Here is a 230,686-nt window from a genome sequence, read left to right as displayed (position 1 = left end):
CGCGTCCGCGCCGCCATGTAGTGCGGCCGGGCGAACTCCACCAGGGCGACGCGCAGGGCGAGGAAACCGGCCAGGGTGGCCCCCATGGCCGGCAGCATCCGCGGCCAGAGCGTGCCGGCGAAGATCCCGAGCGCGACCGCGAGCACGGTGTAGCCGACCGGGACGAGGCCCTGCATGTCGAAGAAGAAGACGTCGAACCGGCCCTGCCGCTCCGCCTGGGTCAGCGGCGCCAGCCACCACGACATGCCCAGCCCGTAACCGGCCGCCGCGACCGCCGCCCCCGCGCCGACCAGCCCGAACTTCACCGCGGCCCAGCGGCGCCGGCTGACCCCCTGGGTCCACACCAGCCGGTGGGTGCCCTGCTCCACCTCCCGGGCGACCAGCGGGGCGCCCCAGAACAGGCCGACCAGCAGCGGCAGGACGAGGAACAGCACGCCCACCAGGTTGAACGCGCCGTACTGGTTGCTGAACTGGTCGAACGCCCGGTTGCAGCTCTCCACCACGCCCGGCGTCAGCTCGGACCGGGCCAGTTGGCGTACGCACTCGGGGCCGCCGAGGTCGGCGAACCGGTTCCGCATGGCGAGGCCGGTGGGGACCAGCAGGGCGGCGAGCGCCGCCAGGCCGGCGAGGGTGAACAGCGCCTGCCGGCGGTGTTGGCGCCAGGTCAGCCAGATCATGCCGGCACCTCCCACTCGGCGTGGCTGGCCCGGGCCTCGCCGTCGGCGAGGTAACCGAGGATGACGTCCTCCAGGGACACCTCGCGGACCGTCCAGTTCGGGTCGACGACCACCCCGTCGGTGCGGACCAGCAGGGTGGACTGCCGGTCGGTGTGGCTGGCCCGGACCACCGCCGACACCCCGGCGATCGGCTCGCCGTCGTGCCGCGGCCCGACCAGCTGGCGGTGCTCGGCGACCAGGTCCTCGACGGCGCCGATCAGCCGGGCCTGGGAGGCGTGCAGCACGATCAGGTAGTCGCAGACGCGTTCCAGGTCGGCGAGCAGGTGCGAGGAGAGCAGCACGGTGGTGCCGGCGTCGGCGACGCTGCCCATCAGCGACTGGAGGAACTCGCGCCGGGCCAGCGGGTCGAGGCTGGCCACCGGCTCGTCGAGCAGCAGCAGCCGGGGCCGCTTGGCCAGCGCGATGGCGAGCGCCACCTGGGCCCGCTGGCCGCCGGAGAGCTGCCCGACCGGCTTGCGCGGCGGGATGCCCAACTCGGCGAGCCGGTTGCGGGCCAGCGCCGCGTCCCAGCGCCGGTTCAGCTTGGCGCCGAGGGTGAGCAGCTCGGCCGCGGTGAAGTCCCGGTACAGCGGGGTGTCCTGGGCGACGAACCCGATCTCGGCGAGCACCGAGGTGTTGCCGTACGGCGCCGCGCCGAAGACCCGCACCGCCCCCGCGTCCGGCCGCAGCAGGCCCACCGCCAGGTGCAGCAGCGTGCTCTTGCCCGCCCCGTTCGGGCCGACCAGGGCGGCGATGCGGCCGGCGGGCAGCCGCAGCGAACAGTCCTGTAGCGCCCATCTGTTGCCGTATCGCTTACCGAGTTGGTCGGTCTCCAGCACGACGTCCATCCGGTCTCCTCTCATCTGCTCACGCTCTGCTGCGGCGGCCCGGCCGGGAGGGTGGCCCGGATCGTCGTCTCCACCAGGGCGGTGACGTCCTCGTGGCTGAGCCCGGCGGCCCGCGCGCGGTGCAGCCACGCCACCAGGTCGTCGCGGAGCTCGGCCTGGTGCGGCAGCGAGTCGCCGGCGAGTGTGCGCCGGACGAACGTGCCCTGCCCCGGGCGGCCCTCCACCAGCCCCTCGATCTCCAGCTCCCGGTACGCCTTCAACACCGTGTTCGGGTTGATCGCCAGGGCCTGCGCGACGTCACGGACCTTGGGCAGTTGGTCGCCCGGGGCGAGCAGGCCGACCCGCAGCGCCTGCTTCACCTGCTGCACCAGCTGCACGTAGGTGTTCACCTTGGACCGGCCGTCCAGCACGAACTCGATCACCCGGAACGATCCCTCCTATTGTCCTACGGCAGTAAGACTATAGAACAGGAATCCGGTGTCAAGCGTCCTTGTGGACAGCACCCACCCGGCCGTGTCACCGCACCACCGGACGGTCGCCGGTCGTTGACCTTCGCGGGGCGCCGGGGGAGCGCCCGGAGCGGTACGGGGGAACGGAGCGGGCGTGGACGCAGCACATCGTGGGCCGCTGGCGGGGCGTACCGCCGTGGTGACCGGCGCGGCGCGGGGCATCGGCCGGGCGGCGGCGGTGGCGTTGGCGCGGGCCGGCGCCGACGTGGCCGGAGTGGACGTGGCGGCGCCGGTCAGCTCGATCCTCGACTACCCGCCGGCCGGCCCGGCGGACCTCGACGAGACGGGCCGGCGGGTGCTGGCCGAGGGCCGCCGCTGGCTCGCCGCGGTGGCCGACCAGCGGGACGTGGGCCAGCTGCGGGCGGTCGCGGAGCGGGTCGAGGGCGAGTGGGGCGGGCTCGACGTCGTCTTCGCCAACGCCGGCATCCAGGCGTTCAAGCCGCTGCTGGAGATGGCCGACCCGGACTGGCACGACCAGATCGACGTGAACCTCACCGGCACCGCCAACGCGCTACGGGTCTTCGCGCCGCTGCTGGTCCGCCGCGGCGGCGGCCGGATCATCGTGACCTCGTCCACCCAGGGGCAGCACGGCACGAAGTTCGGGGCCGCGTACTCGGCGTCGAAGTGGGGCATCCTCGGCCTGATGAAGTCGGCGGCGCTGGAGTTGGGGGCGTACGGCATCACGGTGAACGCGGTGGTTCCCGGGCTGGTCGACACGGCGCTCACCCGGCACCCCGACCGCTACGCCCAGGCGGTCAGCGAGGCGGGGCGTACCCCCACCGGTGACGCCGGGCGGGACGAGCAGGCGGCGGTCGAGGCGTTGCGCGCCCGCACCCCGCTCGGGGTGCCGTGGGTGGAGCCGGCCGACGTGGCTCCGCTGGTGGTCTTCCTCGCCTCCGACGACGCCCGGATGGTCAGCGGCACCGCGTTCGCGGCGACCGCCGGCGACAGTGCCCACTTCGTCGGCTGACCCGCCGATCCGCTCCGGTGGGGGCCCGGCGCCCGCCGGGGATGCCGGGCCCCCACCGGGCTCACCACGGTGCCGGTGGTGGCGGGGGTACGACCGGGGGCCGGTCGTCGCAGGTGATGGTGTTCGGCAACTGCCAGGGGGCGAGCCAGCCGCCGTCGTTGCCGCCCAGGTCGGTGAGGGCGAACTCGGAGCCGGCCGGGGTGAAGTGGAACGACCCGCAGTTGTTCACGCCGACGGCGCCCACGTGCCGCGCGTCGACGTTCTGGAACGACGCCGAGCCCGCGGTCCGCGCGCTCACCACCGAGGTGCCGGTGCCGTCCACCCGGATGTCCCGGAAGTGCACGTCGCTGATCGCGTAGCGGTCCTTCACCGCCCACTCGCTGACCAGCATGATGGCGTTGTAGGTGTTGTCGAGGTACGCGTCGCCGACCACCTCGATCCGCGCGTCGATGCTGCGGTCCAGCGCGTAGAGCCAGATCGCGCCGAGGCCGATCTTCCAGTTCAGCTCGTAGGTGCCGGCGCGGACGGTGGTGTTGTCCCGGATCCGGACGTACCCGGTGAACGGCTCGGCGCCGAACCGGGAGCCGATCTGGATGGCGCTGCCCTCGCGGACCGGGTCGGCGATCAGGTTGCCGGAGACGGTGTTGTCGGTGCCGCCGTAGAGGGCGATGCCGTTGGCGAGCACCGGGGACTGCACTGTGTTGTTGGCGAAGGTGTTGCGGGCGTTCGCCGACGACTCCGACCACATGGCCAGGCCGTCGTCGCCGGTGTTGCGGACGAAGTTGTGCGCGACCAGCGAGTCGGTGACGCCGGTGTGGAAGTTCAGCGCGTCCGCGATCTGGTCGACGATGATGTTGTTGGTGATCCGCACGTTGCGCATCGGCCCGTCGAACCACATGCCCACCTTGGTGTGCCGCAGGTGCAGGCCGTCGATGGTGGAGTCGCTGAGCGCGCCGCCGATCCCGTTCACCTGGTCGGTGTCGATGCGCTCCCGGACGTCGCCCTCGATCGCGAAACCGGAGAGGTGCACGTTCCGGCTGCCGCCGTCGGCGGCGTCCCGGCCGTAGAAGCCGACGCCGGTGTGCACCGAGCCGTCCGGCGCCGGGGCGGGCAGGGCCACCTCGCGGCCCTTGACGATCGTGTACCAGTTGCCGGCGCCCTCGATGGTCACGTCGTCGACGAGGATGTGCCGGTTCACCTGGTAGGTGCCGGGCGGGAGGTAGACCGGGAGCCCGGTGCGCCGGGCGACGGCGATGGCCCGCTCGATGGCCGGGGCGGCGTCCCGGCGGCCGGTCGGATCCGCCCCGAACGCCAGCACGTTCGCCGCCGCCAGCCGCACCCGCGGCGGGCCGACCAGCTCGGAGTCGAGCAGGTCGATGACGGTCCAGGCGGCGTTGCTGCCGGCGGGGACGGTGAGCCGGATCCGGTCGCCCGCCCGGTAGGTGCGGCCGAGCAGCAGCCGCTGCTCGTCGTAGAAGTGGCTGGGGCGGAAGGGCTTGGCGATGCTCGGGAACGGGGTGGTCGCGGCCGGCACGCAGGAGCACTCGGTGATCCACCAGTCCGGGTGCAGCAGGTCGGCCCGCGGGTCGTTGGTGAACGGGTACTGGTTGTAGAGCCAGGCGTACTGCGAGGTGAGGGTCATGGTGCGGACCCGCTTGCGGTTCACCGCGACGTCCAGCGGCGCGGTGATGCCGCCGCCCTCGGGCGCGTCCGGGATGCTGTAGCGCACGGTGATCGCGTTGGCCGCGGCCGGCAGCACGAACTCCACGTGCTGGCCCGGGGTCAGCCGCACCGCGCGGCGGCCGGAGGCCTCCGACGGCAGCGTGTAGGCCGTCCGGTCGGGGCCGATGACCTCGCCGTCGGTGTACGCGTTCTCCGCCTCCTGCTCGAGGAAGCCGACCCGGGCGCCCCGGCCGGCGACCAGCGCCGGATCGAGGGCGGCCCGGGTCACGACCGGGCGCTGACCGGAGCGGCCGACCGGGTCGGCGGCGGCCGGGGCGGGCGCGCCGGCCAGCACGCCGACGGCGAGCGCGAGCGCGGTGGCGGACGCGACCGCCCGCGCGGGTCGGCTCCGCCGCGACGACCGCGGCAGGCCCGGTGGCACACGTCGGAACATCGGTGACTCGTTTCTGTCGGGTGGTGGGGCCCCGCCGGCTGGCGGAGAGCGGGGGATCGCGGTGCGGGGTCGGCGGGGCCGGCCGGCCGCCGGGTCAGGGGGCGTACACCTCCACCTGGGACAGTTGGCCGGCCGGCCACCCGGTGTTGCCGGTGACGTGCACCCGCAGGTACCGGGGCTGGGCCGGGGGAAAGGTCAGTGTCACCTGGTTGCCGGTCGCCGGGTCGAAGACCCGGCCGGCGGAGGCCACCACCGTGCTCCAGTTGGCGCCGTCCGGGCTGCCCTGGATCGAGAGCGTCTGGGTGCGGGTGGCCCAGGCCGGTGACGGCGGCAGCCGGAGGACGACCCGGCCGACCGCCGTCGGCGCGCCGAGGTCGATCCGTACCCACTGCGGGAAGGCGTTGTTGGCGCTTTCCCAGTAGCTGTCCGGGCTGCCGTCGACCACGTTGGCGCAGCCGTAGTCCTGGGTGTGGCTGCTCTCCGCCACCGGCCGGCCGCGGGCCAGGTCGGTCTGCGGTGTCGCGGTCGTGCTCACGGTGACCGCGTTCGACGGCGGCGACGGCGTCCCGGCGGTGTCCAGCGCGACGACGGTGAAGGTGTAGCTGGTGGCCGGGCTGAGCCCGGTGACGGTGGCGGCGGTTGCGGTGACGGAGGCGACCGGCTGGCCGCCCTGGCGCACCTGGTAGCTCGCCACCCCGTCGGCGTCGGTGGCGGCGGTCCAGGCCAGCGAGACGCTGGTGGCGCTCCGGCCGGTCACCGTCAGGTTGCCCGGCGCGGTGGGTGGGGTGGGGGTGCCGCTCGCCGCGTACGCCTGCACCCGGGCGAGTTGCGCGGCCGGCCAGCCGGTGTTGCCGGCGATCGTCACCCGGACGTGCCGGGCGGCGGAGCCGGGCAGGGACAGGGTGGCGGCGTTGCCGGTGGCCGGGTCGAAGCGGACGCCGGCCGGCGCGGTCAGCGTGCTGAAGGTCGAGCCGTCGGTGCTGCCCTGCACCGACACCGTCTGGGTGCGCGGCTCCCAGCCGGGCGGCAGCGCGAGCACGAGGCGGGCCAGCGGGTGGCTGGCGCCCAGGTCGACCTGCCACCACTGGGGGAAGCTGCCGTTGGCGGCCTCCCAGTAGCTGCCCGGGTCGGCGTCGACGGCGTTGCCGGCGACGAACGGGCCGTGCTGGCTGCTCGCCGTCGTGGGCCGCCCGGCGGCCAGGTCGCCGGTGGGCGGGTTGCCGCCGACGACCGGCGGCGTCGGCCGCACCGGGGTGAGGGCGAGCTGTCCCTTGAGCATCCGTCCGCCGTCGGCGGTGATCCGCAGGTAGTAGTCGGACGAGCAGAGGGTGCCGTCCTCGTCGAGCGCGCGGATGCCCGCCCCGGCCGGCGTGCTCGCCTGCGTCTCGCTGGTCTTGGCGATCTGGTTGCCCTCGTTGAACTCGTCGAACATCGAGATGTAGATGCCCTGGGCGCCGAGCCGGACGGTGTTGTAGAAGTGCCGCCAGTAGAAGTCGCCGTGCCGGCGGTGCCCGGCGGACAGGTCGCCGGGCATCACGCAGGGCTGGTAGTCGATGCCGTGTGCGGCGCAGTCGGCCAGGTCGGGCACGTTGACGTTGGTGTGGAACCAGTCCAGGCCGTCGAGGGTGCCGGTGCGGCCGACCATCCACGGCGAGAGCATGTCGAAGGCGTGGTAGACCTCGGCGAAGCCCGGTCGGGAGTCGTTGATCCCCTGCCGCCAGTAGGTCGGCACCCCGCCGATGACGTAGCAACCCTGCGCTTTGAGCCAGCGCACCACGTCCAGGCAGGGCGCGGGGGCGAAGGGGCGGCCGTCGTCGTTGAAGCCGAAGCCCCAGACGCAGACCACCGGTCTGCCGTTCTGCCGGGCGTACGCCGGGGAGGCGGTGTGCGCCGACATCTTCGTCGTCCAGTCCTCCTTGAGCTGGGACTGCATGCCCGTCCAGCCGGTGACGTCGTACATGATGTAGAACTTGCGCCCGAACCGCTCGGCCGCTGCGCGTACCTTGACCGCCATGGCGTCGCGGGTCGGCCCCTCGTCGCCGAACGGGTTGAACCGCTGCAACGCCGCGGTGTCGCAGCCGTGCTCCTGCATCCAGCGGAAGTGGGTGTCGACGGTCTGCTGGTCGTAGGAGGAGAAGAGCCGGGCCGGCTGGCCGTTGCCGAGGGCGGGGTAGGCGGTGGCGTAGCTGGTGGCGTACTCCCGCACGTCGGGCCAGGAGACGATGGTGGTGTTGGCCGGCGACGGCGGCTGGAACCGGTCGCGGCTCCAGTGCCACCAGCCGCCGATCGGCGCCCCGTCGCCCGGGCAGCTGAACCAGCCCTGGTAGCCGACGGTGATCTTGCCGACCACGTCACCGGGCGGGCTGGCGGCGACCGCGCGCCGGGTGAGGGCCGGCACCAGCTCGGCCGGGGAGACGGCGGCGAGCGCGGAACCCGCCGCGACGGAACCGATCAGCTTGCGGCGGGACAGCGTCATGGCCACCGCTCCTTCACCAGGCCGGCGAGAATTGACGGTCATCATGCCAGTGCCTGACAGGTGACCGCAATACAGAGACTGCTCTTTGAAAGATTGCGCGTGCTTCGACGTAAGAACCAGATGAAGGGGTGGCGCCTCGCCGGCCGCCGAGCGGCGCTGCCGGCGACCGCTGTCGCGCACGCTGTGCGCCGGCACGGGGCCCCGGGGGTGATCATCTGCGGGTACCGTGCCTGCCGGCGAGGGTGGAGGCGGGGCGTGATGACGGGTACGAGATCGACGGGTGTCCGGTGCCGGTTGCTGGGTGCCGCGGTGGCGGTCGCCGGCCTGCTGGCCGCGACCGGATGCGAGCAGCGTGCCGACACCGCCGAGCCGGTGGCGGAGCCCGCCGTGCCGGCCACCCCCGCCGCGATGCGCCTGGACAAGCCGAAACTGCTGCTGGACCGCTGGGCCGAATCGGCCAACCGGAACCTGCACGCGCCGGCACAGCATCGCCTCGGCGAGTTCAAGAAGCTACTGGCCGGTGAGCCGACCAGCGCGGTCGGCACCGCCTACGTCACCGCCGAGGAGGCGTACTCCCCGGAACTCGGCGTCCACCTCCCGGACGGCGGCGGCGTCGTGCTGGTCAGTGGGGTGTCCGGCACGGTCGGCGAGCCCGAGGCCGTCCTGGACGCGGTCTTCGCCGGTCTGCCCGCGGTCGCCGGCGTCGCGCCGACCGCGCCCGGCCCGTTGGGCGGCGTGGCGCGCTGCGGCACCGGCCGGAGCCGGGGCGTCCACGCCGTGGTCTGCGCCTGGGCGGACGACCACACCGTGGCGACCGTGACCTTCCTCGGGTTTCCGGCGACCGGGAACCGGGCCGAGGACTTCCGCCGGATCCGATCGCAACTGGAGCACCCGGCCCGCTGAAGCGCCCGTCCACCGGGCCGCACACCTCCGACCGGCCGGCCGTCTCCCGGGGTGCGGCGCCGGCGGGCCGGCACGGGCCACAATGGGCCGGTGGAGCCCGAGGAGGTGACGGCCGAGGCGGTCCGGCCGCTGCGCCGGCCGGTGCTGGTGCAGCGCTGGGAGGATCTGACCTTCCTGCACTGGCCGGTCGACCCCGCGGCGGTCGCGCCGCTGCTGCCGCCCGGCACCCGGCCGGACGTCGTCGACGGGCGGACGTACGTCGGGCTGATCGGGTTCCGGATGGTCGGGCTCGGCCTGTTCGCCGGTCCGGGCCTGCCCTACCTGGGCACCTTCTGCGAGACCAACGTGCGGCTGTACAGCGTGGACGTCGCCGGTCGGCGGGCCGTGGTGTTCCGGTCGCTGGACGCGTCCCGGCTGCTGCCCGTGCTGGTCGCCCGGGTCAGCCTGCGGCTGCCGTACCTGTGGTCGCGGATGCGCCTGCACCGCGACGGCGACCTGCTCACCTACACCAGTCGCCGGCGCTGGCCGGGGCCGCGCGGCGCGGCCACCGCGTTCAGCGTCCGGGTGGGAGCGCCGATCGCCGAGCCGACGCCGCTGGAGCACTTCCTCACCGCGCGGTGGGGGCTGCACACCCGGGCGTACGGGCGCACGCTGCACCTGCCCAACGTGCACCCGCGATGGCCGCTGCACCGCGCGGAACTGGTGCGCCTGGACGACGGGCTGGTGCACGCCGCCGGCCTGCCCGACCCCGGGTCGGCGCCGGTCAGCGTGCTCTACTCGCCGGGCGTCCCGGTGCGCTTCGGCAGTCCCGCCGCCGTCGGCTGACCGGCGCCAGCCACGGCTGCGCCGTCGGCTGACCGGCGGGGTGCGGCTCCGGGGCGTCGCGTGGACCGCCGGGACTGGTGATTTCACCGATGCGGGCGGCGGCCGACACGCCGAAGACTGACGGGCGTCGATATCCCCGACCACAGGGAGCGCCCGACGTGTCCGTACCGACCACCACCCGTCCCCGTCCCCTCGCCCGCGTCGCCGGGCTGGCCCTGGCCACCGTCCTGACCGCCGCCGGTGTGCTCACGGCGTCCCCGGCGCAGGCCGCCGAGAACCCGTACGAGCGCGGCCCCGCCCCGACCGTCGCGCTGCTGGAGGCCAGCCGCGGCCCCTTCGCCACCGCCTCGCAGAGCGTCTCCTCGCTCAGCGTCACCGGCTTCGGCGGGGGAGTGATCTACTACCCGACCAGCACCAGCGAGGGCACCTTCGGCGCCATCGCCATCTCACCCGGCTACACCGCCGCCTGGTCCAGCATCAGCTGGCTCGGCCCGCGGATCGCCTCGCACGGCTTCGTGGTGATCGGCATCGAGACCAACAGCCGGCTCGACCAGCCGGACAGCCGGGGGCGGCAACTGCTCGCCGCGCTCGACTACCTGGTGCAGCGCAGTTCGGTGCGGAGCCGGATCGACGGCACCCGGCTCGCCGTCGCCGGTCACTCGATGGGTGGCGGCGGCAGCCTGGAGGCCGCCGTCTCCCGGCCGTCCCTGCAGGCCGCCGTGCCGATCGCACCGTGGAACCTGGACAAGACCTGGTCCGACGTCCGGGTGCCGACGCTGATCATCGGCGGTGAGAGCGACAGCATCGCCCCGGTCTCCTCGCACTCGGAGCCGTTCTACAACAGCATTCCGGCCTCGTCCGAGAAGGCGTACCTGGAGTTGAACGGGGCGAGCCACTTCTTCCCGCAGACGGTCAACACGCCCACCGCCCGGCAGATGGTCGCCTGGTTGAAGCGGTTCGTCGACAACGACACCCGCTACGAGCCGTTCCTCTGCCCGGGGCCGAGCGGCTTCGAGATCGAGGAGTACCGCAACACCTGCCCGAGCGCCTGAGTCTCCACGGGGCGCGCCGCCCCACGGCCCGGCCCGTCGCCGCCTCGCGCGGCGGCGGGCCGGCGCCGCATCTGGAGTGCAGAATGCGCCGTGATCCGGCTGACCGGCCGGTGCCGCGCCATCGCTCTCGACGGCCCGGCGGATCCGGGGTGGATCGTTGATCCGGGGCGGGCGGCGGGGGCATCGAAGGTATTGACGCGGCACCCGAGAAACGTACACTCCCAGTGTAAATAACGCCCCACCGTCACGAGGGATGGGTCAATGGAGCAAGGGCTCGCGCTGCACCACATCGGGGTGCGCTTCGGCGGCCTCACCGCCCTCGACGACGTCTCGCTGCGGGTGCCGCCCGGCCGGGTGGTCGGCGTGATCGGTCCCAACGGCGCCGGCAAGACCACCCTGTTCAACGTGGTCTGCGGCTTCGTGCCGCCGGACGCCGGCACGATCACCCTGGACGGCCGGCCGCTGCGCCCCCGGCCGCACCGGCTGACCCGGCTCGGCATCGCCCGCACGTTGCAGGGCACCGGGCTCTTCGCCGGGCTCACCGTGGTGGAGAACGTAATGGCCGGCGCCACGCACACCGCCCGCGCGGGCTTCCTCCCGGCGCTGCTCGGCCTGCCACGCAGCGACCGGGACGAACGCCGGCTACGCCAGGACGCCCTCGACGTGCTCGACAGCCTGGGCATCGCCGGGCACGCCGACGCCGCGCCCGGCACCCTGCCGTTCGCCGTACGCCAGCGCGTCGCGCTGGCCCGCGCGCTGGCCGCGCGTCCCCGCCTGCTCCTGCTGGACGAGCCGGCCGGCGGGCTCGGCGGCGACGACATCACCGAGCTGGCGGAGCTGGTCCGGCAACTACCCCGGCGGGACACCGACCCCTGCGCGGTGCTGCTGGTGGAGCACCACATGGACCTGGTGATGTCGGTCTGCGACGAGATCGTGGTGCTCGACTTCGGCCGGGTCATCGCCGCCGGCACCCCCGACGAGATCCGCGACGACCCGGCCGTCACCGACGCCTACCTCGGCGCCGCCGTCGACGAGGCGGCGGCATGAGCGAGCGGATCGTCAGGCTCAGCGCGGTGGTGCCTGGTGCCGGCTCGCAGCGGAGCGGAGTGCCGGCATGAGCGGCGACGATCTGCTGGTGGTGCGCGGGCTGGTGGCCGGCTACGGCGCCGCGCCGGTGCTGCACGGGGTCGACCTCACCGTGCCGGCCGGCACCATCGCGGCGGTGGTGGGGGCCAACGGGGCGGGCAAGACCACCCTGCTGCGCGCCCTCTCCGGCATGCTGCGCCCGCTCGCCGGCCGGGTCGCGCTGGCCGGGGACGACCTGCGCGGCGTCCCGGTGGAGCAGCTGGTCCGGCGTGGCATGGCGCACGTGCCGGAGGGGCGGGGCGTGGTCGGTGAGCTCACCGTAGACGAGAACCTGCGGCTCGGCGGGTTGTGGCGGCGCGACCGGGCCGACGCGACGCGCGCCCTGGACGAGGTCTACCAGCTGTTCGAGCCGCTGGCCCGGCGCCGGCGGCACCTCGGCCACCAGCTCTCCGGTGGCGAACGGCAGATGCTGGCCCTCGGCCGGGCGCTGGTGGGCCGGCCCCGGCTGCTGCTGCTCGACGAGCCGTCCCTGGGCCTGGCGCCGCGGGTGGTCGCGCAGACCATGGCGCTGCTGCGCCAGCTGCGCGAGGCCACCGGGCTGACCGTGCTGCTGGTCGAGCAGAACGTGCGCAGCGCGCTGTCGGTCGCCGACCAGGGCGTGGTGATGGCGCTGGGCCGGGTGGTCAGCACCGCCCCGGCCGCCCGGCTGCGCGACGACGACGACCTGCGCCACGCCTACCTCGGTTTCTGACCACCTCGTCCCCCCGGGAGGACTGTTGGACCGCTTCGTCTTCCTCACCCTCGACGGCCTGTCCCGGGGTGCGGTCTACGCCGCGTTCGCGCTGGCCCTGGTACTCATCTGGCGGGCCGCCCGGATCGTCAACTTCGCCCAGGGCGCGATGGCCGTGGCCACCGCGTACGTCGCCTACAGCGTGTCGGCCGCGACCGGCTCGTACTGGCTGGGCTTCCTGGCCGCGCTCGCCGCCGGGCTGCTGCTCGGCGCCGCTGTCGACCTGGCGGTGATGCGCTTCGTCGACCACCGGTCGCCGCTCAACCCGGTGATCGTCGCGCTCGGCCTGGTGCTGCTGATCCAGGCGGTCCTCGGCATGGTCTACGGCAACGAGTTCCTGCCCGCCGAGGCGCCGTTCTCCCGGTCCGCGCTCACCGTGGCCGGGGTCGCCGTGCTCTCCCCGTACGACCTGTTCGCGTTCGCGGCGGTCGGGGTGGTGGTGGTCGGGCTGGCCTGGATCTTCACCCGCACCGCGGTCGGGCTGCGGATGCGCGCCGCGGCGTTCGCCCCCGAGGTGTCCCGGCTGCTCGGGGTCAACGTCGGCGGCATGCTCACCCTCGGCTGGGCGCTGGCCTCCGGGGTCGGCGCGCTGGCCGGCATGCTGGTCATCCCCACCGAGCTGGGCCTGCACCCGCACGCGATGGACCTGGTCTTCGTCTCCGCGTTCACCGCCGCCGTGGTGGGCGGGCTGGACAGTCCACCGGGGGCGGTGGTCGGCGGGCTCGCGGTGGGCCTGCTGCTCTCCTACGTCAGCGGGTACGCCGGCAGCGACCTCACCCCGCTCGCCGTGCTCGTGCTGCTGCTGGCGGTGCTGCTGGTCCGTCCCGGCGGGCTGTTCGCCCCGGTCGCCGCGAGGCGGGTGTGAGCGCCACCCGGGCGGCCGCGCCGCCGCGTACCCCGGCGCCGGACGCGGGCCCCGGACCGGCCGGCGGGCGCCGCGTCCCCACCCTGCTGCGCCACCTCGCCGTCGCGGCGGTCGCCGCGCTGCTGCTGACGGCGGTCAGCTACGGCCTGGACCCGTTCCGCAACTTCCAGCTCGCCACCGTGGCGGCCTACCTCTGCGCCACCGCCGGGCTGACCGTCCTGACCGGACTCAACGGGCAGCTCTCGCTGGGGCACGGCGCGTTGATGGCCACCGGCGCGTACACGGTGGCCTTCTGCCAGACCGCGTTCCTCGACGCCGGACTCACCGGCGGCTGGTGGCTCGCCCTCTCGCTGGCCGCGGCGGTGCTGGCCGCGCTGGCGGTCGGCGCCGTGGTCGGCGTGGCCGCGGCCCGGCTGCGCGGGCCGTACCTGGCCGGGGTGACGCTGGCCGTCGCGGTGGTGGTGCCGGCGCTGACCGTCACCTTCGACGGCGTCTTCAACGGCGAGCAGGGGCTGTCGGTGCCGGTGGAGCCGCCACCGGCCGGGCTCGGCCCGTACTTCCCCTACGAGCGCTGGCAGCTCTGGGTCGCCGCGGCGGCCACCCTGCTCGCCCTGGTGCTGCTGGCCAACCTGGTCCGCAGCCGGTACGGCCGCACCTTCCGGGCGGTACGCGACGACGAGGTCGCCGCCCGCCTCGCCGGCATCCACGTGGCCCGCACCCAGGTGCTCGCCTTCGTGGTCAGCGCGGCCGGCGCCGGGCTCGGCGGCGCGCTGCTCGCCGTGCTCGCGCAGAGCGTCTCGCCCGGGGCGTTCTCGCTGACCCTGTCGCTCTTCCTGCTGATGGCGGTGGTCATCGGCGGGCTGGGCAGCCTCGCCGGCGCGCTCTGGGGCGCCGTCCTGCTGGTGGTCCTGCCCGACCTCACGCACACCCTGACCGAGCAGTTCACCCTCTCCCCAGCCGTGGCCCAGCGGATGGAGGGCAACCTTCCGCTGGCCATCTTCGGGGTCACCCTGATCGTCGTCATGATCGCCGCGCCCGGCGGCGTGCAGGGCCTGCTGGCCCGCCTCGGCCGGGCGCTGGCCGCCCGGCTGCCGGGCCGCCGGCGGTCCTGAACCGGTCCGGCGCCCCGTCCGCACCCGCTCCACCCACCCACCAGAAACCGGACCGAGGAAAGGTCGGTGTCCCCATGCCACCCTCGACACGACGTGGTCTCGCGATCGCCACCGCCATCGCCCTGCTCGCCACCTCCGCCGCGTGCAGCGGCGACGACGGCGGGTCGCCGGGACGCGGGCCGGTGCCCGGCGTCACCGACACCGAGATCGTGGTCGGCACCCACATGCCGCTGACCGGCCCGGCCTCGGCCGGCTACTCCAAGATCGCGCCAGCCACCAAGGCGTACTTCGACTACGTGAACGCCAACGGCGGCGTGCACGGCCGGAAGATCACCTACAAGATCATGGACGACGGGTACAACCCGGCGAACACCCAGCAGGTGGTCCGCCAGCTGGTCCTGCAGGACAAGGTCTTCGCGGTGCTCAACGGGCTGGGCACGCCGACCCACACCGGGGTGCTCGACTTCCTCAAGAGCAACCGGGTGCCGGATCTCTTCGTCGCCTCCGGCAGCCGCAGTTGGGACCAGCCGGACAAGTATCCGGGCACCTTCGGGTTCAACCCCGACTACACGGTGGAGGGCAAGATCCTGGCGAACCACGTGAAGACCGCGCTGCCCGGCAAGAAGGTCTGCTTCCTCGGCCAGGACGACGACTTCGGCCGGGACAGCCTGGCCGGGGTGGAGCAGGTGCTCGGCGCGGGCGCGGTGGTGGCCAAGCAGACGTACGTCACCAGCAACACCAACGTGGCGCCGCAGATCGGCGCGTTCAAGGCCGCCGGTTGCGAGGTGGTCGTGCTGGCCACCGTGCCCGGCTTCACCGCCCTGGCCGTCGGCACCGCGGCCCGGCTGGGCTTCAAGCCGCAGTGGCTGGTCTCCAACGTCGGTGCCGACCACCCCACCCTGGCCAAGCAGCTCGGCGAGGCCGCGCCGCTGCTGGAGGGCATGATCGGCGTCAACTACCTGCCCATGCAGAACGACACGGCGAACCCGTGGATCCAGCTCTTCACCAAGGTGAACAAGGAGCACAACGGGGACGCGCCGTTCGACGGCAACACCGTCTACGGGATGGCCGTCGGCTACCTCTTCGTGCAGGTGCTCCAGGCCGCCGGCAAGGATCTCACCCGGGAGTCGGTGCTGGCGGCGGTCAGCAGGGGCGGCTACCAGGGCCCGGGGCTGGCGCCGCTGCGCTTCTCCGAGACCGACCACTCCGGCTACGGCGGCGAGCGGCTGACCCGGGTCAGCGGCGGCGTGCAGGCGTACTTCGGGCCGGCGTACGAGACCGACGAGGGTGACGGCCCGGTGCGGGAGTACACCGCCGCCCCGGTCACCCCGCCGGCCAACGGGATCCCCACCGCGTCCTGAACCCGGCGCCGGGCGCGGTCGGCTCGACCACGTCCGTCCTCGGGCCGGCCGGGCCCGGCCGGGGTCGACCGGGCCCGGCACCGTGGTGCCGGGCCCGGTCGGCTCTGGTCAGCTGAGCCGTTCGACGATCATCGCCATGCCCTGGCCGCCGCCGACGCACATGGTGGCCAGCCCGATCTGCCGGTCGTGCCAGCGCAGCGAGTTGAGCAACGTGGTGGTGATCCGGGCGCCGGTCATGCCGAACGGGTGCCCGACCGCGATCGCGCCGCCGTTGACGTTGAGCCGGTCCCAGTCGACGCCGAGCTCGCGGGCACTGGGCAGCACCTGGGCCGCGAACGCCTCGTTGATCTCGACCAGGTCGACGTCGGAGATGGACATCCCGGCCCGGCGCAGCGCCCGCCGGGACGCCTCCACCGGCCCCAGCCCCATGATCTCCGGGGAGAGGGCGCTCAGGCCGGTGGCGACGATCCGGGCCAGCGGGGTGATGCCCAGTTCCCGGGCCCGCACGTCGGACATCACGACGAGCGCGGCGGCGCCGTCGTTGAGCGGGCAGGAGTTGCCGGCGGTCACCGTGCCGTCCGGCCGGAACACCGGCGGCAGCGCCGCCACCGCCGCCAGGGTCACCCCGGGGCGCGGTCCGTCGTCGGCGGCGACCACCGCGCCGCCCGGCACGGTGACCGGGGTGATCTCCCGGGCCCAGAAGCCGTCGGCGATCGCCTTCTCGGCCAGCAGTTGCGACCGGACGGCGAACTCGTCCTGGCTCTCCCGGGAGACCCCGCGCAACTGGGCCACGTTCTCCGCGGTCTGTCCCATGGCGACGTAGACGTCCGGCAGTTCGCCGTCCTCGCGCGGGTCCTGCCAGTCCGGGGCCGCGCCGGCGGCCCGCGCGGCGGTCCGCGCCGTCGCGTCGCCGAACCGCGGGTTGGTGCTGTCCGGGTGCCCGTCGCTGCGTCCCCGGTGGTACCGGGAGACGCACTCCACCCCGGCCGAGACGAACGCGTCGCCCTCACCGGCGCGGATGGCGTGCAGCGCCATCCGGGTGGTCTGCAACGACGAGGAGCAGTACCGGTTGACGGTGGTGCCGGGCAGGTGGTCCAGGCCGAGCAGGACGGCCACCACGCGGGCGAGGTTGTAGCCCTGCTCGCCGGCGGGCTGGCCGCAGCCGAGCATCAGGTCGTCGATCCCGGCCGGGTCCAGTTGGGGCACCTGGTCCAGGGCAGCCCGCACGATGGTGGCGGCCAGGTCGTCGGCGCGTAGGTCGCGCAGGGAGCCCTTGTTCGCCCGGCCGATCGGTGATCGGGCGGCGGCGACGATGACGGCTTCCGGCATGGTGGGTCCTTTCCGGGGGAGAGATATATGCACCGACGGTGCGGTTACCGCTGTGGCCGTGTCAACGGATTGTGAGATGGTCATCGGCATCCGTCGTTGACGCGCCAGGCCCCGGCTCCTACTATCTGCATCGTGAATGCAGATTCAGCCCGGTTGGCCGGTCGGGTCGCCCTGGTCACCGGGGCCAGCCGTGGCATCGGCCTGGCCGTCGCCCGCCGGCTGGTCGCCGAGGGCGCCCGGGTCGGCCTGACCGCCCGCCACCCCGAGGCGCTGGCCGAGGCGGTCGCCGAGCTGGGCGGGCCGAGCCGCGCGGTGGCGGTGGCCGGCCGGGCCGACGACGCCGAGCACCGCCGGGCGGCGGTGCACCGGGTCACCGAGGCGTTCGGGCCGGTGGACGTCCTGGTCAACAACGTCGGCATCAACCCGGTCCACGGGCCCCTGGCCGAGCTGGACCTGGCCGCGGCCCGCAAGATCCTCGACGTCAACCTGGTCGGCACGCTCGGCTGGGTGCAGGAGGTCCGCGCCGCGGGGATGGCCGAGCGGGGCGGCTGCGTGGTCAACGTCTCCTCGATCGCCGGGCTGACGCCGTCACCGGGCATCGCGTTCTACGGCGTCAGCAAGGCCGCCGTCAACCACCTCACCGCCTGCCTCGCCGTCGAACTGGCCCCGGCCATCCGGGTCAACGCCGTCGCCCCCGCCGTGGTGAAGACCCGGTTCGCGGCCGCGCTGCACGAGGGCCGGGAGGCGGAGGTCGCCCGGGCGTACCCGCTGGGGCGGCTCGGCGTACCCGAGGACGTGGCCGGCGCGGTCGCCTTCCTCGCCTCCGCCGACGCGGCCTGGATCACCGGGCAGACCCTGGTCCTCGACGGCGGAGTCGGCCTCGCCGGCCGGATCGCCGGATGACCGCGCCCGCCGCGCCCCGCGGTCTGGTCGTGGCCGGGGCCGGCGTGGTGGTGACCGGGGCGGGCTCCGGCATCGGCGCGGCGCTGGCCACCCGGTTCGCCGCCGACGGCGCCCGGGTGGTGGTCAACGACGTCGATGCCGCGGCGGCCGAGGAGGTGGCGGCGCGGATCGGGGCGTACGCCTGCCCCGGTGACGCGGCCGACCCGGCCGGGGTGGCCGCCCTGGTCGGCTTCGCTCGCGACCGCCTCGGCGCGGTCGACCTGTTCTGCGCCAACGCCGGGGTGGCCCCGCCCGGCGGCGCCGACGCCCCGGACGAGGCGTGGGAGCGGGCCTGGCGGGTGAACGTGATGGCGCACGTGCTCGCCGCACGCGAGCTGCTGCCGCACTGGCTCGCCGCCGGCCGTGGCCGGCTGCTGGTCACCGCCTCCGCGGCGGGCCTGCTCACCCTGCTCGGCAAGGCGCCCTACTCGGTGACCAAGCACGCCGCGCTGGCCTTCGCCGAGTGGCTGCGGGCGAGCTACGCCCACCGCGGGATCACCGTCCAGGCGCTCTGCCCGCAGGGGGTCCGTACGCCGATGCTGGCCGCCGCCGACGACACCAGCGCCGCCCTGCTCGACGCCACCGCGGTCAGCTGCGAGCAGGTGGCCGACTGCGTCAGCGCGGCGCTGGCCGACGACCGGTTCCTGGTGCTGCCACACCCGGAGGTGGCGGCCTGGTACGCGCGCCGCGCCGCCGACCCGGACCGCTGGCTGCGCGCGATGAACCGCACCCAACGCGAGGTCGAGCGGCGCGGCACCGACCGGCCCGACCCGCGGCCGGAACCGCCTGACCCCGACCCGCGGCCCGCGCCGCCCGGCCTCGACCCGCGGCCGGAACCGGCCGACCTCGACCCGCGGCCGGCGGCGGCCGACCCCGACCCGCACCGGAGTGCCTGATGGACTTCCGCTACGACGAGACCACCGAGCGGCTGCGCGAGGAACTGCTCGCCTTCATGGCCGAGCGGATCTACCCGGCCGAGCCCGTCTTCGCCGACCAGTCGGCGGCGCGGGTCGACGCGTGGGGCGCCCCGCCCGTGGTCGCCGAACTGCAGGCCGAGGCCCGCCGGCGCGGCCTGTGGAACCTCTTCCTCCCCGGCGAGCACGGCGCGGGCCTGACCAATCTCCAGTACGCCCCGCTGGCCGAGATCACCGGCTGGTCGCCCGGGCTCGCCCCGGTCGCGCTGAACTGCGCGGCCCCGGACACCGGCAACATGGAACTGCTGGCCCTGTTCGGCACCCCGCAGCAGCGGGAGCGCTGGCTCGAACCGCTGCTGGACGGGCGGATCCGCTCCGCGTTCGCGATGACCGAGCCGGCCGTCGCGTCGTCCGACGCCACCAACATCGCCACCCGGATCGAGCGCGACGGCGACGAGTACGTGGTCAACGGCCGCAAGTGGTTCGTCACCGGCGCGCTCGACCCGCGCTGCGCGGTCTTCGTCGTGATGGGACGGACCGACCCGGACGCGCCCCGGCACCGGCAGCAGAGCCAACTCCTGGTGCCCCGCGACACCCCGGGCGTCACCGTCCGCCGGGGCCTGCGCACCTTCGGGTACGACGACAGCGACCACGGCGGCCACGCCGAGATCGACTTCGTCGACGCCCGAGTGCCGGTGGGCAACCTGATCGGGGCGGAGGGCGACGGCTTCGCCATCTCGCAGGCGCGGCTGGGGCCGGGCCGGGTGCACCACTGCATGCGGCTGCTCGGCATGGCCGAGCGGGCCGTCGAGCTGATGTGCCGGCGGGTCGCCGACCGGCACGCGTTCGGCGGGCCGCTGGCGGCGCAGGGGGTGGTCCGGGACTGGATCGCCGAGGCGCGCGTCCGGCTGGAGCAGGCCCGGCTGCTGGTGCTCAAGACCGCCTGGCTGATGGACACGGTCGGCAACCGGGCGGCGCACACCGAGATCCAGGCGATCAAGATCGCCGTGCCGGAGACCGTGCAGTGGGTGATCGACCGGGCCGTGCAGGCCCACGGCGCGGCCGGGGTCAGCCAGGACACGCCGCTGGCCCAGCTCTGGGTGAAGGCCCGCGCGCTGCGGCTGGCCGACGGCCCGGACGAGGTGCACCGGCAGTCGTTGGCCCGCCGGGAGCTGCGCCGGCACCAGCCGGGCCGGCCCGCGGCCCGCGGCTAGACTCCCGAGGCGGTGGAGACGACGTGGCAGCGGTGAGAGGGAGAGCGCGGATGGGCGGGGCCGACGCGCCGGGCCGGGTCGACGGGCGGACCGCCCGGGCGGAGCGGACCCGGGCGGCGATCGTCGAGGCGCACCTCGCGCTCATCTCCGAGGGCGACCTGCGGCCGACCGGCGAGCGCATCGCCGAACGGGCCGGCATCTCGCTGCGCACGCTCTGGACCAACTTCAAGGACATGGAGACGCTCTTCGAGGCCAGCGGCGCGGAGGTGCTCCGCCAGCAGGACGCCGCGTACCGGCCGATCTCGCCGACGCTGCCGCTGGCCAAGCGGGTCGACGCCTACTGCCGGCAGCGGGCCCGGCTGCTCCAGCTCGTCGCGCCGTCGGCCCGGGCCGCCCAGATGCGGGAGCCGGTCTCCGCCCAGTTGCACCGCAACCGGCTCAAGCACATCGACCGGGTGCGCGACGAGGTCGAGCAGCTCTTCGCGGCCGAGCTGGCGCAGGCCGGGCCGGGCCGGGAGCAGCTCGTGCACGCGCTGGTGGCGGCGAGCATGTGGCCGGCCTGGTCGATGCTGCGCGACGGGCTGGGGCTGGGCGTGGACCAGGCCCGGGCGGTGATGGCCCGCACCGTGGGTGCGCTGCTGGCCGACGTGGCCGGCCCCTGACGGGCTGTCGCGGCCGGCCCGGCAGCCCAGCCCAGCTCGCGCGGAAATCGACTCTTTCCTTCCGGTTTCCGATAGGTGACACTCGATGCATGGTTACTGCATCGACAGTGCAATTAACCGGGTTGTGGGGCCGCGACACCGAGTGCGCGGCCATCCGCCGGCTGCTCGACGGGCCGCCGGCCGCCGGGGGCGCGCTGCTGCTGTGGGGCGAGCCGGGAACGGGCCGCAGCGCACTGGTCGGCTACGCGCACCGGCAGGCCGGCGACCGTACAGTGCTCGCCGGTGCGGGGCTGGCCGAGGAAGCGGCGCTGCCGTACGCGGGCCTGCAACGCCTGCTCGACCCGCTGCTCGACCGGGCCGACGCGCTGCCCGAACCGCAGCGCGGGGTGCTGCGGGCGGCCCTGGCCGGCGCGGGCTGCCCCGCCCACCGCCGGCTCGCCCTGTCGATGGCCGTGCTGGGGCTGCTCACCGCCGCCGCCCGGGACCGCCCGCTGCTGTGCACCATGGACGACGTCGACCGGGGTGACCCGCAGACCGCCGAGGTGCTGGGTTTCGTGGCCCGCCGGCTACGCGACCTGCCCGTCGCCGTGCTGCTCACCGCGGGCACGGACGCGGTGGCCGGGGGAGTGCCGCGGCACCGGTTGCGGCCGCTCGACGAGCGTGCCGGCGCCGCCCTGCTCGCCGACCGGCTGCCCGGCCCCGCCCCGGCGGTGGCGGCGGCGCTGACCGCTGTCGCCGGCGGGAACCCGCAGGCCCTGGTCGACCTCGCCGAGGTGCTCACCCCCGGGCAGTGCCGGGGCGACGAGCCGCTGCCGGAGACTCCGCCGGTCGACGGCACGCTGGGCCGCGGCTACCGCGCCCGGCTGGACCGGCTGCCGGCCGACACCCGGCGGGTGCTGCTGCTGGCCGCGCTCGACCCGGACGCCGACCCGGCCACCCTGGCGCGGGCCGCGCGGGCCGCCGGCACCGCCATCGAGGCGCTCGCCCCGGCCGAGGCCGCCGGCCTGGTCCGCGTCGACGCGCGCCGGGTCGCCCTGCCGCAACCGCTGGCCCGGGCGGTGGTGGCGCAGAGCGCGCCGCTGGCCGCGCGGCGCGCCGCCCACCTGCTGCTCGCCGGCGTGCTCGACGGCCCCGACCAGCGGCTGCGTCGAGCCCTGCACCGGGCCGCCGCGGCGGAACCACCCGATCCCGCCTTGGCGGCCGAACTCGAGGCGGCCGCCACCGGCGCCGCCCCGGAGACCGCCGCGGCGGCGCTGGCCCGGGCCGGTGAACTCAGCGCCGCGCCCCGCCAGGCCGCGGCCCGGCTGGTCGGTGCGGCCCGGCTCGCCTGGACGGCCGGCCGGCCACAGTGGGCCCGGCGGCTGCTGGCCGACCCCCGGGTCGGCAACCCGGCCGACCCGGCCACCGCCGCCCGGGCCGAGCTGCTCCGCGGTGAGCTGGAACTGCGCTGCGGTACGCCGGCGGTCGCCGCGGCCACCCTGCTGGCCGCCGCGGCGGCGGTGTCCGGCGTGGATCGCCTCGCCGCCCTCGGTGCGCTGGTCCGTGCCGGCGAGGCGGCCTGCTTCACCGGCGACCAGTACCGGTACGCCGAGGTGGCGCGCCGGGTGGCGGCGCTGCGCCGGCCCGGCGACCCGCCCGCCGCCGAGTTGATGACCGCGCTGGCCGCCGGGGTGGCGGCGACGCTGCGCGGCGACCACGAGCGGGGCGGGCCCGCGCTGCGCCGGGCCGTGGTCCTCGGCAACCGGTTGACCGGGCCGGCGCTCACCCCGACCGCGCTGACCTGCGCGGCGGTCGCCGGCCTGCTGGTCGCGGTGGACGGCGCCGCCCACCGGCTCGCCGAGCGCGCCGTCGAGCTGGCCCGCGACCGGGGTGAACTCTCCCTGCTCTCCCGGGCGCTGGAGCTGCGCGCCATCGCCGAGTACTGGCTGGGCCGGCACGACGCCGCGGCGGACACCTCCCGGGAGGGGCTGCGGGTGGCCCGGGAGACCGGCCAGGTCAACTGCGCCGGCGTGCACCTGGGCATGCTGGCGGTGCTGGCGGCGGTACGGGCCGACCGGGACACCAGCCTGCGCCGGATCCGGGAGATCGGGGAGGCGGCCGCGCCGTACGGCCGGCCCTGGGCGCTGGCGCAGTGGGCCCTCGCGGTGCTCGACCTGGTGGACAACCGGCACGACGCGGCCGCCGCGCGGCTGGCCGCCCTGGCCCGACCCGCCATCGGTCGGGGGCAGGTGCTGGTCCAGGTGATGGCGACCCCGTACCTGGTGGAGGCCGCCGCCGGCGCCGCCCACCGGCCGGCGGCCGCCGCCGCGCTCGCCGTCTTCGACCGGTGGGCCAGCAGCACCGCGAGCCCGTCCCGCCGGGCGCTCTCCGCGCGCTGTCACGCGCTGCTGGCGCCCCGCGGCAGCGCCGCGGCCGAGCAGGGGTTCCGCGCCGCGCTGCGGCTGCACCCGACCGACGCCGGGGCGTTCGAGCGGGCCCGTACCGAGTTGCTGCTCGGCCGCGAGCTGCGCCGCAACCGCCGCCCCCGGGACGCCCGGGAGCACCTGCACACCGCCCGGGAGACCTTCGGCCTGCTCGGGCTGAGCGCCTGGGCCGAGCAGGCCACCACCGAGCTGCGGGCCGCCGGCGAGTCGGTCGGCACGCCCGACCTGCCGGCGGCGCGGCTGCTCACCGGCCAGCAACTGCGGATCGCGCAACTGGTCGCCGAGGGGGCCACCAACCGGGAGATCGCCGCCCGGATGTTCCTGTCCACCCGTACCGTCGACCACCACCTGCGCAACATCTTCCACCGGCTCGGCATCCGCTCGCGTACCGAGCTGGCCCGGGCGCTCACCTGACGACCGCCCGTGGTGAGCCCGGGGCCGGCCGTTCCGAGCGGTCCAGGGTGGCGCCGTGGGGAGGCGGGGGCGTCAGGGCAGCACGACGGTCCGGGCGCCCTCGCCCCGGGCCATCCGCTCGAACGCCGCCGCGGCGCCGTCCAGGCCGGTCCGGTCGGTGATCAGGGGCGCCAGGTCGAGGGTGCCGTCGAGCACGGCCCAGGCGAGGTCCGGTACGTCCCGGTCCGGATCGGACGAACCGTAGACCGAGGAGCGCAGCGTGCGGGCCGAGTGGAAGATGTCCAGCGCGCTGAGCCCCACCACGTCGTCCTTCGCGCCCATGCCCACCACGATCACCTGCCCGCCGCGCCGGGTGGCCCGCCAGGCGGTGCGGATGGTGGCGCCGCGCCCGACGCACTCCAGCGCGTGGTCGACGCCCCGGCCTCCGGTCCGCTCCCGGACCGCCCGGTTGAGCGAGTCGTCGGCCAGCAGGAAGTCGGTGGCGCCGGCCGCGCGCGCCAGCTCCGCCTTGGCCGGCGACACGTCGACCGCGAGCACCGGATCCGCGCCGGCCGCCCGGGCCGCGGAGACCACCGACAGGCCGACCCCGCCGAGCCCGATCACCGCCACCGACTCGCCGGCGGCCACCCGGGCGGTACGGCGCACCGCGCCGACCCCGGTGAGCACGGCGCAGCCGAGCAGCGCCGCGGCGTCGAAGGGCAGCTCCGCCGGCACCGGGATGACCGCGTCCTGCGGCACCACCACCTCCTCGGCCAGCGCGCCGAGACCGAGCGTGACGTGCAGCGGCTCGCCGGTCGACGTCCGGCCCCGCGCGGCCGCCGGGGAGCCGGCCCGCTCGCAGAGCCACGGCTCGCCGCGCCCGCAGTACCAGCACCGCCGGCACGGCGGCGCCCAGTTGAGCACCACGTGCGCGCCGGGTGCGACCCGGTCGACGCCGGCGCCGACCTCGACCACCACGCCGGCCGCCTCGTGCCCGAGCACCAGCGGGTACGGCGGCGCCAGCGTGCCGTTGACCATGGACAGGTCGGAGTGGCAGACGCCGGCGGCCCGGATGGCCACCCGCACCTCACCCGACCCGGTGGCGGGCAGCTCCACCCGCTCCACCCGAGGCGGCCCGCCCACCGCCCGGACGACCAGCGCCCTCACCGCTGGATGGCCTTGGTCTGCCAGAACTCCTCCAGCCCGTAGCGGCCCAGCTCGCGGCCGAGGCCGGACTGCTTGTAGCCGCCGAACGGGGCGAGCGGGTTGAACGGCGCGCCGTTGATGTCGACCGCCCCGGTACGCAGCCGCCGGGCGACCCGCAGCGCGCGCTCCTGGTCGCCGGACCAGACCGCGCCGGCCAACCCGTAGCGGGAGTTGTTGGCGACGGCCACCGCCGCGTCCTCGTCGTCGACCGGGATGACCGCCAGCACCGGGCCGAAGACCTCCTCCTGGGCCAGCGCGCTGTCCGGGTCGACGTCGGCGATCACCGTCGGGGCGACGAAGTAGCCGCGCTCGGGCAGCGGGGCGTCCGGCCCGCCGGCGACCAGCCGTCCGCCGTCGGCCAGCCCTCGGGCGACGTGCCCGGTGACCCGGTCCCGCTGGGTGGCGGAGACCAGCGGGCCGAGCCGGGTGTCCGGGTCGAACGGGTCGCCGAGCCGGTAGCCCTCGGCGACCTTGGCGGCCAGGGCCAGCGCCTCGTCGTAGCGGTCCCGGTGCACCAGCATCCGGGTCCAGGCGGTGCAGGTCTGGCCGGAGTTGAGGAAGGCGTTGCCCACTCCGACCTTCACCGCGGTGGCCAGGTCGGCGTCGTCCAGGATCACGTTGGCGGACTTGCCGCCGAGTTCCAGGGCCACCCGGGCGATCCGGTCGGCGGCCAGGTGGGAGATCCGCCGCCCGGTGGCGGTCGAGCCGGTGAAGGAGACCATGTCGACGTCCGGGTGGGCGGCGATGGCCTCGCCGACCTCCGGGCCGGTGCCGGGCACCAGGTTGACCACCCCCGGCGGGAAGCCGGCCTCGTGGATCGCGTCGAAGAGCAGGTACGCGGTGAGCGGCGTCAGCTCGCTCGGCTTGAGCACCACTGTGCAGCCGGCGGCCAGGGCGGGCGCCAGCTTCGCCACCACCTGGTGCAGCGGGTAGTTCCACGGGGTGATCGCGCCGACCACGCCGACCGGTTCGCGGACGACCAGCGAGTTGCCGACCGTCTCCTCCGCCGGTGGCCGGGCGGCCAGGTCCACGTAGCTGCGCAGCACGGTCAGCGGCAGCCCGGCCTGCACCCGGACGGCGATCTTCAGCGGGGTGCCCAGCTCGGTCGCGACGGTGTTGGCGATGGTGTGCGCCCGCGCGGTGAGCGCGGCGTGCAGCCGGTCCAGCGCGGCGGCCCGCTCGGCCGGGGCGGCGCCGGCCCAGCCGGGGAAGGCCGCCCGGGCCGCCGCGACGGCCCGGTCGACGTCGGCCGCCGTGCCGGCCGGCACAGTCGCGACGACCTCCTCGGTCGCCGGGTTGCGCACCGCCAGGGTCTGCCCGGAGGAGGCGGCGACCCAGGCCCCGTCGAGGTAGATGTCGGTCCGTGCGAGATCCATCGCGCCCCTCACGTACGTCGGCCAAAACTAGCGGTGCAAGTTTTGACTCTAGTACGCCGTGCGGCCGGACGGGAGGGGCGGCAACGGCCCGATGTGCTCCTCGTAGGTGCGGGAGAGCCCGTCGATGAGCGCGTCGAGGCCGAGCGCGAAGGCGCCCTCGTCCACCCGCTGCTGGTGCTCGGCGAGCCGGTGCGCCTGGGTCAGGTGCGGGTACTGCTCGGCGTAGAGGCTCGGGTCCTCGACGAAGCCGCGGGCGAACGACCCGAGCGCCGAACCGGCGACGAAGTAGCGCATCAGCGCGCCGATGTGGGTGGCCCGGGCGGGCGGCCAGCCCGCGTCGACCAGTCCACCGTAGACGGCGTCGGCCATGGCCAGCGCCGCCGGGCGGCGCCCCGGCCCGCGGGCCAGGTACGGCACGATGTTCGGGTGCGCGGCCAGCGCCGCCCGGTACGAGTGCCCCCACCGGCGCAGCGCCTCGCGCCAGTCGACGTGGCCGAAGAACGACACGTCCACCTGGCCGGTGACGCTGTCGGCCACCGCGTCGAGGATCTCGTCCTTGGTGGCGAAGTGGTTGTACAGCGACGGTCCGCGTACCCCGAGTTCGGCGGCGAGCCGGCGGGTGGAGAAGCCCTCCAGTCCCTCCGCGTCGATCAGCGCGGCGGCGGCCTCGACGATCCGCTGCCGGCTGAGCAGCGCCTGCCGCGGCCGGGGCATCCGTCCCTCCCTCGCTCGATGGTCCGCCGCAAACTCTGCCACAGCCGGGTCTGGACGGAATTAAACTTGCAGCGCTAGTTTATCGGCCATGGACCTTCAGCTCTCCGCCGAACAGGCGGCGGTCCGCCGGCTCGCCGCGGAGTTCGTCGACCGCGAGGTGACCCCGCACGCGGCGGCCTGGGACCGGCGGGAGTCGGTGGACCCGGAGATCGTCGGCAAGCTCGGCCAGCTCGGCTTCCTCGGGCTGACCATCCCCGAGGACGACGGCGGCTCCGGCGGCGACCACCTCGCGTACTGCCTGGTGCTGGAGGAACTGGGCCGGGGCGACTCGGCCGTGCGGGGCATCGTCTCGGTGTCGCTCGGGCTGGTCGCCAAGTCCATCGCCGCGCACGGGACCCCGGCGCAGCGGGCGCAGTGGCTGCCCCGGCTCTGTGCCGGCGCCGCGCTCGGCTGCTTCGCGCTGACCGAACCGGACAGCGGTTCGGACGCCGCCGCGCTGGCCACCCGGGCGGTCCGGGACGGCCGCGACTGGCTGCTCACCGGCACCAAGACGTTCATCACCAACGGCACCACCGCCGACGTCGCGCTGGTCTTCGCCCGCACCGGCGGCCCCGGCCACCGGGGGATCACCGCGTTCCTCGTGCCCACCGACGCGCCCGGGCTCACCCGCCGCGAGATCCACGGCAAGCTCGGCCTGCGCGGGCAGGCCACCGGCGAGCTGCGCTTCGACGGCGTGCGGGTGCCGGACTCGGCGCGCCTGGGCGAGGAGGGCGGCGGCTTCCGGCTGGCGCTGGCCACCCTGGCCAAGGGCCGGATGTCGGTCGCCGCCGGCTGCGTCGGGATCGCCCAGGGCTGCCTGGACGCGGCGGTCGGCTACGCCGGGCAGCGCACCCAGTTCGGCAAGCCGATCGCCGGCCACCAGCTGGTGCAGCAACTGCTCGCCGCCATCGCGGTCGACACCAACGCCGCCCGGCTGCTGGTGTGGCAGGTCGCCGACCTCGTCGACCGGGGCCAGCCGTTCGCCACCGAGGCGTCGATGGCCAAGCTCTTCGCCAGCGAGGCCGCCGTCCGCGCGGCCAACAACGCCGTCCAGGTCTTCGGCGGGTACGGCTACATCGACGAGTACCCGGTCGGCAAGTACCTGCGCGACGCCCGCGTCGCCACCCTCTACGAGGGCACCAGCCAGATCCAGCAGCTGCTCATCGGGCGCGCGCTCACCGGCGTGAACGCCTTCTGACCCCAGGGAGCAACCGTGACCAGATTCGCCGACCGGGTCGCCGTCGTCACCGGCGCCGCGCGGGGCATCGGCGCCGCGACCGCGCACCGGCTGGCCACCGAGGGCGCCGCCGTCGCCGTGGTCGACCTCGACGCGCAGCGCAGCCAGGCCGTCGCCGACGAGATCACCGCGGCCGGCGGCCGGGCCGTCGGGATCGGCTGCGACGTGACCGACCCCGAGGCGGTCGCCGCGATGACCGACCGGGTGGTGCGCACCTACGGCGGGCTGCACGTGCTGGTGAACAACGCCGGCATCACCCGCGACGACCTGCTGTTCAAGATGCCCCTGCCGCACTGGGAGGCGGTGCTGACCACCAACCTGACCAGCATGTTCCTCTGCTGCCAGGCGGCCCAGCAGCACATGGTCGCGGCCCGCTACGGGCGGATCGTCAACCTCAGCAGCCGCTCCGCCCTCGGCAACCGGGGCCAGGTCAACTACGCGGCGGCCAAGGCCGGCGTGCAGGGCCTGACCGCCACCCTCGCCATCGAGCTGGGCCCGTTCAACGTCACCGTGAACGCGGTCGCCCCGGGCTACGTGGCCACCGCGATGACCGCCGCGACCGCCGAGCGGGTGGGCGCCAGCCCGGCGGAGCACCAGCGGATGGTCGCCGAGCACACCCCGCTGCGCCGGGTCGCCCAGCCGGCCGAGATCGCCTCGGTGATCGCCTTCCTGGCCAGCGACGACGCCTCGTACGTCAGCGGCCAGACCCTGTACGTCAACGGCGGCGCGCGCTGAGACGCGCGTACCAGCTCAGCACCCGGAGGGGACATGGACTTCGCGCTTTCCGACACCGAGCGGGCCATCCGCGACACCGCCCGCGACTTCATCACCAAGGAGGTCATGCCGCTGGAACCGGAGCTGCTGCGGCGGGAACGGGCGCACCGGCCCGGGCTGGAACCGGCTGAACTTCGCGAGTTGCAGCTCAAGGCGCGCGCGTTCGGCTTCTGGGGCCTGGCCACCCCGGAGGAGTACGGCGGCATGGACCTCTCCGCCGTCACCCAGTCGCTGATCTGGACCGAGATCGGCCGCTCGTTCGTGCCGTTCCGGTTCGGCGGCGAGGCCGACAACATCCTGTTCCACTGCAACGAGGAGCAGAAGCGGGAGTACCTGATCCCGACCATCGAGGGCGAGCGGCGCAGCTGCTTCGCGATCACCGAGCCGGGCGCCGGGTCGGACGCGGCCAACATCAAGCTCAGCGCCCGCCGCGACGGCGACGACTGGATCCTCAACGGCGAGAAGACCTTCATCACCGGCGGCAACGAGGCCGACTTCGCCATCGTGATCGCGGTGACCGACCGGGAGAAGGGGGCGCGCAACGGCGGCGCCACCGCGTTCCTGGTGGACCGGTCGATGGGCTGGCGGTCGGAGTTCATCCAGACCATGGGTGAGGGCGGGCCGGCCTCGCTGGTCTTCTCCGACGTCCGGGTGCCCGGCCGCAACATCCTCGGCGAGCTGGGGCAGGGCTTCACCCTCGGCATGGAGTGGATCGGCAAGGGCCGCTACACCATCCCCTCGCACGCGGTGGGCATCGCCGAGCGCGCGCTGCGGATGGCGATCGACCACGCCAACAGCCGGCAGACCTTCGGCCGGCCGATCGGCGAGAACCAGGCGATCCAGTGGATGATCGCCGATTCGGAGACCGAGCTGGAGGCGGCCCGCTGGCTCATCCTGCGGGCCGCCTGGACGGTGGACCAGGGCATGGACCCCCGGCACGCCTCCTCGATGGCCAAGCTCTACGGCGCCGGCATGGTCAACCGGGTGGTGGACCGGGTGCTCCAGATCCACGGCGGCATGGGCTACACCCGGGAGCTGCCGATCGAGCGCTGGTACCGGCAGGTCCGGCTCTACCGGATCTTCGAGGGCACCGACGAGATGCAGCGGCTGATCATCGCGCGGGACCTGTTGCGCGGCTACACCAAGTTGGGCGGGCACCTGGCATGAGGACCTTCGCCTCCCTCGACGAGCTGGCCGCCGCGGTCGGCGAGACCATCGGCCCCGGCGACTGGCAGCGGATCGACCAGAGCCGGGTCGACCTCTTCGCCGACGCCACCGACGACCACCAGTGGATCCACGTCGACCCGGAGCGGGCCGCCGCCGGCCCGTTCGGCGGGACCATCGCGCACGGCTACCTGACGCTGTCCCTGCTGCCGGCGCTGGCCGGCCGCCTCTACCGGGTGCAGGGGGTGCGGATGGGCGTCAACTACGGGCTGAACCGGGTGCGGTTCCCGGCCCCGGTGCGGGTGGGCAGCGCGGTGCGGGCCACCGCCACCATCGCCGAGGTCTCCGGCGTGGACGGCGGGGTGCAGCTGGTCGCCGCGGTCACCGTGGAGAGCGACGCGGGCGGCAAGCCGGTCTGCGTCGCCGAGACGGTGAGCCGCCTCTACGCGTGACCGCCGCGCCGGCCGGGCCCACCCGGTTCGGCCGGCGCGGTCAGAAGGCGTACCGGATGCGGCAGTACGGGGTCCGGGCGGCGATCAGCTCGGTCAGCGCGGCGACGTAGCGCCCCTTGTGGCCGGTGCGGTAGCGCACGTTCCAGCCGCCGGTCTGCGAGCGCTTGGGCTGCTGGAGGTCCGGGCGCCAGAGCAGCTCCTCGGCCTTCGGGTGCCAGCCGAGGTTGACCTCGTGCAGCCGGTCGTTGTGGGTGAGGAAGACGACCTCGGCGGCGAGCTGGGCCCGGGCCCGGGGCCCGATCCCGGCGTCGAGCTGGTCGAGCAGCTCCGCCCAGTCGTCGAGCCAGCCGTCGCGGACCACCACCGGGCTGAAGTTGACGTGCACCTCGTAGCCGGCCGCGACGAAGTCGTCGATCGCGGCGATCCGTTCGGCGACCGGCGAGGTGCGGATGTCGAGCAGCCTGGCGTCCCGGGCGGGCATCAGCGAGAACCGGATCCGGGTACGCCCGCGCGGGTCCCAGTCGAGCAGGTCGCGGTTGACGTGCTTGGTGGCGAAGCTGGCCTTGGCGGTGGGCAGGGCGCGGAAGCGGGTGACCAGGTCGCGGACGTTGTCGCTGACCCGGGCGTCCAGCGAGCAGTCGGAGTTCTCGCCGATGTCGTACACCCACGCGTGCGGGTCGCACTGGTTCGGGGTGTCCTTCACGCCCTGCCGGGCGACGTGCCGGGACAGGTAGCCGGTGATCCGGTCGATGTTGGCGAAGACGGTGATCGGGTTGCTGTAGCCCTTGCGCCGCGGCACGTAGCAGTAGGCGCACGCCATGGCGCAGCCGTTGGCGGTGGACGGGGCGATGAAGTCGCTGGAGCGGCCGTTGGGCCGGGCGGTGAGCGACTTCTTCACCCCGAGCACCAGGGTCTCGGTCTTGATCCGCACCCAGCGGGCCACGTTCGTCTCGTCGCCGTACAGCTCCGGGATGCGGGTGTGGCTGTCGATCTCGATCCGCTCGGCGTCGGGGAAGCGGGCCAGCACCTGCTGGCCGCGCGGGAGCGCGGCGGCCTTCGGCTCCACGAAGATCCGCCGGATGTCGAGCAGCCGGGACTGCGGGGCGACGTCGGTCACGAACCAGTACAACTGCGGACCGACCGCCCGTCTTCCCGCTGGTGGCGGCGTTTCCCGCCGGACGTGCCGGGTATCCGCCGCCATGCCCGCCCTGTCCCGCCGAGGTGGCTGACGTGCCCGAGGGGCACCTGATCCACCGGTACGCCCGCGAGCAGCAGGCCGCGCTCGCCGGGCAGGTGCTGGCGGTCTCCAGCCCGCAGGGCCGGTTCGATCCGGGCCCCTACGACGGGCGGCGGCTGCGCGCCGTGGAGGCGTACGGCAAGCACCTGCTCTACCACCTGGACGGCAGCCCGACCCTGCACGTGCACCTGGGCATGCGCGGGCTGTTCCTGCGCCACGACGACCCGACCGCCGCCCCGCGCGCCGGGGTGCGGCTGCGGCTGGCCGGCGCCGCGGTCGCGTACGACCTGATCGCCCCGATCCGGTGCGAGCCACTGCCGCCCGGCGGCGAGCGCGCGCTGCGGGCCTCGCTCGGGCCGGACCCGCTGCGCGCCGACGCCGACCCGGCGGAGGCGGTCCGCCGGCTGGCCGCCGTGCGGGGCGCGGTCGGCGCCGCGGTGCTCGACCAGGCGGTCTGGGCCGGCATCGGCAACGCCTGGCGGGCCGAACTGCTCTTCCTCGCCGGCCTCGACCCGGACACCCGGGGCGTCGGGCCGGAGCCCGCCCGGCGGCTCTGGGACCTCGCGGTGCGGTACCTGGCCCTGGGCCGCGACGCCGGCCAGGTGGTCAGCGACCCGGCGGCTCCGGACGAGCGGTGGGTCTACAAGCGGCCGGCGTGCCGGCGCTGCGGCGCGCCAGTGCGGGTCTGGGAGCTGGGCGGGCGCTCGGCGTACGCCTGCCCGGTCGACCAGCCCTCCGGCTGACCCGGCCGGCGGGGCGCCTCACCCGGTCCGGACGGGGGCGGCCGCCGCCCGCCGCGCCGGAGCCGGACCGGGGCCCGCGGGCCCGGCGGCGCGGCTCGGCCGGGACACCTCCGCGACGGCCTCCTCGACGCTGTCGAAGACCGGGAAGACCCCGTCCAGGCGCATCGTGTGCAGCACCGTGCGGAGGTAGCGGGACGGCGCGGCGAGGCACAGCACCGCACCGCGTTCGCGGGCGTCCCGGTGGGCGCGGACCAGCAGCCCGAGCCCGGCGGAGTCGATCAGGTGGACGCGGGCCAGGTCGACCACCACGTGCCCGCGCACCTCGACGGCCCCGTGCAGGGCCGCACGGAGCGCGTCGCCGCCGTCCAGGTCGATGTCGCCGGTGACGCTCACCACCGGTACGTCCTCGAGGTAGTCGATGCCGAGCACCTCGCCGGGGTGGCGGCCGCCGGTCGGGTCGGCCGGGTCGGGCGGCAGCGGGGCGCAGCGCGGGCAGCGGTGCGGGCCGGTGGCGAAGGGCGAGCCGCTCCAGCCGTGCTCGGACACCAGCGTCCAGACCACCTCGGCGTCCGGCAGCACGCAGGCGGTCGCGCGGACCGTGTCGCCGCAGGCGTCGCAGATCAGCGTCATCAGGTTCTCGTCGGGTACGACGGTCATGGTCCTCTTCCTCGCGTTCTGCCGGTCGGCTCGCGCGGTGCCCCCGCCGACCCCGGCGCCCCGTCGGGCCGCCGGAGTGGCCGGTCCGGCGCGGGACGACCGGCCGGGGAACCCGGATCAGGTCGGGTCGGATTCCTCACGTCCGGTGGTGAGCGCGACCAGGGCGACACCGGCCGTCGCCGATCCGACCTGCACGACCAGGTCGAGCGGGCCGAAGCGGCCGCCGGCGTCGGCCAGGCCGACCACCACCGTGCCGAGCACGGCGGTGACCACCCCGACCACCAGCGCCAGCCAGACCGGGACCTCCCGCAGTCCCGGCAGGGCGAACCGGCCCACCGCCCCGACGGCGAGGCCGACCGCCACCGCCGCGCCCAGACCGGTCCCGGTCATGCTGTCCTCCTCGGTACTCGACCCCGGTCGCCGCCGGGGCGTGGTCACGACGGCGAGGCGACCACCGCCCGGCCGCAGGGGCGGCCGTTCGGTCCGCTGGAGCGGGTCGCCCCACCGGCCGGCAGGGGGGTTGTGCCGGCCGGTGGGGGAGCCGTGCCGGCCGGCGGGGAAGCCGGACCGACGGGTGGGGGTGGCGCGTCGGGGAGTGGTGCCGCCGGCGGTCCGGAGCCGGTCACCGGCAGCACCTGGTCCAGCCGGGCGGTCTGCAGGATCCGGCGGATCCGCGGGTTCGGGTCGCGCAGGCTCAGCACCGCCTGCCGGCGGGCGAGCCGCCGGTGCACGTCCAGCAGCAGCCCGATGCCGGCGGCGTCGACGTGCCGGCAGCCGGCCAGGTTGACCACCACGTGCCCGGGGGACAGCGCCAGCACCCGGTCGAAGACCGGGCCCGTCACCGACAGGCCGGCCCGGTCCAGTTCCGTGCCGAGCGCCACCTCGATCAGCGGCACCGACCACCCTGCCTGCTGTTGCGTCACCGGTCGCCCTCCCCGCCCGTCGGCTCCGGCACCCACCCTGCCGGCCGACCGTGGCACTGGATCCGCGGTTGCATGACAGTTATGTGACAAATCCGTCCGGCGCCGGCCAGGGCTGGGCGCCCGGCGGGGTGCCGGGGATGATGCGGGTATGACGGGCGTACTGGTGATCGAGGACGACGACCGGATCCGTCTGGCCCTGCTGCTCGCCCTGGAGGACGAGGGTTACGCCGCACGCGGGGCGGCCACCGCGGAGGAGGGACTCCGCGCGCAGCGTCAGGACCCGGCCGACAACGTGCTCGTCGACCTGATGCTGCCGGGGCTGGACGGCTTCGAGTGCATCCGGCAGCTGCGCCGCGACGACGACGTGCCGATCGTGGTGATCAGCGCCCGCGACGACACCCACGACATCGTCGCGGCGCTGGAGGCGGGCGCCGACGACTACGTGGTGAAGCCCGTCGCGATCAAGGAACTCTCCGCGCGGCTGCGCGCCCTGCGCCGGCGCGCCCGGGCCGCCGCCCCGGCGGTGTCCGTGCTCACCTTCGGTGAACTGGAGATCAGCCCGGAGGCCGGCGAGGTACGCCGCGACGGGCAGCCGGTGCCGGTCACCCGCACCGAGTTCCGGCTGCTCTGCGAGCTGGCCGAGCACGCCGGACGGGTGCTGTCCCGGCAGCAGTTGCTCAGCCGGGTGTGGGGCTACCACACCGGCGACGAACGCCTCGTCGACGTGCACGTCGGCCGGCTCCGCCAGAAGATCGAGAGCGACCCGGCCAACCCGCGCCACCTGGTCACCCTGCGTGGGCTCGGCTACAAGCTGCAACGATGAGGCGGCTCGGCCTGCGGGCCCGGGTCACCGCCGGCTTCGCCGTCGGCGCGTTGCTGCTGGCCGCGTCGATGGCCCTGGTGTCCTACGAGCTGACCCGGCGGTCACTGCTGGACGAGCGGGAGCGCACCGCGCTGCGCGCGGCGTACTTCGACGCGGCGGTGGTGCGCACCGGCCTGGACGCCGAGGCGCCCGACGTGGCGGAGGTGCTGCGGTCGCTGGACACCGGCGGCAACCGCCGTCCGTTGCTGTACCGCGACGACCAGTGGTACCTGCGTACCGCCGACGACGGGCTGACCGCCGCCGTCCCCGCCGAGCTGCAACGCCTGGTGCGCGGCGGGGAACCGGCGGTGCAGCGGGTCCGGATCGACGGTCAGCCGGCCCTGCTGGTCGGCGTGCCGGTGGCCGAGGCGGTCGGCTACTACGAGGTGACCTCGCTGCGGGAGCTGGAGGAGACGCTCCAGGTCCTCGCCCTGGCGCTGACCGCCGTCGCCATCGTGGTGGCCGGGTCCGGCGCGGCGGTCGGCTGGTACGCCACCCGGCACAGCCTGCGGCCGCTCACCGCTGTCGCCGACGCGGCCGAGAAGATCGCGGCCGGCAGCTTCACCGCCCGGCTGGCGCCGACCACCGACCCCGACCTGACCCGGCTCTCCACCTCGTTCAACCACATGGTCGACCAGCTCGCCCGGCGCATCGAGCGGGACCGCCGGTTCGCCGCCGACGTCAGCCACGAGCTGCGCTCGCCGTTGCAGACGTTGTCCGCCGCGGCGAGCGTGCTGGCCAACCGCCGGGAGCACCTCGACGAGCGGACCGCGCTGGCCGCCGGTCTGGTGGCCGACGAGGTGGCCCGCTTCCAGCAGTTGGTCAACGACCTGATCGAGCTGGCCCGCAGCGACCGGCCGGCCGACCGGGCGCCGGTCGACGTGGCGGCGCTGGCCCGGGAGGCCTGCCGGTCCCGGTCCCTGCCCGACGCGCTGGTGCGGGTCGCGCCGGGCACCGCGACGACCTGGTCGGTGGACCGGCGCCGGGTGGAGCAGATCCTGGTCAACCTGCTCGACAACGCGGTGCGCTACGGCGGCGGGCCGGTCGCCGTGCGGCTGGCCCGGCAGGGCGGGACGGGCGTCGTCGAGGTGGACGACGAGGGTCCGGGCGTGCCGGTCGCCGAGCGGGAGGCGGTCTTCGACCGGTTCGTCCGGGCCCGGGCCGCGCACGCCCGGGCCGGCGGCGACGGCAGCGGCCTCGGGCTGGCCCTGGTCGCCCAGCACGCCGCCGCCCACGGCGGCCGGGCCGAGGTCGGGGACCGCCCCGGCGGCGGGGCCCGGTTCCGGGTCGAACTGCCCGAGGCCCTCCGATGAGCCGGCACACCGGCGGCGGCGGGTCGGGCCGGCGGGCGGTGGGCCGGGCCGCCCTCGCCGCGCTCGTGCTGCTGCTCGCCGGGTGCGGGGTGCCGGTCGAGGACACCCCCCGCACCGTGCCGGCGCCGCGCGGCCCGTTCCCCTCGGCGGCCACCGGCGAGGCGACCTCCCCGGCGGGCCGGGTCGCCGAGGTGCTCTGCTTCGTCCGCGACGACCGGCTGGTGCCGGTCGAGCGGCGGCTGGACGCCGCCCCGACGGCCGACGCCCAGTTGGCCCACCTGCTCGCCGGCCCGAGCGCCGCCGAACGGGACCGGGGGCTGACCAGCTCGCTGCCCGGCGCGGTCGGCGGGGCCACCGTGCGGATCACCGGCGCCCACGCCGAGGTCGACGTCGGCGCGGTCGACGACGAGGCGGGCCGCAGCGACGAGGTGCTCGCCTTCGGGCAGCTGGTCTGTACCCTGACCGCCCGCACCGACGTGGAGACCGTGTCGTTCCTGCGGCGCGGGCAGCCGCTCGGCGTACCGCGGGCGGACGGGTCGCTGTCCCGGCAGCCACTCAGCGCGGCCGACTACACCGACCTCATCACCCCGGGCTGACCCCGCGCCCCGGTCGGTCGCCGCCCCGGGCGGGCCAGCGCGCCGCCGCCCGGCCCGCCCGGCCGCCCGGCCGGTCAGCCGGTCAGCCGGTCAGCCGGCCGTGCGCCACCAGGGCCCAGCCGAGCAGCGTGAACGCGGCGGTCGAGGCGACCGCGCGGACCAGGTTCCAGCGCACCCAGGTGGCGGTGAACCGGTCCCGCACCGCGGCCAGGTCGGCCACCCGGTCCGGATCGCCGGCGGCGGCCAGCTGGTTGTTCAGCGGCACGTTCACCGTCCCGGTGACGACCAGCACCACCAGGTAGAGCAGCAGCGCGGCGAGGATCCACGGCAGCACGGACCGGTGCGCCGCGCCGAGGTGCAGCGCCGCCGCCAGCCCGGCGCACACCAGCGCGCCGAGGAAGCAAAGCAGGAACCAACCGTTGATGATGGACTCGTTGATCCGCTGCATGGCGAGGACCAGGGTCCGGTCGTCCGCCCGGACCAGGCCGGGCAGCACCGCGTAGGCGAACGCCGCGAACAGGCCGGCCATCAGGCCGGTGGACACCGCGGCGGCGAGCAGGCTGACCGTACGCAGCACTGTCATCTCACGCCTCCCACACGCCGGTCGCCGCGGTGGCCCGGGCGTACTCGGTGACATCCCGCGGCGGGCGGCCCAGCGCCCGCCGCACGCCCCCGGCCAGGCTGGCGTTGCGCCCGTCGAGGACCTCGGTGAACAGGTACGTCAGCAACGCGACCACGTCGGCCGGCGCGCCGGCCCGGTCCAGCGCCGCGGTGTACTCGGCGACCGGCACCGGGGTGAACCGGACCGGCCGGCCGGTCGCGGCGGCGATCTCGGCGACCACGTCGGCGAACGTCAGCAGCCGCGGGCCGGTCACCTCGTACACCTCGCCGGCGTGCCCGTCCCGGGTCAGCGCCGCGACGGCGACCGCCGCGACGTCGTCCGCGTCGACGAACGGCTCCGCCACCCCGTCGACCGGCAGCGCCACCTCGCCCCGCCGTACGTCGTGGACGAACGGGCCCTCGCTGAAGTTCTGCTGGAACCAGCTCGCCCGCACCACCGTCCACCGGCCCCCGGCGGTGTCCACCACCTGCCGTACCGCCCGCTCGGCCTGCTCGGCCTCGGGTTCGCCCCGGCCGGAGAGCAGCACCACCCGGTCCACCCCGGCGGCGACCGCCAGCCGGGTGAACGACTCCACCGTCTCCACCGCGCCGGGCGCCGCCAGGTCCGGCTGGTACGACAGGTACACCGCGCCGACGCCGGCCACCGCGTCCGGCCAGGTCGCCCGGTCGGTCCAGTCGAAGGGGGGCGTGCCGGTGCGGGAACCGAGCCGGACGGGCCGGCCGAGCGCGGCGAGCCGGTCGGCGACGCGGCGGCCGGTCTTGCCGGTGCCGCCGAGCACCAGCACCGGTTGTTCGTTGATCGTCATGCCCTCCATCCAACGCCGGCCGCGCGCCGCGGGCCATGCGCGGGACGCGCGACCGCATGCGCGTGCGTCTCGCCGCCGGCCGCGGCCACCGGCCCCGCGTCAGCGGCCGTGCGCCCGGCCGGCCGGCGGGCCGGCGCCGAAGGCGGTCAGGAACCGGTCGCGGAAGGCGTCCATCGGCCAGACCGGCGCGTCCGGCCCCGGTCGCAGCCCGTCCTGCCAGCCCCAGCCGGCGACGCGGTCGAGCACCGCCGGGTCGGCGGCGACGATGCTGACCGGCACGTCCCGGCTGGCGTCGTCGCCGGTGACCACCGGGGCTGGCTGGTGGTCGCCGAGGAAGACCAGCACCAGGTCCCGGTCCCCGTACGTCTCCAGGTAGGAGATCACCGTGCGCAGCGAGTACTCGACGGCCTTGCGGTAGCCGGCGCGGGGCTGCGACTTCGGGTTGCTGACCGCGGCGTCGTGGTAGACGCTGCCGTCGCCGACGGCTGCCCAGTCGATCACCTTGGGGATCCGGGTCCAGGGGGAGTGGCTGGAGATCAGCGGGATCTCGGCCATCAGCGGCGGGCGGCCGGCGACGTCCCGCTCCCGGCGCTGGAAGGTGGCCAGGGTGTACTGGTCGGGCATCGGGGCGTAGCTGAACTTCGGCCCCCGGTAGCCCAGGCCCGCGGCGTCGTAGTACCGGTCGTAGCCGAAGAACGACCCCTCCGGCCACGGCTGGGTGGCGGCGGGCATCACCCCGACGGTGTCCCAACCGGCCCGCCGGAAGGCGCCGCCGAGGGTGAGCCGGTCGCTGGCCAGCAGGCTGCGGTGGCGCTGCTCGTTGTCGATCCACAGCCCGGACAGCAGCGTGTCGTGGGCCAGCCAGCTGCCGCCCCCGGTGGTGGGCGAGGTGAGGAAGCCGCTGCGGGCGGCGAACCCGGCCGCCCGCAGCCGCTCGGTGCCGGCGTCCAGCACCTCGCCGACCCGCGCGAACTCCGGGTCCTCGACCGCGTCCCGGCCGTAGCTCTCCACGAAGGCGACGATGACGTCCTTGCCGCGCAGCGCGGTCAGCAGTTCGGTGCCCGGGGTGTCGCGGAACGGGTCCGCGCCCACCTGCGCGGCGAACGCCTCCCGGTCGCGCAGCCGCGCCTGCGCCTGCCGGGCGTGGTCCCGCACCAGCGCGGTGACGGCGGTGTCGGCGACCGGCACGCCGGGGGCGACCCGCACCCCGGTGGTCGCGGCGGCCACCCAGAGCACCACCAGCACGGCGATCACCCGGCGCGCCCCGACCTCGTGCCGGGCCACCAGCCCGGCCAGCCGCAGCGCCGCCGCGGTGAGGGCCAGCACCAGCGCCACGGCCAGCACCAGCACGCCGACGACCGCGCCGGTGCCACCGGCCCGCCCGAACGAGTCGGTGAGGAAGGCGACCGCGTCGTCGAGCAGCGCCCAGTCGAGCACCACGTCGAAGCGCCGGCCCAGCGCCGAGCGGAACCCCAGGTCGGCGAGCTTCAGCACGGTCAGCAGGGCGAGCAGCGTCCCGGCCGCGGCGGCCACCAGCCGCCGCGGCCGGCCCGGCAGCGCGAGCAGCAGGGCGGCCAGCAGCAGCCCTTCCAGCGGAACGCGCAGGAAGGCGGCGGGGGTGAGCTGCCCGGGCCGGCTCGGCAGGGTGAGCGCGACCAGCACCAGCAGCGCGGCCAGCGCGGTGGTCACCCACCTCGCCGCGGCCCGGCCGCGCCGGCCGCCGCGCCCGGCGGTGGTACGCGGTGGGCCGGCGTCCGGTGCCTCGTGCTCCGCCCCGGACGGTTCGGGGCGGTGCGCACCGGATGCGTCCGGGTCGGTCGGCGACGGGCGGGGCGGGGTGTGGGTCGGCATCACGGCTCCGGGGTCAGCGCAACGAGAGCACGGGCGGGGCGACCGACAGGTCGCGGTCGCCGGCCGGCTCGCCGGTTCGGGTGGGGTGCCGGCGGATCGGCAGCGGCACCGGGCCGACGGGCAGCGCCGGCCCGGGCACGGTCCGGCCGGCGCGTGGCGGGCCGGCCGGGACCGGACGGTGTCGCCACAGCCAGCCGACGTCGCGGCCGAAGGACTCCACCAGCAGCGCCAGCGCCACCGCCGGCACCAGCACGGTCAGCGTCCGGGGCAGCGCCCCGGACGCGGCGACCAGCAGCAGCACCCCCTGCGCCGCGGCGACCACCTTGCGCCAGTAGCGGGCCGGCAGCGGCCCGCGCAACCAGGGCAGCACCCGGGCCGCCGCGACGAAGGCGTACCGCATCGCGCCGATCGCGAGCACCCAGCCGCCCGCCGAGGGCGCGACGTGCAGACTGAGCACCAGGATGAGGAACGCGTCGACCTCCATGTCGAAGCGAGCGCCGAACGCGCTCGCGGTGCCGGTGCGCCGGGCCACCCGGCCGTCCACCGCGTCCAGCAGCAGCGCGACAGCGGTCAGCGCGACCAGCACCCCGACCGGGGTGGGCCGGTACGCGGAGTCCGCCACCAGCGCCGTCACGCCACCGACCAGCACCGCCCGAGTCAGCGTCACCCGGTCCGCCGGGCCCAGCCCGGCCGCGCCGCAGCGCCGCAACCCCCGACTCAGCACGGCGTGACCGACCGCCGCGTACGCCAGCCCGGCCAGCCAACCGGCGCCGCCGAGACCGACAGTTCCGGCGAGGCCGGCGAGCAGGACAATCTGGAAGATCAGCCCGATCACCGGACCAGTTCGAACCGTGGGCACCGTGCCTCCGTGTCTATGATCGACAACCCCCTGCCGGGGTACACGGAAAATCCGGCCGTTCGGTTCGGTCGGGTGAGGAGATGCCGGTGACCCGAGAGGCCCACGCCTTCTGGCTCCGCGCCCCCGGCCGCGGCGAGATCCGCCCGGTAACGCTGCCCGCGCCCGGCCCCGACGAGGTCCTGGTCCGCACCCGCTATTCCGGGGTCAGCCGGGGCACCGAGACGCTGGTCTTCGCCGGCCGGGTGCCGGCCAGCCAGTACGCCGCGATGCGCGCCCCGTTCCAGGACGGCGACTTCCCGGCCCCGGTGAAGTACGGCTACCTCAACGTCGGCGAGGTCGAGCAGGGCCCGGACCACCTGCGCGGGCGCACCGTGTTCTGCCTCTACCCGCACCAGAGCGCGTACGTCGTGCCGGCCAGCGCGGTGGTGCCGGTGCCGGAGGCGGTGCCGCCCGCCCGGGCGGTGCTGGCCGGCACCGTGGAGACCGCTGTCAACGCGCTCTGGGACGCCCCGCCGCTGGTCGGCGACCGGGTCAGCGTGGTCGGTGGCGGCATGGTCGGCTGCTGCGTGGCCGCCCTGCTCGCCCGGTTCCCCGGCGTCCGGGTGGAGCTGGTCGACGTCGACCCGGCCCGCGCCGGCGTGGCCGCGGCGCTGGGCGTGGAGTTCGCCACCCCGCCGCGGGCGACCGGCGGCCGGGACCTGGTGGTGCACGCCAGCGCCACCGGAGCGGGGCTGCAACACGCGCTGGACCTGCTCGCCCCGGAGGGCACCGTGGTCGAGCTGAGCTGGTACGGCGACCGCCCGGTGCAGGTGGCCCTGGGCGGCAACTTCCACTCCGGACGGCTGACCATCCGCGGCAGCCAGGTCGGCGCGGTGGCGCCCGCCCGCCGGGCCACCCGCGGCTTCGCCGACCGGCTCGCGCTCGCCCTGGAGCTGCTCGCCGACCCGGTGTTCGACGCGCTGATCACCGGCGAGTCGCCGTTCGCCGAGCTGCCCGACGTGCTGCCCCGACTGACCACGGGCAGCCTGCCCGCCCTGTGCCACCTCATCAGCTACGACGGGAAGTGATCAGTGTTCAGCGTGACCGTCCGGGACCACATGATGATCGCCCACAGCTTCCGGGGGGAGGTCTTCGGCCCCGCCCAGCGGCTGCACGGGGCGACCTTCGTGGTCGACGCCACCTTCCGCCGGGCCGACCTGGACGCCGACGGCATCGTGGTCGACATCGGGCTGGCCACCGAGCAGCTCAAGGCAGTCCTCGCCGAGCTGACCTACCGCAACCTCGACGACGAGCCGGCGTTCGCGGGGGTGAACACCACCACGGAGGTGCTGGCCCGCACGGTCGCCGACCGCCTCGCCGACCGGGTGCACGCCGGCGACCTGGGCCCGGGCGCGCGCGGCCTGGCCGGCATCACTGTCACCCTGCACGAGTCGCACATCGCCTGGGCCAGCTACGAACGGCATCTCTGATGGACGTGGTGCACGTCGTGCTGCCGAACGACATCGACGACCCGGCCCGGCCGAGCGGCGGCAACCACTACGACCGCCGGCTCTGCCAGGGGCTCGCCGCGGCGGGCTGGTCGGTGCGGGAGCACGCCGTGCCCGGCGGGTGGCCCGACCCGACACCGGCCGAGCGCCGGGGACTGGCCGGGCGGCTCGCCGCGCTGCCCGACGGGGCGATGGTGCTGGTGGACGGCCTGGTCGCCTCGGCGGTGCCCGAGGTGCTGACCCCGCAGGCCCGCCGGTTGCGCCTGGTGCCGCTGGTGCACCTGCCGCTGGGCGGGGACGCCGAGGCCGCCGCGCTGGCGGCGGCGACCGCGGTGGTCACCACCAGCGAGTGGACCCGGGCCCGGCTGCTGGCCGCGTACCCGCTGCCGGCCGACCGGGTGCACGTCGCCCGGCCGGGGGTCGACCCGGCGCCGGTGGCGCCCGGCACCGCCGCCGGCACCGCGCTGCTCTGCGTTGCCGCGGTCACCCCGCACAAGGGACACGACGTGCTGGTGGACGCCCTGGCCGGGGTCGCCGACGCGCCGTGGAGCTGTGTCTGCGCCGGACCGCTGGACCGGGACCCGGACTTCGTCGCCGGATTGCGCCGGCGGGTCGACGCGCACCGTCTCGCCGACCGGGTGCGGCTGGTCGGCCCGCTGGCCGGGGAGCGGCTCGCCGCCGCGTACGCCGGCGCCGACCTGCTGGTGCTGGCCTCGCGCGGTGAGACGTACGGCATGGTGGTCACCGAGGCCCTGGCCCGCGGGATCCCGGTGCTGGGCACGGCGGCCGGCGGGCTGCCGGAGGCGCTCGGCCGGGCGCCGGACGGCACCCCGCCGGGGCTGCTGGTGCCGCCCGGCGACCCGGCGGCGCTGGCCGGCGGGCTGCGCCGGTGGCTCGGCGACCCGCCGCTGCGCGACCGGCTGCGGGCGGCGGCCCGGGCCCGGCGGGACACCCTCGACGACTGGACGCTCACCGCGACGCTGACCGGCAAGGTGCTGAAGGAGGCGATGCCGGCATGACGGTTTCCCTGCCCCCGGACTTCGCGCGGTGGCTCGCGCTGCGCGAGCCCGCCGACGCCGCCGCCCGCGCCGCGGACCTGGTGGACCGGGTCCGCGGCCGGCTGGCCGGCGGCGCCGCGCTGGTGGTCCACGACCTCGGCGCGGGTACCGGCTCGCTGGGCCGGTGGCTGGCCCCGCGCCTGCCCGGCCCGCAGCACTGGGTGCTGCACGACCGCGACGCGGACCTGTTGCACCGGGCCGCCGCCGGGATGACCGGCCTGGTCGCCGCCGACGGCGCGCCGGTCACGGTCGCCACCCGGCAGGGCGACCTGACCCGGCTCACCGCCGCCGACCTGGCCGGCACCTCGCTGGTGGTCGCCTCCGCGCTGCTCGACATGCTCACCGCCGACGAGGTCGACCGGCTGGTCGGGGCGTGCTCCGGCGCCGGCTGCCCGGCGCTGTTCATGATCTCGGTGACCGGGCGGGTGGAGCTGACCCCGGCCGACCCGCTGGACGGGGCGGTCGCGGCGGCGTTCAACGACCACCAGCGCCGCACGCTGGCCGGCCGTACGCTGCTCGGCCCGGACGCGGTGGAGGCGGCCGTCGCCGCGTTCGCCCGGCGCGGGGTCGGCGTCGACGTGCGGCCCAGCCCGTGGCGGCTCGGCCCCGACCAGGCCGAGCTGGCGGCCGAGTGGTTCACCGGCTGGCTGGACGCGGCCTGCGAGCAGCGGCCGGAGCTGGCCGACGCGACAGTGGCGTACCGCCGGCGCCGGTTGGCCAACGCGGCGGCCGGCCGGCTCGGCGTCGTGGTCCGGCACAGCGACCTGCTGGCCGGTGGCGATTGAACCGACCGGTCCGCCGGCACGTGCCTATGAGCAGGGAGATCGTGCGGGGAGGCTCGGGTGGGGGCAGAGGGCGACGGCGCCGCGTCGGCGCGGCCGGCGGGACGGCCGGGTTGGGCGTGGGCGCGTACCCTCGGCGGAGTGGGCGTGCTCGCCGTCCTGCTCGGCTGGCTCGGGGTCGGCCCGTTCCTGGCCGGGCTGCGGCTGATCGACGCCCCGGCGCTCGCGGCGGCGCTCGGCATCGGCGTGCTCACCACGGTCTGCTGCGCCTGGCGGTGGAGCCTGGTCGCCGGCGGGCTCGGGGTGCGGCTGCCGCTGCGCACCGCCGTGGCGCACGTCTACCGCGCGGTGTTCCTGAACGCGACGCTGCCCGGCGGGGTGCTCGGCGACGTGCACCGGGCGGTGCGGCACGGGCGGGACGTCGGCGACGTCGCCCGGGGCATCCGCGCGGTGGTCTGGGAACGGGCCGCCGGTCAGGCCGTGCTCGCCGGGGTCGCGCTGGTGGTGCTGCTGGCCTTCCCGTCGCCGGTGCGGCCGTACCTGCCGGCGGTCACCGCGTCGGCGGTGGTGGCCGGGCTGGTGGTGGCGCTGCTGGCCCGCGCGCTGCCCCGCACCGGGCCGTCCCGGTGGGCGCGGGCGGTGCGCACCGCGGCGGCCGACGTCCGCGCCGGGCTGCTCGCCCGGCGCACCTGGCTGGGCGTGCTGACCGCCTCCGCCGTCGCGGTGGCCGGTCACCTGGCGACGTTCCTGCTCGCGGCCCGGACCGCCGGTTCCACCGCGCCGCTGACCCTGCTGGCGCCGCTGACCCTGCTCGCCCTGCTGGCGATGGGGGTGCCCGCCAACGTCGCCGGGTTCGGGCCGCGCGAGGGCGTGGCCGCGTGGGCGTTCGGCGCCGCCGGCCTGACCGCCGCCGAGGGGGTCGCCACCGCGACGGTGTACGGGGCGCTCGTGCTGGTCGCGAGCCTGCCCGGCGCCGCCGTGCTGGTGGCCCGCCTTGCCCGCGTGCCCGCCGGCACCGTCTGATGAGGAGTTCCATGTCCGAACCACTGCCACCCGCCGCCGTCCGGACCCAGGTCACCGTCCCGCTGCGGTTCCCCGACGGGTACGCCACGGACGCCCGGGTGTTCACCTTCGACGGCCTCGCCGACGGCCGGGAGCATCTGGCGTTCGGGCTGGGGGACTGGACGGGGGCCCGCGACCGGGGTGCCGCCGGCGGCGCCCCACCGCTGGTCCGGCCGCACAGCGAGTGCCTGACCGGCGACGTCTTCGGCAGCCAGCGCTGCGACTGCGGACCGCAGTTGCGGGAGGCGGCCGAGCGGATCAGCGACCGGGGTGGCTTCCTGCTCTACCTGCGCCAGGAGGGGCGGGGCATCGGCCTGTACGCCAAGCTCGACGCGTACGCGCTGCAGGACGCCGGGCTGGACACCTACGAGGCGAACGAGGCGCTCGGCCACCGGCCCGACGAGCGGGACTACACGGTTGCCGCGCAGATGCTGGCCGCGCTGGGCGTGCCCCGGATCGCGTTGCTCAGCAACAACCCGGACAAGGCCGCGCAGCTGCGCGGGCACGGCGTGACGGTGGCCGGGCGGGTCGCCACCGGGGTGTACCTCTCCCCGGCCAACGCCGGCTACCTGGCGACCAAGGCCAGCCGCGGTGCGCACGCCCTCGACCTCCCGCTGGTCCGTGACTGAGCGCCCGTACGTCGTGCTCAGCTGCGCGACGTCGATCGACGGCTACCTCGACGACGCCAGCGAGCAGCGGCTGCTGCTGTCCAACGCGGCCGACCTGGACCGGATCGACGCGGTCCGGGCCGGCTGCGACGCCATCCTGGTCGGCGCCGGCACGGTCCGGCGGGACGACCCGCGGCTGCTGGTGCGCTCGGCGCGGCGCCGGGCCGCCCGCGCCGACCGGGGTCTGCCCGCCTCGCCGACCCGGGTCACCCTGACCGCGACCGGTGACCTCGACCCGGCCGGCCGGTTCTTCACCGTCGGCGAGACCGACCGGATCGTCTACTGTGCCGCGGCCGTGGTGGAGAAGACCCGGGACCGGCTCGGCGCGCTCGCCGAGGTGGTGGACGCGGGCGAGCCGGTCGACCCGGCCCGGCTGCTGGCCGACCTGGCCGCCCGGGGCGTACGCCGGCTGATGGTGGAGGGCGGCGCGAACGTGCACCGGCAGTTCCTCACCGCCGGGCTCGCCGACGAACTGCACCTGGTGGTCGCGCCGTTCTTCGTCGGCGACTGCCGCGCGCCCCGGTTCGTCGGCGACGGCCGGTTCCCGTGGCACCCCGGCCGGCGGGCCCGGGTGGCCGAGGTACGCCAGATCGGCGACGTGGTGCTGGTGCGCTACGCGCTGTCGGACCGCTGCGCCGAGGGCTGACCGGCCGGTCGCGGTTGACGACGCCGCCACCCGGCGGCGAAGGTGGCGGAAACCGGCGACGCGGAACCTCCAGCGTGTGCCGCATCCGCCACCACGAGGGGGTCCCGTGCGGCTGAGTGTCATCCTGCCCTACGCCGGTGACGTGCGGGCCACCGCCGAGCGCGCGGTCGCCTGGGAGCGGGTCGGCGTGGACGTGCTCTGGGTGCCCGAGGCGTACGGCTTCGACGCGGTCACCGTGCTGGGCTTCCTGGCCGCCCGGACCGAGCGGGTCGGCCTCGGGTCGGCGATCCTGCCGATCTACACCCGCACCCCGGCCCTGCTCGCGCAGACCGCCGCCGGCCTGGACGCGCTCTCCGGCGGCCGGGCGCTGCTCGGCATCGGCGCCTCCGGACCGCAGGTGGTGGAGGGCTGGCACGGGGTCGCGTACGACCATCCGGTGGCGCGTACCCGGGAGGTCGTCGAACTGTGCCGGCGGGCCTGGCGCCGGGAGACGCTGCGCCACGAGGGCCACTACCGGCTGCCGCTCCCGCCGGAGCAGGGCACCGGGCTGGGCCGGCCGCTGAAGATGCTGACCCGTCCGGTCCGGGAGCGGATCCCGATCTACGTGGCGTCGCTCGGCCCGGCCAACGTCCGGATGACCGCGGAGGTCGCCGACGGCTGGCTGCCCGCGCTCTTCCTGCCCGAGAAGGCCGCGCAGGTGTGGGGAGAGGCGCTGGCCGCCGGGGCGGCGAAGCGCCCGGGCGACCTCGATCCGCTGGAGGTGGTCGGCGGCGGCCCGTTCGCCATCGGGACCGACCTGGCCACGGCGCGCGAGCACGCCCGGCGCTGGATCGCCCTCTACGTCGGCGGGATGGGCGCCCGGGGGCGCAACTTCTACCACGACCTGGTGTCCCGGTACGGCTACCCGGCGGAAGCGGACCGGATCCAGGAGCTGTACCTGGCCGGGCGCAAGGCGGAGGCGGCCGCCGCCGTGCCGGACGAGTTGCTGGAGGCGGTCTGCCTGATCGGCCCGCCCGGTCACGTCCGCGAGCGGGTGGCGGCGTACGCCGCGGCCGGCGTCACCATGCTCCAGCTCGCGCCGGTCGGCCCGGACCCGCTGCGCGAACTGGCAGCGGTGCGCGAGCTGCTGCCGTAGCTGTTCAAGCGTGGAATTTCGCCGGACGACCGGCGGGGCGACCCGGCGTTACGGTGGGGCACCGTTCCGTGTCCACCGTCCGATTCGGAGACTCCATGACCACGACACAACCGTTGACCGTCGCCGCCGACCCCACCGGCCCCGGCCGGGACTTCAAGGTGGCGGATCTGTCGCTCGCCGAGTTCGGGCGCAAGGAGATTCGCCTCGCCGAGCATGAGATGCCGGGTCTGATGGCGATTCGTCGTGAGTTCGCCGAGGCGCAGCCGCTTGCCGGGGCCCGGATCACGGGTTCGTTGCACATGACCATTCAGACCGCCGTGTTGATCGAGACGTTGGTGGCGTTGGGTGCGCAGGTGCGGTGGGCGTCGTGCAACATCTTCTCCACCCAGGACCACGCGGCCGCGGCGGTCGTGGTCGGCCCGGACGGCACGCCGGAGGCGCCGGCGGGTGTGCCGGTGTACGCCTGGAAGGGCGAAAGCCTGGAGGAGTACTGGTGGTGCACCGAGCAGGTGTTGACCTGGCCGGACGGTCAGGGCCCGAACATGATCCTGGATGATGGTGGTGACGCCACGCTGCTGGTGCACAAGGGCGCGGAGTACGAGAAGGCGGGTGTGGTGCCGCCGGTGGAGTCCGCCGATTCGGAGGAGTTCGCGGTCATCCTCGGCCTGCTGCACCGGTCGCTGGCCGAGGACGGTCAGCGGTGGACCCGCATCGCCTCCGGGATCAAGGGCGTGACGGAGGAGACCACCACCGGTGTGCACCGGCTGTACGAGATGCACCGCACCGGGACGCTGTTGTTCCCGGCGATCAACGTGAACGACTCGGTGACGAAGAGCAAGTTCGACAACAAGTATGGTTGCCGGCACTCGTTGATCGACGGGATCAACCGGGCCACCGATGTGCTGATCGGTGGGAAGATGGCCGTGGTGATGGGCTACGGCGACGTGGGTAAGGGCTGCGCGGAGTCGTTGCGGGGTCAGGGTGCGCGGGTGGTGGTGACCGAGGTCGACCCGATCTGCGCGTTGCAGGCGGCGATGGACGGCTACCAGGTCGCGACGTTGGATGACGTGGTGGAGCAGGCGGACATCTTCATCACCGCGACCGGTTGCTTCAACGTGATCACCAACGAGCACATGGCGCGGATGAAGCACCAGGCGATCGTGGGCAACATCGGTCACTTCGACAACGAGATCGACATGGCCGGGCTGGCCAAGCGTTCGGACGTGACCCGGGAGAACATCAAGCCGCAGGTCGACCTGTGGCGCTTCGACGACGGGCACGCGATCATCGTTTTGTCCGAGGGTCGGCTGCTGAACCTGGGCAACGCCACCGGGCATCCCAGCTTCGTGATGTCCAACTCGTTCGCCAACCAGACCATCGCCCAGATCGAGTTGTACACCAAGACCGACGAGTACCCGATCGGCGTGTACGTGCTGCCCAAGCACCTCGACGAGAAGGTCGCCCGCCTGCACCTGGACGCCCTCGGCGCCAAACTCACCCAACTCACCAAGGAACAGGCCGCCTACCTCGGCGTGCCGGTGGAGGGGCCGTACAAGGCCGACTACTACCGCTACTGACCAGCACGACGAGGGGCGGGGCGGCCGTCGGCCGCCCCGCCCCTCCGGTGCACCCGCGCTCAGCCGGCCGGGCGGATCTCCGCGTACCGGATCGGCAGCGAGGTGAGCCCGCCCAGCGCCCGCGGCGTGCCCGGCGGCTCGGCGGCCAACTCGGGCGCCACCACCCGGCGCAGGAAGGCCGACAGCGCCAGGTTCGCCTGCAACCGGCCCAGCGTGGCCCCGAGGCAGTAGTGGGGCCCGGCGCCGAAGCTCAGGTGCTGCTCGGTGCGGTCCGGGTCGAGCCGGTCCGGGTCGGCGAACCGCTCCGGGTCCCGGTTCGCCTGCGCCAGCACGATCACCATGCTGTCGCCGGCGCGCAGCCGCGCCCCGCTCGGCAGCGTGGTGTCCTGCTTCACGTGCCGCCACAGGCACTGCACCAGCGGGGTCAGCCGCAGCAGCTCGTCCACCAGGCCGGGGATCTTCGCCGGCTCGGCCCGCATCCGGTCGGCCAGCGCCGGCTCGGTGAGCAGGCTGTAGAGCCCGCTGGCGATCAGGCTGCTGGTGGTCTCGTGCCCGGAGACGACCAGCAGCCACAGGCCGTTGACCACCTCGGCCCGGGTGAGCCGCTGGTCGCCGCTGCGGCTGGCCAGCATGGCGCTGACCACGTCGTCCCCCGGCTCGGCGGCCCGGGCGTCGACCAGCCGTTCCAGGTAGCCGCGCAGCTCGCCGGAGACCCGGTCCACCTCGGCCGGGTCCACCGGGTTCGACGGGTCCATCGAGCGGGAGATGAAGTGCGACCAGTCCTGCACCCGCTGCCGGTCGTCCTCGTCGGCGATGCCGAACAACGCGCACAGCACCCGGATCGGGATCGCGTAGGCGTACTCCCGCACCACGTCGCACTCGCTGCCGCCGGAGAGCCGGTCCAGCAGGCCGTCGACCACCAGCCGGGTGGGCTCCGCCGCCCGGGCGGCGCGGGCCGCGAACGCCTGCCCGACCAGCAGCCGGTGCCGGGTGTGCTCGGGCGGATTCAGTTCGATGAACGGAGCGTCGGCGTAGCGCTGCTCCTCCTCGGCGCTGACCTCGCCGGCCGCGGCGCGCTGCTGGTACCAGCGGCTGTCCCGCGGGTCGACGCTGACCGCGGGATCGGCCAGCGCGGCCTTCGCGTCGTCATGGCCCAGGACGATGACCTTCCCGTCCGCGTCCACCACGACCGGGCCCTTGTCCCGCCACTCCCGGTACACCGGGTACGGGTCGGCCTGGTGCTTGACGTACATGTCCTCGATACGGTCGACAATCGCCGGTTGCATGAGCATCCCCTGACCGGTCGGCCTCTGACAGTGGCTGTCGAGGCTATGTCCCGTCGCGTGGCGGGGACAACGCGCGCGGATTGCGCGACCTCGCACACGGTGCCGCCGGGCGGCCGGGCCCCTATCCTCGCGTCGTGGCGCTCGGGTGGAGGCGGCGACGGTGCGGGTGACCGCCGCGGTGGCGCCCGCTCCCGACCACCCGTTGCGGCTGGAGGAGCTGCGCCTGGACGGCCCGGGCCCGGGCGAGGTGCTGGTGCGGATCGTCGCCTCCGGGGTCTGCCGCACCGACGCCGACGCCCGGTGCGGCCGGTCGGCCTTCCCGCTGCCCGGTGTGCTGGGGCACGAGGGCGTCGGCCGGGTGCTCGACGTGGGACCGGGCGTCACCTCGCCGGCCGTCGGCGAGGCCGTGCTGCTCGGCTGGCCGGCCTGCGGGCGCTGCCGGCACTGCCGGGGTGGCCGGCCGCGGTACTGCGCCGACCTGCCCGGGCTGCTGTTCGGCGGGCGCCGCCCGGACGGCGGTGCGGTGTTCCGCCGCGCCGACGGCACCCCGGTGGCCGGGCGGTTCTTCGGCCAGTCGTCGTTCGCCAGCCACGCGGTGCTGCCGGCCGCGGCGCTGGTGCCGGTGCGGACCAGCCTGCCGCTGGCCGCGGTCGCCGCGCTGGGCTGCGGGATCAGCGCCGGCGCCGGGGCGGTGCTCTACGCGGCCCGCCCGGAACCGGGCGCGTCGGTGGCGGTGTTCGGCGTCGGCGCGGTGGGCCTGGCCGCGGTCATGGCGGCCCGGTGCACGGCGGCCACCACCATCGTGGCCGTCGACCGCGATCCCGCCCGGCTGGCCCTGGCCCGCCGCTACGGCGCCACGCACACGGTGGACGTGACCGGCGTCCGCAACGTGGCCCGGGCCGTCCGGGAGCGCTGCGACGGGCCGGCCGACGTCACGGTGGAGTGCACCGGCGACCCCCGGGTCGTCCGGCAGGCGGTCGACGCGGTGGGCATGCCGGGGACGTGCTGCCTGGTCGGGGCCGCCCGGCCGGGTGAGACGTTCGCCGTCGACCAGCAGACCATGCTGCGCGGCAAACGGATCCAGGGTTCGTTGGGCGGCGAGGGGCGCCCCGAGGAGCTGGTGCCGGCGCTGCTGCGGCTGGCCGAGCAGGGCCGGTTCCCCTTCCCCGAACTGGTCGCCTACCGGCCGTTCGACGACCCGGAGGCGGCGCTGGCCGACCTGCTGGCCGGGGCCGTGGTCAAGCCGGTGCTGGTGCTGGAACCGGCCGCGTTGACGGCGCGGACCGACGGATGTGAGGGTTCCGGACGATCGCGCTGAACGGTGCGTGCCGGTCCGCTCACCCGGGGGGCGCCATGTCTCTGCAGCTCTACTGGTTCATCCCGGCCCACGGCGACGGCCGCGAGGTGGCCAGGCCGCGCGCCGGCGGGCCACCCGGCGTGGCCACCCTGCGCCGGGACCCCGACATCGACTACCTGAGCCAGGTGGCCGGCGCCGTGGACCGGCTGGGCTTCGCCGGCGCGCTGGTGCCGTTCGGCATCTTCTGCGAGGACCCGTGGCTGGTCGCGGCGGCGCTCAGCCAGCGCACCGCGCGGCTGCGCTTCATGGTCGCGTTCCGCCCCGGGCTGCTGTCGCCGACCCTGGCCGCCCAGATGTCGGCCACCTGCCAGCGGATCTCCGGCGGCCGGCTGCTGCTCAACGTCGTGGTCGGCGGCGACCCGGAGGAGCAACACCGCTACGGCGACTGGCTGGCCCACGACCAGCGGTACGCGCGGGCCGACGAGTTCCTGGCCGTGCTGCGCGGCGCCTGGTCGGGCCCGGTGGACCTGGACGGGGAGCACTACCGGGTGGCCGGGGCGACGGTGATGCGCCGGCCGGACCCACCGCCGATCTTCCTCGGCGGCTCCTCCGCCGCCGCGCAGCAGGTCGCGGCGCGCCGGGCCGACGTCTTCCTCACCTGGGCCGAACTGCCCGCGCAGACCGGCTCGCTGGTGTCCTCGGTACGGGCGCTGGCCGCCGAGGCCGGCCGGGAGATCGCCTTCGGCACCCGGTTCCACGTGATCAGCCGGGACACCTCGGAGCAGGCCTGGGCGGTGGCCGACGCCATGGTGGCCAACCTGGACCCGGCGCTGGTGGCCCGGACCCAGGAGCGGTTCCGCCGCAGCGACTCCGAGGGGCAGCGCCGGATGGCGGCGCTGCACGGTGGCCGTACCGATCGGCTGGAGATCTACCCGAACGTGTGGGCGGGGTACGGCCTGGTCCGCCAGGGCCCGGGGATCACCCTGGTCGGGTCGCACGAGGAGGTGGCCGACCGGATCGCCGAGTACCACGCCCAGGGGCTAAACCACCTGATCCTGTCCGGGCAGCCGCACCTGGAGGAGGCGTACTGGTTCGGTGAGGGGGTGATGCCGGCGCTGCGCCGCCGGGGCCTGCTGGCCGGCCCGGACGGCCCGTCCGGGCCGGACGGCGACCGGCCGGAGCCGGCGCAGCGCCGGGCCGGGCAGCGGCCGGAGGTGTCCGTCCGGTGAGCGCCCAGCTGACCCGGGCCGGCACCGGCAGCCTCGCCGACCCGGCCACCTATCTGGACGGTCCGCCGTTCGCCGAGTTCGCCCGCCGCCGCCGGGAGGCGCCGGTCGGCTGGGTGGCCGAGGTGCCGCTGCGGCGGCACTCGGCCCGCGGCACGGTGGTGCAGCGGGTCGGCGGCTACTGGGCGGTCACCGGGCACGCGGCGGTGGTCGCCGCGTCGCGCCGGCCGGAGGTCTTCTCCTCCGCCGAGCGCGGCGCGTTCCTCGCCGATCCGACCTCCCGGGCCGACCTGGAGCGCTCCCGGCAGCTGCTGGTCGGGATGGACCCTCCGGCGCACACCCGGTTGCGCCGGGTGGTCACCGCCGCCTTCACCGCCCCGGTGGTACGCGGCATGCGCGCGGCCATCGCCGAGCACGCCCGGCAGATCGTGCGGCGGGCCACCGCCGGCCATCCGGTGGACGCGGTCGCCGAGGTCGCCGCCGAGCTGCCGTTGCTGGTCCTCGCCGACCTGCTCGGCATCCCCCGCGAGGACCGGGGGCTCTTCCTGCGCTGGAGCAACAACCTGGTCGGCTTCGACGACCCGGCGTTCGGCGGCGGGGACGTGGAGGTGTTCAAGCAGACCTTCGTCGAGGCGTTCGGGTACGCCCTCACCGCCGCGAAGGCCCGCCGCCGCGACCCGGGCGAGGACCTGGTGAGCCGGCTGGTGACCGCCGAGGTGGACGGCCGCCGGCTCACCGAGAGCGAGTACTGCCACCTGTGGCTGCTGCTGGTGGTGGCTGGCAACGAGACCACCCGGCACCTGATCTCCGGCGGCCTCGACCTGCTGGCCGACCGTCCCGACCTGGCCGACCGGCTCGCCGGCCAACCGGACCTGGTGCCGACGGCGGTGGACGAGATGCTGCGGTGGACGACGCCGATCATGCAGTTCCGCCGGACCGCGGTGGTCGACACCGAGCTGGCCGGGCAACGGATCCGGGCCGGGGACAAGGTGGTGCTGTACTACATCTCCGCCAACCGGGACGAGTCGGTCTTCGACCGACCGGAAACCTTCCTGTTGGATCGCAGTCCCAACCCGCACGTCGCGTTCGGCGTCGGGCCGCACTTCTGCCTCGGCTCGCACCTGGCCCGGGTGGAGGCCGCCGTGCTCTTCGAGGAGCTGGCGCCGCACCTGCCCCGGCTGCGCCGCACCGGCCCCGCGGTCCGGTTGGAGTCGAACTTCATGAACGGCCTGAAGCAGCTGCCGGTCACCTTCGCCGCCGGCTGACTGGCGCGTCTCCTCAGTTGCACACCACCCGCACCGGGATCCGGTCGTAGCCCCGGAAGCCCAGTCCGGTGCGGCGGTGCGCGGGGCCGGTGGCCTCGAACCGGCGCAGCCGGGTGGCGAGGTGACCGAAGACCGCCGCGCCCTCGACCCGGGCCAGGGTGGCGCCCAGGCAGTGGTGCGGCCCGGAGCTGAAGGCCAGGTGCGGGTTGGGTGAGCGGGCCAGGTCGATCCGGTCCGGCTCGGGGAACCGCCGCTCGTCGCGGTTGGCGGAGGCGAGCAGCAGCACCACCACCCGGCGGGCCCGGATCACCCGGTCGCCGACGGTGACCGGCTCGCGGACCACCCGGGAGGTGGCGTGGATCGGGCAGTCCCAGCGCAGGAACTCCTCCACCGCGCTGGTGGCGAGGCCGGGATCGCGGCGCAGCCGGTCCAGCAGCTCCGGGCGGTCCAGCAGCAGCGCGGCGCCGGTGGAGAGCAGGTTGGTGGTGGTCTCGAAGCCGGCGAAGAACAGGAAGATGACGTTGTCGACCAGCTCTTCCCGGCTGATCGCCCCAGTCGCCTCGGCGTCGCGGAGCAGGTGCGACAGCAGGTCGTCGCCGTCCTGGCCGGCCCGCTCGCGCAGCAGCCCGCCGACGTAGCCGCGCAGCCAACCGACCGCCCGGACGGCGTCCGCCCGTTCCTGCTCGGTGGGGGCGCCGGAGCCGAACATCCGCCCCAGCGCGACGGCGTGCGGCTGCGCCTGGGCCCGGTCGGCCACCGGGATGCCGAGCAGTTCGGCGGCCACCGTGACCGGCAGCGGGTAGGCCAGGTCGGTGACCAGGTCGGCGGCCGGCGCGTCGGCCATCGCCGCGAACAGCTCCGCCACCAGCTCGACGATCCGGGGCCGCAGCGCCGCCACGGTACGCGGGTTGACCGTCCGGGCCATCGCCCGGCGCAGCGTCGAGTGCTGCGGCGGGTCCCGGTTGAGCACCGTGGCCCGGAAGAACTCGGTCAGCTCGTCGGGCTCGCCGGAGAGCCGGTAGACCAGGTCGGGGAACTCGTGGCTGAGCCGCGGGTCGGTCAGCAGCGCGGTGACGTCGGCGTGCCGGGTGACCGCCCAGGCGCCCGGCCCGGCGGGCAGCACCCGGCCGGCGGCGCGCAGCTCGGCGTAGTGCGGGTACGGGTCGGCGAGACCGGCGACCTCGGCCTCGTCGTAGCGGAGCACCGTCACACCCGGGTCAGGCTGAGCGGTTCGGTGGGCCGGGCGGCCGCCGCCCGGGCCAGGGTGAGGTAGTCCGCCAGGAACTCCTCCGCCCAGGCCGGCTGGAACCGGTCGGTGGTGTAGAAGAGCATCGCCTGGCAGGCGCCGGTGTGCTGCGGGATCAGGCCCAGCTCCAGGCCGAACCGGCTGCCCAGCGAGTCCGGCGTGTACAGCTCGAACTCCACGCCACGGGCCTGCACCTTGGTGCCCGGCGGCGGGGTGAGCAGCATCTGGAACACCACGTCGTCGACCCGGCCGGAGGTGTTCTGCAGGTTCAGCGGCAGCATCTGGTAGGGGATGCCCTCGTGCAGGAAGCCGTCGATGACGGTGCCCCGGACCCGCCGGACCACCTCGACGAACGGGGCGTTCGGGTCGACCTGGTTGCGCAGCACCACCATGTTCGCGAAGAAGCCGACGGTGGTCTGGACGCCCTTGACCGAGCGGTTCGCGAACAGCGACGCCACCGAGATGTCGGTCTGCCCGGTGCGCTGGGCCAGCAGCAGGTAGTACAGCGAGAGCATCACCGCGAACGGCGTGGTCCGCTCGCCCCGGGCGACCGCCTTGAGCCGGTTGAAGACGCCGGCGTCGATCGTGGCCACCTCGATGCCGGTGGGCCGGCCGCCGTCGGTGCCCGGCACCGCCGGCGGCAGCTCGACCAGCTTCATGCCGCGCAGCTGCCGGATCCAGTAGTCCTGGTGGACCTTCAGCGCGCCGCTGGTCAGCTGCTCGTGCTGCCACCGGGCGAAGTCCGGGTACTGCCACCGCACCGGGGGCAGCCCCGGGTCGCCGTCCGGCCCGGCCTCCAGGAACCGGATCAGGTCCTGCAACACGATGCCGCACGACCAGGCGTCGGAGACCAGGTGGTGCATGTTGAGGCAGAGCATGTGCTCGTCCGGCCCGAGCCGCCACAGGGTGACCCGCAGCGGGTAGCGGCCGACGTCGACCGGCGTGTGCAGCTCCCGCTCGACGGCCTCGGCGACCACCGCGTCGAGCCGGTCGGGCTCGGCGGCCAGCGGCACCACCTCGAACGGCGGTGGCAGGTCGTCGTGGATGTGTTGGACGAGTTCCCGACCCCGGCGTACCAGCGTCGTCCGCAGCGCCTCGTGCCGCCGGGTCAGCCGGCCCAGGGCCACCTGGAGCTCGGTGACGTCGAGCGGTCCGTGCAGCTTGCACACGACTGGGCAGTTCAGCGACGCGGTGTCCGGGCGGTAGTGCTCCAGGAACCACAGTAGACGTTGTCCGATGGATGCCGGCGCCTCCCGATGAGCCATGGGCAGCAACATAGTGGGCTGCCGGGTCGCTGGCGAGAAAACTCATCGGCCGAAAATGTGACCCTTCGTCATCGTCAGATAACCAACAGATGTCGATGTGGAACCCGATGCCGATTGCGCGGGCGGCTTCGCGTTCATAGCTTTGTGTCCGCGCTCCGTGACGACATGTTGCGGTAGGGGGCTGAGCAGCAAACTGTCCATTTCGGAGCGCACTGTGTCATTTCGCGGATCGAATTGGTCGACCGGACCGGACAAAGCGCAGGCGAAGTTGCATTCAAGACAACTCGGGGGAGTGCCTTGTCGATGCCCGCACACCAGCTCATGCCCAGCACGTCTTCGGCGACGGAGGTCAAGCGACCCATGCAGCCGCCCCGGATCCCGAAGCCGTCCCCATCGCCCGAGAACCACCCCGTCACCATGCTGCCGATCAGCAAGCTGCTGCCCGCGGACTCGCCCCGGCTCTCCGGGGAGGACGTGCAGCACGTCCGGATGCTCGCCGACTCCGACGCCGACCTGCCGCCGATCCTGGTGCACCGGCAGACGCTGCGGGTGATCGACGGCATGCACCGGCTCCGGGCGGCCGTGCTGCGCGGCCAGGAGGAGATCGCCTGCCGGCTCTTCGACGGCGGCGAGGACGCCGCCTTCGTGATCGCCGTCGAGACCAACATCGCCCACGGGCTACCGCTCTCGCTGGCCGACCGGGAGGCGGCGGCCGCCCGTATCCTGCGGTCCCACCCACAGTGGTCGGACCGGGCGATCGCCGCCGTGACCGGCCTCTCCGCCAAGACCGTCGGCGTCATCCGGCGGGGTGCAACTGTGGACCAGCCTCAGTTGCACAGTCGGATCGGCCGCGACGGCCGGGTCCGCCCGGTCAACGGCGCCGACGGTCGCCGCCGCGCCGGGGAGCTGTTCGCGCTGCGGCCCGACGCCTCGCTGCGGGAGGTGGCCCGGCGCGCCGGGATCTCGCCCGGCACCGCGCGGGACGTGCGGGAACGCATCCGCCGGGGCGAGGACCCGATCCCACCCCGCCAGCGCGGCAACCGCCCCCGCCCGGAGCCGCCGAGCCCGGAGCGGGAACTGCGCCGGCTGATGAGCGTGCGGGGCGGCCCGCTGCGCGACCGGGAGACGATCCTGCGCAACCTGCGCCGTGATCCGTCTGTCCGGTTCACCGACAGCGGACGTAGCCTCCTGCGGTGGCTCGACGCGCGGGCCACCTCGCCCGACGGGTGGGAGACGGTCGTGCACTCGATCGCGCCGCACTGCGCGTACGCCATCGCCGACCTGGCCTGCGCGATCGCCGAGGAGTGGCTCGCCGTGGCCGAGCACCTGCGCCAGCGGGCGGAGAGCAGCGCCTGACCCGCGCCACCCCGTCCCGCACCCCGCCCGACCCCTCCACCCCGGGGAGACCGATGGACAGCCACAGCACCCTGCCCGCGACCGGGACGCCGCTGACCGCCGACCGGATGCGCGCCGACATCGCCGAACTCGTGGGCGGGGAGACCGCACTGGACGAGGCCGGCGGCGACCTGATCGCCGTCGGGCTGGACTCGATGAAGGTGATGCGGCTGGCCGCCCGGTGGCGCGCCGCCGGGGTGGACGTGAAGTTCGCCGACCTGTTCGCCCGTCCCACCTTCGCCCAGTGGCAGGACCTCGTCGCGCAGCGGCAGGGCGTCCCGGCCGAGCCGGCCGCCCCGGCTCACGTCGAGGTGGACGAGAGCGCGCCCTTCCCGCTGGCCACCATGCAGCACGCGTACTGGGTGGGGCGGGCGGAGAACCTGACCCTGGGCGGGGTGGCCACCCACTTCTACGCCGAACTGGACGGGGCGGCGGTCGATCCGGGCCGGCTGGACGTGGCCGCCCGGGCGCTGCTGCGCCGGCACGGCATGCTGCGGGCCCGGGTGCTCGGCGACGGGCGCCAGCAGATCCAACCCGAACCGAGCTGGCCCGGCCCCACCGTCCACGACCTGCGGGACCTGCCGCCGGCGCGGGTGGCGGCCGAACTGGCCCGGATCCGGGACGCGCTGTCGCACCGGCGTTTCGACGTGGCCGGCGGCGAGGTCTTCGACGTCGGCGTGTCGCTGCTGCCGGACGGGGGCACCCGGCTGCACCTGAACATCGACATGCTGGTCGCGGACGCGCTCAGCTTCCGGATCATCATCAACGACCTGGCCGCGTTCTACGCCGACCCGGCCGCGGAGCTGCCCGCCATCGGCTACAGCTACCCGCGCTACCTGGCCGACCGCCGGGCCCGGCCGGTGCCCGGCCGGGCGGACGCCGAACGCTACTGGGCCGACCGGTTGCCGCGGCTGCCCCGGGCGCCCCGGCTGCCGCTGGCCGTGGCGCCGGAGAAGCTGACCCGGCACCGGGTCACCCGCCGGCACCACTGGCTCTCCGCCGACCGCTGGGGCCGGCTCGCCGAGCGGGCCCGGGACCAGGGCGTGACCCTGTCCATGGTGTTCGCGGCCGCGTTCAGCGAGGTGCTCGCCGGCTGGAGCGAGGAGCCGGACTTCCTGCTCAACGTGCCGCTGTTCGACCGGGAGCCGATCCACCCCGACGTGGGGCTGCTGGTCGGTGACTTCAGCAACCTGCTGATCCTCGGCGTGCACACCGCGCCGGGCGGCTCCTTCCTGGACCTGGTCCGGCGGACCCAGGCCCGGTTCACCGCGGACGCCGCGCACTCCGCGTACTCGGGGCTGGAGGTGCTGCGCGACCTGGCCCGGCGGGACGGCGCCGCGCAGACCCTCGCGCCGGTGGTCTTCACCAGCGCGCTCGGGCTCGGCGAGCTGTTCAGCCGCAAGGTGACCGAGCACTTCGGCACCCTCGGCTGGAACATCTCGCAGGCTCCCCAGGTGGTGCTCGACCACCAGGTCACCGAGCACGCCGGGGGGCTGCTGCTCAACTGGGACGCGGTCGACGAGCTGTTCTGCGACGGCGTGCTGGACGCGATGTTCGACGCGTACCTGCGGCTGCTCGACTGGCTGGCCACCGAGCGGGACTGGTCGGCGCCGACGCCCAACCTGCTCCCCGCCGACCAGGCGGCGCGCCGGGCGGCGGTGAACCGCACCGCCGGCCCGGAACGGGAGCGCCGGCTGCACGAGCCGTTCTACCGGCACGCCGCCGAGCACCCCGACCGGGTCGCGCTGGTCGCCGGCGACGGCAGCACGGTCGGCTACCGGGCGCTGGCCGAGCGGGCCGACCGGATCGCCGGCCTGCTGGCGGCGCGGGGCTGCCGGCCCGGCGACCCGGTGGCGGTGACCCTGCCGCGCGGGCCGGACCAGGTGGCCGCGGTGCTCGGCGTCCTGCGCGCCGGGGGCGCGTTCGTCCCGGTCGGCGTCGGCCAACCGGCCGAGCGGCGCGCCGCCATCCACGCCGACGCCGGGGTCCGGCTGGCGCTCACCGACGCGGCCACCCGGGCCGCGCTGGCCTGGCCGGCCGGGACCGAGGCGCTGACCGTCGAGGAGGCGGCCACCGCGGCGCCGCTGTCGCCCGCCGTCGAGGTCGACCCGGAGGACCTGGCGTACGTCATCTACACGTCCGGCTCCACCGGCACCCCCAAGGGCGTCGAGATGAGCCACCGGGCCGCGGCCAACACCATCGAGGACATCGGCGACCGCTGGTGGGTCGGCGCGGACGACCGGGGCTTCGCGGTCACCTCGCTGGAGCACGACTGGTCGGTGTACGAACTCTTCGCCTACCTGTCGGCCGGCGGCGCCCTGGTGCTGCCGCCGGAGGAGGCCCGCCGGGACGCCCAGTGCTGGGCCGAGCTGGTCGACCGGCACGGGGTCACCGTCTGGACCGGGGTGCCCGCCCTGCTCGACATGCTGCTCACCACCGCCCGGCCCGGCCAGCTGCGCAGCCTGCGGCTCGCCCTGCTGGGCGGCGACTGGGTGGGCCTGGACCTGCGCGACCGGCTCACCGTCCACGCCCCGGGCTGCCGGCTGGTGGCGCTCGGCGGGGCGACCGAGGTCGGCATCCACTCCACCTGGCACGAGGTGACCGAGGTGCCCGCGCACTGGCGCTCGGTGCCGTACGGCGCGCCGCTGCGCAACCAGCAGGTGCGGGTGGTCGACGCGCGGGGCCGGGACTGCCCGGACTGGGTGCCCGGCGAGCTGTGGCTCGGCGGCGTCGGGGTCGGCCGCGGCTACCGGGGCGACCCGGCCCGCACCGCCGAGCGCTTCGTCGAGCACGACGGCCGGCGCTGGTACCGCACCGGCGACCTGTGCCGCTACCACCCGGACGGCACGCTGGAGCTGCTCGGCCGGACCGACTTCCAGGTGAAGCTGCTCGGCCAGCGGATCGACCTGGGCGAGGTGGAGGCGGCGGCACGGTCGTATCCGGGAGTGGGCCGGGCGGTCGCGCTGGTGCTCAGCGAGCCGCGCCGGCTCGCCCTGGCGGTGGTGCCGGCGGACGCCGAGCCGGCGGTGGACGACCTGGTGGCGCACCTGCGCCGGCGGCTGCCCGAGCACATGGTGCCCCGGCAGGTCGACCTGCTGACCGCGTTGCCGCTGAACGCCAACGGGAAGGTGGACCGGTCGGCGATCGCCGGCCTGCTGGCCGGCCGGCCCGGCCGGCAGGAGACGGAGCCGCCGCGTGGCGAGACCGAGACGCGGGTGGCCGCGATCTGGTCGCAGCTGCTGGAGAACCCGGCCGTCGGCCGCGCCGACAGCTTCTTCACCCTCGGCGGCAACAGCCTGCTCGCCACCCGCGTGATCGCCGCGCTGCGCCAGGCCGGGTACGCCGACGCCAGCCTGACCCAGCTCTTCGCGACGCCCACGCTGGCGGAGTTCGCCCGGCACCTCAGCCCCGGCCGGCCGGCGCCCGCCATCGGGGTGGCGATCCGGGCGGACGAGGAGCACCGGCACGAGCCGTTCGGCGCCACCGAGGTGCAGCGCGCGTACTGGCTGGGGCGGCGGCCGGAGTTCACCCTCGGCGGGGTCGGCTCGCACTGGTACTGGGAGTTCGAGGGCCGCGACGTCGACCTCGACCGGCTGGAGGCGGCCTGGAACCGGCTGGTGGCCCGGCACGGGATGCTCCGGGCGGTCTTCGACGACGACGGCCGGCAGCGCGTGCTGCCCGAGGTGCCGCCGGTGCGGATCCGGGTGACCGACGCCGGGGCGGACCCGGAGCCACCGGTCGCCGCGATGCGCGCGGAGATGTCCCACCACGTCTTCGCCACCGACACGTGGCCGCTGTTCGACCTGCGGGCGGTCCGCTCCGCCGACGGCGTCACCCGGCTCGGGGTGAGCCTCGACTTCGCGGTGCTGGACGCGCTCAGCATCATGATCCTCTTCGCCGAGCTGTCCCGGCTCTACACCGACCCGGAGGCGGTCCTGCCGCCGATCGGGCTCTCCTTCCGCGACGTGCTGCTCGCCGACCCGGTCGACCCGGCCCGCCGGGCGGCGGCCCGGGACCACTGGCTCAAGCGGATCGACGAGCTGCCCCCCGCGCCGCAGCTGCCGCTGGCCCGGGACCCGGCCCAGCTCTCCGGACACCGGTTCAGCCGCCGGGAGTGCCGCCTCGACGCGACCGACTGGCGGCGGCTGACCGACCGGGCCGCGCGGCACGGCGTCACCGGCTCCACAGTGGTCGCCACCGCCTTCGCCGCCGTGCTGCGGGCCTGGAGCGCCGCGGAGGAGTTCACCCTGAACTTCACCCTCTTCGACCGTCCCGAGGTGCACCCGGACATCCACCGGGTGGTCGGCGACTTCACCTCGCTGCTGCTGGTGGCCGACCGGCCGGAACCGGGGGAGAGCTTCGCCGCGGCGGCCCGCCGGTTGCAGCGGCAGGTCTGGTCCGACATGGAGCACAGCGCCTACTCGGGCATCTCCGTGCTGCGCGAGCTGGCCCGCCGCACCGGCGCGCCCGAGGTGCTGATGCCGGTGGTGTTCACCAGCACGCTCGGCGTCCGGGACGCCACCGAGCACCGCTTCGACCTGCGCACCCCGTTCGGCGAGTACCGCACCGGGCTGTCCCAGACCCCGCAGGTGCTGCTCGATCACCAGGTCACCGAGCACGACGGCGGGCTGCTGCTCAACTGGGACGCCGTCGACGAGGCGTTCTGCCCCGGCGTGCTGGACGCGATGTTCGCCGCGTACCGGGACCTGCTGGTCCGGCTGGCCGGGGCGGCCGACTGGGACGCCCCGGCCCGGGTGCCACTGCCGGACGCGCAGGCGGCGGTGCGCCGACGGGTCAACGACACCGCCGGCCCGCGCTCCGGCCGGCTGCTGCACGAGGGCTTCCTCGCCGCCGCCGCGGCCCGGCCCAACGCGCCAGCGCTGGCCTGGGGCCACGACGGCGTGCTCGGCTACGGCGAGCTGGCCGACCGGGCCGGGCGGGTCGCCGCCGCGCTGCGCGCCGCCGGGGTGCGTCCCGGCGACCGGGTGGCGGTCACCCTGCCCAAGGGCCCCGGGCAGGTGGTCGCGGCGCTCGGCGTGCTGGCCGCCGGCGCGGCGTACGTGCCGGTCGGGATGGACCACCCCGCGCTGCGCCGGGCCCGGATCGTCGCCGACAGCGGCGCCCGCGCCGTGCTCGACGCGGCGTTCCTCGACCGGGCCGGCGACCACGCCCCGGCCGAGCCGGTGACCGTGCCGCCCGACCAGCCGGCGTACGTCATCTACACCTCCGGCTCCACGGGCGCGCCGAAGGGCGTGGTGATCTCCCACGCCAGCGCTGTCAACACCGTCGAGGACGTCAACCAGCGCTACGGCGTCGGCCCCGCCGACCGGGTGCTGGCCGTCTCCGCGCTCGACTTCGACCTGTCGGTGTACGACATCTTCGGGCTGCTCGCCGCCGGCGGCACCGTGGTGCTGCCGGCCGAGGACGAGCGGCGCGACCCGGCCGCCTGGCTGCGGCTGGCCCGGACCCACCGGGTCACCCTGTGGAACAGCGTGCCGGCCCTGCTGGACATGCTGCTCACCGAGGCCGGTGGCGAGCTGCCGGCGGCGCTGCGGCTGGCCCTGGTCTCCGGCGACTGGGTCGGGCTGGACCTGCCCGGGCGGCTCGCCGCGGCCGGTGCCGGCCGGTGCCGGCTGGTCGCGCTCGGCGGCGCCACCGAGGCGGCGATCTGGTCCAACGCCTTCGAGGTGACCGAGGTGCCGGCGAGCTGGACCTCCATCCCGTACGGCTTCCCGCTGCGCAACCAGTGCTACCGGGTGGTCGACGGGCACGGCGGCGACCGGCCGGACTGGGTGCCCGGCGAGCTGTGGATCGGCGGCGCCGGGGTGGCGCTCGGCTACCACGGCGACCCCGAGCGCACCGCCGCCCGGTTCGTCGAGTACGCCGGCGGGCGCTGGTACCGCACCGGCGACCTGGGCCGGTACTGGCCGGACGGGACGCTGGAGTTCCTCGGCCGGGTCGACCACCAGGTGAAGGTGCGCGGCCACCGGATCGAGCTGGGCGAGATCGAGACCGCGCTGGAGGGCCACCCCGCGGTGACCGCCGCGGTCGCCTGCGCGGTGGGGGAGCGCACCCGCCGGCTCGCCGCCGCGGTGACCACCGCCGCCCCGGTGGACCCGGACGACCTGCGCGCCCACCTGGCCGCCCGGCTGCCCGACTACATGGTGCCCCGGCAGCTGGAGGTGCTGCCCCGGCTGCCGTTGAGCCCGAACGGCAAGGTCGACCGCGCCGCCGTCGGCGCCGCGCTGGCCGGCGCGGCCGGCGTGGCGGTCGCGGAACCACCGCGCGGGCCGACCGAGGAGGGGGTGGCCGGGCTCTGGCGCGGCCTGCTCGACCTCCCGGTGGTCGACCGGGACACCAGTTTCTTCACCGCGGGCGGGGACAGCCTGCTCGCCACCCGGCTGGTCCAGCTGATCCGGCAGCGGTTCGGCGTGCAGATGTCGCTGCGGGAGGTGTTGAGCGCGCCGTCGGTGGCCGGGCAGGCCCGGGTGGTCGCGGCGCGGCTCGACCAGGCCGGGGCGACCTTCGAGGAGGGGGTGCTGTGATCGAGCCAGCGGTCACCGTGTCGGACCTGGTCGACACCCTGGAGGCGCACGGCGTCGAACTCTGGGAGGAGGACGGCCAACTGCGCTTCCGGGCGCCGCGCGGGGTGCTCACCGAGGAGCGCCGGGAGACGCTGCGGGCCCGCCGTCCGGAGCTGCTGGCGTACCTCAAGGGGGCGCCGACGGCCGGGCTGGAGCCCGACCCGGCGGCGCGGCACGACCCGTTCCCGCTGACCGACATCCAGATGTCCTACGTGCTGGGTCGGCGCAGCGCGTTCGCCTACAGCGGGGTGGGCTGCCACGCGTACGGCGAGCTGACCTTCCCCGACCTGGACGGCGACCGGGTCGCCGAGGTGTGGCGGATGCTGGTGCGCCGGCACGACATGCTCCGCGCCCGGATCGACCCGGCCGGGTCGCAGCGGATCATGCCCGACCCGCCGCCGCTGGTCGTCCCGGTGCTCGACCTGCGCGGCCGCGGCCCGGCGGCGGTGGCGGCCGCGATCGACGGGGTCCGCGCCGAACTGGACCACCGGGTCTACCCGCCGGACGGCTGGCCGCTGTTCGAGGTCCGGGTCACCCGCGCCGACGACCGCGCGGTGCTGCACCTGTCGATCGACTTCCTGGTCGCCGACTACGTCAGCATCCAGCTGCTGCTGGAGGAGTTCACCCGCTGCTACCACGACCCCGGGCACCGGCTGCCCCCGCTGGAGCTCTCCTTCCGCGACTACCTGCTCGGCGAGCGGCAGCTGCGCGGCACCCGCCGGTACGCCAAGGACCGCGAGTACTGGTGGCGCCGGATCGACACGCTGCCGCCGGCGCCGGAGCTGGTGGTGCTCGGCGACCGCCCCGCCGAGCCGGGCGGGGTGCGGTTCCGCCGCTGGCAACTGCACCTGCCCACCGAGGCGTACGAGGGGTTGAAGCGGCTCGCCGCCGACCGGGGCGTCACCCCGTCGGTGGCGGTGCTCGCCGCGTACGCCGAGGTGATCGGCCGGTGGAGCAAGGGGCGGCGGTTCCTGCTCAACCTGACCATGCTCCGCCGACTGCCGCTGCATCCCCAGGTCGACCGGCTGGTCGGCGACTTCACCTCGGCGGTGCTGCTGGAGGTCGACGGCGACGCCGGCGCCAGCTTCGGCGAGCGGGCCGGCGCGGTGCAGCAGCAGCTCTGGGCGGACATGGACCACCTGCTGGTCAGCGGCGTCGAGGTGCTGCGCGAGGTGGCCCGCCGCCGGGGCCAGGACGCCGCGCTGATGCCGGTGGTCTTCACCAGCGCGCTCGGGCTCGGCACCGCCGGGGAGTCCGGCCCGCAGCGGGTCGGCTTCGGCTACGGGATCAGCCAGACCCCGCAGGTCTGGATCGACTGCCAGGCGCTGGAGCGCTCGGACGGGCTGGTGGTCAACTGGGACGTCCGCCAGGGCATCTTCCCCGACGGCATGGTCGAGGCGATGTTCGGCGCGTTCCAGGCGCTGGTGGGCGAGCTGGCGGCCGGGCGGCGGTGGGACGACGCGGACCCGGTCGAGCTGCCGGCCGACCAGCTGGCCCGGCGGGCCGAGGTGAACGACACCGCCGCCCCGCTCTCCGGCGCGCTGCTGCACGACGGGGTCGTCGCCCAGTGCCGGCGTACCCCGGACCGGCCGGCGGTGATCGGCGCGGACGGCACGCTGAGCTACGGCGAGCTGCTGGCCCGGGCGGCCGCGGTCGCCGACGCGCTGCGCGCCGCGGGCGGCGCACCGGGCGACCTGGTCGCGGTGCTGCTGCCGCCCGGCCCGGAGCAGGTGGTGGCGGTGCTCGGCGTGCTGCTCGCCGGCGGCGCCTACCTGCCGGTGGACACCCGCGCCCCGGTGGCCCGCAAGGAGTCCCTGGTGGAGGCCGCCGGCGCCCGGTACGCGGTGACCACCGCCGACGCCGAGGGCCTGCCCGCCGGGGTACGCCGGATCGTGCTGGACGGCCTCGCGCCCGGCGGCGAACCGCCGGCGCCGGTCGGCGTCACCGACCGGGACACCGCCTACGTCATCTACACCTCCGGCTCCACCGGCCGGCCCAAGGGCGTGGTGATCCCGCACCGGGGCGCGGTGAACACCGTCGAGGACATCAACCGGCGGTTCGCGGTCGGGCCGGACGACCGGGTGCTCGGCCTGGCCGGGCTCTCCTTCGACCTGTCCGTCTACGACATCTTCGGCCCGCTGGCGGTCGGCGCGGCACTGGTGCTGCCCGCCGCCGACCGGCGCGGCGACCCGTCGCACTGGGCGGAGCTGATCCGCGCCCACCGGGTGACCCTGTGGAACTCGGTCCCGGCGCAGTTGCAGATGCTCGCCGACTACCTGGCCGTGGCCGACGCCACCGGGCTGGACTCGCTGCGCCTGGCGATGCTCTCCGGCGACTGGATCCCGGTGCGGCTGCCCGACCAGATCCGCGCCCTGCTTCCCGGCCTGGTGCTGCACAGCCTCGGCGGCGCCACCGAGGGATCGATCTGGTCCATCGGCTACCCGATCGACGAGGTGCCGGCGGAGTGGCCGAGCATCCCGTACGGGCGGCCGCTGACCAACCAGACAATGCACGTGCTGGACGAGACGATGCGGCCCTGCCCGGACTGGGCGGTCGGCGAGCTGTACATCGGCGGGGTCGGCGTCGCCGACGGCTACCTCGGCGACCCGGAGCTGACCGCGCGGCGGTTCGTCCGCCACCCGGTCACCGGCGAGCGGCTCTACCGCACCGGCGACCTCGGCCGGTACCTGCCCAGCGGGGACATCGAGTTCCTCGGCCGGGAGGACCTCCAGGTCAAGATCCGGGGACACCGGATCGAGCTGGCCGAGATCGAGGCCGCCGCGCAGGCGTACCCGCCGGTCGGCGCCGCGGCGGTGGTGGTCGAGGGCGACGCCGCGCTGGAGCGGCGGCTGGTCGCCTTCGTGGAGCCGGCCCGCCGCGCCGAGGGCCCGGCCGAGCCCGTCGACCTGGCCGCCTCCGCGGTGCGGGAACTGGCCGCGATCCGGGCCGAGCAGGACGGCGAGCAGGCCGTCCGGTTCGCCCGGCAGCTGGACCGCACGGCGCTGCTGGCGATGATCGGCGCGCTGCGCGACCAGGGCCTGTTCACCTCCGCCGAGGTGGGGCACACGGTCGACGAGGTGATGCGCACCGCCCGGGTGGGCGCCAAGCACCAGCGGCTGATCCGCCGCTGGCTGGCCGCGCTGGAGCGGCACGGGCTGATCCGGCGCGACCCGGCCGGCCGGCTGCGCCCGGCGCCGGAGAGCCTCACCGTCGACGCGGACACCGTGCGCGCCGCGTGGCAGGAGATCGACCGGATGCAGGACGCCGGTGGCCTGCGCACCGAGCTGGTCGGCTACTTCCGCACCGCCAGCGCCCACCTGCCGGAGCTGATGCGCGACGAGGTCGACCCGGTGCAACTGCTCTTCCCGCAGGGCCGGCTGGACATCCAGGAGTCGGCGTACCAGGGCAACTTCCTCAGCCACAGCCTCAACCGGCTGGTCGTCCGGGCCATGTGCGACCTGGCCGCGGCCTGGCCGGCCGACCGCCCGATGCGGGTGCTGGAGGTCGGCGCCGGTGTCGGGGGCACCAGCATCGACCTGATCCCCGCCCTGGGCGGCTACCCCGTGCGGTACGCCTTCACCGACGTCTCCCAGTTCTTCCTGAACAGCGCCCGGGAGCGGTTCGCCGACTACCCGTGGGTGGACTACCACCTCTTCGACCTCAACGTGGACTACCGCGCGCAGGGCATGACGGCCAACAGCGTCGACGTGATCCTCTGCGCCAACGTGCTGCACTACGCCCGCGACGCCGGCCAGGCGCTGGCCCGGTTCCGGGAACTGCTGCGCCCCGGCGGCTGGCTGGTGTTCATCGAGACCACCCGGGACAACTACCAGATCCTCACCTCGATGGAGTTCCTCTTCGACGCCACCGCCGGGGACTTCGCCGACGTGCGGGCGGGCCGGGACGAGACCTTCATCTCCGCCCCGCAGTGGCGGGACCTGCTCGCCGCGGCCGGCGCCGCCCCGGCGGTCCAGCTCTCCGCGACCGACGCCGCCCTGGACGCCATCGGCATGCACGTCTTCGCCGCCCGGTTCAAGCCCGACCGGGTCGACGTCGACCCGGCGGCGCTGCGCCGGCATCTCGCCGAGCGGCTGCCGGAGTACATGCTGCCCAGCCGGCTGGAGGTGCTCGACGCGATCCCGCTCAGCGCCAACGACAAGGTGGACCGGGCCGCCCTGCGCGCCCTGCTGCCCCGGGCGGCGGCCGCCCGCGCCGCCGGGTCCGCCGAGCCCAGCGGTGAGCTGGAGACCGCTATCGCGGCGATCTGGGCCGACGTGCTCAACGTCGAGCGGGTGGGCCGCGACGACGACCTGTTCAGCCTGGGCGGCGACTCGCTGCTCGCGGCGCAGCTGGTCGGCCGGATCCGGGACGACGTGCCGGCCGCGTCCGGTGCGCTCTTCGACACCATGCTGCGGGACCTGCTGGAGGGCGCGACGGTGCGTACGCTCGCCGCCCGCCTCACCGGCGCCGACGCCGCCGAGCCGGCCACCGGGCCGGCCGGGGCGCCCGCCCTGCCGTTCCCGGTGCCGCCCGAGGGGCCGGTCCGGCTGGAGCTGCCCGGCGACGCCACCGCCGACGACCCGGAGCGGAGGGCCGCCGGATACCTTCCGGCGCTCCGCGCCGAACTGCGCGGCCGGCCGGTGGAGCTGACCGGGCGGGACCTCGGCGGCGTCCTGGCCGCGGAGCTGGCCCGGCAGCTCGGCGAGGCCGGCGAGACGGTGGCCGGGCTGACCGTGGTCGCCGGCCTGCCGCTGCCCGACGGCGAGCCCGGCGAGCTGCTCGGCGAGTACCTGTTCGCCCGCGACCTCGGGGTGGACCCGGCCGACCTTGGCCTGCCCGGCGAGGCGGAGTTGGCCCGCGCCGTGGAGGGCGGTGACGACGGCGTCTTCGGCGCGCTCGCCGCGGAGCCGGCCGACTGGCGGCTGGCCCGGATCGCCGCGGTGCTCGACGTCGACCCGGCCGAGCTGACCGCCCGGCACGCCGCGTTCCGGTCCGCGCTCGACGCCCTGGTACGCCACGGGCCACCGCTGTACGCCGGCGACCTCACCCTGGTGTTCGGCTTCGACCGGTCGCACTGGCCGGAGGCGGCGGCGCGGGTGGAACGGCGCTGGCGCGAGGCGTGCCTCGGCGAGCTGCGGGTCGTCGACGGGGCACGGCCGTGAGCGCGAGGAGTGCGCCGGGGTTGCGCGCCCCGCAGTCGCGAACGAAGGGTGGGCTCGGGTGAGCGCGAGGAGTGGGCCGGGGTTGCGCGCCCCGCAGTCGCGAACGAAGGGTGGCCTCCGGTGAGCGCGCTGGTCGGGGTGGTCGGCGGGTCGGGCGCGGTGGGCGGCGCGGCGGCCCGCCGGCTGCACCGGCTGCTCGGGCCGGAGTACCGGCTGCGCATCGGTGGTCGCCGGCTGGCCGCCGCCGAGGACCTGGTCCGCCGCGAGCTGGCCGGCCGGGCCGAGGCGATGGCGGTGGACGTCTACGACGACGAGGCGCTGCGCCGCTTCTGCGCCGGCTGCCGGCTGGTGGTCAACGCCAGCGCCGCGTCGTACCTGGTGGTCGACCGGGTGGCCCGGGCGGCCCTGGCCGCCGGCGCCGACTACGTCGACGCCGGTGGCGACCTGCCGCTGCTGGACCGGCTCACCCCGCTCGGGCTCGCCGAACAGGACCGCACCGCGCTGGTCACCGCCGGCCTGATGCCGGGACTCACCGGGCTGCTGCCCCGCTGGCTCGCCGCCACCGAGTTCCACCGGCCCCGCCGGCTGGTGGTCCACGTGGGGGTGATGGACCGGCTGACCCCGGCCGGCGCGGTGGACTACCTGCTCAGCCTGGGTACCCGGGACGAGGAGTCGCAGGCGGTCTGGCTGGACGGCCGGCGGGTCACCCGGGCGGCGGGGGCGCTGACCGACGTGGAGCTGCCGTTCTTCCCCGGCCGGGTCACCGCCTACCCGTACCTCGGCTACGAGGGGGAGCGGCTCGCCGTGCAGCTCGGGCTCACCGAGCTGCGCTGGCACGCGGTCTTCGACGGCGGGGCGGCGATGATGGCCACGCTGAGCCGGTTGCAGGGCGCCATGAGCGGGGAGGGCGACCTGAGCGCCGCCGCCCGGGACCTGGCCGCCGCGGCGGAGCTGGACATGTTCGGCAAGCGCCCGTACCAGTTGCTCGTCTTCGAGCTGGGCGGCACCGGGCCGGACGGCGCCGAGCGCACCCGCACCCTGGTGCTGCGCTCGGCGGACACCTCGGAGATCACCGGTACGGTCTGCGCGCTGGCCGCCGCGCAGGTGCTCGCCGGCCGGGTGCCGCCGGGCGCGCACCTGGCCGCCGAGGGGCTCGCCGCGGCCGAGCTGGTCGAGGCGTTGCGGGCCACCGGGGTGGTGCGCGCGTTGGACCTGTTCGACGGGACGGCCGCCGACGTCGCGACGGTCGAGGAGGGGGTGCTGTGACCCGGCCGCGGGCGGTGGTCTGCGGCACCGGGTTCGGCCGCGTCTACCTCGCCGGGCTCGCCGCGCCCGACTCGCCGGTGGAGCTGGCCGGCATCCTGGCCCGGGGCAGCGACCGGTCGGCCGCCTGCGCCCGCCGGTGGGGCGTGCCGCTCTACCGGCACCCCGACGAGCTGCCCGGGGACGTCACGGTGGCCTGCGTGGTGGTCGGCTCGGCGATCACCGGCGGGCCCGGCGCCCGGCTGGCGCGGGCGCTGATGTCCCGGGGGATCCACGTGCTCCAGGAGCACCCGCTGCACGCCGACGAGCTGGCCGGGTGCCTGCGCGCCGCGCGGGCCAACCGGGTCGCGTACCGGCTCAACAGCCACCACGTGCACGTGGCGCCGGTGCGCCGGTTCGTCGCCGCGGCCCGGGCGCTGCTGCGCCGGCAGCCGCCGCTGTTCGTGGACGCGGCCGGCAGCGTCCAGGTGCTCTACCCGCTGCTCGACGTGCTCGGCGCGGCGCTCGGCCGGCTGCGGCCGTGGGGCTTCGCGCCGCCGGTCCCGCTGCCGCCGGCGGTGCGCGCCATGACGCCGCTGGACGTGCCGTTCCGCAGCCTCGACGGGGTGTTCGCCGGGGTGCCCACCACGCTGCGGGTGCAGCACCAGATGGACCCGCGGGAGCCGGACAACCACGCCCACCTGTGGCACCGGATCACCATCGGCACCGAGGGCGGGCAGCTGACCCTGGTCTCCAGCACCGGGCCGGTGCTCTGGACCGTCCGGCCGCACCTGCCCCGGGAGGCGGCCGGCGCGGCCGGCTTCGACCGGCTCGGCGTCGACCATCTCGCCCTCGCCGGCACCACCCCGATCGGGCCGCCGGCCGCGCCGAGCTGGGCGCAGACCCTCGACACGCTCTGGCCCGAGGCGGTCCGGGTCGCGGTGCGGCGGCTCACCGACGACGTGGCCCGCGGGGCCGACCCGATGGCCGACGGGCAGTACCACCTCGGGTTGTGCCAGCTGACCCGGGAGATCACCCAGCTGCTGGGCCCGGTGGAGCTGGTCCGCCGGGACGAGCCGCGGTTCCTCGCGGCCGGTGACCTGATCGAGGGGGAGCACGAGGTGCTGACGTGAACGTTTATCCGGGCCGGGCGGCGGCGCCCTGGTTCCAGTGCTACCGGCCGGTGCCGGTGGCGACCGCGCGGCTGGCCTGCTTCCCGCACGCCGGTGGCAGCGCCAGCTTCTTCCGGCCGTGGGCCGACGAGCTGCCGGCCGACGTCGAGCTGCTGGCCGCGCAGTACCCCGGCCGGGAGGACCGGCTGCGCGAGCCGCCCGCCACCGACCTCGGCGAGCTGGCCGACCGGTACGCCGACGTGCTGCGCGCGGTCGCCGACATGCCGCTGGTCCTGTTCGGACACAGCCTCGGCGCGGCGGTCGGCTACGAGGTGGCCCGCCGGCTGGCGGCCGCCGGCACGCCCCCGACGCTGCTGGTCGTCTCCGGCCGCCAGGCGCCGTTCGACCCGTCCCGGGCGGTGCACCTGATGGACGACGACGCGCTCTGGGCGGACGTCGCCCGGGCCGGCGGCACCAGCCGCGCCGTGCTGGAGAGCCCGGAGCTGCGCGCCCTGGTGCTGCCGGTGCTGCGCGCCGACTACCGGCTCAGCGAGACCTACCGGCCGGCCGCCGGTCCGCCGCTGACCTGTCCCGTCCTCGCGGTCAGCGGCGACGCGGACCCGGACGTGGACCTCGCCGTGCTGCCCGGCTGGGGGACCGTCACCAGCGCCGGGTGCGAGGTGCGGGTCTTCACCGGCGACCACTTCTTCCTCCAACCGCACCGCCGGGCCCTGGTCGGCGAGATCGTCCGGCGGCTGCGCGCCCGCACCGACGCCTGGGCCACGCCGTGACCGGCCTGGACGCCCCGGCCGGCCTGGCCGACGGGGCCGACCTGGCCGCCGTGCGCGCCTGGTGCGCCGACGCGCTGGTCTCGCTGGACCGGCGGGACGCCCCGCTGGTCCGCCTCGCCCACGCCGAGCTGCGCCGCCAGCGCGGCACGCTGAACCTGGTCGCCGCCGCCAGCCCCACCCTGCCGGCCGCCCTGGTGGCGCACGCGCTGCTGTTCAGCTCGGTGACCGCCGAGGGGTACGCCGGCGGCCGCTACCACCCGGGCACCGAGGTGGTCGACCAGGTCGAGCAGCTGGCCCGCGGGCGCGCCGAGCGGCTGTTCGGCGCCCCGCACGCCAACGTGCAGCCGCTCTCCGGCTCGGCGGCCAACCTCGCCGTGCTCTACGGCCTGCTCGACCCGGGCGACACCGTGCTGGCCCTGGAACTGGACCACGGCGGGCACCTGACCCACGTCTCCCGGGGCGCCAGCATCGCCAAGCGGGTCACCGCCAGCTACTACGAGGTCGACGAGCGGGGCCTGATCGACTACGCCGCGCTGGCCGTGCTGGTCAAGCAGGTCCGGCCCCGGCTGCTGATCTGCGGCGGCTCGGCGTACCCCCGGCAGCTGGACTTCGCCGCGTTCCGGGCCGCCGCCGACGAGGTGGACGCGCTGCTGATGGCCGACGTCAGCCACGTCAGCGGGCTGGTCGCCGCCGGCGCGCACCCGTCACCGGTGCCGCACTGCGACGTGATCACCACCTCGACGTACAAGCAGCTCTGCGGGCCCCGCGGCGGCCTGCTGCTGCGCGGGGCGTCGTCCCGGCTCAGCGCCCGGGCGCTCGATCGGGCGGTCTTCCCCGGCTTCCAGGGCACGCCGGACTTCGGCGGCATCGCCGCCAAGGCGGTGGCGCTGGGCTTCGCCGCCCGCCCGGAGTTCGCCGCGGCGATGCGCCGGGTGGTGCGGTACGCGCGGGCGTTCGCCGGGGCGCTGGCCGAACACGGGGTGCCGGTGGTCTCCGGCGGCACCGACAGCCACCTGGTCCTGGCCGACCTGCGCGCGGTGGCGGTCACCGGCCGGCAGGTCGCCGACGTGCTGCGCCGCCTCGGCGTCCTGGTCAACATGAACCTCGTCCCGCGCGACCCCCGGCCGGCCGCCGAGACCAGCGGCATCCGGATCGGCACCAACGACCTGGGCTTCCGGCGGGTCGGCGACGCCGAGGTGGCGGAGCTGGCCCGGGCCACCGCCGCGGTGGTCGCCGAGGTGGCCGGCGGCGGGCGGCCGGACGCCGTGGTGCGCGGCCCCCGGGGACGCGAACTGGCCGGCTGCGTCGCCGGCATCACCGCTCGCGGCTACCGCGAGGACTGGCGCCAGGGAGGTGCGGTGGCATGAAACTCGTCGTCACGTGTCAGCCGGCGGTCGGCCACTTCCACGCGGTCGCTCCGCTCGCCCGGGCCGCGGTGGACGCCGGGCACGAGGTGGTGGTGGCCACCGGCCGGGGGATGGGGCACTGGGTGACCCGCGCCGGGTTCGCCGTCCGGGAGGTCGGGCCGGCCTGGCTCGCCGACGGTCCCCGGGCCGGCGCGTTCGACGACCCGCGCCGGCGGCTGCGGCTGATGAGCCTGGCCACCGGCTCGATGGTGGCCGGCCTGGTCGACCTGTTCCGCGAGCTGCGCCCGGACGTGGTGCTGCACGAGTCGCTGGAGTGGGCCGCGCCGCTCGCCGCCGACGCGGCCGGGGTGCCGTACGCGGCCCTCGGGCAGTTGCCGCGACTTCCCCGGCCGGTGCTCGCCGAGGTGATGGCCGAACCCTGGAACGCGGCGCGGCGCCGGCTCGGCGTGCCCGCCGACCCGGGGCTGGCACGGCTCTACCCCTACCTCTACCTCGACGCGTACCTGCCGAGCTGGCAGCCGCTGACCGCGAACCCGCTGAGCTGGTTCGACGGCCCGGCCGAGCCGGACGTGGCGCACCTGGTGCAGCCGCCGCTCTACCAGGTCGGCGACGAGGTGCCGGCGTGGCTCGACGCGCTGCCGGACCGGCCGCTGGTCTACGTCACCATGGGCACCGCGTTCAACCAGGTGGGGCCGCTGTTCGCCACCGTCGCCGAGGCGCTGCGCGACGAGGACGTGTCGGTGGTGCTGACCGTCGGGTCCGGGGTGGACCCGGCCCCGCTCGCCGCGATCGGCCCGAACATCCACGCGGCCCCCTACATTCCGCAGGAGGCGGTGCTGTCCCGGTGCGCCGCGGTGGTGCAGCACGCCGGCTACCTGACCACCGTCGGGGCGCTGCGGCACGGCCTGCCGATGGTCGCGATCCCGGTGGCGGTGGACCAGCCGTACCACGCGCACCGGCTCGCCGCGGCCGGCGCCGCGGTGCGGCTGGACCACCGCACCCTCGACCCGGGGCAGGTCCGCGCCGCCGTCCGCGCGGTGCTCGACGAGCCGCTGTACCGGGCCAACGCCGAACGGCTGCGCCGGGAGATGCTCGCCATGCCGCCGGCCGGGCACGGCGTCACGCTGCTGGAACGGCTGGCCGCCACCGGGCGGCCGGTCTACGACGGCGCCGACGAGCTGGCGGCCGTCCGATGACCGCCGTCCTGCTCACCGGCGCCACCGGCCGGGTCGGTGCCCGGTTCATCCCGCTGCTGCGGGCCCGGGGGCTGCGGCTGCGGCTGGCCGTCTGGAACCCGGCGGGCGGCCCCGCCGGCGGCAACCGGGATCTGGTGGTGGGCGACCTCACCGACCCGGACACCTGCCGGCGCGCGGTCGAGGGGATGGACGCCGTGGTGCACATCGCCAGCGCGTTCACCGGCATCGACGCGCGGGAGGCCGACCGGCTCAACCACCTGGCCACCGACCGGCTCGCCGCCGCCGCGCTGGCCGCCGGCGCCCGCCGGTTCGTGCAGTTGAGCAGCTACCTCATCTACCGCCCGACGCCCGGGCGGGCCACCCGGGAGGACGACCCGGTGCGCGACCCGGCCGGCGCGCCGTTCCCCGCCGCGAAGCTGGGCGCGGAACGGGCGGTGGCCGGCTACTTCGACACCCCGCTGGGGGTGTGCGTGCTGCGGGTCGCCTACACCTACGGCGAAGGCGACCCGCACCTGGTGGACGCGTTCGCCTGGGCCCGCCGGGCCCCCGCCGACCAGCGGTTGCACCTGGTGCACCACGCCGACGTGCGGCAGAGCGTGCTGCACGCGCTGGAGGCCGGCGCCACCGGGGTGTTCAACATCGCCGACGACGCGCCGGTGACCGCCGCCGAGCTGGCCGAGCTGGCCGGGCAGGTGACGCTGCCGCACGGCGAGTCGGCCGACGCGCCGGTGCTGGACACCGACCAGTTCGGCGGCGAGGTGGACACCACGGCCGCACGGGCCGGGTTGGGCTTCGCGCCGACGTACCCGTCGATCCACGTCGCCGCGCTGGCGGGGGCGGCGTGATGGAACCGGTGCCGATGACGATCGACGGGGCCGCGGTGCCCGGCGACCGGCACGTCGAGGTGGTGAACCCGGCCACCGGCGCGGTCTGCGGGCTGGCGCCGGTCTGCGGCCCGGAGCAGGTGGACGCCGCGATGCGGGCCGCGGCCGGGGCGTGGCGGCGGTGGAGCGCCGACGAGACGGCGCTGCGCGAGGGGCTGCGCGCCGCCGCCAAGGCGGTCGGTGCCGCCGCCGGGCGGATCGGCGCGCTGGTCACCGCCGAGATGGGCAAGCCGCTGCCGCTGGCGGTCGGCGAGGCGTACGCCGCCGCGGCCACCCTGCGCCACCACGCCGACCTGGAGCTGCCTCCGGAGGTGCTCCAGGACGACCGGCGCGGCTACGCCGAGCTGGTCCGCCGCCCGTTGGGAGTGGTCGCCGCCGTCACGCCGTGGAACTTCCCGGTGGCGGTGGCCGCGGCGAAACTGGCCCCGGCGCTGCGGGCCGGCAACGCGGTGGTGCTGAAGCCGTCCCCGTACGCGCCGCTGGCCACCCTGGAGCTGGGCCGGGTGCTCGCGGAGGTGCTGCTACCCGGGCTGGTGAACGTGCTCAGCGGGGACGACGCGCTGGGCGCGGCGGTGGTGGCCCACCCGGTGCCCGCGCACGTCACGTTCACCGGCTCGGTGCCGGCCGGGCGCCGGGTCGCCGGCCGGGCCGGTGGCGACCTGAAGCGGTACGTGCTGGAGCTGGGCGGCAACGACCCGGCAGTGGTGCTCGACGACGCCGACCCGGACGAGCTGGCCGAGCGGCTGTTCTGGGACTCGTTCGCCAACAACGGGCAGGCGTGCGTCCTGATCAAGCGGCTGTACGCGCCGCGGCGGCTGCACGCCCGGCTGGTGGACGCGCTGGCCGACCGGGCCCGGGCGGCCCGGGTCGGTGACCCGACCGCCAAGGGCACCCAGTTGGGGCCGCTGGCGCACCGGCGGCAGTTCACCCGGATCGCCGACCTGGTGGCCGCGGCCCGGTCCCGGGGCGCCCGGGTGGCGGCCGGCGGCGCCGCGCCGGACGGGCCGGGGCTGTACTACGCCCCGACCGTGCTGACCGGCGTCGACGACGGCGACCCGGTGGTCGACCAGGAGCAGTTCGGGCCGGTGCTGCCGGTGGTGCCGTACCGGGACGTCGAGGACGCGGTGCGCCGGGCCAACGCCAGCTCGTACGGGCTCGGCGGGTCGGTCTGGTCGGCCGACCCGGACCGGGCGTGGGCGGTGGCCGACCGGCTCGAGTGCGGCACGGTCTGGGTCAACGGGCACGCCCTGCTCGGGCCCGACCAGCCCGTCGGCGGCATGAAGTGCAGCGGGATCGGGCTGGAGGGCGGCCGGCTGGGGCTGGCCGAGTACACGGCGGTCCAGGTACGCCGGCGCCCACCGACCGCGCCGCGGTAGCTCGGCCGGCCGGGCGTCGGGTCGTCAGACCAGGCCGCTGTAGAAGAGCGCGCCGATGAAGGCGCTCTCCTGTTGCGGCAGCCGGGCGTGCGGCACGGCCCGGCCGGTGAGCGCGAAACCCTCCCGGGGCCGGTAGACGAAGTCCCGGCCGCCGTCGGGGAACTGGCCGTTGTCATGCACCCAGCGGTGCAGCGCGGCCGGATCGGTGGCCGTCCGGTCGAAGTAGGAGCGCATCGGGCCGGGCTCGCCGTCCACCGTGAACAGCAGCGACACCTCGCAGGTCGGCTGGTCGGTGTGCACGCCGAGGAAGTCGCCCGGCCGGTACTCCAGGTAGGTGCACCGGGTCGGGTACATCCGCCGGCCCATCCGGGCCGAGATCTGCGCCACCAGCGCCGGGTCCTCGTGGATGGCCACCAGCGTCGGCCCGGCGCCCAGGTAGGCGTTGCAGGAGCGGCTCACCAGGGCGTCGTGCTCCTTGTCCCAGCCGGGGCTCAGCCCGCCGTCGTACGCGGCGCCGGCGCTGGCCGGCAGCGTGGCGATCTCGGCCACGCAGGCCCGCCGGGTCGACTCGGAGATCAGGTCGCCGATCATCCACCAGGTGTCGTCGGGCAGCTTGCGCAGGTAGTCCGCGCGGCGGCGGGTGGAGGCGAGCATCATGGCCGCGTACTGCTCGTCGGTCTCCCGGGCGGCGACCTGCCGGACCACCCGGGCCTGCATCGCCTTGGCGATCAGCGGCCCCTGCGGGAACATCTCGTCGTAGCTGAGCGTGGTCAGCGCCCCGCCAACCTCGGCGGCGAGCGGGGCGGTGGCCGCGGGCGGCAACCCGGCGGCCACCGCGAGCCGCTCGAAGAGCTTGATCGAGCCGGGCGGGTCGTCGTCGGCGGCGAGCCAGCGGCGCAGCCGCCAGCGCCGCCACTCCAGGTCCACCTCGTTGAGCCGGTGCCGGGGCCAGCGGTGCGGCCCCTGCGGGGCGGACAGTTCCCGGCGCACCGCCGAGACGTCCAGTCCCGCCGCGTACGCCACGGCTTCCGAGATCAGCTGCGACTCGTCGGGCCGGGAGTCCGTCATGCCCGATGTCCCTTCTCCGTCGGTGGGGCCGGCCCGACCCGCGTCACGAGACCAGCAGGTCGGCCGCCTCCTTGGCGCATCCCCACGACAGCATGACCCCTGTGCCGGCGTGGCCATAGTTGTGCACGATCCGCGCCCGGCCGAGCTTCTCCAGCTCCAGCCGGGGCGCGGGCCGGCCCGGCCGCAGCCCGACCGAGTGCTCCAGCACCGGCGCGTCGGCCAGCCGCGGCTCGACCACCGCGCACCGGCGGATGATCTCGGCCGCCTCCGCCTCGTCCGGTGTGGTGTCGTCGGAGTCGCGGTGGGTCCCGCCGAGCACCACCCGGTCGCCGTGCGGGATGAAACCGGCCCAGATCGGCCCCAGCGGCGCCTCGATGAAGAAGTGCTCGATGCCCGGGTTCGCCACCACGATCTTCGGCCCGCGTACCGGCTTGAGCTGCCGGTCGCCGGTCAGCTCCGCGGCACCCAGGCCGGCGCAGTTGGCCACCAGCGGCGCGACCTCGGCGGCCTCGTCCAGCGAGCGCACCGGTTCCAGCACCAGCCGCCCGCCGGCGGCGGTGAACCGGTCGGCGAGGTGTCGCAGGTACGGCGGCATGTCGACCACCGGCTGGCGGACCCAGAACGCGGTGCCGTAGCCCTCGGGCAGCTCCTCCGGGCGGCACGGGCGGTAGCCCTCGAACCGCTCCACCCCGGGCGGGACCATCCCGGCCGGCCGGGCCGCCATCCGCCCGTCCAGCACCCGTACGCCGGGGGTGTCCGGGGTGAGCCGGCGGACGGTCTCGCGCTGCCAGCCGAGCGCGGGGTCGCCGGGGCCGGCGAAGCTGGGCCCGATCATCGCCGAGGCCATCATCGAGGTGCTGCGTTCCGGTGGCTGCGCGGACCGGACGAGCACCCGCAGCCCCGCCTCCTGTAGGCAGATGGCGGTGCTCAGCCCGCTCACCCCGGCGCCGATGACCAGCGCGTCGACCTCACCGTGCACGGTGGCTCCCTCCGTTGACGTCGCGGAAGCGCTGCCACATCACGCGGCGTCTCGGCTTTCCGCTGGTGGTCCGCAGGATTGTACCGACGGGAACGCGGAGCGCGATCAACTCGGCACCCTCGGTGAGTCGGCCGACGACCGCGCCGGCCCGCCGTTCCCAGTCCGGCTCGGCGTTCTCCAGCAGCACCATCGCCACCGGCCGGTCGGCGTGTCCGAGCAGGACGGTGTGCCGGTGCCGGGGCAGGCCGGCGGCCTCCAGGGCGGCCTCCACGTCCTCGGCGAACAGGGTGCGGCCGCGCAGCTTCAGGCTGTCGCCGAGCCGGCCGAGGACGTAGAGCTGCCCGTCGTGCAGGAAGCCGCTGTCACCGGTGCGCAGGGCGTCGCCGGTGAACCGGGCGGACGTCCCGGCCGGGTCGCCGAGATAGCCGGCCGCGACGCAGCGCCCGCCCACCTCGATCTCGCCCACCCGCCCGTCGGGCAGCGGGTGACCGGCGTCGTCGACGATCCGCACCGACACGCCGTCGAGCGGGGCGCCGCAGCCCACCAGCGGTGCGGCGGCCGGGCCCGCGCCGGGCGGGCCGCCGAGCGGGATCCGCGCCGGGTCGACCGGGGCCGTGCGCCACGGCTCGTCCAGCGCGCCGCCGGTCACCGCGAGGGTCGCCTCCGCCAGGCCGTACGCCGGCAGCAGGGCCCGCCGGTCCAGCCCGTGCGGCGTGAGCAGCCGCCAGAAGTCCTCCAGCGCGGCGGGGGAGACCCGCTCGGCCCCGACGATCACCGCCCGCCAGGCCGCGAAGTCCAGCCCCGCGAGCTGCTCCGGGCGGACCCGGTCGACCACGTGCCGCAGCCCGAAGGTCGGCATGGCGGTCAGCCGGGCTCCCCGCTGACCGAAGCAGCGCAGGTAGCGCAGCGGGTCGCGGACGAACTGCTGCGGGGTCAGCAGCCACAGGTCGCCCTGGTGCGCCACCGGGGTGAGCAGGCAGCCGATCAGTCCCATGTCGTGGTGCAGCGGCAACCAGGAGGCGGTGGGATCCGCCGGCCCCTGGCGCAGCCACCGGCCGATCGCGGCGACGTTGTGTTCCAGCGCGGCGAACGGCACGCGTACCGCCCGGGGCCGGCCGGTCGAGCCGGAGGTGAACTGGAGCAGCGCCAGCCCGGCGCGCCGGTCCCCGGCCGATTCGTCGGCGCCGTCGAGCAGGTCGGCGGTGCGGACCACGCCCGCGTCCCCGGCGACCGGACGCAGCGGCTCGGCCAGCGTCCCGCCGGTCACCACCAGCCGGGGCGCGGCCGTGGCCACGATGTGCCGGACGTGCTCCAGGTAGCCGGCCAGGTCCTGGCCGAGCGCGGGCGGTGCGACCGGGGTCGGCACCGCGCCGGCGAGCATGGTGCCGAAGTAGCCGGCGACGAAGCCCGGGCCGGTCGGCTCGACCAGCACCACCCGGTCGTCGCGCCGCACCCCGGCGGCGCGCAGTCCGCCGGCCACCCGGCGCACCGCGGCGGCCAGCCGGGGGTACGGCCACTCGTCCCAGCCGTCACCGGCGGCGGCGAACCGGACCACCCCCGGTCCGGGACGCTCCACCCAGGACAGCAGGGGGGACGCGGTCGCCGGTCGGTCGTCTTCAGCGGTGGTCGGCATGGCGGTATCTTGCGGCCGTTGTCGGCGGCCGGCCAGGCGGGTCAGGATGACACCGCTCCGGCTGCGTGGCACCTGGACGCGACCCGCGCCCGGTGACCAGCGCCCCGTCGCGGGGCGGGGTGAGCGAGTGCGGACACTGCCCACTTGAACAACCGGCGGGCCGGGCGCCGCGGCACCGGGGAGGAACGGCACTCCCAGCCACGCGGCGGAAGGCATCGACATGACCGGTACGGCAGTCATCTGCGGACTCAAGCTGACCCACGACGGCGCCGTCGCGGTGATCACCGACGGGCGCCTGCTCTTCTCCACCGAGGCGGAGAAGATCGCCAACTCACCCCGCCACAGCGGGCTGACCGACGCCGGTCAGATCCTCGACGAGCTGCGGGCCAGCGGCGTCGACCCGGCCGAGGTCACGCACGTCGCGGTGGACGGGTGGACGCCCCGGGTGGACGGCTCGTCGTACGTGCGGCTGCGCGGCCCGGACGGCCGGGCGCACCCGCTGGCGGTCGCCGGGTACTCCGACGAGCCCGGCGGGGCGGCGGAGCCGGTGGCGCCGGTGCACGGCGACGGCCTGCCGCTGCACCCGATGCCCGGCGGGTTCGCCAGCTACACCCACTCCGCCGGCCACCTGTTCGCCAGCTACTGCACCTCGCCCTTCGCCGAGCGGGACCGGCCGGCGCTGGTGGTGGTCTGGGACGGCGGGATGCCGCCCTTCCTCTACCGGTACGACCCGCGCGGCGGAAAGCTGCGCCGGGTCGGCTGGGTCGGCCCCGCCTCGGGCGGGCTCTATCCGATCTTCGCCTCGCACTTCCCGCCCTTCCGGGTGGACCGGCGCAGCCCCGACCCGGACCGGATGTTCGGCATGGAGGCGCTCTTCCCGGTCTCCGGCAAGGCGATGGCGTACGCCGCGCTCGGCAAGCCGGACGAGGACGCCATCGCGGTGATGGAGCGGGTCACCGCCGACCTGCCGCCGGCGGACACCCACCTGCGGATGTACGGCTGGACCCGGGAGGTGCTGCGCCGGCTGGACGGCTCCGGCCTGCCCGACGCCACGGTGATCTCCTCGTTCCAGGAGTACCTGTTCCGGGTGCTGCTGGCCGGGGTGCGCGCCGCGCTGCGCGACGCCCCGGAGCTGGCCGGCCTGCCGCTCTGCCTCTCCGGCGGCTGCCACCTGAACATCACCTGGAACGCCGGGCTGCGCGCCAGCGGCCTCTTCGACGAGGTGTGGGTGCCGCCGTTCCCCAACGACGCGGGCTCCGCGATCGGCACCGCCTGCGCCGAGATGGTCCGGGTCACCGGCCGCTCAGCGGTGCGCTGGTCCGCGTTCGCCGGGCCGGGCATCCGCTGGGACGGGGTGGTCCCGGCCGGCTGGTCGGCGCGGCCCTGTGACATCGCCGGCCTGGCCGAGCTGCTGCACCGGGAGAACGAACCGGTGGTGGTGGTCAGCGGCCGGGCCGAGCTCGGCCCGCGGGCGCTGGGCCACCGCAGCATCATCGCCCCGGCGGTGAACGCGGCCATGCGGGACACCCTGAACCGGCTCAAGCACCGGGAGGGGTACCGGCCGGTGGCCCCGATCTGCCTGGAGGAGCACGCCGCCGAGGTGTTCGCGCCCGGCACCCGCGACCCGTACATGCTCTTCGCCCACGACGTCCGTCCGGAGTGGGTGGACCGGGTGCCGGCGATCGTGCACGTGGACGGCAGCGCCCGGTTGCAGACCGTGGACCCGACCAACAGCCCGACCTACGAGCTGCTGCGCGCCTACCACCGGCTCAGCGGCGTCCCGGTGCTCTGCAACACCAGCGCCAACCACCCGGGCAAGGGTTTCTTCCCCGACCCCGGCTCGGCCATGGCCTGGGGCCGGACCCGGTACGTCTGGTCGGAGGGAATTCTCTACACCCGCGGTGACACTTCGCTGTGCAACTGAATACGCGCGCACTTCCGCATCCGCGGGGGCCGAACTAACGTCCTCGACGTGCCGACTCGAACGGAATCAGAAGTCAGAACCCAGCTCCGGGACATCATCCTGGACCTGGCGCCGAACCCGCAGCCTGAGGTCACCGACGAGGCCCTGCTGGTCGAGGATCTCGAGTACCACAGCCTGGCTCTCCTCGAACTCGCATTCGCGCTCGAGGACGAGTTCGACCTGCCGCCCATCGACGAGGAAAATGCGCGCAACATCCGGTCCATCAAGGACATCGAGGACTATGTGTTGCGCCAGATGGATGCCAAGAATGGCAATCCGTCGGCCGCCTGATCAATTCCACGGTTAATTGTCGTCGGGGCGTCGTACGACGCCGAGCGCCGCACCGGCGGCGGGTGGGGGTGGTGGTAGGCGTGACCGGTCGACAGGTGATCTGCGGCCTGAAGGTGACCCACGACGGCGCGGTGGCGGCGATCGACGGTGACCGGCTGCTCTTCTCCGTCGAGGCGGAGAAGATCGACAACCGGCGCCGCCACGCGCACCTGTCCGACCTCGCCGACGTCGCCCACCAACTCGCGCTGCACGACGTCGACGTGGCCGACCTGGCGGCGGTCAGCGTGGACGGCTGGGTGCAGTCGCGCGACGGCCGGGCCGGCGCCGAGGTGGTCCGCGAGGACGGCTCGGCGGTCACCCTCGACCTGGCCGGCTACGCGGTGCTCGGTGGGTCGGGGGAGAACCCGGAGGCGCTCACCGGGATCACCGGCGCCGGGCTGTCGGTGGGCGGCCGGGACCTGCCGCACACCAGCTACCCGCACGCCACCGACCACGCGCTGGCCAGCTACTGCACCAGCCCGTACGCCCGGGCCGGGCAGCCCGCGCTGATCCTGGTCTGGGACGGCGGGATGCCGGCGGCGCTCTACCGGTTCGACCCGGCGGCCCGGTCGCTGACCGCGCTGGGGCCGGTGCTCGGCATCGCCGGCGCGCTCTATCCGGTCTTCGCCTCGCACTTCGCCCCGTTCCGGGTCTCCGCGGAGCAGCGCCGCTCGCTCGGCGGGCTGGGCGACTTCGCCCAACTGGAGGCGCTGCTGCCCATCTCCGGCAAGGCGATGGCGTACGCGGCGCTGGCCGAACCGGACGAGGCGGCGATCGCGGTGATGGCCGAGCAGACCCGGCGGCTGCTGCCGATCGAGGTGACCCGCGGCTTCATCTGGAGCGCCCAGGTGCTGCGCCAGCTGGCACCGATGGGGCTCTCCGACGCGGCAGTGCTGGCCAGCTTCCAGGAGCACCTGCTGCGGCTGCTGCTGGCCGGCCTGCGCGACGGCCCGGCCGCCCGGTACGCCGCCGCCGGCGAACCGCTCTGCCTCTCCGGCGGCTGCGCGCTGAACATCAAGTGGAACGCGGCGATCCGGGCCAGCGGGATGTTCTCCGACGTCTGGGTGCCGCCGTTCCCCAACGACGCCGGCTCGGCCATCGGCGCGGCCTGCGCCGAGCTGATCCGGCGGACCGGCACCTCCGCGCTGACCTGGTCGGTCTTCGCCGGGCCGGCGGTCGGCTACGGCGACGCCCCGCCGGCGGGCTGGACCTTCCGGCCGTGCGAGATCGAGGAGGTCGCCGAGCTGCTGCACCGCGAGCGGGAACCGGTGGTGGTGCTGCACGGCCGCGCCGAGCTCGGGCCGCGGGCGCTGGGGCACCGCAGCATCATCGCCCCGGCCGACGATCCGGGGATGCAGGACCGGCTCAACCGGATCAAGCTGCGCGAGGCGTACCGGCCGGTGGCGCCGATCTGCCTGGTCGACCGGGCGCCCGAGGTGTTCGACCCGGGCACCCCCGACCCGTACATGCTCTTCGAGCACCAGGTGCGCCCCGGCTGGCGGGACCGGGTGCCGGCGATCGTGCACGCCGACGGCAGCGCCCGGTTGCAGACCGTGGGGCCCGACCATCCGCTGCTGTTCCGGCTGCTCACCGCGTACCACGCGCGCAGCGGGGTGCCGGTGCTCTGCAACACCAGCGCGAACCTGCCCGGCCGGGGCTTCTTCCCGGACGCCTTCTCGGCGATCAAGTGGGGCGGGGTCCGGTACGTCTGGTGCGACGGGCGGCTCTACTCCAGCGGGGACGCCGGCGCCGGGTCGGGGCCGGCATGACGCTCCGCCGCGGCGACATCTCCTCGATGCTGGAGATGCTTCCGCCGTTCGCCATCCGGGTGGCCGCCACCCTGCGCCTCTCCGACCACCTCGGCGACGGTGCCCGGTCGGCCGGCGAGCTGGCCCTGGCCACCGGCGCGGACGCCGACGCGCTCGGCCGGCTGCTGCGCTACCTCTGCTCGCTGGGCCTCTACCGGGAGGCCACGCCGGACCGGTTCGCGCTCACCCCGGCCGGCCGGATGCTCACCGGGCGGAGCGCCGGCGACCTGCGGCAGTGGCTCGACCTGGACGGCGCCGGCGGCCGGATGGACCTGGCGCTGGCCGGGCTGCTGCACGCGGTACGCACCGGCGGGGCGGGCTACCCGGCGGTGTTCGACCGGCCGTTCTGGGACGACCTGGCCGCCGACCCGGCCCGGGCCGCCTCCTTCGACGAGCTGATGGCCGCCAAGTCCGCCCGGGTGGTGCCGGACCTCGCCGCGCTGGACTGGGCCGGGGCGCGGCACGTGGTGGACGTCGGCGGCGGCGTGGGCCGCACCCTGGGCGCCCTGCTGGAGGCCCACCCGCACCTGCGCGGCACCCTGCTGGACCGGCCGCCGGTGGCCGAGCAGGCCCGCCGGCGGCTGGCCGAGGCCGGGCTGGCCGACCGGTGCGACGTCGTCGGCGGGAGCTTCCTGTCCGGGGTGCCCGCCGGCGGCGACGCCTACCTGCTCTTCGACATCCTGCACAACTGGGACGACGAGACCGCGCGGGAGATCCTCGGCCGGTGCGCCGCGGCGGCCGGGCCGGCCGGCCGGGTGCTCGTGGTCGAGGAGGTGCCCGCCGACGACGACCGCACCGGCCGGGCAATGGACCTGAAGATGCTGGTCCTGTTCGGCGGTCGCCAGCGCACCGAGGCGGGCTTCGCGGCGCTGGCCGCCAAGGCCGGCCTGGGTGCGCCCACCGTACGCCGGCTGCCCTGCGGGTTCTCCGTGGTGGAGACGGCCGGCACGCAGCGGAGCGGAGGGCCGGCATGAGCGAGCGGATCAGCGGGCGCGGTGCCGGCGTGAGCGGGCACGTGCTGGTCACCGGGGCGTCCCGGGGCATCGGCCGGTCGGTCGCGCTGCGCCTGGCCGCGGCCGGCTTCGACGTCACGGGCTGCTACGCCGGCCGGGCCGACGACGCGGCGCAGACCGAGAAGGCCGTCGCCGACCTCGGCGTCCGGACCCATTTCGCCGCCTGCGACGTGGGCGACCTGGCCGCGGTGACCACGCTGGTGACCGAGGCCGAGGAACGGCTCGGGCCGCTGACCGCGGTGGTCAACAACGCCGGCATCACCCGCGACGCCACCACCGTGCTGATGGCCGAGCGGGACTGGGACGCCGTGCTGCGCACCAACCTCACCGGCACCTGGAACGTCTGCCGCACGGTCGGCTACCGGTTCCTCAAGCGGCGCCGGGGGGCGATGGTGAACATCTCCTCGGTGGCCGGCGTGTACGGGCACGCCGGGCAGTCCAACTACGCCGCCGCCAAGGCCGGCATCATCGGGCTGACCCGGTCGCTGGCCAAGGAGATCGCCCCCTACGGCCTGCGCGCCAACGTGGTGGCCCCGGGTTTCATCGAGACCGAGATGACCGCCGGGCTGCCCGACCGGTTGCGGGCCAAGGCCCGCGAGTCGATCCCGCTGCGCCGCTTCGGCACCCCCGACGACGTCGCCGGGCTGGTCGCCTTCCTGCTCTCCGACGACGCCTCCTACATCACCGGCCAGGTGTTCCAGGTGGACGGGGGGATCGTGCTGTGACCGACCTCCTCGACGCCGTCCGGCCGCTGGTCGCCTGTGACCGGGTGACCGCCATCGTGGACGGCGACGTCCGGCGGATCACCGGCGAGCTGCGGGTCCGCGGCGACGGCCCCTACCTGCCGGACCACTTTCCCGGGCTGACCATCTTCCCCGGCGTGTTCGTGCTGGAGGCGGTGGTGCAGGCCGCGGCCGGGGCGTTCGGCGAGCCGGACGGGCACCGGCTGCGGCTGGGCACCGTGCGGTCGCTGCGCTTCCTGGTGCCGTTGCGCCGCGGCGACCTGCTGCGGGTGCTCGCCGAGGCGACCGAGGTGTCGCCACCGCACCCGGTGCTGGTGCGCGCCGACTGCCGGCGCGGCGACGGGGTGCGGGTGGCCACCGCGACGGTGGAGTGCGGGTGGTCGGGGTGAGGCTCGACTTCCCCCAGCTGCGCCGGACGCTGCCGCACGGGCCCGGCATGCTGCTGCTCGACCGGGTCGAGGAGCTGCGCCCCGGGGTGGGGCTGACCGCGGTCAAGACCGTCTCCGGGATCGAGCCGTGCTACGCCGGGCTCGACCCGGCAGACGGCGTCGAGGCGTACGCCTACCCGTCCTGCCTGCTGCTGGAGTCGTTCGGCCAGGCGGCGGCGGTGCTCTGGCTGCACAGCGCCGGCGGCACCCGGCCGGACGAGGTGCTGATGCTGGCCGCGGCCCGGGACTGCGCGTTCGTCGGGCGGGCGTACCCGGGCGACGTGGTCCGCCACGTCGTCGAGCTGGAGCACCGCAGCGACGGCGCCGCGTTCGTCACCGGCCGCAGCAGCGTGGGCTCGCGCCCGATCGCGACCTACGGCTCGCTCACCGCGGTCGTCCGGCCGCGCACCGCCCTACCGGCACGGCCCGACGGCACGTGACCACCAACCGATCGGAGGGAGCAGTTGACCATGGCTGACGGCGACACGCGTCTGGCGGAGCTGAGGGAACTCGTCGCGGAGGTCCTGGAGGTCGAGCCGGAGGAGCTGACCGACACCGGGGACTTCCAGGAGGAGTACGAGGCGGACTCGTTGCGGGCGATCGAGATGCTCGCCCGGATCGAGAAGAAGTACAAGATCGAGATTCCGCAGCAGGAGCTGGCGAACATGCAGAACCTCAAGGCCGTGTACGCGGTGACGGCCGGCTACGCCGGCTGGTCTGAATCGTGACATGAAGCGGGTGGTGATCACCGGCCTGGGACCGGTGTCGAACATCGGGATCGGGGCGGCGGCGTTCGAATCCGGGCTGCGCGGCGGGCACACCGGCATCTCCGCCATCACCAGCTTCGACACCGCCGGCTTCCCCCGGACCATGGCCGGGGAGGTGCGGGCGTTCGAGCCGGAGCCGATCCTGCGCCGGCTCGACACCGCCACCTGGGGCCGGTCCAGCCTCTTCGCGGCCGCCGCGGCGCGGCTCGCCGTGCGCGACGCCGGCCTGCGCGTCGACCGGGTGCCGCCGCACCGGGTCGGCGTGGTGGTCGGCACCACCAGCGGCGAGTCGAAGGTGACCGAGGAGATGGGCCGCCGGATCGTCGACCACGGCTTCCCGGCGCTCCCCGGTGAGCTGGCCGAGCAGCTGCCCGCCGGGCGGCTCGCCGCCGCGGTGAGCGAGGAGCTGGGCGTCACCGGGGAGTCGGTCACCCTCGCCACCGCCTGCTCGGCCAGCAACTACGCCCTCGGCTACGCGTACGACCTGGTGGCCAACGGCGACGCGGACGTGATGCTCACCGGCGGCGCGGACTCGGTGTGCCGCTGGGCGCACGCCGGCTTCGTCCGGCTCGGTGCGGTGGCCGACAAGGCCTGCGCGCCGTTCGACCGGGACCGCTCCGGAATGATCACCGCGGAGGGCGGCGCCATGCTGGTGCTGGAGTCCGCCGAGCACGCCCGCGCCCGGGGGGCCACGCCCTACGCCGAGGTACTGGGCTACGGCCTGAACTGCGACGCCCGGCACATGGTCGCCCCGGACGCCGCCTCGATCGCCGAGTGCATGCGGCTGGCGCACCGCAACGCCGGCGTCCGTCCGGACGACGTCGACTACATCTGCGCCCACGGCACCGGCACCGCGGCCAACGACGCCACCGAGGCGGCCGCGCTGGAGGACGCCTTCGACGGGCGGGTGCCGCCGGTCAGCTCGATCAAGTCGATGCTCGGCCACACCATGGGCGCGGCCAGCGCGTTCGGGGTGATGGCGACGGCCCTGGCGATCGCCCGCGGGTTCCTGCCACCCACCATCAACTGGAGCAACCCGGACCCGGCGATGGCCCGGCTGGACCCGATCCCCAACCACGCCCGGCCGGCCCGGGTGCGGGTGGCCCAGAACAACGGCTTCGCCTTCGGCGGGAACAACGCCATCGTGCTGCTGGGAGCGGTGTCGTGAGCGCGCTGCAGATCATCGGCTGGGGCGTCACCAGCCCGGCCGGCACCGACGACCAGGCCCTGGTCGGTGCGCTCGACCGGCCGCCCGCGCCGGTCGAGGTCACCGGCCGGTACGACGCCCCGCTGCCCACGCCGCGCGCGCACGCCCTGCTCGACTTCGACGTCCGGGCCGAGCTGGGCCGCAAGGGCACCAGCTTCTTCGACCGGCGGACCGCGCTCACCGTGGTCACCTGCCGCCGCGCGCTGGCCGACGCCGGTCTCCAGGTCAGCGACGCCAACCGGCACCGGATCGGGGTGGTGCTCGGCACCACCGCCGGCAGCGTCCGCTCCTCGGTGGACTACGCGGTGGACACCTTCACCCAGGACCCGCCCTACATGGTGAACCCGGCGCTGTTCCCGAACACGGTGATGAACTGCGCCGCCGGGCAGTCCGCCATCTGGTTCAACCTCACCGGGGTCAACGCCACGCTGGCCGGCGGCCGGGTGGCGTTCCTGTCGGTGCTGCGCTGGTGCGCCAACAGCTTCCGCTCCCGGCAGGCCGACTACCTGCTGGCCGGCGCGGTCGAGGAGTTCACCCCGCACACCGCCTGGCTGTCCCGGCACGGCCGCGACGACGAGCTGCCGGCCGGTGAGGGCGGCGCGGTGTTCGTGCTGCGCCCGCCCGGTGGCACCCACCTGCGGGGCCCGGACGCCGAGGTGCTCGCCGTGACGCTGGGCTTCTGCCCCCGGGGGCGGGACCGCGCCGAGGCGCTCGCCGGCTGCCTGCGCGGCGCCCTCGACCGCTGCGGGGTCGGCGGCGACCGGGTGCGGATGGCGGCGATCGGCGGCGCCGACGACGCGGCGGCCCGGGCCACCGCGTGGCGGGCCGTCGAGTCGGCGCTCGGGCACTCCCGAGTCCGGCGGATCGCCGTCGACGGGGCGATGGGTGACAACCCCACCGCCGGCGGGGCGCTGGAACTGGCCACCGTGCTGGCCGCGCACCGGCAGGATCCGCGGCTGGACGGGCAGCTGTCGGTGCTGGTGGCGCAGAACCGCGAGGGGGCGGTGGGCGCCGCCGTCGTCCGGGGGTGGGGCCGTGGCTCTGCTCGCGGCTAGCGCGGTACGCAGCTGCCTCGGCGACGGCGCCGCGACCTTCGACCGGCTGCTGGCCGGCGAGAGCGGCGTCGGCCCGCTGCGCCACGTCGACCCGGCCGCTGTCAACGTCACCCGCGCCCACCACCTGCCCGCCCCGGCCGGCGCGGCCGAGCCGGACCTGCCGGCCAGCGACTGGCTCGCCGGGTGCGTCACCGCCGCGCTCGCCGCGGCCGGGCTCGACCCGGCCACCGCCCGGGTGCCGGTGCTGGTCGGCACCGGCCTGCGCGAACTGCGGGCGGTGGAGCGGCAGGCGGTGTCCGGCCGGCCGGTCCGGGCGGCCCGGCTGCACTTCACCGGCGCGCTGCGGGCCGCCGCCCCGCGGCTGGGCCCGGTGCTCACCGTCGCCAACGCGTGCAGCGCGTCCGGGCACACCCTCGCCCTCGCCGCCGACCTGGTCGACGGCGGGTCGGCCGACGTGGTGGTGGCCGCCGGCACCGACGCGATGACCGCGTCCATGCTGGCCATGATCGGACGGGTCACCGAGGAGCCGACCGAACGGGTGCGCCCCTTCGACGCCGACCGCACCGGGGTGCTGCTCGGCGAGGGCGCCGCCGCGGTGGTGGTGGTCGGCGAGGCGTGGCGGGGGCCGGTGGCGGCCCGGCTGCTCGGCGTCGGCCTCTCCTGCGACGCGCACCACGAGACCGCCCCGTCGCTGGCCGGCATCAGCCGGGCGATGACCGACGCGCTGGCCCGCGCCCGCCGGTCCCCGGCCGAGGTGGACGTGGTGGTCAGCCACGGTACCGGCACGCTGCTCAACGACGTCACCGAGGCCGAGGCGATCCAGCGGGTGCTGGTCGACGCCGGCGGCGACCCGTACGTCACCGGCGTCAAGGGGGCGCTCGGGCACACCTCCGGCGCGTCCGCGCTGATGAGCCTGGACGTGGCGATCCGCTGCCTGCGCGCCGGGCGGGTGCCGCCGGTGGTGGGGCTGCGCCGGCCGTTGCCGGAGGCCAAGGGGCTGCGCCTGGTCACCGGCGCGCCGGTGCGCTGCGCCGCGCGGGTGGCCCAGGTCAACTCGTTCGGCTTCGGCGGCGTCAACGCGGTAACCCTGGTGGAGGCGGCGTGAGGGGCTCAGGGGTCGCGGTCACCGGGTGGAGCGCGCACCTGCCCGAGCTGCCGTCCGGCGTCCGGCTCGCCGGCTGGGACCCGGGCCCGGCGTGCCCGCCCGAGGACGCCGCGACGCTGCTCGGCCGCAAGGGGCTGCTGGCCAAGGAACCGGCGACCCGGTTGGCGCTCTGCGCGGTGCACCGGGCGCTGGGCCGGCCGGCGCGGGCCGGCCGGCGGGCCCCCGACACGCCACCGGACCCGGACACCGCCGTGGTGGTGGCCACCAACCTCGGCAACTGCGCCACGGTCGCGGCGGTGGCCACCGCCGTCGCCGCGGACGGGGTCCGGGCGGTCAGCCCGCTGGACGCGCCGAACGCGTCGAGCAACGTGGTCAGCAGCACCGTGGCGATCTGGTTCGGCTGGGGCGGACCCAACCTGACGGTCTGCTCGGGCCACCCGGCCGGCCTGGACGCGGTCGCGCTCGGCATGCTGCTGCTGGCCGCCGGCCGGGCCCGCCGGGCGGTGGTGGTCGGCGCGGAACCGGCCGACCCGGTCGCCGCCGGGCTGCTGGACGCCGCGGCGCCGCTGCGCCCGGTGGCCGCCTGCGTGCTGCTCGAACGCGACGGGGACCTGCGGCTGGACCCGGTCGACGAGCTGACCGGGCCGCCGCCCGGGGAAGGGGACCTGCTGCTCGCCCCGGCCGGCCTGACCGCCGGCGCGGTCGACCTGACCGGCGCGGTCGGCGCCGGCTACGGCGCGCTCGGCGTCCTCCAGGTGGCGGTGGCCGCCGCCGTGCTCGCCGAGCGGGGCGGCAGCGCCCGGATCGTCTGCGGCGACCCGGACGACGGGTACCGCACCACCCGGCTGTCGAGGGAGACCGGATGACGTCGCCGCAGGCCCACCTGCTCTCGCCGGGCACCGACACCGGCCCGTGCGCGGTCTTCGTGCACGGCATCGAGGACACCTGGCGTACCTGGACCCGGCTGTCGCGCTGCCTCGGGCCGCAGTGGCGCACGGTCGCCCTCGACCTGCCCTGGCGGGCCGGCAACGACTACCGCTGGCGCTGGTCCGGCGGCCCGGGGGACTGGGTCGCGGCCGGGCTGGACGGCCTCGGCGACCGCCCGTTCCTGCTGGTCGGCCACTCGTTCGGCGCGAACGCGGTGCTCGCCCGGCTGGCCGCCGGCGAGCCGCGGGCCACCGCCGCGGTGCTCGCCGCGCCGTTCTTCCGACCGGCCGAGCACCGGGTCACCTGGGAGACCTTCGACCTGTCCCGGGAGACCTTCCAGCGGCAGATCAGCGACGGGATGCGGCTGCGGCTGCGCCGCACCGCACCGCCGGACGTCTTCGAGGTCATGATCGCCCGTACCTGCGAGCGGATCGGCCCGGTCGGCTTCCTCGCCGTCTTCGAGCAGTACGTCGCCAGCGGCCACCTGCCGCTGTCGCACGTGGACATCCCGGCGGCCATCCTCATCGGCGAGGCGGACCCGGGGATGTTCCGCCCGCACATGGAGGCGCTGGCCCGCCGGCTGCCCCGGGCCACGGTGGCCGCCGGCGACGACTTCGACCACTTCTGCCACGTCAACCACGCACCCGAGGTGGCCCGGCTGATCGAGGAGCTGGCGGCCGCCGGCGCCGGCACCCGACCGACCGAGTGAGGAGGGGATCCATGTCCAGTCCCGAACCGGACCGCGGCACCGTCTGCCGGCTCCGTCCCCGGTACGCGGGCGCCAACATCCGCACCTGGATCGGCTTCAAGACCTTCATGTACCTGGCCGAGGAGGCCACCCTGGCCTGGTTCCGGGAGCGGGACCTCGGACCGCAGACCCTCTACCACCGGTTCGGCCTCGGGCTGGAGATCGTGGACAGCTCGGTGCAGCTGCCCGCCGTCCTGGAGGTCGACGACGAGGTGGCGGCGCGGGTCGAACCGCGCGGGCCCGGACGGTTCGGGGTGCGGCTGCACCTGCGCCGCGACGGGCAGCCGGTCACCGTGGCGCGGGGCACCGTGACTGTCGCGCTGGTCACCGAGCGCGGCGCCCCCGCCGGTGACCCGCCGCCGGCACTGGCCCCGCTGGTGGTGCCCGGCGTGGCCGCGGTCGCCCCGGCCGACCCGCCGCCGCCGGGCACGGAGCCGTACCGCTTCGGGTGGCGGGCCCGCTACTTCCACTGCCACTACTCCGACCGGGTGCAGCACGGCAGCCACGTCGCCGCGCTGGAGGAGGTGGTCGACCGGTTCCTCGCCGACCGGGGCCTGTCGGTACCCCGGCTGCTCGCCGAGCGCAGCTGGATCCCGGTGGTGTCCCGGGCCCGGGTGCGGCTGCTCGCCGACGCGCACATGGACGACGAGATCGAGACCACCTTCACCGTCACCGAGATCGTCAAGGACCGCGCCTTCGACGGCCGGATGGACGCCTTCGCCACCGGGCCCGGGCGGGCCCGGCCGCGGCACGTGGCGACCGCCCGCATCCTGCACGGCTACGCGGTCAGCGCCGGACCGGAGGCCGGCACCCTGGCCCAGCTCGACCCGGAGACGGTCAAGGCGCTCACCGGGGGCGCGTCGTGAAGCGCGGACCCCGGGTGCACTTCTCCTTCCGCAGCCCGTTCAGCTGGATGGCGATCCACCGGCTGCGGCGCCGGCTGCCCGACGCCCACCAGCGGCTGGAGTTCATCCCCTACTGGGACCCGGACGAGCGCACCAGCGCCGACCTGGCGGCCGCCGGGGCGCAGTTCCACTACACCCCGATGAGCAAGGCCAAGCACCTCTACATCCTGCACGACACCCGGCGGCAGGCCGCCAAGCTCGGGCTGCGGATGGTCTGGCCGGTCGACATCGACCCGTGGTGGGAACTGCCGCACCTGGGCTACCTGCTGGCCCGGCGACTCGGTCGCGGCGAGCGGTTCTACGACGAGGTCACCGCCGCCCGGTGGGAGCGCGGCGAGAACATCTGCGACCCGCCGGTGCTGCGCGCCGCGGCCGAGCGGGCGGGGCTGGACGGCGACCGGATCGTGGCCGCCGCCGAGTCCGCCGAGATCCGCGCCGCCGGGGTGGACTGCCTGGTCACCGCGTACCACGACGACATCTTCGGGATCCCGTACTTCCGAGTCGGGCGGCACCGGTTCTGGGGGCTGGACCGGCTCGACGACTTCCTCACCGAACTGCTCGGCCCGGCCACCGAGCCGGTGCCCACCGGCGCGCCGCGGCGGGTGCTCGCCGACACCGACACCGCGGGCGGCTGCGGATGAGCGGCACCGCGGTCCGCGGACCGGCGCTGTTCGACCCGACGGACCCGGCCGTCGCCGACGACCCGTACCCCAGTTACGCCCGGCTGCGCCGGGAGGCCCCGGTGCTGCACCTGCCGGCGGCGGACGTCTGGGCGGTGAGCCGGCACGCCGACGTGGCGGCGGTGCTGCGCGACCCGGCCACGTTCTCCTCCAAGGTGGGCATGAGCCCCGACTTCGGCGGGCGGAAGGTGATCCCGGACGCCGGGGTGCGCTACCGGATCGGCGCGCCGGACGTGCGGGTGCTGATCGCCACCGACCCGCCCGAGCACCAGGTGTTCCGGCGGGCGGTGGCGCGCGCCTTCAGCCCGTCCGCGGTCGCCGCCCTGACGCCGCGGGTCACCCGGATCGCCCGCGACCGGGTGCGCCGGCTGCTGGCGTACGACGGGCCGGTCGACTTCTTCGCCGAGGTGGCCGAGCCGGTGCCGGCGCTGGTGCTGGCGGAGATGCTCGGCGTCCCGGCGGAGATGCAGCACGAGTTCCGGCAGTGGTCGGCGGTGATCACCGCCGACCTGAGCCAGGCCGGTTCCGGCGCCGACGGCATCGGCCGCGGCATGGACATGTTCCGGTTCTTCGGGCGGCGGCTGCGGCACGGCACCCCGCACGACCCGCCCGACCTCTTCGACGCCATCGCCGCCGGGCGCCGGGCCGGCATCACCGACCAGGAGGTACTGGCCTTCTGCGCGTTCCTGCTGGTCGCCGGGATCGAGACCACCACCAGCCTGGCCACCAACCTGCTGCACGCGCTGATCGGCCGCCCCGAGCTCGCCGACCGGCTGCGCCGCCACCCCGAGCTGGTGCCCGCCGCGGTGGAGGAGGGCATCCGGTACGACACCTCGGTGCAGGCGCTGTGGCGCGGCACCACCCGGGAGGTGACGCTGCGCGGGCAGCGCATCCCGGCCGGCGCCCGGGTGCTGGTGCTCTTCGGCTCGGCCAACCGCGACGAGGCGGTCTTCCCCGACCCGGACACCTTCCGCCTGGACCGCCACCCCAACGACCACCTGGGCTTCGGCGGCGGGGTGCACTACTGCCTCGGGGCCCGGCTGGCCCGCCTGGAGCTGACAGCGGTCTTCACCGAACTGCTCGCCGCGACCCGGGCGATCGAGGCGGCCGGCCCCGGCCGGCGTACCGGCAGCCTGGTACTGCGCGGCTTCACCCACCAGCCGGTACGGGCGGTGCCCCGGTGACCGGGCTGACCGACGCGGTGATCGTGGACGCCGTCCGCACCCCGATCGGGCGGCGCGACGGCGCGCTGTCCGCCCTCAAGCCGGTGGCGCTGCTGCGGCACGTGCTGCTCGGGCTGATCGAGCGCACCGGCCTCGACCCGGCCGCGGTGGAGCAGGTGATCGGCGGCTGCGTCAGCCAGGTCGGCGAACAGGGGCTCGGGGTCACCCGCAACGCCTGGCTCGCCACCGGGCTGGACCCGGCCGTCGGCTGCACCACCGTCGACGTCAGCTGCGGCTCCGCCCAGCAGGCCAACCACCTGGTCGCCGCGCTGGTCGCCACCGGCGCGATCGAGGTGGGCATCGCCTGCGGCGTCGAGTCGATGAGCCGGGTGCCGGCCGGCGCCAACGCGCCGGGCGGCGTGGACGAGCACAAGCTGCCCGACTACCCGTGGGACGACCCGCCCGGCGTGCAGTTCGGCGGGGCCGAGCGGATCGCCCGGCGCGAGGGGCTGACCCGCGCCGACCTCGACGGCTACGGGGCGCTGTCCCAGCAGCGCGCCGCCCGCGCCTGGGCGCGGGGACGGTACGCCGCCGAGGTGCTGCCGCTGGGCGGCCTGACCCGCGACGAGGGGCTGCGCCCCACCACCGTCGAGACGCTGGCCGGGCTGCGCCCGGTGATGCGCGGCGGGCTGCACACCGCCGGCAGCACCTCGCAGGTCTCCGACGGTGCCGCCGCGGTGCTCTGGATGTCCCGCCGCCGCGCCGACGAGCTGGGGCTGCGGCCCCGCGCCCGGCTGCTGCACCAGGTGGTGACCGGCGCCGACCCGTACTTCCTGCTGGACGGGCCGACCGTGGCCACAAGGCGGATCCTGGACCGGGCCGGGCTGAAGCTCACCGACCTGGACGTGGTGGAGGTCAACGAGGCGTTCGCCGCGGTGGTGCTCTCCTGGGCCCGGCACCACGGCGCCGACCTGGACCGGGTGAACGTCAACGGGGGAGCGATAGCGCTCGGGCACCCGATGGGCGCCACCGGCGCCCGGCTGCTCACCACCGCCCTGCACGAGCTGGAACGCGTCGACGGCGAGCTGGCCCTGGTCACCATGTGCTGCGGCGGCAGCCAGGGCACCGCCTCGGTGCTGCAACGGATCGCGGGGTGAGCCGGTGCGGATCGGACTGCTGCTCGACCGGTTCGACTGGCCCGGCGGCCCGGCCGCGCAGGGCCCCACCCTGCGCCGGATCGCCGTCGAGGCGGAGCGGGCCGGGGTGGCCAGCATCTGGATCAACGACCACTTCCTGCAGATTCCGCTCTTCGGCGAGGTCACCGACCCGATCCTGGAGTCCTGGACGGTGCTGGCCCACCTCGCCGCCGTCACCCGGCGGGTCGAGCTGGGCACCCTGACCACCGGTGGGCACCACCGTCACCCGGGGCCGTTGCTGAAGATCGTCACCACCCTGGACGTGCTCTCCGGCGGGCGCGCCTGGCTCGGCGTCGGTCCGGCCTGGAACGAGCGCGAGCAACTCGCCCTGGGCATCCCGACGTACAGCTGGCCGGAACGGTTCGCCCGGCTGGAGGAGCTGCTCCAGGTCGCGCACCGGGCGTTCGCCGGCGACCGCAGCCCGTACGCCGGGGAGCACCTGCGGCTGGCGGAACCGATCTTCTCGCCGCCCCCGCTGCGCCGACCCCCGATCCTGGTCGGCGGCGCCCACGAGCGCCGGGTCTTCCCCCTGGTCGCCCGGTACGCCGACGCCTGCAACCTGTTCGAGGCGGGCGGGCTGCCGATGCTGCGGCTCAAGCTCGACCTGCTGCGCCGCCGCTGCGAGGAGATCGGGCGCGACTTCGCCACCCTGCGCCGGACCTCGTTCGGCCCGCTGCACCTGACCCGCACCGGCGCCGGCGACTCGCAGACCGTCCCGGCCGCGCTGGAGCGGTTCGCCACCCTCGCCGGGGAGGGCTTCGAGTTGGCCATCGTGGCGCTGGCCGACCCGCTCGACCCGGCCGCGTTCGAGCTGCTCGCCGAGCTGGTCGAGGCGCTCGCGCCGGTCGCCGCCGCGCCCCGGTAGGCGGTTCGCGCCGGTCGCCGCCGCGCCCCGGTAGGCGCTCGCGCCGGTCGCCGCCGCGCCCCGGTAGGCGGTTCGCGCCGGTCGCCGCCCCCCGGGTAGCCGATCCCGCCGGTCGCCGTCGTGCCCCGATGGCCCGCCCGCGTCGCGTGGACTGCCGGACCGGCAGCCCGTCCGTGTCGCCCGGAACCGGGGCCCGGTGGACCCGCTCGGGTCGGTCGCCGTCGCGGGCCGGTGGAGCCCGTGCCGGGCGGCCCGGTGTGCAATCCGCGCTCCTTGTCGGTCTCCGCGGCCCGTTGGGAGACTGGCTGCGCCGTGACGGTGGGCGACGAGTCGCGTGCCATCTGCGTACACATTGGAGGTCCGATGAGCGTGACCGGTGAAGCGGCGCGGGACACCGCCCGCAGCGGCGCGGACGTCGTCAAGGCCGCCGAGCTGCTGGCCCCGGAGTTCGCCGAGCGGGCCGCCGAGGGCGAGCGGCTGGGCCAGCTGCCGGCGGACCTGTTCACCAAGGCGCAGGACGCCGGCCTGATCGACCTGATGCTGCCGCGCGCGCTCGGCGGGCTGGAACTGGACCCGCTCACCGTGGTCGAGGTGATCAGCACGATCTCCGCGGCGGACGGGTCGGCCGGGTTCACCATCCTGACCCTCAACGCCACCTGCTACGTCGCCTGGCTCGCCGAGGACGCCGCCCGCACCGTGCTGGCCGGCGAGCCGCGCGCGGTGGCCACCGTCTTCACCCCCCGGGGCAGCGCGGTCCCGCAGGACGACGGCAGCCTGCTGGTGACCGGGCGCTGGCCGTTCAACACCGGCTGCCGCAACGCCTCCTGGTTCTGCAACGGGGTGATGGTGCTCGACGGCGACAAGCCGGCCGTCGTGCCGCCCGGCCGGCCGGACTGGCGGCTGGTGTTCGCCCCCCGCGAACAGTGCGGGATCCTCGACACCTGGGACGTCGCCGGGCTCAAGGGCACCGGCAGCAACGACACGGTGATGGAGCGGGTACGGGTCACGCCGGAGTTCACCGCCAACCCGATCTTCGAGCCGCCCCGGCACGACGGGCCGCTCTACCGGTGGTCGTTCTTCGCCCTGATGGGGGTGCAGTTCGCCGGGTTCCCGCTGGGCATCGCCCGCCGGGCGCTGGACGAGTTCGTCGCGCTCGCGCCGAAGAAGTCCCGGGGCAGCAAGCCGCTGGCACAGGAGCAGTCGGTGCAGCTCGCCGTCGCCCGCTGCGAGGCGGACCTGCGTTCGGCGAAGGCCCTCGTCACCGACGTGATGGGCGCTGCCTGGGAACGCACGCTGCGCGGCGACGAGATGAGCATGGACGACCGGGTGGCGGTGCGGCTGGCCACCGGCCGGGCGATCCGGGCCGGCGTCGAGGTGGTCGACACGGTGTTCCGGCTCGCCGGCGGCGGCGCCCTCTACGGCAGCTCGCCGCTGCAACGGTGCTGGCGCGACCTCAACGCCGGCAGTCACCACGGCTACTTCTCCGAGTACCACGAGACGCGGGTCGGGCGGGCGCTGCTCGGGGTGCCCGTGCCGGACCCCTGGATGATGTGAAGGGCGGTGGCCGATGAGCCAGTCGGATGCCAAGGTCAGCGAGGTCGAGGACCCGGCGGCGGTGGTGCAGTCCATCGTCGACGAGATCGCCGGCAGCCCGGTCTCGCCGGAGCTGAGCTTCTTCGACCTGGGGCTGGACTCGATCCAGCTGATGGACATCTGCAACCGGATCAACGACCGGTACGGGGAGGTGATCGACCTCTTCCTGCTGTTCGAGAGCCCGACCATCAACGAGTGCGCCGACATCGTCCGGGCGCACGGCCACGGCGCCTGATGCGCCACCGTCGCCGCCCGCCGGTGCGCCGATGAGCAGCGCGTGGACCGCCCAGTGGATCTGGTGCCACGACAGCGGCATCGACAAGCTCGGCGAGTTCTCCACCGACACCCGGATAGCGGCCGGCGCGCACGACCGCCGGGTGCTCTTCCGGCGCGTGTTCGACCTGCCGGGGCCGCCGGAGACCGCCCCGCTGCGGATCACCGCCGACTCCCGGTACGTGCTCTGGGTCAACGGCCGGGAACTGGCCCGGGGACCGGCCCGGTCACATCCGGCGCGGCTGCCGTACGACACCGTCGACGTCGGACCCGCCCTGGTCGCCGGCCGCAACGTGCTCTGCTGCCTGGTCCGCTTCTACGGCGAGCCGAACGCCCGGTGGATGCCGGCCGGGCCCACGTTCAGCCACGGCGCCGGCGGGCTGCTCGCCGAACTGGCGCTGCCCGACGGCCCGCTGGCCACCGACCGCGCCTGGCGCTACCGGATCGCCGACGCCTGGACCCCGCAGCGGCCGGAGGGCGTTGGCGGGACGGTGCCCGAGGTGCTCGACGGCCGCCGGCTCGACCCGGACTGGCTGGCCGTCGACGTCGACGACGCCGGGTGGCGGCCGGCCCGGGTGATCACCGCGCTGCACATCGGCGGCACCGCGCGGACCACCCCGCCGACCGACCCGTACGGACCGCTGCCGCCCGGCCCCGGCCCGGCCGCGCCCGCCGTGCCGCGGCCCGCGCCGAGGGCCCGGCTCCGGCTGGCCCCGCCGCCGGCCGGTGACGCCGGTCCGGCCCGGTACGTGGCCGACGCCGACGCGCAGGCCGGCCCGGTACGCGGCGAGCTGACCTTCCCGGTGGAGCTGGAGCTGACCGCCGGCACGGCGGCGGTGCTGACCGTCGACTGGGGGCAGGTGGTGGCCGGCACGCTGGAACTGCGGCTGCACGCCCCGGCCGGCACCCGGCTGGACGCCCGGATGTGCGAGGAACTCGACGCCGACGGCCGGATCCCGGCGCACCACCACCCGCACGGGGTGCGCTACGTCGCCCGGGGCCACGCCGACCGGTTCGAGTCCGCCGACCCGGCCGGCGGCCGGTACGCGGTGCTGGTGCTCACCGGCGCCGGCCCGGTCCGCCTCGACGCGCCGGTGGTGCGCGAGCGCCTGCGCCCCCGCCCGCCGGGGGCGTACTTCACCTGCTCCGACGAGCTGCTCGACCGGATCCACCGCACCGGCCTGCGCACCGTCGACCTCAGCGCCCAGGACGCCTACCTGGACTGCCCGACCCGGGAGCAGCGGGCCTGGGTCGGCGACTCGGTGGTGCACCAGTCGGTCGACCTGCTCACCAACCCGGACTGGGGGCTGGCCCGCTGGCATCCCCGGCTCTGCGCCAGCCCCCGCCCGGACGGCATGCTGCCGATGGCGGTGGCCTGCGACTACGAGCACCGCGGCGGCACCTACATCCCGGACTGGTCGCTGCACTGGATCCGCTCCGTGCACAACCTCTACCGCTGGACCGGTGACCGGGACCTGGTGGCCGAACTGCTGCCGGTGGCGGAGCGGGTGCTGCGCTGGTTCGCCGACTTCACCCGCGACGGGTTGCTGCACGACGTGACCGGCTGGGTGCTGCTGGACTGGGCCAGCGTCCAGGGTTCGGGCGCCAGCGCGGTGCTCAACGGGCTCTGGGGGCGGGCGCTGCGCGACGTCGCGGAGATGTCGGCCTGGCTGGGCGACCAGGGCCGGGCCCGGTGGGCGGCGGCCCGGCACGCCGAGCTGGCGGCCGCGTACCCGGTCTTCTGGGACCAGGGGCGGGGCGCGTACCGCGACTGGCTGCGCGACGGCGTGCCGGCCCCGCAGGTCTCCGACCACGCGACCGCGGCGGCGGTGGTGGGCGGCCTGGTGCCGGCGGCGCTGCGCCCGGCCGCGCTGCGCTTCCTGCTGCGGCGCGCGGACCGGGTGTGCCGGGCCTGGTCCTTCCGCACCATGCCGCTGCGCGCCGCGATGGGCCCGCCGCCACCGGACTGGGACGTGACCCGCGAGGTGGTCGAGGCGCAGCCGTTCTTCCGGTACGTGGTGCACGACGCGGTGGCCGAGCTCGGCGCCGCCGAGCAGGTGGCGGCGCTGTGCCGGGACTGGGCGCGGCTGTTCGAGCTGGGCGACGGCACCTGGCCGGAGACCTGGCTCGGCGGCTCGCACTGCCACGGCTGGTCGGCCACCCCGAGCCGCGACCTGCCACTGTACACCCTGGGGGTCAGCCCGGACCTGCCCGGCTTCGCACGGGCCCGGATCGCGCCCCGGCTGGGCGACCTGGCCTGGGCGCGCGGGGCGGTGCCCACGCCGCACGGGCTGATCGAGGTGGCGGTCACCGACCGGGTGGAGGTCACCTCGCCGGTGCCCTTCGTGCTCGACCTGGCCGGCCGGTGCGAGTCGCGCCCCGCCGGCAGCTTCAGCGCCGCGCTGGTGGGGGCGCGATGACCGGGCCCGAACCGGATCCCGCCGCGGTGCGCGACCTGCTCCGGCAGGCGTACGCGCTGGTCTGCGGCCGGCTGGACGGCGACATCGCGATCAACGCCGCGCTGCTGACCACGGTGGAGGCCGCGCTCGGGCTGGCCGAGCTGCGGGCGGACCGCGGCGCCGACCCCGGCCAGCGCAGCGAGCGGCTCAGCGAGGTCTACCGGTGCACCCGGGCGGCGGCGACAGCCGTCCGGTTCGCCGTGGTGGAGGCCGACGACCTCCGGCGGGTCCGCGCGGCGCGGCGGCCGGAGCCGCGCCCGGCGCCACCGGTGGAGGCCGCGCCGGTGACGTACGACGGCGGGAACGGGCGCCGCCCACGCGCCCGGCGGGAACAACCGGCGGTGGCCGGCGGGGAGGGATGATCACCATGCCCGGTGGCGAGCAGGTGGCGGAGCGGGTGAGCTTCGACCGGTCCGACCCGGCGTTCCTGCACGACCCGTATCCGACCTGGGCCCGGCTGCGCGACGCGGATCCGCTGCACCTGACCGCCGGCGGCACCTTCCTGGTGACCCGGTACGAGGACGTGACCGCGCTGCTGCGCGACCGCCGCTGCGGCCGGTCGGTGCCGCCCCGGCTGGTCCGCCGGGTGGCCGGCACCGGCCCCACCCTGACCTCGTTCCTGGCCAGCGTGCTCAACATGGAGGGGGAGCGGCACGGCCGGATCCGCCGGCTGATGCTCACCCCGTTCACGCCCCGGCCGGTGGCCGGGCAGCGGGAGCGGATCGGCGCCCTGGTCGACGGCCTGCTCGACCGGGCCGGCGACCGTTTCGACCTGATCGAGGCGGTCGCCGCCGACCTGCCCATCCTGCTCGTCTCCGACGTGCTCGGCCTGCCGCACGCCGACGCCGCCGAGCTGAAGCGGGGGATCGCCGCGCTGATCGACGCGTCCGCCGTCTTCCCGCCGCCGGAGGCGCTGGCCCGCAGCGACGAGGCGAACGCGTTCTTCGCCGACTACTTCGCCCGGATGGTGCGCCGGCCGGCGGCGGACGGCCTGCTGGCCGGGATGGCGGCGGCCTGGCGGGCCGGCCGGATCACCGTCGAGGAACTCTCCGCCAACGCCACCCTGCTGCTCTTCGCCGGCAACGAGACCACCACCAACAGCATCGGCAACGGGGTGCTGGCGCTGCTGAACCGTCCCGAGCTGCTCGACCGGCTGCGCCGCTCGCCCGGGCTGGTGCCGACGGTGGTCGACGAGCTGCTGCGCTACGACAGCCCGGTGCAGACCACCATCCGCTGGACCGAGGCGGCGATCGACCTGCCGTCCGGGCGGTTGCCGGCGCGCCGCTTCGTGGAGGTGTCGCTGGCCGCCGCCAACCGGGACCCCCGGGCGTTCGACCGGGCCGACGAGGTGGTGCCCGACCGGCAGCCGAACCCGCACCTGGCCTTCGGTCACGGCATGCACCTGTGCCTGGGCCTGCACCTCGCCCGGCTCGCCGGCGAGCTGGTGCTGAGCCGCCTGCTGACCCGCTACGCCACGGTGGAGCTGGACGGGGAGCCGGTGCGCGCCGCGTCGCTGTGGAACCGCGGCCTGCACCGCCTGCCGCTGCGGGTGGGCTGACCCCGCCGGCGGCCCGAGCCGGTGCCGCCGGCGGCGCAGAGTCGGCATGGTGCCCGGTGGCCGGCCCGGGACCGGCGGACGTCGTCGCCGCGGCCGGGCGGACCCGGCGCGAGTCGCCGCCCGCGGCGGCGCGGTTCAGCCGAGGCGGACCGGGAGGCTGGTCAGGCCGCGCAGGGTGAAGCAGGGCACCCGGCGGCGGGCCGGCCCGGCGACGCTCATGCCGGGATACCGGCGGACCAGCGCGGCCAGCGCGGCGCCGACCTCGATGCGGGCCAGGGTGCCGCCGAGGCAGGAGTGCATGCCCCGGCCCAGCCCGAGGTTGCGCGGCGCCTCCGGGCGGCGCAGGTCGAGCCGGTCCGGGTCGGCGAAGACCCGCTCGTCCCGGTTCGCCGAGCCGAGCAGCAGCATCACCTGGCGGTGGGCCGGGATGTCCACCCCGTCGACGTGGTAGACGCCGGTGGTGACCCGGGTGGAGGTCTGCACCGGGCTGTCGTAGCGCAGCAGCTCCTCGACCGCGTTGGGCATCAGCTCCGGGGAGCGGCGCAGCAGGTCGAGCTGGTCCGGGTGCTCCAGCAGCGCGAGCATCCCGTTGGCGATCAGGCTGACCGTGTTGTGGTGCCCGACGATCAGCAGGAAGACCCCGTTGACCAGCAACTCGGCCAGGGACATGGTGCGGTCGTCGCGGCTGGCCGCCAGCCAGCGGCCGAGCAGGTTGCCGCCCGGCACGGTGTCGCGGCGGCGGACCAGCCGGGCGAAGTAGGCGCCCGCCTCCCGGGTCGCCTCCGCGGCCTGCTCGCGCTGGGCGTCGGTGAGCACCGCGTCCGGGTCGGAGGCCACCCCGAACTCGTGCGACCAGCGGCGCAGCAGCGGCTGGTCCGCCCGGGGGATGCCGAACAGCCGGGCGATGATGGCGACCGGGATCGGGTACGCCACGTCGTCCACCAGGTCGATGTCGGTGCGCCCCCGCGCCTCCAGCTCGTCGAGGACCTCGTCCACCGTCTCGGCGACCACCGGGCGGAGCGCGTCCACGGCGGCCGGGTGGAACTCCGGGGTGATCGCCGAGCGGATCCGCCGGTGGTCCGGCGGGTCCAGCGCGTTGAGCGGCAGCGGGAACCGCTGGTCCACCCCGCGCGCCCGGAAGTACCGGTCGTAGTGCTCCAGCCGGGCGAAGTCGCAGCTGAGCGCCGGGTCCTTCAGGCCGCGCACCACGTCGGTGTAGCGGGGGACCACCCAGATGTCCGAGCCGGCGTGCATCGCCGGCGCGGTCTCGCGCAGCCGGCGCAGGAAGGGGTACGGGTCGGCGACGTACTCCGGGGTGCCGACCACCGACAGGAAGTCCTCGGTGGAGGTGACGGCCATCGGTCAGCCGATGCTGACCGGGAGCTTCGAGTAGCCCCGCTGGGCGGGCCGGTCCAGCCGGGTGGGTTCCTCCGCCAGGGCCAGGTCGGGCAGCCGGCGCAGCAGCCGGGGGAAGGCGACCCGGCCCTGCAGGCGGCCCAGCGCCTGGCCGAGGCAGATGTGCGCGCCGGCACCGAAGGTCAGCGGGTGGTTGTTGGGCCGGTCGGGGTCGAAGCGGTCCGGGTCGGGGAAGCGGTTGGGGTCCCGGTTGGCCGCGCCGAGCATCATCTGCACGTGCTGGTTGGCCTTCACGTGCACCCCGGCGACGGTGACGTCCTCGGCCGCCCAGCGCAACGTCCACTGGATCGGCGACTCCATCCGCAGGATCTCGTCGACGAAACCGGGCGCGAGCGACGGGTCCGCGCGCAGCCGCCGCGCCTGCTCGGGGTGGTCCAGCAGGATGACCAGCCCGCTGCCGAGCATGTTCGCCACCGTCTCCCAGCCGGCCATCAGCAGCAGCACCAGGTTGGCGATCAACTCGTCGTGGTCCAGCCCCTCGACCGCCGTGTCGTTCGCCTCGAGCAGCGCGGTGAGGAAGTCGTCGCGCGGCTCGGCGCGCCGCTGCGCCACCACCCGGTCGAAGTAGCGGGACAGCTCGTCGGTGGCGTGGTCGGCGCTGAACAGCGCCTCGCCGAACTGCATGTTCTGCACCTTCACCAGCTCGTCCCAGTGCGGGCGCAGCCACTCGCCGTCGGCGTCGGGTACGCCCATCAGGTCGCAGAAGATGCCCAGCGGCAGCGGGTAGGCGAAGGTCTCCATGAACTCGACCGACCCGCCGCGGCTCTCCAGCAGGGTGTCGATGAGCCGGTCCACCCGCTGCTCGATCTTCTCCTGCATGGCGGCCACCCGGCGGGCGGTGAACGCGGCCCCGAAGACCCGGCGGACCCGGGTGTGGTCCGGCGGGTTCACCGAGTGCAGCGAGTTCGCCATCATCCGCATCGACGGGTGCTCGCGCCAGTTGCGGACGTACCGGTCCAGCGACACGGTGCCGTCGAGCAGCAGCCGGGAGTCGCGCATCATCGCGTCGACGTGGTCGTACCCGACGATGATGTGGACCCGCCGGCCGAAGGGGATCACCGGTCCGTGGGCGTGCATCGCCGCGTACGCCGCGTACGGCTCGGCGCGGCCCTCCGGAGTGTTCAGCACCTTCAGCGCGCTCGCGATGTCCACGTCCTCCACCTCCGCACTCGGGGCATCCGGGTTGCAAGGTAGACCGAAGGCCGGGACGCGTTCGACTGTGCAACCTCGCCACTTGGACCCCGCCCGGCGGGGGCCGGACCCGCTCACCGGGCGCCGGCTGATCCGCCCGCCGGCGCCGGTCAGCTGCCCCGGGAGAACGCCGCCGGGCGGCTGAGCTGGTGCAGCAGCATCTGCTGCTGACCGGCGGCGATCAGCCGGCCGTCGTCCGACCAGACGGCGGCCGTGCCGCCGACGAAGCCGTGCGCGGCGGCGGTGCCCCGGGCGTCGACCAGCAGCCACTCGGCGTCCCCGGCGTCGCGGTGGAAGGTCACCGCCAGGTGCGTGGTCAGCGCCAGGGTGCGGTCCCGGTCCGGCATCAGCACCCGGATCGCCGGCCACTGGAGACTGTCCACCAGGATCAGCGCCCGGCAGGCGTCCAGCCACGGGTCGCCGAAGGCGGGCACCGGCCGGAACCGGGCCCAGGTCAGCTCGGGCGCCGGGCCGGGCACCACCCGCAGGGTGACGCTGTCGTGCCAGCGCGGCACCCACGCGCCGGCGGCGGAGAGCCGGTCCTTCAGGTCGGGCAGCCGGTCCGGGCCGGGCGCCGCCGGCATCTCGTGCCAGGCCACCGCGGGCCCGGCCGGATGCTCCGGGGTGGCCCACACCTGCGCCTCCAGCAGTTGGTCGCCGCCCTGGAACATCGCCACCCGCAGCGCGGTCGCCCGCTCGGTGACCCGCAGCACGGTGCCGGCCAGCTCCACCCGCCCGAACCGGGCGGGGGCCAGGAACTGGCAGGACATGCTCGCCGGCCGGTACCGGTCGGCCAGCCGCTGACCGGCCCGCAACGCAACCGCCGCCAGGTAGCCGCCGTTGGGCCCTACGAGCTGCCAGTCCGCGGAGAGGGTCGCGGCGAACCGCCCCGGCGCGACGGGTTCCACCTCGGTGTCGGACGCGAGATTGCCCACGATGTTCACCTCCGTGTGCGGCTGCTCACGCTAATGTGACTGTTCCACCGAGCGGAATCGAGGACGGCATGGACCGACAGCCGGTGCGGTACGAGGGTGTCAGCCCCTACCTGTACTACGAGGACGCGGCCGCGGCGTTGGACTGGCTCGCGCGCACCTTCGGCTTCGAGGAGCAGGTGCGCTGGGTCGATCCCGACGGCGCGGTCCAGGAGGCCGAGATCCGGGCGGGTGACACCGTCTTCCAGGTGTGCGGGTGCCCCGGGTTCTGGGCCGAGCGGGGCGTGGCCGGGCCGCTGGGCCAGGAGAACATCCTCTACGTCGACGACGTCGACGCCCACTGGGCCAACACCCGGGCGGCGGGCGCCGACCCGCAGCCGCCGGAGGACAAGCCGTACGGGGTGCGCGCCTACGGCCTCAAGGACCCGGGCGGGCACTCGTGGGTGTTCTGGCAGCGGTTGACCGACACCGTCGAGTTGCAGCCGGGGTGGCGGGAGATCCGCGGCGGCCAGGTCACCCGGGAGGCCGTGGCGACATGACCCCGGCGGGCGGGGCGCACGCCCAGGCGCAGGCCCTCGGCGGGCGGCTGTTCCAGGCGAGCCTCGCGGCCGCCGAGCTGATGACCGTCTACCTGGGCGTCCGGCTGGGCCTCTACGAGGCGCTGGCGAAGGGGCCGGCCACCGCCGCCGAGTTCGCCGACCGGGCCGGCGTCGCCCCCCGGTACGCCACCGAGTGGCTGGAACAGCAGGCGGCGGCGGGGATCGTGACGGTCGACGACGTCACGGTCCCCGCCGACCGGCGCCGGTTCACCCTGCCGGAGGGGCACCGGCTGGCGCTCACCGACACCGGCGGTCCCTGGTCGGTCGCCCCGCTCAGCGTGCTGCCGGTCGGCGGCATCGCGCCCGCGCTGCCCCGGCTGGCCGAGGCGATGCGGGCCGGCACCGGGGTGCCCGCCGACGCGTACGGCGAGGCGCTGCGGGCGGCGCAGGCCGGGATGAACCGGTCGGTCTTCACCGACCAGCTCCCCGGCTGGCTGCGTACCGCCCTGCCCGACGTGCACCAGGCGCTGCGCCGCCCCGGCGCGGCGATCGCCGACGTGGGCTGCGGCACCGGCACCTCCACGCTGGTGCTGGCGCGCACCTACCCGCTGGCCCGGGTGCACGGCTTCGACCGGGACGCCGACGCGCTGGCGACCGCGCGGGCCGCGGTGCCGGCGGCGGCCGCCGAGCGGGTCCGGTTCTCCGTCGCCAACCTGGCCGCCGACGCCGTCGACCCCGCCGACCCCGCCGACGCCGTCGACCCCGCCGATCCCGCCGATCCCGCCGGGGCCGGACGGTTCGACCTGGTCTGCGTGCTCGACGCGCTGCACGACATGGCCCGCCCGGTGCAGGTGCTCGCCGCCTGCCGGGCCCTGCTGAAGCCGACCGGCGCAGTGCTGCTGATGGAGCCCCGGGCGGCCGAGCGGTTCACCGCGCCGGCCGACGAGACGGAACGCTTCATCTACACCGTCAGCCTGCTGCACTGCCTGCCGCAGAGCCTGGTGGACGAGGGGTCGGTGGGCACCGGCGCGGTGCTGCGCCCCGAGACGGTACGCCGGCACGCCACCGCGGCCGGCTTCGCCCGGGTCACGGTGCTCGACGTGGCGCACCGGTTCCACCGGCTCTACCGGCTCGACATCCACTGAGGACGGTCAACTGCGCGCTGTGCTCGCGGTTGTGCCCCCGCGCCGATCCCAGCATGGTGCTCAGGGAGAAGTGTCGTCGGCCAATGGATGAGTGAGGTCCGCGGTGTCAGAGACGGTCGTGAGTACCCGGCAGCCAGCCCAGACCAGTTCGATCGGGAGCATCCGCAGCCAGCAGAACTCGCAGTTCGGGCTGGAGAGCGTGGCGAACCTCGTCACCCCGTACGCGGTGCGGGTCGCCGCGACGCTGCGCCTGGCCGACCACATCACCGACGGTGCGACCGACGTGCCGACGCTGGCCCAGCGCTGCGGCGCGAACCCGAAGGCGCTGCGCCGCCTGCTGGTGCACCTGGCGAGCTACGACGTGTTCACCGAGCGGCCCGACGGCGGCTACGACGTCGGCCCGGTGGGGCAGCAGCTGCGCAGCGACCACCCGATGAGCATGCGGGTGCTGCTCGACCTGGACTCGTTCAGCGGCAAGGCCGACCTGTCCCTGTCCGGCCTGCTGGAGTCGGTCCGCACCGGAGAGCCGGTCTACCCGGCCCAGCACGGCAAGCCGTACTGGGAGGACCTGGTCTCCTCGCCGGCGATGGGGGACAGCTTCGAGACGGCGCTGGACACCATCGTCAACTTCTCCTCGCGTTCCCTGCTGCGCGGCTACGACTGGTCGACGGTGAAGCGGATCGTGGACGTCGGCGGCGGCAGCGGCGCCCCGCTGATCCGGCTGCTGAAGAAGTACGAGCACCTCCAGGCGACGCTGGTCGACTTCCCGCAGATGATCGAGCGCGCCCGGCGCAACTTCGAGGCGGCCGGGGTGGCCGACCGGGCCTCGGTGACCCCCGGCAGCTACTTCGACCCACTGCCGCCGGGCGCGGACGCGTACCTGCTCTCCGAGGTGGTCGACCAGGAGTCCGAGGAGAACGCGGTGCGGATCCTGCGCCGCTGCGCCGAGGCCGCCGGCGACACCGGCAGGGTGATGCTGCTCCAGACCCCGGTGACCAAGTCCAACCGGGCCGTGATGACCGCCCTCGACCTGCGGATGCTCACCAGCGTCGGCGGGCAGGAGCTGAGCGTGGAGCAGTACCGCGAGCTGTTCGCCAAGGCCGGGCTGAAGCTCGACACCACGTACCCGGCCAGCAACATCACCACCTTCTCGGTGATGCTCTTCGTCTGCTCCGCCGCCTGAGCCGATGGTCGCCCTGGCGACCGCCACCGGCGCCCGGCTGGTCGCGGCGCTCGCCGCCGGGGAGGTCGGCAGCGCCGAGCTGCTGGAGGCGTGCCTGGCGCGGGTGGCGGCGTACAACGACGGGTTGAACGCGGTGGTCGCGACGGACCTGGACCGGGCCCGCGCCGAGGCCCGGGCCGCGGACGACGCCCGCGCCCGGGGCCGGCCGCTCGGCCCGCTGCACGGGCTGCCGATGACGGTCAAGGACGTCTTCGAGACCGCCGGCCTGCGCACCACGGCGGGTGCCGCGGAGCTGGGCGAGCACGTGCCCGCGCGGGACGCCGACGCGGTGGCCCGGCTGCGCGCCGCCGGGGCGATCGTCTACGGCAAGACCAACGTGCCCCGCTACGCGGGCGACTTCCAGACCTGGAACGAGCGGTACGGGCTGACCGTGAACCCGTGGCGGCCGGACCGGACCGCCGGCGGCTCGTCCGGCGGCTCGGCGGTCGCGGTGGCCGCCGGGATGAGCCCGATCGAGCTGGGCAGCGACATCGCCGGTTCGATCCGGGCGCCGGCCCACTACTGCGGGGTCTTCGGTCACCTGCCGAGCTGGGGCGCGGTGCCCGGGCGGGGGCACCTGCCGCCGCCGCCGGGCGCGCTGGCCGTCCCCGAGCTGGGCACCGCCGGCCCGCTCGGCCGCGGCGCCGACGACCTGGAGCTCGCCCTCGACGTGCTGGTCGGCGCCGACCTGGCCGGGGTGCCCGGCGGCCGGCTGCCGGCCAACCGGCTGCGCGAGCTGCGCGGCTGCCGGGTCGGGCTCTGGCTGGACAGCCCGCTGGCCCGCACCGACCGGGAGCTGCTGGGGATCCTGCGCGGGCTGGCCGACCGGCTCGCCGACGCCGGCGCCGTGCTGGTCGAGCGGCTGCGCCCGCCCCGGCCGTTCTACGAGATACACGAGGTGTACGTGCGGCTGCTCGTCGGCGTGCTGTCGGCGCACTTCACCCCGGACGAGTACGGGCAGTTGCTCGCCGTCGGGGCGGACGACCCGCTGGCCCGGGCACTGAACCAGTCCTACCGGGACTGGGTCGCCGCCCAGGAGCGGCGGGCCCGGATCGAGGCGGCCTGGCCGGCGGTGTTCGACCAGGTCGACGTGGTGCTCACCCCGGTGACCCCGCTGCCGGCGTTCCCGCACGACGTGCGGCGCCCCGCCCCGGAGCGGATGCTGGAGATCGACGGCCGGTCGGTGCCGTACTTCGTGCACATGGTCTGGACCAACCTGGCCAGCCTGGCCCGGCTGCCGGCCACCGTGGTGCCGGTCGGGCGCACCGCCGCCGGCCTGCCGGTGGGGGCGCAGGTCATCGGGGCGCGCTGGGACGACCGCTCCACCATCGGCTTCGCCCGGCTGGTGGAACGGCTCACCGGCGGCTTCGTCGCCCCGCCGCTGCCCGCCGCCACCACCGATCCGCCGGCGGACACCCGGCCGGCGTCGCCCGCGACGTCACTCGACCTCGGCCGCGAGGCGCTTCGGCGCGGTTAGCCGGTACGCCTCCCGGACCAGCTCGCCCACCTCGTCCCAGTCCAGCCCGGGCGCCTCCAGGTCCACCCCCACCCAGCCCCGCGCGCCCAGGTAGCTCGGCACGTGGAACCGGACCGGGTCGGCGCCGACCAGCGCCTGCTGCGCCCCGGGCGCCGCCTTGACGTGCAGCACCACCCGGCCGTCGCCGTGGTGGTCGTCGAGGAACCACAGGAAGGTCTTCTTCCGCACCCGGTAGCCGACGTGCGGGCCCTCGCCGTCGGCGGTCACCTCGGGCAGCGCGGTGGCGATCGCGCGCACCCGCTCGCGCAGCCCGCCGCCGGTCACGACGCGACCCGCTCGGCGGCCGCGACCCGGCCGGATCCGGCGGCCGCGACCCGGCCCGTGCCGGCGGTCACGACGCGGCCCGCTCGGCGGGGCGGAGCTGGCCGAGCAGCGCCGGCAGCGACCGGCCCGGGTCGGCCAGCACGGCCCGGGCGGTGGCCGCGAAGTCGGCCAGGAAACGCTCGACCCACTCCGGCGCGAACTGGTTGCGGGCGTACGAGAGCCGCGCCTCGATCCGGTCGCCGCGCGGGATGACGGTGAGGTTCAACCCGAACCGGCTCAGCGCCTGCGGCGGCCGGAAGGTGCCGACCTCCAGCCCGGAGGGGAGCCTGGCCGCCTCCCACGCCTCGGGGCTGCGGTCGGGCAGCATCTGGAACACCACGTCGTTGAGCCGGCCGGGCGAGTGCACCAGCGACGGCAGCGAGAGCATCTGCGCCGGCACCGCCTGGTGGACCACCGCGTCCAGCACCGTGCGGCGGGTCTCGGCGAGCAGGTCGCGGAACGACCCGGCGGGCGCGACGGTGGTGCGCAGGGCCAGCATGGTGGCCAGGAAGCCGACGGTGTGCTGCAACTCCCGGCGGGTGCGGTTGGCGAAGAACGAGGCGACGGTGAGGTCGGCCTGCCCGGTCCGCGAGTGCAGCAGCAGGTAGTACAGGGCCAGGAAGACCGAGAAGAGCGTGGTGCGCTCGGCCCGGGCCAGCTCGCGCAGCCCGTCGCCGACCGGGCCGGGCAGTTCGGCCACGGCCAGCGCCGGATCCGGCCGCGCCAGGTCCACGACGTCGGCGCGGCCGGGCAGCACCGGCAGCCGTACCCCGGCCAGCCGCGCCTGCCACCACTCCTGGTGGCGGCGCAGCACGCCGTCGTCGGCCGCGGCCCGCTCCCAGCGGCAGAAGTCGAGATACTGCCAGTCGACCGGGCGCAGCGCCGGGTCCGTCCCGGGCGCCGCGCCGAGCAGCCGCACCACGTCGTCCACCACCACCCCGCAGGACCACGCGTCGGAGATCAGGTGGTGCATGTTCACGCACCAGACGGCGTCGTGGTCGCCGAGGCGCCAGAGCGTGAACCGGGCCGGCGTGCTGTCGACCGGGATCGGCGCGGTCAGCTCGGCGCGTAGCTGCCGGGTCAGCTCGGCCTCCGCCCCGGCCGGCAGGGCCACCGTGCGGACCGGGGCGGGCATCCGGTCGTGCACCCGCTGCACCAGCTCGCGGCCCTGCCGCACCAGGGTGGTGCGCAGCGACCCGTGCCGGGCGGTGAGCAGCTCCGCCGCCGCCCGGACCCGCCCGGTGTCCAGGTCGCCCCGGATCCGGAACAGGGCCGGGCAGCTGACCGACGAGGACTCGGAGCGGTAGTGCTCGAGGAACCAGACCAGCCGCTGCCCGATCGACGCGGGCGCCTCGTCGGTCACCGTCATGGCGTGCCCGCGCCCTCCGGGAGGGCCCGGGGCGCGGTGAACGCCGCCACCCCGGCGAGCAGCACCACCCCGGCGGCCAGCAGCATCGCGTTGGTGTAGCCGGTGGCGGCGGTGGCGAACGATGCGGCGAAGGTGGCCAGCACCGCCACGCCCAGCGCGCCGCCGAACTGGTTGGCGGTGTTGACCAGGCCGGAGGCCAGGCCGGAGCGTTCCTCGGCGACGCCGGCGGTCGCGGTGCTGGTGGCCGGGACGAAGATGGCGCCGATGCCGAGCCCCATCAGGATCGTCGGCACCAGGACGTGGACCGGGTAGCTGCCGTCGTCGGGGGCGAGCGACAGCCAGACCTGCCCGGCCGCGGCGATCACCGCGCCGGCCAGCATCGGCGGCCGGGGACCGACCTTGGGCAGCAGCATGCTGCCGGCGAACGAGCCCATCACGATGCTGAACGACAGCGGCAGGAAGGCCAGCCCGGCCTGCAACGGACTGAACCCGTAGACGTCCTGGAGGAAGAGCCCGAGCAGGTAGTACATCGGCAGGCTGGCGGCGTTGGCCAGGAACGCCACCGCGTTGCCGGAGGACACGGTGCGCAGCCGGAAGATGTCCAGCGGCACGATCGGGGTGCGTACCCGCCGCTCGATCGCGACGAAGGCGACCAGCAGCGCGACGCCGGCCAGCAGCGGCACCAGGGTGCGCGGCGAGCCCCAGCCGTAGCTGCTGGTGGACGCCGCGCCGAGCACGACGAGCAGCAGGCCGGCGGTGACCGCCGTGGCGCCGGCCAGGTCGAACCCGGGTCGCTGCGCCGGCCGGCGGGTCTCCCGCAGGCCGACCAGCGTGCCGGCGAGCAGGAGCAGCCCGACCGGCACGTTGATCCAGAGCACCCAGCGCCAGTCGAGCAGGTCGGTGAGCAGCCCGCCGATCAGCGAGCCGAGGGCCGCGCCGACCACCCCCGCGGTGATCCAGGCGCCGATCGCGCCGGCCCGCTGCTTCGGGTCGGTGAAGTAGGTGGTGAGGATGGCCAGTGTGGTGGGCGCGATGATGGCCGCGCCGACGCCCTGCCCGGCGCGGGCCGCCACCAGCCAGGCGCCGTTCATCGCCAGCCCGCCGAGCAGCGAGGCCGCGATGAACACCACGAGCCCGACGACCAGCATCCGGCGGATGCCGAACATGTCGGCGGCCCGGCCCCCGAGCAGCAGGAAGCCGCCGAACGCGAGCAGGTAGGCGTTGACCACCCACTGCAGACCGAGGTCGCTGAGACCGAGGTCGTTGCGGATGGTGAACAGCGCGACGTTGACGATCGAGGCGTCGAGCAGTTCGGTGAAGGAGGCGCCGCAGGCGATGAGGAGCACGAGCCAGGCGCCGCGGGCCCGCAGCGGCGGGGTGGGCGGGGCGGAAACCGTGCTGGTCGATTCGTCAGTCGTCACCGGGCTCCTCCGAGGACAGTGCGGACAATCGCCATCCGTGTCGGATGGCTCACGGTAGGTTACTCGACGTCCCCTGCGGACGGCCGACCCGCGCGCGCAGCCGCGCCGCGGTCTTCTCCGAGATCACCCGGAACGTGGCGGTGGCGGTGGCGAGCACCTCGGTGTCGGCCCGGAACACCGCAGACGCGCTCACGTCCGCCCCGGTGACCTCGCCGATCTCCGCCCGGGCCAGGTACGGCACGTCGACCCGCAGCGGCCGGTGGAAGTCGGTGGAGCTGGCCAGCGTGATCGCGATCCGGCCGGTGGTGGTGACCACCGCCCAGGCCATCGCCTCGGCCAGCACGGCCATCGCGAGGCCGGAGTGGACGTACGTCGGGGCGCCGCAGTGCAGCTCGTCGAAGCGCACGGTCGCCTCGACGTGGCCGTCCGCGTCGTCGTACCAGAGCGGGACCGCCAGGCCGCGCGGATTGCCCGGCGCGCAGACGAAACACCGGGATCCCGGCGCCTCCCGCAGCCGTCGCAGCGTCATCCCCGGGCCCCGGCCCCGAGCTCGCGCAGCAGCCGCTTGTCGACCTTCCCGACGCTGGTGCGCGGCAGCTCGTCCACCACCTCCAGCCGGTCCGGCAGCTTGTAGCCGGCCAGCCCGCGTCCGGTGAGGAAGGCGCGCAGCTCGTCGAGCCCGACCGGCTCGCCGCGCGGCACCAGGTAGACGCAGATCTTCTCGCCGAGGGTGGGGTCCGGCACCGCCACCGCCGCGCAGGCCCGCACCGCCGGGTGGGCGCCGACGTGGTCCTCCAGTTCGGCGGCGCCGATCTTCTCGCCGCCGCGGTTGATCACGTCCTTGATCCGGCCGCGGACGGCGAGGTTCCCGTCCTCGGTGATCCGGACCAGGTCGCCGGTGCGCAGGAAGCCGTCGGGCGTGAACGCCTCGGCGTTGTACGCCGGCGCCCGGTAGTAGCCGCGCAGCGTGCACGGGCCCCGGACGAGCAGCTCGCCGACCTCCCCGGGCGGCACGTCCACGCCGTCGGCGTCGACCACCCGGTACTCGTCGGCGGCGGCCAGCGGCCGGCCCTGGGTGTGCGCCACCACGTCCGGCGGGTCGGTGAGCCGGGTGTAGCTGAGCACTCCCTCGGCCATCCCGAACCAGTGGGTGAGCCGGCAGCCCGCCGTCATCACCCGGTACGCCACCTCGGGTTGCAGGTTCGCGCCGCCGACCTGGAGCAGCACCGGCCGCAGGTCCACCTCCAGCAGGGGGGCCAGGTCCACCCAGACCGGCAGCAGCGGCGGCATCAGCGTGGTGAAGGTGACGCCCTCGGCGGTGATCAGCCCGAACGCGTCGTCCGGGCTGGGCGTCGGGCTGAGCACCACGGTGCCGCCGACGGCCAGGGTGCCGAGCACCCCGGGGCAGCCCAGCGCCGCGTTGTGTGCCGCCGGCAACGCCGCCAGGTAGACCGAGCGCTCGTCCACGCCCAGCGCCTCGGCGCAGGCCCGCAGCTGGAAGGCGTAGTCGTCGTGGGTGCGGGGGATCAGCTTCGGCAGGCCGGTGGTGCCCCCGGAGAGCAGGAAGAAGGCGATGTCGCCGGGCGCCGGCCCCGGTAGCGCCACCGGCTCGGCGTCCACCTCGGACAGCGCCCGGAACTCGCCGGGCTCGCCGACGATCAGCACGTGCTCCAGGGCCGGGTTCGCGGCGCGCAGCTCGGCGGCCAGCGGCCGGTAGTCGAAGCCGGCGAACCGGTCCGGCGCCACGTAGGCGCGGGCGCCGGTCAGCTCGGCCAGGTGGCCCAGCTCGGCCATCCGGTGCGGCGCCAGCGCGTACACCGGCAGCGCGCCGAGCCGGAACAGGGCGAGGGAGAGCTGCACCAGCTCGGCGACGTTGGGCAGCTGCACCAGGACCCGGTCGCCGCGGCGGATGCCGAGCGCCGCCAGGCCGGCCGCCGTGCGGTCGGCCCGCCGGTCCAGCTCCGCGTGGCTCCACCGCCGCTCGCCGTGCACCAGCGCGGTCCGGTCCCGGTCGGGCACCCGCCGTCCGATGGCGCCGAGAGTCTCGCCCCGCCAGTAACCCTCCGCCCGGTAGCGCCGGGCGAACTCCGCCGGCCAGGGCACGAAACCGTCCTGTGCGTCCACGCCCCGCACTATCGGCGGCGGCGCTCGGGGCGGCAAGGGTGGTCATTGCGCGGCGACCGGACGCGGCCGTGGGCGGCAACGGCGCTCGTTGCGCCGCCCGGCGGGCGCTCCGTAGGGTCCGACTCGCCCGCGTCCCCGAGTCGATGGAGGTAGGCCATGACCGGACAGTTGTCGGCGAGGACCCCGGCCGGCGCCCGGATGGTCGAGCTGGCCGAGGAGCACGCGGCCGACTTCGCCACCCGGGCCGCCCGGTACGACGCGGAGAACACCTTCGTCCGGGAGAACTTCGCCGCGATGCGGGCCAGCGGTTTCCTCGCCGCCACCGCGCCGGCCGAGGCCGGCGGGCTCGGCGTCGACTCGCTGCACGACCTGACGGTGGCGGTGTCCCGGCTGGCCCGGGGCTGCCCGGCCACCGCCATCGCCGCCAACATGCACCTCGGCTTCACCTTCGACATCAGCCGCACCCTGCGCCGCTCCGCGGACGACGGCCCGTTCACCGCCCAGCTGCGCATCCTGGTCAAGCTGCTGGGCCGGGGCCGGCTGGTGATGTCGCACGCCGGCACCGAGCCGGGCGGGGCGTTCTCCTTCCCGACCACCGAGGCCCGGCCGGCCGACGGCGGCTACCTGATCAGCGGGCACAAGACCTTCGCCACCAACTCGGCGGTCGCCGACGCGTTCACCGTCTTCGTCCGGGTGCCCGACGGCGCCGGCTGGTACCGGATGGGCAGCGCGGTGATCCGGCGCAACACGCCCGGGCTGACCGTGCTGGACAACTGGGACGCGGTCGGGATGCGCGGCTCGGGCAGCAACGACGTGGTGCTCAGCGACTGCTTCGTGCCGGCCGACATGGTGCAGTTGGGCGGCCGGGTGGGCGAGCCGACCACGGCGATGTGGCCGGGGCTGGTCGCGGTGAACTTCCCGCTGGTCGGGGCGTACCTGGGCATCGCCGAGGCGGCGCACGAGCTGACCGTGACGGCCGCCCGGACCCGCAAGCGCAAGCCGTACGACCACCTGCTGGCCGAGCGCCCGGCGGTGCAGGTGCAGCTCGCCGAGATGGAGGTGGCGCTGGCCACCGCCCGGGCCGCGCTGGGCCGCACCTGCGAGGCGATGGACGAGTTCCTGGCGCTGCCCGAGGACGAGCTGACCATGGACGCGGTGCACCGGGCGGTGATGGACTACCAGTGCACCAAGCTCATCGTCAACCGGGCCGCGACGGAGGTGGTCGACCAGGCGATGACAGTGGTCGGCGGCGGGTCGTACCTGACCGGGCACCCGCTCGGCCGGCTCTACCGGGACGTGCGGGCCGGCGGGTTCATGCAGCCCTACTCGCCGATCGAGGCCCGGGAGTTCATCGGCCGGGTGTCGCTGGGGCTGGATCCGTTCGCCGAGCTGCGGACGCTGGTGCCGGCGCCGCCGGACGCGACGCCGGCCGGCGCAGGAACCACAGCGGAATCCCGATGACCCGCACGGTGCGGACCGCCCGCCAACCCAGCGCCCGGTAGAACCGGACGTTGGCCTCGGTGTCGGTCTCGCACCACCCGTCGTGCCCGTCGGCGTCCAGCGCGGCGGTCAGCTCGCGCACCAGCCGGGCGCCGACGCCCCGGCCCTGGAACCCGGGCTCGACCGCCACCGGCCCCAGGTGCCAGTGCGGCTCCGGCAGGTCGTTGACCGCGTACGTGGCCTGCACGTAGTCGGCGCGGCCCGGGTCGCCGGGCGGCGGCTCCGGCCCGCTCGCCACCTCGGCGGCGCGCGGGCCGTAGGTGCTGCCGACGCAGGCGCCCGGCGGGGTGGCCCCGGCGACGCCGACCAGGCAGCCGCGGTGGAAGGCGCCGACCGCCGGGCCCGGCGGCCGGTGGAAGAAGGCGGTCCAGATCGGCTGCATGTGCGCCAGCCGGTCGAACGGGTCGCCACCGCACATCGCCAGCGTGGTGGGGTTGTCGCGCATCGCCCGGGCGACCAGTCCGCCGGCCAGCCGGCGCTCGTCGGGGCGCAGGGCACGGACCTCCAGCCGGGGCGGGTCGCCGTGGTCAGCCATGTCGCGGAACGTAGCAGCGCCGCGTCGGGCCGTGCCAATGTGTGGCAATGACGTCTGTCGACAGTGGCCCGGTCTCCTTCACCGTCCTGGTCGGCAACCCGCGGCCCCGGTCGCGCACCCGGGGCGTGGTGCTGACGGCAGCGGAGCTGCTGCGCGAGCGGCTGGCCGAGGCCGGGGTCGAGCTGGCCGCGCCGACCCTGGTGGACCTCGCCGAACTGCCGGCCGGGCTGATCGTCGCCGAGGACCGGTGCGCCGCGGTGCGCGAGGCGTACGCCGCGGTGACCGGCGCGAGCCTGCTGCTGGTCGCCTCGCCCACCTACAAGGGCAGCTACACCGGGCTGCTGAAGCTCTTCCTGGACCTGCTACCCCGGCACGGCCTGGCCGGCACGGTGGCGGTGCCGATGATGACCGCCGCCGACCGCGGCCACCGGCACGCGGTGGAGAGCTACCTGCGCCCGCTGCTGGTCGCGCTCGGGGCGGCGGTGCCCACCGCGGGCCTGTCCGTGCTGGAGTCGGAGTTCGGCGCCGTCGAGCGGGTGCTGTCGGCCTGGTCGGCCGGGGCGACGCCGGCGCTCGGTGGGCTGCTGGACCGGCGGTCGCGTCCGCTACTCAGCCGCGCCTGACCAGGCCGTCCCGCCGGCCGCCGGCGTCGATCCGGCCGCTGCGGACCGGATCGGGCGCGGCCGGGCCGGTCGCGGGCCCGGCCGAGCCTGTCAGGGGTGCCGGCCCTCGTCGATCCAGCGGCGGAACAGCGCCACGTCCCCGTCCGGCCAGGGCGCGTCGCACGGCATCGATCCGTCGGCGAGGCGTTCGTGGATGGCCTCGGCCCACGCGCAGACGTCGGCGTGGTCGGACAGGTCGAAGGCGTGCGGCATCTCGAGGTCCAGCTCGCGGAAGAGCGGCAGCACGTCCCTGGCGAAACTCACCGGCTCCGGCACGCCTGGCAGTGTCGCCGCGGACCGCGGCGCCGTTCAACTGGGGAGTCGCGTCACTCGCCCGCCCTCCGGGCGGTTCTGCGCGCCTTGTCGCCCCGGCGACGCCGCGCCTATGTTCCACCACGACCCAGGTCGCCGCCGACCGGTCGCGCCGGGAGGAGAAGCGATGTCTGCACCCCTGATCTGCGGGCTCAAGATGACCCACGACGGCGGCTTCGCGATCGTGGAGGGCGACCGCCTGCGGCTCTCGGTCGAGGCGGAGAAGCTGGAGAACCGGGAACGGCACGCCACCTTCAACCGCTCCGCCGACATCGCCGCGCGGCTGCGCGACGCCGGGATCTCCCCGGCCGACCTGACCAGCGTGGTCATCGACGGCTGGGCCCGGGGCCGGGAGAACGAGAGCTGGGTCGAGGTGGTCGACGACGCCGGGACCGCCCGGCCGGTCGAGGTGGCCGGCTACGACGACGCGCCGGCGGACTCGCCCCGGCTGCTCGACGGACGGGTCGGCACCAGCCCGCTCTTCGGCCCGGCGCCGACCGAGTTCCGCAGCTTCAGCCACGCCACCGACCACGCCTTCGCCAGCTACTGCACCAGCGAGTTCGCCGCTCGCGAGGAGCCGGCGCTGATGCTGGTCTGGGACGGCGGGATGGCGCCGAACCTCTACCACTACGACCCCCGGCGGCGGGCGGTGCGGGCGTACGGCCCGGTGGCGGAGGTCTCCGGCGGCATCTACCCGATCTTCGCCTCGCACTTCGGCCCGTTCCGGGTCGACCACTCCCGGCGGCTCGCGTCCAACCCCGGCCCCGGCATGGAGGCGCTGCTCCCGGTCTCCGGCAAGGCGATGGCGTACGCCTCGCTCGACCCGCCGTCGGAGGAGGCCATCAAGCTGATGGAGGGCGTCACGGCGGCGATGCTGCCGATCGACCGGGCCATCAAGTCGTACGGCTGGAGCCGGCGGGTGCAGCAGGAGGTCGCCGCCCTGGGGCTCTCCGACGCCGCGCTGCTCGCCTCCTTCCAGGAGCACCTGTTCCGGGTGCTCGTCGACGGGCTCAAGCGCAGGCTCGCCGAGCTGCCCGAGCTGGACGGCCTGCCGATCTGCCTCTCCGGCGGCTGCGCCCTGAACATCAAGTGGAACGCCGGCCTGCGGGCCAGCGGCCTCTTCGCCGACGTCTGGGTGCCGCCGTTCCCCAACGACGCCGGCTCGGCGATCGGCGCGGCCTGCGTGGAGATGATCCGCAGCACCGGCCGCTCCGCGCTGCGCTGGTCGGTCTTCGCCGGCCCGCCGGTGACGCCGACCCGGCGGGCGCCGGCCGGCTGGTCCAGCCGCCCCTGCGAGATCGAGGAGCTGGCCAAGCTCCTGGAGGCGGGGGACGAGCCGGTGGTCGTGGTGCACGGGCCGGCCGAGCTGGGCCCGCGCGCGCTCGGGCACCGCAGCATCATCGCCCCGGCCACCAGCGGCGCCATGAAGGACCGGCTCAACGCCATGAAGGGGCGGGAGTGGTACCGGCCGGTGGCCCCGATCTGCCTGCAGGACCGGGCGCCGGAGGTGTTCAGCCCCGGCACCCGCGATCCGTACATGCTCTTCGACCACTCCGTGCGTCCGGAGTGGAAGGACCGGATCCCGGCGGTGGTGCACCTCGACGGCAGTGCCCGGTTGCAGACCGTGGACGCGGACAACCCGACGATGCACCGGCTGCTGACCGCGTACGAGCGGCTCACCGGGATCCCGGTGCTCTGCAACACCAGCGCCAACTTCAAGGGCTCGGGCTTCTTCCCCGACGCGGCCTCGGCGATGCGCTGGGGCCAGGCCCGCTACGTCTGGTCCGAGGGCGTGCTGCACTGGACCGACGCGGCACCCGCCGACGCCGTTCCCACCGCCGGCTGATCCGCGCCCGGTCCCCGCCGCCCTCCCACCCCCGGAGGGCGGCGGTGCGCGCGACAGTTCCCACCCGCACGCCGCCGGGCGGCTCCGCGCCGTGCGGGTTGTCGCTCCGGCCGGATCGCCGCCCCGTGTGGTGCGGTCAGCGGCGGCCGGCGGCGCTGGTCGAGCGGCGGCGCGGCTGACGCGGGCGGGTGCCGACCGCCCCGGCCTCGCGCAGCGCCCGGATCCGCCCGGCGGCGTAGCCGAGCCACTCGGCGAGCACCTCGTCGGTGTGCTGGTCGAACAGGGGAGCGGGCCGGGCCGGCGGCAGCGGATCGCCGGCCAGCCGCACCGGCGGGGTGAGGTACGCCCGCCGGCCGGCCACCGGGTGGTCGACCTCCTCCACCAGCCCGGCGGCGCGCAGCGTGCCGTCGGCGTACCGCCGGCCCAGGTCGGCCACCGCCTCGGCGGCCACCCCCGCGGCGCGCAACCGGGCCAGCACCTCGGCGGTGCTCGACCCGGCCGCCCAGCCGGCCACCGTCTCCGGCGTCGCGGTCGAGCCGGGCCGCCGGTCGACGTACGCCACGTGCCCGTCCCGGGCCGCGACGATGCCGGAGCTGGCGACGCCCGGCTCGGCGTCGCCGAGCCGGGCCGGGTCCCGGCCCTCCCGGGAGGCGAGCACCAGCCCCTCGCCGAGCTGCAACCAGAGCGTCTCCTGCTGGGACAGGTCGAGCCAGTCACCCCGCCCGTGCCGGGCGCGACCGGCCAGCGCGGCCAGCACCGCGACCACCCCGTGCGCCCCGGCCACCGCGTCCGGGTAGTAGACCGGGCTGACCGCCGCCGGCTCGGCCGGCGATCCGTACCGGGCGGCGAACCCGCCCATCCCCTCGGTGAGCATCCCGTAGCCGGCCATCGACCGGTACGGCCCGGTCGCCCCCAGCGCCGGCATGGTGACCACCACCAGGCCCCGCTCCACCTGCCGGCGTACGTCGTCGACCACGCCGCGCTTGACCAGCACGTCGTGGGTCATGTTCACCACCAGCACGTCCGCGACCGCGACCAGGTCCCGGAAGACGTCCGCGCCGGCCGGGGTGGCCAGGTCCACCGAGATCCCGCGCTTGCCCCGGTTCAGGCTGTTGAACTGGGCCGAGGCGTCCCAGGTGCACTCCTGCGGGTCCACCCCGTCGGGCACCGGCACGCCGAGTTCGTGCCAGCGGTGCCGGGTCCGCCAGCCGTCCGGGCGGTTGCCGACCTCGACCCGAACCACGTCGGCGCCGAGCGTGCCGAGGAACCGACCGGTGAGCGGTCCGGCCCAGGCCAGCGTCAGCTCCAGCACGCGCAGCCCGGACAGCTCCGGCGGCCGGGGCGGCGCCGCCGGGCGGGGGTGCTCGGGGCGGAACCAGCCGGCGTCCCCGCCCGGTTCGGCGAGCCGGACCGGCACCCCCTCGGGCAGCAGCGGGCTGCGCCACGGGCGGGCCGCCACCCGGCCGCGGGCCGCCCCGGTCAGCGGGGCGAGGAAGCCCCGCTCGGCCAGGTGCGGGTCGGTCAGCGCGTCCCGGGCGGTGAGCACCATCGCCGCCGCCCAACCGGCGTCCAGCGCGGCCCGGAAGATCTCCGCCCGGGTGCGCGCGGCGTACCAGGGGCGCAGCTCGGCGGCGAGCAGGTGCCGGTTGCGCCACCGGTGCGCCCAGACGAACCGCTCGTCGTACGGCAGGTCGGGGCGACCGTAGACGGCGCACTGCCGCAGCCAGTCCTCCGCCCGTACGGTGCCCGGCACCACCTGCCCGTCGGCGCAGGCGAACACCCCGGACGGAAAGGTGCGGGCCAGGTGCCCCGCGTTGCGGCGGGCCTCGTCCGGGTCGTCGGGCCGGCCCGAGCTGGCGGTGTAGAGCAGGCCGGCGCCCTGCGCCTCGAACGCGGTCAGCAGCGCCCCGAGCCAGCTGACCCGGGCCCCGGTCGCCCGGCGGGCCAGCCCGGCCAGCGCGGCCACCGCCGCGTACGCCCCGGCCAGGTACTGCGACTGCCAGCCGGGGAACCGGTGCGGCACCCCGTCGTCGTCCACGCTCACCGCCAGCAGCCCGGACGCCGCCTGCACCAGCAGTTCCTCGTCGGTGGCCAGCCCGGAGGCCACGGTGACCACCAGCGGCCCGTCCACTGCCTTCCCGTCCACTGCCTTCCCGTCCACCGGCGGCAGGGTGCCGTCGTCGAGCACCACGTCCGCCCAGCCCAGCGCCGCCGGCAGCACCTCCCGGCCGACCAGCCGCTTGCCGGCGTTCAGGTGCACGAAGACCGGGCTCGGGGCGTGCTGCGGGCCGCCGTCGACCGGCAGCTCGCGCGCCGGGTCGCCGCCGGGCGGCTCCGCCTTCACCACCGTGGCGCCGAGCATCGCCAGCAGCCGGCCGGCGTACGGGCCGGCCACCCCGGTGGCCAGCTCCAGCACCCGCAGCCCGTGCAGCGGGCCGGTCACCGCTGGCCGCCCGGGAAGAAGTGGTGGTGGTCCGAGCCGGTGATCTCGTAGATCGCGGTGCCCCGGCGGCCGTCGTCGGTGACCACCGCGAGGTGGTGCTGCCCGCCGCCGCGCCGGCCGTACCGGGCGTTCCACTCCCCGCTGCCGGTCACCCCGATCCGCCGGCCGTCGGCCAGGTCGAACTCCACCCGGCCGGCCAGGCCGCGCACCGCCGCGCCGGCCCGCCCGTACCCGACCGGCCGGCCGTCGGCCCCGGTCCAGTGCAGCCGGTGCCGGAAGCCGGTGACCGGCACCGGCTCCCGGTCGCCGGCCGGGGCCCAGCAGCCGGCGCAGTAGGCCCGGCCACCGTCCGGCCGCTCCCAGCACCAGACGCCGAGCATCCCGTCGCCGAGCTGCACGGCCAGCCACATCCACAGCGGTACCCGGGCGTGGTCGCGTACCCCCCAGGAGTGGTCGCGCTGCCCCCACCACCGCCGGACCGGCCGGTGCTCGCCGTCGACGGAGTACCAGCCGTCGAACCAGCCGGACTGGAACAGGTGCCGCTGGTCCCACACCAACCGGTCGCCGACCGACATCGACCCGGGCGGCAGCAGGTACGGCCGGGTGCGCGCGGTCCAGGTCAGGTCGAGGCCGACCGGCGCGGCACCGTCGGCCACCGCCAGCCGGATCCGCCGGTACGGCGCGAGCACGTCCACCCGGGCCGGACCGACGGCGGTGGTGCGCGGGTCGTCGCCGTACCGGCGGGTGAACCGGGCGAACCGCAACCGCCTGTCGATCCGGCTCATCTGCAGGCAGTCGAACCCGTCCCGGGTCGGATGGCTGGTCAGGTTGAGGATCAGCACGTCACCGGGGTGGTCCGGCCGGTGCGCCACGAAGTAGCAGCTCTCCTGCCAGTACGCGGGCGGGTCGGCGGGCGGCGGCCCGAACGCCTCGTCGGGCAGGGCTGTCTCAGCGGTCGAGGACATCGAACGCCTCCAGATCCGTCACGTGGGCCGCGTGCCGCTCGGCCAGCGACACGAACATGGCGTCGCTGGCCGGGTCCGCCGCGACGAGCATCGCGCCGACCACCGTCATGTGGACCCCGGCCAGCGCGCCCAGCCGCCACGCGCGGCGGCACTCCGACTCGGCCCAGCGGACCCCGGCGGCGGCCAGCGCGCGCCGGTAGTGCCGCAGCAGCTCCTCCTCGCGGTCCCGCCGCACCGGCACCGGCAGCGCCCCGCCCACCAGGTACGCCGCGTCGCTCGGGCCGGACCCGACCGCCACTGTCTGCCAGTCGACGACGGTCAGCGGCGGGCTGCCCCGGCCGTCGCCGAAGAGCAGGTTGTCCAGCCGGAAGTCGCCGTGCAGCAGGGTGTACGGCGGCTGCTGGGCGGCGGCCCAGCGGCGTACCCGGCTGCCGAATCCGGTCACCACCGCCCGCGCCCGGGGCGACAGCCGCGCCCCGAACCGGGCCAGGAACCCCTCGACGGTCACCCGGTACGCCGCGGCCCGCCGCCGGCCGGCCGCCGGACCGGGCAGCGGCAGCCACTCCTGCCCGGCCAGCCCGGCACCACCCCAGAACCGGGCCTGCAACCGGGCCAGCTCGCCCAGCGCCAGGGCCACGTCGTCGGCGGTCGCGCCGCGTACCTGGTCGCGGGGGCGGGCCGGGGCGGCGTCGGCGAGCAGCAGCACGAACTCGCCGGTCCCCGGCGCCGCCTCGGCGAGGTGGCAACGCGGTACCCGGATCGGCACCGCCGGCGCGAGCCGGCGGTAGAAGAGCAGTTCCCGGCGGTAGGCGTCGCTGTCGGTGCCGGTGCGCCGGGTGCGCTCGTCGGCGGCGGCGAACTTGCCGATCACCGTGTCCGGCCCGGCCCCGGCCGGCGACCAGCGCAGCCGCAGCCGGACGCAGCGGGCCAGCTTCCCGCCGCCCACCGGCGCCGACTCCACAGCGGTCACCCGGGCGCCGGCGGCCGCCGTCGCCCGCAGCGCGCCGGTCAGCCAGGCCGGGGTCACCTGCTCCGGGGCGGGGATCACGCGGGCACCGTGGCCGCGGTGAGCACCAGCCCGTCGGCGACCCGGAACCGGCCGGCGATCCCGCGCAGGCAGTCGGGAGCCGGCACCAGCAGCTCCACGCTGAAGGTGCCGGCTACGCCGGCCAGCGCGCTGTCGTCCGCCGCGTCGAGGCGGACCAGGGCGTCGCGGAAGCCGAGCCAGCGCCCGGTGACCGGGTGCCAGACCTTGTAGACGCTCTCCTTGGCCGAGAAGAAGACGGTGTCGAGGGCGCTGCCCGGTGGCTGCCCGCGCAACCAGCGCCGCTCGGCCGGCAGCAGGATCCGCTCGGCGACCCGGGGCGGCAGCGGCCGGTGCGGCTCGGCGTCGACGCCGACGGCGAGCAGGTCGGCGCGGCGGGCCACGGCCGCGCCCCGGTAGCCGCGGCAGTGGGTGATGCTGCCGACGAAGCCGGCCGGCCAGCGCGGGGCGCGGTCCGGACCGCGCGGGATGGCCACCGGCGGCACCCCGAACCGGGCCAGCGCCCGCCGCGCGCAGGCCCGGCCGGTGAGGAACTCGCCGCGCCGGCCCGCGCCGGCCCGGGCCACCACCTCGACCTCCTCCGCCAGGGGTACGGCGGCCGGGTCGTCGTCGGGCCGCTCGGCGACCCGCACGGCCGCCGGCAGCAGCTCGCCCAGCACCTCAGCTCCCGAGCAGGGCCCGGGCCAGGCCGGCCCGGTGCCGGGCCGACGGCGCGTCGAAGCCGCGGATCCAGAGCGCCCGCCGGTACCACCGGTGCACCGGGTGCTCCCAGGTCATCCCGATCCCGCCGAGCACCTGGATGGCGTGCTCGCAGCCGCGTACCGCCGCGTCGCGGGCGGCGACCACCGCGGCGGCCACCGCCTCGTCGACGGTCCCGTCCGGTCGGTCGCCGTCCGGTCCGGCCAGCCAGGCGGCCCGGTAGACCAGCGAGTGCGCCAGTTCGACGGCCACGTAGCTGTCCGCGACGCGGAAGCTGACCCCCTGGAACGCCCCGATCGGCCGGCCGAACTGGGTGCGGGTCCGGGCGTGCGCGACCGCCAGGTCGTACGCCCGGCGGGCCACCCCCAGCGCCTCGGCCGCCAGCAGGGTGTACGCCCGCCAGCGCAGCCGACGCAGCGCCGCCGGGGTGCCGGCGACGCCGGCGACCGGTTCGGCCGGGGTGTCGGCGAGGCGCAGGTCCGCCGGGCGGCGCAGCCCGTCCAGCCCGGCGCGGTCGACCACGGTGACCCCGGCCGCGTCGCGGCGGACCCGGAACAGCGCCACGCCCTCGGCGGTGCCGGCGGTGAGCAGCACCTCGGTGACCGCCGCCAGGTCGGGGACGAGCCGCTTCACGCCCGACACCCGCCAGCCGCCCGGACCGGCGACGGCCCGCACCGCGCTGGCCCGGTGCGCGGCGTCCAGCGTCGCGCAGTCGTCGTCGTGGCAGGCCACGGTGGCCGGCGCGGTGCCGGGCAGGGCCGCGCACAGCGTGCTCCACCAGGGCACCGGGTGCAGCGCGTAGCCGGACTCGTCGGCCAGCACCGCCTGCTCCACCAGGCCGAGGTCGCCGTCCCGCCAGCCCAGCTCGACCAGCGACGCCCAGCCGTCGGGGGCGTGCCCGGCGCCGTCGGCGAGCGCGGCCACCCGGTCGGGCGGGTAGCGCTCGGCGAGGTAGGCGCGGGTCACCTCCCGCAGGTGCCGCTGCTGCTCGGTGAAGCCGAACTCCATCCCGCCCCCTCGTCAGCGCCAGCGCGGCAGCCCGGCGACCCGCTCGGCGATGAGCCCGCGCAGGATCTCCGAGGTGCCGCCCTCGATGGTGTTGCCCCGGCTGCGCAGCAGCTGCCCCTGCCAGTAGCCGGCCCAGAACGCGTCCGGGCCGTCCAGCGCCGCGCGGTCGCCGAGCAGCCGGACCGCCAGGTCGCAGACCCGCTGGTGCACGTGCGACCAGTGCAGCTTCAGCACCGCGCTCTCCGGGCCCGGCTCCCCGGTGCGCTGCAACCCGGTCAGCGCCCGGTAGCCGGTCCAGCGCAGCGCCTGCACCTCGACGTGCAGCTGGGCCACCTCGTCGCGGACCAGCGGGTCGTCGGCGTGACCGGTGGCCCGCACGGTGGCCAGCAACCGGTCGAACTGGACGCTGAGCCGCGCGTTCAGGGTGACGCCGAAGGTGCCGCGTTCGTGGGCCAGGGTGGTCATCGCCACCGCCCACCCCGCGTCGACCTCGCCCACCACGCAGTCGTCGCCGATACGCACCCCGTCCAGCAGGATCTGGCCGAACTCCGCGGCCCCGTTGATCTGGCGCAGCGGCCGGACCGTCACCCCGGGCGCCCGCATGTCGAGCAGGAAGCAGGTCAGGCCCCGGTGCCGCGGCCCGTCCGGCCCGGTCCGGGCCAGCAGCAGGCAGTGGTCGGCCAGCGGGGCGTACGAGGACCAGAGCTTCTCCCCGTCGACCACGAACCCGCCCGGCACCCGGCGCGCCGCGGTGCGTACGGCGGCCAGGTCCGAGCCCGCCTCCGGTTCCGAGAAGCCCTGGCAGAACACGTGGTCGCCGGCGAGGATCGCGGCCAGGTGGCGCTCCTGCTGCGCCGGGGTGCCGTACCGGATCAGGGTGGGACCGACCATGTTCAGGCCGATCACGTTGAGCTGGTCGGGGGCGCCGGCCAGGGCGCACTCCTCGGCGAAGATGCCCTGGTGCACGGGGGAGAGGCCGCGCCCGCCGTAGGCCACCGGCCAGGTGAGGCCGGCGTAGCCGGCGGCGTGCACCTGCTTGGTCCAGTCCCGCAGGTCGGCCGGGTCCGGCGGCGCGCCGTCCGGCGCCGGCTCGGGTAGCCGTTCGCGCAGCCAGGCCCGCAGCCCGGCGCGGAACGCGGCCTGCTCGGTGCTGTCGTTCAGGTCCACGAGCGACACCGTAGCCACGCGTCGTGGCACCGGCTACCGTGCGCGACATGAACGCTCCGCGCACCGAGCGGTCGCCCGAGGAGGAGCGACAGCACCGCAAGCGGCAGCTCGCCGCGACCCTGCGGATCTTCGCCCGGCTCGGCTTCGACGAGGGCGCCGGCGGGCACGTCACCGCGCGCGACCCGATCCGGCCGGACCACTTCTGGATCAACCGGTTCGGCCAGCACTTCGGCCACGTGCGGGTCAGCGACCTGCTCCTGGTCGACCACGCGGGGACGGTGGTGGCGGGGACCGGCACCATCAACCCGGCCGGGTACGCCATCCACTCGCAGATCCACCTGGCCCGGCCGGACGTGGTCGCCGCGGCGCACACCCACTCCACGTACGGGCGGGCCTGGTCGGCCCTCGGCCGGCCGCTGGACCCGATCACCCAGGACGCCTGCGCGTTCTTCGAGGACCACGAGGTGCACGAGCACTACTCCGGCGTGGTGCTCGACCCGGCCGAGGGCAAGCGGATCGCCGGCACGCTCGGCGACCGCAAGGCGGTGATCCTGCGCAACCACGGCCTGCTCACCGTCGGCGGCACCGTGGCCGAGGCCGCCTGGTGGTTCGTCTCGATGGACCGCTGCTGCCAGGTGCAGCTTCTGGCCGAGGCGGCCGGCCGGCCGGTGCCGGTCGACCCGGACGACGCCCGGTCCACCCGGGACACCATCGGCACCCCCGCGCTCGGGCGGCTGAACTTCCGGCCGCTCTACGCCGACGTGGTCCGCGCCGAGCCGGACCTGCTGGACTGACCGTGGCCCGACTCCTCGACGAGTTGGTCCGCGACCGGGCCGGGGAGCCGGCGCTGGCCGACCGGCACCGCCGGCTCGACTGGTGGGCGCTCAACGACCGGGTCGACCGGTGGCTGCGGGTGCTGCGCGACCACGGCCTGTCGGTCGGGGACACCGTGGCGGTGGTGGTCGGCAACCGGGTCGAGGTGTTCGAGGCGCTGCTCGCCGGCCTGCACGGCGGCCTGCGGGTGGTCCCGGTGAACTGGCACCTCACCGCGCCCGAGCTGCGCCACATCCTGACCGACTCGGCCAGCCGCGCGGTGCTGGTGGACGCGCCCCGGGCCGCCGCCGTCGCCGCCGCGCTGCGCCCGGGCGAGTGCCCGGTCCGGCTGCTGGTCGGCGGCGCCGAGCCGCCCGGCTCCGCGCCCGTCGAGGCGGCGCCCGGCTCCGCGCCCGTCGAGGAGCCGGCGGGCCACGGCGGCGCGGCGACCGGGTTCACCCCCGTCGAGCCGTTGCTCGCCGCCGCCGACGGGGCGGAACCGCCGGGGCAGGTCTGCGGGTCGCTGATGCTCTACACCTCGGGCACCACCGGCGTGCCGAAGGGCGTGGTGAACGGGGTGTTCCGGCAGGGTGAGCCGCTCGCCGGGGTCGGCCGGCTGCTGGCGTACGCCGGACTGGTGCTGAAGGTGCCGGCCACCGGCCGGGCCCTGCTGGTCGGTCCCTGGTACCACTCGGCGCAGCTGTACTTCGCCCTGCTCCCCCTGCTGCGCGGCTGTGCGCTGCGCATCGAGGAACGGTTCGATCCGGAGCGGACGCTGCGCCTCATCGACACCGAGTCGATCAACCTGTGCCACCTGGTGCCCACCCAGTTCGTCCGCCTGCTCCGGCTGCCCGAGCCGGTCCGCCGCCGTTTCCAGGGCGGCAGCCTGCGCCGGGTCTGGCACGGCGGCGGGCCGTGCGGGCCGGAGGTGAAGCGCCGCATGATCGAGTGGTGGGGCCCGGTGGTGGTGGAGTACTACGCGGCCACCGAGGGCGGCGTGGTGACCCTCATCGAGGCCGAGGAGTGGCTGGCCCGGCCGGGCAGCGTCGGGCGGGCCGTGCCGCCGACCCGGATCCTGGTGGTCGGGCCGGACGGCGCGGAACTGCCCCCGGGTCGGGTCGGCCGGGTCTTCTTCCGCCGGGGCGCGGCGCAGGATTTCCACTACCACGGCGACCCGGCCAAGACCCGCGAGGCGCATCTGGCGCCGGGCGTCTACACCTACGGCGAGCTGGGTTACGTCGACGACGACGGCTACCTCTTCCTCACCGGCCGGCACAGCCAGACCATCGTCTCCGGCGGGGTGAACGTCTACCCGGCCGAGGTGGAGGCGGCCCTGCTGGCCCACGAGGCGGTGCAGGACGCGGCCGTGCTGGGGGTGCCCGACGAGGAGTACGGCGAGCGGGTCTGCGCCCTGGTGCAGCTCACCGGGGAGGGGCTCGCCGCCGCCGACGCGCCGGCCATCCTGGACCGGCACTGCCGCACCCGGCTGGCCGGGTTCAAGGTGCCCCGGGTGTGGCGGGTGGTCGACCGGCTGCCCCGCGACGAGACCGGCAAGCTTCGCCGCGAGGCGCTGTCCTCGCTCGCGCCACGCCCCGCGGCCACCGCCCGCACCTAGGCCGAGTCCCGACGTGCGGGGGCCCGTCGATGACGGGCGGGCGATGGTGGCGACCGCGCCGCCTGTCGATCACCGACACGCCGCAACCAGGGGGACGGGGAACGACGAAGCCGGCAGGTACCTCCACCTCTCGGCCCCGGCAGGCCGACGGGGAACGGGCCGCGCTCAGCCGAGCCGGGTCTTCTGCACCTTGCCGAGGGCGTTGCGGGGCAACGCGTCCACCAGATGCACCCGGCGCGGTCGCTTGTGCACCGACAAGAGCCGGGCCACGAAGTCGATCAGTTCCGCCTCGGCCACCCCGTCGCCGACCACGTACGCGGTGACCTGCTGGCCCAGCACCGGGTCCGGGGTGCCCACCACCGCCGCCTCGCGTACCCCGGGATGCGCCAGCAGCGCCTCCTCGACCTCCCCGGCGCCGATCCGGTAGCCGCCGCTGGAGATCAGGTCGGTCGAGGCGCGCCCGACGATCCGGTGCCGCCCGTCCGGACCGATGGTCGCGATGTCCCCGGTGCGGTACCAGCCGTCGTCGGTGCGGGTGGCGGCGTCCGCGTCCGGCCGGTTCAGGTAGCCGTCGAAGAGGGTCGGCCCCCGGACCAGCAACTCGCCCATCGCCGAGCCGTCCGCGGGCAGCGCCCCGCCGTGCTCGTCGACCAGCCGGGTGCGCACCCCGGGCAGCGGCCAGCCCACGCATCCGGCCGCGCGGGGCCGGTCCGCCCGGGCGCTCACCGTGATCAGGGTTTCCGTCATCCCGTACCGCTCCGCCACCCGGTGTCCGGTGAGCGCGTGCAGGCCGTCGAAGACCGTCGCCGGCAGTGCCGCGCTGCCGGAGACCAGCAACCGGGCCCCGCGCAGCGCCCGGGCGGCCGGCGGGTCGGCGCAGATCCGGGACCAGACCGTCGGCACGCCGAACAGCAGGGTCCCGCCGGCGGCGGCGTACCGCTCGGGGCGGGGGCGCCCGACGTGGTCCAGCCGGCTGCCGTGCCGCAGCGGCCCGAGCAGGCCCAGCACCAGCCCGTGTACGTGGAACAGGGGCAGCCCGTGCACCAGCAGGTCGTCCGGGCCCCAGGCCCAGGCGTCGGCGAGCCCGTCCAGGCAGGCGGCGATCGCCCGGCGGGAGAGCAGCACCCCCTTGGGCAGTCCGGTGGTGCCGCTGGTGTAGAGGATCAGCGCCGGCCGCTCCGGCCGGGGCTCCGGGTGGCTGGCCGAGGAGCGCAGGTCCGGTGACACCGGCACCACCGGCAGGCCGCCGCCGACGTCGTGCCCGGCCGCGGCCAGCACCGCGGCCGCCGCGGAGTCCCGCAGGATGTGGTCGCGTTCCATCGACCCGGCGTCGGGCGGAACGGGCACCACCGTGACGTCCGCCAGCAGCGCGCCGACGATCCCCACCACGGTCTCCAGCGACGGGGTGGCCAGCACGGCCACCCGCTCCAGCCCCCGGATCCGGTCGGCGACCGCCGTGGCGCTGGCCAGCAACCTCGCCCGGGAGATCGAGCGCCCGTCCACCCGGACCGCGTCCGGGCGGTCGTCCCGAGCCGTGGACAACGCCGTCAACAGGGTCACGCCGGCAGCCTCCCGGAACAGCGGGGCGGTCGCCGGACCGGCGCACCGGAGCCCGACCACCCGGGCCCGGCCCGACCGTAGCCACTACCGGGCCGGTCCACCATCCACCGGAGCCGGGGCGCCGTCGACCGTGGCGTTCCGCCTCGGGCGAGCCTGCGGCGGCCGATCGTCCAGTCTGTAGGGTTGGTGGGGTGGCCGGCGCCACCGTCGTCGCCGCACCGCGGTGCGGGGGCGGACTACTGTCGGGATTCTGCCTGTGCGGCAGTGCCGGCCGGCAGCACAGTGGAGGGCCGGCTTGTCGGCGGGCGTGGCGCCGACGGTCGCCGCGCATCCTACGGGGGGCCAGGGGGTGGTCGTGAGCATCACGGAGGAGGAGCCGCCCCGGACTGATGTCGCGGCACAGGCGCTCGTCGCCGTCGTCGACGCCGACGCGCACGACGCGCTGGGCGCCGTCCCGGCGTCGATCCTGCGCGACGCCGCGGTGGCGGTCGCCGTGCTGGTCCGCGAGGCCGCGCTGGTCGCCTCCATCGTCACCCCCGACGACCGGCGCCGCGACGAGGCCGGCGCCCGGGCGGTACGGCTGCTCGGCCGGCTGTGCGACGCCGCGTACGCCGCCGAGGACCACCAGCTCAGCCAGTTGCTCGACTGGTTCGCCCGGGCCTGGCTGGGCCGCCCGTTCAACGGCGCCATCTACGGCGACCGGCACCTGCCCGAGGAGGTGTACGCCCCGCTCGCCGCGCTGACCGAGCAGGTGGGCGAGGCGCCGGTGATGATCTGCGCGGCGGCGCACCAGGAACTGGAGCGGGTGCTGGGCGACCTGGAGCGGGACGCGTTCCGGCTCAGCGCGATCGACCGGGAGGTGACCGGGCCGCTCTTCGTCCGGCCGGTGCGGGAGGTGATCGAGGCGGCCCGGGCCGGGCAGCCGCACGACGCCGGCCTGCTCGGACAGCGGCCGGAGGAACTGGTGGCCGTGGTCAACCGGACGCTGCGCGAGCCGATCCCGACCAACGGCCGGCGCTGGCCGCTGCTGGTACGGGCGACCGAACAGATCCAGGAGCACGTGCGGCGGTCGATCGAGCTGGGGCGGCTGGCGCAGGGCGCCGTCGCGCCGCCCGCCGTACCGGGCGAGGCGCTGCCCGCCCCGCTGGACGAACTCCTGACCGTCGCCCTCACCGCGGCCGAGCCGCCGGCCGGCGAGCGCCTCCCGGAGGCGCTGGCCAGGGCCGCCCTCGCGCACACCGGGACCCCCGAGCTGGGTTGCCGGGTGGCGGGCGTGCTGAAGGGTCTGGACATCGCGACGGCCGAGGTGGAGGAGGCCCTGTCACCGTTGCAGGACCTGCACGAGCGGGTCCTCGAACTCGCCGCCCGCTGTCCCGACGACGCCGAGGTGGAGGAGGTCGCCGCGCTGATCGGCGAGGGCATCGCCGACTGCGACCTCGGGTACGCGCGCGACGGCCTGGACCTGCTCACCGCGACGGTGCGCGGCGCGGAGCTGCGGCGCCGGCTGGCCCGCGCCGGCAACCGGATCGACGCCATGCCGCCGGACCGGGCCCGCAGCGCCGGCCCACACCTGCGGGCCGCCCGGATCGCCGTCGACGAGCAGCGGTTCGAGGACGCCGAGTTCCACCTCACCGAGATCGACGGGCTGACCGACCCAGGGCCGCGGACCGCGCCGACCCCGCGTACGCCGGAGGCGCCGCCGGCCCCCTCGCTGGAGGACCTCAAGCGCCGCCGGGACGTCTCCGACGTCTCCGCCCTGTCGGCGGCGATCGAGCAGGCCGTCGCCGACGGCGACCGCGACGAGCTGCTCGCGCTGGCCCGCCGTCTCGGCCGGCCCGATGCGGCCGAGCTGGTCGACGCGATGATCGACCGGTACGCCACCGACGGCGAGCTGGTCGAGGCGCTGCTCTCCGGCCTACCGCCCCGGCAGCGGCCCGCGGTGCTGCACCGGCTGGCCGAGGTGCGGCGCAGCCGGGGTGACGAGGCCGGCGCCGAGGAGGCGGCGCGGCGCAGCCGGCCCCCGGTCCCGCCGGTGGAGCTGGCCGCGGCGTCGCCGCTGCCGGCCGCCCACCTGCTCGTGCCGCGCACGAACACGTCGTCCGGCGCCGACGACGCCCGCCCGTCCGCTGCCGAGATGGCCGACACGCTGGCCGACGAGGCCCGCGCCGGCTCCGCCATCTCGCTGGGCTGGGCGGTGGGCCAGTACGTGGTCGCCGGCGAACCGGTGCGCGGCCTGGAGCTGTACCGCGAGTGCGCCGAGCGGTTCTACGGCAACGCCACGCTGGCCTGGAACCTGGGCTGCGCGTACGCCGCGGCCGGCTGCCGCGACGAGGCGGTCGGCGCGCTGCGGTACTTCCTCGACTTCATGGCCGACCGGGTGCCGGCGGAGCAGCGCGCCGCGCTCACCGAGTTCCTCCGCCACCACGGCGAGCCGGCGCCGGACTGGACGCCGACCCCGGTGCCGGCGGCCCTGCCGCACCACGTCATGCAGGCGCAGGAGAAGGCCGCGAAGGCCCTCTACGAGCAGGGCCAGGCCGAGGCCGCGCTGCGCCGGATCCGGCGCCTGCTGCGGCTGGCCCCGCACTCGCCCGGCGCCTTCCTGCTGCTGCGGATCTGTCGCGAGCAGCGCTGGCTGGACCAGGCCAGCGAGGCGGTCGCGGAGATCGCGGCGGCCGGGGCGGCGAACTGGCGCCACCACTACGAGCTGGCGCGGATCGCGGTGGAGGTCGACGCCGTCGGCATCGCGGAGGAGCACCTGCGCACCGCGGCCGGCCTCGGCGCCTCGATGGACGAGCTGTACCGGTTGCGGCAGCGGATCGGCGCCGACCGGCCGGTGGCCGCGGCGCGCCTGGACGGCGCGGCGGAGACCGGCGCACCGGCGCTGCCCCCGCTGCCGCAGCCGCGCGACCTCGTCCGCGAGGTGCGGGCCGCCATCGCCGACCCGTACGACCCGTCGCACCTGGTGGAGCTGGCCCGCCAGGCGCTCATGGTGATGCCCTCGGCCGCCACGGTGATCGTGGACGAGGTGCTGGCCGCGCCGCACGCCGACGAACTCGTCCGCGAGCTGGTCCGGTTCCTGCCGGCCGAGGGTCAGCTCACCGCGGTGCTGGTGCTGGCGCCCGAGCTGGGCCGCGCGGGCCGCACCCGGGACGCGATCGACCTGCTGCGCGGCATGGAGACCGTCGTCCGGCCGACGGAGCTGCCCCGGGTGTGGCTGACCCTGCAACGGCTGATGCGGGACGCGGGCATCGACCCGGACACCGAGCCGGGCGGCTGGCTCCGGTTGCCCGCCACACCGGGACCGCCCCGACCGGACGGTCCCGCGCTCGCCCCGCCGCCGTGGATCACCGAGATCGCCGTCACGTCCGGCACCCCGCCCGCCGTCCACCGGGCCCACCAGGTGCAGCTCGAGCAGGGCCCGGCGGCCGCGGCGCAGCTGTGGCGGGACGCGGTCGCCGCCGGCTTCGGCCTGGCGCTGCCCAACGCGCTCGGCACGCTGGTGCTGACCGGCCGGGCGGGGGAGGCCGTGGCGCTCTACCGGCAGACGTCCGACCGCCTCTACCTGGTGGCCAGCGCGGCCTGGAACCTCGGCTGCGCCTTCGCGCACCTCGGCGACCTGGAATCGGCCGGCGCCGCCTTCGAGTACCACACCCGGGTCACCTCCCGGACGTACCTGCCCGAGCAGCGGGCCGCGCTGGAGCGGCTCTTCGCCGAGCTCGGTCGCCCGCTGCCGATGCCGATCGCCCACCCCGGGTGGCGTCCCGTCCCGTCGCCCCGGTCGGCGCCGGCGGGCGGCGTGCCGGCGGCCCGCGCCGTCGAGGCGTTCCGGCGTGCCCCGGACGCGCACAGGTTCATCGTGGCCAGCTCGGCCCTGCGCGCCGAGATGGCCGACGCGGCACCGGACCGGCAACGGCTGCTGCTGGCCCAGATCGAGGAGATGTTCGCGGAGCTGCCGGCGCCGACGGCCCATCCGTACGCCGAACGCATCCGTGCCCTCGCGCTGGCCGGGGAGGACCAGCGGGCCTGGGCGATGGTGCTGGACTGCCTCGACCGGTTCGACCTGGCCGCCGACCTGCTGGCGCCGGCGCTGGCCCTGGCCAGCAGCCGGGCGCGGGCGGCGCAGCTCGAGGCGATCCTGACCCGGCAGGCCGACGGCGGGGACTACACCCGCTACCTGACCCTGGCCAAGCTCGCCCGCAAGCGGGGCGACGGCACGGCACGCCGGCGGTACGCCGAGGCCGCGCTGCTGCACAACCCCTCGTCGGCCGAGGCGCGGCAACTGCTGGGCAAGGGCGCCCGGCCGACCGAGAGCCGGCCGCTGCGGGAACGCCGGTCGGCGCTGGAGGACCTGGTGCGGTCGATGACCACCCGGGAACCCGCCGAGGTGCTCAAGCAACTGCCGGACTACTCGGCCGAGATCATGCGGCTGGAGAGCCGGGCGGTCGACGTGCTCACCCCGTACCCGCCGCGCGACGAGTTCATGGACATCGAGGACGAGACCCGGCCGTCGGTGGACGCCGGGATCCGGGCCGCGCGCAACGAGGACTGGCCGCTCGCCGCGACCGAGTTCGGCGCGGCGCTGCAGATCCAGCCGCGCCACCTCGGCGTGGCCCGGAACACCGCCGGCGCGCTCATCCGCCTCGGCCGGTTGCCGGACGCCCGGGCCATCGCGGAGTCGATCTCCTACAGCCACCACGGCAAGCTGCTGCTCGCGCAGCTCGCGTACGCCGAGAAGGACCTGGACCGGGCCGCGGAGTACCTCGCCGAACTCTCCGTGGCCAGCGTTCCGGAGGCGAACGCATACGCGTTCGGCCTGGCCGGCCTGCGCCTGCACCTGCAGAACCGCCCCCGGGAGGCGGCCGAGGCGCTGCTGCGCCGCGCCGAGGACGCGCTGCCGGGCCGCCCCGAGTTCTCCACCGCGATGGCCGCGGTGATCGCCGACAGCCACGGCCACGACGACCTCGTCCAGCGGGCCGTCGGCCTGCTGTTCGCGCCGCGGCTGACCAGCCAGCAGGCGGTCACCTGGGCGATCGAGCGGCAGCGGCTGGAGGCCCTCGGCGCGGCCCACGCGCCACAGTTGCGCCCCGACGACCTCGCCCGGTTGGTGGACCACTTCGCCGCCGAGGACCCGGTCCGGATGCGCAACTTCCTGGACCGGCTGGCGGACCGGCTGCCCGCCGACCGCAACCGCGAGGTGCGGCTGCTCCGCGCGCGGGTCGCCGAGGAGTGCGGTCTCATCGAGGACGCGTTCGCCGCCCGGTTCAGCCTGCTCGACCCGAACGCCCGGGACCGCCGGGCCATGCTCGACGACCTCACCGCCTTCTGCGAACGCACCCTCTACGTCGAAGGGCTGGAACGGGTCCTCGAGGTCAAGCGGGAGTGGCAACTGCTCACACCGCTGGACCGCGACCGCGTGGAGGCGCAACGCAGCAGCATCGAGTACCGCCGGTCGGTCTACCGCGAGAAGATCAACGCCACGCTGTGGGAGATCCAACGGATCAAGGCGGACGACGACATCGCCCGGGTCGCGTCGCCCCTGGCGGCGCTGACCGACCGGCTGGTCGGGTTCACCGAGGGGACCGGCGTCGCCCACGCGGTCCGCCGGCTCGCCACGTTGTGGCAGCGCTGCGTCGAACTGCTGCCCCTGGTCGGTGACCCGGTCACCGACGTCGGGCTGCGCAGCGAACTGCTGACCGTGCTGCGGCAGATCCGGGCACTGCAGGGCGGTCTCGGCTCCCCGGTGGTCGAGGAGGCGGCGGCCACCGTCGGCAAGTGGCTGTACGGGCGGTGGGAGCAGATCGCCCGTGACCAGCGCAGCTCCACCGGCGCCATCGAGGTGAACGTGCTCGCCGCCACCCGGATCGTCGGCGGACCGGTGGAGGCCGTCGTCGAGTTCACCGCGCACGTCGACGTGCGGGAGCTGCGCGTCCGGCTCGGCGGCCAGACCACCAACCTCGGGCCGTTGGACGCCGAGGACCAGCGGACCGAGGGGTTCTGCGCGGAGGTCACCACGGACGACGTGAGCCTGACGGTGACCTTCCAGACCGCGGACGGCCTCCGCGACGAGATCGTCCAGCAGCTCGCCCTCGAGGTCGGCGACCAGCACGAGCATCCGGTCCGGTCGCTGTTCACCCCGAACGTCACAGCGACCGGGGACATGTTCTTCGGCCGCAACGCCGAGCTGGAGAAGCTGCGCCTGGAGTACGGCGAGGCGCACAGCCGCAACGCCACCATCCGCAGCCTCACCGGGCCGCGGAAGGTCGGCAAGACCTCGCTGTTGCAGTGGCTGGAGACCGACGGCCCGCCGCAGACCTGGAAGATCCCCTACGTGCTGCCGATCTACCTGGACGTCAGCTCGTTCCCGTCGGGCGTGCACCCGCTGGGCCGGATCGGCCGGGCGATCGCCTCCGCCGCCGAGGCGCTCGCCGCGCAGGGCCGGTTCACCGAGCCGGTGCCGCCGCCACCGGCCGAGCCGGACGACGCGCAGGCGTTCATCCGGTGGTGCCGGCGGCTGCGGGCGGCGTGCGCCGAGCGGATCGGTTTCCTCGTCATCCTCGACGAGGTCCAGGAGCTGCTGAAGGACCTGCACGCCCGGCAGGAGCTCGGCCCGGTGGCGGCCAGCCTGCGGACGATCGCCAACAGTGGCGCGGTCGCCCTGCTGCTCTGCGGCTCGTGCACCGGCGCCACGCTCAAGGCGCTGCTCGCCGGCACCGCCCTGCAGGACGAGTTGCAGACCGAGACGCTCGGCTACCTCGACCGCCGGGCCACCGAGCAGGCATTCGAGGAGGGCTTCGCCGGGACGGCCCGCATCCTGCCGGAGGCGAAGGCCGAGGTGTGGCGGCTGACCGAGGGCCACCCGAACCACATCCACCACATCGGCAAGGACGTCGCCCTGCGCCTGACCACCGACCGGCGCCGGCTGGTCACCCGGGGCCTGGTCGGCGAGGTCGGGCTCGCCATGGCGAAGACCTCGGCCGCCACCATCGGCATCGTCAAGCTGGACACCGAGGGGCCGGACGGTCGGGACCTGCTGGTCCAGCTCGCCAACCGGGCGCAGGGGGCGATCGACCTCGGCGAGACGGCCGAGCTGAAGCGCGAACTCGACGCGCGGCACATGGACCAGATCGACCGCTACCTGCTGATCGGCCTGCTGCGGGTGGACCGCGAGCAGTACCGGTGGGCGAACGAGATCATCAACCTGCACGTCCAGCACTTCGCGGAGCGGCAGTTCTCCCAACTGCGGTTCACCATCGAGGAGAGCCACCTGCACGCCAGCCAGTACGAGACCCAGCGGACGTACTCGCTGGGACCGTGCCGTACCCGGCTGGTGATGCGGGAGGGGCAGTTGTTCACCGCGAAGCGGGTGACCCACACGACCGACACCGGCGGGCGGTCGCGGGCCGACTCGTCGGCGCTGACCGGCGACGAGACCGCCAAGCTGGTGGACGAGTTCCTCACCCACCTGTCCCGCACCCCGCTGACCGGCGTGCCCCGCTACGTCGGCCGGGAGGGCGACTGGTTCCTCTTCGACCACGCCGAGGGCCGCTCGCTGGCCGAGATCGCCCGGATGCAGCGCGACGTGCCGACCGAGCCGTACAAGCTGGTCCGGTGGATCGCCGCGGCGTGCGACGTGGTGGAGCGGGTGTTCCGGGCGCGCGGGATCACCCACGGCAACATCAAACCGGGCAACGTGATCGTCGACGACACCACGGTCAGCGTCGTCGACTGGGGTCGCGGCACCCACGACGGGTCGGCCAATCCGATCAGCGGCGGCACCCTCGGCTACCTGAGCCCCGGCTATCTGCGCCGGCTGGAGCAGGACGAGGGCGGCGCCCTGCCGACCGACGACGTCTTCGCCCTGGGCGTGGTGCTCTACCAGATGCTCGACCCGAACGGCGAGCTGCCCTACGGCACCGATCTCGGCGATCTCGACAGCTCCGGCCGGCCGGTCGGCGCCCGGCCGTTGCCGGTCGAGCTGCCGCTGATGGCCTGCCTGAGCCGGGCCATCGCGCTGCGGGACGAGGACCGCTACGTGACCGCCGGCGACTTCGCCCGGGACCTGCGGCTGGCCGTGCCGGAGGCGGCGCCGGAACGGCCGGCCGAGTTCCCACCCGCGCCCGCGCCGGCCCCCACGACGGACCCGCGAGTGATCATCCAGCATGTAGAGAGGGTGGACCTGATGAGCAAGGACAGCGTCAGCATCAAGGACAGCTCGGTGGCGAACTCGGTGGTGGGCAACCGGAACCGGGTCGGCACCTTCGCGGTGAACGCCGGTGCCGAGACCTCGGAGCTCGCGGCGCGGATCGCGCAGCTCGAATCCGCCGTCGAGGCGCTGCGGGCCGAGCTGGCCCCGGGGGTCGCCGACGGCGTGGCCCGGGACCTGGCGGCGTTCACCGGCGAGGCGACCGCGGAGACGCCGCGCCCGGACCGGCTCCAGCGCATCGGCGCGGACATCGTGGACGCCGCCGAGACGCTGCCCGCGTCCACCCCGCTCTTCCAGCGGGTCGGGCTGCCCGTGATCACCCTGGTCAACGAGATCATCAACATGATCGCCGGCTGACGGCTGACGGCTTGTCGCGGGCGGCGGGCCGGGGGCGCACCCCGGCCCGTCCGTCCTAGCGGGAGACGTGCTGCGTCTCGGTGAACTCGTCGTCGCCCTCGGTCCAGCGCATGACCACCGTGAACGCGCGGCCGTCCCCGAACGCGCCCATCAACGGCCAGGAGAACTCGCTGCCCGGGAGGATGTCCGGCGCCTCGTCGCCGTACAGCCGGGGCGGGGTGCCCTGCCCGGCGAGGCTCTCGACGCCGACCCGCACCCGCTCCGCCTTCGCGTCCCCGGCGTTGGTGACGACCAGCCGCTCCCGGCGGGTCCGGTACTTCACCGCACCGCGGTCGTCCCGGTACTGCTCCCGCTCGCTGTCGTACCGGGCGCGCAGCACGGCGTGTTCCCGGCCGGTCGGGCGGCGGGGCGCCGCGCCGAGCCCGAGCAGGTCGAGATCGCCCTCGATCGCCTGCCGCACCTGGTGCCCGAGGTCCTCCGGGCTGGCGTACGTGCCGAGCAGTCCCAGCTTTGACAGCTGCTCCTGGAACGAGCGCAGGGCCTGCACCTGCCCGAGGTCCGCGTCGCGGGGGATAGGCTCGGTGGAGAAGTAGACGTGCACCGGCTTGCCCGCCGCGTGCGACCGTTCGATCTCCTCCGCGGTGCCGGACACCGCCGCCGCCGTCGCCATGCCGAGCCGCGAGTCGAACAGGGCGATCACGATGTCGGCGCGGTCGACGAGCTGGTCGTTGATGACGCTCTGCGCGCTGCCGCCGAGCCGGGGCACCGCGTTGGTCTCCCACCGCCGGGGCAGCAGCACCACCTGTTCCCGCTCGGCGCGGGCGGCGTTCCAGCCGTGCAGGGCCTCGGTCACCGCGTCCCGTTCCGCGGCGGTGTCTCCGGGCGAGGCGATCAGCACCCGCAACACGTGGGCAGTGAAGGGCATGGCGACCAAGGTATCGGACCGCGGCACCGGCTCGACCCGCCCCGTCGGCCGGTCGCCGTGCCGCCCGCCGGGGCCGGTCGGCGGGCCCGCGGCGCGGCCGGATCCCCGCCCGGACCGGCCGGCCGGCCGGTCGCGCCGCCGTCAACGAGGCGCGTTGGCGCGCTCCAGGAAGAGCAGCTGGGCCCGCTTCTCCGGCAGCTCGACCTGCGGGCCGGCCACGAAGCCGGTACGCAGCAGCCGGCGGATCGCCCGCTCGTTGCGCGCGTCCGGCTCCACCACGATCCGGCGCCGGTCCGGATCGGACAGCACGAAGCGGAGCATCTCCCCGACCACCGTGCCGGTGAACCCGTGCTCGGCCGACGTCGGCGGGCCGAGCAGCAGGTGGATGCCGTAGTCGCCGGGGCGGACGTCGTAGCACTCGCCGACCGGGTCGGCGTACGGGTCGTAGGTCTGCAGCAACGCGACCGGCACCCCGTCCCGGCGCACCAGGTACGCGTGGTGCGTGGGCGACGAGTCCAGGTAGCGGTAGATCTCCTCGACCCGCTCCCGGTCGGCGTCGAGCATCCCCCAGAACCGGGCCCGGTCCTGGGTCACCCAGCCGTGCAGCAGGTCGATGTCGGTGTCCGGGTCGACCGGCCGGATGGTCACCGTGCCGAAGCCGGGCACCTGCCGGGCGTACCGGTGCGGGTCGGGTCCGGGCTCGGTGGCGATGGGCTGCTCAGTGCTCATCTCACTCCTCGGTGAGCTGCTCCCAGTCGGTGGTGACCGGGGCCAGTCGCCCGGTCAGCCAGAGCGGCTGCTGGTCACGGTGGTGCGGGTCGCCGGGCACGCCCGAGGCACCCAGTGGCACCACCCACCGGCTCTCCTCGCGCCGGCCCAGGTCCCAGACGTACCGGGCGACCGGGGCCCGCAGGCAGACGTCGGTCACCCCGGGGACGCTGGAGGTGGCCAGCACGCAGTCGTGGTCGCCGGCCAGTTCCGGCCCGGGCTCGGCGGCCGGCTCGGGCAGGGCGCGCCACGGTGCGAGCCGGTGCCGCTCACCCCAGTTGCCGGTGGCGTCGGCGGCGGCCACCTCCTCGGCCGCCGCGTGCACCAGCGCCGGGCGGTCCACCTCGGGCAGTCCGTCGCGCAGCAGCGACTCCAGCGCGTAGCCGACCCGCGGGGTAAGCGCCAGCCAGGGCCGGAACAGCTCCGGACCGGCCGGCGGGTCGGCGAGACCGGCCAGCGCGGGGTGGGCCGCGAACCGGCGGACCACCGCGGCGCGCAGCGCGGCGAAGGCCGCCGCGTCCACGCTGTCGGCGTCCATCCGGCGGTCCCAGCGGCGCAGCCGGTGGCGCAGCGCGGCGGCCCGCGGGCTGAGTCCGCTGAGGCCGTCGAGCAGCGCCAGCAGCGGCTCGGCCGAGCCCAGATAGGTGTCGGTGTGTACGCGCGCCATGTCCGCGGCCCGCCAGGCGGTCGACGCGTCGAGCAGGTGGCGGATCCGGTCCGCCCGGTGCGGCGGGGCGAACTCCACCCCGAGCGGCGCGGCCAGGCCGCGCTGGTTAGCCATCACCGCGACGCCGTCCACCTCGGCCCGGGGGAGCGGGGCGTGCCAGCCCTGCCAGGCGTGTCCCGGCTCCCAGGCCGGCACCACGCGCAGCCGGTTGTCCGGGTGCCGTACCGGCACCGCGCCGGCGACCCGGTGCAGCAGGCCACCGGCGGTGTCCGCGGCCTGCACCACGTTCACCGGCTCCACCCAGTGGTCGAAGGCGGCGTCCACGTCGGCGACGGTACGCGCCCGCAGCAGCGCGGGCAGCGCGGCGAAGCCGAGCCTCCCGGTGACCCGGGGCGGGTAGCGCAGGCTGACCGCCGCGCCCTCGTCCGGGCCGCCGACGATCACCGGGCCCCGGTCGGTCTCCACCACCTCGACCTCGACCGGAGCCGAGCCGGCCACCTCGATCGTCTCCACGTGCGCCCGGGCCGGCCGCCAGCCGTCCGGCCCGTACGCCTGCACCGCCGTGCCGCGCCGGCGCAGCCGCTCGGCGTACAGGTCCTGGTAGTCGGCCATCGCGTTGGTGATCGACCAGGCGACCTCGCCGGCGTGCCCGAAGTGGCCGAGCCCGGGCACCCCGGGCACGGCGAACCCCACCACGTCGTACTCCGGGCAGGCGAGCCGGACCTGCTGGTAGATGCCCGGGTCCTCGACGAAGCGGTGCGGGTCGCCGGCGAGCAGCGCCGCCCCGCTCGCGGTGCGCTCACCGGCCACCAGCCAGCCGTTGCTGCCCGAGGTGGCCGGCCCGTCGGTGTGGAAGAGGGTGATCGCGCCGTCGTCCAGGTGCCGGGCCACGTGCTCGCGCCACAGCTTGCCGGGGAAGCCGGCGAAGAGGATGTGGTGGCTCAGCCAGAGTGCCAGCGGGGTCCACGGCTGCCACCGCCCGGGGGCCAGGCCGGTGGCGGCGAACTCCGGCGCCCGGGCGGCGCCCTCGGCCAGCCCGGCGTTGACCCCGTCGACGTAGTGCCCGACCCAGCTCGCGGTGGCCGGGTCGAGGCCGGCGTGGCAGCGCCGGGCGGTGTCGTCCAGCCGGACCCGGCGGGCGAACCGGTCCCACTCCACCGCCTCCGGGCCGAGGAACGCCGCGCTGGTGCCCTGCGACCGGTGCCGCTCGACCTCCAGCTGCCAGGCCCGGTCGACGGCGGCGTTGCGGCCCTGGGCGAAGGCCAGCTCGTCGGGGCTCTCCGCGCGCAGGTGCGGGACACCCCAGGCGTCCCGGAAGACCCGGATGGTCATCGCCGGCCCCCGCCACCGGCCGGACGGCCGGCCGCGCCGCGCCGGGCGGTCCGGTCGCTCAGGGCGCCACCGTGGCGCGCGGTCCGGTCCCTCACGGTGCCACCGCGGCGGACGTCCCGGTCGCCCACGGCGTCCCCGCGCCGGCCCGGCGGCGGGCGGCGGGCACGACCAGCGGGGTGCCGCTCTCCGGGTCGTCGATGACCCGGCAGGGCAGCCGGAACACCTCCTCGACCAGCTCGGCGGTGACCACCTCGGCGGGCGGTCCGGCGGCCACCACCCGACCCTCGCGCATGGCGATCAGGTGGGTGGCGTAGCGCGCCGCGTGGTTCAGGTCGTGCAGCACCGCCACCAGGGTGCGGCCCTGCTCCTCGTGCAGCCGGGCGCAGAGGTCGAGGATCTCGATCTGGTGGGCGATGTCGAGGTACGTGGTCGGCTCGTCCAGCAGCAGCAGCGGCGTCTGCTGGGCCAGCGCCATGGCGATCCAGACCCGCTGCCGCTGCCCGCCGGAGAGCTCGTCGACCGCGCGGTCGGCGAGGTCGGCGACGCCGGTGGCGGCCATCGACTCGGTCACGATGCGCTCGTCCTCGCGCGACCACTGCCGCAGCAGCCGCTGGTGCGGGTAGCGGCCACGGGCGACCAGTTCGGCGACCCCGATCCCGTCCGGCGCGATGGACGACTGGGGCAGCAGCCCGAGGGTCCGGGCGACGCTGCGCGCCGAGCGCCGGTGGATGTCCTCCCCGTCCAGCAGCACCGCTCCGGCGGCCGGTCGCAGCAGCCGGGCCAGCGCCCGCAGCAGGGTCGACTTGCCGCACGCGTTCGGGCCGATGATCACCGTGAAGGACCGGTCAGGTACGGCGACCGTCAGGTCCTGCGCGACGGTGCGCCGCTCGTAGGCGAGCGTCATCGCCTCGCCGCTGAGCCGGTGCTGCATGGTCGGTGCTCCGTTCTCGTTCGTGGTCGTCACAGCCGGCCCGCCTTCCGTTCGGTGGCCAGCAGCCAGACCAGGTAGCCGCCGCCGATCACGCCGGTGACCACGCCGACCGGCAGTTGGTGCCCGCTGAACGCCCGCTGCGCCAGCTGGTCGGCGCCGACCAGCAGGGCCGCGCCGACCGCCATCGCCGGCAGCAGGTTCGGCCCCGGTGCCCGGGTCAACCGGCGGGCCAGGTGCGGCGCGGTGAGCGCCACGAACGACACCGGCCCGGCGGCGGCCGCGGCGAGGGAGACCAGCAGCACCGCCGCGCCGAGCAGCAGCAGCCGCACCCGCTCCACCGGCACGCCCAGCGCGCTGGCCGCGTCGTCACCCAGCTCGATCATCCGCAGCGCCGGCCCGCGGCCGAGGAACACCACCGGCACCAGCACCGCCAGCGCGATCAGCAACGGCAGCGCGTTGACCCAGCCCCGGCCGTCCAGGCTGCCGGTGAGCCAGAGCACGGCCCGGGCCGCGTCCATCAGCGGCGCCCGGGTCAGCAGGTAGCCGTTGACCCCGGTGAGGATCGCGGTGACCCCGATGCCGACCAGGATCAGCCGGAAGCCGGGCAGCCCGTGCCGCCAGGCGAGGGCGTGCACCAGCACCCCGGTGACCAGCCCGCCGGCCACCGCGGCCGCGCCGAGCGCCAGACTGCTGCCGCCGACCACGACCACCAGCAGCGCGCCGGTGGACGCGCCCTGGGTGAACCCGAGCACGTCCGGGCTGCCCAGCGGGTTGCGCACCAGCGACTGGAAGACCGCGCCGGCCAGGGCCAGGGCGGCGCCGACGCAGACGGCGGTGACCAGCCGGGGCAGGCGCAGCTCGGTGACGATGAACTCCTCCGCCGGGCTGCCCCCGCCGGTCAGCGTGCGCAGCACGTCGGCGGCGCTCATCGGGTAGTCGCCGCTGCCCAGGGCGAGCACGCCGAGGGCCGCGGCGAGCAGCGCGCAACCGGCGCCGACGACGAGCGCGCGCGGGCGCAGCCGCAGCGACACCCCGCCCGGGGTACGCAGGACGATCACGGGTGGGCCACCCTTCCCCGCCGGATCAGCCACAGGAACAGCGGCCCGCCGAGCACCGCGGTCACCATGCCGACCTGGAGTTCGCCGGGGCGGCCGAGCACCCGGCCCAGCACGTCCGCGCCGAGCAGCAGCACCGGCGCGAGCAGCGCGCAGTAGGGCAGCAGCCAGCGCAGGTCCGGCCCGGTCAGCGCGCGGACCAGGTGCGGCACCAGCAGCCCGACGAAGACGATCGGGCCGCAGGCCGCGGTGGCCGCCCCGCAGAGCAGCGTGATCGCGGCGATCACCACGGCCCGGATCAGCGCCGGCCGGGCGCCCAGCGCCCGCGCCGAGTCGTCGCCGAGGGCCAGGGCGTTCAGCGGGCGGGCCGCGACCAGGGCGACCAGCAGGCCGGCGCCGATGAACGGCAGCACCCGCAGCACCGTCGCGGTCTCGGCGCTGGCCAGCGAGCCGACCGTCCAGAACCGCAGCCGGTCCAGGGACGCCGCGTCGAGCAGCATCACCGCGCTGACGTACGAGTAGAGGGTGGCGTTGAGCGCCGCGCCGGCCAGCGCGAGCCGGGCCGGGGTGGCCGCCCGGCCGCCGCCGACCGCGTACACGCCGGCGGTGACGGCGGCGGCGCCGAGCAGCGCGAACCAGACGTAGCCGTCGATCGCGGTGACGCCGAGGAAGGCGGCGGCGGTGGCGACCGCCGCGGCGGCGCCGGCGTTGATGCCGAGCAGCCCGGGGTCGGCGAGCGGGTTGCGGGTCAGCGCCTGCATCACCGCGCCGGCCACCCCGAGGGCGGCGCCGGCGAGCAGGCCGAGCAGCGTACGCGGCAGCCGCATCCGGTGCACGACGGCGTACTCGGCCGAGTCGGGGTCGAGCAGCCCGTGCCACACCTCGGCGAGCGGCAGCTGCTTGGCGCCGACGGCGATGCTGAGCACGGTGACGGCGACGAGGAGCAGCAGGGCGACGGCCAGACCGGCGGCCCGCAGCGCGGCACGGCCGCTTCGGGGCGGCGGCGGCACGGCCGGGATCGCGGGCAGGTCACCGCTGCGTGGTGACTGGATGACGGACAGTGTGAGCTCCGATTTGGGGGCGCCGAACTTGACAGGCGATTAGGTTAGGTTAACCTAACCGGGCTGTCCACGGTCACCCCCTCCGACCCTGATCGAAAGACGACGTCATGCCTGATCCCGTGTCCGCCCGTCGACTCTCCCGCCGCGGCCTGCTGGCCGGTGGCGCCGCCACCTTCGCCGCGCTGCTCGCCGGCTGCGGTGGCGACGGTGACTCCCCATCTCCGGCGGCCAGCAAGGGTTCCGGCCCCTGGTCGTTCACCGACGACCGCAACGAGAAGGTGAGCGCCGGGGCTCGGCCGACCCGCGTGGTGGCCTTCACCGGCACCGCGGCGGCGTTGGTCGATTTCGGACTCGACAAGCAGGTGGTCGGCGTCTTCGGGGAGACGAAGCGAGCGGACGGCACCAAGGACCCGCAGGCGGGCGACCTGAACGTGGAGAGCGTGGAGATCCTCGGCAACGTCTGGGGCGAGTTCAGCGTCGAGAAGTACGCTGCCCTGCGCCCGGAGCTGCTGGTCACCCACATGTACGACCCCGGAGCGCTCTGGTACGTGCCGGACGAGAGCAAGGACAAGATCCTCCCGCTGGCCCCCAGCGTGGCCGTGACCACCGCCCGGGTGCCGATGACCAAGCCGATCGAGCGGTACGCCCAGCTCGCCGAGTCGCTCGGCGCCGACCTGTCGGCCAAGAAGGTCACCGACGCGAAGGCCCGCTTCGAGGCCGCCGCCGAGTCGGTCCGGCAGGCGGTGAAGACCAACCCGGGCATCAAGGTGATGGCCGCCTCCGGCAGCCCCGACCTGTTCTACGTCTCCAACCCGAAGGTCAGCACCGACCTGATGTACTTCGCCGAACTCGGGGTCGACATCGTGGTGCCGACCAAGCTCGAGGCCGGCGACTACTTCGAGGCGCTGAGCTGGGAGAACGCCGGCAAGTTCCCGGCCGACCTGATTCTGCTGGACAACCGCAGCACCGCGCTGCAGGCCAAGGACCTCACCGCCAAGCCGACCTGGGCGCAGCTGCCGGCGGTCAAGGCCAACCAGGTCACGCCGTGGGACGCGGTGCCGCGCTTCTCGTACGCCGGCGCGGCGCCGCTGCTGGAGAACCTGGCCAAGGCGATCCTGGCCACCAAGAAGGTCAGCTGACACCTCTCGTCCGCGACGGGTCCCAGCTCCGGCACCACGCCACCCGTCCCCGGCCCGCGCCGACCCCGGTCGGCGCGGGCCGGAACGCCGCCCGGCGTCAGGCGGCTCCCGGCACGCTGGCGTCCGGGAACTCCTGGTACATCACGTGCAGGCCGACCCGGCCGAGGCTGGGGTGCCGGAACGCGCCCGGCACGGTGCCGACCACCGCGAAGCCCTCCCGCCGGTACAGCTCCACGGCGGCGGTGTTCGTCGCCACCACCGCGTTGAACTGCATCCCGGCGTAGCCCCGCGAGCGGGCCCAGTCCAGCGTGTACCGGCACAGCGCGGTGCCCACGCCCCGGCCGCGCGCCTCCCGGGCCACCATGAAGCTCGCCGTGGAGACGTGCGAGCCGGGCCCCGGTCGGTTGGTGCCCATCTTGGCGGTGCCGAGCACCGCCCCGCCGTCCACCGCGACCACCGTGAGCCCCGGCGGCTGCTCCACCCACATGTCGTACGCCTGGCCGGCGGTCATCGCCGGGTCGTAGGGAAAGGTCTCCTGCGCCCGGATCACCTCGTGGAGGATCGGCCACACCTGGGACCAGTCGGACTGCGTGAACGGCCGGATCTGCACGGCGAGCACCCTAGGGGCCGTTGACCGGGGCCGGCAACGTCCTTCCGCCGGGCCGGGCGGACGCCGCCGGGCGCGGTGTCCGGGACGCCGCACCGGCCAGCGCGGACGCGACGGTCACCAGCGCGAGGGCCCCGGCCAGCGCGGCGACGGCCAGCACGGCGTGCCCGGCGTCCGGCGCCCAGAGGAGCAGCGTGTCGAGGCCGCCCACGAACCTGGGCAACACCCCGAGCGCCGCGCCGGCCAGGGCCGCCCACCCGGCGGCCACCACCAGCGCCCGGACGCCGGGCCGCGAGCGGCGGAGCTGCTGCGGGAGTCCACCCGGCCCGGCCCGGACCGACCCGGTGCGGTGCCGGCGCACGGCGCGTACCAGCGTCGCGGCCAGCACGAGCAGGAGCAGGCCGGCGAAGCCGAACAGCACGGGGGCGATGGAGAGCAGCAGAGTGTCGTTCTCTGCCGGTGCGGGTGCGGCCCCGAGCAGGATCCGCACGATGTCGAAACCGGCCGAGGCGAGCGCCGGGTCCGCGGCCGGGTGGTAGAGGTTGGCCAACACGATCACGGCCAGCTCGGAGCCGGGCACCAGTACCAGGTGCGTGAAGTAGCCGGGGGTGGCGCCAGCGTGCCAGACCAGCCGGGTGGCGCCGCCGTCCAGAGCGGTGTCCCGCCAGCCCAGGGCGTACCGGCCGCCGCTGCTGATGGGGGCATGACCCCGGTGCATCTGCTCGACGCCGCCGGCCGACAGCACCTGGGCCGACCCGTACCGGCCGCCGTCGAGCTGGGCGACCGCGAAGTGGCCGAGGTCCGCGAGGCTGCTGGCCAGGTAGCCGTACGGAACGCCGGAGGTGTCGTACGGCGGGTCGAAGCGCTGCGGCCGACCGAGGTAGCGGCGATGCCCCGCGGGCAGCCGCACCTGCTCGGCCTCGCCGGCGGTGGCTGCCGTGCGCCGCATCCCCAGTGGCTCGAGCACGGCACGACGCAGGTGGCGGGCGAACGTCTCACCGGTGACCTCCTCGACCAGCGCACCCAGGATCATGTAGTTGGCGTCGCTGTACCGGTGTCCCGCACCGGGCGGCCCGGCCAGCGGCACGCCGGCGAGGTCCCGCACCGACCGGGCGAGCCCGCCCTCGGTGTTGTCGAAGCGGTCGGTCAGACCGATCGTGGCCACCTCGGGCAGCCCGCTGGTGTGGGTGAGCAGCTGCCGGACGGTAACCCGCGCGGTCTCCTCGGCACCGTTCAGCCGCAACCACGGCAGGTAGTCGCGGGCCGGTGCGTCGAGGTTGATCCGGCCAGCCTCGGCGAGCTGAAGTACCGTCAGCGCGGTGAAGGGCTTGCTCACCGACCCGAGCAGGAACGGGGTCTGTGCCGTGACCGGTGTGCCGTCACCGGTGAGGCCGAGGACGTGTTCCTGCACCACCCGGTCGCCGCGGACCACCGCCACCGCGAGTCCAGGTATGTGGTTGGCGTCCCGATAGCGGTCCAGGTAGGTCCGCACCCGGGTGGTGTCGTCCTCGGCGGCCCGTGCCGGGATGACGCCGGTGGCGCCCAGGCAGGCGACCGCGATCAGTACCGTCGCGGCCGGGCGTGACCAGCGCCTCAACGTCGTGCCTCGTATCTGTCCCATGGAGTGCGGTCAGCCGATCTGGCTCAGCAGACGCTCCAGCTCGGTCAGGCGTTCCCTGACCTTCGCCAGTTCCACGTGGGTCGCCTTGACGTCCGACCGCAGGCCCTGCAGCTCCGCGGTGGTCTGCTGGGAGCTCTCGGCCAGGCGCGCCTGCGCGTCGGACGCCTGCTCGGCGAGGCCGCGGTAGTGCGCCTCCCGAGCGGCGGAGTGCCGGGCCCGGTAGATGCCCAGCGCCACGAACGCCACGATCGCCACCAGGGCGATCAACAGGACGGTCGACGTGATCATCCCGATCTGGGCGACGTTGTCGGCTGCTGCTGTCGTCACTTCTCTTCCTTTCCGGAGCCACCGGCTGCCAGTGTCGGTACGGCCGCCGCGACCGTGGCGGGGGTCAACGACAGCGCGAAGGGCACGACCTCGAACCACTTCACCGAGCTGCCGTCGGCTGCTGTCTCCAACGTGCCGGCGACCAGCCCGGCGGCCTCAAGCCGTTGCAGGTGCATGTAGAGCAGGGGCCGGTTCATCTGCAGGCGCCGCGCCAACTCGCTGACGTAGCTGCGCCCCTCCGCGAGTGCGGCGATGATCCGCAGCCGGTGCGGGCTCGCGAGTGCCGCGAGCGCGGCGAGCAGTTCCTCCCCGGTGGGCGATGTCTCGTCCATTCCTCAGCCCTCCCGGTGTCAGAAGATGCTGACACCCCCCTGTCAGAAGATGCTGACACCCTGCCGGGTGGCTGTCAAGCCACTTGGGTAAGGGGTGCGGCGGCGGAGTCGTCGGTCGTTGCGTGGGTGGTGAAGACGCCGAAGGGCCGGCCCCCGGTGGGGGTCGGCCCTTCGGCGTTGTCTCGCTTGTGCGGTTGTTCGTCGCCTGTGTGGGTCGCCGGTGGTGGTTGTCAGGCGGTGTAGCCGCGGGTGGCGATCCAGTCGGCGAGGTTGTCGATGTTCATCCGGTAGCTGGCGGTGTCGGGGTTGGCCGAGTCGGCGATGGTGACGGTGTTGCCACCGTCGCGGTAGCCGACGACGCTGATGTAGTGCCCGCCTTCGAAGGAGTGGCTGTTGCCGTTGGTGTCGGTGGCGGTGCCGGCGATGTTGGCGACCACGGCGCGGCCTTCGTCGACGGCCTTGATGACGTCGGCGCGCAGCTTGTCGGTCTGCTTGTCGTCCGCTGCACGGTCGCGGATCTCGACGCTGTGGTAGACGTCCTTACCGGTCTGCTTGTTCAGCACCGGGGTGATGTCGTTGATGGAGTTGGTGCCGGCTTCGGTGGTGCCCATTTCCTTGGCCATGGCGTGGACGTCGATGTTCTTGCCCTGCACGGACAGGGCGTTGCGGGCGGCGGCGGGGCCGCAGTAGTAGAAGTTCGGCTGGGCCTCGTAGCGCACGCCGAGTTCCCGCTCACCGTGCTTGCGGTCGGTGGTGATCGACACGGCCGGCTTCTCGGCCGGGGCGGCGAACGCGGTGGCGGGGGCGGCGAGGGCGCCGCCGGTGAAGGCGAGACCAGCAGCGGTCAGAGCGGTCTTACGCAGGATGTCGGTACGCATGATGATCACAAGCCTTTCGATCGGGGGAACGCGACAGCACACCAAACGGGGGGCGGTGTGGGCTGCGCGCAAGGAAAGGTCGTGCAAAGGAAGGGGGGTTGCTCCGGCGGCCAGGGGCCTGCTCGGGCGTCCCGGGGTGTAACCATCCGGGCCGGCCCACCATTCCGGCGGGGGCTCCGGGGGCCGGGGGCGTGCTCGGCCCGTCGGGGGTGTGAACGACCCGCAGCGGGCGGGCATTCCACCCGCGATCCGGCTGGGCCGCTACCCGCGAGGCCAGCACCCCGGGGTGTGGCGCGGGTATGCCATGTTCAACGACCCCGACCCGCCACCGATTCCGCCGCCAGGGTGGCCCCGACCACCCCACACCGGCACCCAAACCCGGCACCCGGACCCAAGGCCGGACACCATGAAACGGACAGACCGCACTTCGCCGGACATCGGGTTCGCACCGGCGCCGGCTCGCCGAACCGCGCAGCTCGGCCTCAGGACACCGCACCCTCACTCGGCACCCACACCGACCGCGCCCGCCTCGTCGGCGACGGGCGCGGTCCTCTGGCGATCGGCGTGCCGTCGGGGCGAGCACCTCACCCTCGGTGGGCTGATACCCCTGCGTCATGAATATGCCGCAGAGGTGTCACGGTCGCGTGCGTCCGCTCCTCGGCGGGCGCGGTCTCCGCGGAGATCGTCCGGTCCGGCCGTGCCCGCCCGGGCCGGTCACGGTTCACCCCCGGCTGTGCGACATCTGCCTCCCCGGCTTGAGGACATCGCGGCGCCCCGACGGCTATCGGCACATCCAGCCGGCATGGCGCGTCACGCGGCCGTCGCCCCGATCCACGCAGAGTTCGTCGGCCTTCCGGTCTACCCAGTAGGACTGCCCGGCTTCGACGAAGACCGGCTCGCGCAGGTGGAACCAGCGGTCCACCACCGTCACCAGGAGCAGGCGCTCGGCCGTCGTCCGCCCGCTCATCGCAGCCGCCTGCCCACCGGGTCACCACCGTCGAGGTCAGTCATGGGACAGGGCGGTCAGTTCCTCGTCGAGCAGGCGGGCGAGCCCCGGCTGCCGGTCGGGGTGGCTGGCCGGGGTCATCCCGCGGCTGGGCATCTCCACGATCATCAGCAGGTAGAGGTGCATCCGGTAGAGCCCGAGGCGGCGCCGCACGCCGGCGTCGAAGACCGGCGGCTCGTCCGCCGCGGCGGCGTAGCCGCGGAGGAACGGGTGGTCCGGCTCGTCCTCGGCCCGGCGCAGCAGCAGCGGGGAGACCAGGTCCACGAGCGGGTCGCCGAAGAGGTAACGCTCCCCGTCGACCAGCCCGCACATCCGGTACGGGCCGTCGCCGTCGGGCTCGGCGAGCACGTTGCCGTCCCAGCCGTCGAAGTGCACCAACGCCGGGCGGCGTACCTGGTCGAGCAGCCGCCGGTGCCGTCGCACCACGGACCGGATCCGCTCCACCGGCACGGGTACCCGCCAGTCGGCGGCGTCGGCGAGCAGTTCCTCGATCATCGCGGCGAACGCCTCGGCCCAGGTCGACCCGCCGGTCCGTCCGTCGTCGTAGCCGAAGCGGTCGCCGGTGACCCGGTGCACGGTGGCCAGCACCGTGCCGAAGTCGTACCGCGCCCGGTCGCCGTCCACTCCGGACGCTGCCAGGTCGCTCAGCGACCGGCCGGGCAGCCGGCCGGTGACCAGCCACTCGCCCAGCACCGGATCCACGCCGTGGTGCAGCACCGGCGGTACGGGAACCCCCGGCGCGTGCGCCGCCGCCAGCCGGAAGTAGCGGGCCTCGGCGGCGGTCAGGCCCCGCTCGTAGCGCAGCAGCGGCACGGTGGGCGGCGGGGCCACCTTCAGCACCGTCTCGCGGCCGTCGTCCAGGCGGACCCACCAGACGGCGGCGTAACCGCCCCCGGCCAGCGGGCCGCACGCCGCCACGCCACGATCCGGTCCGAACGAGGCCCGGACGTAGCCGGCCACGTCGGTGGGGGAGAGGACCCGCTGGGTGGGACTCGCCCCGCTCATCCCGCGCTCCGCCGCGCCGTCCGCGTCACGCGCGCCACACTAGTCCCTCCCGCACCAGTGCGGCAGGTGCCTGACGGCCGAGTCGGTTGCCACATCAGCTCAGGGGCACCGACCCGGTGGCGGCCCGGACACCGGTTTTCCGGCCGGCCGCGAGCGCGTGGCTCAGCCGAGGCGTACCTGTGCCGGCTGCTCGGCCGGTGCCTTCCCGGCGCGACCGTCACCCGCGGCCCCGGCGGCCCCCGCGGTCCCGTCGGCGCCATCGGCGCCATCGGGGCCGGCGGCTCCGGTGCTGCCGGCGACCTCGACCGGCCGGGCCGGCATGACCGGCGCGTCCCGGCCGGTGCCGTGCCGGCCGTCGCCGTCGCGGCTCGCGGACTCCTCGTGGTAGTCCTGCTCGACGTTGACCGACCAGACGTCGTGGCCGGTGCCGCAGGCGATGTTCTCCGCGGTGAGCATGGCCGTCAGCATCGAGTGGTCCTGGTTGTTGTACCGGTGCATGCCGTTGCGGCCGACCGGGTGCACGTTGGGCACCTCGCGGGCCAGCCAGTCCCGGATCACGTCGACGTTGTGCTGGTAGCGCTCGTCGTAGACCGGATACGCCTTCGGCATCCGCACCACGTACCCGGCCTCGACCACGCCGGGGCGGACCAGGCCGAGCCGCTCCAGCTCCGCGGTCGCGGCGGCGATCAGGTCGGCGTCGGGCGTACGCCAGGTCTCGTCGTCCTCGAAGACGAAGTACTCCAGCCCGAGGCAGGTGCGGCCGTCCTTGACCAGGTGCGGCGACCAGGACCCGAAGTTCTGGATCCGGCCCACCTTCACCGCCGGGTCGTGCACGTAGATCCAGTTGTCCGGGAAGGAGAACTCCTCGGGCACCACCAGCGCGACGGTGAGGAAGTCCCGATAGCGCAGGTCGGCCGCGGCGGCCAGCACCTCCGGCGGGGCCGCCGGGCGCAGCGCGGCGACCAGCTCCGAGATCGGCATCGAGGAGATGACGTGCTCGGCCGGCTCGGTACGCTGCCCGCCCGCGCCGTTGACCGTCACGGCGACCGCCCGGCGACGCTCGGGGTCGCGGTGCACGGCGGTCACCCAGGTCCCGGTGTCCACCCGGCCGCCGCGCCGGCGCACCTGTTCGGCGCACCGCTCCCACATCATGCCGGGCCCCAGCTTCGGGTACTGGAACTCCTCGATCAGGCTGGTCACGTCCTTGCGGTTGCGCTTGGGCAGCACCGCGTTGCGGACCGCCTTGGCCAGCGACAGGTTCTTGATCCGCTGCGCGGCCCAGTCGGCCTGCAACTGGTCGGCCGGCATGCCCCAGACCTTCTCGGTGTACGTCTTGAAGAAGATCGAGTAGAGCCGCCAGCCGAACCGGGCCGAGACCCACCCCTCGAAGTGCGACTGGTCCTTCGGCGGGCGCAGCCGGGCCCGGGCGTACGACCCCATGCAGAGCGCTGCCTCGCGCAGCCCGAGGTTGCGCAGCGCGTTCGTCGCGTTGAGCGGGTAGTCGTAGAGCGCGCCGCGGTAGTAGATCCGGCTCATCCGGGGGCGGAGCAGGAAGTCCTCGTCGGGCAGGATCTCGTGCCAGAACTCCTCGACCCGGGGCACCTTGGTGAAGAACCGGTGCCCGCCGATGTCGAACCGCCAGCCGTCCCGCTCTACGGTGCGGCTGATTCCGCCGACCACCTCGTCGGCCTCGAAGACCCGTACCGGCGCGCCGCGCCGCAGCAACTCGTACGCCGCGGTCAGTCCCGCCGGTCCCGCGCCGATGACCACCGTGCCGTGCTCGTCCGCCATGACCTGCCGCTTTCTGTCGTGTGGAGGGGGGCCGCATACCCGCCTGGGCGGGGATGTCACTCCCGTTCGGTGCGCCGGTCGACGTGTCAACGGCCGCGGAACGGGGATGTGGCACCGTTCGTGGCCGGGTGGCCGGATCCGGGAGAGGCATGGGCGACAGGGGGCGGGCCGACGCGGCCGGGCGCGGCGTGCTCGCCGGCCGCGCCGGGAGGGTGGCCGCCGGAGCGCGGCGGGCGGTGGCCCGGGTGCCGGCTCCCTGGCCGTACGTGGTGGCGGTCTTCGTCGGTACGAAGGTCGTGCTCAGCCTCGTCGGGCTGCTCGCGCTGAGCGCCTTCGACGAGGTGCCCTGGGCGCCGCCGCCGGACGAGACCACGATGCGCGATCAACAGCGGGCGGTCTCCGGTCACCGGTGGTTCTCGCTCTGGTTCGCCTGGGACACGTTCCTCTACGACCACCTGGCCCGGCTGCCGCTGGACGAGCCGTGGCGCGACTTCGGCTTCCCGCTGCTCTACCCGTTCCTGGCCCGGCCGCTGGCCCCGCTGCTGGGCGGGAACACCGCGCTGGCCCTGCTGGTGGTCGCCAACGTGGCGTTCCTGCTGATGCTCTACTACGCGTACCGGCTGGGGGAGCGGCTGCTCGGTGACGACCCGGCGGCCCGCCGGTTCGTCCGCTACCTGGTGCTGCTGCCGGCGGCGTTCCTGTTCCAGGCGGCGTTGACCGAGTCGCTCTTCCTCTGCCTGGCGCTGGCCGCGTTCCACTACGCCGAGCGGCGGCAGTGGCTGGTGGTCGGCGTGGTCGGCTTCTTCCTGGCGCTGAGTCGCTCGGTCGGGTTCTTCGTCGTCCTCCCGCTGGCCCTGGTGCTGCTGCGCCAGGGCGACTACCGGCTCGGGCCGCGGGCGCTGTGGCGGTACGTGCGGACGGGTTGGCCGCTGCTGCTGGTGCCCGCCGGCTGGGTGACCTTCATGGCCTTCTGCTACTGGCAGAGCGGGGACTGGTTCGCCTACAAGCACGCCCAGGAGAAGGGCTGGGGGATCAGCGTGCAGAACCCGCTGCCGGTGATCTGGCACGGCCTGACCGACGCGCCGACGCGGGACGCGGTGCGGGTGTGGATAGCGGTGGCCGTGCTGGTCGTCCTGCTCGCGGCCGCCCGCCGGATCGGCCTGCCCTACCTCGTCTACGGGCTGATCATGGTGCTGGTGCCGCTGTCGATGGGCCCGCCGGTGTACAAGAGCCTGCTGCGCTACCTGCTCGCCGCGTTCCCGGTCGGCCTGGCCCTGGCCCGGTGGGCCCGGCACGCCACCCTCGACGTCTGGCTGACCGCCGCCTTGGCCCTGCTCCAGGGCGCGCTCTTCGTCACCTGGCTCGCCTACTGGACCCACTTCATCATCTGAGCGCGGCGGCGGCCGGCCAGCGCGGGTCGCGCCGGCGGCGCGCTGCGGCCCGGCGCCGGGTGCGGCAGGATGGGCCGGTGGGCGAGCGCCGGGTGACCCTCGACGGGCTGGGTGCGTGGCTGGTCAAGGGGAACGCCGACCGGGTCGACCTGGCCGGGCGGTTCGCCAAGGATCCGCACGTGGACGCCTGGTGCGTCCGGCCCGGCTACCGGGTCGGGCTGATGCGTGCCGGCCAACCGGTGGTGTTCTGGGCGAGCGGCAGCCGCGGCCGGCTCCGCTACGGCGTGTGGGGCGTCGGTCGGGTCGCCGCCGCCCCGGTGCCCGGGGACGGCACGTGGACGCTGCCCCTGGCGCTGACCGTGCTGCCCGAACCGCACCGGGTCTCCCGCGACCTGCTCCGCGCCGACCCGCGGTTGGCCGGCGCCGAGGTGTTCCGCCAGCCGCAGGCGGCCAACCCCTCCTTCCTCACCGTCGCCGAGTACGCCGCCCTGTGCGAGCACCTGCCCCCGCCCCGGTGACCGCCGGCTTCACCTGACCGGCCCGGCTCACTATGATCGGGTGAAAGTCCTTGCCGGGCGCTGTCATCAGACCGGCAGAAATCTTCGGGCGCGACCGGCGTGCCGGAAAGGGTGGGCATGGCACTGTCCGCGACCGTCCGCGCCGAGCTGCGCGACATCGTCGGCCCGGCGAACGTGCACGACGCCGAGGGCGACCTCGTCGCGTACGCCCGCGACGCCACCCCGCTCTTCACCCACCGGCCCGACGCGGTGGCGTTCCCGGCCGACACCGCCGAGGTCGCCGCGGTGCTGGCGCTGGCCACCCGGCACGGCGTGCCGGTGGTGCCGCGCGGCGCGGGGTCGAACCTGTGCGCGGCGACCGTGCCGCTGCGCGGCGGGATCGTGCTGGTGCTGACCCGGCTGAACGCGATCCTGGAGATCAGCGCCGACGAGTTGCTGGCCCGGGTTCAGCCCGGCGTCTCCAGCGCCGTGCTGGCCGACGCGGTCGCCGCGCACGGGCTGCTCTGGGCGCCGGATCCGGGCAGCCGGACCGTCGCCACCGTCGGCGGCACCATCGCGACCTGCGCCGGCGGGCTGCGCGGGCTGAAGTACGGGGTCACCCGCAACTACGTGCTGGGGCTGGAGGCGGTGCTGCCCACCGGCGAGGTGATCCGCACCGGCGGCCGGCTCTGGAAGGACGTGGCCGGCTACGACCTGACCCGGCTGCTCACCGGCTCGGAGGGCACCCTCGCGGTGATCACCGAGGCGACCGTGGCGCTGCTGCCGGCGCCCGCCTCCGCCAACACCGGGGTGGCGTACTTCCCGTCGCTGGCCGAGGCGGGCGAGGCGGTGGCCCGGGTGATCCGGGCCGGGGTGGTGCCGGCGACCCTGGAGTTCCTCGACCGGGCCTGCATCGACGCCGTGGAGGACTTCGCCCACCTGGGGCTGCGGACCGACGCCGGAGCGCTGCTGCTCTTCGGCGACGACGGCCCGCCGGACCTGGTCGCCACCCACCTCGACCGGATCGGCGCGGCCTGCGTGGCGGCCGGCGCGGTGGAGGTCACCACCGCCCGCGAGGTCGCCCAGGCCGAGGCGCTGCTGGCCGCCCGGCGCTGCGCGCTGCCGGCGCTGTCCCGGCGCGGCGGGGTGACCATCCTGGAGGACGCGACGGTCCCGCGACCGCGGATCGCCGAGATGGTCGACCGGATCGACGCGATCGCCGCCCGGCACGGCGTCGCCATCGCCACCTTCGGCCACGCCGGCGACGGCAACCTGCATCCCACCTGCGTCCTCGACTCTTCCGACGACACCGACGCGGTACGCCGTGCCGAGGCGGCCTTCGCCGACGTCTTCGCCGCCGCCCTCGACCTGGGCGGCACCATCACCGGCGAACACGGGGTGGGCGCGGCGAAACTGCCGTTCCTGGCCGCCCGGCTCGGCGACGACCAGCTCGCCCTGCTGCGCCGGATCAAGACCGCCTTCGACCCGGCGGGCATCCTCAACCCCGGAAAGCTGGGCTCGTGACCGGCGACGTGTTCGACCCCGGGCAGCTGTCCCGCTGCATCTCCTGCGGCTTCTGCCTGCCCGCCTGCCCCACGTACGCGATGACCGGCGACGAGGCGTCCTCGCCGCGCGGCCGGATCACCCTGATGCGGGCCCTGCAGGACGGCACGCTGCCCCCGGACGATCCCACCCTCGCCGAGCAGTCCTCGTTCTGCCTGGGCTGCCGGGCCTGCGAGCCGGTCTGCCCGGCCGGTGTGCAGTACGGCAGCCTGCTGGAGCAGTGGCGGGTGCACCAGTGGCGTGGCCGGCGCCGGCCACCGCTCGCCCGGGCGCTGACCCTGGTCGCCGGGCAACGGTGGCTGCTGCGCCTGCTCGGCCTGGTACGCGGCGCAGCCCGCGGCCCGGCCGCACCTTCGCCGACCACCGCCGGACCGGCCGCCGCCCCGCCGACCACCGCCGCTGAACCGGCCGCCGCCGAATCGGGCGCGGGCGAACCCGCCGGGCAGCTCATGCTGGGCTGCTTCGAGCGGGCGCTCTACCCGGCGGTCAGCCGGGCGGCCCGGGCCCTCGACCCGGCGCTGGCCGTACCGAGCGCGCAGGGTTGCTGCGGGGCGCTGCACGCGCACAACGGCGACCTGGCCGGCGGTGAGCGGCTGGCCCGGCGGCTCGGCGAGGAGCTGCCGGGGACCATCGTGACGACCTCCGGCGGCTGCGCCGCACATCTGGCCTCGGTGCTCGGGCCGCGGCGGGTGCGGGAGCTGTCCACCTGGCTCGCCGGCCGGCCGCCCGGCACCGAACTGCGGGTGGCCGGCCGGCGGGCCCGGGTCACCCTCCAGGACTCCTGCCACCTGCGCAACGGGCTCGGCGTCTTCGCCGAGCCCCGGGCGCTGCTGCGCCAGGTGGCCGACTACGTCGAACTGCCCTCGGCGGCCACCTGCTGCGGCGCCGCCGGCACGTACTCGCTGCTGCGGCCGAACGACTCCCGGCGGATCCTGGACGCCAAGCTCGACGAGATCGAAGCCGCCGGGGTGGACCTGGTGGTGGCGGTGAACCCCGGCTGCCTGCGTCAGCTGCGTACCGGACTGCGCCGCCGCCGGTCGGCGGTGCGGGCCGTGCACCTGGCCGAGCTGCTGGCCGAGGCGACCGCGCCCGCGCCGCCGGCCTGACCGCGCCCTCGACGGCAGCGCCGGTCGCCGGGTGCCCGCCGCCCCGTCCCGGCCACCCGCCGGTGGGTTGACCCCGGCCGGCGGGCGCGCCGGCCGGGGTCCCGACTCACTCGGTGCGGATGCCGTCCGGGCGGGTGAGCCGCCAGAGCACGGGCAGGCTGAGCCCGGTCACCAGCAGCACCACGGTTGCGCCGAGGGCGGTGGAGAGGCCGAGGACCGGCCAGGCGATCACCACCGGGGCCTGCACCATGCGCAGCAGCACCGCGCCGAGCCCCAGCCCGAAGACCACCGCCAGGGCCAGCCCGATCAGCACCGGCACCGCTGTCTGCCAGAGCACCGACCAGCTCAGTGTGCTCCGTCGGGTGCCGACCGCGACCAGCATGGCCAGCAGCCGGCGCCGCTCACGCAACTGCTCCAGGACACCGACCAGCATGCTGGCCGCGATCAGCAGCAGGGTGACCACCGCGCCGATGTAGAGGCCGCGCTGGATGTTCACGAACTTGGTGGCCTGGGTGGTGCGGGTCAGCGTGAGGACGCTGGCGGACAGGTCGACACCGGCGGCCGCGTTGCGGACGTGCTCGATCGCGTCCGGGCGGCCCGGGTCGAGCCGCAGGTACGCGTCCGTGCGCAGCGGGCCCAGCCGGGCCGGCGCGACGGCGGCCGGGGTGGCCAGCACGGCCGTCTCCTGGTGGCCGGCCGGGTGGGGCCGGACCGGCGCCTCCCGAGCGGCGTCGGGCACCCGCCAGGTGCCGGCGCCGTCGCCCACCGCCACGGTGGCGCCGGGCCGGACGGCCGCCGACTGGCTCTCGGCGCCCGGTGCCCGCACCACGAACACGTCCCCGTCGGCGCAGCGGTCGAGTCGGGCGAACTCGGCCAGCTCGGCGCAGTCGCCGATCCGCAGGTCGGCATAGCCGTCCACGGCGGTGAGCGCGGTGACCAGGGTGCCGTTGGTGCTGGTCACGCCCGGGGCGGCGGCCAGCCGGTCCAGCGCGGCGGCGGCGTCCGGCCGGGCCGGGAACTGCACCAGCACCTGGGCACGGGACGGATCCTGCCCGGTCGAGTGGGTGAACTCGTCGGCCACGCCGGCGAAGAGCATCTGCAGGCCGATGGTGCCGGCGACGGCGACCGCGACGCCGTTCACCAGCCGCGCCGAGGCGGCGCTGTCGACCTGGAGCCGGCGTACCGCCAGCTGCCACGGCACCGGGCCGCCGCGCAGCCCGCGGACCACCAGGTCGGTCAGCCAGGGCAGCAGGGTGACAGTGCCGATCAGCAGCAGCACCGCGCCGGCCGCCGTCTGGTTCTCGGCGCCGACCGGCGTCACGCCGGCCCCGGCGGCCAGCAGCAGTCCCAGCCCGGCGCCGGGCAGCAGCAGCCGCCACGCCAGCCGGCGGCGGACCGGGGTGGCCCGCCGGGTCACCCCGAGCGGCTCGACCACCACCGCGCGCAGCGCCACCATGGCCACCAGCACCGCCAGCGCCGGCACCGCCAGGGCGATCCCGACGACCAACGCCAGCGGCGGGCGCACGTCGGCCGCGTACACGCTGAGGTCCATCAGCGTGACCAGCGGCACCACCTGGCGCCCGGCCAGGAAGAGCAGGCCACCGACCGCGACGCCGAGCAGCGCGGCGGCGGTGGCCTCGCCGGCGGCGATCCGGCGGATCATCCCGGCGTCCGCGCCGACCAGCCGCAGCGCCGCCAGCCGCCGATCCCGGCGTTCACCGCCGAACCGCACGGCCGCGCCGAGGAAGACCGCGATGGGCAGCAGCAGTACGACGAAGACGACCACCACGAGCAGCATCAGCACCGGGCCGAAGCCCTCGCCGGGCAACCCGCCCCCGAAGGCGTCCAGCCGGGTCGCACCCTGGTCCGCCGAGAGCGTGCCGCTGCCCAGGTAGTAGGCCAGCTCGTTCGGCCCGGCCAGGCCCTGCGGGCCGATGGTGCCGGTGATCCGGGCGCCGCCGAGACGCGGCGCGAAGAGCGCGCCGTCGGGCGAGCGGAGCAGGTCGCGCAGCGCGGGGGAGAGCACCACCTCACCCGGACCGGGCAGCATGGTCAGCCCCGGCGGCACCGGCGCGGCCGGACCCTCGGGACGCAGCACCCGGCCCCGGACCGGTCGGTCCCGGAAGGCGCTGTCGGTCGCCTGGATCAGCAGGGTGTTCGCGGCGGCCGGGATCCGCTCGCCCATCCGCAGGTCGTCGCGGGCGTCGCCGCGGGCCTGCCGGGCGTCCAGCGCGTGCGGTACGGCGGCCGCCAGCAGCAGCATCGCCACGCCGATGCCGACGCCGAGCGCGGTGAGCACCGCGCGCAGCCAGCCCTCCCGGCCGCCGGTGACGGCCATCCGCGCGCCCATCGCCAGGTCGGCCGCGCCGTCGCGCAGCCGGCTCACGCGGCGGGCTCCAGGTCGCGGGTACGCCCGTCGCGCACCACCACCTCCCGATCGGAGTACGCGGCCACCCGCGCCTCGTGCGTCACCAGCACCACCGCCGCGCCGGTCTCCCGGGCGGCTCCGGTGAGCAGCCGCATCACCCGTTCGCCGTTGAGCGAGTCCAGCGCCCCGGTCGGCTCGTCGGCGAAGACCACCTGGGGCCGGGTCACCAGCGCACGGGCCACCGCGACCCGCTGCCCCTGCCCACCGGAGACCTCGCCGGGCCGCTTGCCGGCCACCTCGGCGACCTCCAGCCGGTCCAGCCACTCGGCCGCCCGGCGCTCGGCCTCGCGCCGGCCCAGGCGGTCCAGCCGCAGCGGCAGCGCCACGTTCTCCAGGCAGGTCAGCTCCGGCACCAGCTGGCCGAACTGGAACACGAAGCCGAACGCCGCGCGGCGCAGCGCGCTGCGCTCGCTGTCGGTGAGGGCGCCCAGGTCGCGCCCGGCGAAGCGCACCCGTCCGGAGTCCGGCCGGACGATGCCGGCCAGGCAGTGCAGCAGGGTGGACTTCCCGGAGCCGGACGAGCCCATCACGGCCACCACCTCACCCCGGTCGACCCGCAGGCTCGCGCCGGCCAGGGCCCGGGTCGGCCCGAACGAGCGGTGCAGGTCCTCGGCGACCAGCAGCGGGCCGGTCACGGCAGCACCGTCTTCGCCAGCTCGTCGAGGCGGGCCGCGGTCAGCTCCAGCCAGCGCAGGTCGGCCTCCAGGTGGAACAGGGCGTGGTCGCAGATCAGCTGCTCGGCGAGGTCGCCGTCGCGCTTGCGGCGGGTCAGCTCGCGCATCATCCGGAGGTGCTCGGCGCGCTGCACGTCGAGCAGGTCGGCGGCGCTGCGGCCGGTGAGCAGCGCGAGCACCACCTTGGTGTAGAGGGTGCTCTGCAGGTAGGGCTCGGGCTTCTCGGCCCGGGCCAGCCAGCCGGCCACGTCGGTGACGCCGGCCTCGGTGATCGCGTACCGCTTGCGCTCCGGGCCCTCGCCGGGCTCGACGGCCTCGACCTCGACCAGGCCGCTGCGCAGCAGTCGGGACAGGGTGGCGTAGACCTGGCCGTAGGCGAGCGGGCGGGCGTGGCCGAAGCGCTCGTCGTAGAGGCGTTTGATGTCGTAGCCGTGCCGGGGGGTGGCCTCCAGGAGGCCGAGGAAGGTCTGTCCGATCGACATGCCGGGGACTATACACATCGCGTATACGCCGAATGTATACACCCGGAAGTCCTCAGCTGTCCCTTTCCTGCCGGGGGCGCTGGGGCCGCCGGTCGCGGCCGGCGGCAAGATCGGGGGCGACCTGTCCCGCACGCGACGGAGGTTCCGTGTTCGCCCTGCCCCTGACCGAGGACGCGGAGCTGCGTCCGCTCGACCCGTGGCTGGCCGAGGAGTTCCTGGCCCACCTGGACCGGGCCCGGGAGCACATCGCGCCCTGGGTGTCACCGTCCTTCGTGGCCACCGACCTGCCCTCGGCCCGCGCCGTGCTGCAGCGCTACGCCGACCGCTGGGCGCGCGACGCCGGCGGCATCTGGGGGATCTGGCGGTCCGGCACCCTGGTCGGCGGCGTCATGTTCGTCTCGTTCGACGTGACCGTCGGGGTGGCCGAGGCGGGCTGCTGGCTGGAACCCGGCGCCGAGGGACGCGGCCTGATCAGCCGCGCGGTCGGCCGGATCGTCGACTGGGCCGTGCGGGAGCGGGGCATCCAGCGGGTGGAGTGGCGGACCAACGCCGAGAACGCCCGCAGCATCGCCGTCGCCCGCCGGCTCGGCATGCACCACGACGGAACGCTGCGGCAGGTCTATCCCGGCCCGGCCGGTCGGCGCGTCGACATCGAGGTGTGGTCGGTCCTGGCGCCCGAGTGGCGCGGCGGATCAGACGTGCCCGAGCACCGCGTCCAGTGACCGGGGCACCCGGTCCGGCTCCACCGCCTCGACCAGCAGCCGCCCGTACGCCTCCTTGCGGCCGGCCCGGGTGCCGAGGAACCGGCGCAGCTGGGCGCTGACCGGGCGGCCCTGCTGTGCCGGCTGCCGCTGGAAGATCTCGAAGGAGTGCGCCTCGCCCTGGGCGGCGAACACCTCCCGGACGCCGGCGGGGCCGACCGCGCGGATGAGTTCGTCCTCCAGGTCGGCGACGCAGGCGTGGAAGCCGAGGTCCGCCATGGCCGCCCGGGACAGGCCGGTGCCGAGGCCGGCCCGCTCCAGGCTGCGCCGGACGAAGCCCTCCTCGTTCTCGTCGTAGAGGCCGGCCAGCCGCAGGTCGCGCCCGGCCGGGCCGAGCCGGGCGAGGAAGTGGCCGAGGTTGGTCACGCCGCCCATCGCCACCACCCGTACGCCCTCGGCGGCCAGGTCACGACCGCGCCGTGCCGCGAGGGTCAGCACCGCGGCCCGGTCGCTGGCCCCCTCGACCAGGACGACGGCGCGCGCGTCGACGGCGGCGTCGAGTTCGATCAGCACGGCACACCTCCAGCTCGGTCCCGGACATCATGCCGGCGACCGCGCCGCGGGCCCACCGCAATTCGCCGGGCGCACCGGCCGCCGCCCCCGAACCGGAGCCACGGCGCCCCGGTCGGCCGGACTGCGCCCCGCTCGGCCCGGCGGTGCCCCCGGTCGCCCGGCGGCGCCCCGGCCGAGGTTGGCCGGGGCGCCGGGGCACCGGGGCGGGCGAGCGGCGCCGCCGGTCAGGGCAGCGCCTTCAGGAAGGGGCCGTGGTTGAGCCGGAACTCCCAGTTGTAGTAGCGGTCCCAGTTGATCGACCAGGTCATCAGGCCGCGGAAGTTGGGGTTGGTGCCGCTGCGCGGGGTGTACGACCCGCAGCTCTGGCCGCGTACCAGGCAGCTCACCGCCGCCTGCACGCCGGCCGGGGCGACGTAGCCGTTGCCGGCGCTGACCGAGGACGGCGCGCCGAAGGCGACCTGGTCCTCGCGCAGCGGCGGGAAGACGGCGTTGGCGTTGCCGGCCACCGAGAACCCGGCGAGCAGCATGTCGGTCATCGCGATGTGGAAGTCGGCCCCGCCCATCGTGTGGTACTGGTTGTCCAGCCCGACGATCGGTCCGGAGTTGTAGTCCTGCACGTGCAGCACGGTCAAATCGTCGCGCAGCGCGTGGATCACCGGCAGGTACGACCCGGCGCGCGGGTCCTGCCCGCCCCACGGCCCCGGCCCGTAGAACTGGTAGCCGAGCTGGACGAAGAACGTCTCCGGCGCCATGGTGAGCACGAAGTTGGCCCCGTACCGCTGCTTCAGCGCGCGGATCGCGGAGATCAGGTTGACGATCACCGGTGTGGTGGGGTTGCGGAAGTCGGTGTCGCCGGCGTTCAGGTAGAGCGAGTGCCCCTCGAAGTCGATGTCCAGCCCGTTCAGGCCGTACCGGTCGATGATCGCCGAGACCGACCGGACGAAGGTGTCCCGGGCGGCGGTCGTGGTGAGCTGCACCTGCCCGTTCTGCCCGCCGATGGAGAGCAGCACCTTCTTGCCCTGCTGCTGCTTGGCGCGGATCGCGGCGATGAACTCGGCCTCGGTCTCGACGCCCGGGCACTCGGCAGCCGGGCAGAGCTGGAACCGGATGTCGCCGGAGGTGACCGAGGTGGGTTCGCCGAAGGCCAGGTTGATGATGTCCCAGTCGGCCGGCACGTCGGCCATCCGCAGGTAGCCGGAGCCGTTGGCGAAGCTGGCGTGCAGGTAGCCGATCAGCGCGTGCTTGGGCAGCCCACCCGGGGGTGGCGTGGTGGGCGGCGGTGTGGTGGGCGGCGGGGTCGTCGGCGGCGGCGTGGTCGGGGGCGTGCTGGTCGGCGGCGTCGTGGTGGGCGGGCTGGTCGGGCCGCCGCCGCCGCACGGCGCACCGTTGAGCGTGCAGTCGGTGGGGGAGCCGGCACCGGTGGCCAGGAAACCGAACGAGACCGAGGCGCCGGGCGCGATGGTGCCGTTCCACGAGCGGTTGGTGAAGGTGTGCCGCTGGCCGGCGCTGGTCACCGTGGCGTCCCAGTAGGACCCGAGCGTGGTGCCGGCCGGCAGGCTGAAGGCGACCTGCCAACCGTTGATCGTGCCGGTGCCGCCGTTGGTGATGGTGTACTTGCCCTCCCAACCGGTGCCCCAGTCGGCGGTCTTGACGAAGGTGGCGGTCGGGCCGGCGGCCCGGGCCGGGGCGGCCAGGACAAGCGTGCTGGCGGCGGCGGTGGCGAGGGCCGCGACCGCGGCCAGCAACAGGTTTCGGGCAGGGCGACGCATCCGGACCTCCCGGTTCGAGGGCCGTCGAATCGACGGATGCACAATTATTAGGATTGTTAACTGTAGATGTCCAGCCCCCTGTCCGGCCCTCGGTGCCGCGGGTCCGCCCGGCGCAGGTGACCCGACGCCGGGGCGGCGGTGGCGACCGGCCTCCGCCGGCCATCAGTCCATCCCGGACGTCCGGCGGGGGATTTGTCGTACCCGGCGGTCACCATGCATCCATGGCTGTCCCCGCCCGCACCCCGCAGCCGGCCCCGCCGCGCTCGCTGCCCCTGCGCGAGGCGCGCACCCGGCTGACCCAGCTCGTCGCGCTCGCCGAGCTGACCGACACCGTCACCGTGCTCACCCGCGACCGCGACGCCCGTCCGGTGGCCGCGATCGTGCCGGCCGCCGCCGCCCGCACCGCCGCCCAGGCCCGCGCCGACGCCGACCGGCTCGCCGAGGTCACCGCCGGCTGGGCCCGCCGCCTCGACGAGCTGCACCGGCAGAGCGGCCGGCGGCACGCCGCCGAGCTGAGTACGCTCCGCACCGCGCTCGCCGAGGTCTGGGCCGAGCTGGACCGGCGGGTCGTGCCGGGCAGCGACCCCCGGCTGACCCGGCTGCGCGCCGCGCACGCCGACCTGCTGCCCCGCTGAGCGGTCCGGGCCGCCATCGGTCGCCCCACAGCCGGGTCATCCCGCGCCGAGCCGGAGATCGCGCGGACCTGGCGCCGATCGGTCCACGGGCCCGCGCCCGGATCGCCCCGGGCGGCCGGCCGACCGGGTCAGCCGCCGGCCGGGTACGCGTGGGTCTCGGCGGCCTTCACCGCCGCCCAGACCGGCTGCCCGGGCACCAGGCGCAGCTGGGCGGCGGCCGCCGGGGTGACGTCCGCGGCCACCACGATCGGGCCGTCCAACTGCACCCGCAGGTTGTCGCCGTGGCGCTGCACCCCGCTCACCCGGGCCGGCCAGGCGTTGCGGGGGCTGCCCTCGGGGCGGTCCGGGTGCAGGGCCACCGCCGCCGGCCGGAAGGCCACGAAGGCGTCCCCGTCGAGCCGCTCGGCGACGGTGAGCGCCAGGTCGTCGGCGACCCGGACGACGTGCCCCTCCGCCGTGCCGCGGTGCAGGTTCAGCCCCACCAGCCGGGCCACGTAGTCGGTGCGCGGCCGGGCGGTCACGGTGGCGGCGTCGCCCTCCTGCACCACCCGGCCGTCCTCGACGATGACCAGCCGGTCGGCCAGCACCAGCGCGTCCAGCGGGTCGTGGGTGACCAGCAGCGTCGCCCCCGGGTGGGCGGCCAGGTGCCGGTGCAGTTCGGCGCGGGTGTCCAGCCGGGTCCGCGCGTCCAGGGCGGCGAGCGGCTCGTCCAGCAGCAGCAGGGACGGCGTGACGGCGAGCGCGCGGGCCAGTGCCACCCGCTGGGCCTGCCCGCCGGAGAGCTGCCGGGGCCGCCGGTGGGCGTGCTCGGCCAGCCCCACCCGGTCGAGCCAGTCCATCGCCGCCCGGCGGGCGGCGCGCCGGTCGACGCCGTGCCGGCGGAGCCCGAAGGCCACGTTGTCCCGCGCGCTCAGGTGCGGGAAGAGCAGGTAGTCCTGGAAGACCACGCCGACCGGCCGGCGCTCGGTCGGCGTACGCACCCGGCGCCGGGGCCGGTCCAGGTCCACGCCGGCCAGCGTGACGTGCCCGTCGGTCAACGGGTGCAGGCCGGCGAGCGCGCGCAGCGCGGTGGTCTTGCCGGCGCCGTTCGGGCCGAGCAGCGCGACCACCTCGCCGGCGGCGATCCGCAGCGGCACGTCGAGGCGGAACGTGCCCCGGTCGGCGACGAGGTGGGCGTCGAGCAGCGCGGCGGTCACGGGCTGGTGATCCACCGGTCGCGCAGGGCGGCGAGGATGGCCACCGAGACGGTGAGCAGGATCAGGCTGAGCACCACGGCCGCCTCCAGGTCGGTCTCCAGCGCCAGGTAGACCGCCAGCGGCATGGTCTGCGTCCGGCCCGGGTAGTTGCCGGCGAAGGTGATGGTGGCGCCGAACTCGCCCAACGCCCGGGCCCAGCAGAGCACCGCGCCGGCGGCCAGCCCGGGGGCCACCAGCGGCACGGTGACGTGGGTGAAGGTGGTCCACCGCCCGGCGCCGAGGGTGGCGGCCGCCTCCTCGTAGCGCTGGTCCGCCCCGCGCAGCGCGCCCTCCACGGCGATGACCAGGAACGGCATCGCGACGAACGCCTCGGCGAGCACCACGCCGGCGGTGGTGAACGGCAGGGTGATGCCGAACGTCGCGTCGAGCCAGCCGCCGAGCAGCCCGCGCCGGCCGAAGACCAGCAGCAGCGCCACCCCGCCGACCACCGGCGGCAGTACCAGCGGCACGGTGACCAGGGCGCGGACCAGCCGGCGGCCGGGGAACCGCACCCGGGCCAGCAGCCAGGCCAGCGGCACCCCGAGCAGTAGGCAGAACAGGGTGGCCAGGGTGGCGGTCAGCAGCGAGAGCCGCAGCGCGGTGAGCACGCCGGGCTCGGTGAGCCGCCGCGGCAGGTCGGCCCAGGGCGTACGGGCCAGCAGCCCGATCAGCGGCAGGGTGAGGAGAACCAGCCCGAGGGCCGCCGGGAGCAGCAGCCCGACCGGGATGCCCGGGCGGGGCCGGGGCGGCCTGACCCGGGGCGGGGCCGGGGTGTCGGTGCGGGGCATCGGCGCTACGGGGCCTGGAACCCGGCCTCGGCGAGCACCGCCTGCCCTCGGCCGGAGCGGACGTACTCGACGAACGCCCGTCCGCCCGCCGGGTTCGGCGCGTCCCGGAGCGCGACGATCGGGTAGTCGGTGACGGCCCGCGCCGACTCGGGGAACTCGACGCCGGTCACCTTCGCCGCGGCCGCCCGGGCGTCCGTGCGGTAGACCAGGGCGGCGTCGACCTCGCCGAGCGTCACCTTGGACAGCGCCCCCTTCACGTCCTGCTCCAGGGTGACCGGGGTGAGCGCCACCGACGCGGCGTCCAGCGCGCTGCGCGCGGCCGCGCCGCAGGGCACCTGGTCGGCGCAGAGCGCCACCTTCACGCCCCGGTCCGCCAGGTCGGCGAGGCCGGTGATGCCCTTCGGGTTGCCGGCCGGCACGGCGATGACCAACTGGTTGCGGGTGAACGTGGCCGGCGTGCCGTCGGCGTTGCCGGCCTCGGTGACGGTGGCCATGGTGAGCGCGGCGGCCGAGGCGAAGACGTCGGCCGGCGCGCCCTGGTTGATCTGGGTGGCCAGCGCGGAGCTGCCGGCGAAGTTGAAGACCACTGTGGTGCCCGGGTGGGCGGCCTCGAAGTCCCGGCCGATCCGGGTGAAGGACTCGGTCAGCGACGCGGCCGCGAAGACGCTCACCGTGCCGGTGACGCCGCCGCTCGCGCCGGCCGGCCCGCCCGCCGGGTCGCCGCCGCACCCGGCGACCAGGGCGGCCACCGCGGCCCCGGCCAGGGCGACGCGTACCCGCCTCACGACGTGCCCCGACCGCGGCCGGCGCCGACCGGCCCGCCGCGCTCCACCACCACGGTGGTCGACTTGATCACCGCTACCGCCACCGCGCCGACCCGCAGGTCGAGCTCGTCGACCGCCTCCCGGCTCATCAGCGACACGATCCGGAACGGGCCGGCCTGGATGTCGACCTGCGCCATCACGGTGTCCTTGACGACGTTGACCACGATGCCGCGCAGCCGGTTGCGGGCCGAGGAGGCGTCCGAGCGGTCGTCCGGGTCGGCCGCCTGTGACCGGGCGTACGCGGCCAGGTCGACCCCGTCGACCACCCGGTGGCCGTGCTCGTCGCGGACGGCGGCCAGCCGGCCGCCGTCGATCCACCGCCGTACGGTGTCCGGGCTGACGCCGAGCAGTTCGGCGGCCTCCCCGATCCGGAACCTCGTCACGGGCTCACCCTAGCCGACGCAGCTGCGAACCGGAACCGGGTGGGCGGGCCGCAGATCCCCGGTCAGCCGGCGCTTGCGCCTCGCACCTGCGGGCGATGTCGGGACGTCCCGGCCGGCCCGGGACGTCCCGACCCGCCGGTCAGCAGTTGCGTAGTTCCGGGGACTGGTTGAGCAGCTGCCCCCGGGCGGAGACGAAGCCCCGGTACGCCGCGGAGTCGACGGCGGCCGGGCGGAACGCGGCCACCCGGTGGCAGTTCTGGAAGGCGAGCCGGACGTTGAAGTGCCGCTCCAGGCCACCCCGGATCGCGTCGCTCGCCATCGCCCGCAGCAGTTGACCGCGCTCGGTCTCGGTGGGTGGCGGGACGGCGTCGTCGGCGTGGTCGGCGCCGGTGGCCTCCAGTTCGGCCACCACCCGGCGCACCGTCTCGAAGGCGTACGGCAGGGAGTCGCGGACGCAGGCGACGAACTCGGCGTCGTCGACCGGGCCGCGCTCGGCGGCGTCCAGCAGGGCGGGCGGAACGGTGAGCGACATGGCTCCTCCTCAGGTGCAACGCTGATTGGCAATGAACACGGTTTCCATTACCGGCGTGCACTGAGGACACCACAGGGGTCGACGGGGCGTCAACAGGTTCCGGGCGCGTCGCATCGGCGGCGCGGGTCGGCCGCCGGCGGTGGTGGGGTGCGGGACGAGGTGTGCCGGGCGGTGTGCCGGGCGGTCAGCCGCGCCGGCCGCGCCCCTTCAGGTGCCGGCCCAGCTCGCGGGCGATCTCGCGGTTGGCGTCCCGCTCGGCCAGCGCCTGCCGCTTGTCGTACGACCGGCGGCCCTTGGCCAGGGCGAGTTCGACCTTGGCCCAGCCGTTGGCGAAGTACATCGACAGCGGCACCAGGGTCAGGCCGCCCTCCCGGACCTTCTCCCGGATCCGGTCGATCTCCACCCGGTGCAGCAGCAGCTTGCGGGTCCGCCGGGGCGCGTGGTTGGTCCAGCTGCCGAAGCCGTACTCGGCGATGTGCAGGCCGTACAGCATCAGCTCGCCGTCGCGTTCCTGGGCGAACGCGTCGACCAGCGACGCCCGGCCCTCGCGCAGCGACTTCACCTCGGTGCCGGCCAGCACGATCCCCGCCTCGTACGTCTTGAGCACCGTGTAGTCGTGCCGCGCCCGCTTGTTCGCGGCGATCAGGGTGCGGGTCTGCCGGGACCGGTCCACCCGGCGAAGGATAGCCGCCGGGTCAGCCGGCCCGGGCCTGGGCGGTGAGGCCGTCGAGCAGCCGGTCGACCGCGGGCGACCGGTGCCGCCCGGCGACCGTGGCCGCGTACACCTGCCGGACCGGTGCGTCGTCGGGGTGCAGCCGGAGCAGCACCAGGTCGGCCGGGGTGGCCCGGACGGCCAGCGCCGGCACGAGCGCGACCCCCAACCCGGCCGCCACACAGCCCAGCTTGCCGGTCCAGTCGGCCGCGACGATGTCGATCCGGGGCCGGAAGCCGGGCGGCATGGCGGCCCGCATCAGCGGGTCGTCGGCGCCGGTCGAACCGGTGACGAACGAGTCGTCGGCCAGTTCGGCGAGGCGCACCGTGCGCCGCCGGGCCAGCCGGTGCCCGCGCGGCACCGCCACCAGCAGCCGCTCGTCGAGCAGGTGGCGCAGGTCGAAGCGGCCGCCGTCCAGCGGCTGGTCCGGCGGCGCGGTGACCACCGCCAGGTCGGCGTCGCCGGCGAGCAGCCGCTCCAGCAGGGCCGGCGTTCGCCCCTCCACCAGGGAGAGCGCCACCTGCGGGTGCGCGTCCCGGAACGCGGCCAGCGCGCGCGGCACGAGGGCCGCCATCGCGGTGGGGAACGCCCCGACCCGGAGCCGACCGGCGCCCAGCCCGCGCAGCGCGTCCAGTTCCCGGTGCACCGTGTCCAGCCGTTCCAGCACCGCCTCGGCGTGCGGCAGCAGGCAGCGCCCCGGTTCGGTCAGCGCGACGCCACGCGGCAGCCGGTCGAAGAGCACCACCCCGAGGTCGGCCTCCAGGGCGGCGATCTGCCGGGACACCGCCGACTGGGTGTAGCGGAGTTCCCGCGCGGCGGCGGTGATCGACCCGTGCCGGGCCACCGTGCGGAACACGTCGAGAGCGTGCGACTGCATGACCGGCAGGCTACCGCCAGCCATGCGACGCAAGCATGGCAGGCATCATCAACATTCGTTGGTGGCATCGGTCCGGAACTCCTACCGTTGCCGGCATGACAGAGATCGCCGTACTCGGCACGGGCCGGATGGGGGCGTCGATCGCCCAGCGCCTGCTGGACACCGGGCACCGGGTGACGGTGTGGAACCGCACCGCCGCCCGCACCGCCCCGCTCCAGCGGGCCGGCGCCCGGGTGGCCGCCGCCCCGCCCGACGCCGTCGGTCGGGCCGAGGTCGTCGTCACCATGCTCACCGACGCCGCCGCCGTCGACGCGGTGCTGTCCGGTCCGGACGGCGCGGCGCCGGCGCTGGCTCCGGGCGCCTGCCTCGTCGAGATGTCGACCATCGGCCCGGCCGCGGTGCGGGACCTGGCCCGCCGGTTGCCCCCGGCGGTCGACCTGGTCGACGCCCCGGTCGGGGGCAGCGTCGCCGCCGCCCGGGCCGGCCGGCTGCGGGTCTTCGCCGGCGGCGCCGGACCGGCGGTCGAGCGGGTCACCCCGGTCCTCGCCGCGCTCGGCAGCGTCCGGCACTGCGGCGACCTCGGCAGCGGCGCCGCGCTGAAGCTGGTGCTCAACACCGCGCTGCTGGTAGCGGTCACCGGGCTGGCCGACACGCTCGCGGTGGCCGGCGCGGTCGGCGTCGACCGGCGCACCGCGCTGGACGCGCTGGCCGGCGGCCCGCTCGCCGGCGCGCTGGCCCGGGCCACCGCCCCGGACGCCGACTTCCCGGTCGCGCTCGCCGGCAAGGACCTCGACCTGGTGCGGGACGCCCTCGACGGCCTGCCGGCACCGCTGGTCACCGCGGCCCGGACCGCGCTGGCCGCCGCCCCCGACCCCACCGCCGACATCGCCACCCTCGTCACCCTCGTCACCCGGGAGTCCCTGTGAAGCTCACCCTCGACAACCCGAGCACCGTCGCCGCCCCGTTCGGCGACCGCTTCGCCCACCTGGCCCGCCTCGACCTGGCCGGCGGGGGCGCCCTGCTCGTGCTCGCCGGTCAGGTGGCCGTCGACGACGCCGGTCGCGTGGTCGGGCCGGGCGACATCGTCGCGCAGTCCGAACGGATCTTCGAGATCGTCGGTGGGCTGCTCGCCGCCCACGGCGCGACCCTGGACGACGTGCTGCACATCCGGACCTTCCTCACCGACCTCGGTGACCTGCCCGGCTACGCCACGGTCCGGCGCCGGCTCTTCACCGCCGTACCGCCACCGGCCAGCACCACGGTGGAGGTGAGCCGGCTGTTCCTGCCCGACGCGCTGATCGAGGTGGAGGTGACCGCGGCCGTGCCGCCCGGGCGGGCCTGACCGCCGGGCGGACCGGCCCGCCCGGGCCGCCGCGATCCCGGCGATCAGCGCTACGCCTGCCGGCGGAGCCGCTCGGCCAGTTCCCGGACCGCCTCGGCGAAGCGCTCGTCGGACTCGCCCGGCCAGTGCCCGAGAATCGGCGGCGGGACGCTGTCGCTCGGCGGTGGCAGCACGTCCCACGGGTCGCGCAGCCGCCGGTCGACGGCGCCCGCCGGCCCGAGCACGGTCGGCGCCTCGCCCCGGCGGTGCGGGGAGAAGATCCAGCCGCCGATCTGGTCGGTGTCGCGCCACAGGTTCAGCCACCGCCAGCCGACCCGGTCGCCCACCTCGCGCAGCACGTCCGGGTTGACGTACTCGGGGAAGAGGCGGGTGTAGAGCCGGCGCAGCGGCGACCCGTACGTCAGCAGGGCCACCCGGCCGCTGACGTGCGGCGGCAACTGGAGCACGGTCGCGGCGAGCAGCACCGAGCCGTGACTGTGCCCGGCCAGCAGCACCCCGACGCCGCTCTCGGCGAGGTAGGTGATCCGCCGGCTCAGCTCCGGCACGGCCCGTTCCGCGTAGCAGGGCGGCGCGAACGGGTGGGCGGCCCGCGGCCAGAAGGTGCCGAGGTCCCACACCACCCCGATGTACCGGCGGAACTCGGCCGTCCGGTAGGCGAAGATGCCCCCCACCACCAGGACCAGCACCACCGCCGCGACCACGTAGCTGCCGATGCCGATGCCGAAGTTGACCATGCCGGCCGGCAGCCCGAGGTACCGCTGGACGAAGTCGCCCGGATGGATGCCGACGAGCCCGAGGACGCTGGTGGCCATGCCGAGCGCGATCAGGCAGGCGTACACCGCGGCGAGCGGCTCCAACCGCTCGGTGAACCGGGCCCGCGCGATCGTCCGGGTGACCTGCCGCAGCCGGGGCGCCGCCTCGGGCGGGGCGTCGGGGAAGTCCCGGGCGACGGTCGCCGCGGCGGCGCGCAACCGGCGGCGCCGGGTGGTCACGGTGACCAGCGCGGCGGCGAACACCATGGCGAGCACCGCGAGGAAGAAGCCGAAGATCGCCCACTTGTACATCAGCGGCGGGCTGAGCAGCACCCGGTCCGCGGTCGGCTCGTTGCGGTCGAGGAAGTCCGCCACCCGGTAGACCAGCTCGGCGGAGAACGCCGCCGCCAGGCCGGTGGCGGCGGCCGCGATGATCGGCGCGCCCAGCCCGCGCAGCGGCCCGCCGCCGCGCCGGCCCCGCGGCCGCCAGCCGCTGCGGCGGACCCGCAGCCACAGCACCAGCGTCCCGAGCCCGGCCAGCAGGACGGTCTGGAAGACCAGCAGGTACGTGACCATCTCCCCGTGCCCGGGCAGGCTGACCACGTCGGGCCAGGGCGCCCGGTGCGCCGCCACCGCGACGAGCACCAGGACGGTCAGCCCGCTGGCGGTGAACCGGAGCCAACGCGCCACCCGGTCGACCCCCCGGCCCGCGTCGGTCTGGTCGATCACCGGATGCGCGCAGACCAGCGCGAGACAGGCCACCAGCACCGCGCCGGTGGCCACCGAGAGCGCGACGGTGGCGGCGGAGGCGTCCGCCCGGGCCCGCGCGGTGAGCAGGGCGGCGTCCAGCGTGCCGAACGCGGCCGCGACGTGGATCGACCGCAGCCGCCCGACCAGCGGCGCGGCGTCCCACTGGCCCACCGCACTGAGCTGGTGCACGCTGGCGGTGGTGGCGGCCGGCGCCCGGAACGCGTCGAAGTTGCGGCCCGGGCGGGCGCCGAGCCGCCAGACCAGACCGATCGCGGCGATCGGCACGATCGAGAGCACGGCCAGCCGCAGCCCGGCCGGCCGGTCGCTGAGCCAGGACAGCCAGGTGCGCTCGGTGAGGCACTGCGGCGACGCCAGGCACCGCCAGGCGACCAGGTCCAGCGCCACCCCGACGATGGAGAGCACGTACAGGGCGGTCAGCGAGAGTGCCAGCACCCGGCAGAGCGCCTTGATCACGAGTTCGCTGCGACCCAGGCCGCGCGGACGCATCCAGATCGCCACGTTGCAGAGCATGAAGGGCAGCAGGAAGACCAGCGACAGCGTCCGGATCGCGGTGCCCGAGGGCAGGTCGCTCCAGCGGTACGCCTCCAGCACCACCCCGGCCGGCCCGCGGGTGTCCGGGTAGCCGGGGCGCGGCCGGAAGAAGCCGCCGCTGCGGTCCCCGGCCACCTGCGTCACGTTCGGGCGGTCCAGCACCTGGTCGGCGCCCGCGCCGGACACCCCGTGCACCCGCAGCTCCACGACGTCGTGCGACGTCGCCGGTCCATCGGACATCGGCCCCCCGAGACGTCACCGGCCACCGCCGGCCCCGGTGCCGCCAGCCACCTGGCGCCGCGCCCGTCTACCCGCCCCGCAGCCGGTCAACCGTGCCGCCGCGCGGCCCGCCCCACAGCCGGCCACCCGCGGTGCTGCGGCGCCGGGCCGGCGGGTGGTTGGATCACGCCATGGCGAACCCGGTGATCCTGAGCATCGACGACGACCCGGTGGTGTCCCGCGCGGTCGCCCGCGACCTGCGCCGCCGCTACGGCGACCGGTACCGGGTGGTCCGGGCGGCCTCCGGCGCGGAGGGGCTGACGGCGCTGCGGGAGCTCAAACTCCGGGGCGAACAGGTGGCGGTGCTGCTGGCCGACTACCGGATGCCGGAGATGAACGGCATCGAGTTCCTGGAGACCGCGATGGACCTCTTCCCGGCCGCCCGCCGGGTGCTGCTCACCGCGTACGCGGACACCGACGCCGCGATCGACGCGATCAACCTCGTCGACCTGGACCACTACCTGCTCAAGCCGTGGCACCCGCCGGAGGAGAAGCTCTACCCGGTGGTCGACACGCTGCTGGAGGCGTGGGCGGCCAGCCCGGACGCCACGGCGACCGAGATCCGGGTGGTCGGCCACCGCTGGTCCGCCCCCTCGTTCGCGGTGCGCGACTTCCTGGCCCGCAACCTGGTCCCCTTCCGCTGGCTGCTCGCCGACGATCCGGAGGGCGTCCGGCTGCTCGCCGCGGCCGGGGCGACCGAGGCGGACCTGCCGTTGGTCGTCACCGGCGAGGGCAAGGCGTTGATCGCCCCGACCGAGGCGGAGCTGGCCGGGCTGGCCGGGCTCACCGTGGTGCCCGCGGCCGACTTCTACGACCTGGTGGTGGTCGGCGGCGGCCCGGCCGGCCTCGGCGCGGCGGTGTACGGCGCCTCCGAGGGACTGCGCACGGTGCTCGTCGAACGCCGGGCCACCGGCGGGCAGGCCGGGCAGAGCAGCCGGATCGAGAACTACCTGGGCTTCCCGGACGGGGTGTCCGGCGCGCAGCTGACCGACCGGGCCCGCCGGCAGGCGCTGAAGTTCGGCGCCGAGCTGCTCAGCACGCGCGAGGTGGTGGGGCTGGCCGAGGCCGGCTCGGCCCGGCTGCTGCGCTTCGGCGACGGCACCGAGATCGCCGCGCACACCGTGGTGCTGGCCACCGGCGTCTCCTACCGGGTGCTCGACGCCCCCGGCCTGGCCGAGTTCACCGGGCAGGGCGTCTTCTACGGCTCCACCGCCACCGAGGCGCCCAGCTGCGTGGAGCAGGACGTCTACATCGTGGGCGGGGCCAACTCGGCCGGCCAGGCGGCGGTGCACTTCGCCCGGTACGCCGCCCGGGTGCACCTGCTGATCCGGGGTGCCGACCTCACCGCCTCAATGTCGCGTTACCTGATCGACCAGCTCGACCGGATCGACAACGTCGTCGTGCACCCGCACACCGTGGTGGCCGGCGGCGCCGGCAACGGCCACCTGGAACGACTCACCCTCTGCGACACCCGCAGCGGCCAGGCCCGCACCGTGGACGCGTCCTGGCTGTTCATCTTCATCGGGGCGGAGCCGCGCACCGAATGGCTCGACGGGGTGGTGCTCCGGGACCGGCGGGGCTTCGTGGTCACCGGGCCGGACCTGGTCACCGACGGACGACGCCCGCCCGGCTGGGCGCTGTCGCGGGATCCGTACCACCTGGAGACCAGCCTGCCGGGCGTCTTCGCCGCCGGCGACGTACGGGCCGAGTCGGTGAAACGGGTCGCCTCGGCGGTCGGCGAGGGCGCCATGGCCGTCTCGCTGGTGCACCGCTACCTGGAGGCGCAGTGACCACCCCGACCGACCGGCTGACCCCGGACCAGCTGCGCACCCTGTTCCTGTTCGAGGCGCTCGACGACGGGCAGCTCGGCTGGCTGGCCGAGCACGGCCGGGTGGAGCAGCGCGCCGCCGGCACCGTCGTCTACGCCGAGGGCGAGCCGGCCACCTGCTTCTTCGTCCTGCTCCGCGGGGCGGTGACGCTGAGCCGGCGGGTGCACGGCGACGAGGTGGTGGTCACCCGGACCGGCCAGCGCGGGGTGTACGGCGGGGCCACCCAGGCGTACCTCGACGACCAGGCGGAGCAGGTCTACCGCAACACGTTGCGGGCGGTCGACGCGGCGGAGTTCTTCGTGCTCCCCGCGGAGAGCTTCGCGCACGCCGTGCGCTCCTGGTTCCCGATGGCGATGCACCTGCTGGAGGGGCTGTTCATCGGGATGCGGAACGCCCAGACCATCGTCGGCGAGCGGGAACGGTTGCTGGCGCTGGGTTCCCTCTCGGCGGGGCTGACCCACGAGCTGAACAACCCGGCGGCCGCGGCGGTCCGGGCCACCTCGGTGCTGCGCGACCGGGTGGCCGGGATGCGGCACAAGCTGGCGATGATCGCCGACGGGCGGCTGGACGGGCGGGCGCTGCACACGCTGGTGGAACTCCAGGAGGAGGCGGTCGCCCGGGTGGCCGCCGCGCCGCAGCTGAGCCCGATGGCCGCCGCGGACGCCGAGGACGCGCTGGCCGACTGGCTGGCGGAGCAGCGGATCGACGCCGGCTGGGACCTGGCGCCGACGCTGGTCGCCGGGGGGCTGGACGAGGAGTGGCTGGCCCGGGTGCGGACGGCGGTGGGTGCGGCGGACCTGGAGGCGGCCGTACGGTGGTTGACCTACACGGTCGAGACCGAGCTGCTGATGCGGGAGATCGGCGACGCCGTCACCCGGATCTCCGGCCTGGTCGGCGCGGCCAAGCAGTACTCGCAGCTGGACCGGGCGCCGTACCAGGTGGTCGACGTGCACGACCTGCTCGACGCCACCCTGGTGATGTTCAAGGGCAAGCTGCCCGCCGGGGTCCGGCTGGTCAAGGAGTACGACCGCGGCCTCCCGCCGGTTCCGGCGTACGCGGCCGAGCTCAACCAGGTCTGGACCAACCTGATCGACAACGCGCTCGGCGCGATGGGGGAGAAGGGCACGCTGACCGTCCGGACCGGGCGCGACGGCGACCTGCTCGCGGTGGAGATCGCCGACACCGGGCCGGGCATCCCGGCCGACGTGCGCCCGCGCATCTTCGAGCCGTTCTTCACCACCAAGCCGGTCGGCACCGGCACCGGCCTGGGGCTCGACATCTCGTACCGGATCGTGGTCCACAAGCACCACGGCGACATCCGGGTCGAGTCCGCCCCCGGCGCCACCACCTTCCGGGTGCTGCTGCCGCTGACCGCGCCGGCGTCCGATCCGGAGCCGGCGCCCTGACCCGACCCGGCCGACACGCCGTTGGCACGCGCGTTCGACACGCCGTGTACGCGGCGACACGGGTCGGTCGCTGTCGGTAGTCTCGGGCGGCGTCCGGTTCACCCGCGTCCGCCCGGGAGGGTCCGTGGAGTCGATCGCCCGCCAGCGCCACCCGTCCGAGCCGGGCGACCCACCGGCCGAACCGCCCGACGACACCGCCACCGGCTCGGTCCTGCCCGAGCTGGAGGACTCGGCCTGGATGCACCACGCCACCGAGTTCGCGCACACCAGCTTCCGGGCGGTGGCCCGCCGGTTGCCCCGGCTGGTGCGCGAGGCGGTGGCGCTGGCCTGGGCCACCAGCCGCCGGGACACCGTCGCCTCCATCGGGTTGAACGTCGCGGCCGGGGTGATGACCACGTTCGGGCTGCTCGCCACGACCAGCGTGCTGCGCGAGCTGTTCGCCGCCGGTCCCACCCCGGACCGGGTGCGCGCCGCGCTGCCGGCGCTGGTACTGGCCGCCGCGGCGGTCTCCGCCCGGGGTGGCCTGCTGATCGCGGCCGGCTGGGCCCAGGCCCGGCTCACCCCGCAGATCAACTACGAGGTGGAGCTGCGGCTGTTCGAGGCCACCACGGCGGTCGACCTCGCCGCGTTCGACGACGCCGGCTTCGCCGAGGAGATGGACCGCGCCCGCGAGCGCGGGATCACCGAGGCGGCGTACATCGTGGACCACACGGTCAACTTGGTCACCGGGGTGGTCGGGATGGTCGCCACCGCGGTCGCGGTCGCGGTCATCCAGCCGGTCCTGCTGCCCTGCCTGCTGCTCGCGGCGGTGCCGGAGGCGGTCACCGCGGTTCGGGTGGCCCGCCGGCAGTACCTGGCCATGCTGGCCCGGATCACCCGCCGCCGGCGGATGTGGATGCTGGCCCACCTGATGGCCAACCGGCACACCGCGGCCGAGGTGCGCGCCTACCAGATGCGCGGGTTCCTGATCGCCGAGTACCGCCGGGTGATGGCCGTCGAGACCCGGGCCCAGCTGCGCCTGGTCCGGTCGCAGACCGGCACCCGGGTGGCCGGGGCCAGCGTCGCCGGGCTGGCCGCCTTCGGCGTCTACGCCGTCCTCGGCGCGCTGCTGCTCGGCGGGCTGGTGGCGCTCGCCGCGGCGGCGACCGCGCTGCTGGCCATCCAGTCCGCCCGGACCAGCCTCGGCGTCGCGGTCCTCGCCACCAACTCGCTCTACGAGGACGCCCTCTACTACCAGGACTACCGCGACTTCTTGGAACGCGCCAGCGGCCGGATACCGGCCACCGGTGGGCGAACCGTCGACGGCTTCGACGTGATCGAGCTCGACCGGGTCAGCCTGCGCTACCCGGACACCGCCCAGCCGGCCGTCGACGAGGTGAGCCTCACCCTGCGGCGGGGGCAGGTGATCGCGCTGGTCGGCGAGAACGGCTCCGGCAAGACCACCCTGGCCAAGCTCATCGCCGGCCTCTACCGGCCGACCGGGGGCACTATCCGGTGGGACGGCGTGGACACCGCCGACCTCGACCCCCGCGCCGTCGGCGAGCACGTGGCGGTGATGACCCAGGACTGGTGGAAGTTCCCGTTCACCGCCGGGCAGAACATCCGCATCGGCCGCCACGACCGGCCACCCGGGCGGCCCGGGCCGAGCGTGCGGGACGCCGCCCGCGCGGCCGCCGCCGACGAGGTGATCGACAACCTGCCGTACGGCTACGACACGCTGCTGGACCGCGAGTTCAAGAACGGCCACGACCTCTCCGGCGGGCAGTGGCAGCGGCTGGTCGCCGCGCGCGGGCTCTACCGCGACGCCGCGCTGCTGATCTGCGACGAGCCGTCCGCCGCCCTCGACGCCCGGGCCGAGCACGCGCTCTTCCAGCACCTGCGCCGGCACCCGGACCGGGCGGTCGTCCTGATCACCCACCGGCTGGCCAACGTCCGGCACGCCGACCAGATCTTCGTGCTCGACCAGGGACGGCTGGTCCAGCACGGCACCCACGACGAGCTGATGGCCGCCGACGGCCTCTACCGGGAGCTGTTCGACCTCCAGGCCAGCGGCTACCTGGCCGGCGCACCGGGGTCCGGCGACAGGGTCGCCCGCTGACCGGCCCGCTCGCCGCCCCCGCCCGGTGTTGACTTCCAGTGCACTCGAATTCCTAGCGTGGGCGGCGCCGCCGGCGGAACCGCCGCCGGGGCGAACACCGCGAGGAGCACCACCATGCGTCACCGGGTACTGGGCGGCACCGGCATCGAGGTCAGCGTCCACGCCCTCGGCACGATGATGTTCGGCGCGGTCGGCAACCCCGACCACGACGACTGCGTGCGGATCATCCACGCCGCGCTCGACCGGGGGATCAACCTGGTCGACACCGCGGACATGTACTCGGCCGGGGAGAGCGAGCAGATCGTCGGCCGGGCGCTGCGCGGCCGGCGTGACGACGTCGTGCTCGCCACCAAGGTGCACTTCCCGATGGGGGAGGGCCCCAACCGGGGCGGGAACTCGCGCCGCTGGATCCTGCGGGCGGTGCACGACAGCCTGCGCCGGCTGGGCACCGACTGGATCGACCTCTACCAGGTCCACCGCCCCGACCACACCACCGACGTCGAGGAGACCCTCGGCGTGCTCAGCGACCTCGTCCGGGCCGGCACCATCCGGGCCTTCGGCTGCTCGACCTTCCCGGCCGAGGAGATCGTCGAGGCCCAGCACGTCGCCGAGCGGCGCGGCCTGGGTCGGTTCCGCACCGAGCAGCCGCCGTACTCGATCCTGGCCCGGGGCATCGAGGCCGACGTGCTCCCGGTCTGCCAGCGGTACGGCATGGGGGTGCTGGTCTGGAGCCCGCTCGCCTCCGGCTTCCTCTCCGGCCGCTACCGGCAGGGCCGTCCGGTGGACCTGGCGGCGGGGCGTCCGGCGCTGACCCCGGCCCGGTTCGACCCGGCACTGCCGGGCAACGCGGCCAAGTACCGGGCGGTCGAGCAGCTGGTGGAGCTGGCCGACGGCCTCGGCCGGACGCTGCCGGAGCTGGCGGTGGCGTTCACCGCGGCCCACCCGGGCGTCACCTCGACGATCATCGGCCCGCGCACCATGGACCAACTGGACGGGCTGCTCGCCGGCGCCACGCTGACCCTGGACGACGCCACCCTGGACCGGATCGACGAGATCGTCCCGCCGGGCACCAACCTGTACCCGCCGGACGGCGTCTGGCGTCCGCCGGCGCTGACCGACCCGGCCCGCCGGCGCCGGCCGGTCGCCGAGCGCTCCGCCGCCTGACCCGGCGCGCCGGGCGGCACGCCGCGGGCGGGTCCGTCGGGGCGGGTCGGCGCGGCGGGTGACAATGCCGGGGTGGATCACGCGGATCTGGTCAGGTTGAGCAAGCGGATGTCGCTCGCGTTGCGGCACCAGCCCGGCCGGTTCGGCCTCGCACCCGACCGGGCGGGCTGGGTGCCGGTCGCGGAGTTCCTGGCCGCGCTGCGGATCGACCGGGCGGATCTCGACGCGGTGGTGGCCGGCAACGACAAGCAGCGGTTCGCGGTGGAGCGGGGCCCGGACGGCGTGGAGCGGATCCGGGCCAGCCAGGGGCACTCGTTCCCGGTCGACCTGGGGCTGGTGCCGGTGCCGCCGCCGGACACGCTCTACCACGGCACCGGCGCGGCGGCGGTGGCGTCGATCCGGGCCACCGGGCTGCACCGCGGCGGGCGGCACCACGTCCACCTGTCGCCGGACGTGGAGACCGCCCGCCGGGTGGGCGCCCGGCGGCCGGGCACGGTCGTGGTGCTCACCGTCGACGCGGCGGCGATGGCCCGCGACGGGCACGTCTTCTACCGCAGCGCCAACGGCGTCTGGCTCACCGACGCGGTGCCCGCCCGCTACCTGACCGGCACCCACTGACGGCGCACCGGGCCGGACCGGCCACCGCCCTGCCCGCGCGGCACCGGCACGCGGATCGCGGGCCGGGGCGGCGCTGGCCGCGAGGGGCGCCGGCGCTCAGTCGGTGTGGCGGGCGAGGAAGTCGGCCAGCACCCGGGTATGCGTGGAGAACGCCAGCTCGGTCGGCTCGGTGAGCACCAGCCACTCGGTGGCCTCCTCGGTCGGCGCCGAGGGCGGCAGCTCCGCGGCCGGCCGCTCGGGCAGCTCGCCGAAGAGCATCATGGTGCCGCCGGCCGGGGCGCTGTGCACCGCGAGGAGCCGGGCGTCCGCGGCGTCGGCGAGCAGGCCGGTCTCCTCGCGCAGTTCCCGGACCAGCGCGTCGTTCCACTCCTCGCCGTACTCGACGAAGCCGCCCGGCAGCGCGAGCAGACCGCGCGCCGGCTCGATGTCCCGGCGGACGACGACCACGCCGAGGCCCGCGGCCGTCCGGACCGGCAGCACCGCCACCGCGACGGGCAGCGGGTTGCGCCAGACCGTCTGCCCGCAGACCGCGCAGACCCGCGGCCAGCCGGCCTCCGCCGGGTAGGCGGCCCCGCAGTAGGAGCAGTGGGAGTACGGCACGCCACTCATGCCGCAGCACGTTACCGGCCACGGCGCGGGCCCTCACGACGGGCGGCGCCGGTCCCTGAGGCGGCACGGCGAAGGCCTGCCAGCACGACCACAGCGCTCTCACCGTCCGCGCTTTCGTTGTTGCATCAGCGGGACGTGCCTGGCGCGCGCGGTGCGCCCAACCGCCCCCCTTCCCGGCAGAGTCGCGCGGCGTCCCGACCGGCAGGGGACCATGCTCGTGCGAGTCCGATACCTCAGAGTCATCAAGATGACTCTGAGGTATCACGCCCGCGGGGAGTCACCGCCGCCGGCGGGGACACACCGACCCGGCGCGTGCTGCCGTGGTGGGCGGGGCGAATCGTCGCGGCCTGACCGGTCCAGCGGCATGCGGGCCGCGTGGCCCGTGCACGGGGCGCGAAGCATGGCGACACCCGCCACGCGCACGGCAGGGGTGGGGTGCGAGACGAGCCGCCGCAACCCGCCCTGCCGGCGCCCCCGGCTCGGCACCCCCGCACGGCGCTGCCGCCCAGCGCCGGGCGGGCGGCCGGCTCAGCTCTCCGGGGTGCCGGTGTAGAAGGCGGTGGTGCGGCCGGCGGCGGCCCGGGCCGCCTCGGGGTCGGTGCCGGCGGCGATGCTCGCCTCGCCCCACAGGTCGCTGGCCGTCGACATGAAGGCCCGGCCCTCCGGGGAGGCGCTCCAGGCCTCGCTCTGCTCCGGGCTGACCCCGCTGCCGTCGTTGGCCAGGTGCGTGGCCAGGCCGAGCAGGGCCAGGTCCCAGCCCACCCCGACCGCGCCCGGGCCGAACTGGTCCCAGCGCTCCTGGTCGACGTGCGCGATGTGGTCCAGCTCGAACCGGGTGCGGCCGTCGCCGGTCGGGGTCAGCCGGACCTCGATCCAGCTCACCTCGCCCATCATTTCCCAGGTGGCGGCGAAGCTCTTTGGCGGGTCGCAGCGCTCCACCACGCCGGACGCGTTGCCCTCCAACTGGTAGCGGCCGTGCAGCCGCAGGTCGCCGCTGACCGGCAGGAACCAGCGGGGGATGCGCTCGGGGTTGGTGCAGGCGTCCCAGACGTCCTCCAGCGGCGCGTCGTACGTCTGGCTGATGGTCGTCACCCGGGCCTCGCCGGCCTCCAGCGTCCGCTGGCCGACCTGGCGTCGGACCGCGTTGAGCTGGCTGGTCGCCTCGATCATGATTCTCTCCTTTCCTCGGGAGCGTCGGCGCGCTGCTCGCGCAGCCGCCGTTCGCGCTTGCCTCGGGCGAGCTCGGTGGCGAGGGCCTGCAGGGGTGGGGTCCAGAACCGGCGGAAGTGGCCGAGCCAGTCGTCGACCTCGCGCAGCGGCGCCGGGTCGACGGCGTAGAGCCGGCGGGTCCCCTCCGGCCGCACGGTGGTGAAGCCGTTGTCCCGCAGCACCTTGAGGTGCTGCGAGACGGCCGGCTGGGAGATGCCGAACTCCGCCCGGATCACGTCGCAGAGCCCGCCGGCGGTCATCTCGCCGCCGGCGAGCAGTTCGAGGATCCGGCGCCGCACCGGGTCGCCGAGCACATCGAAGGCGTGCACCGGCCAGTTATATCAGCGCCGACTTATTTAAGTAAAGGCGTATAGGAGGTTCGGCGTGTCGAGGGGGATCGGCTCAGCTCGGCCCGCGCGCCGGCGGCCGGCGCCGGCGGCGGATCCCCTCGCTGGTGACCGCGTGGTACGCGATCATGACCATGATGGCGATCAGCCCGACCACCGGGTCCACCAACCAGCCGAGCAGCCCGGCCAGACCGTAGAGGATCAACCCGGTGACCGGCCGCCGCGTCTGCGCCCGCACGTAGGCGTGGTCGATGCCCACCGCGCGCACCTCCGGCCGGCGGCGCAGGTAGCCGAAGACCACCAGCCACGGCAGCGACATCAGCGCCGCGGAGAGCGCGTAGAGGCCGACCGCCACCTGCCGGTCGTACCGGTCGCCGTGCTCGGTGAACGCCGCGGCGAGCACCGCGGTCGGGAACGGGATGATCACCACGCCGAACAGGATGGCGAGGTTGATCCAGTTCAGCGCCGGGGTGGTGCCGCGCAGCAGCCGCAACAGCGCGTGGTGGTTGAGCCAGAGGACGCCGACGTAGACGAAGGAGACCACGAAGGCGAGGTAGGCGGAGCCCTCGTGGAGCAGCGCCGGGAGCAGCCCGCCCGGCTCGTACGAGGGGACGCGCAGTTCCAGCACCAGCAGGGTGATGACGATCGCGAAGACGCCGTCGCTGAACGCCTTCATCCGGTCGAGTTCGGCCAGGCCGGGGCCGCCCGTCGGGTCCTGCTCCGTCGCGGCCACGAGGGGAGGCTACCGCCGTGCGGGCCGGCGCGGTGCCCCGCGCCAACCGACCACCCGGACGGGGCCCTGGGTGCCGCCCGGTGCGGCACCCAGGGTTCCCGGGCCCCGTCGGCCCGCTATCCGGCCACCGGGGCGACGGCCTGCGCCCCGGCGCGCCGCTGGTGGGCGCGGATCAGTTCGGCGTAGCGGTGACCGCTCGCCTTGACCGTCCGCCGCTGGGTCGGGTAGTCCACGTGCACCAGGCCGAACCGCTTGTCGTAGCCGTACGCCCACTCGAAGTTGTCCAGCAGCGACCAGACGAAGTAGCCGGCGAGCGGTACGCCCCGGCCGACCGCCCCGGCGCAGGCGGCCAGGTGCTGCTCCAGGTGGTCGGTGCGCTCCTTGTCCTCGACGGTGCCGTCCGGGGTGACCTCGTCGTCCGGCCAGGCCGAACCGCTCTCGGTGACGATGATCTTCGCTGGCCGATACTCCTCGTGCACCGCGACCAGCAACTGCTCCAGCCCGGCCGGGTACAGTTCCCAACCCATCGCGGTCTCCACCGAGCCGGGCACCGGCACCTGCCGGGCGTACGGTGGCGGCCCGGCCGGGTCGTCGACCACCACCTGCCGGAAGTAGTAGTTCACGCCGAGGAAGTCGGTCGGGGTGGCGATCACCGCCAGGTCGTCGCCGCGTACCGGTGGCTCCAGACCGTAGGTGGCGAGCATGTCGGCGGGGTAGCCGCGGCCGTACACCGGGTCCAGCCACCAGCGGTTGACGTGGCCGTCCATCCGCCGGGCCGCCGCGACGTCGGCCGGCCGGTCGGTGGCCGGCTCGATCGGGCTGAGGTTGAGCACCAGCCCGATCGACGCCGGGCGGGCGGCGTTCGCCCGGATCGCCCGGGTGGCCAGGCCGTGCCCGAGCAGCACGTGGTGCGCGGCGCGGACGGCCCGGGTCAGGTCCCGCTCGCCCGGGGCCATCCGCCCCTCCAGGTGCCCGATCCAGCACACGCAGAGCGGCTCGTTGACGGTGGTCCAGTCGGCCACCCGGTCGCCGAGCCGGGCGGCCACCACGGCCGCGTAGTCGGCGAACGCCTCGGCGGTGGAGCGCTCCGGCCAACCGCCGCGGTCCTGGAGCGCCTGCGGCAGGTCCCAGTGGTAGAGGGTGACGAACGGCCGGATCCCGGCGGTCAGCAGCGCGTCGACCAGCCGGTCGTAGAAGTCCAGCCCCTTCGGGTTCACCGCCCCGACGCCGTCCGGGCGCACCCGCGGCCAGGCCACCGAGAACCGGTACGCGTCGACGCCGAGCCGCCGCATCAGCCCCACGTCCTCCGGCCAGCGGTGGTAGTGGTCGCAGGCGACGGCCCCGGTGTCGCCGTTGTCGACGGCCCCGGGCACCCGGCAGAAGGTGTCCCAGATGGACGGTGCCCGACCGTCGGTGTCGACGGCGCCCTCGATCTGGTACGCCGAGGTGGCGACGCCCCAGAGGAAGTCGGGCGGCAGGTTGGACAGGTCCGGCACTTCTCGGTTCTCCTTCGGACAGCGGTGGACGTGGTCCTACTTGACCGCGCCGGCGGTCAGGCCGGCGACGAAGTAGCGCTGCAACGCCAGGAAGCCGGCCACGACCGGGACGCTGACCACCAGCGACGCCGCCATGATCTGGTTCCAGTAGACGTTGAACTGGGTGGAGTAGCCCTGCAGGCCGACCGCCAGGGTGCGGCTGTCCTCGTTGGTCATCACCGAGGCGAAGAGCACCTCGCCCCAGGCGGTCATGAACGCGTAAACGGTCACCGCGACCACGCCGGGCACCGCCGCCGGCAGCACCACCTGGAACAGGGTGCGCATTGGCCCGGCCCCGTCGACCTGCGCGGCCTCGTCCAGCCCGCGCGGGATGGAGTCGAAGTAGCCGACCAGCATCCAGATCGAGAAGGGCAGCGAGAAGGTGAGGTACGTGATGATCAGGCCGGTCCGGCTGGCGTAGAGCTGGATGCCGGTGGCGTTGCCGAGGTTGACGTAGATGAGGAAGAGCGGCAGCAGGAACAGGATGCCGGGGAACATCTGGGTCGACAGCACGGTCACCGAGAACAGGCCCCGGCCGCGGAACCGGTAGCGGCTCACCGCGAACGCCGCGAAGATCGCCACGGTGACCGAGAAGACCGCCGCCACGCTGGAGACGACCAGGCTGTTCACCAGGTAGCGGCCGAGCGGGACGGTCGACCACATGTCCACGAACGCCTGCAACGTGGGGCGCCGCGGCCACCAGGTGAACGCGTTCTGCACGTCCTGCAGCGGCTTGACCGCCGAGCTGACCATCACGTACAGCGGCACCAGGACGAAGATCGCGAGCAGGGTCAGCACGATCCGGCGGGCCCAGCGCTCGGTGGCCGTCTCACGCATCGTTCCTCCGGCGGTTGGTGATCAGCAGGTAGGCGGCGGTGACCACGAGCAGGAACAGCAGCAGCGCCACCGACATCGCCGAGCCGGAGCCGAAGTCCCAGGTCTTGAAGGAGCTGCGGTAGATGTGGATCGAGATCAGGTCCGCCTGCTCCGGGGCCGAGCCGCCGAAGAGCACGTACGGGGTGTTGAAGTCGTTGAAGGTCCACAGGAACAGCACCAGCAGCAGGACCAGGTTCACCGGCCGCAGCATGGGCAGGGTCACCGAGCGCAGCCGCCGCCAGAAGCCGGCCCCGTCCATGGCGGCGGCCTCGTAGAGGTCGCCGGGGATGTTCTGCAGGCCGGCCATGATGCAGAGGAAGGCGAACGGCCAGGAGCGCCAGACCGACACGATCAGCAGCGCGACGAAGCTGTTCCCGCCGATCAGCCAGAACGGCTTGTCGTCGGCCAGGTGCAGCTGGTCGACCAGGACGTGGTTGACCAGGCCGGTGTCCCGCTGGAACAGGAAGCTCCAGGTGATCACGGCGGTGTAGACCGGCAGCGCGTACGGGGTGAGGAAGAGCGCGCGCAGCACGCCCCGGCCGCGGAACGGCCGTTGCAGCAGCACCGCCGCGGTGGTGCCGAGCACCCAGGAGAGCCCGACCGAGGCGACCGTGTAGGCGACGGTCACCCAGAACGAGTGCAGCAGTTCGGCCCCGGCGGCGGAGTCGAAGTCGAGCACCACCCGGTAGTTCTCCAGGCCGACGAAGGGCGCGGTGGACCAGTCCCGGATGTGGAACTGGGTCAGCTCCAGCAGGCTCATCCACGCGCCGACGAGCATCGGCACCACGTGGATCGCCAGCTCCAGCACGATGGCCGGGGCGAGCAGCAGGTACGGCAGGAGCGACCGGCGGGGCCGGCGGAGGCGGCTCCGGCCCGGCCGGCCGCCCCGGGCCGGCCGGCCGGGCGCGGCGACGTCCCGGGGGGTGGTGCTGGTTGCCATCGGGGTCCTCTCGCTGGGTGGCCGTGGGAGGGTCGGCGTCCCTCCCACGGCCACCGGTCCGGCGGGTCGGCGCGTCGTCAGCGCATCTGCTGCTGGGCCTGGCTCAGCTTCTGCCGGACGCTGTCCTCGGTGACCGGCTTGCCGCTGGCCGCGTCGGCGAACAGCTCCTTGATGGCGGTGCCGACCAGCGTCTCGAAGGTGCTCTCCTCGGGCACCTGCGGCAGCGGCGCGGCCGTGCTGGCCAGGGTCTCCTGGAGCACCTTCTGCTCCGGCGCGGCGAACGCCGGGTCACCGGCCACGGTCTTCACCGGGGGCAGCGAGCCGTACGTCTTGTTGAGCGTCACCTGCTCGGCGTCGCTGGTCATGAACTTGACGAACTCCAGCGCGGCGTCCCGGTTCTTGGTGTGCTTGAACACCGCCATGTTGATTCCGGCGACCATGCTGTTGACCTTCTTGCCGCCGGCCGGCGGGGCGGCCAGGAACGGCACCGGGGCGATCCCGTACGCGTCGGGGGCCATGTTCTGCGACTTCAGGTTCGATCCCGCGGCCTGCCAGAGCAGCATCGCGGCCTTGCCGTTGGCGAAGTCGGAGACCGACTGGTTCTGCGCGTACTCGGCGTTGCTCGGGTTGACGATCTTGTCGACGGCCATCAGGTCGACGTACCGCTTCACCGCGGCGACGTTCTGCGGGGTGTCGAACGTCGGCTTGCCGGCCGGGTCGAACCACTCGCCGCCGTACTGCTGGCTGAAGGTGAAGGCGTGGTGGGCGTTCTCCGACGGGTTCGCGCCCTCGACCGCGAGACCCCACTTCCCGCCCCCGGTGAGCTTCCGGCCGGCCTCGGCCACCTGTTCCCAGGTGGTCGGCGGGTTGGTGATGCCGGCGTCGGCGAACGCCTTCTTGTTGTAGTAGAGGGCGTAGGCGAGGCTGTAGAGCGGCACCGCCGCGGGCGGCTTGCCGGGGGCGCCGGCGGCGGCCAGCGCGGCCGGGACGAACCGGTCCTTGCCGCCGACCTTGGCCAGCGTGGCGTCGTCGAACTCCACCAGCGCGCCGGTGGCCTGCAACGAGGCCGACCAGGTGTTGCCGATGTTGACCACGTCCGGGCCCTGGCCGGAGGTGGCGGCGGCGAGCAGCCGGTTGAGCAGGTCCGACCAGGGCACCACCTCGACGTTGACCTTGATGCCGGTCTGCTGCTCGAACTTCGCCAGCTCCGGCTGGAGGATCTGCTTGTCGGCCTCCAGGCTGGCGCCCTGGTTGCTGGCCCAGTAGGTGAGCGTCTTCGCGCCGCCCGAGGAGGAGTCGTCGCCGGAGCCGCCGCAGGCGGTCAGCGAGGCGGCGGCCAGCACGGCCGCGGTGAGTATCGCCAGGTGTCGTCTCGACACGGGTCTGCCCTTCCGGTGCGAGTGATGGGGGTCGCCGGCGCCGGGTGGAGCGGGGGTCGCGGAGGGGCCGGCGGGACGGGTGGGGCCGGTTCCGGCGGCGGGCCGCCGGACGGTGTCGCGAGAGTTACATCACGCCTTAATGAATGTCGTCATTAAAGTGGTTGTCTTCAGGGGTCGTCAAGCACGGGGTCGTACAGTCGCCTCGGACGGCCCGGGGGATCGAGGTGGCGTGTGGAGTTGGCGCGAGCGACGAATCGCGGCGTCCGGCTGCGGAACCGGTCGGCGCTGCTGTCGAAGCTCTTCCTCGACGGTCCGCTGACCCGCCAGGACCTGGTGCGCAGCACCGGGCTGAGCCAGCCGGCGGTGAGCAACGTGGTGGGCGACCTGATCGACGAGGGTCTCGTCGTCGAGGCGGGCGCGGCCGAGTCCGACGGCGGCCGGCCCAGCATGATCCTCCGGGTCGCGCCGCGGTTCGCCTTCGTGGTCGGGGTGGACGTCGGTGAGACCCGGGTGCGGGTCGAGCTGTTCGACTTCGCGATGGCGCTGCTGGCCAGCGTCGAGTACCCGCTGGACCCGGCGCGCACCGAGCCGGCGCTGGTCGCCGGGCACGTGCTGGCCGGCATCGACGCGGTCACCACCCGCGCCGGCGTGGACACCGACGCCGTGCTCGGCGTCGGCATCGGGGTCTCCGGCGTGGTCGAGCAGGGGGAGCGGGCGGTGGTGCACGCCCAGGCGCTCGGCTGGGACCGGGTGCCGCTGGAGGGGCTCATCTCCGCCGGCACCGACCTGCCCCTGCACATCGACAACGGCGCCAAGACCCTCGGCCAGGCGGAGATGTGGTTCGGCGCCGGCCGGGGCGCCCGGCACGCGGTGTTCGCGCTGGTCGGCTCCGGCGTCGGGGCGGCCGTGGTGACCAACGGGGTCACCTACCGGGGGGCGTCCAGCAGCGCCGGGGAGTGGGGGCACACCACCCTGGTGTACGGGGGCCGGCCCTGCCGCTGCGGCGCGCGGGGCTGCCTGGAGGCGTACGTCGGGGCCGAGGCGATCATCGACCGGTACCGGGAGGCGCGGCGCGGCCGGCCGGTGCCCGGCGACGACGAGGAGTCGCAGCTCGGCGCCCTGGTCGACGCGGCCGCCACGTCGGCCACCGCCCGCCGGGTGCTCGACGAGACCGCCGGCTACCTGGGCGCCGGGGTGGCCAACCTGATCAACCTGTTCAACCCGGAGCGGGTGGTGCTGGGCGGCTGGGCCGCGATGGCGCTGGGCGACCTGCTGCCGGCCGTGCGGGAGGCCGCCGGCCGGCAGGCGCTGCGCCAGCCGTACGAGCAGGCGTCGATCGAGCTGTGCCGGCTCGGCGTCGACGCGGTGGCACTGGGGGCGGCCACCCTGCCGATCGCCCGGCTGCTCGCGGCCGGCGGCGTGCGGCCCTAACCGGCATATCGAACCTTCGGGATATATAACAGCGTTATAGATCGATGTCTTGACGGCGTCGCAACCGCGCCGTAACACTTCCCCGAGAGCGCTCTCCAGTCGCGGTGCCCGTCCCGGTGGCACCACCTCCCGCACCGCGGCCGGCCTCCCGTCACCCCGTCATGCCCGGCGTCCGAACCCCCCTATCGACAGGCGAAGTCATGACATCTCGCGCTACATCCGTACGCCCGGCACCGGGCCGCCGGCCCCACCGGCGTACCCTCATCGGGCTGGTGGTCGCGCTGGTCGCGGCGCTGGCGCCGACCGGCCTGACGCCCCCCGCGCAGGCGGCGCCGGTGCTGCTCTCCCAGGGCCGACCGGCCACCGCCTCCTCCACCGAGAACGCCGGCACCCCCGCCGCGGCGGCCGTCGACGGCAACACCGGCACCCGCTGGTCCAGCGCCTTCAGCGACCCGCAGTGGCTCCAGGTCGACCTGGGCACCCGGGCCACCATCAGCCAGGTCACCCTGGTCTGGGAGGGCGCCTACGCCCGGGCCTTCCAGCTCCAGACCTCCGACGACGGCAGCGCCTGGACCACCGTCCACACCACCACCGCCGGCACCGGCGGCACGCAGACCCTGACCGTCAGCGGCGCCGGCCGCTACGTCCGGATGTACGGCACCGCGCGCGCCACCGGCTACGGCTACTCGCTCTGGGAGTTCCAGGTCTACGGCGAGACCGGCGGCGGCACGCCCACCTGCGGCAGCGCCAACGCGGCTCTGGGCCGCCCGGCCACCGCGTCGTCCACGGAGAGCGCCGGCCTGGCCGCCTCGGCCGCCGTGGACGGCAACACCGGGACCCGCTGGGCCAGCGCCGCCAGCGACCCGCAGTGGCTGCGGGTCGACCTGGGCAGCACCCAGACGATCTGCCGGGTGGTGCTCAACTGGGAGGCCGCGTACGGCAGGGCCTTCCAGATCCAGACGTCGGCCGACGGGTCGGCCTGGACCACCATCTACAGCACCACCACCGGCACCGGCGGTGTCCAGACCCTCACCGTCACCGGCAGCGGCCGGTACATCCGCGTCTACGGCACCGCGCGGGCGACCGGGTACGGCTACTCGCTCTGGGAGTTCCAGGTGAACACCACCGGCGGGACCACCGACCCCGGCATCCCGCCCACCGACCCGCGCAACCCGAACTTCGGGCCGAACACCTTCGTCTTCGACCCGTCCACCCCGACCGCCACCATCCAGAGCCGGCTGAACACCCTGTTCACCCAGCAGGAGACCAACCAGTTCGGCCCGCAGCGGTACGCGGTGCTGTTCAAGCCCGGCAGCTACACCGCCGACGTCAACCTCGGCTTCTTCACCCAGGTCGCCGGCCTCGGCCTGAGCCCGGACGACGTGAACCTCAACGGCCACGTACGGGTCGAGGCGTTCTGGATGGGCGGCAACGCCACGCAGAACTTCTGGCGGGCCGCGGAGAACCTGTCGGTGACCCTGCCGGCCGGGGTGACCGTGGAGCGGTGGGCGGTGTCCCAGGCCGCGCCGTACCGCCGGATGCACCTGCGCGGCGCGCAGAACCAGATCCAGCTCTGGAACGGCGGCGACGGCTGGTCCAGCGGCGGGCTGATGGCCGACACCCGCATCGACGGCCTGGTCGTCTCCGGCTCGCAGCAGCAGTGGTACTCGCGCAACAGCGAGTTCGGCAACGGCTGGACCGGCTCGGTGTGGAACATGGTCTTCCAGGGCGTCGTCGGGGCCCCCGCCCCGCACTTCCCGAACCCGTCGCACACCGTCATCCCGCAGACCCCGCAGGTGCGGGAGAAGCCGTTCCTCTACGTCGACGGCACCGGCGAGTACCGGGTCTTCGTGCCGGCGCTGCGCGCCAACTCCACCGGCACCAGCTGGTACGGCAAGACCCCGGCCGGCTCGTCCATCTCGCTGTCGCAGTTCTACCTCGTCCAGCCGGGCACCAGCGCGGCCACCATCAACGCCGCGCTCGCCCAGGGCCGCCACCTGCTGTTCACCCCGGGCGTGCACCACGTCACCGAGCCGATCCGGGTCGACCGGCCGGACACGGTGATCCTCGGCCTCGGCCTGGCCACCATCCAGGCCGACAACGGCACCGTGGCGATGCGGGTGGCCGACGTGGACGGCGTGAAGGTGGCCGGCATCATGTTCGAGGCCGGCCAGGTCACCTCGCCGGTTCTGATGGAGGTGGGCCCGCCCGGCTCGGCGGCCAGCCACGCGGCCAACCCGACCTCGCTGCACGACGTGTTCTTCCGGATCGGCGGGCCGGGTGTCGGCCGGGCCACCAACACGCTGACCGTCAACAGCGACAACGTGATCGGCGACCACATGTGGCTGTGGCGAGCCGACCACGGCGACGGTGTCGGGTGGACCGTCAACACCGCCGACACCGGCCTCACCGTCAACGGCGACAACGTCACCATGTACGGCCTCTTCGTCGAGCACTACCAGAAGTACCAGACCGTCTGGAACGGCAACGGCGGCCGGACGTACTTCTACCAGAACGAGATGCCGTACGACCCGCCGAACCAGGCCGGCTGGATGAACGGGGCCACCCGGGGCTACGCCGCGTACAAGGTGGCCGACTCGGTGACCAGCCACCAGGCGTGGGGGCTGGGCAGCTACTGCTACTTCAACGTCAACCCCGCGGTGGTCGCCGACCGGGCATTCGAGGTGCCGACCAACCCGAACGTGCGGTTCACCAACATGGTCACCGTCTCCCTCGGCGGGGTCGGCACGATCAACCGGGTGATCAACAACGTCGGCGAGACCGCGAACGCGGCCCACCAGCAGTCCTACCTGACCAACTACCCGTAGGCCGGTTGCCGTGGCGGGCCCGGCCGGGTGTCCGGTCGGGCCCGCCCGGCGTGGGCCAGCCGCCAACCCCTACCCGGTCGCCCTTGACGAACCGCCTGGCCACACCGGTGCCGACTGATCGTATTGACACTGTGTCACCAAGTCGACACTCTCGTTGCGAGCAAATTCCGTGATCGGTGTGCTGGCGCGTACGGCGCCGTCCACCGACGGCCATCGTTCGGATCGAGGTGGCCCATGGTGGCACTACGGCGTCTGCTCGCCGCGGCCGTCGCGACCCTGCTCGCGACGACGTTCGCGCTGGTCGTGACGGCACCACCCGCACAGGCGGACGAGGCGTGGGAGACCGCCCTCAAGGGACTGATGGACCGCACGGCCACCTGGACCGAGGGCGGCCTGTCCCGGATCGGCGCGCTCGCCCAGCCGCTGCCCCTGCTCGGCGTCAGCCCCGGCTCGCTGGTCCAGGCCGACACGCTGGCCCGGACCGCCGCCGACGCGCTGGCCGACGACCTGGAACGGGACGTCGACCTGGGTGGCGGCACCCGGCTGACCAGCACGGTCACCAGCAGCGGCGGGGACCATTTGCTCGACGTCCTGCTCGCCACCAAGCGCGAGGTGACCGAGCAGGACCTGGCCGTCTCCGGGGTCACCGTGGCCGACGCGGTCAGCGTCACCGGCTGGGCCACTCTGCACCTGCGGGCCCGGCACACCGCGGCCGGCGAGACCTACCTGGTGCGCGACGGCGACAGCCCCCGCATCGACATCGACGCGGTGGCGCGGTTCCGGTCCGACCTGGACCAGGCCGACGCCGCCGTCGGCATCCTGGGCGTCACGCTCACCGCGGGCAGCACGCTGACCGCGAGCAGCCACCTCAAGGTGACCCTGACCGACCCGAACGGCGACGGCCGCCTCGCCTTCGACACCCCGTCCGGCGCGGGCACCGGCGAACTCGGCGCGGCCGGCTCCCTCGCCGGCCTGGCGCAGGTGGCGCTGGACGGCTCCGGCGGCGGCCGGATCTCCGACACCGAGACCGAGGCCGGGCCGGGCTCGGTGCACGGCGTGGTCAAGCTCGGCGCCGCCACCGCCGGCACGCCCTTCGACCTGCCGGCGATCGCCGCGACCGTGACCATCGACTGGGCGGACATCGCGGTCGGCAGCCCCACGGTGACCACCAGCGGGCTCGACGAGACGATCGGCCGGTTCCGCACCATGAGCCCGCTCGACCTGGCCGCCGGCATCGCCCAGCTCGCCACCCTGATCGGCGGGGTGCAGCAGAGCGGCCCGGCCGGCAACCTCGACCTGCCCTTCCTGCGCGGCACCTTCGCCGACGCGGTGAAGGTCAACGAGAAGCTCACCGACTTCCTGCGCGAGCACGTGCACCCCCGGCCCGAGGATCCACACTTCCAGCCCGGCGTCGACGACCCGGCCCGGGCCGGGCAACCCAAGTTCACCTCGATCCAGGAACTGCTCGCCCTGCTCGCGGCCGAGGGCATGCCGGTCGACGGGCTCTCCTTCGCCGACGACAAGCTGGTCTTCCGGGTCAAGCTGGAGCGCGAGTCCACCGTCGAGGTGCCGCTGGACCCGGGCGCGCCGCAGGTCTCCGGCCGGGGCGCCACCTTCGGCGCCAAGGACCTCACCGTCGACAGCGACCGGTTCGCCCCCGGAGCGCTGGTCGGCCAGCGCGTCGTGGCGGGCACCTCCGCCGGCACCGTCGCGGCCAACACCGCCAACTCGGTCACCCTGAAGGAGAACTGGATCGGCGGGCAGCCCGCCGCGGACAGCGCCTGGGTGATCAGCGGCTCCAGCCCGCACACCGGCGCGGTCGAACTCGGCGGTGCGCTCACCGGGCCGGCCGGCGATCAGAAGGTCGGCCTGCGCGCCGCCAACGCCCAGGCCAGCTACGCGATGGTCAAGCCCCGCTACACCGCCAGCATCACCCTCGTGCTCGACCTGCGCGACGACCTCGGCAGCCCGGCCGCCAACGCCGACCGGGTGCTGCTGCGCACCGACCCCGCCACCCCGCTCTTCGCCGCCGACTTCCCGATCACCACCGCGGTGGACTTCCACACCACCGCCGGGTTCCTGAAGGTGAAGCTGGGTGGCAACCTCACCGTCGGCCCGGCCGCCGAGGGCAAGCGCATGATCGAGGTGCGGTTCAAGCAGGCCCAGGACCTCAGCCTCGGCACCCTGTTCAGCCGGCTCGAACAGGACCCGGCCGGCCTGCTCGCCGCCACCTCGTCGGTGAGGACGGCCGGGCGGGTCGAGGTCAGCGTCCCCGGCGCCACCGGCGCGCTCGGCACCGGCGTCGGGGTCGACGTGAGCTGGACCGCCGGCGGCCAGCCCAGCGTCGACACCTCCGACCTGGCCGGCCTCTTCGCGCTCGACTTCGACCCGAACGACCCGAAGGCCATGTTCGCCCTCGTGGTGGAGGCGCTGCGGCTGGTCAACGTGGCGCTCAGCGCGCCGTCGACCGGCACCGGGCCGCTGGACACCGAGATCCCGGTCCTCGGCCGCACCGCCCGCGAGCTGCTCGGCAGCGACGAGAGCGGGGTCGGCGCGGACGTCAGCTACACCGCCGACGGCCCGAACTTCCTGCTCAAGGACACCAGCCGGGACGCCGACTCCGGGTTCGCCCCGAGCCTGGCGGACTGGGCGGTGGTCATCGGCAGCAAGGCCTACCGGGTGCTGGCCCGGGTCGACACGCAGACCCTGCGGGTCGACGCCGCCGGCACGCCCACCCCGGCCGACGGCACCGCGTACGCGCTGCGGCCGGAGTTGGCCGACGCCGTGGACCGGCTGCTGGCCGCGCCGCCGGACACCCTCCAGGACGCGATCGACGTGCTCAACGGCGCGCTCGGGCAGGGCAGCGGGATCGCCTTCACCCTCGACGAGCGGGCCGGCGGGCCGTACCTGCGGCTCGGGCTGGACTGGAAGCGCGGCTTCCACACCGGCGGCCCGCTGACCTTCGGCTGGGACGGCGCCCGGGAACTGGTCAGTCTGGACAGCTCCGGCGCGTTCACCGTGGACGTCGACGCCCGGGCGCAACTGGGCCTGCTGCTGCCGCTGCGCGCGGACGGCGTACCGCTGCTGGACCGCACCTCGTCGGCGAACGTGACGGTGACCGGCGCCGCCACCGATCTGGCGGTGGCCGCCCGGGTCGGCCCGCTGGCGCTGGACCTCGGCAAGGCCGGCGACCCCGGCACCGTCCGGGCCAACCTCAGCTTCGGCCTCGGCGGCCTGCCCGCGGACGGGCCGATCGCCGGCCTGCTCGGCGTGACGCCCAGCGTCACCACCGCCGGTACGGACTGCGGCGACGGCGTCGGCGGCCCGAACGTGCCCATCTGCGCCCGCGCCCCGCTCTTCGTCAACGACTGCGACCCGGGCGGCACCAGCAACCTGCTCTCCCTGGAACTCGGGCTGGACCTGGCCGCGAACACCGCCACCCCCGACCTGGACACCTGCTTCGCCAACCTCGCGCTGCGGCTCACCGACTTCAACGTCGGCATCGACGGCTACCTGGCCAAGGTCGAGGAGGCGTTGCGACTGGCCAGCTTCGACGGCAAGCTGCCGCTGGTCGGCGACGACCTGCAACAGGGCCAGCGGTTCATCGCCGACCTGCGTACCCGGGTCAAGGACGCGATCGGGCCGGTGCTGGCCGACGCCACGCTGGACAACGCCGGGGCGAAGGCCGCGCTGGACGCCGCGCTGGCCGAGGTCGCCCCCGGCGCGACCAGCACGGTGACCTGCCGCGCCGACGCCGCCACCTGCGGGCCGGAGGACTTCCAGTCGGTCCGGATCACCCTCACCGCCGCCCGCGGCGACCCGTCGGCGGAGCAGGGCTGCGCCGGCGACGGCTGCCTCGGCGTCGACGTGCCGCTCGACCTCGGCGTGCCCGGCCTGTCGCTGAAGGCGGAGAAGGGCGCCACCGACGGGATCAAGGCCCGACTCGGCTGGAAGCTGCGGCTGGACCTGGTGCTCGACCGGGACGAGGGCTTCTACGTGGCCACCCACTCGGGGGACGCCGCGCCGGAACTGGAGATCGGCGCGTCCTTCGACATGCCCGGCGACCTCGCCGCCCAGCTCGCGTTCATCCGGGTCAACGCGCAGAAGCAGGGCACCGACCCGCTGGTCGGCGCGTACTTCGCGATCGACCTGAAGGGCTCGGTGGGGGAGCAGAGCTGCTTCGGCGACACCCCGGCCGGGGACTGCGCGGCCGACCCGACCGCCAAGCTGACCCTGGCCGAGTTCGGCGACCTCGGTTCGCTGCTCGCCACCGACCTGACCGCCAAGGTGAAGATCGACTGGAAGCTGGCCGCCAAGGTGGATCCGGGCGGCGAGGCGGCCTCCGCGCTGCCCGGCATCAGCGCCCGGTTCGGGCTGAGCTGGCAGCTCACCCACCAGCGCGGCGCGCTGAGCGCGGCCGGGGACAGCCCGGAGCACGGCCTGCGGATCACCTTCACCGACATCGCGCTCGACGCGGGCGCCTTCTTCGACAAGATCCTCAAGCCGGTCGTCGAGCAGCTCAAGGCGGTCACCGGGCCGCTGCAGCCCGTCATCGACACGCTCTACGCCCCGATCCCGGTGCTCTCCGACCTGTCCAAGGCCACCGGCGGGCCGGACATCACGCTGGTCTGGCTGGCAAAGCAGTTCAGCACGCTCAGCGGCGGGCCGGACCTGTCCTTCGTGGACACGGTGCGCGCGGTGGTCACCTTCATCAACCGGATCCCCGACTGCGACGCCGGCTGCTCGATCCCGCTGGGCCAGTTCCTGGTCGACGGCGACCAGGCGCTGACCACCGAGGCGTCCCCGGCCTCGGCCGAGAGCCTGATCGACCGGGCGGACGCGTTCACCCGGGCGAAGTCCGCCGACGAGGTGAAGGCGGCGGTGGACACCGCGGCCGGCGACGACGGCGAGAAGATCTTCACGCCCGGTGGGGACGGCAAGTCCACCGCCGCGAAGATCGGCTTCACCTTCCCGGTCTTCGACAACCCGGGCTCGCTCTTCGGACTGCTGATGGGGCAGGACGTCGAGCTGATCGGGTTCGACTCCGGGCCGCTCACCCTCGGCTTCAGCTGGCGTCAGTCGTTCGGCCCGGTCTACGCCCCGCCGCCGGTGCTCATCACGCTGGCCGGCAGCGCGTCGGTGACCGCCCGGTTCATCGCCGGCCTGGACACCGCCGGCATCCGGCACGCGATCGAGGCGGCCGGCGACGGCACCGCTGTCAACGCGGTGAAGCTGCTCGACGGGCTCTACTTCAAGACCGCCGACAGCACCGGCACCGCCGTACCGGTGGTCACCCTGCGCGGTGAGATCGCCGCCGGCGCACAGGTCAGCGTGCTGTTCCTGAAGGCCGGCATCGAGGGCGGCATCCGGCTCACCATCGGGTTCAGCTGGAACGACCCGAACAACGACGGCAAGTTCCGGACCAGTGAGTTCCTCCAGGCGCTGCTGGTCAACCCGATCTGCCTCTTCACCACCAGCGGGCAGCTGTCGGTGTTCCTCAAGGTCTACATCACCATCGATCTCGTGCTGTTCTCCAAGACCTTCGACTTCACCCTGGTCGACGCGGTCCTGCTGGACTTCCGGGCACAACCCGACTGCACTCCGCCACCGCCGGAACTCGGCGGCACTGTCGACGACACCCTGGTGGTCTTCGCCGGTCGGTTCGGCAAGCAGGCGCAGCGCGGCGACGCGGCCTGGGACAACGGGGCCGGCACCTACGCCGGCGACGTGATCAAGGTGTACGCGCTGCACTACGCCGACGCCGGCCAGGAGGGCGCCAGCGACGACTTCGACGGCTTCGCGGTCGAGGCGCTCGGCCGGCGGCAGGAGTTCCTCGACCCGGCGCTGACCCGGGTGGTCGTGGACGGACGGGGCTACCAGGTCGCCGACGCGGCCAAGACCTCCATGTCGATCCTGCTGCTCGGCGACGGCGACACCAGCGGCGACGGCACGAAGACCTCGGCGTTCGACCGGACCGCCGTGGTCATCGGCTCCGACGGCCGGGACCAGATCCGCACCGGCACCGGACCGGCGTACGTGGACGGGCGCGGCGGCGACGACGTCATCGTCACCGCCGAGGCGGCCGGCGTGGTCAGCCGGGTGGCCGGCGGCGCCGGGGCGGACACCGTCACCACCGGCGACGGCAACAGCGTGGTGGCCGGCGACAGCGGCCTGGGCGGCACCGACCGGGCGCCGACCGGCGTGCACACCTCGGTCGGCGACAAGACCCTCACCGGCCTGATCGACTGGACCACGCTGGCCGACCCGACCGCCTCCACCGGCGGCACCGTCGACCACGTCACCGTCGGGCACGGCACCAACACCGTGTACGGCAACGGCGGCGACGACGTGCTCGGCGTCGTCTCCGACGACCGGCCCAGCGGGAACAACCTGCTGGTCGGCGGCCCCGGCGGGGACACCGTCAACGGTGGGCGCGGCGACGACACCATCCACACCTTCGACACCACCGTGCCGGCCGGCGTGGACGACCCGGGCACCGGCGACGCCGGCCTGACCAACCAGGTCGACACCGGCAGCGGCCAGGACACCGTGTACGGCAGCGCCGGCACCGACCTGGTGGTGTCCCACTCGGCCAACGGCCAGACCGGCCGGCTGTACGGCTACGGCGGCGACGACGTGCTGGTCGGTGGCCACGGCACCGACGAGCTGTTCGGCGGCCCCGGCGACGACCACGTCCTCGCCGAACCGTCCCGGGTCGGGCCGGCCGGCGGCGACGACGGCTACGGCCGGTTCCGCGAGGTGGTCCACGAGCCGCTACCGGCCGGCGTGCAGTCGCAGACCAAGCTGCTGGTCGGCGGCCCGGGCCGGGACCACCTGATCGGCGGGGACGGCGGCTCGACGGTCTTCGGTGACCGGCACCTGCCCGCCGAGACCTGCGCCGACGCCACCCTGGCCGACGGCCAGCCGGCCCCGGCAGACCAGGGCGACCGCGACCTGATCCTGGGCGGCGCCGGGGTGGAACGGGTGGCGGCCGGCGGCGGCGCCGACCGGGCCGACCTCGGTGGCGGCGACGACCGTGCCTGCGGGCAGCTCGGCGACGACACCCTGCACCTGGGCGCCGGCGCCGACCGGGCCTGGGGCGCGGCCGGGGTGGACCAGCTGCACGGCGACGGCGACGACGACCTGCTCTTCGGCAACGCCGGTGACGACGGCCTGCACGGCGGCGACGGCGTGGACACCGTCGAGGGCAACGCCGGCGACGACCAGGTCTTCGGCGGCCCGGACGGGGACGTGCTCCACGGCGGTGGCCGGACCGCCGGCGCGGCCGACGGGCGGGACCACCTCTACGGCGAGGGCGGCGCCGACCGGATCGTCGGCGACAACGGCACGGTCCGCGTCGGCGACATCGGTCCGCTGCCGCTGGACCTCGCCGGGGACGTGCCCGGCGCCGGCGCCGGGGACGTGATCTCCGGCGGCGCGGACGGCGACCTGGCCTACGGCGGCCTCGGCGCCGACCGGGTCGACGGCGACGCCGGGGACGACCGGTTGGAGGGCAACAACGACGCCGACGTGGTGCACGGCAACGCCGGGCAGGACGAGATCGTCGGCGGCTCCGCCCAGGAGCCGGTGCCCGGCACCGGCCGGCCGGACAGCGGTGACCAGCTCTTCGGCGACGCCGACAGCGACCTGATCGCCGGGGACAACGCCCGGTTCGCCCCGGCGGGCGCCGACGCGACGCGGGTCACCCAGGGCCGGTCCGGACCGGCCCGCAAGGTCACCCTGCTCGACCTCGGGTTCACCCCGGCGGCCGGCACCAGCGGCGGCGACCTGATCTCCGGCGGTGACGCCGGCGACGTCATCTTCGGTCAGGGCGGGCCCGACCGGGTGCACGCCGACGGCGGGGCGGACTTCGCCGAGGGTGGTCCCGGCTCGGACTGGGTCGAGGGCAACCACGGCGACGACGACCTGGTGGGCGGTTCGAGTACCGCGTACGACGGGGCGGGGACGGCCACCACCGGTCAGCCGGACGCCGCCGACGCGCTGTTCGGCGGCCCGGACTCGGACGCGGTGATCGGCGACAACGGCGCCGTGCTCCGGCCACTGCCCGGCGAGACGCCGACCGCGGTGACCGTCCGCCTCGGCGGCGACGGCGCACCGTTCGGCCCACGGATCGTGGTGCTGCTCGACCGGGCGGCGGTGCAGGCCGACCGGCACGGCGGCGACCGGATCAGCGGCGGCGACGGCGTCGACACCCTCTGGGGCCAGGACGGCGACGACGCGCTCACCGGTGACGGCGGCGGCGACTACCTGGAGGGCAACGGCGGCACGGACGTGCTGCGCGGCGATTCGGCGCTCGACGCCGCCGGCCGGAGCACCGTCACCCCGCTGGCCGACCCGGGCTGGCCGGGCGCCCCCGCGGCCCCGGCACAGCTGATCGGGGCGGGCCAGCCGGCCGGGCAGGACGACCTGATCGGCGGCAGCTCGGCCGCGGCCTTCCGGGACGCCGGGGACGTGCTGGAGGGCAACGGCGCGGCGGACGTGCTGCTCGGCGACAACGGGTCGCTGCTGCGCACGGTCACCACCGTCAACGGTCAGCCGGCCGAGCGGGTCTACACCGAGCGGTACCCGACCGGCGCGGTGCCGGCCGACGCCACGGTGGCCCGTACCCACGACCCGGCGCTGCCCGGCCCGTCCACCCGCTTCTGCACCACCGCCCAGGCCACCTGCGAGCCGGCCGGGGCGTACGGTGCCGACCAGCTCTTCGGCGATGCCGGTGACGACGGGGTCTGGGGGCAGGACGGCGACGACCTGGTCCGGGGCGGCGACGGCGACGACGACCTCTTCGGTGAGCTCGGCGCCGACACCCTGTACGGCGAGAGCGGCCGGGACGCGATCCTCGGCGACCGGGGTGGCGTGGTCAACCAGTACCTGAACGCCGACGACGTGGCCGCGCTCGGTTTCACCGTCACGCTGTCGTCGGTGCCGCAGGAGACGTTCACCGGGTTCCGGGCCGGCGACTACGACCGGCGGGTGGACCTGCTGCACGACACCGACGGCGACGCCTGGATCGGTAGCCCGACCTCGGCGCCGATGCCGCACTCGGGGTTGACCGCCGGCGGCGACGACCGGATCCGCGGCGGGGCCGGGGCGGACAACATCCACGCCGGCTTCGGCGACGACATCGCCAACGGTGACAGCGGCGGTGACCAGCTCTTCGGCTCCGAGGGCTCGGACGTGCTCTGGGGCGGCCGGGGCTGCGACCCGGTGCTGGACGCGGCCGAGCCGCAGTGCCTGGTGAACGGCGTGTTCAGCGCCGCCGCCCGGGGCGACCACGACCAGTACGTGGACCACCTCTTCGGCGGGGCCGGGGCGACGAGCGGACCGGCGGTGGCCGCGGTGCTCAGCTCCGACCTGCTCGACTTCCGGCCGCGCGGCTCCTACCCGGACAACTGCGCCGCGGGGGCCTGGCCGGTGGACACGGCGGACGGCACGATCGACCCCTGCCGGTGGTTCGAGCTGACCGGGCTGGAGAACGGGGAGCCGGCGGACAACCAGCACCACCACGGCACCGACTGGATCTACGGTGGCTGGGACCGGGACGTACTGCAGGGTGACGTGACGGCGAACGGGCCGAACAACGGTGACCGGTTGTTCGACTGGAACGGGGCGTACAACCTGTACACCCACTGCAACGCGGCGTACGGCGGGTTCAACGACATCCGCCAGCACAGCCCGGCCATGCAGGACTTCCTGACCCGGCTGGCCTGGGCCACCGGCGCCGGCCGCACTCCGGCCGACGTGACCACGCCGGGCACCTCCGCCTTCCTGGAGCTGTCCTACGTGTACCCCCGGGACAACAAGGAGCAGGGCGCGGGCGCGGCCTTCCCGGGCACCCCGGGACACTTCGACCAGCCGTCCTGCACCGACTGACACCGCACGCGCCGCGGCCCGGTTCCCCGACTCGGGGAGCCGGGCCGCGACGCTTCCCGGGATCCGCGGCGTTTCCCGGGACCCGGCACGCCGGGGCGGCTCGTGTCGATTTCGGCCGCCGCCGTTCGTGTGCAGGATGAGAGGCCGGCGTCGGGCCGGCCGCCCACCGAGGAGAGGCCGATGAGGCAGTACCTGCTCAGCATCTACCAGCCCGCGGGCGAAGGCCGCCCGGAGCCGGAGTTCCTGGCCGGGGTGATGCGCGACCTCGGCGTCATCCGGCAGGACCTGGAGACGGCCGGGTGCTGGGTCTTCGGCCAGGGCCTGCACGCCCCGGACACCGCCACCGTGCTGCGGCCGTCCGACGGCGCGGTGCTGGTCAGCGACGGGCCGTTCGTCGAGGGCAAGGAGTACCTCGGCGGCTTCACCGTCATCCGGGCGCCCGACCTGGACGCCGCGCTGGCCTGGGGCAGCCGCTACGCGCTGGCCACCACCCTGCCGATCGAGGTGCGGCCGTTCCAGGGCGACGACTGACCGTGCCGGACGTGGAGCGGGTGTTCCGCGCGGAGTACGGCCGCGCGGTCGCCGTGCTGGCCCGCCTCCTCGGCGACCTCGACCTCGCCGAGGAGGCGGTGCAGGACGCCTTCACCGTCGCCGCCGCCCGCTGGCCGGAGACCGGGCCGCCGCCCAGCCCGGCCGGGTGGATCATCACCACCGCCCGGAACCGGGCGATCGACCGGCTGCGCCGGGAGGCGTCCCGGGCCGACCGGCACGCCCAGGCCGCCCTGCTGTACGCCGCCGGTGAACCCGTCGAGGAGGGGCCCGTGCGCGACGACCGGCTCCGGTTGATCTTCACCTGTTGCCATCCGGCGCTGAACCCGGCCGCCCGCGTCGCGCTGACCCTGCGCCTGCTCGGCGGCCTGAGCACCGCCGAGATCGCCCGGGCCTTCCTGGTGCCGGAGAAGACCATGGCGCAGCGGCTGGTCCGGGCCAAGGCGAAGATCCGCGACGCCGGCATCCCGTACCGCATCCCCCGGGAGGCCGACCTGCCCGACCGGCTCCGGGCCGTGCTGGCCGTGGTCTACCTGATCTTCACCGAGGGGCACACGGCGAGTTCCGGTGCCCGGCTGGTCCGCGACGACCTGTGCGCCGAGGCGATCCGGCTCGGCCGGCTGCTGGTGGAGCTGATGCCGGACGAGCCGGAGGCGCGGGGGCTGCTGGCCCTGATGCTGCTCACCGAGGCCCGCCGCCCCGCCCGCACCACCGCCGACGGCGCGCTGGTGCCGTTGCCGGACCAGGACCGGCGGCGCTGGGACGCCGCGCTGGTCGAGCAGGGGCAGGACCTGGTCCGCCGCTGCCTGCGCCGGGGCCAGCCCGGCCCGTACCAGATCCAGGCCGCCATCGCCGCCGTGCACAGCGCCGCGCCGGACGCCGCCGGCACCGACTGGGCCCAGATCCTGGCGCTGTACGACCAGCTCCGGGCCTACCTGCCCGGGCCGGTGGTGGCGCTGAACCGGGCGGTCGCGCTGGCCGAGGTGGCCGGCCCGGCGGCGGCGCTGGCCGAGGTGGAGCGCCTCGACCTGGGCAGCTTCCACGTCTTCCACGCGGTCCGGGCCGACCTGCTGCGCCGGCTCGGGCGGGCCGGGGAGGCCGCGGTGGCGTACCGGCGGGCCGCCGAGCTGGCCGGGAACGCGGCCGAACGCGACTTCCTGACCCGGCGGGCGGTGACGGTGCGCTCCGGCGGATAGCGGACGGGCGGCCCGCGCGGGCAACGGTGGTGGCGGTTCGGGGCGCTGGGGGACGTTTGCCCGGCCGGCGGCCGGGAACCCCGGTCGTCCCGGCCGTGCGGCCCGCGCCGCCCGACGAAACGGACGCCGACCACCGATGACGTACCGTCCGGCAGTTGCCACCAGCGTCCCCGACCTGACCACCCTGACCCTGGGGGTGGAGGAGGAGTACCTGCTTCTCGACCCCGCGACCGGGGAGAGCCTCCCGGTGGCCGACCGGGTGCTCACCGCGCTGCACGGCACCGCCCGGGACCAGAGCCGCCAGGAGTTCCGGCACAGCATGGTGGAGATGGTCACCCCGGTCTGCGCGGACCTGGGGGAGTTGCGCCGGCACCTGGTCGGGTTGCGGCGTTCCGCCGCGGCGGCGGCCGAGGCGGCCGGCGCCCGGCTGGTCGCGGTCGGGGCCACGCCCGTCCACGAACCGCACCGGACGGTGCCGGACAAGCCGCGTTACCACGCCATGTCCCGCCGCTTCGGCCCGGTGGCGCACGACCCGGCGGTCTGCGGTTGTCACGTGCACGTGGGGGTGCCCGACCGGGAACTGGCCGTGCAGGTCTGTAACCACCTGCGCCCGTGGCTGCCGGTGGTGCAGGCGATCACCACCAACTCCCCGCTGCACGACGGCCGGGACACCGGGCACGCCAGCTGGCGCTCGATGCAGCTGGAGCGCTGGCCGAGCATCGGCCCGACGCCGCACTTCGACTCCGCCGCCGACTACGACCGCACGGTGGACGACCTGATCGCCGCCGGCATCATGCTCGACGCGGCGATGGTCTACTGGTACGCCCGGCCGTCGGCGGCGTACCCGACGGTGGAGATCCGGGTCGGCGACGTCTGCCCGACGGTGGACGACACAGTGCTGGTCGCCGCGCTGGTCCGGGCGCTGGTCGCCACGATCGTCGACGACGTCCGCTCCGGGGTGGCCGCGCACCGGATCCGCAACTGCCTGGTCTCGGCCGCGCACTGGCGGGCCGCCCACGACGGCCTCGACGGCGACCTGATCGACCTGCACGCCGGCGGCGCCCGGCCGGCCTGGGACCTGGTCGAGGAGCTGTTCGCCACCGTGACCCCGGCGCTGGCGCGGCACGGCGACCTCGACTACACCGTCGCGCAGCTGACCCGGCTGCGCCGCGAGGGGACCGGCGCCACCCGGCAACGGCGCATCATGGCCGACACCGGCGGCGACATCCGCTCCGTGCTGGACCACCTCGCCGCCCAGACCACCGCCGGCTGACCGTCCGGCGGCGCCGACCGCCCGGGTGGCTCACCGGATGTCGTGGGTCTGCAGCCAGAGCTCCAGCAGGCCGAGCTGCCACAGCTTGTTGCTGCCGGCGGCCGCCTCGGCCCGGTCCGGCTCGGCGAGCAGTTCGGCGACGTACTCCGGGCGGAACAGCCCGCGTTCCCGGGCGGCCGGCGCGTGCAGCGCCTCGGTGACCAGCTGGCGCACCGGGCCGTCCACGTTGCGCAGCGCCGGCACCGGGAAGTAGCCCTTGGGTCGGTCGATCACCTCGACCGGCAGCACCTCGCGGGCCACCTCCTTCAGCACCGCCTTGCCGCCCTGCGCCACCTTGTGCTCGGGCGGGCAGGCCGCGGCCAGTGTAACCAGGTCCTGGTCGAGGAACGGGGTGCGCACCTCCAGGCCCCAGGCCATGCTCATGCTGTCCACTCGCTTGACCGGGTCGTCGGGGAGCATCAGGTGGGTGTCCAGGCGCAGCACCGCGTCCAGCGCGGTGTCCGCGCCGGGCGCGGCCAGTTCGGCGGCGACCAGCTCCCGACTGGCGTCCTGTTCGCAGGCGTACGCCGGGCTGAGCACCCGGTGCAGCTCGGCGTGGTCCCGGTCGAAGAACGCGGCGGCGAACTCCTCCGCCGCCCCGTCCCGGGGCACCCGCGCCAGCGGCTGGTGGTAGCCGTACCCGGCGAACACCTCGTCCGCGCCCTGCCCCGACTGGGCCACCTTGACGTGCCGGGCCACCTGCTCGGAGAGCAGGTGGAAGGCGACCACGTCGTGGCTGCCCATCGGCTCGGTCATGGCCTGCACGGTCCGGCGTACCGCCGGGACCAGGTCGTCGTCGGCGAGCCGGATCCGGTGGTGGTCGGTGTCGAAGGTGCGGGCCACCAGGTCGGAGTAGTGGAACTCGTCGCCGGTCTCGGCGCCGCGGCTGTCGAAGCCGATGCTGAACGTCTGGAGGTGGTGCTGGCCGGCCTCGGCGAGCAGCGCCACGATCATGCTGGAGTCCAGGCCGCCGGAGAGCAGCACGCCGACCGGCACGTCGGCGACCAGCCGTCGGCGTACCGCCGTGCGCAGCGCGTCGCCGATCATGGCGCGCCAGTCCCGGGCGTCCAGGCCGGCGTGCGCCGGGTCCCGCACGTAGTCCGGCTGCCAGTAGACGTGGTCCCGGCTGCGCCCGTCCGCCTCGATCACCCGCAGGGTGGCCGGGGGGAGCTTGCGCACCCCGCGCAGCACGGTCCGCGGCGCCGGCACGATCGAGTGCCAGGACAGGTAGTGGTGCAGCGCCACCGGGTCGATCCCGGTGTCGACGTCGCCGGCGCGCAGCAGCGCCGGCAGGGTGCTGGCGAACCGCAGCCGCCCGGGCGCCTCTGCCAGGTAGAGCGGCTTGATGCCGAGCCGGTCGCGGACCAGCAGCAGCCGGCGCCGCCGCCGGTCGACCAGGCCGATGGCGAACATGCCGACCAGGTGGTCGACGAAGCGTTCCCCCCAGTGCGCGTACGCCACCAGGATCACCTCGGTGTCACTGGTGGAGTGGAAGGTGTGCCCGGCGGCGGCCAGCTCCGCGCGCAGCTCGGGGTAGTTGTAGATGCAGCCGTTGAAGACCAGACCGAGGCCGAGGTCCTCGCGGACCATCGGCTGGGCGCCGGCGTCGGAGAGGTCGATGATGGTCAGCCGGCGGTGCCCGAGGGTCACCCAGCCGTCGCCCCACAGCCCCTCGCCGTCCGGGCCGCGCGACCGCATCGCCTCGGCCATCCGGGTGACCGCCTCGGCGTCCGGCGTCGTGCCGTCGAATCTCGCCTCGCCGCTGATTCCGCACATGCTCAGCGGCCACCGCTCGCCCGGGGTACCGGACCCACCGTCACCACTCCCGTCCCGCCGCCTGTGACGGACCGCCCGTACGGGGGTCCGGGTCCCGTCCGCAGGACGGGCGGCTCGGCTACCCGCCGCTGGCGCGCCCAAACTCCGCCCGGGCCCCGCGGCACCGCGGACGCTGAGCCGGCCCCGCCCGGCCCCGCCCTGCTCGCATCCCCGGCCCGCTGGCGGCCGGTCGCCGTGATCGACTCCGTTTCGCCGATATCGCGGTGTCCCGCTCGCGTCGACACCCCTCTTACGGCGGCACGGAGTCGATCGAGCGGAGGGCGCCGGCGGGTCAGCCGCGCAGGGCGGCGAGGATGCGGGCGAGGCCGTCCCGGTCGGCCGGGCTCAGGTCGCCGAAGAAGCGGGCCGCCTCGGCCCGGCGGGCGGCCTGGATGGCGGGGCCGGTGCGCGTACCGTCGTCGGTGCGCGCGACCAGGGTCGTCCGCGGGTCGCGTCGGGCCGGCGCTCGACGAGCCTGGCGCGGGCTTGCCGCGGCATGGCAGCCTCGGCGGCGTGGGCACCTTGCTGGCGCAGGTTCCGGCGCTGTTGGGCGTACTGGTCGGAACCCTGGGCACGATCTTCGCCACGTCGCTGGCGGACCGGGCCCGGTGGCGGCGCAACCAGAGCATCCGATGGGACGAGCGGCGGCTCGACGCCTACGTCGAGTACGCGCACGCCGTCAAGGAGAGCCACGCCATCGCCCTGCGGATGACCGCCGACCGCCGGCCGAACTCCCACAGCCACCCGATCGACCGGGAGGCCGGCCTGGCGAGGCTGGCCGAGGCGGACGCCCGGCGCACCATCGCCTGGGAGAACATGCTGCTGCTCGGCGACGAGGCGACGGTCGCCGCGGCCGGCGTCTGGCGGGACGCGGTGTGGCAGCTGGAACGGCTGGCCCGGGGGATCGCCGACCCGGAGCCGGACATGGTCGGGGTGCTCTCCCGGGTCAACGAGGCCCGCGACGGCTTCTACCGGGCCGCCCGGCGGAGCATCGCCGTCCGCGGCGGCTCGGTGGCGCAGTCGGCGTTGCTGGAGCAGGCGCTCCTCGACCGGGCGGTCGCCGCCGAGGCCGGTGCCGTCTCACTACCGTCTCAAAAAAGTCGCTAAAAAGTCTCGTTATTTGGCGGCGGTCTGCTCCAGGTGGCGGTAGACGGTCGCCCGGGACACCCCGAGGGCGGCGGCGATGTCGTCCACCGAGTGGGTGCCCGCGGCGTGCATCCGGCGGGCCGCCTCCACCTGCTCGCGGCCGAGCGCCCGCGGCCGGCCCGGCCGCCGCCGCCCGGTCACCGGCCCGGGCTCCGCCGCGCGCGGGGCGTCCGCGCCGGGTGCGGCCAGCAGCCGGCGTACGCCGTCGAGCATGTCCGCCCGGAGCACCTCGTCGGACACGTCGGTGAAGAAGACCACCGGGTCGCTGCACATGGCGACCGCCTGCACCGCCCGGACCCGCTCCCGGCGCCCGGCGTCCGGCCCGGCGATGCGGTCGTTGGCCCGCATGGCGATGCGCATCAGCCGGTTGTAGGTGTCGCCGCGGGTGATCAGCGCGATGTCGTGGAAGAGCATGCCGAGCGGGCGGCGGTGGGTGAGCATGGTGTCCACCCAGCCCTCCAGCACCGCCCACCGGGCCTGGTCGGTGGGCAGCTCCTCGGCGCTGTCCAGCAGCCGCTCCAGATCCGCCACCAGCGGCTCGATCAGGGCCGCCAGCAGGTGCTCCTTGGCCGGGAAGTGGTAGAGGATGGCGGCCTTGGTCAGCCGCAGCCGGTCGGCGATCTGCCGCAGCGCGGTGCGCTGGTAGCCGTGCTCGGCGAACAGGTCGAGCGCGGCGCGCAGGATCCGGGTCCGGGTGTCGTCGGCGGGCTCGGCGGTCATGCCGGCAAGCCTAGCCGGCGCCCTGACCGGTGGCCGGTGTCACTGTTGATTGCGCTGACCGCCGGTCAGTACAGTGGGGCTCGTCGAGGTGTCAACGGCAGGAGGGGCCATGCCCGTCATCGAGATCGGCAACCTGGTCAAGACGTTCGGCAGCGTCCGCGCGCTCGACGGGCTCGACCTGCGGGTCGAGGCGGGGGAGGTGCACGGCTTCCTCGGCCCGAACGGCTCCGGCAAGTCCACCACCATCCGCATCCTGCTCGGCCTGCTGCGGCGCGACGCGGGCGAGGCGCGGGTGTTCGACGCCGACCCGTGGCGCGACGCGGTCGCCCTGCACCGCCGGCTGGCGTACGTGCCCGGCGACGTCAGCCTCTGGCCGAACCTCTCCGGCGGCGAGGCGATCGACCTGTTCGGCAAGCTGCGCGGCGGCCTGGACCGGCGGCGCCGCGACGAACTGCTCGACCACTTCGACCTGGACCCGACCCGCAAGTGCCGCACCTACTCCAAGGGCAACCGGCAGAAGGTGGCCATCGTCGCGGCCTTCGCGTCGAACGTGGAGCTGTACGTGCTCGACGAGCCGACCTCCGGGCTCGACCCGCTGATGGAGGCGGTGTTCCAGGACGAGGTGCGGCGGATCAAGGCCGACGGCGCCACCGTGCTGCTCTCCAGCCACGTGCTCGCCGAGGTCGAGGCGCTCTGCGACCGGGTGAGCATCATCCGCGAGGGCCGTACCGTCGAGTCCGGCACCCTCACCGAGCTGCGCCACCTCACCCGCACCGCGGTGACCGTGGAGACCGCCCGGCCGCTGACCGGCCTGGAGGCGCTGCCCGGCGTGCACGCGATCCGCGAGGTCGACGGGCGTACCCACCTGGAGGTGGAGCCGGCCCACCTCGACGAGTTGCTCGGGCACCTGGTCCGGTTCGGCGTGCGCGCCCTGACCAGCACCCCGCCCACGCTGGAGGAGCTGTTCCTGCGGCACTACGGCGACGAACGGCCGGCCGCCGAGGCCGCCGGGGTGAACGGCCGCCGGGCGGGTGCCCGATGAGCGCGCTCACCGGCACCGGGACGCTGGCCCGGCTCGTGCTGCGCCGCGACCGGGTCCGGCTCGCCATCTGGGTGCTCGGCGCGCCCCTGCTCGGCTACGCCCTCGCGCAGAGCGTCGTCAGCGTCTACCCGGACGAGCCCGCCCGCCTCGGCTACGCCACCACCTCGGCGTCCAGCCTGGTCGCCCGGGCGTTCAACGGCCCGATCGCCGGCAGCGACCTGGGCGCGGTGGTGGTCGCCGAAACGTACATCACGCTGGCCCTGATCTTCGCGCTGCTGAGCACCTTCGCGGTGGTCCGGCACACCCGGCAGAACGAGGAGACCGGCCGGGCGGAGCTGCTCGGCGCCGCCGTGGTCGGCCGGTACGCGCTGCTCACCGCCGCGCTGCTGGTGGTCGTCGCGGCGAACGTGGCGGCCGCCGCGCTGCTCGCCGCCGGCCTGGCGGGCGCCGGCCTGCCGCTGGCCGGCTCCGTCGTCGCGGCCGCCGCGATCGGTGGGGTCGGGGTGGCCTTCACCGGCGTCGCCGCCGTCACGGCCCAGCTCTCGGTCACCTCCCGGGGCGCGAACGCGCTCGCCGCCGCGGCCGTCGGGGTCGCCTTCCTGCTGCGCGCCGCCGGCGACGTGCTCGGCGACCAGACCGACGGTGGCGTGCGGGTGGAAAGCGCCTGGCCGTCCTGGCTGTCGCCGCTCGGCTGGGGCAACCAGGTGCGCGCCTACGTCGACGACCGGTGGTGGGTCCTCGCGCTGCCCGTCGCGCTGCTGCTCGCCGCGGTCGCGGCCGCCTACGCGCTGGCCGAGCGGCGGGACATCGGCGCCGGCCTGGTCGCGCCCCGGCGCGGCCCGGCGAGCGCCGCGGCCGGGTTGCTCAGCCCCGCCGGGCTGGCCTGGCGGCTGCAGCGCGGCACGCTGCTCGGCTGGGCGGTCGGGGTGGCGGTGCTCGGGTTTTCGATGGGCATCGCCGGTGACGAGTTCAACGCCATGATCGAGGAGAACCCGGCCGCCGCCGAGGCGATCGCCGCGATGGGCGGCGGGGCCGACCTGATCGACGCGTACCTGGCCGCGATGCTCGGGTTGTTCGCGCTGACCATCGGGGCGTACGTCGTGCAGGCCATGCTGCGGGTGCGCGGCGACGAGTCCGACGGCGTGCTGGAGGCGGTGCTCGCCACCGGGGTGAGCCGGGGCCGCTGGCTGGGCACCCAGGTGGCCGCCGCGGCGCTCGGCGCGCTCGCCCTGGTGCTGCTCGCCGGCCTCACCACCGGCCTCGGCTACGGCCTGGTCGCCGGCGACCCGGTCGGGCGCGCCGTCGACCTGGGTGGCGCCGCGCTGCTGCGGCTGCCCGCCCTGCTCGTGGTGGCCGGCGTGGTGACGGCGCTGTTCGGCCTGCTGCCCCGCTGGTCGGTGGTGCTGTCCTGGGCCGCCCTGCTGGTCTTCCTGCTACTCGGCCAGCTCGGCGCGGTGCTCGAACTGCCGCAGGCCGCGCTGAACCTCTCCCCGTACACCCACATCCCGTCGGTGCCCGCGGTCGAGGCGACGGCGCTGCCCCTGGTGGTGCTGACCGCCGTGGCGGTGGCGCTGCTCGCCGCCGGCGCGGCCGCCTTCCGCCACCGCGACGTCCCCTCCTGACGCGCGGTTACCTCGACATGTCGCCCTGCGGCAACGCAGCCGGGGTGCGCGGATCAGGGGCGGCAGGCGGTGCAGAAGCGGGTCGACGGGCGGTGCGCCAGCTGTTCGATGGGGATGTCACGGGCACACCCCTGGCAGCGGCCGTAGCCGTCGTGTTCCAGGTAGCGCAGCGCCCGGGCGATGTCGCCCAGCGCGCGGCGGGACGCGGCGGTCAGCGCGGCGGTGGCCGCGGGGTCGGCGCCGGGCAGTTGGCTCGCCTGCCGGGCCAGGAGCGCGAGCTGGGTGGTGTGCCGCTCGTACTGCTCCTCCAGGACCATCCGCAGCACGCCCAGCTCGTCCTGCCTGCTCACGGCGTACACGTTCGGTTTCCTTCCGGGTCGGCAACGACAGAGCGGGCGGAGCGCCACCGCGCTCCGCCCGCTCCTGCGGTGCTGGTCAGCGCAGCGGATCGAAGGGGCGCAGCTCCGCCGGCTGCCGCCCGGTGGTGATCTGCTCGGCCAGCAGCGTGCCGGTCAGCGGGCCGAGGGTGATGCCCCACATGCCGTGGCCGCCGGCCGCGAAGACCCGCGGCGACCGGGTCCGGCCGATCAGCGGCAGGCCGTCCGGGGTGCAGGGGCGCGAGCCCACCCACTCGTCGGTGCGGGCGTCCAGGTCGGCCCCGCGCAGCAGTGGCCGGGCGGCCTCGGCGATGGCGGTGATCCGGCGGCGGTCCAGCGGTGCCTCGGCGCGGCGGAACTCCATCATGCCGGCGACCCGCAGCCGCTCGCCGAGCGGCGTGCAGGCGACCCGCTGCGCCGGGAAGTACACCGGCCCGGCCGGCATGTGCTCGATCGGCACACTGAAGCTGTAACCGCGGCCGGCCTGCACGACGGTCCGGACGCCGAAGCGCCGGGCCAGCTCGCCGAACCAGGTGCCGGTGGCCAGCACCACCGCGTCGTACCGCTCGTCGGTGCCGTCGGACGTCAGCACCCGGACCCCGGTGCCCTCGTCGCGGACGTCCACCACGTCCGCGCCCGACACGATCGCCGCGCCGCGGGCGCGGACCGAGTCGGCGAGCGCGTGCACGTACTCCCCGGGGTTGACGAACCGCTGGCCGTGCAGGCGGATGGCGGCACCGACGTGGTCGGAGAGCGACGGCTCCACCTCGCGCGCCTCGGCGCCGGTCAGCACGTCGAACTCGATCTCCTGGCCGGCGGCGTGGATGTGCCCCAGCTCGTCGAGCAGCACCGACCGTTCGGTCGTGGTCCGGTACGCCGCGATGAACGACTTCGCCTCGTTCGCCCGGGCCGTGACCCCACCCGCCTCCAGCGCCTCGAAGGTCTCCAGCGCGCGGCGGTTCATCGGGATGTAGGCGCGCATCGCGGTGCGCCACTTGGCGGCGGTGCTGTGCCGGGCGAAGCCGGCCAGGAACCGCAGCAGCCGCAGGTCCGCGCGGGGCGGCACGTAGACCGGCGACGACGGGCTGAGCACGGCGCGCAGCCCGTAGCGGAGCACCGCGGGCTCGGGCAGGGGAGTGGTGATGCCGGGGGTGAGCCAGCCGGCGTTGCCCCAGGACGCGCCGGCCGCCACCCCGGTGCGGTCGAGCACGGTGACCCGCACCCCCCGCTCCTGGAGGAACCAGGCGGTGGCCAGGCCGACCATCCCGGCGCCGATTACGGCGACGTGCTGCGGAGCGGGCCCGGACTCGGCGGCAGGCATCGGTTCTCTCCTTCGGGACAGCGGGGGATCGGGGCCAATCCTGGCCGCGCCGGCCCGGAACGTCATTGTCCGGTCAAGCCAACGATCAAGCCGGTCGTTGGTCGGAACGGACAACGCCGAGGGATAATCGCGCCATGATCACCGTGGGTGGTGTGGTGGACGCCGTCGGTGCGGCGCTGCTCAAGATCGTCGTCGCCGGCGAGGCGGCGGAGGTCCGCGACGTCACCTTCGCCGACCCCGACGACGCGACCACCGGCGAGCGGGGCGACCTCGTCCTCGGCGCCGGCATCGCCACCGCGGAGCAGGCGGTCGGCGTCATCGTCTGGTGCGCGGAGACCGCCGCGGCCGGCCTGGTCCTGAAGCCGCCGCTGGCCACCCACCCCGAGGTGACGGCGGCCGCGGCCGACCGCGACCTGACTCTGGTCGAGTTGCAGAGCCACGGGTCCTGGGCCCAGCTCGTCTGGCTGCTGCGCGGCGTGATCGACCGGGCGGTCGCGCCCGGCCCGCCGGAGACCGGCGAGGCCGGGGTGTACGACGAGCTGTTCGCCCTCGCCGACGCGACCGCCGCCGTCGTCGACGCGCCGGTGACCATCGAGGACGCCCAGTCCCGCGTGCTCGCCTACTCGTCGCGCCAGGACCGCACCGACCCGGCGCGCGTCTCGACCATCGTCGGCCGGCGGGTGCCCGGCGAGGTGATCGCGCACTTCCGTTCCCGGGGCGTGTTCCGCAAGCTCGCCACCGGCAGCGACCTGATCTTCGTACCGCAGGGGCCGGACGGCACGCTGCCCCGACTGGTGATCCCGATCCGGGCCGGCGGTGAGCTGCTCGGCTCGATCTGGGCGGTGGTCGACGGCCCGGTGCCGGACGAACGGCTGCGCGACCTCCAGGGCACCGCGTCCCAGCTGGCGCTGCACCTGCTCCGGCTGCGGGTGCAGGCCGACGTAGCCCGCCGGGCGGCCGCCGACCGGCTGCGCGCCGCGCTGCGCGACCCGGGCCGGATGGGCCGCGAGGAGCTGGGCCTGCCCGCCGGCCCGTGGCGGGTGGTCGCGCTCGGGGCCCACGGCGGTACGGCGGAGCTGGTGCACAACCTCGCCCTGTGGGAGTCGATCACCCGCCGGCACGGGTGGCGCCAGCCGCTGATCGCCGACCTGGGTGAGGTGCTGTTCGCCGTGGTGGCCGCCGACGGCGAGGCGCCCGGCTGCTGGCTCTGGCTAGAGCGGCTGATCCACGACATCGCCCGGCACGACCCGGCGCTCCACGCCGCCTCCGGCGGCGTCGCCCGCACCCTGCCGGACCTGCGGCGCTCCCGCGCCGAGGCGGCGGAGCTGCTCGCCCTGCACGGCCCCGCCCGACCCGGCCCGGTGCTGCGGTTCGAGGACGTCTGGGCGGACGTGGTCGTGCACCGGGTGGTCAGCACGGTGCCGCGGGCCGACCTGCTGATCGGCGGGCCGCTGCCCGCCCTCGTCGCGCACGACCGGCAGCACGGCACCGACTACGTCGGCACCGTCGCCGCCTGGATCGAGGAGCAGGGCGACCCGACGAGGGCGGCCCGGCGGTTGCACGTGCACCCCAACACGCTGCGGTACCGGATGCGCCGCCTCGCCGAGGTCGTCCCGGTCGACCTGGCGTCGGCGCGTACCCGGCTGGCGCTGCAGATCCAGCTCGCCGCGCTACGCCGGGAGCCGCTTGCGCCGGGCGGGTGATGGACATCCTCTTCGCCCTAAAGGACGGAGATTCCCTCCACGCTGTGCGTGGACCGCGCGGCGTCCGGGTGGGTTACCGCTTCGCCGCGCGGTGCCACCACCGCTGGTGGAATGACCCGCGCTCCACCGTCGTTTCCGTTGTCCGCCTGTCCGGCGGCCAACACGTTCAGCGCAGCGTTCATGTCTCTGTCGTGGGCTGCTCCGCAACGGCGGTTCCACGCTCGGATGTTGAGCCTGCGGTTCCTTGTGCACGTCGACGAGGGCCCGGTAGGCGGACCTCGGGACTGAGCGGGCTGCTGACCGGCTGCCGGCGTAGCGACCGAGCGGTGCCGGTCGGGGCGGTGTTGATGATCGCTCAGGACGCCGAGCGTGAGGAGCAACTGCTGGATGACATGATCCGCGATCCGCTGCGACCGCAGATTGCGGTGATTACCAGGGAGATGGTGTATCGGCACTGGCCCAATGACCAGGTGTGGAGGCTGCCCGGGATGCCAACGCCCGGCGACTGGCCGACCTCGGGCTGTGATCTTGCTTCCTGTCTCCGCGCTGAACGTAAGGCGGGCTCAGCCCTGATCGGTGCTGCTGGCAGGCACGCCGCTGGCCATCCGGGTCGCTGCATGTAACGCCGCCGCCCAGGGGAACGCCCTCTGGCGACTGCTGCCGCTGCCGGGCGGGTGAGGCTCCCATCCGTCGTCGGTCCCGAGGAAAACCCTTACGCGCTCGTCGCGGAGGTCCGCCACCGCGCGCTGAAAGGGCGCGCGGGCAGCCAGGGCGGCGTTGACGAACGGGACGACCACTGTCGGGACCTGCCGGCCGATCAGCTCGGCGACTGCGGTCAACGCGTAGTTGTCGGCGATGCCGAGGGCGATCTTGTTGACGGAGTTGTAGGTGGCGGGGGCGATGATGAGCGCATCCGCTGCGGGGAGCGAGCGGTGGGTCCGATCGGACGACCGGTAGGTGGACCGGACCGGGTACCCGGTCAGCCGCTCGATCGCTTCCGCGTCGATGAAGTCGAGGGCGCTGGGGGTGGCGGTGACCGTCGTTGTCCACGACTGTTGCGTCGCGGTGGTGATCAGTTGAGTCACGTCTGCGGCGGGCCCGGCAGCGCAGACGACGATTTGCAGGTGGCGGCGAGTCATACGCGGATCCCGGCTTGCTGGGCAAAGTCGATGACGGCGGTACGGACGTGCCCGTGGGTGAGGACTGCCAGGTCGCTGGCGATACGATGCACCGCTGGCCGGCACCGGATCTCCTCTGGGGCCACCTCATACGCGCTGCGTAGCGCGTTCAGGCCGTGCTCGTAGCGACCCCACTGCGTGTAGGCGCGTGCCACGTCGACGAACAGGGAAGCCTTGCGTTCGGCAAGGCTGATCTTGTCCAGTGGTACCTGGCGGGCGAGGGCTATGGCGGTGCCGGCGTCGCCCAGGGTCAGCACGATGTTGACGCGGTGCAGCAGGACATTGGTGGCACCGAAGCCGGTCCATCGGTCATTGCCGTCGTAGCCGAGCCGCCTGGCGGCTTGGGAGGCCTCGTCGAGCATGGCCTGTGCGTCGTCCCGGTTGTCGTCGCGGGCGGCGGCGATAGCACCGCGGAGCAGCAGGGCGCCGTAGACGGCGACCGCGTCGGTCGAGGCGAGTCGGGTGCTGAGTCGGAGGTTCTCGGCCGCGTCTTCAGCGAGCTGCCGTGCCTGGTTGCTGTGGCCGTTGCTCATCAGGGCGTGGGTCATGATCCGGGCGCTCGTGGCCATCGCCACCGGGTCCTGACTGGTCACAGCGGCACGGGTGCTGCGTTCGGCGGCGACCAGGGCCATGCCTTTGTCGCCGACCTTGAGCAGCATGCTGCCGACGACGTGGTAGAGGTCGCTGGCGAGAGCTTCTACCTGCGCTCGCTGCTCGCCTTCGGTGTCCGCACGAGTCGGTTCCAGCGCGGGCAGCAGGGCCGCGAGTCCGGCGAGAACCTGCTCGTACCGGCAGGCCTGGTAATCGGTCTTAGCTGCGGCGACTTTCTCAGCGAACTGCCGGAGCGTTAGGGCAACTCGCGTGGTGGTTCGAGAGGTTGGTGCGACCAGCGCGTTGAGCAGCGGTGCGACGTTCGGCAGGGCCAAGCCGCTGGTCGTCACGCCCGTCAAGAGGTCTCTGCGCCGCACGTCGCCGTCCGAGTCGATGTCGTGAATGCTGCCTTCGCCAGTATGGACGTGGGTGGCGGTGACGGACGGCTTCGCGGGATCCGCAAGTGCACCGCTGGTACCTGCTCTCACCAGTGCTTCGAAGCGCTCGCGGACGTCCGGGGTAGCCCGCGCCAGCACAGTGTCCAGGGCAGCCTGCATATCGGCACGCAGGTAGATCTTGTCGCCCTGGCTGCTCCACTTGGCCACCGTTCGCCGAGCCGCGCCCAGGTGTTCGGCGAAGCTGGTGACGCTCATCCGCAACGCCCGGCGCAGCGCGTTTGCTTCCCGGCCGGTCCAGGTCGTCACCGCAGCCATCGCACGTCCTTCCCCTACGGACATTCGGCCGGAGGATCGTAACGGCACTCGGCGTGCTTGCAGGTGCACCATGAGTGCACCGTCAGGACATCCCCATCGCCGCGTTCACCGAGCGAACCTGATCGTGCCGGTGCGCCGCTCTTGGTGAGTAGGCGGCCGGCACCGGATCGCAGCCTCACGCCAGGGGACTCGAGATGAACGACGGGACCACCGGACGGCAAGGGTATGCGCCGGCGCGTCGGCCGGCTTCATCGTGTGACGCCCTCTTACGCGTGCGGCCGAGGCCTCGCCTACGTACCGCCGTGAGGGCTGCGTGGGTGGGTGGTCGGCGGTCTGCTCCCAGCCGCCGTGGTGCGGCGGTGGGCTCGCCTTTCCCCCTAGGAGCCCACCGCCGGCCGTCTCGACCGGGGGTGCCGGCATGACCATTTACGTCTCGCGTAACGCGACGGCCGACCAGCCCCGGCGGCCCGAGCCCTCGTGCTCGTCTTCGCAGTGGCAGCTGCGGCCGGCTGATCCGCCGTTGCTTACCCATGTGTGGCGTCAGCTGTTCGAACGGCAGACCACAAAGGGTGATCGGCGGTGACCGGCCAGCAGCGCCGCCTCACGGCCCACCGGACCGCGCCGGCACGGCTTGAGCATCTACCAATGCGTCCCCTGTGGCTGTGCCGCCGGTGCGGGCAGCCCTGGCCCTGCGGGGCGGCGAAGGCGGCTCTGGTGGTGGAGTACCGGGACAGCCTGGTGAGCCTGTTCCTTTACCTGGCCGGCCGCCTGCACGACGCGATCGACGATCTGCACCGGCTGAACCCGAGCGTGACGGGCAGCGCGGCGGACATGTTCGACCGGTTCCTCGGCTGGCCCGCCCGCCATATCCACGCCTACCGCGTCCGTACCATCACGGCCGTCAGGAACGAGGAGGCCTCGTCGTGAACGGCATCGGCCTCATCAACGCCACCGGCCAGCCGGCGGTCGCCGGCAGCTTCCACACCCTGGTCGTGCAGCCGACGAGCTTCTGCAACCTCGACTGCACCTACTGCTACCTGCCCGACCGGAGATCCCTGCGCCTGATGAGCGGCGCGGTCGCGCAGGCTTGCGCCGAGTCGATCGCCCAGCAGAACAGCGGACATCCCGTGAGTGTCGTGTGGCACGGGGGTGAACCCACCGTCACACCCACCGGGCTGTTCCGGGATCTGCTGGCCCGGTTCGAGGAACTGCGGAGCGCGGGGATGGTGCGTCACGAGATCCAGACGAACGCGACGCTGATCAACCGCCAGTGGTGCGAGCTGTTCACCGCGTACGGCTTCGAGGTCGGAGTCAGCATCGACGGACCGGGCGCGTTGAACCGGAACCGCGTCGACCGGGCCGGCACGTCGACGGATGCCCGAACCCTGCGCGGCATGCAGACCTTGGCCGACGCGGGGCTGGGGTACTCGGTGATCTGTGTTGTCACACCGGAAACCATCGATCACACGGAAGCCCTCCTCGACTTCTTCACCGGCCTGCCTGGTTGCGAGTCGGTGGGCTTCAACATCGAAGAGCAGGAGGGCGCCGACCGGGAACCGGTACCGGAGGACGCCGCCTACCGGTTCTGGAAGCGCCTCATCGCACGCCGCGTCAGCGGCAGCCCGCTGCGGATCCGCGACGTGGATCGGCTGGCCGACTATCTCGCCGCCACCCGAGCCGGGCGCGTCGACCACGCCCCGTACGAGCCGATCCCGACCGTCTCCTGGGATGGGCAGGTGGTCCTGCTGTCGCCGGAGCTGCTCGGCATTACCGAGCCGCGGTACGGCGACTTCATCGCCGGCAACGTCCTCCAGCAGCCGATCACCGCCATGCTCGCCCGCGCCGGCGACCTAGGCTACGTCGCCGAGTTCATTACGGCCCTCAACGGCTGCGCCGACCACTGCGCCTTCTACGACTTCTGCCGCGGCGCCCAGGCCGGCAACCGCTACTTCGAGCACGGGACGTTCACCGCCCGCGAGACGACCTACTGCCGGACCACCCGGCAGGCCCTCGTCCGCGCCGCTGCGGACCACCTCACCCCTCAAGGAGGAGCACCATGACCAATGCACTCGCGGTCCTCGCCAACGCCGCACCCGAGCAACTCGCCCGCCTCGGCGTCGACCCGGAGCGGTCGGTAACGTCGATCGACGCGGCGAAGTTCGACAACCGCCCCACCTGGGACAACAAGGGAAAGTTCGACAGCCGACCCGGCTGGGACAACTGGAACAAGAAGAAATAGCCCGCACCACGGGACGCGCGGGGTGGCGTGTCCACCCCGCGCCCACACAGGTTGAGGACACATGCGCACCACCACGATCGGCGACGTGAAGGTCCTGCTGCCGGACCTCGAACCGGACGACCTCGACACCACGACGGACCTGGCCGACGGCCTCACCGAGGCCCTCGTCGAGGGCGCCGCCTGGCACGGCTCGCAACTTGAGGACGTAACCATCCGCAGCAGCCAGATCACCGGCGTGGACCTGAGCGAGAGCACCTGGGAAGCCGGCAGCCTCTTCGGCTGCGAGATCACCCGCACCGACTTCTCCGGCGCGACCCTGACCGGCATCACCATCGAACGCTGCGCCATCACCGGCTCCCGGTTCACCGGCACCAGACTCACCGACGTACGCCTCAAGGACGTCCTGTTCGACGGCTGCCGCTTCGACTACGCCACCCTCCAACGCGCCGCCGCCGCCGGCTCGGTCGCGTTCACCGACTGCACTCTTACTAACGGCGCGTGGTCGTCCTGCCGGCTACCTCGCATCGCACTGCGATCCTGTGACCTCGCCGGCCTGGAACTGGACTCCTGCCACCTCGACGGCGCCGACCTGCGGGGCAGCCGCCTCCAGGGCCTCAAGACGCCGCTGGACAACCTGCGCGGCGTCACACTCGGCGAGGACCAGGTTCCCGACCTCACCCAGCTGACCGTCGCCGCCCTCAACCTCACCGTCCGCAACAACTGAAGCCGCGGACGCATCGTGCTCGCTGAACCCACCGGCAGCCCGGACACGATCCTCGTCTGCATCCGAGGCAACTCCGGCTCGGGCAAGAGCAGCATCGCCCGCGAGCTACGACGCCGGTAGCTGGTCCGTCAGCCGCGCTGCCAGCGGATCTCGCCGCCGACGACCGTGGTCAGCACCCGGGTGCGCAGCACCGCCTCCGGTGACTCCCGCAGGGGATCGGTGTCGACCGCGATGAAGTCGGCGAGCATGCCGGGCGCGAGGACACCCTTGCGCTTCTCCTCGCCGGCGGCCCGGGCCGCGCCGAGGGTGTGCGCGGCGAGCGCCTCGGCCATGCTGAGCCGCTGCTCGGGTTGCCAGCCGCCGGCCGGCGTCCCGTCCGGGCGGGTGCGGGTCACCGCCGCGTACAGCGCCGGGAACGGGTTGGGGTGTTCCACCGGGGCGTCGGAGCCGAAGGCCAGCGGCACGCCGGCGTCCAGCATCCCCCGCCAGGCGTACGAGGCCAGGTCGTGCCCGGCGAGCAGGGTGTCCACCAGGTCGATGTCGCTGGTGCAGTGCACCGGCTGCATCGACGCGACGACGCCCAGCCGAGCCATCCGGGCCAGGTCGCCGGCCCGCAGGTGCTGGGCGTGTTCGATCCGGTGCCGCAGCCCCGGCGTCCGGCCGATCGCCTGGTAGGCGTCGAGCACCAGGTGGTTGGCCTGGTCGCCGATGGCGTGCGTGGCGACCGCGATGCCGGCCGCCGCGGCCCGGGCGAAGAGCGTGACCAGCTCCTGGTACGGCGTGACGGCGATGCCCAGGTTGCCGTGCTCGCCGGCGAACGGTTCGCTCATGTGGCAGGTGTGCGAGCCCAACGCGCCGTCGCTGAAGATCTTCACCGGTCCGGTGCGGAACCAGTCGTCACCCTGCCCGGTACGGCGGCCCTCGGCGATCGCCGCGTCCAGGTGGCTCATCGGGATCGCCTTGTGCACGCGCAGCTTCAGCTCGCCGGCGGCGCGCAGCTCCAGATAGGCCGCCCGGCAGTCCTCGCCGTCGATGTCGTGCACGCTGGTCAGGCCGAGCGCCAGCAGCTCCTCCTGCCCGGCGCGGAGCTGGTCGCGCAGGTCGGGGGAGACCATCAGGTCGCGCAGCGGCTGGCAGGCCGACTCGCGCAGGATCCCGGTCGGTTCGCCGCGGTCGTCCCGGACGATCTCCCCGCCCACCGGGTCTGGGGTGCCGGCGTCGATCCCGACCAGCCGCAGGGCGGCCGAGTTGGCCCACACGGTGTGGCCGTCCACGCTGGGCAGCGCGACCGGCAGCTCGGGGCAGACGGTGTCCAGCGCGTAGCGGTCCGGCTGGGCGGGCGGATCCCAGGTGTTGCTGTCCCACCGGCCGCCGAACAGCCATGCGCCGGGGCGCAGCCGCGCGGCGTGCGCGGCTACCCGAGCCAGCGCCTCGTCCAGCGAGCGCACGTCGCGCAGGTCCACCGCGTCCAGGCTCTGGGCGTACTGGGCGGTGTGGATGTGGGCGTCGTAGAGGCCGGGGAGCACCGCGGCGCCCGCCAGGTCGATCAGCTCCGCGCCCGCTCCGGCGGCCGCGCGTACCTCCGCCTCGGTGCCGACGGCCAGCAGCCGCTCGCCCTGCACGGCCATGGCCTGGGCCAACGGGTTGGCGGGGTCGCCGGTGCGGATCGCGGCGTTGCGGTACACGCGGATGCTCATGGCACCTTCCAGGGTCGGGTGACGGGTGGCCATCACTGTAGGAGGGGGAGCGGGCGGCCGGAAGATCGTGCAGGCTGCGCCACGGGCGCGGCGGAACCTATCCTCTGTGGATGCGAGACCGGCGGGTGGTGCTGCTCTGGGCCGCGTTCGCGGTCACCGCGCTGGTGTCCACGTGGCTCGTGCTGCGCCGCGAGGACCGCCTCTCCGACCTGCACATCTACTACGGCGCGCTGGCCGACCTGCGCGCCGGTCGCCCGCTCTACGGGTACGTCGCGCACAACGGCGGCCCGTTCACCTACCCGCCGTTCGCGGCGCTGGTGCTCTGGCCGGTCACCGCGGTGCCGGAGGGGGTGGCGCAGGTGCTCTGGCTGCTGGCCACGTACGCCGCGGTGGTCGCCGTCGCCGTGCCGGTCGGCGCCGCGCTGACCACCGGCCGGTCCCGGCGGGCGGTGGTGGTCGCGGCGGTGGCGCTCGGGCTGCTGCTCTCCGCGCCGGTGCAGAGCAACCTGCGCTTCGGGCAGGTGAGCATCTTCATCGTGCTGGCGGCGCTGCTCGACGGCATGGGGGTGGTGCCGGCCCGGCTGCGCGGGATCCTGGTCGGGGTGGCCGCCGCGATCAAGCTGACCCCGCTGCTGTTCGTGGTCTACTTCCTGGCCACCGGCCGGTGGCGCGACGCCGCCCGCGCGCTGGCCGCCTTCGTCGCCTGCGCCGCGATCGCCGCCGTGGTGCTGCCGGCGGAGAGCTGGACCTACTGGGCCGGCACCATGCTGGAGACGTCCCGGATCGGCAACCTGGCCTCGCTGGGCAACCAGTCAGTGCACGGGATGCTGCTGCGCGTCGGCGTCGAGGAGACCGCCCTGCCGCTGGTGTGGGCCGCCCTGGTGGCCGCGATCTGCGCGGTGGCGTTGCTGCGCGCCCGGCACCTGGCCGCGCACGACCGGCCGGGGCACGCGGCGGTACTCGTCGGCTGCGCCACCGTGGCCGCCTCCCCGGTCTCCTGGACGCACCACCAGATCTGGCCGGTGCTCGCCGCCATGCTGCTGATCGGGCTCGCCGGCGTCGCCCGCAAGGTGGCCGGCGTGGCGCTGCTGGTGGCCATGGTGGTGTCGCTCGGCGCCGTGCTCAGCCCGGTGTCGACCCGGCCGGGCGTGCAGTTCCTCTTCGAGAACGCGCGCACGCTCGGCGTGTGCCTGCTCTGCCTGGCCGGGTTCGGCGGGGTGGCGGTCGCCGCCACCCGCACCGCCCGCACGGCGGCGCCGCGCCGGGCCTGGCTGCGGGTCGGCGTCGCGGCCACCGCCACGCTGGCGTTCTTCGCCGTGCAGCCGCTGCCCGCCGGGGCCGATCCCACCTTCAAGGCGTACGACCTCGACGACGTGGTCAACCCGCGCTACTTCTTCGTCTGCCGGGGGCCGGCCGAGTGTGCCGCCTTCGGCACCGGCGCGCCGGTCACCTTCGGCACCCGGGTGGAGAAGACGAAGGTACGGGTCAACGGGGTGGTCGCCCCGCAGGTGGCCCGGCTGGCCTACTACTCGGCGCCGGGTGGCACGCCCCGGGAGATCCCGCTGCTGGCCGCGTATCCGGGGACCCGGACGTTCTCCTTCCGGTCGGCCACCATGGCGCACGGGCGACTGGTCGCGTACGCCGCCGACGGCCAGCCGATCGCCAGCTACGACGAGGAACTCGCCGCCGCCTTCCGCGCCGACCAGCCGTAGCTCGTCACGCCCGCTGGCGGGGCACTGTCCACCGGGTGCGGTGCACCCCGTCGCGCAGTTCGGCGTCGGTCATGACGAGGTGGACCAGCGGGCAGTCCTGCGGCCCGGTCACGTCCAGCTGGCACAGCGTGCACGGCTCGCCGGGGCGGAGCGGGCACCGGGCGTCCGGCCGGCTCGGGCGGCTGTTCACGGATACCAGCGTCGCCCCGCCGGCGACCGCCCGGCAGGGCCGTTGGTCCCCGGACCCTGGCCGTGCCGGTCACACCGGGCCGGGCCCGGGTCGGCGGTGCGAGATTCGAGCCAGCTGACCGGCCCAGCGGGCTCGCACCCCGGCGACCGTCGTCCGTCACCGGCCCGCGCCGCCGCGCCCGGTTGGCCAGCGACCGCCCGGGAACCGCTCCGCTCTGTCAATGTAGCGTTGACAGGTGACCTCGGAGCTGTCCCGGTTGACCGACCTGCGTGCCGTCCGCACCCGGCTCGACGAGGAGGAGCTGGAGCTGATCCACCGGGCGCGCCACGCCGGCGCGACCTGGGCGCAGATCGCCGCCGCGCTGGGGCTGGCCAGCCGGCAGGCCGCCGAGCAGCGCCGGCAACGCCTGGCCGCGGCCCGGTCGTCGCGGCGGCGCAGCCTCGACCTGCGCTACCCGCCGGCCATCGCGGCGATCCGGAACGCGGTGTCGGACCTGCGGCGCTGGATCGACACGGACCGGCGCTGGGACAGCCGGTTCCGCCGGGCGGAGTTGGTCCGCCGCACCGCCGAGGCCGCCCTCGACGCCCCGCCCGGCGCGCTCTACGCACTCGCCCTGCTGATCGCCGCCGACCTCGCGGAGGCGGGGCCCGACCGGCTGCCCGCGCCCGTCCGAGCCGTCGCGGCCGCCCTGGACGGCGCGCTGTCAACACCGCATTGACGGCCGCCGCCGATGTTGTCTGTCGCCGACGCAAGTCTGAGGATGTGAGTCGTATCGGCTCAACTCTGGAGGGCTCATGCGCCGCAACGCTGGCCTGTTCGTGGCGATCTCGCTGCTGTCCGGCTTCGGCAGCAGCGCCATGTCCCTGGTGGCCGGCATCTGGATCCTCGACCTCACCGGGTCCACCGGCCTCGCCGCCCTGGCCGGGCTGTGCGTGTACGCCCCGGTCCTGGCCGGCCCGTGGCTGGGCGCCCTGCTCGACCGGGCACCGCGGCGACCGCTGGTCGTCGCGGTCAACCTGGCGTTGGCCGGCGTCCTGCTGAGCCTCCTGGCCGTCCGGGGGCCCGGGCAGACCTGGCTGCTGTTCGCCGTCTCGTGCGCCTACGGCCTCAGCTACGTGCTCATCGACGCGGGCGAGACGGCGCTGCTGCCGGCCGCCCTGTCACCCGCCGAACTCGGCGACGTCAACGGGTGGCGCTCCAGCGCCCAGGAGGGCAT

At 75.2% G+C, this 230,686-nt stretch carries 189 protein-coding genes and 4 pseudogenes (2 of these 193 only partly in view); 110 read left to right on the top strand and 83 right to left on the bottom strand.

The features are described 5' to 3' along the window. The 3 genes in view from Q3W71_RS15195 to Q3W71_RS15185 are tightly spaced (at most 11 nt apart) and all read right to left on the bottom strand, a layout consistent with a single transcriptional unit that may run on beyond the window. Positions 1 to 677, bottom strand: the 5' portion of a protein-coding gene (locus Q3W71_RS15195) for a transporter (RefSeq protein ID WP_302919968.1). 316 nt of this gene lie to the left of the window's left edge; only the first 677 of its 993 coding nucleotides appear in the window; its start codon is at positions 675 to 677; the stop codon falls past the left edge of the window. Continuing rightward, entirely contained in the window at positions 674 to 1,564 is an 891-nt protein-coding gene (locus Q3W71_RS15190; RefSeq protein WP_302919966.1) for an ABC transporter ATP-binding protein, read from the bottom strand. Before Q3W71_RS15190 ends, Q3W71_RS15195 begins: the two co-directional genes overlap by 4 nt. A gap of 11 nt (positions 1,565 to 1,575) precedes the next feature. Further along, positions 1,576 to 1,986 (bottom strand): GntR family transcriptional regulator, encoded by a 411-nt coding sequence (locus Q3W71_RS15185; RefSeq protein ID WP_302919965.1) that lies wholly within the window; start codon positions 1,984 to 1,986, stop codon positions 1,576 to 1,578. Between the two features lie 181 nt (positions 1,987 to 2,167). On the opposite strand from Q3W71_RS15185, the gene Q3W71_RS15180 reads away from it, so the two are divergent. Continuing rightward, complete coding sequence (locus tag Q3W71_RS15180) at positions 2,168 to 3,043, top strand: SDR family NAD(P)-dependent oxidoreductase (RefSeq protein ID WP_302919964.1); 876 nt, start codon at positions 2,168 to 2,170, stop codon at positions 3,041 to 3,043. A 61-nt stretch (positions 3,044 to 3,104) separates the two neighbouring features. Here the strand turns inward: Q3W71_RS15180 and Q3W71_RS15175 are convergent, their stop codons facing one another. Further along, on the bottom strand, positions 3,105 to 5,159 hold the full coding sequence (locus Q3W71_RS15175; protein WP_302919963.1) for a glycosyl hydrolase family 28-related protein: 2,055 nt from the start codon (positions 5,157 to 5,159) through the stop codon (positions 3,105 to 3,107). 94 nt (positions 5,160 to 5,253) lie between these two features. After that, the gene (locus Q3W71_RS15170) at positions 5,254 to 7,635 is read right to left on the bottom strand and encodes a discoidin domain-containing protein (protein WP_302919962.1); all 2,382 of its coding nucleotides are present in this window, start codon (positions 7,633 to 7,635) and stop codon (positions 5,254 to 5,256) included. Positions 7,636 to 7,893: 258 nt separating this feature from the next. Between Q3W71_RS15170 and Q3W71_RS15165 the strand changes: the two genes are divergently transcribed. The 8 genes from Q3W71_RS15165 (at position 7,894) to Q3W71_RS15130 (ending at position 15,629) form a co-directional block, all read left to right on the top strand. After that, complete coding sequence (locus tag Q3W71_RS15165) at positions 7,894 to 8,538, top strand: hypothetical protein (protein WP_302919961.1); 645 nt, start codon at positions 7,894 to 7,896, stop codon at positions 8,536 to 8,538. A 90-nt stretch (positions 8,539 to 8,628) separates the two neighbouring features. After that, positions 8,629 to 9,363, top strand: coding sequence for a YqjF family protein (locus tag Q3W71_RS15160; protein WP_302919960.1), 735 nt, complete (start codon positions 8,629 to 8,631; stop codon positions 9,361 to 9,363). A gap of 158 nt (positions 9,364 to 9,521) precedes the next feature. Continuing rightward, complete coding sequence (locus Q3W71_RS15155) at positions 9,522 to 10,415, top strand: alpha/beta hydrolase (RefSeq protein WP_302919959.1); 894 nt, start codon at positions 9,522 to 9,524, stop codon at positions 10,413 to 10,415. 261 nt (positions 10,416 to 10,676) lie between these two features. Then, the gene (locus tag Q3W71_RS15150) at positions 10,677 to 11,462 is read left to right on the top strand and encodes an ABC transporter ATP-binding protein (RefSeq protein ID WP_302919958.1); all 786 of its coding nucleotides are present in this window, start codon (positions 10,677 to 10,679) and stop codon (positions 11,460 to 11,462) included. Between the two features lie 67 nt (positions 11,463 to 11,529). Further along, positions 11,530 to 12,252: an ABC transporter ATP-binding protein gene (locus Q3W71_RS15145; protein ID WP_302919957.1), complete on the top strand. Its 723-nt coding sequence runs from the start codon at positions 11,530 to 11,532 to the stop codon at positions 12,250 to 12,252. Positions 12,253 to 12,277: 25 nt separating this feature from the next. Continuing rightward, on the top strand, positions 12,278 to 13,156 hold the full coding sequence (locus Q3W71_RS15140) for a branched-chain amino acid ABC transporter permease (RefSeq protein WP_302919956.1): 879 nt from the start codon (positions 12,278 to 12,280) through the stop codon (positions 13,154 to 13,156). Further along, positions 13,153 to 14,268: a branched-chain amino acid ABC transporter permease gene (locus tag Q3W71_RS15135; protein ID WP_302919955.1), complete on the top strand. Its 1,116-nt coding sequence runs from the start codon at positions 13,153 to 13,155 to the stop codon at positions 14,266 to 14,268. Before Q3W71_RS15140 ends, Q3W71_RS15135 begins: the two co-directional genes overlap by 4 nt. A gap of 74 nt (positions 14,269 to 14,342) precedes the next feature. Then, positions 14,343 to 15,629: an ABC transporter substrate-binding protein gene (locus tag Q3W71_RS15130; RefSeq protein ID WP_302919954.1), complete on the top strand. Its 1,287-nt coding sequence runs from the start codon at positions 14,343 to 14,345 to the stop codon at positions 15,627 to 15,629. A 108-nt stretch (positions 15,630 to 15,737) separates the two neighbouring features. Here the strand turns inward: Q3W71_RS15130 and Q3W71_RS15125 are convergent, their stop codons facing one another. Beyond that, a complete protein-coding gene (locus tag Q3W71_RS15125) occupies positions 15,738 to 16,958 on the bottom strand; it encodes an acetyl-CoA C-acetyltransferase (protein WP_302919953.1) in 1,221 nt (406 codons plus the stop codon). Between the two features lie 132 nt (positions 16,959 to 17,090). On the opposite strand from Q3W71_RS15125, the gene Q3W71_RS15120 reads away from it, so the two are divergent. The 5 genes and pseudogenes from Q3W71_RS15120 (at position 17,091) to Q3W71_RS15100 (ending at position 23,527) form a co-directional block, all read left to right on the top strand. Continuing rightward, positions 17,091 to 17,861 (top strand): SDR family oxidoreductase, encoded by a 771-nt coding sequence (locus Q3W71_RS15120; RefSeq protein WP_302919952.1) that lies wholly within the window; start codon positions 17,091 to 17,093, stop codon positions 17,859 to 17,861. Then, a pseudogene (locus Q3W71_RS15115) lies at positions 17,858 to 18,610 on the top strand (SDR family oxidoreductase); the annotation flags it as partial. The gene Q3W71_RS15120 and the pseudogene Q3W71_RS15115, both read left to right, overlap by 4 nt. A gap of 185 nt (positions 18,611 to 18,795) precedes the next feature. Then, a complete protein-coding gene (locus tag Q3W71_RS15110; RefSeq protein ID WP_302919950.1) occupies positions 18,796 to 20,028 on the top strand; it encodes an acyl-CoA dehydrogenase family protein in 1,233 nt (410 codons plus the stop codon). Positions 20,029 to 20,078: 50 nt separating this feature from the next. Beyond that, the gene (locus Q3W71_RS15105) at positions 20,079 to 20,690 is read left to right on the top strand and encodes a TetR/AcrR family transcriptional regulator (protein WP_302919949.1); all 612 of its coding nucleotides are present in this window, start codon (positions 20,079 to 20,081) and stop codon (positions 20,688 to 20,690) included. 89 nt (positions 20,691 to 20,779) lie between these two features. Continuing rightward, positions 20,780 to 23,527 carry a LuxR family transcriptional regulator gene (locus tag Q3W71_RS15100; protein ID WP_302919948.1) on the top strand — a complete coding sequence of 916 codons (2,748 nt, stop codon included), beginning with the start codon at positions 20,780 to 20,782 and terminating at the stop codon, positions 23,525 to 23,527. Positions 23,528 to 23,599: 72 nt separating this feature from the next. Here Q3W71_RS15100 and Q3W71_RS15095 read toward each other — a convergent pair whose 3' ends face one another. The 3 genes from Q3W71_RS15095 to Q3W71_RS15085 are packed head-to-tail and all read right to left on the bottom strand — an operon-like array spanning position 23,600 to position 26,802. Next, a complete protein-coding gene (locus tag Q3W71_RS15095; protein ID WP_302919947.1) occupies positions 23,600 to 24,673 on the bottom strand; it encodes a zinc-binding dehydrogenase in 1,074 nt (357 codons plus the stop codon). Beyond that, positions 24,670 to 26,088 carry an aldehyde dehydrogenase family protein gene (locus Q3W71_RS15090; RefSeq protein ID WP_302919946.1) on the bottom strand — a complete coding sequence of 473 codons (1,419 nt, stop codon included), beginning with the start codon at positions 26,086 to 26,088 and terminating at the stop codon, positions 24,670 to 24,672. Before Q3W71_RS15090 ends, Q3W71_RS15095 begins: the two co-directional genes overlap by 4 nt. Before the next feature lie 48 nt (positions 26,089 to 26,136). Continuing rightward, positions 26,137 to 26,802 carry a TetR/AcrR family transcriptional regulator gene (locus Q3W71_RS15085; protein WP_302919945.1) on the bottom strand — a complete coding sequence of 222 codons (666 nt, stop codon included), beginning with the start codon at positions 26,800 to 26,802 and terminating at the stop codon, positions 26,137 to 26,139. Between the two features lie 88 nt (positions 26,803 to 26,890). Here Q3W71_RS15085 and Q3W71_RS15080 point away from each other — a divergent pair, with 88 nt between their 5' ends. Genes Q3W71_RS15080 through Q3W71_RS15065 form a run of 4 tightly spaced genes read left to right on the top strand, consistent with a single transcriptional unit; the run spans position 26,891 to position 30,468 of the window. Next, positions 26,891 to 28,039 (top strand): acyl-CoA dehydrogenase family protein, encoded by a 1,149-nt coding sequence (locus tag Q3W71_RS15080; RefSeq protein WP_302919944.1) that lies wholly within the window; start codon positions 26,891 to 26,893, stop codon positions 28,037 to 28,039. A 15-nt stretch (positions 28,040 to 28,054) separates the two neighbouring features. Next, complete coding sequence (fabG, locus tag Q3W71_RS15075) at positions 28,055 to 28,813, top strand: 3-oxoacyl-ACP reductase FabG (protein ID WP_302919943.1); 759 nt, start codon at positions 28,055 to 28,057, stop codon at positions 28,811 to 28,813. A 33-nt stretch (positions 28,814 to 28,846) separates the two neighbouring features. Next, positions 28,847 to 30,019 carry an acyl-CoA dehydrogenase family protein gene (locus Q3W71_RS15070; RefSeq protein WP_302919942.1) on the top strand — a complete coding sequence of 391 codons (1,173 nt, stop codon included), beginning with the start codon at positions 28,847 to 28,849 and terminating at the stop codon, positions 30,017 to 30,019. Next, on the top strand, positions 30,016 to 30,468 hold the full coding sequence (locus Q3W71_RS15065; protein WP_302919941.1) for a MaoC family dehydratase: 453 nt from the start codon (positions 30,016 to 30,018) through the stop codon (positions 30,466 to 30,468). The genes Q3W71_RS15070 and Q3W71_RS15065 overlap by 4 nt, the downstream gene beginning before the upstream one ends. A gap of 40 nt (positions 30,469 to 30,508) precedes the next feature. On the opposite strand, the gene Q3W71_RS15060 is transcribed toward Q3W71_RS15065, so the two are convergent. Next, entirely contained in the window at positions 30,509 to 31,597 is a 1,089-nt protein-coding gene (locus Q3W71_RS15060; protein WP_302919940.1) for a spore photoproduct lyase family protein, read from the bottom strand. 101 nt (positions 31,598 to 31,698) lie between these two features. Between Q3W71_RS15060 and Q3W71_RS15055 the strand changes: the two genes are divergently transcribed. Next, complete coding sequence (locus tag Q3W71_RS15055) at positions 31,699 to 32,448, top strand: DNA-formamidopyrimidine glycosylase family protein (protein ID WP_302919939.1); 750 nt, start codon at positions 31,699 to 31,701, stop codon at positions 32,446 to 32,448. Positions 32,449 to 32,466: 18 nt separating this feature from the next. Here the strand turns inward: Q3W71_RS15055 and Q3W71_RS15050 are convergent, their stop codons facing one another. The 3 genes from Q3W71_RS15050 to Q3W71_RS15040 all read right to left on the bottom strand — a co-directional run bounded on the left by Q3W71_RS15050 (position 32,467) and on the right by Q3W71_RS15040 (position 34,028). Continuing rightward, complete coding sequence (locus Q3W71_RS15050; protein ID WP_302919938.1) at positions 32,467 to 33,105, bottom strand: STAS domain-containing protein; 639 nt, start codon at positions 33,103 to 33,105, stop codon at positions 32,467 to 32,469. A gap of 117 nt (positions 33,106 to 33,222) precedes the next feature. Further along, entirely contained in the window at positions 33,223 to 33,495 is a 273-nt protein-coding gene (locus Q3W71_RS15045) for a GlsB/YeaQ/YmgE family stress response membrane protein (RefSeq protein WP_302919937.1), read from the bottom strand. Between the two features lie 44 nt (positions 33,496 to 33,539). Then, the gene (locus tag Q3W71_RS15040; protein ID WP_302919936.1) at positions 33,540 to 34,028 is read right to left on the bottom strand and encodes an STAS domain-containing protein; all 489 of its coding nucleotides are present in this window, start codon (positions 34,026 to 34,028) and stop codon (positions 33,540 to 33,542) included. A 148-nt stretch (positions 34,029 to 34,176) separates the two neighbouring features. Here Q3W71_RS15040 and Q3W71_RS15035 point away from each other — a divergent pair, with 148 nt between their 5' ends. Genes Q3W71_RS15035 through Q3W71_RS15025 form a run of 3 tightly spaced genes read left to right on the top strand, consistent with a single transcriptional unit; the run spans position 34,177 to position 36,799 of the window. Next, positions 34,177 to 34,851: a response regulator transcription factor gene (locus tag Q3W71_RS15035; RefSeq protein WP_302919934.1), complete on the top strand. Its 675-nt coding sequence runs from the start codon at positions 34,177 to 34,179 to the stop codon at positions 34,849 to 34,851. Continuing rightward, on the top strand, positions 34,848 to 36,203 hold the full coding sequence (locus tag Q3W71_RS15030) for a HAMP domain-containing sensor histidine kinase (protein ID WP_302919933.1): 1,356 nt from the start codon (positions 34,848 to 34,850) through the stop codon (positions 36,201 to 36,203). The genes Q3W71_RS15035 and Q3W71_RS15030 overlap by 4 nt, the downstream gene beginning before the upstream one ends. After that, entirely contained in the window at positions 36,200 to 36,799 is a 600-nt protein-coding gene (locus Q3W71_RS15025) for a GerMN domain-containing protein (protein ID WP_302919932.1), read from the top strand. Before Q3W71_RS15030 ends, Q3W71_RS15025 begins: the two co-directional genes overlap by 4 nt. A gap of 82 nt (positions 36,800 to 36,881) precedes the next feature. Here Q3W71_RS15025 and Q3W71_RS15020 read toward each other — a convergent pair whose 3' ends face one another. The 4 genes and pseudogenes from Q3W71_RS15020 to Q3W71_RS15005 form a co-directional block, all read right to left on the bottom strand. Next, a complete protein-coding gene (locus Q3W71_RS15020; RefSeq protein ID WP_302919931.1) occupies positions 36,882 to 37,382 on the bottom strand; it encodes a DUF1772 domain-containing protein in 501 nt (166 codons plus the stop codon). A 1-nt stretch (position 37,383) separates the two neighbouring features. Then, positions 37,384 to 38,226: an NmrA family NAD(P)-binding protein gene (locus tag Q3W71_RS15015; RefSeq protein WP_302919930.1), complete on the bottom strand. Its 843-nt coding sequence runs from the start codon at positions 38,224 to 38,226 to the stop codon at positions 37,384 to 37,386. A gap of 99 nt (positions 38,227 to 38,325) precedes the next feature. Next, positions 38,326 to 39,924 (bottom strand): annotated as a pseudogene (locus Q3W71_RS15010) (sulfatase); the annotation flags it as partial. 334 nt (positions 39,925 to 40,258) lie between these two features. After that, positions 40,259 to 40,936, bottom strand: a pseudogene (locus Q3W71_RS15005) (CDP-alcohol phosphatidyltransferase family protein); the annotation flags it as partial. Positions 40,937 to 41,022: 86 nt separating this feature from the next. Here Q3W71_RS15005 and Q3W71_RS15000 point away from each other — a divergent pair. The 9 genes from Q3W71_RS15000 (at position 41,023) to ahcY (ending at position 49,351) form a co-directional block, all read left to right on the top strand. Then, on the top strand, positions 41,023 to 42,003 hold the full coding sequence (locus Q3W71_RS15000; RefSeq protein WP_302919929.1) for a zinc-binding alcohol dehydrogenase: 981 nt from the start codon (positions 41,023 to 41,025) through the stop codon (positions 42,001 to 42,003). 3 nt (positions 42,004 to 42,006) lie between these two features. Next, on the top strand, positions 42,007 to 42,405 hold the full coding sequence (locus tag Q3W71_RS14995; RefSeq protein WP_302919928.1) for a 6-carboxytetrahydropterin synthase: 399 nt from the start codon (positions 42,007 to 42,009) through the stop codon (positions 42,403 to 42,405). Next, positions 42,402 to 43,442 (top strand): glycosyltransferase family 4 protein, encoded by a 1,041-nt coding sequence (locus tag Q3W71_RS14990; RefSeq protein ID WP_302920419.1) that lies wholly within the window; start codon positions 42,402 to 42,404, stop codon positions 43,440 to 43,442. Before Q3W71_RS14995 ends, Q3W71_RS14990 begins: the two co-directional genes overlap by 4 nt. Further along, positions 43,439 to 44,266, top strand: coding sequence for a class I SAM-dependent methyltransferase (locus Q3W71_RS14985; protein ID WP_302919927.1), 828 nt, complete (start codon positions 43,439 to 43,441; stop codon positions 44,264 to 44,266). The genes Q3W71_RS14990 and Q3W71_RS14985 overlap by 4 nt, the downstream gene beginning before the upstream one ends. A 57-nt stretch (positions 44,267 to 44,323) precedes the next feature. After that, on the top strand, positions 44,324 to 45,286 hold the full coding sequence (locus Q3W71_RS14980; RefSeq protein ID WP_302919926.1) for a lysylphosphatidylglycerol synthase transmembrane domain-containing protein: 963 nt from the start codon (positions 44,324 to 44,326) through the stop codon (positions 45,284 to 45,286). 11 nt (positions 45,287 to 45,297) lie between these two features. Then, positions 45,298 to 45,954: a GTP cyclohydrolase II gene (gene ribA, locus Q3W71_RS14975; protein ID WP_302919925.1), complete on the top strand. Its 657-nt coding sequence runs from the start codon at positions 45,298 to 45,300 to the stop codon at positions 45,952 to 45,954. Beyond that, positions 45,947 to 46,639 carry a dihydrofolate reductase family protein gene (locus Q3W71_RS14970; protein WP_302919924.1) on the top strand — a complete coding sequence of 231 codons (693 nt, stop codon included), beginning with the start codon at positions 45,947 to 45,949 and terminating at the stop codon, positions 46,637 to 46,639. The genes ribA and Q3W71_RS14970 overlap by 8 nt, the downstream gene beginning before the upstream one ends. Before the next feature lie 106 nt (positions 46,640 to 46,745). Next, complete coding sequence (locus Q3W71_RS14965) at positions 46,746 to 47,774, top strand: LLM class F420-dependent oxidoreductase (RefSeq protein ID WP_302919923.1); 1,029 nt, start codon at positions 46,746 to 46,748, stop codon at positions 47,772 to 47,774. A gap of 95 nt (positions 47,775 to 47,869) precedes the next feature. Further along, the gene (ahcY, locus tag Q3W71_RS14960) at positions 47,870 to 49,351 is read left to right on the top strand and encodes an adenosylhomocysteinase (protein WP_302919922.1); all 1,482 of its coding nucleotides are present in this window, start codon (positions 47,870 to 47,872) and stop codon (positions 49,349 to 49,351) included. Positions 49,352 to 49,410: 59 nt separating this feature from the next. Here the strand turns inward: ahcY and Q3W71_RS14955 are convergent, their stop codons facing one another. Beyond that, on the bottom strand, positions 49,411 to 50,637 hold the full coding sequence (locus Q3W71_RS14955; RefSeq protein WP_302919921.1) for a cytochrome P450: 1,227 nt from the start codon (positions 50,635 to 50,637) through the stop codon (positions 49,411 to 49,413). Positions 50,638 to 50,782: 145 nt separating this feature from the next. On the opposite strand from Q3W71_RS14955, the gene Q3W71_RS14950 reads away from it, so the two are divergent. From Q3W71_RS14950 to Q3W71_RS14940, 3 genes are read left to right on the top strand one after another with little or no spacing between them, the layout of a single operon-like run. Then, positions 50,783 to 51,955, top strand: a complete 1,173-nt coding sequence (locus tag Q3W71_RS14950; protein WP_302919920.1) for an NAD(P)-dependent alcohol dehydrogenase — start codon at positions 50,783 to 50,785, stop codon at positions 51,953 to 51,955. A 35-nt stretch (positions 51,956 to 51,990) separates the two neighbouring features. Continuing rightward, positions 51,991 to 53,163 carry an LLM class flavin-dependent oxidoreductase gene (locus Q3W71_RS14945; protein ID WP_302919919.1) on the top strand — a complete coding sequence of 391 codons (1,173 nt, stop codon included), beginning with the start codon at positions 51,991 to 51,993 and terminating at the stop codon, positions 53,161 to 53,163. Beyond that, positions 53,160 to 54,425 carry a cytochrome P450 gene (locus Q3W71_RS14940; protein WP_302919918.1) on the top strand — a complete coding sequence of 422 codons (1,266 nt, stop codon included), beginning with the start codon at positions 53,160 to 53,162 and terminating at the stop codon, positions 54,423 to 54,425. Before Q3W71_RS14945 ends, Q3W71_RS14940 begins: the two co-directional genes overlap by 4 nt. Positions 54,426 to 54,438: 13 nt before the next feature. On the opposite strand, the gene Q3W71_RS14935 is transcribed toward Q3W71_RS14940, so the two are convergent. Then, a complete protein-coding gene (locus Q3W71_RS14935) occupies positions 54,439 to 55,635 on the bottom strand; it encodes a cytochrome P450 (RefSeq protein WP_302919917.1) in 1,197 nt (398 codons plus the stop codon). Further along, positions 55,632 to 56,936 (bottom strand): condensation domain-containing protein, encoded by a 1,305-nt coding sequence (locus Q3W71_RS14930; protein WP_302919916.1) that lies wholly within the window; start codon positions 56,934 to 56,936, stop codon positions 55,632 to 55,634. Before Q3W71_RS14930 ends, Q3W71_RS14935 begins: the two co-directional genes overlap by 4 nt. A gap of 417 nt (positions 56,937 to 57,353) precedes the next feature. Between Q3W71_RS14930 and Q3W71_RS14925 the strand changes: the two genes are divergently transcribed. The 10 genes from Q3W71_RS14925 (at position 57,354) to Q3W71_RS14880 (ending at position 78,045) form a co-directional block, all read left to right on the top strand. Beyond that, the gene (locus tag Q3W71_RS14925; RefSeq protein ID WP_302919915.1) at positions 57,354 to 58,292 is read left to right on the top strand and encodes a ParB N-terminal domain-containing protein; all 939 of its coding nucleotides are present in this window, start codon (positions 57,354 to 57,356) and stop codon (positions 58,290 to 58,292) included. A gap of 53 nt (positions 58,293 to 58,345) precedes the next feature. Further along, the gene (locus Q3W71_RS14920) at positions 58,346 to 64,876 is read left to right on the top strand and encodes a non-ribosomal peptide synthetase (RefSeq protein ID WP_302919914.1); all 6,531 of its coding nucleotides are present in this window, start codon (positions 58,346 to 58,348) and stop codon (positions 64,874 to 64,876) included. Continuing rightward, positions 64,873 to 70,077 (top strand): non-ribosomal peptide synthetase, encoded by a 5,205-nt coding sequence (locus tag Q3W71_RS14915; protein ID WP_302919913.1) that lies wholly within the window; start codon positions 64,873 to 64,875, stop codon positions 70,075 to 70,077. Before Q3W71_RS14920 ends, Q3W71_RS14915 begins: the two co-directional genes overlap by 4 nt. Positions 70,078 to 70,197: 120 nt before the next feature. Continuing rightward, a complete protein-coding gene (locus tag Q3W71_RS14910; protein WP_302919912.1) occupies positions 70,198 to 71,343 on the top strand; it encodes a saccharopine dehydrogenase NADP-binding domain-containing protein in 1,146 nt (381 codons plus the stop codon). Beyond that, on the top strand, positions 71,340 to 72,452 hold the full coding sequence (locus Q3W71_RS14905; protein WP_302919911.1) for a Gfo/Idh/MocA family oxidoreductase: 1,113 nt from the start codon (positions 71,340 to 71,342) through the stop codon (positions 72,450 to 72,452). Before Q3W71_RS14910 ends, Q3W71_RS14905 begins: the two co-directional genes overlap by 4 nt. Beyond that, positions 72,449 to 73,222, top strand: a complete 774-nt coding sequence (locus Q3W71_RS14900; protein ID WP_302919910.1) for a thioesterase II family protein — start codon at positions 72,449 to 72,451, stop codon at positions 73,220 to 73,222. Before Q3W71_RS14905 ends, Q3W71_RS14900 begins: the two co-directional genes overlap by 4 nt. Then, complete coding sequence (glyA, locus tag Q3W71_RS14895; RefSeq protein ID WP_302919909.1) at positions 73,219 to 74,589, top strand: serine hydroxymethyltransferase; 1,371 nt, start codon at positions 73,219 to 73,221, stop codon at positions 74,587 to 74,589. Before Q3W71_RS14900 ends, glyA begins: the two co-directional genes overlap by 4 nt. Beyond that, positions 74,586 to 75,785 carry a glycosyltransferase gene (locus tag Q3W71_RS14890; RefSeq protein ID WP_302919908.1) on the top strand — a complete coding sequence of 400 codons (1,200 nt, stop codon included), beginning with the start codon at positions 74,586 to 74,588 and terminating at the stop codon, positions 75,783 to 75,785. Before glyA ends, Q3W71_RS14890 begins: the two co-directional genes overlap by 4 nt. Further along, complete coding sequence (locus Q3W71_RS14885; protein ID WP_302919907.1) at positions 75,782 to 76,630, top strand: NAD(P)-dependent oxidoreductase; 849 nt, start codon at positions 75,782 to 75,784, stop codon at positions 76,628 to 76,630. The genes Q3W71_RS14890 and Q3W71_RS14885 overlap by 4 nt, the downstream gene beginning before the upstream one ends. A 14-nt stretch (positions 76,631 to 76,644) precedes the next feature. Beyond that, positions 76,645 to 78,045: an aldehyde dehydrogenase family protein gene (locus Q3W71_RS14880; RefSeq protein WP_302919906.1), complete on the top strand. Its 1,401-nt coding sequence runs from the start codon at positions 76,645 to 76,647 to the stop codon at positions 78,043 to 78,045. Between the two features lie 24 nt (positions 78,046 to 78,069). Here Q3W71_RS14880 and Q3W71_RS14875 read toward each other — a convergent pair whose 3' ends face one another. Genes Q3W71_RS14875 through Q3W71_RS14865 form a run of 3 tightly spaced genes read right to left on the bottom strand, consistent with a single transcriptional unit; the run spans position 78,070 to position 81,725 of the window. Further along, a complete protein-coding gene (locus Q3W71_RS14875; RefSeq protein ID WP_302919905.1) occupies positions 78,070 to 79,113 on the bottom strand; it encodes a hypothetical protein in 1,044 nt (347 codons plus the stop codon). Positions 79,114 to 79,156: 43 nt separating this feature from the next. Continuing rightward, a complete protein-coding gene (locus Q3W71_RS14870; protein ID WP_302919904.1) occupies positions 79,157 to 80,092 on the bottom strand; it encodes an FAD-dependent oxidoreductase in 936 nt (311 codons plus the stop codon). Continuing rightward, positions 80,082 to 81,725, bottom strand: coding sequence for an AMP-binding protein (locus Q3W71_RS14865; RefSeq protein WP_302919903.1), 1,644 nt, complete (start codon positions 81,723 to 81,725; stop codon positions 80,082 to 80,084). Before Q3W71_RS14865 ends, Q3W71_RS14870 begins: the two co-directional genes overlap by 11 nt. A 220-nt stretch (positions 81,726 to 81,945) precedes the next feature. On the opposite strand from Q3W71_RS14865, the gene Q3W71_RS14860 reads away from it, so the two are divergent. The 23 genes from Q3W71_RS14860 to Q3W71_RS14750 all read left to right on the top strand — a co-directional run bounded on the left by Q3W71_RS14860 (position 81,946) and on the right by Q3W71_RS14750 (position 104,511). Then, on the top strand, positions 81,946 to 83,649 hold the full coding sequence (locus Q3W71_RS14860) for a carbamoyltransferase C-terminal domain-containing protein (RefSeq protein ID WP_302919902.1): 1,704 nt from the start codon (positions 81,946 to 81,948) through the stop codon (positions 83,647 to 83,649). A gap of 48 nt (positions 83,650 to 83,697) precedes the next feature. Then, a complete protein-coding gene (locus Q3W71_RS14855; protein ID WP_088993388.1) occupies positions 83,698 to 83,979 on the top strand; it encodes a phosphopantetheine-binding protein in 282 nt (93 codons plus the stop codon). A gap of 80 nt (positions 83,980 to 84,059) precedes the next feature. Further along, on the top strand, positions 84,060 to 85,787 hold the full coding sequence (locus Q3W71_RS14850) for a carbamoyltransferase N-terminal domain-containing protein (RefSeq protein ID WP_302919901.1): 1,728 nt from the start codon (positions 84,060 to 84,062) through the stop codon (positions 85,785 to 85,787). Further along, positions 85,784 to 86,800 carry a methyltransferase gene (locus Q3W71_RS14845; RefSeq protein ID WP_302919900.1) on the top strand — a complete coding sequence of 339 codons (1,017 nt, stop codon included), beginning with the start codon at positions 85,784 to 85,786 and terminating at the stop codon, positions 86,798 to 86,800. Before Q3W71_RS14850 ends, Q3W71_RS14845 begins: the two co-directional genes overlap by 4 nt. Then, positions 86,797 to 87,564, top strand: a complete 768-nt coding sequence (fabG, locus tag Q3W71_RS14840) for a 3-oxoacyl-[acyl-carrier-protein] reductase (protein WP_302919899.1) — start codon at positions 86,797 to 86,799, stop codon at positions 87,562 to 87,564. Before Q3W71_RS14845 ends, fabG (Q3W71_RS14840) begins: the two co-directional genes overlap by 4 nt. Next, positions 87,561 to 87,971 (top strand): 3-hydroxyacyl-ACP dehydratase FabZ family protein, encoded by a 411-nt coding sequence (locus Q3W71_RS14835; RefSeq protein WP_302919898.1) that lies wholly within the window; start codon positions 87,561 to 87,563, stop codon positions 87,969 to 87,971. Before fabG (Q3W71_RS14840) ends, Q3W71_RS14835 begins: the two co-directional genes overlap by 4 nt. Further along, entirely contained in the window at positions 87,959 to 88,450 is a 492-nt protein-coding gene (locus Q3W71_RS14830; protein ID WP_302919897.1) for a 3-hydroxyacyl-ACP dehydratase FabZ family protein, read from the top strand. Before Q3W71_RS14835 ends, Q3W71_RS14830 begins: the two co-directional genes overlap by 13 nt. Positions 88,451 to 88,480: 30 nt before the next feature. Next, complete coding sequence (locus Q3W71_RS14825; protein ID WP_088993393.1) at positions 88,481 to 88,738, top strand: acyl carrier protein; 258 nt, start codon at positions 88,481 to 88,483, stop codon at positions 88,736 to 88,738. Between the two features lies 1 nt (position 88,739). Further along, a complete protein-coding gene (locus tag Q3W71_RS14820) occupies positions 88,740 to 89,945 on the top strand; it encodes a beta-ketoacyl synthase (RefSeq protein ID WP_302919896.1) in 1,206 nt (401 codons plus the stop codon). Continuing rightward, entirely contained in the window at positions 89,942 to 91,039 is a 1,098-nt protein-coding gene (locus Q3W71_RS14815; protein WP_302919895.1) for a beta-ketoacyl synthase N-terminal-like domain-containing protein, read from the top strand. Before Q3W71_RS14820 ends, Q3W71_RS14815 begins: the two co-directional genes overlap by 4 nt. Next, positions 91,020 to 92,144 carry a beta-ketoacyl synthase N-terminal-like domain-containing protein gene (locus tag Q3W71_RS14810; RefSeq protein ID WP_302919894.1) on the top strand — a complete coding sequence of 375 codons (1,125 nt, stop codon included), beginning with the start codon at positions 91,020 to 91,022 and terminating at the stop codon, positions 92,142 to 92,144. The genes Q3W71_RS14815 and Q3W71_RS14810 overlap by 20 nt, the downstream gene beginning before the upstream one ends. After that, complete coding sequence (locus Q3W71_RS14805; RefSeq protein ID WP_302919893.1) at positions 92,141 to 93,010, top strand: beta-ketoacyl synthase N-terminal-like domain-containing protein; 870 nt, start codon at positions 92,141 to 92,143, stop codon at positions 93,008 to 93,010. The genes Q3W71_RS14810 and Q3W71_RS14805 overlap by 4 nt, the downstream gene beginning before the upstream one ends. After that, positions 93,007 to 93,780 carry an alpha/beta fold hydrolase gene (locus Q3W71_RS14800; RefSeq protein ID WP_302919892.1) on the top strand — a complete coding sequence of 258 codons (774 nt, stop codon included), beginning with the start codon at positions 93,007 to 93,009 and terminating at the stop codon, positions 93,778 to 93,780. Before Q3W71_RS14805 ends, Q3W71_RS14800 begins: the two co-directional genes overlap by 4 nt. 11 nt (positions 93,781 to 93,791) lie before the next feature. Then, positions 93,792 to 94,685, top strand: coding sequence for a thioesterase family protein (locus tag Q3W71_RS14795; RefSeq protein WP_302919891.1), 894 nt, complete (start codon positions 93,792 to 93,794; stop codon positions 94,683 to 94,685). Continuing rightward, positions 94,682 to 95,365: a 2-hydroxychromene-2-carboxylate isomerase gene (locus tag Q3W71_RS14790; protein WP_302919890.1), complete on the top strand. Its 684-nt coding sequence runs from the start codon at positions 94,682 to 94,684 to the stop codon at positions 95,363 to 95,365. The genes Q3W71_RS14795 and Q3W71_RS14790 overlap by 4 nt, the downstream gene beginning before the upstream one ends. Then, on the top strand, positions 95,362 to 96,588 hold the full coding sequence (locus Q3W71_RS14785; RefSeq protein WP_302919889.1) for a cytochrome P450: 1,227 nt from the start codon (positions 95,362 to 95,364) through the stop codon (positions 96,586 to 96,588). Before Q3W71_RS14790 ends, Q3W71_RS14785 begins: the two co-directional genes overlap by 4 nt. A gap of 5 nt (positions 96,589 to 96,593) precedes the next feature. After that, positions 96,594 to 97,724, top strand: a complete 1,131-nt coding sequence (locus Q3W71_RS14780; RefSeq protein WP_302920418.1) for a steroid 3-ketoacyl-CoA thiolase — start codon at positions 96,594 to 96,596, stop codon at positions 97,722 to 97,724. 4 nt (positions 97,725 to 97,728) lie between these two features. Next, the gene (locus Q3W71_RS14775; RefSeq protein ID WP_302919888.1) at positions 97,729 to 98,628 is read left to right on the top strand and encodes an LLM class flavin-dependent oxidoreductase; all 900 of its coding nucleotides are present in this window, start codon (positions 97,729 to 97,731) and stop codon (positions 98,626 to 98,628) included. 363 nt (positions 98,629 to 98,991) lie between these two features. Beyond that, positions 98,992 to 100,182, top strand: coding sequence for an acyl-CoA dehydrogenase family protein (locus tag Q3W71_RS14770; RefSeq protein ID WP_302919887.1), 1,191 nt, complete (start codon positions 98,992 to 98,994; stop codon positions 100,180 to 100,182). Positions 100,183 to 100,195: 13 nt separating this feature from the next. Then, positions 100,196 to 100,456 (top strand): acyl carrier protein, encoded by a 261-nt coding sequence (locus Q3W71_RS14765; RefSeq protein ID WP_088993403.1) that lies wholly within the window; start codon positions 100,196 to 100,198, stop codon positions 100,454 to 100,456. A gap of 31 nt (positions 100,457 to 100,487) precedes the next feature. Continuing rightward, positions 100,488 to 102,914 (top strand): alpha-L-rhamnosidase C-terminal domain-containing protein, encoded by a 2,427-nt coding sequence (locus tag Q3W71_RS14760; RefSeq protein ID WP_302919886.1) that lies wholly within the window; start codon positions 100,488 to 100,490, stop codon positions 102,912 to 102,914. After that, the gene (locus Q3W71_RS14755) at positions 102,911 to 103,315 is read left to right on the top strand and encodes a hypothetical protein (RefSeq protein ID WP_302919885.1); all 405 of its coding nucleotides are present in this window, start codon (positions 102,911 to 102,913) and stop codon (positions 103,313 to 103,315) included. The genes Q3W71_RS14760 and Q3W71_RS14755 overlap by 4 nt, the downstream gene beginning before the upstream one ends. Next, entirely contained in the window at positions 103,312 to 104,511 is a 1,200-nt protein-coding gene (locus tag Q3W71_RS14750) for a cytochrome P450 (protein ID WP_302919884.1), read from the top strand. Before Q3W71_RS14755 ends, Q3W71_RS14750 begins: the two co-directional genes overlap by 4 nt. 135 nt (positions 104,512 to 104,646) lie before the next feature. Here the strand turns inward: Q3W71_RS14750 and Q3W71_RS14745 are convergent, their stop codons facing one another. From Q3W71_RS14745 to Q3W71_RS14735, 3 genes are all read right to left on the bottom strand, one after another. Then, complete coding sequence (locus Q3W71_RS14745; protein WP_302919883.1) at positions 104,647 to 105,870, bottom strand: cytochrome P450; 1,224 nt, start codon at positions 105,868 to 105,870, stop codon at positions 104,647 to 104,649. 3 nt (positions 105,871 to 105,873) lie between these two features. Further along, complete coding sequence (locus Q3W71_RS14740) at positions 105,874 to 107,079, bottom strand: cytochrome P450 (protein WP_302919882.1); 1,206 nt, start codon at positions 107,077 to 107,079, stop codon at positions 105,874 to 105,876. A gap of 149 nt (positions 107,080 to 107,228) precedes the next feature. Next, on the bottom strand, positions 107,229 to 108,053 hold the full coding sequence (locus tag Q3W71_RS14735) for a thioesterase family protein (RefSeq protein WP_302919881.1): 825 nt from the start codon (positions 108,051 to 108,053) through the stop codon (positions 107,229 to 107,231). Between the two features lie 68 nt (positions 108,054 to 108,121). Here Q3W71_RS14735 and Q3W71_RS14730 point away from each other — a divergent pair, with 68 nt between their 5' ends. The 4 genes from Q3W71_RS14730 (at position 108,122) to Q3W71_RS14715 (ending at position 112,433) form a co-directional block, all read left to right on the top strand. Further along, entirely contained in the window at positions 108,122 to 108,589 is a 468-nt protein-coding gene (locus Q3W71_RS14730) for a glyoxalase/bleomycin resistance/extradiol dioxygenase family protein (RefSeq protein WP_302919880.1), read from the top strand. Continuing rightward, the gene (locus Q3W71_RS14725; protein WP_302919879.1) at positions 108,586 to 109,734 is read left to right on the top strand and encodes a bifunctional 2-polyprenyl-6-hydroxyphenol methylase/3-demethylubiquinol 3-O-methyltransferase UbiG; all 1,149 of its coding nucleotides are present in this window, start codon (positions 108,586 to 108,588) and stop codon (positions 109,732 to 109,734) included. The genes Q3W71_RS14730 and Q3W71_RS14725 overlap by 4 nt, the downstream gene beginning before the upstream one ends. A gap of 103 nt (positions 109,735 to 109,837) precedes the next feature. Further along, entirely contained in the window at positions 109,838 to 110,917 is a 1,080-nt protein-coding gene (locus Q3W71_RS14720) for a methyltransferase (RefSeq protein WP_302919878.1), read from the top strand. Positions 110,918 to 110,921: 4 nt separating this feature from the next. Beyond that, positions 110,922 to 112,433, top strand: a complete 1,512-nt coding sequence (locus tag Q3W71_RS14715) for an amidase (RefSeq protein WP_302919877.1) — start codon at positions 110,922 to 110,924, stop codon at positions 112,431 to 112,433. On the opposite strand, the gene Q3W71_RS14710 is transcribed toward Q3W71_RS14715, so the two are convergent. The 5 genes from Q3W71_RS14710 to Q3W71_RS14690 form a co-directional block, all read right to left on the bottom strand. Further along, on the bottom strand, positions 112,395 to 112,757 hold the full coding sequence (locus Q3W71_RS14710; protein WP_302919876.1) for an MmcQ/YjbR family DNA-binding protein: 363 nt from the start codon (positions 112,755 to 112,757) through the stop codon (positions 112,395 to 112,397). The genes Q3W71_RS14715 and Q3W71_RS14710 overlap by 39 nt on opposite strands. Positions 112,758 to 112,824: 67 nt before the next feature. Continuing rightward, positions 112,825 to 114,165 carry a condensation domain-containing protein gene (locus Q3W71_RS14705; RefSeq protein ID WP_302919875.1) on the bottom strand — a complete coding sequence of 447 codons (1,341 nt, stop codon included), beginning with the start codon at positions 114,163 to 114,165 and terminating at the stop codon, positions 112,825 to 112,827. Then, positions 114,162 to 115,586, bottom strand: coding sequence for an MFS transporter (locus Q3W71_RS14700; RefSeq protein ID WP_302919874.1), 1,425 nt, complete (start codon positions 115,584 to 115,586; stop codon positions 114,162 to 114,164). The genes Q3W71_RS14705 and Q3W71_RS14700 overlap by 4 nt, the downstream gene beginning before the upstream one ends. Before the next feature lie 49 nt (positions 115,587 to 115,635). Beyond that, complete coding sequence (locus tag Q3W71_RS14695; protein ID WP_302919873.1) at positions 115,636 to 116,115, bottom strand: PaaI family thioesterase; 480 nt, start codon at positions 116,113 to 116,115, stop codon at positions 115,636 to 115,638. After that, on the bottom strand, positions 116,112 to 117,710 hold the full coding sequence (locus tag Q3W71_RS14690; RefSeq protein WP_302919872.1) for a (2,3-dihydroxybenzoyl)adenylate synthase: 1,599 nt from the start codon (positions 117,708 to 117,710) through the stop codon (positions 116,112 to 116,114). Before Q3W71_RS14690 ends, Q3W71_RS14695 begins: the two co-directional genes overlap by 4 nt. A gap of 156 nt (positions 117,711 to 117,866) precedes the next feature. Here Q3W71_RS14690 and Q3W71_RS14685 point away from each other — a divergent pair, with 156 nt between their 5' ends. Beyond that, positions 117,867 to 119,171: an acyl-CoA dehydrogenase family protein gene (locus Q3W71_RS14685; protein WP_302919871.1), complete on the top strand. Its 1,305-nt coding sequence runs from the start codon at positions 117,867 to 117,869 to the stop codon at positions 119,169 to 119,171. Here the strand turns inward: Q3W71_RS14685 and Q3W71_RS14680 are convergent. After that, on the bottom strand, positions 119,059 to 119,745 hold the full coding sequence (locus Q3W71_RS14680) for a GNAT family N-acetyltransferase (RefSeq protein ID WP_302919870.1): 687 nt from the start codon (positions 119,743 to 119,745) through the stop codon (positions 119,059 to 119,061). The two genes, Q3W71_RS14685 and Q3W71_RS14680, sit on opposite strands and share 113 nt — an antisense overlap. Before the next feature lie 47 nt (positions 119,746 to 119,792). Between Q3W71_RS14680 and Q3W71_RS14675 the strand changes: the two genes are divergently transcribed. Next, positions 119,793 to 120,368, top strand: a complete 576-nt coding sequence (locus Q3W71_RS14675; protein WP_302919869.1) for an NAD(P)H-dependent oxidoreductase — start codon at positions 119,793 to 119,795, stop codon at positions 120,366 to 120,368. Between the two features lie 90 nt (positions 120,369 to 120,458). Here the strand turns inward: Q3W71_RS14675 and Q3W71_RS14670 are convergent, their stop codons facing one another. Next, positions 120,459 to 120,683: a hypothetical protein gene (locus tag Q3W71_RS14670; protein WP_302919868.1), complete on the bottom strand. Its 225-nt coding sequence runs from the start codon at positions 120,681 to 120,683 to the stop codon at positions 120,459 to 120,461. 163 nt (positions 120,684 to 120,846) lie between these two features. On the opposite strand from Q3W71_RS14670, the gene Q3W71_RS14665 reads away from it, so the two are divergent. Then, positions 120,847 to 122,565: a carbamoyltransferase N-terminal domain-containing protein gene (locus tag Q3W71_RS14665; RefSeq protein WP_302919867.1), complete on the top strand. Its 1,719-nt coding sequence runs from the start codon at positions 120,847 to 120,849 to the stop codon at positions 122,563 to 122,565. Positions 122,566 to 122,701: 136 nt separating this feature from the next. On the opposite strand, the gene Q3W71_RS14660 is transcribed toward Q3W71_RS14665, so the two are convergent. From Q3W71_RS14660 to Q3W71_RS14635, 6 genes are read right to left on the bottom strand one after another with little or no spacing between them, the layout of a single operon-like run. Beyond that, the gene (locus Q3W71_RS14660) at positions 122,702 to 125,008 is read right to left on the bottom strand and encodes a CoA transferase (protein ID WP_302919866.1); all 2,307 of its coding nucleotides are present in this window, start codon (positions 125,006 to 125,008) and stop codon (positions 122,702 to 122,704) included. Continuing rightward, positions 125,005 to 125,973, bottom strand: a complete 969-nt coding sequence (locus Q3W71_RS14655; protein ID WP_302919865.1) for a hypothetical protein — start codon at positions 125,971 to 125,973, stop codon at positions 125,005 to 125,007. The genes Q3W71_RS14660 and Q3W71_RS14655 overlap by 4 nt, the downstream gene beginning before the upstream one ends. Then, on the bottom strand, positions 125,957 to 127,021 hold the full coding sequence (locus Q3W71_RS14650; RefSeq protein ID WP_302919864.1) for a phosphotransferase: 1,065 nt from the start codon (positions 127,019 to 127,021) through the stop codon (positions 125,957 to 125,959). Before Q3W71_RS14650 ends, Q3W71_RS14655 begins: the two co-directional genes overlap by 17 nt. Beyond that, a complete protein-coding gene (locus Q3W71_RS14645; RefSeq protein WP_302919863.1) occupies positions 127,018 to 127,677 on the bottom strand; it encodes a 4'-phosphopantetheinyl transferase in 660 nt (219 codons plus the stop codon). Before Q3W71_RS14645 ends, Q3W71_RS14650 begins: the two co-directional genes overlap by 4 nt. Before the next feature lies 1 nt (position 127,678). Beyond that, entirely contained in the window at positions 127,679 to 128,725 is a 1,047-nt protein-coding gene (locus Q3W71_RS14640; RefSeq protein WP_302919862.1) for an acyl-CoA dehydrogenase family protein, read from the bottom strand. A gap of 12 nt (positions 128,726 to 128,737) precedes the next feature. After that, positions 128,738 to 129,892: an acyl-CoA dehydrogenase family protein gene (locus Q3W71_RS14635; RefSeq protein ID WP_302919861.1), complete on the bottom strand. Its 1,155-nt coding sequence runs from the start codon at positions 129,890 to 129,892 to the stop codon at positions 128,738 to 128,740. A gap of 38 nt (positions 129,893 to 129,930) precedes the next feature. Between Q3W71_RS14635 and Q3W71_RS14630 the strand changes: the two genes are divergently transcribed. Continuing rightward, positions 129,931 to 130,686: a class II aldolase/adducin family protein gene (locus Q3W71_RS14630; RefSeq protein ID WP_302920417.1), complete on the top strand. Its 756-nt coding sequence runs from the start codon at positions 129,931 to 129,933 to the stop codon at positions 130,684 to 130,686. A 2-nt stretch (positions 130,687 to 130,688) separates the two neighbouring features. Further along, positions 130,689 to 132,320, top strand: a complete 1,632-nt coding sequence (locus tag Q3W71_RS14625; protein WP_302919860.1) for an AMP-binding protein — start codon at positions 130,689 to 130,691, stop codon at positions 132,318 to 132,320. A 165-nt stretch (positions 132,321 to 132,485) separates the two neighbouring features. On the opposite strand, the gene Q3W71_RS14620 is transcribed toward Q3W71_RS14625, so the two are convergent. Beyond that, positions 132,486 to 133,880 (bottom strand): acyl-CoA synthetase, encoded by a 1,395-nt coding sequence (locus tag Q3W71_RS14620; RefSeq protein WP_302919859.1) that lies wholly within the window; start codon positions 133,878 to 133,880, stop codon positions 132,486 to 132,488. A gap of 355 nt (positions 133,881 to 134,235) precedes the next feature. Between Q3W71_RS14620 and Q3W71_RS14615 the strand changes: the two genes are divergently transcribed. After that, positions 134,236 to 142,440 (top strand): hypothetical protein, encoded by an 8,205-nt coding sequence (locus tag Q3W71_RS14615; RefSeq protein ID WP_302919858.1) that lies wholly within the window; start codon positions 134,236 to 134,238, stop codon positions 142,438 to 142,440. Positions 142,441 to 142,495: 55 nt separating this feature from the next. Here the strand turns inward: Q3W71_RS14615 and Q3W71_RS14610 are convergent, their stop codons facing one another. The 6 genes from Q3W71_RS14610 to Q3W71_RS14585 form a co-directional block, all read right to left on the bottom strand. Beyond that, positions 142,496 to 143,365 carry a hypothetical protein gene (locus Q3W71_RS14610; protein ID WP_302919857.1) on the bottom strand — a complete coding sequence of 290 codons (870 nt, stop codon included), beginning with the start codon at positions 143,363 to 143,365 and terminating at the stop codon, positions 142,496 to 142,498. A gap of 141 nt (positions 143,366 to 143,506) precedes the next feature. Next, a complete protein-coding gene (locus Q3W71_RS14605; protein ID WP_302919856.1) occupies positions 143,507 to 144,094 on the bottom strand; it encodes a GNAT family N-acetyltransferase in 588 nt (195 codons plus the stop codon). A gap of 1 nt (position 144,095) precedes the next feature. Beyond that, positions 144,096 to 146,126, bottom strand: coding sequence for a penicillin acylase family protein (locus tag Q3W71_RS14600; RefSeq protein WP_302920416.1), 2,031 nt, complete (start codon positions 146,124 to 146,126; stop codon positions 144,096 to 144,098). A gap of 97 nt (positions 146,127 to 146,223) precedes the next feature. Then, entirely contained in the window at positions 146,224 to 147,063 is an 840-nt protein-coding gene (locus Q3W71_RS14595) for an ABC transporter ATP-binding protein (RefSeq protein ID WP_302920415.1), read from the bottom strand. 29 nt (positions 147,064 to 147,092) lie between these two features. Then, positions 147,093 to 148,121 carry an iron chelate uptake ABC transporter family permease subunit gene (locus Q3W71_RS14590; protein WP_302919855.1) on the bottom strand — a complete coding sequence of 343 codons (1,029 nt, stop codon included), beginning with the start codon at positions 148,119 to 148,121 and terminating at the stop codon, positions 147,093 to 147,095. Beyond that, positions 148,118 to 149,068, bottom strand: a complete 951-nt coding sequence (locus tag Q3W71_RS14585; protein ID WP_231928855.1) for an iron ABC transporter permease — start codon at positions 149,066 to 149,068, stop codon at positions 148,118 to 148,120. The genes Q3W71_RS14590 and Q3W71_RS14585 overlap by 4 nt, the downstream gene beginning before the upstream one ends. 218 nt (positions 149,069 to 149,286) lie before the next feature. On the opposite strand from Q3W71_RS14585, the gene Q3W71_RS14580 reads away from it, so the two are divergent. After that, complete coding sequence (locus tag Q3W71_RS14580) at positions 149,287 to 150,318, top strand: ABC transporter substrate-binding protein (RefSeq protein WP_302919854.1); 1,032 nt, start codon at positions 149,287 to 149,289, stop codon at positions 150,316 to 150,318. A gap of 97 nt (positions 150,319 to 150,415) precedes the next feature. Here Q3W71_RS14580 and Q3W71_RS14575 read toward each other — a convergent pair whose 3' ends face one another. The 8 genes from Q3W71_RS14575 to Q3W71_RS14540 form a co-directional block, all read right to left on the bottom strand. After that, positions 150,416 to 150,928, bottom strand: coding sequence for a GNAT family N-acetyltransferase (locus Q3W71_RS14575; protein ID WP_302919853.1), 513 nt, complete (start codon positions 150,926 to 150,928; stop codon positions 150,416 to 150,418). Positions 150,929 to 150,938: 10 nt separating this feature from the next. Then, positions 150,939 to 152,522 carry a serine hydrolase gene (locus tag Q3W71_RS14570; RefSeq protein ID WP_302919852.1) on the bottom strand — a complete coding sequence of 528 codons (1,584 nt, stop codon included), beginning with the start codon at positions 152,520 to 152,522 and terminating at the stop codon, positions 150,939 to 150,941. Between the two features lie 33 nt (positions 152,523 to 152,555). Further along, entirely contained in the window at positions 152,556 to 152,873 is a 318-nt protein-coding gene (locus tag Q3W71_RS14565) for a hypothetical protein (protein WP_302919851.1), read from the bottom strand. Next, on the bottom strand, positions 152,870 to 153,205 hold the full coding sequence (locus Q3W71_RS14560) for a winged helix-turn-helix domain-containing protein (RefSeq protein ID WP_302919850.1): 336 nt from the start codon (positions 153,203 to 153,205) through the stop codon (positions 152,870 to 152,872). The genes Q3W71_RS14565 and Q3W71_RS14560 overlap by 4 nt, the downstream gene beginning before the upstream one ends. A gap of 230 nt (positions 153,206 to 153,435) precedes the next feature. Further along, entirely contained in the window at positions 153,436 to 154,083 is a 648-nt protein-coding gene (locus tag Q3W71_RS14555; RefSeq protein ID WP_302919849.1) for a C39 family peptidase, read from the bottom strand. Positions 154,084 to 154,864: 781 nt separating this feature from the next. Beyond that, positions 154,865 to 155,050: a hypothetical protein gene (locus tag Q3W71_RS14550; protein WP_302919848.1), complete on the bottom strand. Its 186-nt coding sequence runs from the start codon at positions 155,048 to 155,050 to the stop codon at positions 154,865 to 154,867. 36 nt (positions 155,051 to 155,086) lie between these two features. Then, positions 155,087 to 156,094 carry a phosphotransferase family protein gene (locus tag Q3W71_RS14545; protein ID WP_302919847.1) on the bottom strand — a complete coding sequence of 336 codons (1,008 nt, stop codon included), beginning with the start codon at positions 156,092 to 156,094 and terminating at the stop codon, positions 155,087 to 155,089. A 162-nt stretch (positions 156,095 to 156,256) separates the two neighbouring features. Beyond that, complete coding sequence (locus Q3W71_RS14540; protein ID WP_302919846.1) at positions 156,257 to 157,885, bottom strand: NAD(P)/FAD-dependent oxidoreductase; 1,629 nt, start codon at positions 157,883 to 157,885, stop codon at positions 156,257 to 156,259. 149 nt (positions 157,886 to 158,034) lie between these two features. On the opposite strand from Q3W71_RS14540, the gene Q3W71_RS14535 reads away from it, so the two are divergent. From Q3W71_RS14535 to Q3W71_RS14520, 4 genes are all read left to right on the top strand, one after another. Beyond that, the gene (locus tag Q3W71_RS14535) at positions 158,035 to 159,276 is read left to right on the top strand and encodes a hypothetical protein (RefSeq protein WP_302919845.1); all 1,242 of its coding nucleotides are present in this window, start codon (positions 158,035 to 158,037) and stop codon (positions 159,274 to 159,276) included. Between the two features lie 77 nt (positions 159,277 to 159,353). Further along, positions 159,354 to 159,794, top strand: a complete 441-nt coding sequence (locus tag Q3W71_RS14530; RefSeq protein ID WP_302919844.1) for a hypothetical protein — start codon at positions 159,354 to 159,356, stop codon at positions 159,792 to 159,794. A 117-nt stretch (positions 159,795 to 159,911) separates the two neighbouring features. Next, entirely contained in the window at positions 159,912 to 161,297 is a 1,386-nt protein-coding gene (locus tag Q3W71_RS14525; RefSeq protein WP_302919843.1) for an FAD-binding oxidoreductase, read from the top strand. Next, positions 161,294 to 162,442 (top strand): (Fe-S)-binding protein, encoded by a 1,149-nt coding sequence (locus Q3W71_RS14520; protein ID WP_302919842.1) that lies wholly within the window; start codon positions 161,294 to 161,296, stop codon positions 162,440 to 162,442. The genes Q3W71_RS14525 and Q3W71_RS14520 overlap by 4 nt, the downstream gene beginning before the upstream one ends. A 106-nt stretch (positions 162,443 to 162,548) precedes the next feature. Here the strand turns inward: Q3W71_RS14520 and Q3W71_RS14515 are convergent, their stop codons facing one another. Genes Q3W71_RS14515 through Q3W71_RS14505 form a run of 3 tightly spaced genes read right to left on the bottom strand, consistent with a single transcriptional unit; the run spans position 162,549 to position 166,026 of the window. Next, a complete protein-coding gene (locus Q3W71_RS14515; protein WP_302919841.1) occupies positions 162,549 to 164,828 on the bottom strand; it encodes an FtsX-like permease family protein in 2,280 nt (759 codons plus the stop codon). Further along, the gene (locus Q3W71_RS14510; protein WP_302919840.1) at positions 164,825 to 165,505 is read right to left on the bottom strand and encodes an ABC transporter ATP-binding protein; all 681 of its coding nucleotides are present in this window, start codon (positions 165,503 to 165,505) and stop codon (positions 164,825 to 164,827) included. The genes Q3W71_RS14515 and Q3W71_RS14510 overlap by 4 nt, the downstream gene beginning before the upstream one ends. Next, entirely contained in the window at positions 165,502 to 166,026 is a 525-nt protein-coding gene (locus Q3W71_RS14505; RefSeq protein WP_302919839.1) for a PadR family transcriptional regulator, read from the bottom strand. Before Q3W71_RS14505 ends, Q3W71_RS14510 begins: the two co-directional genes overlap by 4 nt. A gap of 146 nt (positions 166,027 to 166,172) precedes the next feature. Between Q3W71_RS14505 and Q3W71_RS14500 the strand changes: the two genes are divergently transcribed. After that, a complete protein-coding gene (locus Q3W71_RS14500; protein WP_302919838.1) occupies positions 166,173 to 166,748 on the top strand; it encodes a GNAT family N-acetyltransferase in 576 nt (191 codons plus the stop codon). On the opposite strand, the gene Q3W71_RS14495 is transcribed toward Q3W71_RS14500, so the two are convergent. Then, positions 166,719 to 167,300, bottom strand: coding sequence for a TOPRIM nucleotidyl transferase/hydrolase domain-containing protein (locus Q3W71_RS14495; RefSeq protein ID WP_302919837.1), 582 nt, complete (start codon positions 167,298 to 167,300; stop codon positions 166,719 to 166,721). The two genes, Q3W71_RS14500 and Q3W71_RS14495, sit on opposite strands and share 30 nt — an antisense overlap. Before the next feature lie 224 nt (positions 167,301 to 167,524). After that, positions 167,525 to 169,069: a chitinase gene (locus Q3W71_RS14490; RefSeq protein WP_302919836.1), complete on the bottom strand. Its 1,545-nt coding sequence runs from the start codon at positions 169,067 to 169,069 to the stop codon at positions 167,525 to 167,527. Positions 169,070 to 169,290: 221 nt separating this feature from the next. On the opposite strand from Q3W71_RS14490, the gene Q3W71_RS14485 reads away from it, so the two are divergent. Beyond that, positions 169,291 to 169,704, top strand: a complete 414-nt coding sequence (locus Q3W71_RS14485; protein ID WP_302919835.1) for a type II toxin-antitoxin system Phd/YefM family antitoxin — start codon at positions 169,291 to 169,293, stop codon at positions 169,702 to 169,704. A 128-nt stretch (positions 169,705 to 169,832) separates the two neighbouring features. On the opposite strand, the gene Q3W71_RS14480 is transcribed toward Q3W71_RS14485, so the two are convergent. The 7 genes from Q3W71_RS14480 to Q3W71_RS14450 all read right to left on the bottom strand — a co-directional run bounded on the left by Q3W71_RS14480 (position 169,833) and on the right by Q3W71_RS14450 (position 175,055). Next, positions 169,833 to 170,900 (bottom strand): ABC transporter ATP-binding protein, encoded by a 1,068-nt coding sequence (locus Q3W71_RS14480; RefSeq protein ID WP_302919834.1) that lies wholly within the window; start codon positions 170,898 to 170,900, stop codon positions 169,833 to 169,835. After that, positions 170,897 to 171,727: an ABC transporter permease gene (locus Q3W71_RS14475; protein WP_302919833.1), complete on the bottom strand. Its 831-nt coding sequence runs from the start codon at positions 171,725 to 171,727 to the stop codon at positions 170,897 to 170,899. The genes Q3W71_RS14480 and Q3W71_RS14475 overlap by 4 nt, the downstream gene beginning before the upstream one ends. Before the next feature lie 5 nt (positions 171,728 to 171,732). Further along, positions 171,733 to 172,467, bottom strand: a complete 735-nt coding sequence (gene modA, locus Q3W71_RS14470) for a molybdate ABC transporter substrate-binding protein (RefSeq protein WP_302920413.1) — start codon at positions 172,465 to 172,467, stop codon at positions 171,733 to 171,735. Between the two features lie 41 nt (positions 172,468 to 172,508). Beyond that, entirely contained in the window at positions 172,509 to 172,934 is a 426-nt protein-coding gene (locus Q3W71_RS14465; protein ID WP_302919832.1) for a molybdopterin-binding protein, read from the bottom strand. Positions 172,935 to 173,073: 139 nt separating this feature from the next. Next, positions 173,074 to 173,466 (bottom strand): SCO5389 family protein, encoded by a 393-nt coding sequence (locus Q3W71_RS14460; protein WP_302919831.1) that lies wholly within the window; start codon positions 173,464 to 173,466, stop codon positions 173,074 to 173,076. 184 nt (positions 173,467 to 173,650) lie between these two features. Next, complete coding sequence (gene smpB / locus Q3W71_RS14455) at positions 173,651 to 174,139, bottom strand: SsrA-binding protein SmpB (RefSeq protein ID WP_302919830.1); 489 nt, start codon at positions 174,137 to 174,139, stop codon at positions 173,651 to 173,653. 22 nt (positions 174,140 to 174,161) lie between these two features. Then, positions 174,162 to 175,055, bottom strand: a complete 894-nt coding sequence (locus tag Q3W71_RS14450; RefSeq protein ID WP_302919829.1) for a LysR family transcriptional regulator — start codon at positions 175,053 to 175,055, stop codon at positions 174,162 to 174,164. A gap of 95 nt (positions 175,056 to 175,150) precedes the next feature. On the opposite strand from Q3W71_RS14450, the gene Q3W71_RS14445 reads away from it, so the two are divergent. Together Q3W71_RS14445 and Q3W71_RS14440 are read left to right on the top strand one after the other, a co-directional pair. Then, complete coding sequence (locus Q3W71_RS14445) at positions 175,151 to 175,981, top strand: NAD(P)-dependent oxidoreductase (RefSeq protein WP_302919828.1); 831 nt, start codon at positions 175,151 to 175,153, stop codon at positions 175,979 to 175,981. Beyond that, the gene (locus tag Q3W71_RS14440) at positions 175,978 to 176,397 is read left to right on the top strand and encodes a RidA family protein (RefSeq protein ID WP_302919827.1); all 420 of its coding nucleotides are present in this window, start codon (positions 175,978 to 175,980) and stop codon (positions 176,395 to 176,397) included. The genes Q3W71_RS14445 and Q3W71_RS14440 overlap by 4 nt, the downstream gene beginning before the upstream one ends. Before the next feature lie 50 nt (positions 176,398 to 176,447). Here the strand turns inward: Q3W71_RS14440 and Q3W71_RS14435 are convergent, their stop codons facing one another. Continuing rightward, positions 176,448 to 178,691 (bottom strand): hypothetical protein, encoded by a 2,244-nt coding sequence (locus Q3W71_RS14435; protein WP_302919826.1) that lies wholly within the window; start codon positions 178,689 to 178,691, stop codon positions 176,448 to 176,450. Between the two features lie 170 nt (positions 178,692 to 178,861). On the opposite strand from Q3W71_RS14435, the gene Q3W71_RS14430 reads away from it, so the two are divergent. From Q3W71_RS14430 to Q3W71_RS14410, 5 genes are all read left to right on the top strand, one after another. After that, positions 178,862 to 180,520, top strand: coding sequence for an FAD-dependent oxidoreductase (locus tag Q3W71_RS14430; protein WP_302919825.1), 1,659 nt, complete (start codon positions 178,862 to 178,864; stop codon positions 180,518 to 180,520). Beyond that, positions 180,517 to 181,965 (top strand): ATP-binding protein, encoded by a 1,449-nt coding sequence (locus Q3W71_RS14425; protein WP_302919824.1) that lies wholly within the window; start codon positions 180,517 to 180,519, stop codon positions 181,963 to 181,965. Before Q3W71_RS14430 ends, Q3W71_RS14425 begins: the two co-directional genes overlap by 4 nt. A 124-nt stretch (positions 181,966 to 182,089) precedes the next feature. Continuing rightward, entirely contained in the window at positions 182,090 to 184,063 is a 1,974-nt protein-coding gene (locus Q3W71_RS14420) for an ABC transporter ATP-binding protein (protein ID WP_302919823.1), read from the top strand. A 114-nt stretch (positions 184,064 to 184,177) separates the two neighbouring features. Further along, a complete protein-coding gene (locus Q3W71_RS14415) occupies positions 184,178 to 185,227 on the top strand; it encodes an aldo/keto reductase (RefSeq protein WP_302919822.1) in 1,050 nt (349 codons plus the stop codon). 72 nt (positions 185,228 to 185,299) lie between these two features. Then, positions 185,300 to 185,845, top strand: coding sequence for an RNA 2'-phosphotransferase (locus tag Q3W71_RS14410; RefSeq protein ID WP_302919821.1), 546 nt, complete (start codon positions 185,300 to 185,302; stop codon positions 185,843 to 185,845). Positions 185,846 to 185,941: 96 nt separating this feature from the next. On the opposite strand, the gene Q3W71_RS14405 is transcribed toward Q3W71_RS14410, so the two are convergent. The 8 genes from Q3W71_RS14405 to Q3W71_RS14370 form a co-directional block, all read right to left on the bottom strand. After that, entirely contained in the window at positions 185,942 to 186,454 is a 513-nt protein-coding gene (locus Q3W71_RS14405; protein ID WP_302919820.1) for an NUDIX domain-containing protein, read from the bottom strand. A gap of 528 nt (positions 186,455 to 186,982) precedes the next feature. Next, positions 186,983 to 187,624 (bottom strand): SRPBCC family protein, encoded by a 642-nt coding sequence (locus tag Q3W71_RS14400; RefSeq protein ID WP_302919819.1) that lies wholly within the window; start codon positions 187,622 to 187,624, stop codon positions 186,983 to 186,985. Further along, entirely contained in the window at positions 187,621 to 187,992 is a 372-nt protein-coding gene (locus tag Q3W71_RS14395; RefSeq protein ID WP_302919818.1) for a helix-turn-helix transcriptional regulator, read from the bottom strand. Before Q3W71_RS14395 ends, Q3W71_RS14400 begins: the two co-directional genes overlap by 4 nt. A gap of 73 nt (positions 187,993 to 188,065) precedes the next feature. Further along, positions 188,066 to 188,743, bottom strand: coding sequence for a TMEM175 family protein (locus Q3W71_RS14390; RefSeq protein WP_302919817.1), 678 nt, complete (start codon positions 188,741 to 188,743; stop codon positions 188,066 to 188,068). A gap of 116 nt (positions 188,744 to 188,859) precedes the next feature. Beyond that, positions 188,860 to 190,239 (bottom strand): GH1 family beta-glucosidase, encoded by a 1,380-nt coding sequence (locus Q3W71_RS14385; RefSeq protein ID WP_302919816.1) that lies wholly within the window; start codon positions 190,237 to 190,239, stop codon positions 188,860 to 188,862. 36 nt (positions 190,240 to 190,275) lie between these two features. Further along, entirely contained in the window at positions 190,276 to 191,115 is an 840-nt protein-coding gene (locus tag Q3W71_RS14380; protein ID WP_302919815.1) for a carbohydrate ABC transporter permease, read from the bottom strand. After that, on the bottom strand, positions 191,108 to 192,094 hold the full coding sequence (locus Q3W71_RS14375) for a carbohydrate ABC transporter permease (RefSeq protein WP_302919814.1): 987 nt from the start codon (positions 192,092 to 192,094) through the stop codon (positions 191,108 to 191,110). The genes Q3W71_RS14380 and Q3W71_RS14375 overlap by 8 nt, the downstream gene beginning before the upstream one ends. Positions 192,095 to 192,171: 77 nt before the next feature. Then, positions 192,172 to 193,473 (bottom strand): sugar ABC transporter substrate-binding protein, encoded by a 1,302-nt coding sequence (locus Q3W71_RS14370; protein ID WP_302919813.1) that lies wholly within the window; start codon positions 193,471 to 193,473, stop codon positions 192,172 to 192,174. A gap of 231 nt (positions 193,474 to 193,704) precedes the next feature. Between Q3W71_RS14370 and Q3W71_RS14365 the strand changes: the two genes are divergently transcribed. The 6 genes from Q3W71_RS14365 (at position 193,705) to Q3W71_RS14340 (ending at position 210,641) form a co-directional block, all read left to right on the top strand. After that, positions 193,705 to 194,904, top strand: a complete 1,200-nt coding sequence (locus Q3W71_RS14365; protein WP_302919812.1) for an ROK family transcriptional regulator — start codon at positions 193,705 to 193,707, stop codon at positions 194,902 to 194,904. A gap of 200 nt (positions 194,905 to 195,104) precedes the next feature. After that, positions 195,105 to 197,732 (top strand): discoidin domain-containing protein, encoded by a 2,628-nt coding sequence (locus tag Q3W71_RS14360; RefSeq protein ID WP_302919811.1) that lies wholly within the window; start codon positions 195,105 to 195,107, stop codon positions 197,730 to 197,732. Between the two features lie 237 nt (positions 197,733 to 197,969). Beyond that, positions 197,970 to 207,623 carry a calcium-binding protein gene (locus Q3W71_RS14355; protein WP_302919810.1) on the top strand — a complete coding sequence of 3,218 codons (9,654 nt, stop codon included), beginning with the start codon at positions 197,970 to 197,972 and terminating at the stop codon, positions 207,621 to 207,623. A gap of 180 nt (positions 207,624 to 207,803) precedes the next feature. Beyond that, complete coding sequence (locus Q3W71_RS14350; RefSeq protein WP_302919809.1) at positions 207,804 to 208,154, top strand: YciI family protein; 351 nt, start codon at positions 207,804 to 207,806, stop codon at positions 208,152 to 208,154. A gap of 2 nt (positions 208,155 to 208,156) precedes the next feature. Beyond that, positions 208,157 to 209,368: an RNA polymerase sigma factor gene (locus tag Q3W71_RS14345; protein ID WP_302919808.1), complete on the top strand. Its 1,212-nt coding sequence runs from the start codon at positions 208,157 to 208,159 to the stop codon at positions 209,366 to 209,368. 136 nt (positions 209,369 to 209,504) lie between these two features. After that, on the top strand, positions 209,505 to 210,641 hold the full coding sequence (locus Q3W71_RS14340; protein ID WP_302919807.1) for a glutamate--cysteine ligase: 1,137 nt from the start codon (positions 209,505 to 209,507) through the stop codon (positions 210,639 to 210,641). A 30-nt stretch (positions 210,642 to 210,671) separates the two neighbouring features. Here Q3W71_RS14340 and Q3W71_RS14335 read toward each other — a convergent pair whose 3' ends face one another. Further along, entirely contained in the window at positions 210,672 to 212,456 is a 1,785-nt protein-coding gene (locus Q3W71_RS14335; RefSeq protein ID WP_302919806.1) for an N-acetylglutaminylglutamine amidotransferase, read from the bottom strand. A 552-nt stretch (positions 212,457 to 213,008) separates the two neighbouring features. On the opposite strand from Q3W71_RS14335, the gene Q3W71_RS14330 reads away from it, so the two are divergent. Beyond that, entirely contained in the window at positions 213,009 to 213,602 is a 594-nt protein-coding gene (locus Q3W71_RS14330) for a hypothetical protein (protein ID WP_302919805.1), read from the top strand. Positions 213,603 to 213,611: 9 nt separating this feature from the next. On the opposite strand, the gene Q3W71_RS14325 is transcribed toward Q3W71_RS14330, so the two are convergent. Then, positions 213,612 to 214,361, bottom strand: coding sequence for a TetR family transcriptional regulator (locus Q3W71_RS14325; protein WP_302919804.1), 750 nt, complete (start codon positions 214,359 to 214,361; stop codon positions 213,612 to 213,614). Between the two features lie 109 nt (positions 214,362 to 214,470). Between Q3W71_RS14325 and Q3W71_RS14320 the strand changes: the two genes are divergently transcribed. Together Q3W71_RS14320 and Q3W71_RS14315 are read left to right on the top strand one after the other, a co-directional pair. Beyond that, positions 214,471 to 215,403, top strand: a complete 933-nt coding sequence (locus tag Q3W71_RS14320) for an ABC transporter ATP-binding protein (RefSeq protein ID WP_302919803.1) — start codon at positions 214,471 to 214,473, stop codon at positions 215,401 to 215,403. Further along, positions 215,400 to 217,025, top strand: a complete 1,626-nt coding sequence (locus Q3W71_RS14315) for an ABC transporter permease (protein WP_302919802.1) — start codon at positions 215,400 to 215,402, stop codon at positions 217,023 to 217,025. The genes Q3W71_RS14320 and Q3W71_RS14315 overlap by 4 nt, the downstream gene beginning before the upstream one ends. Positions 217,026 to 217,078: 53 nt before the next feature. Here Q3W71_RS14315 and Q3W71_RS14310 read toward each other — a convergent pair whose 3' ends face one another. Both Q3W71_RS14310 and Q3W71_RS14305 read right to left on the bottom strand, forming a co-directional pair. Beyond that, on the bottom strand, positions 217,079 to 217,375 hold the full coding sequence (locus Q3W71_RS14310) for a hypothetical protein (RefSeq protein ID WP_302919801.1): 297 nt from the start codon (positions 217,373 to 217,375) through the stop codon (positions 217,079 to 217,081). 85 nt (positions 217,376 to 217,460) lie between these two features. Beyond that, the gene (locus Q3W71_RS14305; protein WP_302919800.1) at positions 217,461 to 218,723 is read right to left on the bottom strand and encodes an FAD-binding oxidoreductase; all 1,263 of its coding nucleotides are present in this window, start codon (positions 218,721 to 218,723) and stop codon (positions 217,461 to 217,463) included. A gap of 134 nt (positions 218,724 to 218,857) precedes the next feature. Here Q3W71_RS14305 and Q3W71_RS14300 point away from each other — a divergent pair, with 134 nt between their 5' ends. After that, a complete protein-coding gene (locus Q3W71_RS14300; RefSeq protein ID WP_302919799.1) occupies positions 218,858 to 220,426 on the top strand; it encodes a helix-turn-helix domain-containing protein in 1,569 nt (522 codons plus the stop codon). Positions 220,427 to 220,989: 563 nt separating this feature from the next. Here Q3W71_RS14300 and Q3W71_RS14295 read toward each other — a convergent pair. Together Q3W71_RS14295 and Q3W71_RS14290 are read right to left on the bottom strand one after the other, a co-directional pair. Beyond that, positions 220,990 to 221,565, bottom strand: coding sequence for a flavoprotein (locus tag Q3W71_RS14295; RefSeq protein WP_302919798.1), 576 nt, complete (start codon positions 221,563 to 221,565; stop codon positions 220,990 to 220,992). Further along, on the bottom strand, positions 221,562 to 222,908 hold the full coding sequence (locus Q3W71_RS14290; protein WP_302919797.1) for a hypothetical protein: 1,347 nt from the start codon (positions 222,906 to 222,908) through the stop codon (positions 221,562 to 221,564). The genes Q3W71_RS14295 and Q3W71_RS14290 overlap by 4 nt, the downstream gene beginning before the upstream one ends. Before the next feature lie 418 nt (positions 222,909 to 223,326). On the opposite strand from Q3W71_RS14290, the gene amcA (Q3W71_RS14285) reads away from it, so the two are divergent. The 6 genes and pseudogenes from amcA (Q3W71_RS14285) to Q3W71_RS14260 all read left to right on the top strand — a co-directional run. Then, complete coding sequence (amcA, locus tag Q3W71_RS14285) at positions 223,327 to 223,491, top strand: multiple cyclophane-containing RiPP AmcA (protein ID WP_302919796.1); 165 nt, start codon at positions 223,327 to 223,329, stop codon at positions 223,489 to 223,491. Then, positions 223,488 to 223,835, top strand: coding sequence for a hypothetical protein (locus tag Q3W71_RS14280; protein WP_302919795.1), 348 nt, complete (start codon positions 223,488 to 223,490; stop codon positions 223,833 to 223,835). The genes amcA (Q3W71_RS14285) and Q3W71_RS14280 overlap by 4 nt, the downstream gene beginning before the upstream one ends. After that, a complete protein-coding gene (gene amcB, locus Q3W71_RS14275) occupies positions 223,832 to 224,968 on the top strand; it encodes a cyclophane-forming radical SAM peptide maturase AmcB (RefSeq protein ID WP_302919794.1) in 1,137 nt (378 codons plus the stop codon). The genes Q3W71_RS14280 and amcB overlap by 4 nt, the downstream gene beginning before the upstream one ends. After that, entirely contained in the window at positions 224,965 to 225,147 is a 183-nt protein-coding gene (amcA, locus tag Q3W71_RS14270; protein ID WP_302919793.1) for a multiple cyclophane-containing RiPP AmcA, read from the top strand. The genes amcB and amcA (Q3W71_RS14270) overlap by 4 nt, the downstream gene beginning before the upstream one ends. A 61-nt stretch (positions 225,148 to 225,208) precedes the next feature. Next, entirely contained in the window at positions 225,209 to 225,871 is a 663-nt protein-coding gene (locus tag Q3W71_RS14265; RefSeq protein WP_302919792.1) for a pentapeptide repeat-containing protein, read from the top strand. Between the two features lie 15 nt (positions 225,872 to 225,886). After that, a pseudogene (locus Q3W71_RS14260) lies at positions 225,887 to 225,988 on the top strand (kinase); the annotation flags it as partial. A gap of 11 nt (positions 225,989 to 225,999) precedes the next feature. On the opposite strand, the gene Q3W71_RS14255 reads toward Q3W71_RS14260, so the two are convergent. Then, positions 226,000 to 227,568: an amidohydrolase gene (locus Q3W71_RS14255; protein ID WP_302919791.1), complete on the bottom strand. Its 1,569-nt coding sequence runs from the start codon at positions 227,566 to 227,568 to the stop codon at positions 226,000 to 226,002. A gap of 110 nt (positions 227,569 to 227,678) precedes the next feature. On the opposite strand from Q3W71_RS14255, the gene Q3W71_RS14250 reads away from it, so the two are divergent. After that, positions 227,679 to 229,280, top strand: coding sequence for a glycosyltransferase 87 family protein (locus tag Q3W71_RS14250; RefSeq protein ID WP_302919790.1), 1,602 nt, complete (start codon positions 227,679 to 227,681; stop codon positions 229,278 to 229,280). 4 nt (positions 229,281 to 229,284) lie between these two features. On the opposite strand, the gene Q3W71_RS14245 is transcribed toward Q3W71_RS14250, so the two are convergent. After that, positions 229,285 to 229,470, bottom strand: a complete 186-nt coding sequence (locus Q3W71_RS14245) for a DUF6767 domain-containing protein (RefSeq protein WP_302919789.1) — start codon at positions 229,468 to 229,470, stop codon at positions 229,285 to 229,287. A gap of 235 nt (positions 229,471 to 229,705) precedes the next feature. Between Q3W71_RS14245 and Q3W71_RS14240 the strand changes: the two genes are divergently transcribed. Further along, complete coding sequence (locus Q3W71_RS14240) at positions 229,706 to 230,188, top strand: hypothetical protein (protein ID WP_302919788.1); 483 nt, start codon at positions 229,706 to 229,708, stop codon at positions 230,186 to 230,188. Positions 230,189 to 230,264: 76 nt separating this feature from the next. Further along, positions 230,265 to 230,686: the beginning of an MFS transporter gene (locus tag Q3W71_RS14235; protein ID WP_302919787.1), read on the top strand. The gene runs 796 nt beyond the window's last position; only the first 422 of its 1,218 coding nucleotides appear in the window; it begins with the start codon at positions 230,265 to 230,267; its stop codon lies off the right edge, out of view.

Source organism: Micromonospora sp. C28SCA-DRY-2 (genome assembly GCF_030519475.1).
In the GTDB taxonomy this organism is placed as follows: domain Bacteria; phylum Actinomycetota; class Actinomycetes; order Mycobacteriales; family Micromonosporaceae; genus Micromonospora.
This window is presented reverse-complemented; position numbering and strand designations above follow the sequence as displayed.

Bases quoted from the DNA above. Each gene is read 5' to 3' on its own strand.
- Q3W71_RS15190 (WP_302919966.1), bottom strand. From the start codon at position 1,564: ATGGACGTCGTGCTGGAGACCGACCAACTCGGTAAGCGATACGGCAAC.
- Q3W71_RS15175 (WP_302919963.1), bottom strand. From the start codon at position 5,159: ATGTTCCGACGTGTGCCACCGGGCCTGCCGCGGTCGTCGCGGCGGAGC.
- Q3W71_RS15170 (WP_302919962.1), bottom strand. From the start codon at position 7,635: ATGACGCTGTCCCGCCGCAAGCTGATCGGTTCCGTCGCGGCGGGTTCC.
- Q3W71_RS15165 (WP_302919961.1), top strand. From the start codon at position 7,894: ATGACGGGTACGAGATCGACGGGTGTCCGGTGCCGGTTGCTGGGTGCC.
- Q3W71_RS15150 (WP_302919958.1), top strand. From the start codon at position 10,677: ATGGAGCAAGGGCTCGCGCTGCACCACATCGGGGTGCGCTTCGGCGGC.
- Q3W71_RS15145 (WP_302919957.1), top strand. From the start codon at position 11,530: ATGAGCGGCGACGATCTGCTGGTGGTGCGCGGGCTGGTGGCCGGCTAC.
- Q3W71_RS15130 (WP_302919954.1), top strand. From the start codon at position 14,343: ATGCCACCCTCGACACGACGTGGTCTCGCGATCGCCACCGCCATCGCC.
- Q3W71_RS15125 (WP_302919953.1), bottom strand. From the start codon at position 16,958: ATGCCGGAAGCCGTCATCGTCGCCGCCGCCCGATCACCGATCGGCCGG.
- Q3W71_RS15110 (WP_302919950.1), top strand. From the start codon at position 18,796: ATGGACTTCCGCTACGACGAGACCACCGAGCGGCTGCGCGAGGAACTG.
- Q3W71_RS15105 (WP_302919949.1), top strand. From the start codon at position 20,079: ATGGGCGGGGCCGACGCGCCGGGCCGGGTCGACGGGCGGACCGCCCGG.
- Q3W71_RS15100 (WP_302919948.1), top strand. From the start codon at position 20,780: ATGGTTACTGCATCGACAGTGCAATTAACCGGGTTGTGGGGCCGCGAC.
- Q3W71_RS15090 (WP_302919946.1), bottom strand. From the start codon at position 26,088: ATGGATCTCGCACGGACCGACATCTACCTCGACGGGGCCTGGGTCGCC.
- Q3W71_RS15085 (WP_302919945.1), bottom strand. From the start codon at position 26,802: ATGCCCCGGCCGCGGCAGGCGCTGCTCAGCCGGCAGCGGATCGTCGAG.
- Q3W71_RS15080 (WP_302919944.1), top strand. From the start codon at position 26,891: ATGGACCTTCAGCTCTCCGCCGAACAGGCGGCGGTCCGCCGGCTCGCC.
- Q3W71_RS15070 (WP_302919942.1), top strand. From the start codon at position 28,847: ATGGACTTCGCGCTTTCCGACACCGAGCGGGCCATCCGCGACACCGCC.
- Q3W71_RS15065 (WP_302919941.1), top strand. From the start codon at position 30,016: ATGAGGACCTTCGCCTCCCTCGACGAGCTGGCCGCCGCGGTCGGCGAG.
- Q3W71_RS15050 (WP_302919938.1), bottom strand. From the start codon at position 33,105: ATGACCGTCGTACCCGACGAGAACCTGATGACGCTGATCTGCGACGCC.
- Q3W71_RS15045 (WP_302919937.1), bottom strand. From the start codon at position 33,495: ATGACCGGGACCGGTCTGGGCGCGGCGGTGGCGGTCGGCCTCGCCGTC.
- Q3W71_RS15035 (WP_302919934.1), top strand. From the start codon at position 34,177: ATGACGGGCGTACTGGTGATCGAGGACGACGACCGGATCCGTCTGGCC.
- Q3W71_RS15030 (WP_302919933.1), top strand. From the start codon at position 34,848: ATGAGGCGGCTCGGCCTGCGGGCCCGGGTCACCGCCGGCTTCGCCGTC.
- Q3W71_RS15025 (WP_302919932.1), top strand. From the start codon at position 36,200: ATGAGCCGGCACACCGGCGGCGGCGGGTCGGGCCGGCGGGCGGTGGGC.
- Q3W71_RS15020 (WP_302919931.1), bottom strand. From the start codon at position 37,382: ATGACAGTGCTGCGTACGGTCAGCCTGCTCGCCGCCGCGGTGTCCACC.
- Q3W71_RS15015 (WP_302919930.1), bottom strand. From the start codon at position 38,226: ATGACGATCAACGAACAACCGGTGCTGGTGCTCGGCGGCACCGGCAAG.
- Q3W71_RS14985 (WP_302919927.1), top strand. From the start codon at position 43,439: ATGACGGTTTCCCTGCCCCCGGACTTCGCGCGGTGGCTCGCGCTGCGC.
- ribA (WP_302919925.1), top strand. From the start codon at position 45,298: ATGTCCGAACCACTGCCACCCGCCGCCGTCCGGACCCAGGTCACCGTC.
- ahcY (WP_302919922.1), top strand. From the start codon at position 47,870: ATGACCACGACACAACCGTTGACCGTCGCCGCCGACCCCACCGGCCCC.
- Q3W71_RS14955 (WP_302919921.1), bottom strand. From the start codon at position 50,637: ATGCAACCGGCGATTGTCGACCGTATCGAGGACATGTACGTCAAGCAC.
- Q3W71_RS14945 (WP_302919919.1), top strand. From the start codon at position 51,991: ATGTCTCTGCAGCTCTACTGGTTCATCCCGGCCCACGGCGACGGCCGC.
- Q3W71_RS14930 (WP_302919916.1), bottom strand. From the start codon at position 56,936: ATGGCTCATCGGGAGGCGCCGGCATCCATCGGACAACGTCTACTGTGG.
- Q3W71_RS14925 (WP_302919915.1), top strand. From the start codon at position 57,354: ATGCTGCCGATCAGCAAGCTGCTGCCCGCGGACTCGCCCCGGCTCTCC.
- Q3W71_RS14920 (WP_302919914.1), top strand. From the start codon at position 58,346: ATGGACAGCCACAGCACCCTGCCCGCGACCGGGACGCCGCTGACCGCC.
- Q3W71_RS14890 (WP_302919908.1), top strand. From the start codon at position 74,586: ATGAAACTCGTCGTCACGTGTCAGCCGGCGGTCGGCCACTTCCACGCG.
- Q3W71_RS14885 (WP_302919907.1), top strand. From the start codon at position 75,782: ATGACCGCCGTCCTGCTCACCGGCGCCACCGGCCGGGTCGGTGCCCGG.
- Q3W71_RS14880 (WP_302919906.1), top strand. From the start codon at position 76,645: ATGACGATCGACGGGGCCGCGGTGCCCGGCGACCGGCACGTCGAGGTG.
- Q3W71_RS14875 (WP_302919905.1), bottom strand. From the start codon at position 79,113: ATGACGGACTCCCGGCCCGACGAGTCGCAGCTGATCTCGGAAGCCGTG.
- Q3W71_RS14865 (WP_302919903.1), bottom strand. From the start codon at position 81,725: ATGCCGACCACCGCTGAAGACGACCGACCGGCGACCGCGTCCCCCCTG.
- Q3W71_RS14860 (WP_302919902.1), top strand. From the start codon at position 81,946: ATGACCGGTACGGCAGTCATCTGCGGACTCAAGCTGACCCACGACGGC.
- Q3W71_RS14845 (WP_302919900.1), top strand. From the start codon at position 85,784: ATGACGCTCCGCCGCGGCGACATCTCCTCGATGCTGGAGATGCTTCCG.
- fabG (WP_302919899.1), top strand. From the start codon at position 86,797: ATGAGCGAGCGGATCAGCGGGCGCGGTGCCGGCGTGAGCGGGCACGTG.
- Q3W71_RS14825 (WP_088993393.1), top strand. From the start codon at position 88,481: ATGGCTGACGGCGACACGCGTCTGGCGGAGCTGAGGGAACTCGTCGCG.
- Q3W71_RS14820 (WP_302919896.1), top strand. From the start codon at position 88,740: ATGAAGCGGGTGGTGATCACCGGCCTGGGACCGGTGTCGAACATCGGG.
- Q3W71_RS14800 (WP_302919892.1), top strand. From the start codon at position 93,007: ATGACGTCGCCGCAGGCCCACCTGCTCTCGCCGGGCACCGACACCGGC.
- Q3W71_RS14795 (WP_302919891.1), top strand. From the start codon at position 93,792: ATGTCCAGTCCCGAACCGGACCGCGGCACCGTCTGCCGGCTCCGTCCC.
- Q3W71_RS14785 (WP_302919889.1), top strand. From the start codon at position 95,362: ATGAGCGGCACCGCGGTCCGCGGACCGGCGCTGTTCGACCCGACGGAC.
- Q3W71_RS14770 (WP_302919887.1), top strand. From the start codon at position 98,992: ATGAGCGTGACCGGTGAAGCGGCGCGGGACACCGCCCGCAGCGGCGCG.
- Q3W71_RS14765 (WP_088993403.1), top strand. From the start codon at position 100,196: ATGAGCCAGTCGGATGCCAAGGTCAGCGAGGTCGAGGACCCGGCGGCG.
- Q3W71_RS14760 (WP_302919886.1), top strand. From the start codon at position 100,488: ATGAGCAGCGCGTGGACCGCCCAGTGGATCTGGTGCCACGACAGCGGC.
- Q3W71_RS14755 (WP_302919885.1), top strand. From the start codon at position 102,911: ATGACCGGGCCCGAACCGGATCCCGCCGCGGTGCGCGACCTGCTCCGG.
- Q3W71_RS14750 (WP_302919884.1), top strand. From the start codon at position 103,312: ATGATCACCATGCCCGGTGGCGAGCAGGTGGCGGAGCGGGTGAGCTTC.
- Q3W71_RS14745 (WP_302919883.1), bottom strand. From the start codon at position 105,870: ATGGCCGTCACCTCCACCGAGGACTTCCTGTCGGTGGTCGGCACCCCG.
- Q3W71_RS14730 (WP_302919880.1), top strand. From the start codon at position 108,122: ATGGACCGACAGCCGGTGCGGTACGAGGGTGTCAGCCCCTACCTGTAC.
- Q3W71_RS14725 (WP_302919879.1), top strand. From the start codon at position 108,586: ATGACCCCGGCGGGCGGGGCGCACGCCCAGGCGCAGGCCCTCGGCGGG.
- Q3W71_RS14715 (WP_302919877.1), top strand. From the start codon at position 110,922: ATGGTCGCCCTGGCGACCGCCACCGGCGCCCGGCTGGTCGCGGCGCTC.
- Q3W71_RS14705 (WP_302919875.1), bottom strand. From the start codon at position 114,165: ATGACGGTGACCGACGAGGCGCCCGCGTCGATCGGGCAGCGGCTGGTC.
- Q3W71_RS14695 (WP_302919873.1), bottom strand. From the start codon at position 116,115: ATGACGCTGCGACGGCTGCGGGAGGCGCCGGGATCCCGGTGTTTCGTC.
- Q3W71_RS14685 (WP_302919871.1), top strand. From the start codon at position 117,867: ATGACCGGACAGTTGTCGGCGAGGACCCCGGCCGGCGCCCGGATGGTC.
- Q3W71_RS14680 (WP_302919870.1), bottom strand. From the start codon at position 119,745: ATGGCTGACCACGGCGACCCGCCCCGGCTGGAGGTCCGTGCCCTGCGC.
- Q3W71_RS14675 (WP_302919869.1), top strand. From the start codon at position 119,793: ATGACGTCTGTCGACAGTGGCCCGGTCTCCTTCACCGTCCTGGTCGGC.
- Q3W71_RS14665 (WP_302919867.1), top strand. From the start codon at position 120,847: ATGTCTGCACCCCTGATCTGCGGGCTCAAGATGACCCACGACGGCGGC.
- Q3W71_RS14655 (WP_302919865.1), bottom strand. From the start codon at position 125,973: ATGTCCTCGACCGCTGAGACAGCCCTGCCCGACGAGGCGTTCGGGCCG.
- Q3W71_RS14640 (WP_302919862.1), bottom strand. From the start codon at position 128,725: ATGGAGTTCGGCTTCACCGAGCAGCAGCGGCACCTGCGGGAGGTGACC.
- Q3W71_RS14610 (WP_302919857.1), bottom strand. From the start codon at position 143,365: ATGCCCTTCACTGCCCACGTGTTGCGGGTGCTGATCGCCTCGCCCGGA.
- Q3W71_RS14605 (WP_302919856.1), bottom strand. From the start codon at position 144,094: ATGAGCACTGAGCAGCCCATCGCCACCGAGCCCGGACCCGACCCGCAC.
- Q3W71_RS14595 (WP_302920415.1), bottom strand. From the start codon at position 147,063: ATGCAGCACCGGCTCAGCGGCGAGGCGATGACGCTCGCCTACGAGCGG.
- Q3W71_RS14580 (WP_302919854.1), top strand. From the start codon at position 149,287: ATGCCTGATCCCGTGTCCGCCCGTCGACTCTCCCGCCGCGGCCTGCTG.
- Q3W71_RS14560 (WP_302919850.1), bottom strand. From the start codon at position 153,205: ATGGACGAGACATCGCCCACCGGGGAGGAACTGCTCGCCGCGCTCGCG.
- Q3W71_RS14555 (WP_302919849.1), bottom strand. From the start codon at position 154,083: ATGCGTACCGACATCCTGCGTAAGACCGCTCTGACCGCTGCTGGTCTC.
- Q3W71_RS14550 (WP_302919848.1), bottom strand. From the start codon at position 155,050: ATGAGCGGGCGGACGACGGCCGAGCGCCTGCTCCTGGTGACGGTGGTG.
- Q3W71_RS14545 (WP_302919847.1), bottom strand. From the start codon at position 156,094: ATGAGCGGGGCGAGTCCCACCCAGCGGGTCCTCTCCCCCACCGACGTG.
- Q3W71_RS14540 (WP_302919846.1), bottom strand. From the start codon at position 157,885: ATGGCGGACGAGCACGGCACGGTGGTCATCGGCGCGGGACCGGCGGGA.
- Q3W71_RS14535 (WP_302919845.1), top strand. From the start codon at position 158,035: ATGGGCGACAGGGGGCGGGCCGACGCGGCCGGGCGCGGCGTGCTCGCC.
- Q3W71_RS14525 (WP_302919843.1), top strand. From the start codon at position 159,912: ATGGCACTGTCCGCGACCGTCCGCGCCGAGCTGCGCGACATCGTCGGC.
- Q3W71_RS14505 (WP_302919839.1), bottom strand. From the start codon at position 166,026: ATGTCGATCGGACAGACCTTCCTCGGCCTCCTGGAGGCCACCCCCCGG.
- Q3W71_RS14490 (WP_302919836.1), bottom strand. From the start codon at position 169,069: ATGCGTCGCCCTGCCCGAAACCTGTTGCTGGCCGCGGTCGCGGCCCTC.
- Q3W71_RS14485 (WP_302919835.1), top strand. From the start codon at position 169,291: ATGGCTGTCCCCGCCCGCACCCCGCAGCCGGCCCCGCCGCGCTCGCTG.
- Q3W71_RS14475 (WP_302919833.1), bottom strand. From the start codon at position 171,727: ATGCCCCGCACCGACACCCCGGCCCCGCCCCGGGTCAGGCCGCCCCGG.
- Q3W71_RS14460 (WP_302919831.1), bottom strand. From the start codon at position 173,466: ATGTCGCTCACCGTTCCGCCCGCCCTGCTGGACGCCGCCGAGCGCGGC.
- Q3W71_RS14450 (WP_302919829.1), bottom strand. From the start codon at position 175,055: ATGCAGTCGCACGCTCTCGACGTGTTCCGCACGGTGGCCCGGCACGGG.
- Q3W71_RS14445 (WP_302919828.1), top strand. From the start codon at position 175,151: ATGACAGAGATCGCCGTACTCGGCACGGGCCGGATGGGGGCGTCGATC.
- Q3W71_RS14435 (WP_302919826.1), bottom strand. From the start codon at position 178,691: ATGTCCGATGGACCGGCGACGTCGCACGACGTCGTGGAGCTGCGGGTG.
- Q3W71_RS14430 (WP_302919825.1), top strand. From the start codon at position 178,862: ATGGCGAACCCGGTGATCCTGAGCATCGACGACGACCCGGTGGTGTCC.
- Q3W71_RS14415 (WP_302919822.1), top strand. From the start codon at position 184,178: ATGCGTCACCGGGTACTGGGCGGCACCGGCATCGAGGTCAGCGTCCAC.
- Q3W71_RS14405 (WP_302919820.1), bottom strand. From the start codon at position 186,454: ATGAGTGGCGTGCCGTACTCCCACTGCTCCTACTGCGGGGCCGCCTAC.
- Q3W71_RS14400 (WP_302919819.1), bottom strand. From the start codon at position 187,624: ATGATCGAGGCGACCAGCCAGCTCAACGCGGTCCGACGCCAGGTCGGC.
- Q3W71_RS14380 (WP_302919815.1), bottom strand. From the start codon at position 191,115: ATGCGTGAGACGGCCACCGAGCGCTGGGCCCGCCGGATCGTGCTGACC.
- Q3W71_RS14375 (WP_302919814.1), bottom strand. From the start codon at position 192,094: ATGGCAACCAGCACCACCCCCCGGGACGTCGCCGCGCCCGGCCGGCCG.
- Q3W71_RS14360 (WP_302919811.1), top strand. From the start codon at position 195,105: ATGACATCTCGCGCTACATCCGTACGCCCGGCACCGGGCCGCCGGCCC.
- Q3W71_RS14350 (WP_302919809.1), top strand. From the start codon at position 207,804: ATGAGGCAGTACCTGCTCAGCATCTACCAGCCCGCGGGCGAAGGCCGC.
- Q3W71_RS14340 (WP_302919807.1), top strand. From the start codon at position 209,505: ATGACGTACCGTCCGGCAGTTGCCACCAGCGTCCCCGACCTGACCACC.
- Q3W71_RS14335 (WP_302919806.1), bottom strand. From the start codon at position 212,456: ATGTGCGGAATCAGCGGCGAGGCGAGATTCGACGGCACGACGCCGGAC.
- Q3W71_RS14325 (WP_302919804.1), bottom strand. From the start codon at position 214,361: ATGACCGCCGAGCCCGCCGACGACACCCGGACCCGGATCCTGCGCGCC.
- Q3W71_RS14320 (WP_302919803.1), top strand. From the start codon at position 214,471: ATGCCCGTCATCGAGATCGGCAACCTGGTCAAGACGTTCGGCAGCGTC.
- Q3W71_RS14315 (WP_302919802.1), top strand. From the start codon at position 215,400: ATGAGCGCGCTCACCGGCACCGGGACGCTGGCCCGGCTCGTGCTGCGC.
- Q3W71_RS14305 (WP_302919800.1), bottom strand. From the start codon at position 218,723: ATGCCTGCCGCCGAGTCCGGGCCCGCTCCGCAGCACGTCGCCGTAATC.
- Q3W71_RS14300 (WP_302919799.1), top strand. From the start codon at position 218,858: ATGATCACCGTGGGTGGTGTGGTGGACGCCGTCGGTGCGGCGCTGCTC.
- Q3W71_RS14295 (WP_302919798.1), bottom strand. From the start codon at position 221,565: ATGACTCGCCGCCACCTGCAAATCGTCGTCTGCGCTGCCGGGCCCGCC.
- Q3W71_RS14290 (WP_302919797.1), bottom strand. From the start codon at position 222,908: ATGGCTGCGGTGACGACCTGGACCGGCCGGGAAGCAAACGCGCTGCGC.
- amcA (WP_302919796.1), top strand. From the start codon at position 223,327: ATGACCATTTACGTCTCGCGTAACGCGACGGCCGACCAGCCCCGGCGG.
- amcA (WP_302919793.1), top strand. From the start codon at position 224,965: ATGACCAATGCACTCGCGGTCCTCGCCAACGCCGCACCCGAGCAACTC.
- Q3W71_RS14265 (WP_302919792.1), top strand. From the start codon at position 225,209: ATGCGCACCACCACGATCGGCGACGTGAAGGTCCTGCTGCCGGACCTC.
- Q3W71_RS14255 (WP_302919791.1), bottom strand. From the start codon at position 227,568: ATGAGCATCCGCGTGTACCGCAACGCCGCGATCCGCACCGGCGACCCC.
- Q3W71_RS14250 (WP_302919790.1), top strand. From the start codon at position 227,679: ATGCGAGACCGGCGGGTGGTGCTGCTCTGGGCCGCGTTCGCGGTCACC.